We start from the raw sequence: 210,964 nt of genomic DNA, 5'->3' as shown, positions 1-210,964 counted from the left end.
ATGGAGTGCATGCCGTAGGTGTCGAGGTAGTAGGGGAACCTCGAGGAGCAGCCGATGCCGGAGATGAAGACGACGTTCTCGCGGCGGATGTTGAGTTCGGGGAGGAAGCCTTGGACGGCCTTGAGGACGGCGTAGTCGCCGCAGCCGGGGCACCAGCGGACTTCTTGGTCGCTGGTGAAGTCCTTGCCGGTGAGTTTCTCGCCCTCGGCCAGTGTGGGGACACCGTCGGTGCCCAGGGCGGGCAGGCCCAGATCGATGGTCGTCATCAGTTCGCCTCCTTGCCAGCGACGGACGGGGAAGTGGTCAGGTCCACGGTGATGCCCTCGGCCTGGGCGACGAGGTCGCCGATGGCGTCGGCGAGATCGGCGGCCTTCAGCGGCAGTCCGCGGACCTGGTTGTAGCCGACGACGTCGACGAGGTACTTCGCGCGCAGCAGCAGGGCGAGCTGGCCGAGGTTCATCTCGGGCACCAGCACCTTGTCGTAGCGCTTCAGGATCTCGCCGAGGTCGTTCGGGAACGGGTTGAGGTGGCGCAGGTGGGTCTGGGCGACGTTGAAGCCGGCCTTGCGCACCCGGCGTACCCCGGCTCCGATCGGACCGTACGTCGATCCCCACCCGAGCACGAGGACCTTCGCCTCGCCCGAGGGGTCGTCGACCTCCAGCGGGGGCAGTGACGTGGCGATCGCGTCGACCTTGGCCTGACGGGTGCGGACCATGAGGTCGTGGTTGGCCGGGTCGTAGGAGATGTTGCCGTGGCCGTCGCCCTTCTCCAGCCCGCCGATGCGGTGCTCGAGACCCGGCGTACCGGGAATCGCCCAGGGGCGGGCCAGCGTCTCGGGGGCGCGACTGTAGGGCTGGAACCCCTTGCCGTCCTCGCCGGCGTCGGCGGAGGTGGCGAAGTTCGGCTCGATGACGGGGAGGTCCTCGACGTCGGGGATCTGCCACGGCTCGGAGCCGTTGGCCAGGTAGCCGTCGCTGAGGAGGAAGACCGGGGTCCGGTAGGTGACCGCGATCCGGGCGGCCTCCACGGCTGCCGAGAAGCAGTCGCCCGGCGAGGACGGCGCCACGATCGGCACCGGCGCCTCACCGTTGCGGCCGAACATCGCCTGCAGCAGATCGGACTGCTCGGTCTTGGTCGGGAGGCCGGTGGAGGGACCGCCGCGCTGCACGTTGACGACCACCAGCGGGAGCTCGGTCATCACGGCCAGGCCGATCGCCTCGCCCTTCAGGGCGATGCCGGGACCGGAGGTGGTGGTGATACCGAGCTGGCCGGCGAAGGAGGCGCCGATCGCCGAACCGACGCCGGCGATCTCGTCCTCGGCCTGGAAGGTGGTGACACCGAACGCCTTGTGCTTGCTCAGCTCATGGAGGATGTCGGAGGCCGGAGTGATCGGGTAGGAGCCGAGGAACACCGGCAGGCCCGAGCGCACGCCGGCCGCGACCAGGCCGTAGGCCAGCGCCAGGTTGCCGGTGATGTTCCGGTAGGTGCCCGGTGCCATGGGCGCCGGCTTCACCTCGTACTGGACGATGAACGCCTCGGTGGTCTCGCCGAAGTTCCAGCCGGTCTTGAACGCCGTGATGTTGGCGTCGCGGATGTCGGGCACCTTGGCGAAGCGCTTGGAGAGGAAGTCGATGGTGGTCTCGGTCGGGCGCCCGTACATCCACGACAGCAGGCCGAGCGCGAACATGTTCTTGGCGCGGGCCGCGTCCTTGCGGGAGAGGCCGAACTCCTTGACCGACTCCACCGTCATGCCGGTCAGGTCGACCGGGTGCAGTTGGAACTCTGCGAGTGAGTCGTCCTCGAGGGGGTTGGCCTCGTAGCCGGCCTTGTCGAGGTTGCGCTTGGTGAAGTCGTGGGTGTCGACGATGATCGTGGCGCCCTTGGGCAGGTCGCCCAGGTTGGCCTTGAGGGCCGCCGGGTTCATCGCGACCAGCACGTTGGGCGCGTCGCCCGCGGTGAGGATGTCGTGGTCGGCGAAGTGCACCTGGAAGGACGAGACGCCGGGGATCGTGCCCTGAGGCGCCCGGATCTCCGCCGGGAAGTTGGGCAACGTGACCAGGTCGTTGCCGAAGGCGGCCGACTCCTGGGTGAAACGATCGCCGGTGAGCTGCATGCCGTCGCCGGAGTCGCCGGCGAAGCGAATGATCACGCGGTCGAGCTGACGGACCTCTTTGGCCACCGCCGCAACCTTCTTCCTGACTGAGATCTGTTGACGTACCGAGGGTATGGCAAAACTGGAACGTGTTCCAGATGTTGGGTGCACCAGCTTCCGGGCGCTGCCATCTCCCCTCCTTCCACTGTAGTGCCGCCGCTTCCACTACCGAGTCCGTCTCATTCCGCGTCGAGGAATCTCATCCAGTGGACGATGATCTGAAAATCAAGTTTTCGTCGTAAGTCATGTAATCTACTCAAGATTCCCGAGAACAAGCCCGACATGGGCTGGAAGTGAGTGGTCATGAAGACGAAGTTCAAGGCAGCTGTGCTGGCCACGGTCCTGGCTGCGACAGCGGGTCTGGCTGGCTGCAGCTCCTCGGCGAGTGATGCCGAGACGATCTCGATCGTCGGCTTCGCAGTGCCGGAGGCGGCCAACAAGGCGATCGCCGATCAGTTCAAGAAGACCGATGCGGGCAAGGACGTGCGGTTCAAGACGTCGTACGGCGCGTCCGGCGACCAGAGCCGCGCCGTCGAGGCCGGCCTGGATGCGGATTACGTGCACTTCTCGGTGGCCAGTGACGTGACCCGGCTTGTCGACGCCGGGCTGGTCGCGGACGACTGGGACCAGGGGGCCAACAAGGGGATCGTCTCCCGCTCCATCGTCGTCTTCGGCGTGCGGGAGGGCAACCCGAAGAACATCCGGTCGTGGGAGGACCTGACCAAGCCGGGCGTCGAGATCGTCACCCCCAACCCGGCCTCCTCCGGCGCCGCGCGCTGGAACGCGCTTGCTGCCTGGGGTCAGGTCGCCAGCAACGGGGGCAGCGAGAAGGAGGCGAGCGCCTACCTCGACAAGTTCTTCGCCAACGTGGTCGCCCTGCCCGGCAGCGGCCGCGACGCCACGACCGCCTTCCTCGGCGGCACCGGCGACGTCCTCATGGCCTACGAGAACGAGGCGATCCTCGCCGCGCAGAACGGTCAGGGCTTCGACTACGTCATCCCCGAGACCACGCTGTTGATCGAGAACCCGGGCGCTGTCCTGGAGGAGGCGCCCGAGGTGGCGACCGCGTGGCTCGACTTCGTGCTGAGCGACGAGGGGCAGAAGCAGTTCGCCCTCAAGGGGTTCCGTCCGATCCGCGACGATGTCGACTTCGGGGGCAGCGTCGAAGGCGCGACCGATCCGGACAACCCGTTCCCCCCGGTGTCGCACCTCCTCACGGTGGCTGACGACTTCGGCAGTTGGTCGGAGCTGAGCACGAAGTTCTTCGACGAGGAGTCGGGCATCGTCACGCAGGCCATCGCCAAGTCCGGCAAGGCCTCGTGAGCGCTCTTGCCCCCGAAGCGGACCGGCCGGCGACTCGGCGCCGGCCGGCCCGCTCGACCCTGACCCCGGCCTCGGGTCTGGGCTTGGGCATCGCCGTCCTCTGGTTCAGCCTGCTGGTGCTGATCCCCCTCTGCGCGGTGATCGTGACCGCCGTCGACGGAGGCTGGCAGATCTTCTGGGCCACGATCACCAACGAGCAGACCTTCGCGGCGATCCGCCTGACCGTGCTTGCCGCCGCCGCCGTGACCGTGGTCAACGCGGTCATGGGCACCGCCATCGCGTGGGTGCTGGTGCGGGACCGGTTCTGGGGTCGTGGCGTTCTGGAGGTGCTGATCGACATCCCCTTCGCGCTGCCGACGATCGTCGCCGGCCTGGTGCTGCTCTCGCTCTACGGCACCGACAGTCCGCTGGGCATCGATGTCGCGAACCAGCCCGCCTCGGTCTTCCTCGCCTACCTCTTCGTCACCCTCCCCTTCGTCGTGCGGATGGTGCAGCCGGTGCTCGAGGAGCTCGACACCGACGTGGAGGAGGCGGCCTCCTCACTCGGCGCCAGCCGGCTCACCACCTTCCGCCGTGTCATCCTGCCCAGCCTCACCCCGGCGATCGCCGCGGGCAGCGCCCTCTCCTTCGCGCGCGGCGTCAGTGAGTACGGCGCCCTGGTGCTGCTGTCGGGCAACCTCCCGTTCAAGACGGAGGTCACCTCGGTGCGGATCCTGGGCAGCGTCGAGAACAACAACCTGGCCGCCGCGGCCAGCGTCGCCACGCTGCTGCTGGTCATCTCCCTGTCCGTCATCGTCCTGTTGGACGTGCTTCAACGAAGGGTGTCCCGCCGTGGCTGAGACCCTCGTCGCCCCTCCCGAGACCCCAGCGCCACCCTCTCCGCCCCGTGCGCCCCGTCGCCGTCGGTCGCGGCCGCCGCGCCGCCGTACCGGCCCGTTCGGATGGCTCCTTCGGATCGTGGTGGTCGGCTACCTCTTCCTCCTGGTCGCCTGGCCGGTCTCCCTGGTCGTGACCAAGGCGTTCGCCGACGGCACCACCGGCATCCGAGCCATCCTCGAGGATCCTGACGTCGTGCACGCACTGCAGCTGACGGTGGTGGTCGCGCTCTGCGCCGTGGTGATCAACACCGTCTTCGGGGTGGGCATGTCGCTGCTTCTGGTCCGCCAGGAGTTCCCCGGCAAGCGCGCGCTCAGCGCGCTGGTCGACCTGCCGCTCTCGGTCTCCCCGATCGTGGTCGGTCTCGCCCTGGTGCTGGTCTACGGCGGTCGCAACGGATGGTTCGGCCCGACCCTGGAGGAGCACGGGCTGCGGGTCATCTTCGCCACTCCGGGCATGGTGCTGGCCACGGCCTTCGTCGCGCTTCCGCTGGTGATCCGCGAGGTCGTGCCGGTGCTGCACGAGATCGGGACCGACCAGGAGGTGGCCGCGCGCAGCCTCGGCGCCAACAGCTGGCAGATCTTCTGGCGGATCACCCTGCCCGCCATCAAGTGGGCCGTCGTGTACGGCGTGGTGCTGAGTTTGGCGCGCTCCCTCGGTGAGTTCGGCGCCGTGAAGGTGGTCTCCGGCAACGTGCTGGGCGAGACCCGCACGGCCACGCTCGTGGTCGAGGAGAAATACCTCAACTTCGACCAGCAGGGCGCCTACGCCACCGCCTTCCTCCTGGCCATGGTCTCGGTCGCCTGCATCGTCATCGTCTCGCTGGTCCGTCCTCGCGGACATCGTTGACCCTTGTGTAGAAGGAACTCAGATGAGCATTGAAGTGAAGAACGTATCGAAGAGCTTCGGCGACTTCGTCGCCCTGGAGGACGTCAACGTCTCCATCGGCTCCGGCCAGCTGACTGCCCTCCTGGGACCCAGCGGTGGTGGCAAGTCGACCCTCCTGCGGATCATCGCCGGCTTGGAGAGTGCCGACTCCGGATCGATCACCATCGAAGGACGCGAGGCGACCTCGTTACCGCCGCAGAAGCGGAACGTGGGCTTCGTCTTCCAGCACTACGCGGCGTTCAAGCACCTCTCGGTCGCCCGCAACGTCGCCTTCGGGCTCGAGATCAGGAAGCGGCCCAAGGCCGAGATCAAGGCCCGGGTCGAGGAACTGCTGGAGCTGGTGCACCTGTCTCAGTTCGGGCACCGCCTGCCGGCCCAGCTCTCAGGCGGCCAACGGCAGCGGATGGCGCTGGCCCGGGCGCTCGCCGTCGAGCCCAGCGTGCTGTTGCTCGACGAGCCTTTCGGTGCCCTCGACGCCAAGGTGCGCAAGGAGCTGCGGGACTGGCTGCGTCGGCTGCACGACGAGGTGCACGTGACGACGGTCTTCGTCACGCACGATCAGGAGGAGGCGCTCGAGGTCGCCGACCAGATCGTGGTGATCAACGAGGGTCGCGTCGAGCAGATCGGCACTCCGGACGAGCTCTACGACCACCCGGCCAACGAGTTCGTGATGTCGTTCCTCGGCGAGGTGACCACCCTCTCCGGGCGGCTCGTGCGCCCCCACGACGTGCAGATGCAGACGGCTCCCCAGGTGCCGGAGGCCCTGGAGGGCCAGGTGTCCCGGATGCTCCGGATCGGCTTCGAGGTGCGCGTCACGGTGCTGACCACCGACGGCCAGGAGATCGTCGCGACCATGACGAGGACTCAGGCCCGGTCGCTCGGACTCGCCGAAGGCGCACCCGTCTGGGTCAGCCACCTGCCGGGCGCGGAGGGGGTCGACGTACCGGCGCACGGGGTGCTGGCCGCCTCCTGAGGGCCCAGGAGCTCCTGAGAGGTTCCGTCAGCGGAACCTCTCAGGCAGCGGCCCTACACTCGGCCGGGTGAGCTCCCGGGTGCCCCAACCGAGCACGGTGCCGTCGGTCCCAAGGTCTGTACAGCTGCGCCGGGGGCTGGACGCCCTGGTGGCGGCGCTCGCCGCGGTGGTGCTGCTCCGGGCACTCCTGCAGCGTGAGCCCCATGTGGTTGCCATCGCCCTGCTCGTGGTCGTCTTCCTAGCCCTGCACCTGACGCGGACCGTCGCACGACGCGCGGCGGCGCGAGAGCTGCTGCTTCTGGGCATGGTGGGCGCCTGGGCGGCGCTCGCCTCGGTCGGCGCCGACGCGGCGTACGCGTCGGTGGGGCTGTTCCTGGTCTTCCTGACCGAGCTGGCACTGCCGCGGGCGCTCCTCGCGGTGGTGGCGGTGGCCGGTGCCGACGTCGTGATCGGCGTCGTTCGCGCAGGGTGGACCGCCGGTGACGTGGCGGCGCCGGTGCTGGGGGCCGGCCTGTCGACGCTGATCGGCCTCGGGTTCCGGATGCTCTTCGATGCCACGACCGCGCAACAGCGGCTCATCGAGGAACTGCAGCGCACACAGGCCGCGCTCGCGGAGCAGGAGCGTGCCGCGGGGCAGGAGGCGGAGCGTCAGCGTCTTGCTCGTGAGATCCACGACACCCTGGCCCAGGGCCTGAGCAGCATCCAGCTGCTGCTGCACGCCGCCGAGGTGGAGGGGCTGCCGGCCGCGGCATCGGAGAAGGTCACCCTCGCGCGCACGACCGCTGCCGCCGGGCTCGCTGAGGCCCGCCGTCTCGTCGCCGAGCTGGCTCCGGCGGACCTCGTCGGAGCGTCGGTCGACCAGGCGTTGCAGCGGGTGTGCGAGCGGGTGCCGGTGCCGGTGCGCTACCAGGTCGACGGGGAGCCGACTCCCTTGCCGATGCCGGTCGAGGCAGCGCTGGTGCGGATCGCCCAGGGCGCGCTGGCCAATGTCGAACGTCACGCAGGCCCGGCCGCGAGGGCAGTCGTGACTCTCGGCTACGGAGCCGGACGGGTGCGCATGGACGTCGTGGACGACGGGATCGGGTTCGACACGGCGGTCGTCTCGGAGCCTGGCCTGCCCGCCTTCGGTCTGCGGACGATCCGCGCCCGCGTGACGGAGCTGGGCGGTGCCTTCGACCTCGACTCGGAGCCCGGCCATACGGCTCTGACGGTCTCCTTCCCGTTGCCGGTCGCCGTGGAGGCGCCGTGATCCGACTGGTGGTGGCCGACGATCACGCGATCGTCCGCGCCGGGCTACGGGCGCTGCTGGACCAGCGTGGTGACCAGATGACAGTGGTAGGGGAGGCGGCCACGGTCGACGAGGCGGTCGAGCTGAGCAGAGCGTTGCGGCCCGACCTGGTGCTGATGGATCTGCGCTTCGCCGGTGACTCCCGCACCGGGGTGGACGCGACGCGCGCCGTCCGCACGCTCCCGGAGGCGCCGTACGTCCTCGTGGTCACGAACTACGACAGCGACAGCGGGATCCTGCACGCTGTCGAGGCGGGCGCCAGCGGGTACCTGCTCAAGGACACCCCTCCGGAGGATCTGTGGGCGGCGGTCCGGGCCGCGGCCCGGGGCGAGACCGTGCTGGCGCCGGCCCTGGCGACCAAGCTGATCACCCGGATCCGCCAGCCGGGACCGACGCTGACGCCCCGGGAGCTGGAAGTGCTCGCCGCCGTCGCCAGAGGGCTCTCCAACCGGGAGGTGGCCCGCGAGCTCTATCTGAGCGAGGCGACGGTCAAGTCCCACCTGGTGCAGGTCTTCAGCAAGCTGGAGGTGCGCTCCCGGACGGCGGCGGTCGTACGGGCGCGGGATTCGGGGTTGCTGCCCGAGGCATGAGCGGGTGCGTCTCCATCGAAAGTTGGAGACGCAGGTGAACCAACGTCGGATGTGCGCGTGTGGTCGCTCCGGCAGACTGGGGAGCATGACGCAACCCGTGCCTGGCCGCTTGACCCGTCGCGCCGCTTGGCTTGTGATTCTCTTCTGGGTGGTGGTGATCGGCGCGCTCACCTCGGCCGCTCCGGCCCTGGACGACGTGAAGTCCGGCGACAACGACAAGCCGCCGAGCGACTCGATGTCGATGCGCGCTGAGCAGGCGACGCGGCAGGAGCTCGGCGGCGACGGCGCACCGCCGGCCGTCTTCGTGGTGCGCTCGGAGAGGCCACAGACGACCCGCGCGCTGGCCGCCGACCTCGCGGCGGCAGTGGAGGCGGCACGGGTGCCGCACGTGACGGCGATCCGCGCGGCTGGAGACGGTCTGTCCGCTGCGGGCATGCGCAGTGACGACGAACGCGCCGAGATGGTGCTCGTCGAGATGAGCGGCAGCCCCAGCGACGACGGCTTCCGGGACGCCGTGGAGGAACTGCGCGAGATCGCGGCCGAGCAGGCCGCGACCGCGGGCGGGGGCGCGAAGATCGACCTCACCGGCCCGGCCGGGATCGTCGTCGACGCGGTCAAGGTCTTCAGCGGCAGCGACAAGGTGCTGCTCTTCGGGACGATCGGCCTGGTCGTCGTCCTGCTGGCCGCCATCTATCGCTCACCCGGCCTGGTCGCGGTCTCGCTGCTCGGCGTCGGCTTCGCGATGCGACTGGCCGAGGGAGTCGGGGCGCTGCTTGCCGACGCCGGATGGATCGAGGTCAGCGGCCAGACGGCGTCGATCATGACGGTGCTCCTCTTCGGAGTCGGCACCGACTATGCGCTGATCATCTTCGCTCGCTACCGCGAGGCGCTGGTCGACCACCCCGAGCCGACCGTGGCTATCGCCCACGCCATGCGGGGGGTGAGCGGTGCTCTGCTTGCCAGCGTCTCCACGATCGTCGCCGCTGTGCTGGCCCTGCTCGTCGCCGTCAGCCCCACGCTGCACGCCTTCGGCCCCTATCTGGCGGTCGGGGTGCTGTCGATGGCGGTCGTCGCGTTCACGCTCACGCCTGCGCTGCTCGTCGTGCTCGGGCGGTTCGCACTGTGGCCGCGCCGGGCGGTGCGACCGAAGGGGGACGGTGCCTGGTCCCGCGTCGCCGACACGGTGATCGCCCGCCCGCGTGCGGTCCTCGCCACCGGCCTGGCGGTGCTGGCGGTGATGGGCTTGGGCCTCATCGGCAGCCAGCAGTCCTTCGACCTGGTCAGCGGGTTCCGGATCGACACCGAATCGAAGGCCGGGCAGGACGCGCTCGCCGAGGCGTTCGGACCGGGGGCGATCGCGCCGACGCAGGTGCTGGTGCGGGGTGAGGAGAAGGTGACCCAGGAGCAGGCCGAGGCAGTGGCAGCGGCGCTGGAGGCGGCTCCGCACGTCGCCCGGGTGGAGGGTGCCCGCGTCTCCGACAGCGGACGGATCGCGGCGATCCAGGTCGTCCTCGACACGAACCCCTACGGTGCGACGGCCCTCGATGCGGTGCCGGGCATCGAACGAGCGGCGGAGTCCGCGGCCGACGAGGCCGGCCTGCGGGGCGACGTACTCGTGGGCGGAGAGACGTCGAAGGCCGCGGACACGCGGTCCGCACTGGACCGCGACATGGTGGTGGTCGGCCTGCTGATGCTGCTCGTGGTCGCCCTGATCCTCGGGGTGGTGCTGCGGTCTGTCCTCGCCCCGGTGTACCTGGTGGCCACGCTGTTGCTCTCCTACCTTGCCGCGATGGGCGCCACCGCGCTCCTCGCCATGGGGCTGGGAGACGACCTCGGGTTCGGCAACCGGGTGGCGATCTACGTGTTGATCTTCCTGGTGGCGCTCGGCGTCGACTACACGATCTTCATGATGACCAGGTTCCGGCAGGAGCTGGCCCGGGAGGGACGTACCGAGGCGCTGCGGGCGTCGATCGTGAGCACCGGCGGCGTGATCTCCTCAGCAGGAGTCATCCTGGCCGGCACCTTCGCGGTGCTCATGACGCAGCCGATCCGTGAGCTCTTCCAGTTCGGACTGGCGATGGCGATCGGCATCCTGCTCGACACCTTCGTGGTGCGTCCGCTGCTGGTGCCTGCGCTCATGCGGTTGTTGGGCGACCGGGCGCTCTGGCCCTCGCGGATCGGTTCGTCGGCGTGACCAGGGGTCGACCTCAGCGGGTGGGGTCGACCAGGATCTTCGCGTGCCGCTCGGGGTCGCCGAGCTCGTCGAACGCACCGGGAACGCCGTCCAGCCCGACGGTGCCCGTGATGAGTGGCCGCACGTCGACCTTGCCGGAGGCGATCCACTGCAGGGCCTGGTGGAACTCGCTCGGGTCGTAGCCGAGCACGAACCGCAGCTCGATCTCCTTGCTGATCGCCATCGCCGGACGAAGGGCGTCGGCACCCATGCAGACGCCGACCACGACGACCCGAGAGAGGAGCGGTGCGTTGGCGATGACGTGCTCGATCATCCCGGGGACGCCGACGCACTCGAAGACGACGGGCCCGCGCGGGCTGGCACCCGCCTTCACCGCGCCACGCATCAGCGTCGCCCACGGAAGCAGCGGTACGGCGCGCAGCTTGTCCATCGCGTCGACTCCGAAGCCGATCAGCTCCATGGAGTCGGTCAGGTAGCGCTTGGATTCGGCGAAGGAGGCCCAAGGCGACTCCTGTGCCGGGTCGACGACCACGTCGGCCCCCATCCGCTCCGCCAGCGCACGGCGTCCGGGGGAGAAGTCGCTGGCGATGACGTGCCGGACACCGGTGGCCTTGAGCATGGCGATGACGGCCAGACCGATGGGGCCGCAGCCGAGCACCACGGCGGTGTCCTTCGCGCCGACCTGGCCGCGGTGGACGGCATGCAGTGCCACCGACATCGGCTCGGTCAAGGCCGCGGCGTCGGCGTCCAGGCCGTCCGGCACCCGCATCGTCATCGAGGGCACCGCGAGCACCTGCTCGGCGTACCCGCCGGGGGCCAGTGCGCTCAGGCCGGTCAGGTGCATGGCTCCCGACGCGCGCAGCACCGGCAGGGAGACCACGCGGGTGCCGATCGGGAACAGCTTGCGGGTGCGGGGGCCGTAGTCGGTCACCGTGCCGACGAACTCGTGACCCATCACGACCCGGTCGGTCGAGCGCATCATGTGGTCGTAGCCAAGGGTGGCCGCGTCGGCGGCCGTCTCGTCACAGTGCAGACGGGCATGGAGGTCGGAGCCGCAGATCCCGCAGCGCTCTACGGTGATGAGGAGTTGGCCCTGCTCCGGTCTGGGGTCGGGGACCTCGTCGACGGTGAGCTCGGCCTGGTGGCAGACGACGGCGCGCATAGCCAGCATCATGCTGGTGGCGGCGCGGGTTGTCGACGGCTCGGCCGGGCACGATCGCGGCTCGATGGAGTGTGCGGGCTGGCGCACGCCGCATTCTCAGCCCGCACGCTCCATCGAAGGAGAGGTTCAGCGGTAGTTGGTGAACTGCACCGCGAAGTCGTAGTCCTGCTCCTTGACGAGCGCGATGACAGTCTGCAGGTCGTCGCGCTTCTTGGAGGAGACGCGGAGCTCGTCGCCCTGGATCTGGGCCTTCACACCCTTGGGGCCCTCGTCGCGGATCAGCTTGGAGATCTTCTTGGCGTCCTCGGAGCTGATGCCCTCCTTGAGGTTCACCGTGATCTTGGAGACCTGGCCCGACTGGCGGGGCTCGCTGGCGTCGACGATCTTGAGGCTCTGGTTGCGCTTGATCAGCTTGTCTTGGAAGACACTGAGTACGGCGCTGGCGCGGTCATCCGCGGACGCCTCGATCTCGATGATCTGCTCGCCGCTCCATTCGATCTTGGCCCCGGTGCCCTTGAAGTCGAACCGGGTGGCGACCTCACGGGCGGTCTGGCTGAGGGCGTTGTCGACCTCCTGACGGTCGATCTTGCTGACGATGTCGAACGACGAATCGGCCATGGGAGCTCCTCCGGTCCACGCGGCGGCTGCCGCGGATGCTGGATATGTGCGGGGTGCGGGCCGCGGCGGTTTTCGTCTGCCGGCCTGCCTGCGCTATTCTCTCTGCTTGCTACGTCCGGTCCAAGCCGGGGGTGGTGTGCGGCAGATTGCCCGAGCGGCCAATGGGAGCGGACTGTAAATCCGTCGCGAAAGCTTCGAAGGTTCGAATCCTTCATCTGCCACACGAAGAGATCGGCCCGCATTCGACGAGGATGCGGGCCGATCTGCTTCTGTCTCCGTGCAAGAGCCGTGCGAACGAGAGGGGTGCCCGATGAGGTTCGTGCTCAACGTGCTGTGGCTGGTGCTGAGCGGCTTCTGGATGTGCCTCGGCTATCTCCTTGCCGGTGCGCTGCTCTGCGTCACGATCATCGGCATCCCGTTCGGGCTGGCATCGTTCCGGATCGCCAACTACGCGCTGTGGCCCTTCGGCCGCGAGATCGTCCGCCGCCCGACCGCCGGAGTGATGAGCGGCGTCGGCAACGTCTTGTGGTTCGTCCTGGCCGGCCTCTGGTTGGCCATCGGTCACGCGATCAGCGGTGCGCTGCTCTGCATCACGGTCATCGGGATCCCGCTCGGTCTGGCCAACTTCAAGATGATCCCGGTCTCGCTCACTCCGCTCGGTCGCGAGATCGTCGACGGCCGCGCCCTGCGCGCCTCCTGGCAGCAGTAGCGGCACCGGTGGTCCGGGGGCTCACGGGGCGATGCCCGTGCGGACGCGCCAGGCGATGAGTGCCACCTCCAGGCCGCTGCGGTGGATCGGGTCGGAGAGGTCGGCCCCGAGAAGCGACTCCAGTCGCTCCAGTCGCGCGTAGAGCGTCTGCCGGCGCACGCCCAGCTCGGTGGCGGCGGTCTGCTTCGAACCGCCCGCGCGGAGCAGTGCGTCGAGTGTCCGCACCAGAGAGCCCGCGTGCTGACGGTCATGATCGACCAGCAAGCCGATCTGGTCGGCGACGAAGCGATCGAGCCGGCTGTCGGGAAGGCTCGACAGCAGCTGCTGGAGCGCGAGATCGCGCGGCCGGATGACCCGGGCCCGTTCGCCGTACTCCCGCGCGTCCTGCAGCAGCGTGCGGGTCTCCTGGAGCGCGTCGCCCAGGGCGCTTGCATCGCCGACGGGGGCGGTCACGGCCACCAGCGGCGTGCGTCCGAGACGGTCGCCGAGGCTCGCATGCCAGGCCTGTGCCGAGCGGCGTGACCGGGCGGGACCACCGGCGGCGCGCACGAGGAGCACTCCGTCGCCACCGATGCTGCCCACGAGCGCACCGCCGTACTGCTCGTGAGCGGCTGCGGCAAGGCCGGTGGTCTCCTCGTGGAGGGGAACGCGTGGATCCAGGTCGACGCAGAGCGGCAGGAGCGGGCGCTCGGCAGAGCAGGACCAGCCGATCTCGGCAAGACGTCGATCGACCTCGCCGCCCGAGCGGACCGCCCCGGTCAGGAGATCGGTGATCAGCGACCCGGCCGGATCGCGAACCGGCCCTGGGCCCCGGTGCCGGCCCAGCTCGAGGGCCACGGCGATGGCGGCGCGCTCGGCGATCGCCTGGATCCTCTTACCGCCCTTGGCGTGCAGGACGAGGAGGCCCAGAGGCGTCGTACCCGCCCGCACGGGGACGCTCGTGACCTGCTTGCCGGTGGAGCTGCGGGCCTGGCTCCGTTCGACCAGGTGGCCAGCGACATCATGGAGCTCGACGGGGCACCCAGCGGCCCGGGAGACGGCGTCGAGAAGCGCGCGCAGCCCCGCGCCGGCCAGCACCTCGGAGACGAACTCCTGCAGGACGGGCTCGCCCTGACGCGCTGCGCTCAGCTTGCGGTGCAGCAGCGCCTCGTGGAAGTCCTCACCGAACCGCTCGAAGGGCACGACCGCGGTCAGGGCCAGGAGGGCGAGGCCGCTACGACGTGCTTCCTCGAGCATCGGCTCCGGGACGCGGAAGAAGGAGCGACCGAGCTCGAGGGCGAGCGCCGCGCACCCGGCGTCGGCCAGGCGGCGTACGTAGGTCGCCAGCTCGTCCGAGGTGCGCCCGTGCAGCCCGAGGCCGGTGGTGAGCAGGAGCTCGCCGCCGGCCAGCAGGTAGCCCATCTCGTAGACCTCGCTCGAGTGGACCCAGCGAATAGAGATGTCGTCGGGGGTGCCGTTGAGTACCTCGACGCCGGCGGCGCGGAAGGACGGCAGGCGGAGGACTTCGTCCAACGGGATCAGCATGGGCCACCTCGCTTGACCAGATGTCTAGGAGTTGAGGGTCGAGACCGGACGTTCTGTCCCTTCTGGTGCGGCAGGTTATCTGGTGCAGTGGCCTGCATCACAGAGCTTTTCGAGGAGGAACGCATGGTGGACGACGCAGACCGCACCTTCTTGGCCCGCGCGGTCGAGCAGGCCCGCATCGGCTGGGACGAAGGTGGCGTGCCCATCGGGGCGGCCCTGGTGCACGACGGAGAGGTGCTTGCGGTCGGACGCAACCGGCGGATCCAGATGGGCAGCGCGATCCGGCACGGCGAGACCGACTGCATCGAGAACGCCGGCCGTCTCCCGGCTCGGGTCTATCGGGCGAGCGTGCTCTACACGACGCTGTCGCCGTGCTTCATGTGCGCGGGCACCGCCGTGCTCTACGACATCCCGCGGATCGTCGTCGGCGAGAACCGGACCTTCCAGGCCTCGGAGGAATGGCTGCGCTCTCGCGGGGTGCGGGTCGACGTCGTCGACGACGACGAGTGCCGCGCTCTGATGGAGCGGATGATCGCCGAGCGGCCCGCGCTCTGGGCCGAAGACATCGGAGAGGAGGAGTGAGCACGCAGCACGGTGCCGACGCCGAGGTCGTCGACCCGGATTACCCGGTCACGCCGGTGCCGCTGCACGCGCGCAAGTCGCTCTTCTCCATGGCGGTGGTGCTGCTGGGCTTCACCGTCTTCACCCCGACCATGCTCGCCGGTGCCTCGCTCGGCACGGCGTTCACCTTCGGTGACCTGCTCTGGGTGATCCTGGCCGGCTCGGCGATCCTCGGTGGGTACGTCGCCGTGCTTGGCTACATCGGCGCGCGCACCGGCCTCACCACCGTGGTGATGGCGCGCTACACGCTCGGCACGAAGGGGTCGAAGCTCGCTTCGGTGCTGCTGGGTGGCACCCAGATCGGCTGGTACGGCGTCATCATCGGCACCATCGGTGCGCTCACCGCGCAAGCGCTCGAGTGGGACTCGTGGGCGGCCGAGGCAGCGGTCATGATCGCGGCGAGCGCGCTGATGTGCCTCACCGCCTGCTACGGCTACCGCGGCATGTACTGGGTCTCGCTGGTGTCGACGCCGTTGATCCTGCTGCTGGCCGTCTGGGTCGTGCAGCGCTCCCTCGACGAGGTCGGCGGCTGGTCCGGACTGTTCGATGCGGAGCCGCAGGCTTCGATGTCGATCGCCGTCGCCATCACGACGGTGGTGGGCACCTTCGTGTCGGCAGGGACGCAGGCACCGAACTGGACCCGCTTCTCGCGCAGCGGCCGGGATGCCGTGATCGCGAGCGCCCTCGGCTTCCTCATCGGCAACGGCCTGATGATCCTCTTCGGTGCGGTCGGTGCGATCACCTTCGGCCAGGGGGACTTCGTGCTGGTCCTCTACGAGCTCGGGCTGGTCGGGTGGGGGCTCTTCCTGCTCTTCGGCAACCTCTGGAAGAGCAATGCCGACACGGCTTACGCCTTCGGGGTGGCGGGTGCTGAGCTCTTCCACCGGCCGAGCAAGATCCCGTTCGTCGTCGGCGGTTCGGTCATCGGCACGGTCCTCGCGCTCGCAGGCGTGCACGAGCACCTCGTCGACTATCTGGTGCTGCTGGGCATCTTCATCCCGCCGCTGGGCGGTGTGATCATCGGAGACTGGGTCGCCCGTTGGCGGGCCGGGATGCCGGAGGGCGCACCGCTGCCCGCGCTGCACCTGGGCAACCTGGGGGTCTACGCGGTTGCGAGCGTGCTGGCCTGGTCGTCGGACCACTTCGAGATCGGCATTCCCCCGGTGATCGGCATCGTCGCCGCGGTGCTGCTCGTGCTGGTGGTCGGGCGACGCACCAGCGACAGAGACTCGGTCACGGCTGGCTGAGAACGGTGGGCGCCGGCACGTCCCGGCGCCCACCGAGTGGCCGCCGCACCGACTGTGCGTCACCATGTCTTCCGTGGAACAAGTGCATGACATCGGACGCCGGCGAGCCTGGGTGATCTGGCTCGTCGCCATCTCGGTGTACGTGCTGGGTGTCTTCCACCGCAGCTCGCTCGGCGTCGCCGGCCTGATGGCGACCGAGCGGTTCGAGATCACCGCCTCGGAGCTGGCCACCTTCACGGTCGTGCAGCTGGTCGTGTACGCCGGCATGCAGGTGCCCAACGGGATCCTGTTGGACCGTTTCGGCCCGCGTGCGATGCTCATCACGGGCACGGTGCTGATGACCGCGGGCCAGTTCGCGTTCGCCTTCGCGGAGACCTACCCCGCTGCCCTCTGCGCCCGAGTGCTGCTGGGTGCCGGCGACGCCGTGGTGTTCACCAGCGTGCTGCGCCTCGTGGCCGCCTGGTTCCTGGTGCGCCAGGCGCCGTTCCTGGTGCAGCTGACCGGCCAGGTCGGGCAACTCGGCGCGGTCGCCGCCGCGGCACCGCTCACCTTGGCGCTGCAGCACTTCGGCTGGACCCGCACCTTCGCCGGGGCCTCGTCCATCGGTGTCTTCCTGCTGGTCGGTGTGCTGGTCTTCATCAAGAACTCGCCCTACCGCGACGAGTCCACGACCAAGGTGAAGATGGCCGTGCTGGTGCGGTCGGTCCGGGCGATCTGGGGCAACCCGGGGACGCGGCTGGGGATGTGGTCGCACTTCACCGCCCAGTTCTCTGCCAACACGTTCGTCATGCTGTGGGGATATCCGTTCCTCGTCTCGGGCCAGGGGCTCTCGCCCGCCGTGGCCAGCACCATCCTGATGGCGATGACCGGCTGGGTGATCGTCTCGGGGCTGGTGCTCGCACGGCTGGTGACGGTCTTCCCGTTCCACCGCTCCTGGCTGGTCGTCGCCGTGGTGATCGCGATCGCCAGCGTCTGGGCAGTGGTGCTGCTGTGGCCCGGGCGGGCGCCGCTCTGGCTCCTCGTCGCGGTCGCTTTGGTGAGTGCCACCGGAGGCCCGGCCTCGATGCTCGGCTTCGAGCTGGCCCGGACCTTCACTCCGCCCGCGGCGCTCGGACGCGCGAACGGCCTCGTCAACATCGGCGGCTTCATCGCCTCTCTGCTGGTGATGTGGGCGATCGGCTGGATCCTGGACCTGCGGACAGGTGCCTCGGCTTCCTACGACCTGGGGGACTTCAAGGTCGCGATGGCCTCCCAGTACCTTTTCTGGGCCTTCGGCATCTGGCAGATCCTGCGCTACCGCCACAAGGCCATCGACCACCTCCGCCGCTTGCACCCCGAGGGCTTGGCGAAGCTGCGTCGTGGCGAGCCGTTCGAGCACGCCGGCTTCCACGAGCGTGAAGGCGTCTAGTGTCGAGAGCTACCGCCAGTGCGCCCGTTTCGATGGTTGGGAGTGCGGGCCGCCTGGCGACACCTCGGGTCTAGCGTCGCCGACCATGACACAGGAGAGCCGCCGTCGCGCAGTGGTGACCGGAGCCAGTCGTGGGATCGGCCGGGCGACTGCGCTGACGCTTGCTGCCGCAGGATGGGACGTCGTCGTCACAGGACGTACCGTGCGTGAGGGCGAAGGCAGGGTGCCGCCCCGCACGCAGGCGGAGGGAGAGGTGCGGATCGCCGTACCGGGAAGCCTGGAGAGCACGGTGGCCGAGATCGAGGCGCGCGGCGCGCGGGGGTTCGCGGTGCCGATGGACCTGAGCGATCTGGCCGGGGTGCGTTCTGCGGCCGAGCAGATCCTCGACGTCTGGGGAGGCGTCGACCTGGTGGTCAACAACGCGGTCCACCACCTCGCCCACGCACGGCTGATGGAGACAGAGCCGGAGACGTTGATCGCGAGCCTGCTGGCCAACCACGTGCACCAGGTGGCCTTCGTGCAGGCGCTGCTGCCCTCGATGCTCGCCGCTGGTGGGGGCACCATCGTCAACCTCGTCTCCGGCTCCGCCGACCATGACCCGCCGGCGCCGCCCGGAGAGGGCGGCTGGGGGCTCGCCTACTCAAGCGCCAAGGCCGCCTTCGGCCGGCTCGCCGGCTCCATCAACGCGGAGTACGCCGGCGCGGGGGTCCGGGCGTTCAACGTCGACCCGGGGTTCGTGGTCACCGAGTCGGGCGCCGCCCGCGGTGGCACCGACAAGATCGAGGAGAAGGGGTTCGCCACCACGCCGCCGGACGCTGCGGGCGTGGTGATCCGCTGGCTGGCGGAGGACCCGGCGTCCTCGGCACTGCTCGGTCAGCCGGTCCGCGCGGCCGAGCTGCACCATCAGCTGCGCTGATCAGCGCGGGGTCTCGGTCTGGGCCAGCGGGGTGCCCAGCTTCAGATCCACGCTGCGGGCCGCTTCCCAGACCGTGACCGGGCGGGCTCCGATGGCGCCGTCTCGGGCCGAGACCGTGAGCACATAGCGCCCGTTGATGGGCCGGGCGATCAGGTAGCGCCCCTCGTGGTCGGTGCGGATCGATCGCACCACCTCACCGGTGGCCCGGGTCAGCACGACCAGCGCGTCGACGACCGGAGCGTCGTCGGCATCGGTGATCACCCCGGTCAGGGTGTAGCGCTCGCGCAGCACGATCGCGGGAAGGGGTGTGGCGTCGTCCAGATCCATCAGACGCGAGCGCGGCTGCCACCCGTCGGCCGCGGTGACCACGAGGTAGTCGCCCGGGTGCGGGATCGCGGCGTTGAAGCGCCCCTCGGAGTCGGCCTGGCCCCAGTCGACGGCCTCGCCGTCGGGCGTGAGCACGGTGACGACCGCGTTGCGGATCGGCTGCCCGGCCGAGGAGACCACCCGGCCCCGCACCACCCGCGGCTCCGCACCCGTGCGCTCGGTCCCGGAGCGGTCCCACTCCTCGGAGTAGGCGCGCATCCGCAGCGTCGGCACGCCGAGGACAGTGGCGCACAGCGATGCTCCGGCCGCCAGCCAGAGCGAGAGCATCAGCGCGTCCTCGGTCGGGGCGATCTGCTCGCCCACGGCGATCGCCGATGCGGTGGTGATGGCCGCTGCCGCGGCGCTCGCGGTGGAGGTGCCGACCGAGCGCAGCAACACGTTCAGGCCGTTGGCCGACGCGGTCTCGGTGACGGGCACCGCGCGCATCACCAGGGTCGGCAGCGCGCCGTACGCGATCGCCGTGCCGACGCCGACGAACACGGAGCCGAGGACGATCTGGGTGAGGTCGTCGCTGAGGAAGACCCGAGCGACATAGGCGACAGCCATCAGCCCGGTGCCGGTGATCATGGTGATCTGAGGACTGAAACGCCGCGTCATCCAGGCTGAGACCGGTGCCATCAGGCCGAAGGCGGCGGCGTTGGGCACCATCCACCAGCCGGTCTCCAAGACGCCCATCCCGAGGCCGTAGCCGGTGGCCTTCGGCATCTGCAGGAACTGGGTGGTCACCAGCATGTTGGTGAACATGGCGAAGCCGGCGAAGACCGAGACGGTGTTGACCAGCATCACCGGCGCCCGGCCGGCGACCCGGATATCGACCAGCGGGCTGGGAGTGCGCAGCTCGAGCGGCAGCCAGACCGCGAGCACCGCGAAGCCGCCCGCCGTGAGCCCGAGGGTGGTGGTCGAGGTCCATCCCCACTGGGCGCCCTTCGAGACCGCCAGCAGCAGCGCGGTCAGGGCGATCGAGAGCAGGATGGCGCCGCGGAAGTCGAACGTGCCCCGTGTCTTCACCGGCGACTCGGGCAGGGTGGTCATCGCGGCGACCAGCAGCACCGCGGCCACCACCGCGGTCAGCCAGAAGATGGCGTGCCAGTCGAGGTGATCGGAGATCAGGCCGGAGAGGGGCAGCCCGACACCGGCGCCGACGGCGAGCGTCGCACTCATGATGGCGACGCCCAGCGGCACCTTCTCGCGGGGGAGCTCGTCGCGCATGATGGCGATCGCGACCGGCACCAGGGCGAGCCCGACTCCCTGCAACGCCCGCGCGGCGATGAGCAGGGGGAGCAGCTCGCTGAAGGCCCCGAGGAGCGAGCCGAGCAGCGAGATCGCCAGTGACGTCACCATCATCCGACGCTTGCCGTACATGTCCGCCAAGCGCGAGACGGTCGGCGTGGCGACCGCGCCGGCGAGCAGCGTGGCGGTGACCAGCCACGAGGCGCTGTCGGCCGAGGTGTCGAGGAGATGGGGGAGCTCGGGGAGGAGGGGGAGCAGGAGAGTCTGCTGGAGGGAGACCACGATGCCGCAGAGCGACAGCATCACCATGAGCGTCGTGGGGCCGACCCGGGGCGCTTGCCCGCCGGCTCGGGTCGGCGACGTCGGGGCGGGCGCGGTCACTCGGGCATCACGCCTGGCATCCAATCAGTCCGGCGTCGCCCCGTCGAGTGGAGCCTGGCCGTTCGGTCTTCCGGGACCGCGCGGAGCCACCTGACGGGAGTGACCCTCCCGTGGGCGGCCCGCCCGTCGATGCTGGGCGCATGAGTGACGCCGTACCCCGCTCCTTCGTGGCCGTGGACGACCCCGCTCCGACGGTGCGCCGGGTGACCCTGGACCGGCCGGAGAAGCGGAACGCGATGCACGGTCCGCTCCGCCGTCAGCTGCTGAATGCGATCCGCGCGGCAGCCGCCGATCCGGCGGTCCGGGTAGTGATCGTGCGCGGAGCAGGCAAGGACTTCTGCGCCGGCTACGACCTCGCGCCCTCACCGGAGGAGAAGTACGCCGACCCGGGAGGCGGCCCGGGCCGCTTCCAGCGGGAGGTGGTCGACGGGTGGCTCTCGCTCTCCACCCTCGCGGTGCCGGTGATCGCCCAGGTGCACGGGAACTGCCTCGCGGGTGGCAGCGAGCTTGCCGCCTCGTGTGACCTGGTCTATGTCGCCGAGGACGCTCGGATCGGTTACCCGGCGGTGCGCTTCGGCGTCCCCGATCTGCAGTTCCACACCTGGCTGATGGGCGCCCGCCGGGCGATGGAGGCGGTCCTGACCGGCGATGCGATGAGCGGCCCCGAAGCGGTGGCTGCGGGCTACGCCAACCGCGCCTTCCCCGCTGCCGCGCTGGACGACGAGGTGCTGCGGGTCGCGTTGCGGATCGCCGACCTGCCGCCGGAGATCGTCGAGCTCAACAAGCGCACCGTGCACCGCGCGTTGGAGGCGATGGGCATGCATGCCGCCGTGCGTGCCGGCACCGAGACCAGCGCGCTGGCCGCCACGACCGGCGCCTTCACTGCCTTCATGGATGCTGCCGGGGAGAAGGTCACGGCGGCGCTGGATGCGCGGGACACCCGCTTCGGCGACGGTCGTACGGCGGCCGCCTCCCGAGCCTGAGACCGCCGGAGACTCCGTCGGGCCGTGCCCAGCCACCGTCGAGACGCCAGCTTCAGCACGTCGAAACGCCAACTTCAGCACGTCGAAACGCCAGCTTCAGCGTATTGCTGGTCGGATCGTGGCATCTCGACGTGCCAGAGCTGGCGTCTCGACCCGCTGGAGGCGGTTGCTCAGGAGGTCGTCGCCGGCTCCTCGACGGGTGGTGCCTTCTCGTCGCCGTGCCCGGGCCACCAGGCCGCGTGCCCGATCAGCGCGGTGAGGGCGGGCGTGAAGAACATCGCCATCACGAAGGCTGCGATGCCGATGCCGACCGAGAGCGCGAAGCCCATCGAGACCATCAGGGAGTTGCCGGCCAGCATGAGGGAGGCGAAGGTGCCGGCGAGGATGACTCCTGCTGCTGCGATCGTCGGACCGGCGTGCTTCACCGCCTCCGCTGCCGCGTCCCGCGGCTCGCGCCCCTCCCGCGCCTCCTCGCGTAGCCGGGCGATCATCAAGATGTTGTAGTCGGTGCCCAGCGCTGTCACGAACAGATAGATATAGATCGGCAGCATGAAGATCAGGCCGGCCTCACCCTGCACGTGCTGGAAGACGATGACCGTGGCGCCGAGCGTGGCGGCGAAGCCGAGGCCCACCGCGGCCATCAGGTACCACGGAGCGACCAGGCTGCGCAGCAGGGCCGCCAGGATCAGCAGGATGATCAGGCCGGCCGCCGGGAAGACGATCGAGTAGTCCCGGGCCAGCGCCTTCTGCATATCGGCGAAGACCGAGGCGGTGCCGCCGACCAGGGCGTCCGTGCCGTCGGGGGCGGCTGCGTGAGCGGCGCTGCGGATCGGCCCCTTGACGTCCTCGAGGGCGGCGTCCGACACGGGGTCGTGGTCGAGCACGACCATGAACTGTGCCGCCGCACCGTCCTCGGAGATCTGGCCGGGGTAGACCTGGCTGACGCCCTCTGCGGCTTCGAGCGCCTTCTGGAAGCCGGGGAACGCCTTCTCATCGAGCGGGCCGTCGTCGGAGACGAGCAGGACCGGGGTGGGCTCGGCAGCTCCCGCGGCGAAGTGGTCTTGGAACTTGTTCAGCGCCTTGGTCGACTCGACGTCCTTGGGCAGGCTCGAGTTGAAGTCGAAGGAGGGGTTGAAGCCGAGGGCGAAGATCGCCAGCACTGCCATCAGCAGGCCGGAGACCGCTGCGAAGACGCCAGGACGTCGTCCCAGGTTCCTGCCGACCTTGGCGAACCGCGCTGCCTCCGGCTCGCGGAGCCAGTTCTTCGACGGCCAGAAGAGCGCGCGGCCGAGCAAGGTGACCACGGCCGGCACCAAGGTGAGGACGGCGATCATGGTGACACCGACCGCGATCGCCAGTGCCGGACCGATCGCGCGGAAGATGCTCAGCGAGCTGAGCAGCATCGCCAAGAACGCCACGATGACGGCGCCGCCGGCGGAGGTGATCGCCTCGCCCGCACGCTCCAGCGCGTAGACGACGGCACGGCGACTGTCGGAGCCGTGGCGCATGCTCTCGCGATAGCGGAACAGGAAGAAGAGGATGTAGTCGGTGCCGATGCCATAGAGCACCACCACCAGGATCACCTGGATCGACGAGTCGGCCTTCAGGCCGAAGACCTCGTTGGCAAAGCCGATCAGGCCGGTGGCCACCGCGGAGACGATGCCGACCACCACGATCGGCATCAGGCAGATGATGACGCTGCGGAAGATGAGTGCGAGCAGCAGCACGATCAGCACGATCGTGGCGATGCCGACGATCGCCAGGGCCTGATCACCCGACTCCTGAGAGTCGAGGCCCTGCGGCACGTTGCCGGTGGTCTCGGCCCGCAGGTCGGTGCCGTCCACGAGGCCGGCCAGGTCCTTGCGCAGCTCCTTCGCGTCGTCGAACGCGGCCACGTCGTAGCCGGAGGCGCCGTCGGCCAGGCCCACGATGCCGAGCATCAGCGTGCCGTCTCGTGAGACGTTGGGATCACCCGTCGCGGAGACGGTGATCACCTGCTGCAGGAAGGTCCGCTGAGCGAGCCTCGGCCCGAGCTCCTCGCCGATGCGGGTCACCTCGGCCACATCGTCGTCGGTCAGCTTGCCGCCGTCCTCCCGGTCGAAGACGATGATCGCCGCCGGCGTCATCGCTTCGGGGAAGTGATCGGACTGCGCCTCCATCGCCTTGATCGACTCGTAGTGCGAAGGCAGGAACTCCGACTGGTCGGTCGTGGTCTTCAAACCGGGCGCAGTGAGGACGACGGCAGCAGCCACCACCACCCACGCGGCGATCACGAACCATGGACGACTGGACATGAGGCGGCCGAGTGCTTTGAACACTCCCCGCACGCTACCGGCCCATCTCCCGACGTACCAACGATTTTGTCTCTAGAACCGGCAGATCCCGGCCACGTCGGTCAGTACGTCGGGAGTTTGCGGGCTACCTGTTGGCCTTGCGGGCCCGGCTGGCGGTCTTGGCGCGCTCGCCGGCGTTCAGGACGACCTTGCGGATGCGGACGTGGTCGGGGGTGACCTCGACACACTCGTCGTCGCGGCAGAACTCCAGGCACTGCTCCAGCGACAGCTTGCGCGGCGGGATCAGCTTCTCGAAGTTGTCGGAGGTGGCGGACCGGATGTTGGTCTGCTGCTTCTCCTTGGTGATGTTGACGTCCATGTCGTCGGCACGCGAGTTCTCGCCGACGATCATGCCCTCGTAGACCTCGGTGGTCGGGTCCACGAACATCACACCGCGCTCCTGCAGCGACGTCATCGCGTACGCCGTCGCGGCACCCGCACGGTCGGCGACCAGGGAGCCGGAGGCTCGGGAGCGGATCTCGCCGGTCCACTGCTCGTAGCGCTCGAAGACGTGGGCCGCCATGCCGGTGCCCCGGGTCTCGGTGAGGAAGTCGGTACGGAAGCCGATCAGGCCACGCGCCGGCACGATGAACTCCATCCGCACCCAGCCGGTGCCGTGGTTGCTCATCGACTCCATCCGGCCCTTGCGGTTGGCGAGCAGCTCGGTGATCGAGCCGAGGTACTCCTCAGGGGCGTCGATCGTGAGCCGTTCCATCGGCTCGTGCAGCTTGCCGTCGATCTCCTTGGTGACCACCTGCGGCTTGCCGACCGTGAGCTCGTAGCCCTCGCGACGCATCTGCTCGACCAGGATGGCCAGCGCCAGCTCGCCGCGGCCCTGGACCTCCCAGGCGTCGGGTCGGTCGGTGGGCAGGATCCGCAGGCTCACGTTGCCGACGAGCTCGGAGTCGAGCCGGTCCTTCACCAGCCGGGCCGTGACCTTGGCACCCTTCACCCGGCCCACCAGGGGTGAGGTGTTGGTGCCGATGGTCATCGAGATCGCCGGCTCGTCGATCTGGATCAGCGGAAGCGCCACCGGGTTCTCCGGGTCGGCCAGGGTCTCGCCGATCATGATCTCCGGGATGCCGGCGATGGCGACGATGTCACCGGGGCCGGCCTTCTCGCCGGGCACCCGGTCGAGGCCCTCGGTGACCAGCAGCTCGGTGATCTTGACGTTCTTGATGGTGCCGTCGGCGCGCATCCAGGCGGCCTGCTGGCCCTTGCGCAGCTCGCCCTCGTAGACGCGGACCAGCGCGAGTCGGCCGAGGAAGGGGGAGGCGTCGAGGTTGGTGACGTGCGCCTGCAGCGGCGCACCCGGGGTGTACTGCGGAGCCGGGATGGTGTCGAGGATCGTCGCGAAGAGCGGCTCGAGGTTGTCGCCGTCGGGGAGCTGGCCGTTCTCCGGCTTCTCCAGCGACGCGATGCCGGCCTTGCCGGAGGCGTAGATGACCGGGAAGTCCAGCGCGTCGGCGTTGTGGGAGTCGTCGAGCAGGTCCATGAACAGCTCGTAGGTCTCGTCGACGACCTCGTCGATGCGCGCGTCGGAGCGGTCGACCTTGTTGACCACCAGCACCACCGGCTTGCCGGCGTTCAGCGCCTTCCGCAGCACGAAGCGGGTCTGCGGCAGCGGGCCCTCGGAGGCGTCGACGAGCAGCACGATGCCGTCCACCATCGACAGCCCGCGCTCGACCTCGCCACCGAAGTCGGCGTGGCCGGGGGTGTCGATGATGTTGATGGTCATGCCGCCCTCGGGGGCGTGCGCGCCGTTGTAGTGGATCGCGGTGTTCTTCGCGAGGATCGTGATGCCCTTCTCGCGCTCGAGGTCACCGGAGTCCATGACCCGCTCAGCCACACCCTCTGCCTGGTGTTCGGAGAAGGCACCGCCCTGGTGGAGCATGGCGTCGACCAGCGTGGTCTTGCCGTGGTCGACGTGCGCCACGATGGCGACGTTACGAAGGTCGGAGCGGGCGATGCGGTCAGTCACAGGCGTGCTTTCGATCGGGGACGGCCCGCGATCACGAGCCGAGGAATTCTACGCGCGCACCGGCCGCGGGTCCGAATCGAACCCTGGCAGGTACGTCGCCAACAGGCCTTGGAACGGCACCGTCGCCTCCAGCTGGCAGAGCACGCCGATGCCGCCGATCCAGACCCGGTGGATGAGCATGTAGTCGGGTGGCAGGTTGATCTTGAGAGCGGTGGTCACGTTGTCACTGGTCGGCGTCGCGACCCGCACCGCCTGTCCGCGCAGCCATGCCCGGTCGAAGGTGAACTCCTCCGCCCGGGCCGCGTCGAGGAACGGGCCGAGGTAGTCACGCATCGCCTCGGCGGAGAACTCGGTGCGCTGCAGCAGGAAGCCCTCCTCGCGCAAGCCCGTGACCACTGCGTCCCAGTCGTCGTCGACGGCACGGCGCAGCAGCTCGCCCATCGGGCGGGGCAGGCCGTCGGGCAGCCGCGCCACAGCGCCGTAGTCGACGACACCCAGGCGTCCGTCGGCGAGCACCCGGAAGTTGCCGGGGTGGGGGTCGGCGTGCAGGAGCCCGAGTCGTGCCGGCGCGGAGACCAGGAACTCGGCATAGAGGCGACCGAAGTGGTCACGCTGCTCGTGGCTGCCGTCGCGGATCACGGCGGCGAGCGACGACTCGCTCTCCATCCATTCGGTGACCAGCACCCGTTCGGTGTGATGCACCACGCGGGGGACGACGAACGCCGGGTCGCCGGCGTACTCCTCGGCGAACAGGGCCTGGGAGGCCGCCTCCAGTCGATAGTCGAGCTCCTCGACCGCTCGCTCCTCGATCTCGGCGAGCAGGGCCTTGAGGTCGAGTCCGGGGGCGATCACGGCGAACATCTTGGCCAGCCGGCCGAGCTGGCGGAGGTCGGAGCGCAGCGCCTCCGCGGCACCCGGGTACTGGACCTTGACCGCGACGTCACGCCCGTCGGACCACACCGCACGGTGCACCTGGCCGAGGGAGGCCGAGGCCACCGGCAGCTCGTCGAACGAGACGAAGCTGTCGCGCCAGTCGGGCCCGAGCTGCTCGGCGAGCATGCCGTGCAGCATCCGCTGGGTCATCGGGGGAGCGGCGTCCTGCAGCTTGACCAGGACGTCACGGTAGGGCCCGGCGATCTCCTCGGGCAGCGCCGACTCGAAGATGCTCATCGCCTGGCCGAGCTTCATCGCCCCGCCCTTGAGCTCGCCCAGCACCTTGAAGATCTGATCGGCGGTGCGGAGCTGCACCTCGGTCAGCACCGCTGCGGCCGGTCGGCCGACCAGGCGTTTGCCGACACCCATCGTGGTGCGCCCGGCGAAGCCCACGGGGATCGCCGCCAGCCGGGCGGTCCTCCCCAGCGCGCTGCGACGCAGCCCCTCCCGCTCAGCCATGGCCTTAGGGTAGCCGCGCCAGCCAGACCAGATCGGGGGAACGCCGTGGATGTCACCCAGAGCCCGGGAGCCCGGGTGGGCCGCGCACTGCGCCGCGCCGCCGTCGCTGCGCTCGTCGCGACGCTGCTGGCCGGTTGCTCCGGGGACGATGGCGACCCGGGCCACTCGGTCCCTGCTCCGGCGGCGACGGCACCTCTGGCGGGCACCTGCTTCGACGGGGCGACGCTCGACGACCAGGACGCACTCGCCCTCATCGGCGAGCTGGACACACTGGCGGTGACCGAGGTCCGGGCGCTGCCGACGTACGCCGACCCGGTCGCCTGCGACGAGCCGCATCGGCTCGAGGTCTACGCGGTGGTGGACGCGCCGAAGGGTGCGCGTGACTACGCAGCCGCGCTCGACCCCGACGCCGATCGGTACCAGGCCATCCGGTCCGCGGTGGCCGCGGCCTGCCGCGAGGAGGCCGACCCGGCGCTGAGCGCCGCGGCCGATGCGAGCCCGCTCGACGTGATTCCGCACCCCGCCTTCGTGGCCGACATCCGCACCACCTTCGTCCCCTTCCCGTACGCCGACTGGCAGGCCGGGGAGCGCCGGTTCGCCTGCGTCCTGCGCCAGGAGACGCCGCGGTCGGTGCGCTACGCGGACTTCCAGGCCCCGGCCCTGGACCCCACGCTGCGGGTCTGCCTCGACGCTGATCTGACCACGGTCGCCTGCGACACCTCGCACACCCGCGAGCAGCTGCTGGTGCTCACGGCCACGCCTGCGGTGGCGGCCGGTCAGCTCCCGGGGCGCAAGGCGATCAAGGAGGATGACGGAGGTCGCTACGTCGACCTGCGCCCGGAGGCGTTCCAGCTGCTCGATGACGAGTGCGCGGCCTACTTCGCCCTCCTCGCCAACGAGCCCGCCACCGGCCTGACCGCTGTCTCCGAGATCTACCCCGAGCTGTGGGGCGACGAGGCGGGGGAGTACTCGGCGGTCTGCACCGTCAGCTCTCCCCTCGACGTCGCCCGCGACCAGATGGTCGTCACCGACCGCTCCGTCGTCGACTAGGACCCCCTCTGCTGTAGCGAGGGGGTGTGGTCGCCAGGGCGGTAACGCGGGAGACGTCGGCAACGCCGCGTTACCGCACGGCGGGAGGGATCAGGCGAGAGCGCGGTCCAGGGCCGCCGCGACGTGGAGCGAGGTGCAGGGGAACAGCGGCACCTCGACGTCCGACTGCTTGACCAGCAACTCGAGCTCGGTGCACCCGAGGATGACGCCGTCGGGGCCCTGGTCCCACAGCTCCTCGATCAGCTTGGTGACCTTGCGGCGTGAGGCGTCGGTGACCTTCCCGTGCACCAGCTCGTCGTAGATGATCGTGTTGAGCTCGTCGTGGCGATCGGCGGCGGGCACGACCACCTCGAGGCCGTGACTGGCGATCCGGTCGGTGAAGAACGTGCGCGACATCGCGAACGTGGTGCCGATCAGGGCGACCGACTCGATCCGGTGCTCCTTGCAGGCCGCCGCGACGACGTCGGCCAGGTGCAGCAGCGGGATGTCGATCGCTGCCTCGACCTGCTCGGCGACCCGGTGGAAGGTGGTGGTGCAGAGCATCAGGAAGTCCGCGCCCGCGCGCTCGACCGAGCGGGCCGCCTCGGCCAGGATCTCCGCGACGGACTCCCAGTCCTCCTGCTCCTGCAGGGCGGTGACCTCGGCGAAGTCGACGGAACTCATCACGACCTTGGCGGAGGAGAGCCCGCCGAGTCGTTGCTCGACCCCCTGGTTGAGGTCCCGGTAGTAGACCGAGCTGGATTCCCAGCTCATGCCGCCGATCAGTCCGATTGTCTTCACGCGGGGCAGTCTGACATGGATCTGCGCGGTTGGGGCGGAGAGGTGCGCACTGCCGTGCCGTTGGCTGGAACGACGGGTCAGATCCGGTGCACCTTGTGCTGCGCGGCCTGGGCGCGCGGCTTGATCACGAGCTCGTCGATGTTGACGTGGGCCGGTCGGCTGGCCACCCAGGCGATCGCCTCGGCGACGTCCTCGGCAACCAGCGGATCGGGCACTCCGGCGTACACGGCGTCCGCACGCTCCTGGTCGCCGCCGAAGCGCACCGTGGAGAACTCCTCGGTGTGCACCATCCCGGGCGCGACGTCGGTGATCCGGATCGGCTCGCCGCAGAGCTCCAGGCGCAGAGTCTCCGAGACCATCCGCGCGCCGTGCTTCGCGGCCGTGTAGCCGGCACCGCCCTCGTAGGCGTTGCGCGCGGCGGTCGAGGTCACGGTGACCACGAGCCCGTCGCCGCTGGCGCGCAGTGCCGGGAGCAGCGCCTGGGTGACGTGCAGGACCCCGAGCACGTTGACGTCGTACATGCGGCGCCACAGTGCCGGGTCCGCGGATTCGATCGGCTCGAGCCCGAACGCGCCACCGGCGTTGTTGACCAGCACGGCCAGCTCCGGGCCGACCGCCTCGGCAAGCTCGGCCACCGAAGCGGGGTCGGTCACGTCGCAGGTGACCGCGACGCCGCCGATCTCGTCCGCGAGGGCGACGATCCGCTCCTCGCGCCGGGCCGCGCAGACAACCCGATACCCGTCGCGGGAGAGGGCGCGGGCGGTGGCGGCGCCGATCCCGCTGGAGGCTCCGGTGACGACGGCGACGGGTGCAGTGCTCATGACCGCCAGTGTGCCGTACGGGATCGCAGTGCCCTCAGCCGCGGACGCCTGGCCGGGCGACGACTGCCGGACACGGGGTGGCGACCCGGTGCAGACACGGGGCAGACTACGGGCGATTGCGAAAGGTGTGCAGATGCGAACGATCACCGTTCTCGGTGGAGTGATCGGAAGTGGGACTCTTCTCGCCGTGGGCCGCGGCGTGCTCCCGGACGCCGCGAGTTGGGCGGCGCTGGTCCTGTTGGCCGTGGTGGCGGGCCTGCTCGGACTGCGCGTGGTGCCGACCGCGCCCTGGTGGCTGCGGACGGTCGTGGGCCTGGGGGCTGCCCTGCTGGCGCTGGCGGTCTGGTTCGCCGGCGAGGCGGAGTTCGGTCAGGACCGGCTCGCCGTCGTGGTGGGTATCGCCGGTCTGGCCGGCTTCCTGCTTGCCGGTGTGGTCGCGCTCGTGCGCCGCGGTCCGGACCCGCGGGACCATGGAGTGCACGTGCCGTCGCCGCGTACGCCGCAGCCCACGCACCGCTCCCGCCGCAAGGGCGCCCACGCCCGCTGAGAGGGCGCGCGGAATACTCGGCAAGCGCGCCGGGTTGCCCCCGGTGGGCCAGTGGTTGGCAGAGTCGGCGGAGCGGCAGGAGGCGAGCGCGTGACGAAGCGGGTGGCGATGATCAGCCTGCACACCTCACCCCTCGACCAACCCGGCACGGGGGATGCGGGCGGCATGAACGTCTATGTCCTCGAGCTCTCCCGGCGGTTGGCTGGCCGCGGCATCGAGGTCGACATCTTCACCCGGGCCACCTCCTCCCGACTCGACCCGGTCGTCCGCGTCGACGACGGGATCCTGGTGCGCCATGTCGCCGCCGGCCCCTTCGAAGGACTCTCCAAGGCCGAGCTGCCCGGTCAGATGTGCGTCTTCGCCCGCGAGGTGCTGCGCACCGAGGCAGGGCTGCTGCCCGGCCACTACGACGCGGTGCACTCCCACTACTGGCTCTCCGGCCAGGTCGGCGCGTTGGCCCGTGACCGCTGGGGGGTGCCGCTCGTCCACTCGATGCACACCATGGCGAAGGTGAAGAACGAGGCGCTGGCCCACGGTGACACCCCCGAGCCCGCGGCCCGGGTGCTGGGCGAGGAGCAGGTGGTGGCTGCCGCCGACGCCCTCATCGCCAACACCGATCTCGAGGCGAAGCAGCTGATCAACCTCTACGACGCGGCTCCCGACCGGGTGGAGGTCGTGCACCCGGGTGTCGATCTCGCCCGGTTCTGTCCGCAGCCGCGTGCCGACGTACGCCGTGAGCTCGGCCTGCCCGACGACGCGCACGTGCTGCTCTTCGCCGGGCGCATCCAGCCGCTCAAGGCGCCCGACGTGCTGCTGCGCGCGGTCGCCGTGCTGCTGGCCGAGGAGCCGGCGCTGCGTTCCCGGGTCGTGGTGCCTGTCGTGGGCGGGCCCTCCGGATCGGGGCTGGAGCACCCGACAGCACTGGCCGATCTCGCGGTCGAGCTGGGCATCGACGACGTGGTTCGCTTCGTGCCCCCGGTCAGCCAGGACGAGCTGGCCCGGTGGTGTGCGGCTGCGACCCTGGTCGCCGTGCCCTCGCACAACGAGTCCTTCGGTCTGGTGGCCGTCGAGGCACAGGCGACCGGCACGCCGGTGATCGCGGCGGCGGTCGGCGGTCTTACGACGGTCGTGCGCGACGGGCGGTCCGGACTGCTGGTGGAGACCCACGAGCCCCGGGACTGGGCGGCAGCGATCCGCTCGCTGCTTGCCGACGACGAGCTGCGTCAGCGCCTGGCCGCCGGGGCTCTGGTGCAGGCTCGGGAGTTCTCCTGGGAGCGCACCGCCGAGGCGACCCTGGAGGTCTACGCGAAGGCGGCTCGACTGCTGCGAGAGGAGACTGCGGGTGTCTGAGACCGAGGCTGCACGGCAGGCGGTCCGGCAGTGGCTGGAAGCCAACGAGCTCGACCACGAGGAGACCGCGGAGGGGATGTTCTCCTTCTCGCTCCCGGGCGAGCGCAAGCTGCAGACGCCGGTCCGGCTCGACATCGGCCCGCATGCGCTGGGCGTTCACGCGTTCGTCTGCCGCAACCCCGACGAGAACCACCAGGGCGTCTACCGGTGGCTCTTGGAGAAGAACCTCCGCCTCTTCGGCGTCGCGTTCGCGGTCGACCACCACGGCGACATCTACCTGGACGGTCGGCTACCGCTGGCGTCGGCCGCTACCGACGATGCCCTCGACCGGATCCTGGGCACCGTGCTGGCCACGGCCGACGAGTCGTTCAACACCCTGCTCGAGCTGGGCTTCGCCACCTCGATCCGCAAGGAGTGGGAGTGGCGGATCGCGCGTGGTGAGTCGACGAAGAACCTCGAGGCGTTCCGGGGCTGGCTCGAGCAGTCCTGAGCTCTGCCCGAGCGGCGGTCAGCGGAATCTCTTGGGCAGCGGCAGGTCGGTCGGGTGCACCAGGTAGGCGATCCCGCCGGATCCACCCAGCCAGGCCCGCTCGAACTGGGCCCGGTCATAGGTACGACGCACCGCGGCGTTCGTCCTGCCTGCCGGGTCGTGCACCAGCACCTGCCCGGTCGCGGTGAATCCGCTGATCACCAACAGGTGGCCGTTGGTCGAGGAGATCGGCGCTCCGTCGAGCTCTCCGCGCCCGAACTTGATCGAGACCACGACCGGGATGCCCTTGCGCACGATCTTCTCGGCGTCGCGGAGATCGCGGAGCCGGGTGACGAAGGCGTCGAGGCCGTAGTTGCCGGCGTACGCCGTGGTGAAGGGCCAGTTGCCGGTGCCGCGGTAGCGATGGTCGTAGGTGTGCCGCGCGGCATGGTCGACCCGGGGATCCGTGCCCTTCTCCCAGGTGAGTGCCGACGCCTTGGGGCCCCGGCCGAAACCGGCCACGACCATCGCCATGGAGGTGGGTGAGCACCAGGCCTCACCGCCGCCGCCCCACTCCGGGTGATGCCCGGCGTGCACCATCTGCGAGTACGACGGCAGGTCGAGCTGCTCGTTCTTCTTCATCGTGGTGCGACTCACCGGCTTGCTCACGGTGGTCCGGTCGGCGGCCACCGCTCCCAGCGAGGCGATGCTGGGCGTGCGCTGGGTACCGGTCGGGCGCAGGAGGGTGACGCGCATCCGCCATCGGTCGAACGTGCGTCCGGAGTTGGCCAGCACGGTGTCGGTGGCCAGCCGGGCGAGGTCGTCGGGCTGGCTGGTGCCCGAGTGCGGGCGGACGCCGCTCGGGGTGAAGCCCCAGAGTGCGACCTCGTCCCACGAGCCCTTGCTGCTCCCGGAGGCGACCCGGATCTCCACCCGGATCAGGGTCTTCCCGCGGGCCTTGGCGTTCCAGCTCGGCACGAGGTTGGTCGCGGCGAAGCCGGTCTGCGCCCACGGGGAGACCCAACGGGCCCGGTCGTAGCTGCGAGCCGGGTGCTTGCCGAACGGGTCGGGGACCTTCTCGGTGCCGCTCGGCGTTGCGATCCGCAGCGTTCCCTTGCGCAGCTCGGTGCCCCGGTGCTTGCCGACGCTCAACTGGTCGCCTACCCAGCGTTGCTGATGCACCTGGGCGTCGCCGGCGTTCGCGGCAAGCGCCGGCGTACCGCCGACCGGAGCGAGGGGTGCCACGGTGAGGACACCGGCGAAGGCGAGGGCGGGAAGACGGGCACCTAGAGTCACACCCGTCACTCTAGGGAACCGCTGATCCGTCTCGCCTGCTGCGCGCCGCGATAGTGACCAGCACTTCCCGGGTCGCGGCGTGGATCAGAGGTCGAGCTTGTAGCCCAGGCCGCGCACGGTGACCAGGTAGGTCGGACTGGCCGGGTCGGGCTCCAGCTTCGCCCGCAGTCGCTTCACGTGCACGTCGAGGGTCTTGGTGTCCCCGACGTAGTCCGACCCCCAGACCCGGTCGATCAGCTGCCCGCGGGTGAGCACCCGACCGGGGTTGCGCAGGAACATCGCCAGGAGCTCGAACTCCTTGAGCGGCAGCTTCTGCTCGACGCCGTCGAGCGTGACGACGTGGCGTTCGACGTCCATGCGCACCGGCCCCGCCTCGAGTGCACCGTCGTCGACGCCGTCGTCCATCACGCCCCGCCGCAGGACGGCGCGGATCCGGGCGACGAGCTCCCGTGGCGAGTAGGGCTTGGTGACGTAGTCGTCGGCGCCCAGCTCGAGACCGACGACCTTGTCGACCTCGTCGTCCTTGGCGCTGACCATGATCACCGGCACGTTCGAGGTGGAGCGGATCTGTCGGCACACCTCGGTGCCGGGCAGGCCCGGCAGCATCAGGTCGAGCAGCACGATGTCAGCGCCCGACCGGTCGAACTCGGCCAGGGCCTCGGGCCCGGTGGCCGCCAGGGCCACCTCGAAGCCTTCCTTGCGGAGCAGGAACGACAGGGCGTCGCTGTAGCTCTCTTCGTCCTCGACCACCAGAACCCGTGTCACGGGCGTTCCTCCTTGTTGGGGCGCGGGTCGCTGTCGACCGCGCTCGGCTCGGCGCCGGACCGCGGCGCCACGGGAAGGGAGAGCGTGAAGGTCGAGCCCTGACCCTCGACCGACCAGACCCGGATCTCGCCGCCGTGCGTGGCGGCGACGTGCTTGACGATGGAGAGGCCGAGGCCGGTGCCGCCGGTGGACCGGTGGCGGGCGGGGTCGACCCGGTAAAAGCGCTCGAAGATCCGCTCCAGCTCGACCGGCGGGATGCCGATGCCCTGGTCGGTGACGGCGATCTCGACCATGTCGTCGACGACGCGGGTGTTGACGAGCACTGCCGTCCCGGTGCGCGAGTAGGTGACCGCGTTGGCGATCAGGTTGCCGATCGCCACCGTGACCTGCTCGCGTCCGCCCAGCACGCGCAGCCCGTGCTCACCGGAGGCGACGACGTTCATCTCGCGTGCGGCGGCGTCGATGGCCACCGTGTCGATGGCGGTGGTCACCACCTCGTCGAGGTCCAGCGGCTCCGACTCCTCCAGGGGGTCGTCGGACTGCAGCCGGGAGAGCTCGATGATCTGCTGCACCAGGCGGGCGAGTCGCTCGCTCTCCTTCACCATGCGCCCGGCGAAACGCTGCACGGCCTCGGGATCGTCGCTGGCGTCGTGGACCGCCTCGGCGAGCAGGCGGATCGCCCCGACCGGCGTCTTGAGCTCGTGGCTGACGTTGGCCACGAAGTCCCGCCGGACGGCCTCGACGCGACGCTCCTTGGTGCGATCCTCGAGGAGGGCGAGCACCTGACGCGCGCCCAGCGGCGCGATGCGGGCCTGCACGTGGCGGGGGATCTGCGAGGACGGTCGCTCCAGGGTCAGCTCGAGCTCACGGATCTGACCGTCCCGGCGGACCTGATGGATGACCGCGCGCAGCTCGTCGACGAGGATCTCGGTGCCCCGGACCAGCCCCAGTGCGTACGCCGGCGCGCTCGCCTTCAGCACCGTGTCGGTGTCGTCGACGATCACCGCGGAGGAGCGGAGCACCGAGAGGACCGCGGCCACCTGCTCGGGGACCGCCGCCTCCTCGACCTCCGGGATCTTGCGCTGCTGCCGCTCGCTCACCAGGAAGGCGCCGTAGACGCCGCCGACGAGCACCACCGACAGCAGTGCCACCAGCAGGGTCTCGGTCAGGGTCACGCCCTGATCGTACGCAGGGATTCACCTGCTGTTGGCCGTGCCTGAGTGTGACTACCGTCTGTTCACCGCCCGTTCACGCCACTGCACCTGTCGGCCATCTGTGCCGCCTACTGTCGCGACCATGCGTGAGGCTTACATGGACCAACTCGACTCCCTCTTCACCAGCCTGGGCTCCATGGCCCAGGAGGTCGAAGTCGCCGTCAGCCGTGCTACCCGGGCCCTGTTGACCGGTGACGGCGAGATCGCCGAGCAGGTCATCTCGGGCGATGCCTCGATCGACCGTCAGCGGGAGGCCGTCGAGGACGTCGCGTTCTCCCTCCTGTCGCTGCAGCAGCCGGTCGCCGGCGACCTGCGCACGATCGTGGCGGCGCTGCGCATGGTGGCCGAGATCGAGCGGATGGGCGACCTCTCCGTGCACATCGCGAAGGTGGCCCGGCTCCGGGTGCCGGGCCTCGCCGTACCGAACGACGTGGTGCCGACGATCACCCAGATGGCCGAGGTGGCCCAGGAGATGTGCCACAAGCTCTCCTCGGTGATCGCGGAGCGCGACGTCGAGGAGGCGCACGCGCTGGAGGCCGACGACGAGACGATGGACAAGCTCCGCCGGACCAACTTCCGTGAGCTCCTCAGTGCCGAGTGGCCGCACGGAGTCGAGCCCGCCGTCGATCTGGCCCTGCTCGGCCGCTACTACGAGCGGATCGCCGACCACGCGGTCTCGGTCGCTCGGCGGGTCATCTTCGTCGTCACCGGCGAGCTCGCGCCCACCCCCTGACGCCGGCCTCGGCGCTCCCCCCAACCGGATCGTCCCTAACAGATTCGTGGTCAAAAGGAGTTCTGACCACGAATCTGTTAGGGACGATCGGTGTTGGGGGCCTTGGGAAGTGGGTCAGCGGCCCTGGTTGGCGACCGCGGCCGCGGCTGCTGCTGCCGCCTCGGGGTCGAGGTACCGGCCACCGGGGACGGTGGGGCGCAGCTCGTCGTCGAGCTGGTAGACCAACGGCATCCCGGTGGGGATGTTGAGGCCGGCGATGTCGGCGTCGCTGATCTGGTCGAGGTGCTTGACCAGAGCGCGCAGGCTGTTGCCGTGGGCGGCGACCAGGACCGTCTTGCCGGCCTTCAGGTCGGGCACGATCTCGCCCTCCCAGTAGGGGAGGAAGCGCGCGATGACGTCCTTGAGGCACTCGGTGCGCGGCATCTCGTCGCCGAGGCCGGCGTACCGGGGGTCACCGACCTGGGACCACTCGGAGTCGTCGGCCAGGGGCGGCGGCGGGGTGTCGAAGGAGCGTCGCCAGGTCATGAACTGCTCCTCGCCGTACTCGGCGAGAGTCTGCTTCTTGTCCTTGCCCTGCAGCGCGCCGTAGTGGCGCTCGTTGAGACGCCAGGAGCGCTTCACCGGGATCCAGTGACGATCGGCGGCGTCGAGGGCCAGCGCGGTGGTGTTGATCGCGCGGCGCAGCAGCGAGGTGTGCACGATGTCGGGCAGCACGCCTGCCGTCTTCAGCTGCTCGCCGCCGCGGACCGCCTCGGCGCGTCCCTTCTCGGTGAGGGCCACGTCGACCCAGCCGGTGAACAGGTTCTTGGCGTTCCACTCGCTCTCGCCGTGGCGGAGCAGGACGAGCGTGTGCGCCATCAGTGCTCGCCCTCGGCGGCCTTCTCGTCGGTCGGCATCTGGCACTCGGGAGCCAGTTCGGTGCCGGCCTTCGGGTTGGTGTCCTGGCCGGCGAAGTGGTTGCCGTTGCAGACCACCGGTGCCTTGATGGTGACCTTGCCGGCGTTGGCGAAGGTCAGCGTCACCTCGACGAAGTCCCCGAGCCCGAAGGCGCCGTCGACCGGGATGCCCGCGACGTCGTTCTGGGCGCTGGAGAGCGTCGTACGACCGCCGGAGGGCACGGTGATGGCCTCGGTCGGCAGCGTGGCGGTGAAGTCACCGTCCAAGCCGGTCAGGGTGTCGGTGGCGTCCTTGAAGCCGTCGGCGAAGGTCGCGTCCTTGTTGTTCGAGAACGTGGCGATGAACGTGCCCTCGCCGTCCTTGTTGGAGACGATCACCGCGTTCAGGACGTCGACCTGGCCGTCGCGGTCGTTGGCGCCGGGCGCCGGGGTGTAGACCGCATCGGTCGCGAAGCTACAGCCAGCGAGAGAGGGGACGGCGAGCACGAGGGCGCCGGCGGCGATCCCGCGGGCGATCCGGTTGCGAAGCAGCATCGTTCAGCCTTCTTCATCGGCGGTGGACCGTCCTTGCTCCGGTCACCAAGTGCGGGCAACAGACTAGACGAGAGCCCGCGTCTCCACGCCGCAGGCCCAGAGTTCAGGCATTCACTGGCGCAGCCCCACACTCACCGCGACGGCGATGGTCGCGGCGCCGACGACAGTCAGGTAGACGACGGCGACGAGCAGAGTCTTGGCAGCCCCGATCTTGAGAGCGATCCGCAGCGGCAACGTCTTCCAGCCGGACCGGTTCTCGTCGACCAGGCCGGGCAGCGAGTGCACCACGTGTACGCCGGCACCCAGCAGCGCGGCGCAGGCCGTCAGGGCGATCGTGGGCGGGGTGTCGCTCCCGTCGCCGCGCCAGCCGCCGTAGGCGAGGAACGCGGTGAGCAGGCCGAAGCTGATCATCCAGGGCAGGAAGGAGAGGGCTCCCTTGCGCAGCAGGCCAGCGTTGCCCAGCATCGCGACCGCGAGGAAGCCCAGGTGGCTCAGTCCGGCGACCATCCCGGACTCGAGGGAGAGAGGGATGACCAGCAGGGCGCCGGCGGCGATGGCGAAGCCGGCCGTGCTCGGGTCGAGCCACCCTTCCGCCAACGGCTTGCCCAGGCGGTCGTTGTCGTGGTCACGCTGTCGATCGACCAGGTCGTTGTGCACACCGAGCACGAACTGGCCCACCAGGACCGTGGCCAGGACCAGTCCGACCTCGCGGGTGCTGCGGCCCGAGAGGGCAGCCGCCACGGTGACTCCGAGGGTCATCAGGATGCCGTGGCGTGCGTGCGAGGCGATCAGGAGCCCGATCGGCCAGGTGCGCTTCACCTCGAAGGCGGGGATCGGCATCCCGTGCGCGTCCACGCCGCGGATCCGTCGTGCTGGTTGGTATCTCTTGGGAGACATGGTGCGAAGTATTGACCAGAAAACCGGCGTGGTGGGGCTGGACCTGCGGGTTTCGGCCCGGCTGTCCTGGGTAGAAGCGGGACGACGCACTTCGCTCCTGCCTCGGGGCCGGATCACATGGGCGAGGGTCCTGTCAACCCCACATGTGCCGTCTGACCTGCGGAAACGATCTCGGAACTCGTTGCCGGACGTGTTAGACTGGTCACCTAGGAAGGGGTACTTGGCACATGACATTCACCGTCGGCGAAACGGTTGTTTACCCAAATCACGGAGCGGCAGTCATCGAGGACATCGAGACGCGCACCATCAAGGGCGAGGACCGGGAGTACCTGGTTCTTCGCATCGTCGCTCAGCAGGACCTGGTCGTCCGGGTCCCTGCGTGCAACCTCGACCTGGTCGGGGTTCGCGACGTTGTTGACAAGGAGGGACTGGACCGGGTCTTCGACGTCCTCCGTGCGGCACAGGTCGAGGAGCCGACCAACTGGTCCCGCCGCTACAAGGCAAATCTGGAGAAGCTCCACTCCGGTGACGTGATGAAGGTGGCCGAGGTCGTGCGCGACCTGTGGCGCCGCGAGCGGGACCGCGGCCTGTCGGCCGGTGAGAAGAGGATGCTGGCGAAGGCCCGGCAGATCCTGGTCTCCGAGCTGGCGCTGGCCGAGCACACCAACGAGGACAAGGCCGAGACCATCCTCGACGAGGTGCTCGCCTCCTGAGCGCGTCCGTCCACCAGTGAGTGAGAGGCCCCCGCGGTTGCGGGGGCCTCTCGCGTTCCCCGGCCGGTGCGGGCAGCTCGGTGGGGCAGCCCAGACGGGCTGCTCAGGCGGGCTGCTGCTGGCGCAGGTGTGAAGCGGTGCGAGCCCGGGTGACCAGCTCGACCAGGACTTCGGAGACGGTCGCGTCCCGTTCCAGCGGGAGCATGTGCCCTGCGCCTGGCAGGGTCACCAGCCGGGCGCCCTTGATGTGGGCGGCGATCTTGCGGGCGTGGGGCAGGGGTGTGAGCAGGTCGCGATCGCCCACCAGCACCACGGTGGGGATGTTGTCGTACGCCGCCAGGGCCAGGACCCGGTCGTGGTGGTCGACCATGTCGCGGAGGAAGCCCTCCATGGTCGCCGGCGGACAATTGATGATCTGGTCGATCACCAGTCCGGTGTCGCGCGGGCGCAGCGGCGTACCGAAGAGGAAGCGGCGTACGACGTGCCGCTCGATCACGGGCATCCGGCGGCGGGTGGCGCGGGAGTGGAGGCGTGCCCGCTGGGCGAGGATCCAGGGGATCTGGGCCTTGGCGACCTTGCCCATCTCGGGCATGCCGAGGTTGACGGTGTCGAGATCGGCCGCCGAGGTCGCGCAGAAGAGCGCCCCGTCGACCCGGCCGAGGATGTCGGGCCGCTGCTCGGCGAGCGCCATCATCGTCATGCCGCCGATCGAGTGGCCGGCGAGCACCAGTCGGCCGGTCGGCGCGTACCGGTCGATCACGTGGCCCATGTCGACGCCGAGGTTGTGCACCGTGCAGGCCGCCAGCGGGGCCGGCTCGGACTGCCCGTGGCCGCGGTGGTCCCACGTGACGATCTGGATCTGGTGGCCGAAGGCGGCCAGCAGGTCGCGCACCTGGTAGTGCCAGTCCTCGGTGTCGGCTGTCCAGCAATGGGCGAGCACGACGGAGAGCTCGGCGTCGGGATCGCCGTAGGTCCGGACGTTGAGCTCCAGTCCGTCGAAGGTCTTCATCGTCGCCTGCTCCTCGGTGGCGCCAGCGGGCAGCCGGCTCATGGTGGCCGGCGTCGCAACGCCGGTCTATGTGACATCTGCAATGTAACATTAAGCATGACATTATGGGTCGACGGCGGCAAGAGGAATCGGGTCGCCGCGATCGCACACCACGAGGGGACCGGCCATGGGCGCACGCGAGATGACCATCGACCAGCTGGCGTCGAAGGTCGGTATGACGGTGCGCAACGTTCGCGCCTACGCGACCCGGGGCCTGCTGCCCGCGCCGCGACTGGTCGGACGCAAGGGCTTCTACGGTCCCGAGCACGAGTCCCGACTCCGGCTCATCCGGGAGCTCATCGACCGCGGCTACACGCTCGGCGCGGTGGAGAAGGCCCTGGAGGAGAGCCCGGAGATCCCCGACTCCCATGCCCTGGACCTGCTGGGCCTGCTCGCCAACCCCATGGGCCAGCGCGCCGAGCCCGAGCTGATGAGCCGCGCCACGCTGGCCGTGCTGGCTGGGATCAGTGACGACGACGAGCTGCGAGACTGGCTTGTGCACCAGATGGTCGAGCGGGGCCTGGTCGAGGCGATCGACGACGCGCACCTCAAGGTCCTCGAGCCCACGATCGTGCGGTGTGGAGCGCAGGCGCTCGCCATCGGCCTCGGCCCGCAGACGGTGCTCCAGCTCTTCGATGCGATCCGGACCGACACGGGTGACCTGGCCGAGCGCTTCGTCAGTGCCGCCCGGCGCGAGGTCTGGCAGCCGTTCGCCGAGCGCGGGATGCCCGACGAGGAGTGGGAGCAGCTGGTTGCCAACTTCGAGGCGATCATCCCCGTCGCCGTGCAGGTCGTGCTCGCCGCCTTCCGCACCGCTCTGACCAGCAACATCGAGACCGCGATGGGCGAGGAGCTGAGCTCGATGAGCCCGGAGATGATCGAGCGCTTCCTGCCGCTCCCCGACGACGACTGAGTCCCCGCCCCGGGCCTTGGGAGTCGGGGCGTTCAGGGCCGAGAGGTCAGGCCAGCAGGAGCGCGGTCGCGATGGCGGCCACGCCCTCGCTGCGGCCGGTCAGGCCCAGGCCGTCGGTGGTTGTCGCGGAGACGGTGACTGGGGCCCCGACACACGTCGACAGCACCTGCTCCGCCTCCGCGCGCCGGGCGCCGAGTCGCGGACGGTTCCCGATCATCTGCACCGCGACATTGCCGACCTCGAAGCCGGCGGCGCGCACCCGGCGTACGGTCTCGGCGAGGAGGGCCAGACCGGAGGCTCCCGCCCACTCGGGGGCCGCCGTACCGAAGTTGCTGCCCAGGTCGCCGAGGCCGCTGGCGGAGAGCAGCGCATCGCAGGCCGCGTGAGCGACCACGTCGGCGTCCGAGTGTCCCTCCAGGCCCGCCGGCTCGTCGGGCCAGTGCAGACCGGCCAACCACATCGGTCGGCTCTCGGCGAAGCGATGGACGTCGGTGCCGATGCCGATGCGGGGTAGGGAGGTCACGGGCCGATCATGCCGGAGTCCGGCACTCTGACACGATGGGCGGGTGAGGATCGAGCGTGTCGCGTGGCCGGTAGCCGGTCTCGTCGCCGGGGTCGCGGGCATCGCGGTCAGCCATGCCCTCACGATGCGACTCACACTGCGACCCAACCCGATGGTCTCGGTCGGGGAGTTCGCCGCCGCCCACCTGCCTGGTTGGGTCCAGGACACCGTCGTCAAGCTGCTCGGCAACCGCGACACGGGCGTTGCGGAGGTCTCCGGGGCGGAGGTCCTCGAGCCGTGGTTGGCGCTGCTCGCCTTCCTCGCCTGCGCCGCCGCCAGCGCGGGCGCCGGCGCACTCGCTCGCCGTGGTTGGTGGCAGCCTGTAGCACTGCAGGTGCCCTTCGGCCTGCTGGGTGTGCTCGGCCTGATCGGCCGGTACGGCGTCTCGGTAGTCACGGTGGTGCCCGTCGTCGCCGGGGTGGCTACCTGGATCGTGGTGCTCTCGTTCGTCGTCGGCCCGCTGCAGCGACACCTCGCGGCGCGCTCACCGCGGAGCGAGGAGGAGCCGGAGCGAGTCGCGGCGCGGGCGCGGATGCGTCGTCGGGACTTCGTCGCGCGGACCGCAGTGCTGGGTCTCGGAGGGATCTGGCTGTGGCTGCAGGGTGGCCGCTTCGGTCGTCGGTTGCGGCACGTCGAGGAGACTCGGCGACTGCTGAACCTGCCGATCCGGGCCAAGGAACCGCGCCCCGAGTGGCGGGTCGGAGTGCAGGGCGTCGGACCCTGGCGCACGCCCAACGACGACTTCTTCGTCCAGCACACGGCCCTGGTGCCGCCCGCGGTCGAGCTCTCCGAGTGGCGGTTGCGGATCCACGGACTCGTCGACCGCGAGGTGGTGCTCACCTACCAGGAGCTCATCGAGCGCCGTCTGATCAGCGCCTGGGTGACGTTGCCCAGCGTCCTCAACCCGGTCGGAGGCCGCAGCATCGGCACCGCCTGGTGGAGCGGCGTACCGGTGGCCGACCTGCTGGCGGAGGCGGGGGTCCTTCCCGAGGCGGACGCGGTGCTGCAGACCGCCGTCGACGGCTGGACCTGCCTGACGCCGCTGGGTGCGCTGACCGACGGCCGCGAGTCGATGCTCGCGGTCGGCATGAACGGCGAACCACTGCCGATCGATCACGGCTTCCCGGTGCGCACGATCGTGCCGGGGCTCTACGGTCACGTCTCTGCCTGCAAGTGGGTGACCTCGCTGGAGGTGACCCGGTTCGACGACGCCGAGGGAGAGGCGACCAGGCGCGGCTTCAGCCCGCTCGGCCCCGCGAAGGTGGGCTCGCGGATCGAGGTCCCCGCTGCAGGCGACGACCTCCCGGACGGGCCGGTGCAGCTCGGCGGCTCTGCCTGGGCGCCCCGCCGTGGCATCGCCTCGGTGGAGGTGGCCGTCGATGGCGGGCCCTGGCTGACCGCCCGGCTCGCCGGCGCTCCCGGCCCGGACACCTGGGTCCAGTGGGCCCTGACGGTGGATCTAGCGTCGGGCACGCACACGGCGCGGGTCCGGGCCACCGCCCGTGACGGTGAGCAGCAGACGGGTGTGATCACCGACATCCGCCCCGACGGTGCCACCGGGTGGCACGAGGTCGAGTTCGACGTCTCCTGATCGGTCAGGATGACCGCATGGGAACCGACTTTCCGAGTACCGGCGCCGCGCTCGTCGTGGGCGCCAGCGGCGGGATCGGCGCAGACATCGCGCGCCTGCTGGCCGAACGCGGCAGCGCCGTGGCGCTGACCTGGCGCAGTGGGAGCGAGGCCGCGGCCGCGACGCTCGCCGACGTGACGGCGTACGCCGCGGGGAGCAGCCACCGGCTCGACGTCACCTCGGCCGACGAGGCGGCGCGGGTGGTGGCCGACGTCGTGGCCGCGCACGGCGGTCTGCACACGGTGGTGCACGCCGCGGGGCCGCACGTGCCGATGGTGCACCTGTCGCGTGTCGCGCCGGAACAGATGGCCCGACAACTGCAGCAGGACACCCTGGGCTTCTTCACCGTCGTCCATGCGGCACTTCCGGCGTTGCGGGAGTCCGGCGGTTCCATCGTGGCGGTCACCACCGCCGCGACCGCGCGCTTCCCGAAGCGGGACGGCCTCTCCTCCGGGCCGAAGGCGGCCGTCGAGGCGATGGTGCGCGGGCTGGCCGCCGAGGAGGGGCGGTTCGGCGTACGCGCCAACGCAGTCGGCCCGGGCATGCTCACCGACGGCATGGCCGAGCGGCTGATCGGCGGGGGTGACCTCTCCGAGGAGGCGTTGGAGATCACCCGCGGCAACATCCCGTTGGGGCGTTTCGGCAGGGCTCGCGACATCGCGGAGGCGGTCTGCTTCCTCGCGTCGACCCGCGCTGGCTTCATCAGCGGGCAGAAGCTCGATGTCGACGGCGGCTACGGGGTCTGATCCCTCGCCTCACCACGGGTTCGGGATCCGGGTCGCCGACCGCCTAGGATTGCCCGAGTGACGCTCCGCATCTATGACTCCGCCACCCGCACCGTGCGCGACTTCGCGCCCCTGCGCGAGGGCGAGGCCAGCATCTACCTGTGCGGGCTCACCGTGCAGTCGGAGCCGCACGTCGGGCACATCCGCTCCGGGGTCAACTTCGATGTGCTGCAGCGCTGGCTGCGCGAGCTCGGCTACCGGGTGACCTTCATCCGCAACACGACCGACATCGACGACAAGATTCTGGCCAAGGCGGCCGACCAGGGGCGCCCCTGGTACAACCTCGCCTACGACATGGCAGGCGAGCTCGCCCGCGCCTACGACCTGCTCAACGTCGCGCGGCCCACCTACGAGCCCAACGCCACCGGCCACATCCCGGAGATGGTCGAGCTGATCGAGCTGCTCATCGACCGTGGCCACGCCTACGCGGCCGCGGACGGCTCGGGCGACGTCTACTTCGACGTGCGGTCCTGGCCGGCGTACGGCGAGCTGTCGGGGCAGCGCATCGACGACATGGAGGCGGCCGCCGACGCCGATCCCCGTGGCAAGCGCGACCCGCGCGACTTCGCCCTCTGGAAGGGCTGGAAGGAAGCCACCGAGCCGCGCACTGCCTCCTGGCCGAGCCCGTGGGGCCGGGGTCGCCCCGGCTGGCACATCGAGTGCTCGGCGATGGCCGGCAAGTACCTCGGTGAGTCCTTCGACATCCACGGTGGCGGCCTCGACCTGCGCTTCCCGCACCACGAGAACGAGCAGGCGCAGTCGCGGGCGGCCGGTCACGGGTTCGCCACCTACTGGATGCACAACGCCTGGATCACCACGGCCGGGGAGAAGATGAGCAAGTCGCTCGGCAACTCGCTGCTGGTGCCGGAGGTGCTCAAGCGGGTGCGGGCGATCGAGCTGCGGTTCTACATGGTCTCCGCCCACTACCGCTCCCATGTCGAGTTCTCCTTCGAAGCGCTCGACGAGGCAGCGGCCGGCTTCCGGCGGATCGAGAACTTCCTGGAGCGGGCTGCGGAGGCACTGCCGGAGTCGTTCTCCGTGGGCACCAGCAGCGGCGACGGATTCCTGGCCGCCTTCAGCGCGGCGATGAACGACGACCTCTCCACCCCTGCGGCCGTGGCGGCGATCCACGACGCGGTGCGGGAGGGGAACAAGCAGCTCGCCGAGGGGCAGACCGAGGAACTCGCGGTCACCTATGCGGGCGTGCACGAGATGCTCCGGATCCTGGGTCTGAGCCCCGCCGACCCGGCGTTCGCCACGGGTGGCGCCGACCAGGCCCTGAGCGGCGCGGTCGACGCCCTGGTCGGCAGGCTGCTGGAGCAGCGTGCCCAGGCGCGTGCAGCGAAGGACTTCGCCGCCGCCGACGCCATCCGCGACCAGCTCAACGCGGCCGGCATCGCGATCGAGGACACCCCATCCGGGGCCAAATGGAGCATCGACGGAGGGGGTCGCTGATGGCCGGAAACTCACAGCGCAAGGGCGCGATCCGCAAGTCTGGCAAGGGTAATCCGACCGCCGGATCGGGCGGCCGGGTCCGCCGCGGTCTCGAAGGCAAGGGACCGACGCCGAAGGCCAAGGACCGCCCGTATCACAAGGCGCACAAGGCGGTGAAGCGCGCGGAGCGCGACGCCGCGAAGCGGCCGCACCGCACATCACGAGGTGGCGACGCCGAGTGGATCGCGGGCCGGAACTCGGTCGTCGAGGCGCTGCGCTCCCAGATGCCGCTGACCGCCCTCTACGTCGCCGAGGGCGCGGAGCGAGACGGTCGGCTCCGGGAGGCGTTCGAGCTGGCCGCTGCACAGGGCGTCACCCTGATGGAGGCGCCCCGGGCCGAGCTCGACCGGCTCACCGGCGGCGCTGTCCACCAGGGCCTGGCGGCGCGGATGCCCGCCTACGAGTACGCACACCCCGACGATCTGCTCGACATCGCCGCCGAGCGCGGGGAGCCGGCACTGATCGTGGCGCTCGACCAGGTCACCGACCCGCGGAACCTCGGTGCCGTGATCCGCTCCGCCGCCGGCTTCGGTGCCCACGGCGTCCTGGTGCCCGAACGTCGTGCGGCCGGGATGACGGCCTCGGCCTGGAAGACCTCGGCGGGCGCGGCTGCGCGCGTGCCGGTTGCGCAGGCGGTCAACCTGACCCGTCAGCTGAAGGCCTACCAGGAGGCGGGCTGCATGGTCGTCGGCTTGGCCGCCGACGGCGATGTCTCGCTGCCGGAGCTCGACCTCGCCACCGGTCCGCTCGTCGTGGTCGTCGGCTCCGAGGGCAAGGGCCTGGGGCGTCTGGTGGCCGAGACGTGCGACCAGCTCGTCTCGATCCCGATGGCCGCCGAGCTGGAGTCGCTCAACGCAGGCGTCGCCGCGTCGATCACCCTCTACGCGGTGGCACAAGCCAGGAGCTGACGCATGGCGTGGTGGCGTGATCCACGACTGCGGACGGGGGCGGGCTACTTCGTCGCCTGGCTGCTGGTGGCGATGCCGCTGTTCGTGGTGCTCTTCCTCAACTCCTCGACGGTCATCCCGGTCGCCTCGCACGACGCAACGGTCTCACCGACGATGGACCGCTGGGTGACGGTGCACACGGGGCCCTACCTGCCCGACATCCGCGTGCCGTCGGACTCCTTCATCGGGGTCGACCTCACCCTCGGCAAGACCGAGGCTGCGACGCCGGAGGCGATGGTCGAGCGCTACGCTTTCATCGCCAGCCAGCCCGATGCCCAGGTCGAGCACGTGCGGGAGGTGATCGGCGAGCTGGCTCTGGGGGCGGCCGGGCAGGCGGCCCTGCTCGCGGTGCTGCCCCTGGTGCTGTGGGCCCTGGTAGGTCGCCGCCGTCGCCACGAGCTGCTGGGGGCGACCTTCCTGCGTCGGGTGCTCACCGCCGGCTCCGCCGGTGTGGTCGCCCTCGGCCTGGTCGTCGTGATCGCGGTCCGGCCGTGGGCCGACGACACCGCGATCCAGAACCGGTCGGTGGACTGGCAGTCCCTGCCCGACTTCTTGCCAGAGCTCACGATCCCACCGGAGGCACGGAAGGTAGAGGTGGCTGTCAGCGCGACGACGAAGGGGAGCCGGCGGTTGCTGATGAGTGCGGTCGACACCTATGACCGCAGCAAGAACTTCTACGCCGACGCCCTCGAGGCGGCCGACGAGGTGGTGGTCCGGCAGCCCGAGGAGGGCGAGACCGTCGCGGTGATCGTCTCCGACCGCCACGACAACATCGGCATGGACCGGGTGATCCGCGCGGTCGCCGACAAGGGCGGAGCCACTGCCGTCCTCGATGCGGGTGACGACACCTCCACGGGCGAGGCATGGGAGGCGTTCTCCCTCGACTCGTTGAACCGCGAGTTCGCCGGCTACGACCGCTACGCGGTGCAGGGAAATCACGACCACGGCTCCTTCGTCGGCACCTACTTGGAGAACCGGGGGTGGCACACGGCGAAGCAGGACGCCTTCGAGGGGCCAGGCGGGATGCGGATGATGGCGCGCAACGATCCTCGCTCCAGCGGGCTCGGCACCTGGCGCGACGCGGTGGGCCAGACCATCGAGGAGGTCTCGACCGACATCGCCGACGTCGCCTGTGCGGAGGAGGAGCGGGTCAACCTGCTGCTGGTGCACGACTCCGACATGGGCACCGACGCGCTGGCGCGCGGCTGCGTCGATCTGGTGGTCAGTGGGCATGTGCACGTGCAGGTAGGCCCCGATCCGGTCACCGGAGCGAACAGCCGGGTGGGCTACACCTACACCAACGGCACCTCGGGCGGGGCGGCGTACGCGGTGGCGGTGGGGAGCAAGCTCCGCCGGCCAGCGCAGTTCACCCTGCTCACGATCTCGGGCGGCCGCCCGGTCGGGCTCCAGCCGATCACGCTGCAGACCAACGGAGTCTTCGTCGTCGACCCCTGGGTGCCGGTGACCCCGACGACGCGGGATCGCACCTGATCCCACCGGACGCCGGTGGTCGACTTTCGTCGGGACCGGGCGATCTCCTAGGCTGGGCGCATCGCCTCCGTGGCGATGCGCCGGTGTAGCTCAGTTGGTAGAGCGCCTCTCTTGTAAAGAGGATGTCGCGGGTTCAAATCCTGTCTCCGGCTCCGCTCTTTCGTCCCTTTCCTTCGGCTTCGCGGGTTTCTGTTCGTTTTGCTAGCGCAAGCGTCTCGGCATCCACTACGTTCCAGCGTGGGGAGGATCCGTTGCTTGGAAGGGATCTGCCCCGATGCGTCTGCTCCAACGCCTCCTCCTCCCGCTCGCCGTCGCGCTCGGACTGATCGTGCCGCTGGCCGCGACCTCGCTGCCGGCTGCCGCGACTGACCCGAGGCCGACCACCCTGAAGCTCTCCCTCTCGTACGGCGATCACGTAGGGGAGACGTTCTACGTGAACGTCGTCGTCCGCGGCCCCGACAACGAGCCCGTCACGGGTGACGTGGTCTTCACCGGGATCACCGACGGGACGCCGGTCGCACTCAGCCCGGCGGGCGTCATCAACCTCAACGGCGTGGCCTCCTCGAACGCCCCGGTCGCCGTCACCGCGACCTACCTGGGCAATGCCGAGTACGCCGGCTCCTCCGCATCGGGGGAGACGAAGCCACTCCGTACGCCGTACCTCACCGGTGAGCCCACCATCGCCAAGGTCGGGCCCATGCTCACGCTGACGTTGACGATGTCGGCGCACGCGAAGAACTTCGTCGGTGCGCCGCTGGCCGGCGTCCCGGTGGTCTTCACCCTCTTCGGTCCGGCCAACTCGGTGCCGCCGGGCCCGGCGCAGAAGGACCCGTCGATCGAGGTCTGCCGGGCCGTCACCGACGCCGAGGGCCTGGCCACCTGCAAGGGCAGCGGTCTGCTGGGGTCCCTGCTGTCGATCCTGACGGGCGGGTGGGCTGCCTGGGACGACGGCACCCTCCAGAGCATCGGGCACCACACGAAGCTCCCGGTCATCGGGCAGTGACGCCCGGCCACTGGCGCCATGCGTTCGGCGCGTTCTGGCTGGCTGAACGCATGGCCCGTGGCGTGGGCGGTCAGCGGACCTGGCGCACCTCGAACTGCAGCCGGGGGTGGGCGTAGGCCTCCTGTGACTCCACCAGCAACAGCTCGCGCGAACCGGCATCGAGGGTGTTCTGGAGCAGGTCGAAGACGCTGGAGACGGTGCGAGCCAGTGCGTCGGAGGCATCGCCGGTGGCGCGGTAGTGGGCGGTGAAGAGGGCCGCCGTCACGTCGCCGGAGCCGTTGGCCTTCATGGGCAGCAGCGGCGTCTGCACGATCCACGCGCCGTCGGGCGTGACGGCGAGCATCTCGATCGTCCCCTCCGCGCGGCCCTCCTGCTCGACGCTGGTGACGAGCACCGAGCTCGGCCCCATCGCCCGGGCGGCGTCGGCTGCCTCCAGGATCTCCTCCAGTGTTCGCGGCTCGCGGCCGACCAGGAAGCCGAGCTCGAACTGGTTGGGGGTGATCAGGTCGGCGGCCGGCACGACGCGCTCGCGCAGCAGGACAGGGATCGCCGGGTTGACGAAGCAGCCGCTCTTGGCGTTGCCCATGACCGGGTCGCACGCGTAGATCGCATCCGGGTTGGCGGCCTTGACCCGAGCGACGGCGTCGAGGATGACGTCGCCGATCTCCTCGCCGCCCTGATAGCCCGACAGCACCACGTCGACCTCGGCCAGAGCTCCGCGCTCCTCGATGCCGGTGATCACCTCGCGCACGTCCTCCGCGGCGAGCAGTGGACCGCGCCAGGCGCCGTACCCGGTGTGGTTGGAGAAGTGCACGGTGTAGACGGGCCAGACCTCGTGTCCCAGCCGTTGGAGAGGGAAGACGGCTGCCGAGTTGCCGACGTGGCCGTAGGCGACCGAGGACTGGATGGAGAGGATCTTCACCTGCCCAGTTTGGCGCATGTCCCGTCGTCGGTGCAGCGGGGTCGGCCGCCACGTCCGGCGCTTCACATACCGATGGTCGGTATGTCTTGTCACTGGAAAGTAGAACAAGTTACAGTTGGCGGCATTGGTGTGGGGTGTGCCACACCCGGGAGCTGGAGAGGTAGCAGCATGGCCAAGAAGCCCTACTCGAACGAGGCCGACTACGTCATCGTCGGTGCCGGGTCCGCCGGATGTGCCCTGGCCGGTCGCCTCGCCGAGGCTGGCAAGCAGGTGATCCTGATCGAGGCCGGTGGCCCCGACACCTCGATCATGTTCAAGCGGCCCGGGATGATCACGATGATCCACAGCGAGCCGAAGCTGAAGAAGAAGTTCGACTGGGGCTACTACCTCAGCCCGCAGGAGCACGTGAACAACCGCCGTCTCGTCGCCACGCGCGGCAAGGTGATGGGCGGCTCCGGCTCCGTCAACGGCATGATCTACGTGCGCGGCAACAAGGAGAACTTCGACTCCTGGGAGGCCGAGGGCAACAAGGGCTGGGGCTATGCCGACGTCCTCAAGTCCTACAAGCGCATGGAGGACTGGCAAGGGCCGGACAGCGAGCTGCGCGGCAAGGGCGGCCCGATCAAGGTTCTCGAGAACCCCGACATCTGCGACGCGGCCAAGACGTTCATCGAGGCCGGCGCCTCCGCGCTGGGCGTGCCGGTCAACCCCGACTACAACGGGGCCAGCCAGGACGGCATGCATGTCATCCAGGAGAACACCAGCAACGCGATCCGGTTCAGCTCCTCGCGCGGCTACCTGACCGAGCAGGAGCTGCCGACCCTCGAGGTGCAGCAGCGCGGCACGGTCTCCCGCGTCGTCATCGAGGGCAGCCGGGCGACAGGTGTCGAGGTCATCGAGGAGGGTGGCCAGCGCCGGATCGTGAAGGCGCGCACCGAGGTGATCCTCGCCGCCGGCGCCTTCGGCTCCCCGCAGATCCTGATGCTCTCCGGGATCGGGCCGGCCGAGCACCTGCGCGGGCACGGCATCGACGTCGTCGCGGACCTGCCGGTCGGCGACAACCTCCACGACCACCTGTTCATGCCGATGACTTTCGCCATGGACAACTCGCCGCACCACAGCAGTGCCTTCTACTTCGGCAAGGCGCTGCTCAAGGACCGGTTCAAGCCGGGCTCGAACTTCCTTGCGCACTCGGTCTTCGAGGCGGGCGCCTTCCTGCACACTTCCCTGTCGCAGTCGACTGCCCCCGATATGCAGCTGTTCGCCATCCCGTGGTCCTACCCGCCCTTCCAGGACGACCCGGTGCGGCTCAGCCCTGACAAGCGTCCCTCGCTGTCGGCCTTCTCCACGCTGATCCGGCCGAAGTCGCGCGGCACGGTGCGCCTGGCCAGCGCGGATCCGCTTGCTGCGCCGATCATCGATCCGAAGCTGCTCTCCGAGCCCGACGACCTGAAGGTGCTGCTCGAAGGCGTCGAGATGATCCGCGCGATCATGGCCGACTCCGCGATCGCCAAGCACGTCAAGGAGGAGTACGAGCCCGGACCCGGCTACACCGGCGACAAGCTGCGGGCCGAGGTCATCAAGCGGGTCAGCACCGTCTACCACCCGGTCGGCTCGGTGCGGATGGGCGTCGACGAGCGCGCCGTCGTCGACCCCGAGCTCAAGGTGCGTGGCATCGACGGGCTGCGGGTGGCCGACGCGTCGATCATGCCGACGATCATCGGTGGCAACACGAACGCTCCGTCGATGATGATCGGCGACATGGCCGGCGCCATCGTGCTCGGGACGGGGCTGTGATGGTTGCCGCGTCGTTGAAGCGTCCTGACTCGGTCACGCCAGCGTTCCTGGAGAAGCTGGTCGCCCGCGTTCCCGGGAGCACCGGCAACACCTGGAAGCTCACCGAGGTCTACACGGGCGACGTGCTCGTCGAGCTGCCGCAGTCCTCGCCCGAAGACATCGAGGCTGCCTTCGCTGCTGCGCGCCGCGCGCAGAAGGCATGGGCGGCCACGCCGCTGAAGCAGCGGCTCAAGGTCTTCAAGAAGTTCCACTCGCTGGTGCTGGAGCGCAACGAGACGATCGTCGACCTCATCCAGGTCGAGTCGGGCAAGGCCCGCCGGATGGCCTTCGAGGAGACCCTCGACGTGCCGATGGTCACCGGCTACTACCTCAAGCGTGCGGCGAAGGTGCTGGCCACCAGGAAGCACGCGGGGCCGGTGCCGGTCGTCTCCTCCTCGCAGGAGGTGCGGATCCCGAAGGGCGTCGTCGGCATCATCGCGCCGTGGAACTTCCCCTTCGCGACGGGAATCTCCGACGCCATCCCGGCGCTCATCGCCGGCAACGGCGTGGTGGTCAAGCCGGACAACAAGACGGCACTCTCGCCGCTGTTCGGTGTTCAGCTGCTGGAGGAGGCAGGGCTGCCCAAGGGGCTGTTCCAGGTCGTCTGCGGCGAGGGCCCGGACGTCGGCCCGACGTTGATCGACAACGCCAACTATGTGATGTTCACCGGCTCCACCAACACCGGTCGGGTGATCGGTGAACGCGCCGGACGCAACCTCATCGGCGCCTGCCTGGAGCTCGGTGGCAAGAACCCGATGATCGTGCTGCCGGACGCCAACCTCGACGACGTCGTCAAGGGCGCGCTCTTCGGCGCCTTCGGCAACACCGGGCAGATCTGCATGCACATCGAGCGCATGTATGTGCACGACTCGATCTACGACACCTTCAAGGCACGCTTCAAGGAGGCGACCGAGAAGCTGGTCGTCGGGGCGGCGTACGACTTCGGGCCCAACGTCGGCTCGCTGATCAGCGTCGAGCACAAGGACCGCGTCGCTTCGCATGTCGCGGATGCGCTGGAGAAGGGTGCGACCGTGGTGACCGGCGGCAAGGAGCGCCCGGACCTCGGGCCGGCGTTCTTCGAGCCGACGATCCTCGAGGGGGTCACCGAGGAGATGCTGGCCGGCGTCACCGAGACGTTCGGCCCGGTGGTCGCGCTGCACCGCTACCAGACCGAGGACGAGGCGATCTCGCTCGCCAACGCCACCGACTACGGCCTCAACGCCAGCGTCTGGGGCGGCGACCTCGACAACGCGATCCGGGTGGGGAAGCGGATCGAGTCGGGCAACGTCAACATCAACGACATCCTCGCGACCGCCTACGCCTCCAAGGGGACGCCGTCCGGCGGCGTCAAGCAGTCCGGAGTCGGCGCCCGGCACGGTGACCAGGGGCTGCTGAAGTACACCGACTGTCAGAACGTCGGCATCCTCAAGAAGCAGGTCATGACCGTCCCCGACGACAAGCCCTTCGAGAAGAACGTCGAGGAGCAGATCAAGGGCCTCGCGATCATGCGAAAGCTGGGTATCCGCTAGGCCCCTCCTGTCACGCGACCTGCAGGGAGCGCTTGGAGAGTCCCATCCAGAACCCGTCGACCACCTGGTCGGCGGGTTCGTCGCTGTTGGTCGCAGCGCCGAGGGTGAGGAAGAGCGGCGTGTAGTGCTCGACCGTCGGGTGCGCGAAGGGCATGCCGGGGGCGCGCTCCTGGAACCGGGCAAGCTCGTCGACGTCGCCGCGGGCGATCGCCTCGGCGGCCCAGGCGTCGAACTCGCTCGACCAGGTGGGTGCTGCGGCGTCGATGCTCCAGCTGGTGAGGAAGGGCAGCCCGTGGGTGAGGAAGCCCGAGCCGATCACCAGGATGCCCTCGTCGCGCAACTCGCGCAGGCGCATGCCGATACCCAGCAGGCGGTACGGGTCCTGGGTCGGCAGCGACATCTGCACCACCGGGATGTCGGCGGCCGGATACATGATCTTCAGGGGCACCCAGGCGCCGTGGTCGAGCCCTCGGCTCGTGTGCTGGTGGACGGGCTCGCTGGCCGGCATCAGCGCTGCCACGCGAGCCGCCAGGGCGGTGGAGTCCGGAGTCGCATAGGTCATCCGGTAGTACTTCTCGGCAAAGCCGCCGAAGTCGTAGACCAGCGGAGCGCGGGAGGCGGTGAGGCTGATCGGTGCGGCCTCCCAGTGGGCGCTGACGATGAGGATCCCGCTCGGTCGCGGCAGGCGCTTGGCCCAGGTCGCCAGCTCGCTCGACCAGATCGGGTCGTCGAGCAGGGGCGGTGCGCCGTGGCCGATGTAGAGGGCCGGCATGCGGGAGGTCGTCTCGATCATGAGTCCATCATCCGTCAAGTCAGTTGAAAGTTCAACTAAATGTGGCGCACTCTACGCTGACCTCATGAGCACCCTCGCCGATCTCGTCACCAAGGGCCTCGTCGCCGCGGACTGGGCGGAGGCGTTGGCGCCCGTCGAGGACCGCATTGCCGCGATGGGGCTGTTCCTCCGCGAGGAGATCGCGGCCGGCCGCGCCTATCTGCCGCGCGGCGAGCAGATCCTGAGGGCCTTCCAGCGGCCGTTGTCCGAGGTGAAGGTGCTGGTCGTCGGCCAGGACCCCTACCCGACCCCGGGGCATCCCATCGGGTTGAGCTTCGCGGTGGACGGCGACGTACGACCGCTGCCGCGGAGCCTGGTGAACATCTATCAGGAGCTGCGGACCGACGTGGGGATCGAGACGCCCGCGCACGGGGACCTCTCCGCTTGGGCCGATCAGGGTGTGATGCTGCTGAACCGCTCCCTGACGGTGCGTCCCGGTACGCCGGCGTCCCACCGCGGCAAGGGTTGGGAGGCCGTCACCGAGCAGGCGATCCAGGCGCTCGCCAAGCGGGGCGGACCGCTCGCGGCGATCCTGTGGGGCCGCGACGCGCAGTCGCTCAAGCCGATGCTCGGGCCGATCCCGTGGGTGGAGTCGGTGCACCCGTCGCCGTTGTCCGCCTCCCGTGGCTTCTTCGGCTCACGACCCTTCAGCCGGGTCAACCAGCTGCTCGAGCAGCAGGGCGGGGCACCGGTCGATTGGAGCATCCCCGAAGCCTTCTGAGTTGTTCGATGCGTGTTGGAGCTGGCGTCTCGACGTGTTGGAACTGGCGTTTCGACGTGTTGGAGCTGGCGCTTCGGCGGGTTAGCTCGGTCGGGTGGGCCGCTGGAGGCGGTCGAGGAAGGCGATGAGGAGGGCCTCGCGCATCGCCGGAGCGGCGACATCGAGGAGTGCGTTCACGTCGGCCATCCGGTCGGGGAGGGCTAGTCCTCCGTCGCCGTCGTCGCCGACCAGGCCGGAGGCGGCAAGAAGTCCGTCGAAGTCGGTGTCGGTGAGGGCGGCCGGGTCGAGCGCCTCGATGAAGGCGACCACGCCGGGGTCCACGGTGACGGGACCAGTGGCCTGTGCCTGGCGCACCGCTGCGCCGAGCGACGCCAGGAAGTCGTCGACTCCGGCGAGGGTGGCGGCGCTGACAGACAGGTGGATCGTCGCGGGATGACCGGCGAACGACATCTGGGGCTGCACGAACCAACCGGAGGAGGCCATCTCGTCACAGACCGTGAACGGGTCGCACGACCTGTCGCAGGCGAGCGCGATCAGGGTCGAGTCCGGTGCGGCGACCACGGACAACGCCGGAATCTCCGCGATGCCGGCGACGATCCGGTCGACGGCGGCGAGGACGTCGAGGGTCAGCCGTTCGTAGCCCTCGTGACCGAGCTGCTGAACCACCGCCCATGCGCCGGCGAGCGGACCGCCGGACTTGGTCGACTGCATCGTCGAGTTGAGCATCGTGTAGCCAGGCCACGCGGCACTCGCGAAGTACTGCGGCCGGCGCAGGTCGGGGCTTCGGTGCAGGAGCAACGAGGCGCCCTTGGGCGCGTAGCCGTATTTGTGCAGGTCGACCGAGATCGAGGTGACGCCCTCGACGGAGAACGTCCATGCCGGGACGTCGCGGCCGAGCCTGGCGGCGTACGGGAGCACCCAGCCGCCGATGCAGGCGTCCACGTGACAGCGCACGCCGCGCGCGGCGGCGGCCGCTGCGATCTCGGCGACCGGGTCCACCACCCCGTGGGCGTACGACGGAGCGCTGGCCACCACCAGCACGGTGCGGTCGTCGATGGCCGCAGCCATCGCCCCGGCGTCGGCCCGGAAGTCGGATCCGACCGGAACGATGACCGGCTCGACCCGGAAGTAGTGCGCTGCCTTGTGGAAGGCGGCATGCGCGGTCGCGGGCAGCACCATCCGGGGCCGCTCGACGTCGGGTCGGGCGTCTCGGGCCGTCTGCACGGCGAGCAGGACCGATTCGGTGCCCCCGGAGGTGACGGCGCCGGCCACGGTGTCGGGGGCATCGAGCAGACTGGCAGCGAAGCCGACCAGATCGTTCTCCATCGCCAGCAGGGAGGGGAACGCCGTGGGGTCCAGTCCGTTGGAGCCGGCGTAGGCCGCCACGGCGGCCCGCCCGATCTCGTCCACCTCCGCGAGGCCGGAGTCATAGACGTAGGCCAGCGTGCGGCCGCCGAGCACGGGCAGGTCCGCCTCCTGCAGCGCAGCCAGTCTGGAGAGGACGTCGGGGGTCATAGTGCCTCCTCGGTAGGGAGCTCGGGAGCGGACTCGTCGGGGTCGAGGTCGGGGAGTGCTGCGTGTTCGGGAACGTCGCGGTAGCGGGCGAGCCACCAGAGGGAGAGCACGACGAGCAGCGCTGGCAGGACCGACATGCCGAGGACGATCGCGGTCAGTGCCGAGTCGGGCTGATCGGCTCCGCCCGTGGTCGAGGAGCGGTAGTCGCCGATCGCCAGCAGGAGCGCGAAGACGCCGGGGCCGCTGGCCATGCCCAACGTCTCGCCTGCCGTCCAGATGCCGGTGAAGACGCCGATCCGGTTCTCCCCGGTCCGGCGCGCGTCGGCCGCGGCCACGTCGGGGAGCATTGCCATGGGGAAGACCTGGGCGCCCGTGTAGCCGACGCCGACCAGGCCGATGGCGACGAACACCACCCAGGTCGGCGCCCACAGCACCGTGAGCACACCTAGTGCGCCGGCAGCCAGGCAGAGGGACGCGGCGAGGTAGCCGCGCCGCTTGCCGAAGCGGGTGCCGAAGCGCACCCAGACCGGCGTGAGCACCAGCGCCGGGCCTACGAAGCAGACGAAGAGCACCGTCGCCGCGCCCGACTTCTCCAGTACGTCGCCGGCGAGGTAGTCGACGCCGGCCAGCATCGCGCCGACCGCGAGCGCCTGAAACACCCAGGTGAGGAGCAGGAGGCGGAAGTCGCGAGCCCGGGCGACCACACGGAGTTGCTCACGCAGGCTGCCCGACCCCGCCGACACTGCGGTGTACGCCGGTCCGCGGGTGCCGACGTACGCTCCGATCACGCCGACCAGGATGAGGCTCGCCATGAGCACGCCCATGAGGCGGTAGCCGTCCCTGCCACCGACGGCGTCGCGCACTGCTGGCGCGCTGGCACCCGCCAGGAGGATCGTGAAGGCGAGCACCGCCACCCGCGAGGACATCATCCGGGTGCGCTCGTCGTAGGAGGAGGTCAGCTCGGCGGGCATGGCGACGTAGGGCACTTGGAAGAACGCGTAGGCGGAGGCGCAGGCCAGGAACGCCAGCAGCACCCAGGCGGCGTCCGCTGCTGGTGAGCCGAGGGAGGGGCCCGCGAAGAGCACCGCGAACGCCACCGCGAGCGTGATGCCGCCGCGCAGCAGCCAGGGTCGGCGTGGCCCGCGAGCATCCACGGTGCGGTCGCTGATCCGGCCGGCGATCGGATTGAGAACGACGTCCCAGGCCTTCGGCAGGAAGACGATCACACCGGCCCAGATCGCTGCGACCCCCAGCTGATCGGTGAGGAAGGGAAGCAGCATCAGGCCGGGCACGGTGCCGAACGCCCCGGTGGCCACCGACCCGGTGGCGTACCCGAAGCGGGTGCCCCTGGTGAGGGTCGTGGGCGGCGCTCCGGTGGAGGTCATGGGCGCAGAATAGGAGGTTTTGTGCCGCGAGGTGGTGGGTACGCGAGTTTGTGAGTGTGCCCGTCTCGGAGGTGCGCCGTGCTTGTGAGGAGCCGCGATGTCGCAGCAGCCGTCGGAGAATTCCATCCCCGCGGAGTCCGATGCGCAGGGGTTCTCAGCGGGGGTGAGCAGGCACAGTCCCCAAGGCCGCCCCATGTGGGAGGTGCACCCGAGCCCGGTCGGCGGTGCCGATCGTCCCGAGGTGCAGGTGCCTGCTGAGCAGCTCGATGTGACGACCGCACACACGCAGGCCGTGCCGTCTCGCCAGGCGGAGGACACCACCCAGGTCCCGGTCGTCCCACAGGCGGGCGGGCAGTGGGACCCGTGGACGGGCCAGCCGTTGGCTGCGTCGCCGGAGCCTGCCCCGGCTGCCCCGGCCCCCCCGTACGTGCCCGAGGCGGCGCAGGCGCCGGTCCCGCCGCACGCTGTGGCCCCGCATCCGGTGGCCCCGCATCCGGCCGTGCCTGCGGCAGTGCCCGCACCCGTGCCCGAGGTGCTGCCGACGGCTCGCGACTTCCTGCAGGGACGCCATCAGAACCTGGAGATCGGTCCGGCCACCTGGGGCTGGCGAGGGTGGGTGCGGCGTCTGACCTTCGGCCTTGTCAAGCCGCGGATGGGGGCCAAGGAGCGCGCTCACCGTGAGGCGCGCGCCGCCGTCCAGCGCTCGTTCTCCGGGCCGCGGACGATCGTCTTCGCCAACCCCAAGGGCGGTGCGGCCAAGACCACGAGCGTGCTGGCGGCCGGCTACACCTTCGGCACGGTGCGGGGCGGCGGTGTGGTGGCCTGGGACAACAACGAGACCCGTGGCACCCTCGGGATCCGCGGGGAGCAGGCCAACCACCAGAACACCACGCGTGAGCTGCTCGACGACCTGGAGCGGTTCAGCGACGTCTACGAGTCTCGGATCGGCGACCTGGGCGCCTTCGTGCGGAGCCAGGGCGATGCGCACTTCGACGTGCTCGCCTCGGACGAGCGGGCTGACGTCACGGGCACGATCAAGGCTGACGACTTCCAGGCCGTGCACCGCCTGCTCGAGCGGTTCTACCACCTGATCCTGGTCGACACCGGCAACAACCTGCGCGCGGAGAACTGGCTCGCCGCCGCGGCGACCGCCGACCTGATCGTGGTCACCTGCACCGTCCGTGAAGACACCGGATACAGCGGCCTGTGGATGCTGGACGCGCTGGCCGACGCCGGTCACGCCGATCTCTTCAACCGCACCGTGACCGTGCTTGCCGATCCCTCGCCGTCCGTCGACAGTCAGTTGGCCGACGACCTGGTCGATGTCTATGGCAAGCGCACCCGCGCCGTCTTCCGGATTCCCTACGACCCTGCCCTCGTCGCCGGCTCGGTGCTGCGCTACGACCAGCTCTCCGAGGAGACCCGCTCCGCCTGGCTCCAGGCCTGCGCCGAGATGGCCCGCGCCCTCTGACGCGTCGGGCTGTTGCAGGCAAGCGGGTAGGGCCTCGCCTCCGTCGTGGGGTGAGGGCGACGGCATAGCGCCCGCAGCAGCCAGCTCGCTTCGGTGGACTGGCGAGTTGAAGCACCGCCCCTTACGCGTTTCGCAGTCTCGCGCGAATCCGATGCTTCCGACGCTGGGAAGCAAGACCTTTCCTCGGCGGCGAAAGCGCTTCAACTCGCCATGGGGCTTCTCAGGGGCAGCGAAAGCGCCGTCGAGCAAAGCCGCGGTCGATATCGTCCCGCGCTGAATGACCCGCTGCCTGCGCGGAATGGCTCGTCTCGGCTGACGTGGCTGCCTAGCGTCGCTCGGAGACGAGAGGAGCATCGTGAAAACGATTGATCAAGCAAGCATTGAGGACTCTGCGAACATCGCCGTCGACCTCATCATCATCGGAGCCGGTCCCGTAGGACTCTTCGGTGCCTACTACGCAGGCTGCCGCGGGCTCAGCATCGCCGTGATTGACGCACTCGACGAACTCGGCGGACAAGTCAATGCGATGTACCCGGAGAAGGAGATCTTCGACATCGCCGGATTCCCGGCGATTAGGGGTCGAGAGTTGATCTCGTCGTTGATCCAACAGGCGAATCAGTTCCAGCCCACCTACCTCTGCGGCGAGCGCGCAGAGAAGCTAGACGTCGACTCCTGCCCACCTGGGGCGGCGCCGTTCCGCATCTACTGCGAAAGCGGACGGCAGGTGACCGGTCGAGCCGTCATCATCACCGGCGGCATTGGGGCATTCACACCCCGCCAGCTCGGCGTCGGGGAGGAGTTCCACGGGCGGGGGTTGGCCTACTTCGTGCAAGACCCCGGCACCTGCGCAGGGCAGGACGTCGTGATCGTCGGTGGCGGCGACAGCGCGCTCGACTGGGCGCTGACCCTCGAACCCATCGCTCGCTCGGTGACGCTCGTCCACCGCCGAGACCGATTCCGCGCCCACGAATCGACTGTTGCCGCGGTCCGTGCTTCATCTGTGCGCGTAGTGACTGGAGCAGAGATCGTCGAAGTCGTAGGCGATGAGAAGGTCACCGGTGTCCGGATCAGTCGGCCCGACAGCGACGAGCACCTCGCCTGTGACCGACTGGTGGCGGCACTGGGGTTCGTCGCCAACCTCGGGCCGATCCGCGATTGGGGGATCGAGTTGGCAGGTCGTCGGCACATCATCGTCGACTCGGCAATGCGAACCTCTGTGCCCGGCATCTTCTCCGCAGGCGACATCACCGAATACGACGGCAAGGTTCGACTGATAGCGGTCGGGTTCGGCGAGGTGGCTACGGCGGTGAATAACGCTGCAGTCTTCATCAACCCCGAGGCCGGTCTCTTTCCCGGGCACTCCACGGACACCCCGCCTCGCTGAGGCTTAGTCGTCCTGGCAGGACGTGCTCGGGCCCGGATACGGGGCCTGGGCATGTCCGGTCAGGCGCTGCCTCGCAGCGTGACCGACGGCGACTCACCGAACTCCTTGCTGTGCGCTGCGGCGAACCTCCCTAGGTGCGTGAATCCCCAACGGTGGGCGATCGCTGCCACCGTGGTTCGTAGGGGGTCGCTGGTTCTCAGCTCATCGTGGGCTCGCTTGAGTCTGATCTCTCGCAGGTACTGGAGAGGTGGAGTACCGACATGGCGAGCGAAAGCTTCTTGGATCGTTCTGACGCTGAGGTGGCAGTGCGCTGCCAGGTCACTGATCGTGATGGGGTCCGCAGCACGCTCTTCGAGGAAATCGATGGCCACCCGGACAGCGCGTGCGGATGCGGTGGGTGCCGGCAACTCCAACTGCGGTCGGTGCCGATGCCCCGCAGAGGTGAGCAGTGCTCGCGCCAGGGCTTCTACCATCGGCGCTGCCACCATCGGCGACGCGACCGGTGAGCCGACCTGCCGGGCTTGGTCGTTCAAGAACATGGCGAACTCCACCCAACTGCGGCCAGGCCCGCTGCGCACATCGAGGATCGGGTCGAACTCAAGAACATCCTCGTGGTCACGCCCGCTCAAAGTCGCGAGTGTCTGCTCGACCACCGAGCGTTCCAGTTTCACGCACAGCTGGCGGCATCCTGCTTCCCATCGGGAGAGCACCGTCTCCCCTTGCGGACCGTAGACCGTTGCCGTTCCGGGAGCGGCGACCGATTCTCGTCCGTCATGCGTGGAGGTCAATACTCCGACCAGTGGCACGTTCACGTGGTAGCTGGTCTCCAGCTCGCCACAGTTGATGCGTACGTCTTGGTCGTAGGTGAGGTCAGCCAGAAACAGCTGCGGTAGCGAGGCGTACCTGAGGGACATTCCGAAGGTCCGGTCCGCACCGAGGACGTCCAACTGTTGCGGGTAGAAGTACCGGCTGCCCAAGCGCTGTGCATCGTCTGGGTCGTCAACGACCACCGAGACGGCGTCGACCACGACATCGGTTGAGATGGTCACCAACTCAGCCATCGTTGCTCCTTGCTTCGTACCCGAGATGGACGAGCCACGAGGAAGATGCGTGGCCTCCGTCACATGGGAACGGTTCACCATTTTGACCTCCTCCCCACCCCTGTCAAGTGGTACGTCGCTCCTTCGGCGCGGTTCTGCGTCCGGCGGACAGAAGTCCGCGCTGAGCGGATCGACCCGACTTGTTCGCGAACGCAGATGAACATCGCCGGCCATCTCTGCGTCACGTGGACATAGGCATGCGCTGAATGGATCGGCAGACCGACAACTCTGTTCCTAATGTCGTGATTCACGTCATAGGGCCTAGCAAGGAAGGGGATGCTGATGACCTTCGTCATTGGAGCGCCGTGCATCGACGTGATGGATCGCTCCTGCATCGAGGAATGTCCTGTCGATGCCATCTATGAAGGCACTCGCATGCTTTACATTCACCCTCTCGAATGCATCGACTGCGGCGCGTGCGATCCGGTTTGTCCAACCGAGGCAATTGTCCCCGACCGGCGGATGCCGGATGCCTTCATCCCGTTCCGTGACGCTGCACGCGATCTCTTCAAGGACGAGGAATATTCGGGCGGCGGCAGCACTATCGGCCCCGTCCTTGACCCACCACTGGTGGCGCAGCTCTAGCCGCAGAACCACCCGCCACGAATCACTTCGCCTTCTTCAAGGAGACACCATGACCACGCCCGTACCCGCTTCGCCCGACGCCTCCGCTTGTCCCTATTCGAAGGTGGCCGCTGAGTTCAACCCGTTCATCGACCCTTATCTGGGTCAGCCGTACGAGTTTCTCTCACGGGCTCGCGCCGAGGAGCCGGTCTTCTACAGCCCGGAGATCGACTACTACGTCGTGACCAAGTTCGACGACATTCGCAAGGTGTTCCGCAACACCCGCAGCTTCTCGGCTGAGATCGCTCTGGAACCGCTGATGCCCTTGTGGGAGTCCTCCATCCAGAAGGTGATCGAGGCTGGCTACATTCCTGGCCCGGTATTGGTGAACGAGGACGAGCCGATCCACATGCAGCGACGCAAGCGGATCGGAGGCAGGTTCGACGCGCACCGCATCGAGGAGCTGGAACCACGGATCCGGAAGATCGTCACGGACTACCTGGATCGTTTCGTCCGACGTGGGCATGCCGACCTGGTGGACGACTACGTATGGGAGATTCCCGCATTGGTGATCTTCATGTTCATGGGTGTTCCTGATGAGGAGGCGTCCCTGGTCAAGCAGTTCGCCGCGCGGCGCACGCTCTTCACGTGGGGCCGCCCCACCGAGTCAGAGCAGAACCAGCTCGTCGAGGAGGTAGGCACCTACTGGAAGTACTGCGTACAGCACGTCACCCGCCTCAAGCAGAACCCTGGCGATGACTTCATGAGCGACGTCATCCGGGCAGCGGAGGAGGATCCCGAACTGTTCGACGACGTCTACCTGTACAACACGATGCTCAATTTCTTGTTCGCCGGTCATGAGACGACGACCAACGCTTCCGGGAACGCGTTCCGCACGCTGCTGGAGAACAGAGAGGCATGGGACCAACTGTGCGCTGACCCGTCGTTGATCCCGAATGCAGTCGAGGAGATCCTCCGCTATCAATCGTCAGTGATCGCATGGCGTCGACGCGCTACAGAGGAGACGACGATCGGCGGCGTGACCGTTCCCGAAGGTGCGAACGTCCTTCTGGTGCTCGGCTCCGGCAACCACGACGAAGCGGTTTTCGAGAACGCCGACGCCTTCGACATCCACCGCGACGACGCCTATAAGCACCTGTCGTTCGGTTTCGGAACACACATGTGCATGGGTGCTTCGCTGGCGCGCCTCGAGATGCGTGTCATTCTCGAGGAGTTGACCCGCCGGCTGCCGCACGCGCGTCTCGTCCCGAACCAGAGGTTCGCCTATTCCCCCAACACCTCGTTCCGAGGTCCCGAACATGTTCTGATCGAGTGGGACCCCGCCGAGAACCCGATGCCGGAGGACCGGCCGTGAGCATCACCGCTCCCGCCGTCATCGACGGGCCTCAGACCGACTACGACGCGTACTCAGATGAAGCGCTGCTGGACCCGTGGCGCGGCTATCGGATGATGCGTGACGCCGGCCCCATCGTGTTCCTGAAGAAGTACAACATGTACGCCGCCACGCGGTACGCCACCGTCGCCCACATTCTGCGGACTCCTGAAGTGTTTCCCTCCGGCGAGGGCGTCATGATGAACGACCAGATGAACCAGGTCCTGCGCGGCAACACACTGTGCAGCGACGGTGCTGTGCACGATGCTTCGCGACGCATCATCGTGAAGCCACTAACTCCCAAGTCCCTCAAGCCCCTCCAGGACGAGATCCAGCGCGAAGCGACGAGCTTGGTGGAACGGCTGATTCGACGCGGTCGAATCGAGGCTGTCGGAGACCTTGCGTCGCATCTCCCGGTCACCATCGTGTCCGAGCTTGTCGGGCTTCCTGAGGAGGGCCGTGAGCAGATGCTCACCTGGGCCTCTGAGATGTTCAACTGCTTCGGCCCGTCCGGGCCCCGCACAGAGAAGTCGTTCCCTGTCCTCGCGGAGATGATGGCGTACGCCACCAACCAGGCTGTTCGCGGGAAGCTCCGGCCCGGCAGCTGGGCAGAGGCGATCCTCGATGCCGCTGACCGAGGAGAGGTCAAGCCGGACCAATGCCCCGTCATGATGATCGACTACATGGGGCCGAGCCTCGACACGACGATCTCTGCGATCGGTAGCGCCGTCTGGTTGTTCGCCGAACATCCCGAGCAATGGGATCTGGTGCGCGAGGACCCTGCCTTGATTCCATCAGCTGTCAACGAAGTCCTCCGCCTCGAGTCTCCGATTCAGGACTTCTCCCGGTCGGTAGCAGTCGATCACAACCTGGAGGGCATCGCGCTCCCCGCCGGATCCCGCGTCATCACCTACTACGGCGCGGCGAACCGCGACGAGCGGCAATATCCCGACCCGGACGTTTTCGACGTGCGTCGCAACCCGGTGGATCACCTCGGGTTCGGAGCCGGTCCGCACGCGTGCGCCGGCATGAACCTGGCCAAGTTGGAGATGCGGGCCGTCCTGACCGCACTCGCATCGAGCGTGCGGCGGTTCGAGCTTCACGATGCTCGCCGTCCTGTCCACAACATCCTGCGTGGGTTCACCAGTCTCGACGTGACCCTCCACACCTGAAACTCAGGAGCATCGAAATGTCCAAGGTCACGTATCTCACCGAGGTCGCTCACACCGTCATCGACATCGAGCCGGGCACCAGCCTGATGGCGGCCGCTGTCGCCAACGCCATCGACGGAATCTTCGGCGAATGCGGCGGCAACGCCATGTGCGCTACTTGCCATGTCTTCGTTGAGGAGGGCCCGTTCACCGCGTTGCCACCGATCTCCGACGCAGAGGAGGAGATGTTGGACTGCACGGCAGCGCCACGGCGCCCCAACAGCCGGCTTTCCTGCCAGATTCCAGCGACCTCGGAACTGGACGGGCTGGTTGTCCGCATTGCCGAGGAGCAGTTGTGACCGACCCTCGACTGGCTCCGACAGATCGAGTGGTGATCATCGGTGCCGGCCACGGGGGTGTGCAGATGGCGCACTCACTGCGGGAGAACGGGCTTCAGGGCCCGATAGTCCTCCTCGATCAGGAGGCAGGACTTCCTTACCATCGCCCCCCTCTGTCGAAGTCGGTGCTCGAAGCGTCGGTGGCACCGGAACCGCCGCTGCTGCGAGCAGAGGCCTTCTACTCTTCCCACGAGATCACTGTTCGTCGAGACACGCCGGCGGTGCGTCTGGACCGGCACCGCCGATTGGTTCACCTCGCGACGGGTGTGCCGGAACCTTACGACCACGTCGTGCTCGCAACCGGATCTCGTGCGCGCTCGCTACCGGTTCCGGGAATTCACCTGGGAGGGGTGGCCCAGGTACGTACCCTGTCCGACGCGGTAGCGCTTCGTGCCCTCCTGGTCCAACCCGGTCAACGGGTGGCGGTGGTGGGCGGGGGATACATCGGACTGGAGGTCGCCGCGGCTGCTTCCGGTCTCGGCCATCACGTCACTGTGATCGAGGGAGCCGGCCGACTGCTTGCCCGGTCCGTTTCCCCCGAGGTCTCCGACTGCGTCCTCCGGTTTCATGCGGACCGCGGCTGCCGGGTCGAGCTCAACAGCTCGGTAGTCGCCTTCACCGGGGACGCGGGGATAGTGCGGGCAGTCGAACTCGCTTCCGGTGAGTCCGTTCCTGCCGATCTTGTCGTCGTGGGCGTCGGAGGCATTGCGAACTCCGAACTAGCCGTGGAGGCAGGACTCCAGTGCTGTGAGGTCACCCATGGGATCGTCGTCGACGACTGGTTGCGCACCGGCGACACCAGTGTCAGCGCGATTGGTGACTGCGCTACCTTCCCGAGTCGGTTCGCGGACGGTCAGATTCGGCTGGAATCCGTCCAGAACGCGGTCGATCAGGCGCGCTATGCCGCAGCCCGGCTCATTCACGGTTCGCACGAGCCCTACAACAAGGTGCCGTGGTTCTGGACGGACCAGGCCGACCTGAAGGTGCAAAGCGTCGGCGTCGCACGCCGCGAGGAGTCGCGAGTCGTCCTCGGCTCCGCGACATCGACTGAGTTCTCCGTGCTGCGCTTCCACCACGACTTCCTCGTCGCTGTCGACTCGGTCAACAGGCCAGCCGACCACATGGCTGCCCGCCGAATTCTCAGCGGCGGTCGCCGACCTACCCCTGCGGTCGCACGGAGACCGGGATTCGAACTCAAGGCCTTCCTGCTCTCTGCATGACTACCACCCCCGCGATCAATCGCTCATAGGTCGCGGCATCGAGCCACTCCACGATCAGCACAAGAAGGGAGCAGACACTTGCTCACCACCACTCCCGCCGTTCAGGCCATCGCGGACTGGGCGCAGTACTCCGAGATCGAGGGCGCCTCGGCGGCGTTCGCGCATCACGGCCTGGCGGTCACCTCGGCCGACGAGGTTGTCGCCTTCCACGCGGGCCAGCTCGTCACCTTCTCCCCAACCGGCGCGCTCCAGCGAGCGAGCCGCCCCGGACTCACCGAAGGGCACGGCCTCACGGTCGTGCAGGAGGACGGAAAGGACATGCTGTGGGTCGCCGACCCTGGATTCGCGATCAACTGCGGCGCCGGCACCGGGGATGGAAAGCTGCCCCCGACCTTCGGTCGCGGGTTGGATCTGGACGTACGGCCGGGCCGCGTGGTCAAGCTGACCCTCGGCGGCGAGATCACTCAAGAGCTCACGGCACCGCCGTCGCCTGACGACTTCCCCGGACCCTTCGCCCCGTACGCGCCGACGAGTGTCGCCGTCGACGAGGTCCGGTTCGGCGGCACCGGCAACGTCTGGGTTGCAGACGGCTACGGAAGCAATGCGGTGCACTGCTTCGACGCGTCCGGTGAGCTCCTCCAGACTCTGACGGGTAGTGAAGGAGCTGGACGGTTCGACTGCCCGCACGCCGTGTTCATCCATCGCCGAGAGGGACGCGACCCAGAGTTGTACGTCGCCGACCGGGGTAACGCCCGCGTCGCGGTGTACGGGCTTGACGGCACCTTCCTTCGTTCGGTCGGCGCGGGACTCCTGACGTCGCCGAGCGGCTTCGTCCGATGGGGAGACCTGCTCGTCGTCGTCGAGCTGTTCGCTCGTCTGACATTGCTCGATGAACGCGACCGGCTCGTAGGGCACATCGGCGCGGACCAGACGGTCACCGAGAGAGAAGGCTGGCCGAACGCGCTCGACAACGCAGGCTCGGCCCAGGTCCCTGGCGGCTTGCAGCCGGGTCGCTTGAACTCCCCTCACGCAGCAGCTGTGAACTCACGCGGCGAACTGATCGTGGCCGAATGGGTGATCGGAGGCCGGTACACCAAGTTCGTTCGCTGTCCCGACTGATCCAGCTCGCCGCACCTACGCACACCGACCCTAGAACCGATGAGAGGCACGCCATGACCACCAACCGTGCAGTTTCCTACCAGTCGCCGGGGACCGTGAGGGTCATCGACGTCGACTACCCCACCTTCGAGTTGAAGGACGGCCCGGGCGTCAATCCGGCGAACGTGGGCCGCAAGGTTCCCCACGGCGTGATCTTGAAGACGCTCACCACCAACATCTGCGGCTCCGACCAGCACATGGTGCGCGGACGCACCACGGCGCCGCCCGGACTGGTGCTGGGCCACGAGATCACCGGCGAGGTGGTTGAGGTCGGCCCCGACGTCGAGTTCATCAAGACGGGCGACATCGTGTCGGTTCCGTTCAACATCGCTTGCGGTCGCTGTCGCAACTGCAAGACCGGCAGGACCGGCATCTGCTTGAACGTGAACCCCGATCGCCCGGGTAGTGCCTACGGCTATGTGGATATGGGCGGCTGGGTCGGGGGGCAGGCCGAGTACGTCCTGGTGCCCTACGCCGACTGGAACCTACTGGTCTTCCCGGATCCAGATCAGGCGTTGGCGAAGATCCTCGATCTGACGATGCTCTCGGACATCTTCCCGACAGGGTTCCACGGCGCGGTCACCGCTGGCGTCGGCGTCGGGTCCACTGTCTATGTGGCTGGCGCCGGACCGGTGGGCTTGGCAGCTGCCGCATCGGCGCAGTTGCTCGGTGCCGCTGTCGTGATCGTTGGGGACCTCAACCAGGATCGGCTCGCACAGGCACGGAGCTTCGGATGCGAGACGATCAATGTCGCTGATGGAACCGTGACGGAGCAACTGGAGCAACTTCTCGGAGTCCCTGAAGTCGACGCCGCCGTTGACGCGGTCGGGTTCGAGGCGCGAAGCGAAGGCCATGGCGCAACGGCGACCGAGGCGCCCGCTGCGGTCCTGAACTCACTGATGGCCGCTACGGCTGCTGGCGGCTCGATCGGGATCCCCGGGCTCTATGTGACCGGCGATCCCGGTGCGGTGGACGCCGCGGCCCGGGTCGGCACCCTGTCGTTGAGTCTTGGCACGGGATGGGCGAAGTCGCTCTCCTTCACGACCGGCCAGTGCCCGGTGATGTCCTACAACCGTCAGCTCATGATGGCGATCCTGCACGACAAGGTGCAGATCGCGGACGCGGTCAATGCCACCGTCATCGGTCTCGAAGACGCACCTGCCGGCTACGCCGACTTCGACGCTGGCGCCGCTACGAAGTACGTGATCGACCCGCACGGCTGCACGGGGAAGTGACCGGCCGAGTGCGGTAGCGACGTCCGCTAGCCCTGCGTAGGAAGGAGACATCTCGTGTTGATCCCTGAGCGACGCACCTTCACGACTGAGAGCCACGTTGATGCTGCACGACTCGTGAGGCGATGGGAGCAACACAATGCGGACTCCTTGATCGAGTTGGCCTGTGAGGTTCCTGGTGGTCTCCACTTCCGTGCCCGTGAGGTCAACGTGAACCTCGAGCAGGTGCGATTCGCCCTCGTGAGCGGTACAGCGCACTCGGTCGCACGTGACGAGGAGCTGATCGCCGCGCGGCCGGGTGAGGCAATCGCTGTCTACGCGGCGCTTCGCGGCGAGGCGCTCCTCGAGTGCGACGGACGACGTCAAGTCGTTCGCCCAGGGCAACTGCTGGTGTGTGATGTCGACCGCCCGTTCCTGCGAGGCTTCGGTCACGGGCTGATGGAGTTCGCGGTGAGGATTCCGCGCCGCACCTTCACCGACTACACCGGTCTTGAAGGCTTGGTCAGCCCGTTGGTCATCGACTCTGACGCGAATCAGTTCGCGCGGGCCCTGATGCGGCTGGTCGGCCGTGCCGTCAACGCCGCGGTACCGACACCAGTCGACGAACAAGCGGTACTTGAGTTGGTGTCGGTTCTGGCCACCCCAGGTGAAACTCCCGCAAGTGCGGCGCACCGAGCCGCGGCGCGCATCTATGTCGACGACCACCTCACCGACCCGGGCCTCTCGGCAGGCGACGTCGCCCACGGGACCGGCCTCTCCGAAAGACACCTGTCCCGGCTCTTCGCCCAAGCCGGTACCAGTGTGCCTCGGCACGTTCTGGCTCGACGCCTGGATCTTGCTTACGCCTTGCTCGCTCACGGCGACGCACAACGAACCTCGGATGCGGCGCAGCGTTGCGGGTTCACCTCGACCGCCTACTTCTCCCAGTCGTTCAAGCAACGTTTCGCCGTCACCGCTGGCGAAGTGCTGCGGCTTGGTCGTGGAGTTGAACGAGGTTCCCAATTCAGCCAAGAGACGCTTCCCGCCGCCTCTCGCGGTCGTCGTTGAGCCACACTCGAATCAAGACCAAGGAGGTCGACATGCAGTTCGTCCATGAGTCGCTGCCGCAGCGGGTGCTGTTCGAGTCGGGTGGGGCAGCGACAGGGGTCGCATCCGAGGTCGAACGGCTCGGCGCTCGCCGAGTGATGGTGCTCGCTGCCCCCGCGGAAGCGAGCATCGCCGATCAGGTCACCACCGGAATCCCGGTGGTCATGCGTCACGACGACGTTGTGATGCATGTACCTACGCACGTTGCCGAGAAGGCGCGAGAGGCGGCTCTCGCAGCCGAGGCGGACGCGCTCGTGTGCGTTGGTGGCGGGTCCACCACCGGGCTTGCGAAGGCGGTCGCGCTATCGACCCGCCTGCCGATAGTGGCGGTGCCGACGACGTACGCCGGCAGTGAAGCGACTGCGGTGTGGGGGCTGACCCAGGGTGCTGTGAAGAAGACCGGAACGGACGCGGTCGTGTTGCCCCGCGCTGTGGTGTACGACGCCACCCTCACGCTCAGCCTGTCGGTCGAGATGTCGATCGCCAGTGGGCTCAACGCGCTGGCGCATTGCATCGACTCGCTGTGGGCACCGAAGGCAGACCCGATCAACGCCGCGTTTGCTGCCGAGGGAGTTCGCGCCTTGAACACCGGGCTGCCTCAGGTCGCGGACGCTCCCACGGGGCTTGCTGGCCGCGAACAGACCCTGTACGGCGCCTACCTAGCTGCAGCGGCCTTCGCATCGGCTGGCTCCGGGCTCCATCACAAGATCTGCCATGTTCTCGGCGGCATGTACAACCTCCCCCATGCACAGACCCACGCTGTCGTCCTTCCCCAGGTCGTGGCGTTGAACGCCCCCGGTGACGACGATGCCGAGCGGCGCTTGGCAGCTTCCTTCGCATCCGAGTCCGCGCTGGCCGGACTCATGGCCCTCAGGAACCAGGTCAAGGCTCCCGGAGCGCTGCGCGACTTCGGCCTGAAAGCGAGTCAGATCGCGGACGCCGTCCAAGCGATCCTGCCGGTCGTGCCCACCACGAACCCCACTCCTGTCACCAGTGAGAATCTCACCGCCCTGCTGCGTGCGGCCTGGGAAGGAAGCGAACCGCAATGACCGAAACGAAGTCGATCCACGCCGTACAACAAGCTCGCGAAGCCGAACTGGCTCAACAGGTCATCGGCTCGTTCGACGGCTGCGCGAATCCCAGGCTCAAGCAGTTGATGGTCAACCTCGTCACTCATCTGCACGGGTTCATTCGCGACGTCAGGCTCACCGAGGAAGAGTGGGCCACCGGGATCCGGTTCCTCACTGAAGTCGGCCAGGCGACGGACGAGCGGCGTCAAGAGTTCATCCTGCTCTCCGATGTGCTGGGCGCATCCATGCAGACCATCGGCGTCAACAACGAAGCGGTGGGCGATGCGACGGAGGCGACCGTGTTCGGCCCCTTCTTCGTCGAGGGTTCACCGTTCGTGGGTCAGGGCGGAAACATCGGCTCAGGTGCAGCCGGCGAGCCTTGCTGGGTGGAAGGGGTGGTCACCGACACCGACGGAGTGCCGGTGCCGAACGCCCGGATCGAGGTGTGGGAAGCCGATGGTGACGGCCTCTACGACCTGCAGTACGACGACCAGCGGACCGCTGCTCGCGGTCACCTGTTCAGTGACGAGCACGGGCGGTACAGACTCTGGGCCATCACTCCGACGCCCTACCCGATCCCGTCCGACGGCCCTGTCGGACGGATGCTGCAGGCAACCGGCCGTTCTCCGATGCGCGCCGCGCACCTGCACTTCATGGTGACTGCGCAGGGCTGCCGAACCCTCGTCACACACATCTTCGTGCGCGGTGACGAGCTACTCGCCTCTGACACCGTGTTCGGGGTCAAGAGCTCCCTGGTCCGAGACTTCGAGCGACACCAGGCGGGAGCGGCGGCTCCCGACGGAACGGTCGTCGAGGGTTCCTGGTCGAAGGTTCGGTTCGACATCGTCCTCGGCCCGGCAGGAGTGTGATCCGTCATGTCACTGTTCACGTCCGTCGACGATGCCCGCACCCGGTTGGCAAGCACCGGCTACCTCGTCGATGACGAGTTGGCGACGGTGGTGTTCCTCGCCGACGCCATGGGCAAGCCGCTCCTGCTAGAAGGCTCGGCGGGGACGGGAAAGACCGAACTTGCCAAAGCGGTCGCGGCGAGCACCGGCGCGACGCTGGTCCGGCTTCAGTGCTACGAGGGTCTCGATGAGGCGCGGGCTCTCTACGAGTGGAACTATCGCAAGCAACTGCTACGCATCCAGGCCACCCAGGCGCGACCTGACCCAGGTCGACTGGACGAGACATGGGACGCAGTACACGAGGACATCTTCAGCGAGGAGTTCCTGCTGGAACGCCCCCTGCTTGCGGCGATACGGAGCCCGGATCCGGTGGTGCTGCTCATCGACGAGACCGACAAGGCCGACGTCGAGGTCGAGGGCTTGCTGTTGGAGTTGCTGAGCGACTTCCAGGTGACGATCCCCGAGCTCGGCACCATAAGGGCGACGAGGCGGCCTTTCGTCGTACTCACCTCGAACGCTACGCGCGAGTTGTCCGAAGCCTTGAAGCGCCGCTGCCTCCACTCGCAGGTTCACTACCCCAACGCCGCTCGAGAGCGAGCCATCGTGCGCAGCCGCGTTCCCGAGGCTTCGGAAGCGCTGACTGATCAGATCGTGAAGGCGGTGCGCGGGATGCGTGCGCTTGACCTGCGCAAGCCGCCTAGTGTCGCTGAGACGATCGACTGGGCTCGCGCTGTGGGGAAGCTCGGTGGCTCGGAGCTCGGCACGGTGGTTGCGAACCAGACCCTCGGCGTCGTGCTGAAGAACGACACCGACAAGGTCAAGGTTCGCGAGCAACTGCGTGGCGTTGCGCTGGCCCCTTCGGGGCCACGGTGACCCCTCCTGGCATCAGCGCAGACACAGACGTCGGGGTGCGCTTGGTCGTCGCCCTTGTCGTGCGCCTGCGGGCCGGTGGTGTTCCGGTCTCGACCAGCGAGGTGCTCGACGCCGTCAGCTCGCTTGTCCACATCGAACTTGCTTCGCGTCCTGCGGTACGGGCAGCCCTCCGGGCGAGCTTGGTCAAGGACTCTTCCCATGAAGTGCTGTTCCAACGTGCGTTCGAGGCGGTGTTCGTTCGAGCTCGCTCCGACGTGCCTTCGGATTCCGGCGGCAGGGGTATGGACCCCGCTCCAGAACCGGGTAGAGATGCACTGCTTGACTCGGTTGCGCACGCGTTGCGGGAGGGCGACGGAGCCGCTCTGGATGACGCCCTCGATGTCGTGATCCAGCGGTTCAGCGCCAACGGCGACGACGGACGTTCGGCCGGCCACCACACACAACGGGTGCTTCGCCGGATGAGCGTCCCTGACCTCTACCGCCGATATCTGGAGGCGGGGGAGGAGACCGACGGCACGACCGCCGCCGAAGCTCGAGTCGCCATGGAGCAGTTGAGCCGACGACTTACCGACCTGCTGTCCGGACGGTTGCGTGACGGCGAAGGTGTTCACGCTCAGCAGTGGGAGGACCCGGAGGACCGCGCGTTGCTTCGAGCTGGTGCCGACGAGCTTGCCGCCATGCGTGCGACGATCCGTCCCTTGGCGCGCCGTCTGGCGACCCGCCTGGGTGCGCAGCATCGGTCCGGTGGTTCGGGACTCGACATGCGCAAGACGATCCGTGCGTCGATGAGCACGGGCGGAGTCCCGGTCCGGCCGGCTCTTCACCAGCGGCGGCCGAGCAGACCCGACGTGCTCGTCCTGTGCGACGTCTCCGGTTCGACAGCCCAGTTTGCGCCCTTCACCCTGACTCTCCTGAACGCGTTCCAGGAGGAGTTCCGACACCTCCGTTCGTTCGCCTTCATCGACGGCATCGTCGAGATCACGGGGCTGCTCGCGGCCGGTCCGGGCGTGATCGACCCGCACCATCTCCTGACGCGACGAGGCCTGATCGCGCAGGACGGGCGCAGCGACTACGCGCGCGCGTTGACCACCTTCCTGAAGGATTGGGGCTCTGTCGTGTCTGCGCGGACGACCGTGATCATTGCCGGCGACGCTCGATCACACGAACATGCGCCAGCGACGGCGATGGTGGCGGAACTTCGATATCGAGCCCGGCGGCTCTACTGGCTCAACCCAGAGCCCCGAACGGAGTGGGACACCCTCGACTCTCGCGCGTCGGAGTACGCCGCGCAATGCACCGACGCGTTCGCGGTGGCCACCATTCGTCAGCTGGCGACCGCCGTCACCCAGATCTTCTGACCGGAGGGACCTGTGAAAGAGCAGTTGTTGACCCTGGCGATCACTCTGCCGCCAACGCTCGATGCCGATGCATCCACGGAGATCGCCAGAATGGCAGGTCGGCTTGGATTCACCGGCGTCCACCTGCCGGAGGGGGCCGCCGCGACACCCGCGGCGCGGCTGGCGGAGGCTGCTCGGCCGGCGCAGGTCCTCCCTCCGTTACCGGCCGGGGCCTGCGGTGTCGTGCGTGTCAACGACCCCACCCAGGTGGCGATAGTACGTCGCGCCTTGGACGGTTCCGCTCGTACGGGACCACTTCTGGTGGCGGTGCCGCTCTCTATCGGGCGCACCATGAGTGAAGCCGTCGCACGGGCGGAGCTCGAACCTCGTTTCGAGCTGCGCCATCCACGCGACGTAGGCATCTTCGGCACTTTCGAGCATGCCCAGGAGCAGGTGCTGGCCCTGGCCCGGGCCGGAGCGGAGGGATTGGTACTCGACCTGCCGCTCTCCCGGGACGTCGCCGATGTTCTCGCTCAGGTGAAGGCGTTGGTGGTCGGCGCCACGCCGCAACTCCTCACCCTTCCGCCTCAGGCCTCGGTCGCGCCGCCACGGACCGTCTTCTACGGCACGGACTTCTCAATTCCGCCATCAGGCGGCTGATTCATAGCGCCCGACTGCGCAGACCTCAACGATGAGTGCACAACAGCGCTGGGAACCAGCGCAGACGAGCGCATCAGCAACGAGGAGTGGACCGATGACAACGACGAGGAAAGCCCAGGGCGGGGCTGTGCAGCGTGCGAACTACACCACGGTTTTCGGTTCGCTGGCCGATCACCAGAAGGGCGGAGTCGAACTGATCGCCGATGACGCCCGCCACTACGCGTTCTCCAACATCTTCGACGTAGCGTCGAAGGCAATCGCGTGGGATCGGGTCGCGGTCGCCAAGAACTGGGAGTACGTCCTGGAGACCATCCGGGCAGAGGGCACCTCACCCTGGTATGCCGCGGCTCACGACGAGTTCGCCATCTGCATGGACGACGGCGACGCCGAGGTGCTGGTGGAGCTGGTGAAGCCTGACTCGCCCGTCGCTCCCGAGGGATCGGAGGGGGCCGTACTTCTCCACACGGAGCCTGTCGGGCGTCCGATGGGCCGCATTCACCTCAAGCGTGGTCACCAGGCGCTCCTCCCGAAGGGCGCTGCCTACCGGTTCGTCAAGCAAGGCGCCGCGGGAGTGCTGCTCATCCAGACCATCGGCGGCGCCCTCACGCAGTACCGCTGGGCTGACATCTGCCAGACCGTTTGACCCGCCGTCATAGAGAAAGGACCTTCGATGACCATTCAGATTGACAACGTTCACCAGTCCGAGGAAGCCAATGCCGACGGCTATCGCGAGTTCGCGCTCGGCGAGTTCACCTTCAAGCGGGACGAGTTCTTCGTCTACATCGGCTGGCCAACCGGCGAACACATGATGAGCGCGGACTCATTCCTGCGCGCACTCCAACGCGATGTCGCCTGGGACTTCTTCTACGGCATCGTCAACTTCGACGGTGTCTTCGGAACCTTGAACCACTACGGCACGGTCGACATCTTCGCCGGCCGTTTCAACGAGTCCTACCGCAAGGCCGAACTCGACTACAGCGAGAACATGGAGACCCCAAGGATCCGCGCGACGTTCGAAGCGATCTTGGACGACTGGACCAATGAGTCGTTCGATCCGTTTGCTTCGCCTCACGAGACCGGCTCCGCGTTCGGCCTGAAGAATGGGAGCAACACGGCCGCGGTGACGCGTCAGCGGGTCGCTGCGGACCGGATGGTCGGGGTTCCGGGCGATGAACAGGTTCGCAGTGACGACTCCGGCTATCCCGTGAACCGGATGTTCGCTGATGTCGACCAGAGCGAGCCGGTGATCGAAGTCGAGCCCGGTTTCGAGGACGAGGTGGCCGCGTTCAGCCTCTTCGCCTACCTGTCGCGGTCGAACGTCACCTGGAACCCGTCGGTTGTCAGCGTCTGCAAGGACTCGCTGGCGTGCCCGACCACGGAGGAGTACATTCTGCCGATCATCCATGGCAACGACCGCGTGGAGTGGTTCGTCCAACTCAGCGACCAGATCACCTGGGAGGTCGAAGACCGCGACACCGGTGCCGTTCGGGCCAGAGTGACGATGCGGGCCGGTGACGTCTCTGCGATGCCGGCCGACATCCGGCACCAGGGCTACTCCCCGAAGCGATCGATGCTGCTGGTTTGGGAGAACAACTCGGAAAAGATCCCGGAGGCGATCGCCTCCGGCAAGGCCCCGACCTATCCCATCGAGTTCTGAGATGCAGCAGAAGCTCTTCATCGGCGGCGAGTTTGTAGATGCTGCCGATGGCGGCACTTTCGAGACCATCGACCCGCACGACGGGACGGTGCTCGCCAACGTGGCCGAGGCCCGAGCAGCGGATGTCGACCGAGCGGTTGCGGCTGCTGCATCGGCGTTCCCGGCCTGGAGCAGGATGGCGGCAGCCGACCGGGGCAGGCTGCTGCTCCGGTTGGCGGACGCGATCGAGGACGACGTGGACGCTCTCGCGCTTCTGGAGACCCGAGACACCGGACATCCGGTGCGGGACACGCGCGGACTCGATGTGCCCCGGACAGCCGCGACGTTCCGGTACTTCGGCGGTATGGCCGACAAGTTCCAGGGCAGCGTCGTTCCGGTCGAGCAGGGCTTCCTCGACTATGTCGTGCCGGAACCGCTCGGTGTGGTGGGGCAGATCGTTCCATGGAACTTTCCGGTGATGTTCACCAGCTGGAAGATGGGGCCCGCGCTGGCTGCCGGGAATTGCGTGGTGATGAAGCCGTCCGAGATCAGCCCGCTCTCCGCCCTGCGAGTGGCTGAACTGGCCGCTGAGGTCGGCTTCCCTCCGGGCGTTATCAACATGGTGCCTGGCTTCGGAGCAACTGCCGGGGCACGGATCGTGGATCATCCAGCGATCGCCAAGATCTCGTTCACGGGCAGTACAGCCGTAGGTCAGAGCATCGCTCGGTCTGCAGCCGATTCCTTGAAGCAGGTCCACCTCGAGTTGGGTGGCAAGGGCGCGAACATCGTGTTCGATGACGCCGACATGGCCGCAGCCGTCAACGGCACCGCCTTCGGCATTTTTCACAATCAGGGCCAGGCCTGCATTGCGGCTAGTCGGCTGATCGTTCATGAAGCGGTCAAGGACGAGTTCCTGGAACGTCTCATCACACTCACCCGATCGATCCGGTTGGGTGACCCCAAGGATCCCGCCACGGAGATGGGGCCGCTCACCTCTTCTCAGCACCGAGACCGGGTGATGAGCCACCTAGCGTTGACGGAGGAGGAGGGTGGCACCGTCTTGACCGGCGGCCATGCCCCGCAGGACCGGGCGCTCGCCGACGGCTTCTATGTCGAACCGACGATCGTGGAAACGGTGCCGGACAGCCGGGCCGCCCAGGAAGAGGTGTTCGGCCCGTTCATGGTGGTGCACGCGTTCAAGACCGAGGATGAGGCACTCAGGATCGCGAACGATGTTGCCTACGGACTCGGTGGTGGCCTCTGGACCAGAGACCTGTCGCGAGCGCACAGGGTCGCTCGCGATCTGCGGGCCGGCATGGTGTGGGTGAACTCCTACAAGCGGGTCAACCCCGGCTCGCCGTTCGGAGGCGTGGGGGTATCGGGGTACGGCCGTGAGATGGGGTTCGAAGCGATGCGGGAGTACACCTCACCGAAGGCGACCTGGATCAACATCGACGCCCAACTTCCTGCCTATTACGACAGGAATCCTCCACGCGAGTAGCCTGATCTGGACTGGAAGCGCCTCGGGCACCCTGCGCCTCCCGACGCTCGCGACAGGGATCTTGGTCAGCAGGCCCCTGGGTACCTGTACTCAGGGCGTACGGCGCACAGCAGGACAGGATGGACGTATGCGACGAACCCTCCTTCCTGTCCTGCTCCTCTCCGCGCTCGCGATGACCGGATGTGGGAACGCGACGACGACAGAGGTGAGGGGTTCCGTAGGGGTCGGCGTGGATGCCGAGGGACGCGTGATCGCCGTCGTCGTGACCTGCGGTGCCGACCTCGACGAGGTGACCCTCTACGGCGGTCGCGAGGGTCTCGAAGGCGATGAGCCGAACCCGATCCTCGCCACGGGCACCGTGGATCCGACGGGTCAGCCGATCGTCACTGCGTTCCTGACGCCGACGTCGGGAGGCGGTCAGCTCCGGCTCGGCGACCTCGATCGCACCGGACTGCACATCCTCTCGGCCCAGGCGTCGGAGAGCGACACCGAGTCGGGTCAGGTGACCTTCCGCGCAGACGACCTCGACGCCCTGGAAGCGGACCAGGTCGTCACCGGCGACGGCACCACAAGCACGCCCCAGCAACTCCGTGCCGGCTGCGACTCCGATTGACCGACGGTGTGACCTCTCGTGCGGCGGCTCAGCGGCTCGCTACGTGTGGGGAAGACCGTGGCCTGCTGTGCGCCCCCGCACGTGCTCAGGGAGCGAGAGAGCGAGACGAGCCGGAGCCGTAGCGCCGCTGGGGGTTGGCGCCGATCGCCGGCGTGCCCTTCGGCTCTCCAGCGCCGGTGTCGGTACCAGGGAAGGTGTCGACACCGGTGTCGGGAGGGGCGGTGTGGGGGCCATCGGCCGCGGCGTCGGAGGACCACCTGTCGAGCCAGGCATCGAGGGTGGTCCACATCGTCGTGCGGGCGGCGCGGCCGGTGAGCATGCCGAGGTGGCCGCCAGGGACCACCTGGAAGTCGACCTCGGGTGAGCCGGTGAGGAGGGGCACGACTGCCCGGACACACTCGATGGGGGCGATGCCGTCACTGGAGCCGGCGAAGACCAGGACCGGCTTGTCGACAGCGCTGAGCTCGATCCGGCGGTCGCCCATCGTGAAGCTCCCCCGGGAGAGTTCGTTGTTCTTCACGAACCGGTGGTAGAGCTGCCCGAACGTCCGACCGGGGTAGGCGATCATCGCGGAGGTGAAGGCGTCGACGGCCTCGATCTGAGCCAGGAAGTCGGTGTCGTCGAGGTTCTGCAGCTTCACCAACGGCTTGGTGACCAGCTTCTGGGCGGCCGTCAGCTGGAACGCCCAGCGCACCACGGGCTTGGGCGCACCGCCGACGGCGCGGTAGAAGCGTGTCACCGGGCCCATGCCTTGCTTCACGCCCCACGGGCCGTCGGTGACCTTGAGCAGCGGCCGCAACGGCGCGATCATCGGCACCTTGGTGACGTCGAAGGGCGAGCCCACGATCGTGAGCGAGGCGATCGGCAGGTCGGCCTGGTCGGCGGCAGCAAGCGTCATGAAGATGCCGCCGAGTGACCAGCCGACGAGATGCACGGGACGCCCGCCGGCGTGTGCGGAGGTCGCGCGGATCGCCTCCGGCAGCACCTCCTCGATCCAGTGCTCCATGCCCAGGTTGCGATCGCGGAACGACACCTCGCCGTACTCGACGAGGTAGGTCCGGCGTCCCTCGTTCACCAGGTGCTCGACCAGCGAGCAGCCTCGGCGCAGGTCGAAGCAGCTCGCCGGAGCGGCGAGGGGAGTAACCAGGAGGACCGGGTCGCCCTGCTCGACCGCGGTGCCGGCCGGCCGGTAGTGGTAGAGCTGCCGCAGCAGACCCTCGTCGATGAGGGTGCGCGGGAGCTTGCGCAGGTCGGCCACTCCGCCGTACAGCACCTTGCTGGCGACGTTGCCGGCTGCAGCCACCACTTGGTCCGGCTTGGGGAGGAGGTCCATGAGCGAAAAGTACCCGACACCTGCTGCCCCCGTCCGGGACAACCACACCTCGGCCAGGCGGCTGTGAAAACCACGCGCGGCCGGGTAGGACTTGAGACGTGAAGTGGAAGACGCTCGCCTCCGCCGGCTTGGCCGGCCTGGGCTCCCTCGCTGCCTACGACGTGCTCCAGCGCCGCCATGCCATCCTGCGGAACTTCCCCGTGGTCGGGCATGCGCGCTACGCGATCGAACGACTGGGGCCGGAGCTGCGCCAGTACGTCGTCGCCTCCAACGACGAGGAGCGGCCGTTCAGTCGCGATCAGCGGAGCTGGGTCTACGCGAGCTCCAAGCTGGAGAACAGCTACGTCGGCTTCGGGACCGACAACGACGTCGAGAACCAGACCGGCTACGCGATCATCAAGCACCGCACCTTCGCCGAGGTCGGTGCCGACACGCGACCCCACGGTGACGAGGAGGGCGCGACGATCCCGAGCGCCAAGGTGCTCGGTGGGCGGCGCGGCCGGCGCCATGCCTTCCGGCCCGCGTCGGTGGTCAACATCTCGGGGATGAGCTTCGGTGCGCTCTCCGCTCGCGCGGTCACCGCGCTCAACCGCGGTGCGGCACAGGCCGGTTGCCTGCACAACACCGGTGAGGGCAGCATCTCGGCTGGTCATCGGCAGGGCGGTGACCTGATCTTCCAGATCGGCACCGCCTACTTCGGCTGCCGCGACGCCCAAGGCAGGTTCGACCTCGACCGGCTGGTCGACCTGGTCGCCTCCGCGCCGGTGCGAGCGCTGGAGATCAAGCTCTCCCAGGGAGCAAAACCGGGGCTGGGCGGCATGCTGCCCGCAGCCAAGGTGACGCCCGAGATCGCCGAGATCCGCGGGATCGAGCTCGGCAAGGACTGCGCCAGCCCGGCCCGCCATACCGCCTTCCACGACGTCGACTCGATGCTCGACTTCGTCGAGCTGGTGGCAGACGCGACAGGTCTGCCGGTGGGCATCAAATCGGCCGTCGGCGACCTCACCTTCTGGGACCACCTGGTGGAGCAGATGGCGCGCGGCGACCGCGGCGTCGACTTCGTCAACGTCGACGGAGGCGAGGGCGGCACGGGCGCCGCTCCGCTGGTCTTCACCGACCACGTGGCGCAGCCGTTCCGGCTTGGCTTCAGCCAGGTCTACAGTCGCTTCGCCCGAGCCGGACTCACCGACGACCTGACCTTCATCGGCGCCGGGAAGCTCGGCCTGCCCGACACCGCCCTGGTCGCCTTCGCCCTCGGCGCCGACATGGTGAACGTCGCTCGCGAGGCGATGCTCGCCGTCGGCTGCATCCAGGCGCAGAAGTGCCACACCGACCACTGCCCGACCGGAGTGGCCACCCAGAACCCCTGGCTGGCGCGAGGTCTCGATCCCACCTCGAAGGCCGAGCGGACGGCGAACTACATCGTGTCGTTGCGGCGTGACCTGCTCAAGCTCTCCCGTGCCGTCGGCGTCGCTCACCCCGGTCTGCTGACTCCGGACGACGTCGACCTGGTGACCGGCACTCGCCGCCGGGAGTCGCTGGCCGAGACCTACGGCTACGCGCCGGGGTGGGGCAGCCTGGGGCCGGAGCTCGCCGACGAGATCCGGCGGCTGATGGCTCCCCAGCGCCCGTCCCAGCCCGTGCCCTGACCGGGTGCCTGCATGACCCGCACGGGTCATGCAGGCACGACGATCGGTCGTCATCGGCATCAGGAGATGCGCCGGGGTGGTCGGAGACGGAAGACTGGTGTCGTGATCAGCACGACGAGCGCGCCGCCCCAGCCGCGCCGCCGTCGGCTGCCCCCGGGCGGGGCTGGGAGACCAGGTATCCAGGCGGACGCCGAGCCGGAGCCCGTGCACCCCGGCTTCGAGCCTGCGCAGTACGACGCCACGCCGCTCCCGTCGACGCTGGAGCGGCTGCTCGGCAATCGGTTCGGTCAGGGCTGGACGCCCGCTCTGGGCGCCGCGATGGCCAGTGCCGGCGGCGCGCGGACGTGGTTCGACACCCAGCTCGCATCCGGACCGGACCGGTTCTTCGAGACCTCCCGCGGCTGGTGGCCCTCTCTCACACTCTCCGCTGCCGAGATCTGGCGTCGCGACCGGGACGAGGTCCAGCCGTTCTGGGAGGCGGGCTTCGACCACCAGCGCTGGTGCCTCGCCCGCCGAATCCACTCGGAGCGGCCCCTGCTGGAGACCATGACCGACTTCTGGGAGAACCTGCTGCACGTGCCGGCAGCCGGCGAGGCGGAGGCGTTCTTCCGCGCCGCCTACGGCACCGGGATCCGCAAGCGCGCCCTCGGGAGCTTCGCCGAGCTGCTGAGGTTCAGCACCACCCATCCGGCAATGGGCTGCTACCTCAACCTGGCCACGTCGAGGAAGTCCGCGCCCAACGAGGATCTCGCCCGCGAGCTCCTCGAGGTGCACACCGTCGGCGCCGGGAACTTCACCGAGAAGGACGTCGTCGACAGCGCTCGGATCCTCACCGGCTACCGCGTGGACGTGTGGGGCACGTGGGCGGCGGCCTACGACCCGGGGTCGCACTGGACCGGTGCGGTCCAGGTGCTCGACTTCCGGCATGACAACCGCGCCGAGGACGGACGCTCAGTGGCGCGCGCCTACCTGGACCACCTGGCCCGGCACCCCCTGACCGCTGAGCGGATCGCTCGCCGCCTCGCCGTACGGTTCGTGGCGGACGATCCCTCCCCGGCACTCGTCGGCCTGCTGAGCCGCACCTATCGTGCGCACGACACCGCGATCGCCCCGGTGCTGCGCGCGCTCGTCGACTCCGCGGAGTTCCGGCGTGCCGCCGGACGCAAGGTGCGACTCCCCGAGGAGGATCTGGTCGCCACCTACCGGGTCCTCGGAGCGGGACTGCGCAAACCCGTCGACACCGACTCCGCTGCCCACGTCAGCATCTGGCAGTGCGAGGCGCTCGGCCTCGCGCCGTTCCGGTGGCCGCGTCCGGACGGTCGTCCCGACGCCGCCGCCTCCTGGACCTCCACCGCTCGCGTCCTGCAGGCCTTCCAGATGCACCTGACCATGGCAGGCGGCTGGTGGCCGACCAAGGAGATCGACCTCCGCCCGGCTGCCTCCTGGCTGCCGGAGCCGACCCTGCGCTTCGACCTGCTGGTCGACCACCTGGCCCGCAGCATCCTGGGCTCGGCGTCGACGTCCACGCTGCTGAAGTCCGCCTGCGAAGCCGTGCAGGTCGAGCCGGACACCACCATCACCTCGACGCACCGGGTCGTGCGTTGGGGGATGCCGACGCTGCTGAGCGTCTTCCTCGACCATCCGGCCCACCTGACGAGGTGATCCGGATGTCTTCCTGCGCCCCGGGCTGCCCGGAGTACGGTCGGGTCTCGCGCCGCGGCTTCCTCACCCTCGCCGCCGGCGCCCTGGCCGCGACCACCGTCTTCGGCGACACGGTGCTGCAGACCGCATGGTCTCGCGAGGGCGCAGCGCCGGCCGTGCTGGTCGTGCTCTCGTTGCGCGGTGCCGCCGACGGCCTGAACCTGGTCGTGCCACATGCCGACCCGGCGTACTGGACCGCTCGCCCGCGGATCGCGATCCCCAAGGACAGGTTGCTCGCAGCCGACGCGATGTTCGGGCTGCACCCGGCCCTGGCACCGCTCCTCCCGCTGTGGCGGGACGGACGGATGGCGGCGGTGCATGCGACCGGACTCCCGGCGCCCAACCGCTCCCACTTCTCGGCGATGGAGGAGATCGAGGACGCCGACCCTGGCTCGCCGGCCCGGGTCGGCTGGCTCAACCGCCTGGTCGGGCGCGACGGCGACACCGATCCGCTGCACGCCCTGCATCTCGGTGGCCCGGTGCCGCCGACCGCACTGCTCGGCCCGCATCCCGTCGGAGCGGCCCCGGCCGTCGACGACATCGTCCTGGCCGGCACCGACACGGGTGGCCCGGACGATCCACGGGTGCGCTCGCTGCACACCGTCTGGGACGGCGTACCCGGGCCGTTGGGCGAGGGCGTCCGTACGGCGATGCGGATGGTCGACGACTTCGGACCGGTGCGCGCCACGCCGGTGACGCCCGCCAACGGCGCCGCCTATCCCACCAGCGACCTGGGTCGGGCGCTGGCCGCGGCGGCCCGCACCATCCGCGGCGACGTGGGTGCCGAGGTCATCACCGTCGACCACGGATCGTGGGACATGCATGCCGATCTCGGTACGGTCGACCGCGGCGACCTGCGGAACATGACCGCCGATCTGGCCTCGTCCCTCGCCGCCTTCTTCAGCGATCTCGGCCCCGTTGCCGAGAAGGTCACCGTGGTGACGTTGAGCGAGTTCGGTCGGCGGGTCCGGGAGAACGCCTCGATGGGCCTGGACCACGGCCACGGCAATGTGATGTTCCTGCTCGGTGCGGGGGTGAAGGGCGGGCGCTACTACGGATCGTGGCCGGGCCTGACCGACACCGCTCAGGCGGACCTGCTGGTCACGCGGGACTACCGCAGCGTGTTGGCCGAGGTCGTCTCGTCGCGCTTCGACGCCTCGCCGGCGGCGGTCTTCCCCGGCGTCCGGCTGGAGACGATCGGGGCTATGGCGCCCCGGTAGTCGCGATGCCCGGATCGCCGGCCCGGCGACGACGCTTCCGGCGTCGCAGTCCGGCCTGGTGCAGTGCGGCCACCAGGTCGCGGGAGCGCACCGGGCGCGCGCCCGCAGCGACCACGGCGTCCCAGTGCTCGGCCGGTACGTCGTAGTGGTCGCCGTCGAAGCCGCGCTCGGGGATGCCGACGGCAGCGGCGAACGCGTGCAGCTCCTCGAAGGAGGTGTCCGAGGCCAGATGGGCCCAGAGGCGGTCCCGCCACGGGACGCTGGGCGGATCGATCAGCAGGGCCACGGCGTCGATCCTGTCATGACGACGCGGCACTCGGGTCCAGCGTGGCCAGCTCACGAGCGAGGTTGTCGCGGGCCAGCACCTCCCAGCGGGCGCGAGCCTCCGGCGTGTGGAAGAGCGTCGGCTTGGCGGCCAGGTCGCGCAGCACCGCCGCCCGGCCGCGTGCGAAGTCGGCGTCGGAGAGCGCGGCGTACTCGGAGCGGACCCCCGCCACGTACGCCGCGTAGCGGGCCGGGGGTGCGGCCAGCACTGCCAGGTCGGCGTCCACCAGGAGCAGGCCGCGCCGGTCGTCGGGGGCGGGCCGATGACGGGCGGTCAGCCTCACCAGGCGAGCGACCTCCGCGACGTCGACTCCGGTGTCCGCGAGAGTCTCCTCGGCCAGCTGTGCGGAGCGCTCCTCGGCGTCCGGGCCGCCGTCGTAGATCGCGTCATGGAACCAGGCGGCGAGCTGCAGCTCGACATCGTCTCCCGCGCCGAGCTCGGCGAGCCGTTCCAGCACCTCTGCGAGGTGGGAGAGGTCGTGGTAGCCCCGACCGGTCGACCAACGCGCCACGAGGTCGTCGCGCAGCCGGGTGTCGGGCAACGGCCACGGCAGTTGCGTGCTCATGGGCCCAGTCTGCCCCGCCCACGTACGCCGGCCATCTGGTCGGACGGCAGCGGGTCAGACAGAGCCGCTCAGGTCGGGCGGGGTCAACCAGTCGTCGGCCGGTCGAGACACGCCCGGGGTGAAGCGGAGCGGGAAGCGCACCGGCCCGGTGTTGCCGGAGACGGGCAGCCACTCGCCTGCTCCGTCGGGAGTCGCCTCCGGCATCCGGTGGGCGAGCAGCGGCAGCGCGACGGCCATGTCGGTGCGCGCGACGAAGTGCCCCAGGCAGTGGTGGACGCCGGCGCCGAACCCCAGATGCGGAGCGCGCAGGACGGTGATGTCGAACCCCGGCTCGGGCATCGCCCGCGGATCGGTGCCGGCGGCGTGCGAGAGCACCTGCACGATGCCGCCCTTCGGCACGTGCAGGCCGAAGATCTCCAGATCCTCCAGCGCCTCGCGGGTCACCCACGTCACGGTCGGGTTGACCCGCATGATCTCCTCGACCGCCTGGGCGCCGAGCTCGGGACGCTCACCGAGGAGTCGCCACTGGTCGGGGTGCGCCAGCAGGGTGCGCAGGGCGAGACCGAGCTGGTTGCGCGTGGTCTCCATCCCGGCGAAGGCGAGGAAGACCAGCGCCACGCCCAGCTCGTGCCGGGTCAGCTTCTGCTCGCCCTCGTGGGCCTGGACCAGAGTGGTGACGAGATCGTCGCGCGGACGGGCGATCCGGTCGTCGACGACCTCCTCGAGGTAGGCGTGCAGCCCGTTCAGCGCTGTCTCGATGCGGGGCACGTGGCTGGCGACGTCGACAGCGAAGCTGCGGCCCAGGTCGTCGGCCCAGTGCGCCACCTGCTGCCACTCCTCCTCGGGAAGGCCGAGCAGCACGCAGATGATCCGGGCGGCGTACGGCTCGGCGAACTCGGAGACGAACTCGACCTCGCCCCGGTCGGCGAAGCCGTCGATCAGCTCGTTGGCCAGGCTCTGGAACCGCGGCCGCATCGCCGCGATGGTGCGGCTGCGGAACGCGGGCGTCAGCAGTCGGCGGATGCGGGCATGATCCTCGCCCTCCAGGCTGAGCAGCGTCTCCTGCCACCAGTCGGAGAAGAGCCCCGAGTGGATGCCGTTCTGTGCCGGCCAGCGGGCGTTTCCCTGGCGGAAGCGACGGTCCTTGAGCACGGCCGAGGCCTCGGCATGACGTAGCACGGCCCAGCCGAGGTTGGTCTCGACGAACCATTGCTCCTCGCGCGCCTCGTGCACCTGCGGCGAGGTGGTGTCGAATGCCGGATCGCTCAGGTCGAAGGCCATGGCTCAGCGTACGAGATCGGGTGGCCCGCGCGTACCGCTTCGGGGAGGGAGTCGTGCTCGCTCTCACACCGTCGATCCCTCCGGTGACGACGGTTCGTCGGCCATACTCGGGGGATGCGTGAGCGTCGAGGGCCTTTCGGGCTGGACTGGGTGGCGGTGGTCGCCGCCGCCCTCGCCGCGGTCTCCTCGGCCGTCATCCTCTCCACGCTGGGGGCTGGCGGCACGCTGATCGGCGCCGCCGTCGGCAGTGTTGTGGCGACCACCTCGTCGGCGATGTTCGCGCGCGGCATCAACACCAGCCGCGAGAAGGTGCTCGTGGTCTTCCGCACCGGCGGGGTCCGTGAGGTCTCCGCCGACGAGGCGTCCCGGCTGGCGTCGGACGGCGAGTTGGCCGACCCCGACGTGGCCGACGCCGTGCTGGGCGCCGAAGGGGCGTCGTACGCCGAGGGTGCGAGGGCGCATCGGACGCTCAAGGGGCGCTGGGCCGCGGTGCCATGGCGGACCGTGCTGCCGTGGGCGCTGGGCACCTTCGTCGTGGTGATGGTGGCGATCACTGCCTTCGAGCTGATCGGTGGTCGTCCGGTCTCCTCGCTCACCGGCGGCAGCAACGGCAAGGGCACCTCGATCAGTCGCGTCGTCGACCGCGACACCGGCGGGGACCGGCATCGCGACCGCGACCCGGAGCCCAGCGGGGGCGTGACGCCGTCGGACCAGCCGAGCGACACCCCGACCGATCCGTCGACGACGCCTACCGGCGAGCCGACCGAGACGCCCAGCGTGCTGCCGACCGAGCCGACGACTCCGCCCAGCTCCACGGTCCCGGAGCCCACCGACACGGGCTCGCCGACTCCCAGCGGCCCGCCGGCCGGGAATGAGTCGCCGGCACCTGCCGAGTGAGGTCACCCACATCGCCGGCCCTCCCGGCCCTTCTGCGCGCGAGGAGGAGGATGATAGGGACATGAGCGAGACGAAGCGGCGCAAGCACCTCATCGACCTGTCGGCGCCGCCCTCCATGCCGAAGCGCGACGACTCGATGTCGCTCAGCCAGGTCCAGAAGTGGGTCATGTCCGTGTTGGCGGTCTCCACGATCCTGCACCTCTCCGGTGGACTCGTGCTCTTCGCCATCTCCATCGACGCGAGCCACCAGAGCTCGCGAATCGGCATGCTGGTGATCGCCGGCATCTTCGGGATCCTCGCCGTCATGGCAGGGCGGGTCATCCACCAGGCCTCGGTGCTCACGCCGTGGGTGCTGGCCGGACTGGTGCCGATGGCGGTCGGCTTCTGGTGGATCTGGGGTCGGTGACCCGCTTTCGGGTCTCCCGCTCCTGACGATCGACCGTTGTCCACAACCCTGCCGAGGGCCGGTTTGCCCTAGCCGCAGCCGGCGACGCTGAGCCCAGGAGGACCGTGAGGACCCGGCCGTACGCCGCCGGGGCGGTCCTCGTCAGGAGGCGTCAGCATGAGCGCAGGACGGGGCGTCGCCGCAGACCTGGCCGAGGTCGCGGCAGCGGGTCGGGCGATGGAGCAGGCCGCGGATCGTGTGGACCGGATCGACCTCGTGCCGGAGCTGCCCGCCGTGGCGGAGGCCCTCCCGGGCAGCAGGGCGGCGCAGGCCGTCGAGACGCTGCTCAGTGCCTGGACGTGTGGGTTCGACAGGTGGGCGCTGGCAGCCCGCCGGCACGCTCAGGCGCTCCAGACCGGGGCTGTCGACTATGCGGCTACCGAGGCTGAGGTACGCCGCGCCCTCGGCCCCCGAACGCCGCCACCGCCGACTCCCGGCTCTCCGGCGCGGCAGGGGCCGCGCTGATGGCGACCGTCTCCCAGGTGCTCGCGTGGCGACCGGCGCTGCTCGACGAGCTCGCCTGCGTGACCCTGCGGCACCGACGCTCCCTGGCCGACCTGGCCGACGAGCTCGTCGCGGCCCGACCGCCGGCGTCCTGGTGGGGTGACGACGCGACCGCCGCGGTCGGTGCCCACACGTTGCTCCGCGACCGACTCAACGACCTGGCAGCGGAACTCGCTGCGCTCACCCGTGGCCTCGTCCAGGCGGAGGCGGGCTCCCGGGCCGCTCGGCGGGTCGTCACCGAGGCGACGGTGGCAGCGGGTGGGCACGGCATGGTCGTGGACGATGTGACCGGTGAGGTCCGCGACCCGGCCCCGGTTCCCGCCGACCCGATCCTGGCAGCAGACCGAGCCCGGCTGCGTCTCGAGCTCACCGACCGGCTGGCCCAGGGGCTCCGTGCGGCGGAGCATACGGACGCGGCGCTTGCCGCTGTCCTCGACGCGGTGGTGTCGGGCGTGCTCGACGGCGGAACGGCGGGCCCGGTGGAGGCGATAGCCGCCGGCCGGCAGGCGGCCGAGCGTCCCCTCCTCCCGCTCCCGGTCGACGCGCGCGTGGCCGAGGCCTTCGGATGGTGGCGGTCGTTGTCGCCAGGGGAGCGGATCCGGCTGGTCGGCGAACGCTCGGAGCTCGTCGGCAACACCGAGGGCATCCCGCCCGCACCGCGTGACCGTGCCAACCGGCTACTCCTCACCGAGGCGCGTCGGGAGCTCACCACCCGGCTCCGGGAGCTGGAGGGCGCGTCCTGGCTGGACCGACTGCTCAGCGGGTCGTCGGAGTCGCCGGCGGTGCTCCACGCCAAGCTGGAGGACCTGAGCGCGATCAGTGCGCTGCTCACCGCGCGTCCCGGTGCACGACTGCTGTCGCTGGGGCTCGACGGCCGGGAGCGTGTCACCACCGACGTCGGCCTCGGCCGGGTGCGCACCGCCGAGAACGTCGTGGTGACCAGGTACGGGGTCGGCACCACGCCGGCGAGCGACCTCGCCCGCAAGACGGCGGAGGTCGAGGCGTTGTTGGCCAGGATGTCCCGTCTCTCCGACGAGGCAGGAGACGATGCCCGGCACGCCGCGATCGTCTCCTTGGGCTACGAGGCGCCGCCGTTGGCGATCCGCGATCTGCTCGACCCCGGCAGCGCCGGGGAGCGAGCCCGCGGACTCCTTCACGACGACATCGCGCGGGATGCGGCACCCCGCTTCGCGGATCAGCTCAACGCGGTGGACGTGGTCCGGCGCGACGACCCGCACCTGACCGTGGCGGCGCACTCCTACGCCGGCGTGGTCACCGGACACGCACTGCAGCAGGGCACCGGCGTCGACGACGTCGTCGCCCTCGGAGTGCCGGGCCTGGCGACCGACCGCCTCGCGGACCTGCACCTGGCGCCAGGGCACCTGCACAACCTGGAGGCGAAGCACGACCTGGTCGCCGACGCGGGTCGGTTCGGCCGCGATCTCACCTATCTCGATGGTGTGCGCGAGCTCGACACGGCTGCTCACGCCGATCGGGGGCTGGCAGAGGTGGTCGGGCACACGAGCTACTACACCGACGGCTCGACCAGTCAGCACAACCTCGCGGCGGTCGCGTCGGGGCATGCGGAGCTGGCGATCGACGACACCCGCGGACCTGACCTGACCGACGAACTGCGCGAGGCCGGCCACGACGGCAGGGAGCTGTTCGACCGCGGCGTACGGGCGACGAAGGGGTTCCTGGTCGATCGGGGTCAGGAGCTGGATCGGCTGCTCCGGCGTCTCGGCTGAGGGCCGCTCACCTGGATCCGTCCGCAGTAGGTGCGGCTGCTCCTCTACGCTGGCCCCGACCGAGGCAGAGGAGGAGTGACGATGGTGAAGTCGCCGCGAGCGCGCTTCCTCCTCGCCGCGACGCCCCTGTTGTTGGGGCTGTTGCTGGCCGGCTGCTCGGACGACGAGCCGACGGCGTCGCGCGCCGTACCCGACTCGTCGCACACGCCGACCGGCACGAGTTCCGTCACACCCGCAGGGGCGCTGCTGCCACCGATGCCAGAGACGGCCCGCGAGGCGACCCCGGCCGGCGCAGAGGCGTTCGTCGGGCACTGGGTCGACGTGCTCAATGCGTCGACCCGGCTGGGCGAGTCCGCGGAGCTGCGGCGGCTCGGCCCGGACTGTGTGGTGTGCGCGAAGCTGGCCGATGGCATCGAGGGGCTGGCCGCGGCGGGTGGACAGGTCACCGGTGAGGGCTGGCTGGTGCGCCGCACCGCTCTCCAGCCGAGACCCACCGCGCAGAGCACGGCGTTCGTCGTCACGGTGCTGCGGCGTCCGGAGGCGGTGGTGCCGTCGACCGGCGCCGAGCCGCAGTACTACGAGGGTGGCGACGAGCGCTACCTGATGCGGGTAGCCCGCAGCGGCGACGAGTGGCGGCTGGTAGAGCTCGCCCGGATGCCCGATGCCGCCTGACCACACCCTTCACGTCGGCGACAACCTCGACGTGCTGGCGACGCTGGCGACCGGATCGGTCGACGTCGTCTACACCGACCCGCCCTACAACACCGGCAACGACTTCGCCTACCGCGACCGGCACGGGGTCGGCAACGGGCGGCATGCTGCGTGGGTAGCCATGATGCGCCCCCGCCTCCACGAGGTACGCCGGGTGCTCGCCGACCATGGCGTGCTCTTCATCTCGATCGACGACAACGAGGTCGCTCACCTGCGCCTGCTCCTGGACGAGGTCTTCGGGGAGGAGCAGTTCATCGCCCAGGTGGTGGTCAACCTCAACCCGAAGGGACGACAGCTGGGACCGTGGTTCGCCACCTCCCACGAGTACCTGCTGGTCGTCGCTCGCGACATCGCCTCCTGCCGTCTGCAGGCGACCTCGGCGTCGTCGGTCCTGGAGAGCGACTTCCCCCTGGTGGCCGACGACGGCCGCCGCTATCGACGCCTGCCACTGCGCAACACCAACAAGAAGTTCAATCCCGCTACTGCGCCCACCCTGCACTACCCGCTCTGGGGCGACCCGGTGAGCGGCCGGGTCGCCACCGCTCCCTTCGACGGAGCCGAGGAGATCTGGCCCGTCTTCGGCGACGGGCGCCCGGCGGTCTGGCGGTGGTCGGCGCCGTTGGTCGACGCGCGTCCGGACGATCTGGTCTGTCGCTCGGTGCGCGGCAAGCTGGGCCTGCGCGTCGACATCGCGCAGCGCGACTGGCTGCATCCGGGGCGGCGCAAGAAGCTGCGCACCATCTGGCTGGCCGAGGAGATCGGCTCCACCGACACCGCCGTCGCCGAGCTCAAGGAGATCGTCGGGCACGTCTTCGAGAGCCCGAAGCCCACGGGGCTGGTGCGCCGGGTCCTCGAGTGCATGCCGGACGACGCCGTGGTGCTCGACGTCTTCGCCGGCAGCGGCACGACCGGGCACGCGGTGGCGCTGGCCAATGCGGCCGACGGCGGCACCCGGCGCTCGGTCTCGATCAACCTCCCCGAGCCGACTCGCCCCGGCAGCTTTGCCCGGGCCGCAGGGCTCCTGGCTGTCAGCGACATCACCGAGGCGCGGCTCCGCGCGGTCGCCGAGCGCTTCGGCGACTCGCTGGAGGTTGTGCGCCACTCGTGATGCGCGGCAGCGCGTTGACGGCAACGTCCTGCGTTGGGGTTGCTATGGCGACCGGGGCGCAGGACGTTGTGGGGGATGTCCTGCGTGTGGGCTGTCGGGGCAACCAGGTGGCAGGACGCTGCGCAGGTGAGGCCGGTGCGGTGCGTCCGGAGGCGTGGCCGTCAGTTGACTCCGGCGGCGAGCTCCAGCGCCGCGAGCTCGTCCTCCAGGTGGATGAGCAGACGCTGCAGGTGCGGCAGGGTGCGCCGACAGCCGGTGAGACCGAAGCCCATCATGCCGGCGTACGACGTGGTGGTGATGTTGAGCGCCATGCCGGGCATCGGGATCGAGAGGGGGTACATGCCTGCCAGCCGAGCGCCGTTGAAGTACTGCGGGACGCGGGGGCCTGGGACGTTCGAGATGATCACGTTGAACGGCGGCCGCACCATGCCCTGGAGCCGCAGCAGCGGGGTGAGCATCGCTGGCGCCATGCCGATCGCGGTCATCGCGAGGATCTGGTTCTGCGTCATCGTGCCGAGTGCGGCCTTGCCCTCCCGCATCGACGTGTGGATGGTGCGCAGCCGCGCTCCGGGGTCCGCCTCGTCGGTGCCGAGGCGCACCATCACCGAGCCGACGGCGTTGCCGCCGCTGGTGGAGGCCGACCCGGCCTGCTTGGCGTTGAGGCCCACCGGACACATCGCCACCAGGCTGGTGTCGGGGAGGGCGTCGAGCTCCAGCAGATAGCGCCGCAGCGCGCCGCCGCACATGGCCAGCAGTACGTCGTTGATGGTGGCGCCGGTGGCCTTGCCGACACCCCGGAGGCGCTCGGTCGGCCAGTCCTGGGCAGCGAAGCGACGTGAGGCGGTGATGTCCTGGTTGAGGATCGTCTTCGGGGCATAGAGGGCGAGAGTGGCGCTCTCGTTGCGGAGTCCGCGACTCAACGTGGTGACGAGTGCCTTGGGCATGCCGGCCGCATCGGCGCTGAGCCCGAGCGCGGTACGCAGCGCCTTGATCGGAACCTCGGCGAGGTTGGCGGACTCGACGGCCTTGCTCCGCCGCTTGCGCAGTGCCCACGGCGCCAGCATGTCCCGCTCGTCGGGGTCGCTGCTGAGCACGCTCTGCAGCAGTCGCATCGCGGAGACGCCGTCGGTCAGAGCGTGGTGGAGCTTCGTGTAGAGGGCGGCGCGGCCGTCCGCCAGGCCCTCGATCACGTGCGCCTCCCAGAGGGGGCGCTCAACGGCGAGACGGGTGCCGTGCAGGCGCGAGCACAGGTCGAGCAGCTCCCGGATCCGGCCCGGCTGGGGAAGCGCGCTGTGCCGGAGATGGTGGTCGAGGTCGAACTGCTCGTCCTCCACCCAGACGTACTGGCCGGCCGTGCCCACCGAGCGGTGCGGGTGCTTGAGGAAGATCGGCTCGAACTCCTCGACGGTGTGCATCTGCCGGTAGAGCTCGCCCACGTAGTCGGGACCGGCGCCCTCCGGCGGCTCGAAGAGCTGCAGGCCGCCGACATGCATCGGAGCCTTGCGGCTCTCTGCCATCAGGAAAGCGGTGGAGCTGGGATCGATCGGTGTGGCCACGCTTCCCCCTCGAAGACGTCGGTGGCGGCATCTTCCTCGCCCGGCGGGCCGTTGTCGAGGATGTGACACCTGAGCGCCGATGCGTGTTGGGGATTCCGGACGCCGTCGGCTCGGGAAGGATGGTCGGCATGCAGCAACCGCTGGACCGGATGTGGACGAAGGGCCGCTCCTCGCTGAGTTCGCGCCTGGCGCGGGTGCGCACCAAGGGCTGGCAGATCGGCCAGTGCGCGATCGCTGCCGGGGTGGCGTGGCTGCTGGCCGCTGATGTCTTCGGTCACCCGACGCCGTTCTTCGCTCCGATCGCCGCGGTCGTCTGCCTCGGCACCTCCTACGGGCAGCGCCTTCGTCGGGTGATCGAGGTGACGGTCGGGGTCGCCGTCGGCGTGCTGGTCGCAGACCTGCTGGTGATCGGCCTGGGCAGTGGCTGGTGGCAGCTCACGGTGATCGTCGCGCTGGCCATGATCGCCGCGCTGCTTCTCGATGCGGGACCGCTCTTCGTCACCCAGGCGGCGGTGCAGTCGATCGTCATCGCCACGCTGGTGCCCGCCTCCGGGGCCGCCTTCACGCGATGGACCGATGCGCTGATCGGCGGTGCTGTCGCCCTCGTGGCAGCGACCCTCGTGCCTGCCGCGCCGCTGCGCCGTCCACGGGAGCAGGCCGCTCAGGTGGTCCGTAGGATCGCCGGCCTGCTCCGTGCGGCAGCCGATGTGATGGTGGATGGCGAGCTGGAGCCGGCGCTCGAGGTGCTGGCCGACGCACGCAGCACCGATCATCTGATCCGCGAGCTGCGAGATGCTGCCGACGAGGGTCTCTCCGTCGTCGCCAGCTCGCCGTTCCGGACCCGGCACCGCGACGACCTGCGCAAGATGACACAGCTGGTGAGCCCGCTCGACAAGGCGCTGCGGAGCACCCGGGTGCTCACCCGGCGTACCGCGGTCGCCGCACATCGGCGCCGCGCCGTGCCCGCGTCGTACGCGGTGCTCGCGCGGGACCTGGCGGCAGCGTGCGACCAGGTTGCCGACGAGCTCGCGGCCAATCGGCTGCCCATCGCGGCGCGACCGGCCCTGCACGCGATCGCGGAGGGCACCGCCCAGGTGGAGCGCACCACCGAGCTCTCGGTCGACGTGATCCTCGCCCAGCTCCGGTCGCTGACCGCCGACCTCTTCGAGATCAGTGGCTTCGACCCGCTGGAGGCGAGTGATCAGCTGCCGCCGGTGCGCTGACCCCGCTGGGGGCACGGGCAGCACGAGCCCCAGTGCGTTCGTTCAGAGGCCGGTGCGCAGCTCGCGGACGACGGAGTCGACCACCGCGACCAGGTCGCCCTCGTGTGCGGCGGCGACCGCACGTTGCCGCTGGTACGACGCCCCGCGGCGGGGGATGTCGGCGACCGCGCGCAGCTCGTCCTCGCAGCCGAGGCTGCGCGCGACCGGGGTGAGTCGTTCCAGGAGGTCGTGGAGGTCGTCGGTCATCAGGCGCTCGCGATTGTCGGCGTCGAGGATGATGATCGCGTCGAGGCCGTAGCGGGCGGCCCGCCACTTGTTCTCCTGCACGTGCCAGGGCGGCAGCACCGACAGCCGCTCGCCTTGGGCCAGCCGGGTGTCGAGGTCGACGACCAGACAGTGCATGAGGGCGACGAGGGCGCTCAGCTCGGCGATCGTGGAGACGCCGTCGCAGACACGGTTCTCCAGCGTGCCGTGCCGCGGCGCCGGCCGGATGTCCCAGCGGATCTCGGTGAGCTCCTCGATCACGCCGGTGACCAGCTGGTCCTCGGCGAACGCCTCGAACTCGGCCCAGGTCTGGAACTGGAAAGGCAGCCCCGCGGTGGGCAGCTGCTGGAACATCAGCGCCCGGTTGGACGCATAGCCGGTGTCGGTGCCGGCCCAGACGGGGGAGGAGGCCGATAGCGCCTGGAGGTGCGGGTACTGGTTGAGCAACGCTGACATCACGGGCAGCACCCGCTGCTTCTCCGGGAGGCCGACGTGCACGTGGACACCCCAGATCAACATCTGCCGACCCCACCACTGGGTCCGGTTGATCAGCTCCTCGTAGCGGTGTCCGGCGGTGAGCTGCTGCGCCGACCACCGCGCGAACGGGTGGGTGCCCGCCCCGAACAGGTCCATCCCGAGCTCGTCCGCCGCGGGTACGACGGCACTCAGGCTCGTGCGGAGGTCGTCGATCGCCTCGCCCACCGTGTCGCACACCCCGGTGACGAGCTCGATGGTGTTGCGCAGCAGCTCGCGGTGCAGTCGCTCGGGGTGGGGGAGCCGCGGCAGCGCCCGCTCGATCAGCGCGTCGGCTCCGTTCACCAGGTCTCTGCTGGTCCGGTCGACCAGGGCGAACTCCCACTCGACGCCGAGCGTCGGGCGTGGGGAGCCGCGGAACTCGATCTGCACGCGCCCAGCGTGGCACATGCCCCGGCATCTGGCTGTGTCGCGCTCGCCTGCCGTGGAACGATATGCGCATGACGGAACAGGAACGGTCGATTCCCGCCGTCATGGACCTGAGCCTGCGTATCGGGGAGTTGCTGCTCGACAACGGCGCCGGTGCCGCCGACGTGACCGCGACGATGCAGGCGGTCGCCTATCACCACGGGCTGCGGACGGCGATCGTCGACGTCACCTTCACCACGTTGTCGATCAGCTACCAGGCCACCCAGGACGACGCGCCGATGACGCAGATCCGCACGGTCAAGCAGCGGGAGATCGACTACGAGGACCTCACCCGGATCGACCATCTGGTGCGGGACATCCTTGCGGACCGGGTCGACGTCGCCGAAGCGCGCGCGGAGGTCGCTCGCCTCACCTCGTCGGGTCACCACCGCCACCGTGCGGCGATCACTCTCGGGTGGGGAGTGATGTGTGCGGGGGTCGCCTTCATGCTCGGCGGCGAGTGGATCGTCTGCGCCCTCGCCTTCGTCTCGGCGATGCTGATCGATCGGACCCAGCACGCGATGGCCCGACGCCGCCTGCCCACGTTCTATCTCCAGGTGGTCGGCGGCGCGATCGCCACCCTGCTGGCGGTCGGCGCCGCGGCTGCGGAGTGGGAGGTCGATCCCTCCCTGGTGGTGACCGCCAACATCATCATGCTGCTCTCCGGCATCGGCTTCATGGGAGGCCTGCAGGACGCGCTCACCGGCTTCTACATCACCGCCGGTGCCCGGATGACCGAGGCGCTGCTCTCCACCGCCGGCATCATCGCGGGCGTGACCGGCGGGCTCTCGGTAGGCACGGTGCTCGGCGTGGAGGTCGGCCGGCTCAACCCGGGCGCCTTCGGGTTGGAGTCGTGGCCGGTGCTCGCCCTCGGTGGTGCGATCTCCGCGGCCGCCTTCGCCTATGCCTCCTACTCGCCGAAGCGGGTGCTGGTGCCGATCGCGGTGATCGCGGCGATCGGCATCCTCATCACCAACTACGTCGAGCTTGCCGGGTTCGGGCGGCCCTGGGCAGTCGCCACGGCGTCGTTCTTCGTGGGTCTGGTCGCCTTCTCGGCGGCCGGAGCGGTGCGGGTGCCGCCGCTGGTGGTTGTCGTCTCGGCTGTCGTGCCGATGCTTCCGGGCCTCTCGATCTATCGCGGGCTCTCGCTGCTGGCCGAGGGTGACGGCCACACCTCGCGGGGTCTGCTGGCCGTCATCACCGCAGCTTCGGTCGCCCTCGCCATCGCGGCCGGCGTGATCCTGGGCGAGTACATCGCACAGCCGCTGAAGCGGGAGGCGCGCAAGATCGAGACCCGACTCTCCGGCCCGCGCCTGGTCGGCCCGCTGCGACTGCGTTCGGGACGAGCCTCGCGCCGGCGTACCGCCGAGGAGTAGGACGACCCCGTGGGGATCTCGACAAGCTCGATCACCGGGTCAGGTGAGCTGCTCGATCACCGGGTCAGGTGAGCTGGTCGAGCCAGGGCAGGTGGGCGCGGCCGTCGAAGGGAGCCCGCCGTTCGCTGACCAGGCGGTGCACCAGGTCGCAGTTGATGCCGGCATGGGCGACGACGACGTCGGGGTAGCCCAAGGTCACCCGATGCTCGGCGAACTCGTCCTCGTCGTCGATCCAGACCCGCCCCGAGGTGCCGCGCACCACGTCGAGATCGAGGTCGACGGCGGTGAGCTCGACACCGTGCCACCGGGGCGGGGTGGCGATGTCGACGTACACCTCGACGGGGCTGTTGAACCCGGGGATCCGGTGCTCGGAGGCATGGAACGCCGCCAGCCACCCGCGCTCGTCGGCGTCGGCGGCCGGCACCAGCGTCACCGACGGGGAGGGGGAGTCGTACGCCGCCCCCGGGCGCTCGTAGTGGGTGCCGGTGGGCAGGCCGATCCACTCCCCATGGCGGTCGCTGCCGAGATAGGTGCCGGAGAACTCCCAGTGCGGCAGGTCCCGCCACTTGGTCATCCGGACCCGGACCGGGTCACCAGTGCGCACGCCGACTGACGATACGCGCTACCGGGTGCTGGAAACGCAGCGAACCGCGGGGCTTGGACGGAGACAGGCCGGTTGGTGGCTGAGAGGATGCAGGTGCGCGGGGCGTGCGGTCGGTCCCTGAAGCCGTGCAGGTGCACGACTTCAGGGACGTCGGCTCAGGAGCGCACGGACGCCTTCTTGGCCGGCACGATCCGGCGCGATCCCCAGGCGACCATGTCCTGGTAGAAGGAGCCGGAGAGCTTGGCCCAGTGGTGGACCAGGTGCGCGTCGATGCCGACCAGTTGACGCGCCTTGCCGGACTGAGCGGCGTCGAGGATGATCCGTGCCGCCTTGGCCGGCTCCATCCGGGCCAGCTTCTCGTCGAAGAGCCGGTCGATGGAGGAGGCGTCCTGACCCTCGGTCTTGCGGCCGTTGCGGGCGATGCCGGTCTTGATGCCGCCGGGGTGCACACAGGTGACGCTCACCGGGTGCCGGTTGACCAGCATCTCCTCGCGGATCGCCTCGGTGAAGCCGCGTACCGCGTACTTGGTGGCGTTGTAGGCCGACTGACCGGGCATCGAGACCAGGCCGAAGAGGCTGGAGAGGTTGACCAGGGCGCCGTCGCCGGAGGCGATCAGGTGCGGCAGGAACTCCTTGGTGCCGTTGACGACGCCGTTGAAGTTGACGCCGACGATCCAGTCGAACTCCTCGTAGGTCATGTCCTCGAAGTCGCCGGTCATGGTGACGCCGGCGTTGTTGACCATCACGTTGACGGTGCCGAACTGGTCGACGATCGCTTGTGCCCAGGTGCCCATGGCGTCGCGGTCCGAGACGTCGATGACGTCGGAGCGGACCTCGCCCGCGCCCGCGGCCTTGAGCAGCGAGACGGTCCCTGCAAGACCCTCGGGGTTCCAGTCGGAGAGGGCCAGCCGGGCGCCGCGGGAGGCGGCGAGCAGAGCCATCTCGCGGCCCATGCCGCCGCCGGCGCCGGTGATCACGACGACCTTGTTCTGCAGGGACTTCATGCGGAGACCTTCTTTCGGTCATCGGCGCCGTCGGCCGATGGGCTGGAGGGAGTGACGTCGTACGCCGCCACGTCGAAGCGGGAGAGGAGCTGACGGAAGACGAAGGTGCTGCGCGGCCAGAGCGTGGTGTTGCGGCCCTGGTCGTCGAGGTACCAGCTGGCACAGCCGCCGGTGTTCCAGACGGTGCGCTGCATGCGGCGCTGCAGGTCCGCGTTCCAGGCGGCTTGGACGTCGGCCCGGGGCTCGACCGTGGCATGCCCGTGGCTGCGCATGGTGCGCAGCGCGTCGGTGATGTAGGCGAGCTGGGACTCGATGATGAAGACCATGCTGGAGTGCCCGAGCCCGGTGTTGGGTCCGACCACCTGGAAGAAGTTCGGGAAACCGTGGACGGTGGTGCCCTTGTAGGCGACCTGCCCCTGCTCGGCCCAGGCCTTGGCCAGCGTCTGGCCGCCCTTGCCGCGCACGTGCTCGGCGATCGGCTGCTCGGTGGTGTGGAAGCCGGTGGCCACGATCAGGACGTCGATCGGGCGCTCGGTGCCGTCGGCCGTGACGATCGAGTTCTCGGTGACGCGTGCGATCCGCTCGGTGACGACGTCGACGTTGTCGGAGGCCAGCGCCGGGTAGTAGGTGTTGGAGATCAGGATGCGCTTGCAGCCGATCTCGTAGTCCGGGGTCACCTTCGCCCGCAGCTCAGGGTCGGCGATGCCGCGGCGGATGTTGAGCAGGGCCAGCTGCTTGGCCGGGAAGGCGAGCTTCGGCATCCGGGTGAACGCCGGCACGTAGGTCTCGCGGCCCCAGTAGATCGCGGTGCGGGAGAGCTTCTGCACCAACGGCACGTGGCGGAAGGCGAACTTCTCCACGCCGGTGTACTTGTGCTCGTTGCGGGGGATCACCCACGGCGCGGTGCGCTGGTAGACGTCGAGGTGAGCGGCGAGCTTCTGCACCTGGGGCACGATCTGGATGGCCGAGGCGCCGGTGCCGATCACGGCGATCCGCTTGCCGGTGAGGTCGACGTCGTGGTTCCAGCGCGCGGAGTGGAAGATCTCGCCGGCGAAGGTGTCGATGCCCTCGATCTCGGGAAGCCGCGGCTCGGAGAGGCCGCCGGCGGCGCCGATCACGGTCTTCGCGACGACGGTGCTCCCGTCGGAGAGCGAGACCCGCCAACGCTGCTGGTCCTCCTCCCAGGCGGCGTCGACGACAGCGGTGCCGAAGCGGAACCGGTCGAGGGTGCCGGACTCCTCCGCGACGCGGTTGAGGTAGGCCTCGATCTCGGGCTGGGGGGAGAAGGAGGCCGACCAGTCCGGGTTGGGGGCAAAGGAGAAGGAGTAGAGCTGGCTGGGAACGTCGCAGGCGGCCCCGGGGTAGCTGTTGGCGCGCCAGGTGCCGCCGATGCCGCCGTCCTTCTCGATCACGAGGAAGTCGCGCTCGCCCATCTCGTCGAGCTTGATGGCAGCGCCGAGGCCGCCGAAGCCGGCGCCGATGACGAGGTGGTCAACGTGGACGTCTGAGGTCATGACTCCACGGTAGGCGGCGTATTGAACGACCGTCAATAGCCTGGGCGGGACTAATTGACGCGCGTTCAGTAAGGTGGGCCACATGGCCTCGTCCCCTCGTGTCCGGCTCGACCCGGCGGCTCGCCGCGAGCAGCTGCTCAGCCTGGGTGTGCGCCTGCTCGCCACCCGCTCGCTGGACCAGCTCTCGATCGAGACGCTTGCCGAGAAGGCCGGCATCTCCCGGGGCCTGCTCTACCACTACTTCGGCAACAAGAAGCTCTTCCACGAAGCGGTCGTACGCCGCGCCGCCGACGAGCTGATCGAGGCGACGGCCCCACCGGCGGACGGCGACCACCTCACCCGACTCGCGCACTCCATGGCCGCCTACCTCGACTACGTGGTGGAGAACCACGAGGGCTACCTCTCCCTGGTCAAGGGAGCGGCCAGCGGAGACGAGTCCTTGCGGGAGATCTACCAGGAGTCGCGCAGTGCGCTCACCGACCGGCTCTTCGCCGAGGACCCGCAGGGCCTGATGCTGCCGGACACCCCGTCGACGCGCCTCGTGGTGCACGCCTGGGCGGCCATGGTCGAGGGTCTGGTGCTGCAGTGGGCCGAGCAGCCCGACGGGGTGTCGCGCGACGAGGTGCTGGCGATCCTCAACGGCTCGCTCCCGGCCTTGGTCGCCCTGGTGGTCTGAGCACCTGCCCGGTGTCTGCCGCCGGCCGGCTACCGGGTCGGCAGGGTGAGCGTGAACCGGGTCTCGCCCGGCCGTGAGGTCAGGGCCACCGCGCCGCCCTGCGCGGCGAGGATCGCCTGGACGAGGGAGAGACCCAGCCCCGAGCCGCCGCCCCGGTTGCGCGACGGGTCGCCCCGGGTGAAGCGGTCGAAGGCGACCGGGAGCAGCGCCGGGTCGAAGCCGGGGCCATCGTCGGTGATGGTCACCGTGACCGCCGCACCGGGCTGCGGAGCAGAGCGCGCGTCGACCACGACCGTGGTGCCCGGTGGGGTGTGCCTGCGGGCGTTCTCCAACAGGTTGCGCACCACCTGGCGCAGTCGCTCCTCGTCGCCGACCGCCTCGAGTGCGGTCTCGGGCAGCGCCAGGCGCCAGTGGTGGTCGGGGCCCAGCACGCGTGCATCGGAGACGGACTCCAGCAGCAGCCGGGTCACGTCGACCGGCCCGTGCTGCAGCGGGCGCCCGGCATCCAGGCGGGCCAGGAGCAGGAGGTCCTCCACCAGGGCCGACATCCGCATCGCCTCCGCCTCGACCTTGGCCAACGCGGTGAGCTGCATGGCCCGGTCGTCGGGAGCGCGACGGGAGAGCTCGGCGTACCCCTGGATGGTCGCGAGCGGGGTGCGCAGCTCGTGGGAGGCGTCGGCGACGAACTGCCGCACCTGCTGCTCGCTGCGGTGCCGGGCGGCCAGGGAGCTCTCCACATGGCGGAGCAGGTTGTTGAGGGCTGCGCCGACCTGTCCCACCTCGGTCGACTCGTCGGTCAGGTGGTCGGGTACCCGCTCAGGGATCTCGATCGCACCGGAGGCGAGGGGCAGCTCGGCCACGGTGTGGGCGGTAGCGGCGACCTCGCGCAGCGGCCGCAACTGGCGGCGTACGACGAGGGTGGCGACGGTCCCGGCCCCGGCGATCGCCAGCAGGGAGAGCAGGAGCTCCCACTGCACGAGGTTGGTGACCGCCTCGTCGACGTTGCTGGTGGCGATGCCGACCGCAACGACCGCCTCGCCACCTCGGGTCCGCTCCACCGCGACCCGGAAGGTGCCCGCCGAGCCGAGGTCGACGGTGCGCAGCCGCCCGTCGGTCGGCAGCTCGATCAGGGCGGCGAGATCGTCCTGCGAGAGCTCCTCGTAGTCGGGGCGACCGGTCGCCCGCTGCGTGGTGAGCCAACCTGCAGCGCCGCTGCCGTTGCCCGTCCAACGCGCCGTCATGCTCGCGACATCCCGCCCGGGGCCGCCGACCGGGCCGGGGCGAGGCGGTCCGCCGTCGGTGTCGACGCCGAAGATGCGCGCGCCCTGCAGGCTGGCGTGCACGTTGTCGTCGAGCTGGTCGGTGAGGTAGGCGCGCACCGCGAGGGTGGTCACCACGCCGATCAGCACCGAGACCAGTGCCGCCACGGTGATGGTGGTCAGCACCAGCCTCGACGTCAGCGAGGCGGACCTGGTCATCGCGCCGGCTTCAGCACGTATCCGGCGCCACGCATCGTGTGGATCATCGGTGCTCGCCCGGCATCGATCTTCTTGCGCAGATAGGAGATGTAGAGCTCGACGACGTTGGCCTGGCCGCCGAAGTCGTAGTCCCAGACCCGGTCGAGGATCTGCGCCTTGGAGAGCACCCGGCGCGGGTTGCGCATCAGGTAGCGGAGCAGCTCGAACTCGGTCGCCGTCAGCGAGATCTCCTCCTCGCCGCGGCGTACCTCCCGGCTCTCCTCGTCGAGAGTGAGGTCGCCGACGACCAGGAGTGAGCTGCTGCGTGAGGTGCCGACCCCGGCCCGCCGCATCAGGCCGCGGAGCCGGGCTACCAACTCCTCCAGGCTGAAGGGCTTCGTCACGTAGTCGTCCCCGCCGGCGGTCAGGCCGGCGATCCGGTCCTCGACGGCATCCTTCGCAGTCAGGAAGACCACGGGCACGTCGTCCCGTTCCGCGCGGAGGCGGCGCAACACCTCCAGGCCGTCGAAGTCGGGCAGCATGATGTCGAGCGCGACCGCATCGGGCCGGAACTCCTTGGCCGTCGCCACGGCCTCCGTGCCGGTGTGGGCCATCCGGACCTCCCAGCCCTCGAGCCGCAGGGCCATCGCGACGAGCTCGGCGATGTTGATCTCGTCGTCGACGACCAGCACCCGCACCGGGCTGCCGTCGGGGCGGGTCAGGGTCGGCTCGGTCATGTCGTCCATTGTGGGCACGGTGGGTGGATGCTGCCTGTGCGGATGCTGTGAGTTCCCTAGGAGTTCGTGGTTCCCGAGCCGTCCTGCTCCTCGGTGCTCGGCGGCGTCGTGGGGTCGACCCGGCCATCGTCGGGCGGCGTGCCCTGGTCGCCGCGTCCGGGGAAGCCGGGACGGTCGCCCGATCGGTCGCCAGGGGGCGCGAAACGGCCCATCTGCGGACGCCCGTGATCGTCGTCGCCCGCAAGCTTCGTGATCGTGGCGCCACCGGCTCCGCCGACCAGGAGGGCGACCAGGGCGGTGGCGGCGACGGTGCGCCAGCCCCACGCCCGGTCCCGGAGCCGTGGCCGGAGCCGGTTGCCGGCCTCGTCGCCGGTCTGGGCGGTGGTCTCGGCGGTGGGCGGCTCGCCGGGCTCGGTGCCTCCGGGCGGCTGGGTGTCGGGTCGATTGCTCTCGTTGTCCATGGCACGAGCGTGCTGTCGCTCCCTGTGGCTCGGCTGTGTGCTCGCCCCCGGCTCCCTGTGAGTGCGGGACAATGACGTCCTTGTCCGTCCGAGGAGGTCCTGTGCAGCCGTTCCTGGTCACTGTCGACGTGGTTGCGTTCGCCCCCGGCGGGCAGGTGCTGTTGGTACGTCGCGGTCGCCCGCCGTATGCCGGCAGCTGGGCGCTGCCCGGTGGCTTCGTCGAGACCGACGAGGATCTGCCGGACGCCGCCGTCCGCGAGCTCGCCGAGGAGACCGGCCTGGAGCTCGCGGTCGCCGACGTCACCCAGCTCGGGGCGTACGGCGCTCCCGGGCGTGATCCGCGCCGCGGCAGGGTGGTGACGATCGCGTTCACCACCCGGCTGGCGATCCTTCCGGACGTGTTCGGTGCCGACGACGCCGCCGAGGCGCGCTGGATGCCGGTCGAGCAGGCACTTGCCGAGGGACTCGCCTTCGATCACGCGCGGATCCTCGCTGATGCGCTCGCCGCTCCCGCGTCGGGCGCCGCGCGCTCGACGCGGGAAAGCTAGCGCGACGGATGACTCCCGGGCGGGGAAGTCGGGGTGATGGGGAAGAATCGAGCCCATCGTGCAGATCACCTTCCCGCCCCAGCTCCCTGTCAGTGCCCGCCGTGACGACATCGCGGCGGCGATCCGTGACCACCAGGTCGTGATCGTGGCCGGTGAGACCGGCTCCGGCAAGACCACCCAGCTGCCGAAGATCTGCCTCGCGCTCGGCCGCGGCCACGACGGCCTCGTCGGTCACACGCAGCCGCGGCGGATCGCTGCTCGCTCTGTGGCGGAGCGGATCGCCGAGGAGCTCCAGGGCGACGGCCTCGGCGAGGGCCTGGGCGACCTCGTCGGCTACCAGGTGCGCTTCACCGACAAGACCTCGAAGCAGTCGCGGATCAAGGTCATGACCGACGGTATCCTGCTGGCCGAACTGCAACGTGACCGTGAGCTCAAGCGCTACGACACCCTCATCATCGACGAGGCACACGAGCGCAGTCTCAACATCGACTTCATCCTCGGATACCTCAAGCGGCTGCTGCCGCGGCGGCCCGATCTCAAGGTCATCATCACCTCCGCCACCATCGACCCCGAGCGCTTCGCCGCCCACTTCGCCGACCGCTCGGGCAGGCCGGCGCCGATCATCGAGGTCTCCGGGCGCACGTACCCGGTCGAGATCCGGTACCGGCCTCTGGTCTCGACAGGCTCGACCTCCGGGGGCTCGACAGGCTCGACCACCGGAGTCTCGACAGGCTCGACCTCCGGGGGCTCGACAGGCTCGACCACCGGGGGCTCGACAGGCTCGACCACCGGGGAGGTCGACGAGGAGGGCGAGGTCGTCGTACGCGACCAGACCGAGGCGATCGTCGAGGCCGTCCGCGAGCTCAGCGCCGAGGGGCCCGGCGACATCCTCGTCTTCCTGCCCGGCGAGCGGGAGATCCGCGACACGGCCGACGCCTTGGCGCCGCTGGACCGGAGCGGGCAGGGTCTGCTGGAGGTCGTGCCGCTGTACTCCCGGCTCTCAGCCGCCGAGCAGCACCGGGTCTTCGAGCGGCCCACCTCCTCCCGGGTACGCCGCGTGGTGCTGGCCACCAACGTCGCCGAGACCTCCTTGACGGTGCCGGGCATCCGCTACGTGATCGACTCCGGGGTCGCCCGGATCAGCCGCTACTCGCTGCGCACCAAGGTGCAGCGCCTCCCGGTCGAGCCGATCAGCCAGGCCTCGGCCAACCAGCGCTCGGGCCGATGCGGTCGCGTCGAGGCCGGTATCGCGATCCGGCTCTACTCCGAGGAGGACTTCGCGTCACGACCGGAGTTCACCGATCCCGAGATCCTGCGCACCAACCTGGCCTCGGTCATCCTCCAGATGACCTCGCTCGGGCTCGGCGACCTCGGTCGCTTCCCGTTCGTCGAGCCGCCTGACAAGCGCAACGTCGCCGCCGGCACCCAGCTGTTGGAGGAACTGGGTGCGATCCAGACCGTCAGCGAGAGCCCGCGTGGCCAGACCCCGCGGTCGGAGGGCCGCCGGGGCCGTCGTACGCCGGGGCCACGGCTGACCGGGCTCGGCCGTCGGCTGGTGCGGCTCCCCATCGATCCCCGGCTGGGGCGGATGATCCTCGAGGCGGAGCGACTCGGCTGCGTCCGCGAGGTGCTGGTGATCGCCGCAGCGCTGTCGCTGCAGGATCCGCGTGAGCGGCCCGAGGAGCAGCGCGCGCAGGCCGACCAGCTGCATGCCCGCTTCACCGATCCGACCTCGGACTTCCTCACCTGGCTCAACCTGTGGCGACACCTGAAGCAGCAGCAGCGTGAGCTCTCCTCCTCGGCGTTCCGGCGCATGTGCAAGCGCGAGCACCTCAACTACCTGCGGGTGCGGGAGTGGCAGGACTTCGAGTCGCAGCTGCGCCAGGTCTGCAAGGAGATGAAGGTCAACATCGGTGCGGCCGCCAGCGGTGACAGCGAGGTGGACGCCGATGGCATCCACCAGGCGTTGCTCTCCGGGCTGCTCTCCCACATCGGCCTGCTCGAGGAGCGGGACAAGCCCCAGCCCGGTCAGCGGCCGGAGAGACGGCGCGGTCCGCGGGAGTACCTCGGCGCTCGGGGGGCTCGGTTCGCGATCTTCCCGGGATCGGGGCTGAAGGGGAAGAACCCGCAGTTCCTGATGGCCGGGGAGCTCGTCGAGACCTCGCGACTCTGGGCGCGGCAGAACGCCGCGATCAAGCCGGAGTGGGCAGAGCGGCTCGGTGTCCACCTGATCAAGCGCAGCTTCTCGGAGCCGCACTGGTCGCGCAAGCAGGCGGCCGTCCTCGCGCACGAGAAGGTGACGCTCTACGGCGTACCGCTGGTCGCCGATCGCCTGGTCAACTACGGCCGCATCGACGCCGAGCTCAGCCGGGAGCTCTTCATCCGGCACGCCCTCATGTACGGCGACTGGCCGGCCCTGGAGTCCGGTCGTCACAGGTTCTATGTCGAGAACCAACGGCTCCTGGACGAGGCCGAGGAGCTCGAGCACCGGGCCAGACGCCGCGACATCGTCGTCGACGAGCACACGCTCTTCGACTTCTACGATGCCCGGATCGGGGCCGACGTGGTCAGCGGTGCTCACTTCGAGCAGTGGTGGAAGCGAGAGCGGCAGAAGCGTCCCGACCTGCTCACCTTCGACCCTGAGATGCTCACCCACGGCACTGCCGACGAGGTCCGGGCCACCGACTACCCGACGGCGTGGCAGTCGGCCAGTGCCGGTGCTGCTGGTGCTGCCGACGCCGGTCTGACGTTCGCGTTGAGCTATCACTTCGAGCCCGGTGCCGACGACGACGGCGTGACCGTCGAGGTGCCTGTCGCCACGCTCAACCAGGTCGAGGCCGACCAGTTCAGCTGGAACGTTCCAGGTCTGCGCGAGGAGCTGGTGACGGCCCTGATCCGGAGCCTGCCCAAGCAGCTGCGGGTCAACTTCGTTCCCGCGCCCAACAAGGCCCGCGAGTTCCTGGCAGCAGTGCCGCCGGGGGAGGAGCCGCTACTGGTGGCCCTGACGCGTTGGCTGCGCAGCACCACAGGTGTCGCGGTGCCCGAGGACGCCTGGGACTGGAGCAAGGTGCCCGATCACCTCCGGCCCACCTTCAAGGTGGTGGACGAGAAGGGTGCGGTGCGCGCCCGGGGCAAGGACCTGGAGGCGCTCAAGGAGCCGCTGCGGCCGACCTTCGCCAAGGCCATGGCCCAAGCCGCCGCCGACTCCGGGATCACCGTCACCGGGCAGACGGCCTGGACCTTCGGCAGCATCGAGAGCTCCTTCACCACGGTGCGCGCGGGTCATGAGGTACGCGGCTATCCGACCCTGGTCGACGAAGGCAGTGCGGTCGGGCTCCAGGTGGTGGGCTCCGCCGACGAGCAGGAGGCGCGGCACCGCCTCGGGGTGCTCCGGCTGCTGCTCCTCAACACGCCCTCGCCGGTCAAGGCGATCACCGGCTCGCTCGGCAACGCCGAGAAGCTGCAGCTGGCCGGCTCGCCCTACCCGTCGGTGGCCGAGCTGCTGGAGGACTGTCGGGGCGCCGTACTCCTGCAGGCGGTGGATGCGCGACCGCCGGTGCGCTCCGACGCGGAGTGGGAGGCGCTGGTGGCGGAGGTCCTCAGGCCGGGGGAGGTGGAGGCGCGCACCCGTGCTGTGCTGCACGACGTCTTCGCCGTGCTTGAGCTGTGGCGCACTGCCGACCGCGAGCTCTCCGGCCGCGCCGACCTGCAGGTGCTGCCTGCCCTGACCGACATGCGCGGGCAGCTGGCCCGCCTGGTGCACCGCGGCTTCGTCGCCGAGGCAGGGGTACCGCGGCTTCGCGAGCTGCCGCGCTACCTGAGAGCGGTGCTCCTGCGCCGGGAGAAGCTGGAGTCGCAGCTGGCGAAGGACCGACAGCTGATGGATCAGATCGGTGAGCTGCAGGTGGCCTGGGAGCACCGGATCTCCGCGCTGCCGCAGGGGCGACCGCCCGGTGTCGAGCTGCGCCGGGCACGGTGGCTGCTCGAGGAGTACCGCGTCTCGCTCTGGGCCCAGCAGCTCGGCACGAAGGAGCCGGTCTCCGACGCCCGGATCCGCAAGGCTCTCGGCTGACGTAGGGGGACGTAGTGTGGCGGGGTGACTCGACCCCACCACCGCCCGACGACGCCTGGCGAGGCCTTCTTCGACGCCATCGAGGGCGCTGCCGACCCAGCAGTCGTCGCCGAGCTGGCCGAGCGTACGGCGGAGCTGCTGGTGCGTGGTGCGCGTGGGTCGGACGACGCCGAGCTCGTCGAGCGCTTGGTGCACCTGGCTGAGGACGAGGGACTCGAGGCATTGGCCGAGCTGTGGGCCGCGGCACCGCCGACCACCTCTGCCGGCTCGCTGTGGCGGCTCTATCTGTTGCGCGAGTGGGTGCATGCTCAGCCGCTCGAGGCCGCGCGTCAGTTCGACGCCGGCCGGCACATAGCGCAGGCCGACCACGTGGTCGCGGGGGTCGCCGAGCCGCCCGGTCCCGAGGAGCTGCGGGCGATGGTCGACCAGGTGCTGCGCGGGATCGCGCACTCGGAGTTCGGCGACGTACTGCTGAGGGCAGCGGCCTTCGCCCGTGTCGTGGCTGCCGGCCGCGGAACGGAGCCGGTGGGTGGCGGCGTACCCGCGCGCCGGGGACCGGCGGCTCTGATGGCCGAGATGGCCGATCAGCTGGAGCAGGCTGCCCGCCTGGAGTTGGCCGGCTGAGCCGCGGGCTCGTCTTTTCGAGCGCGTCTGGCGGGCTTGGAGCACGTCGGACCGGGAGCGCCTCACGGCGCGTGGCCGCTCGTAGCGGCTTATTTTGGGACCCGGGGCTGCCGCGGCCCGACGTGCGGTTCCAGGGTAACGCCGTGACCAACCCGGATGTGCATCCTTGCCGCGATTGGTCCGGCCGCCGCCAGCAGCACCGCACACGTGAGTCGGGCCGCCTGCGCCGTAGCATGCGGGTCATGACCGACCAGGGACCGCGAGCGACCTATGCGCCGGAGGCCGACGGAGAGCCCGACCCCGGTGAGGTCGTCTGGGCTTGGGTGCCCTACGAGGACGACCCACGGCAGGGGAAGGACCGTCCCGTGCTCGTGCTCGCCCAGGACGGCGACCACTGGCTCGCACTGCAGTTGACCTCGCAAGACCACGATCGCGATGCGGAGCAGGAGGCGCTCGCCGGCCGGCTGTGGATGGATGTCGGTGTCGGAGCGTGGGACCGAGAGGGGCGGCCGAGCGAGGTGCGGCTCAACCGGCTGCTGCGGATCCCCCGTGCCGGCGTACGGCGTGAAGGCGCCGCGCTCGCACCTGAGATCTTCGCCTCAGTGGTCGCCGCGGCCCGCCTGCATCTGCCGATCTGAGTCGTTTTCCTACGCCGGTGGAGGGTAGGCCGGTGACGGGCCCGATATCGTGTGGGCTCGGCAAGTAGGTGAAGCGAGAGGCGTGCAGGCGTGAGGCGACGATTGTCGATGGCAGCGGGGCTGCTGCTGCTCGGGACGCTGGTGGTCGGTTGCCAGAGCGATGGCGGCCCTCCGGTCCACGATCCGGTCGGGACGACGAAGAAGCCGGTGAAGCTGACCTTCATGGCCTACGGCCCGCAGGAGGAGGTCGAGGCGATGCAGGAGACGGTGGACCGCTTCAACGCCTCCACTGAGACCGTCAAGGTCACCCTCGACGCGGTGAAGAACGAAGAGGAGGCCATCGACCGGGTCACTGGCGAGAACCCGCCCGACATCTACCTGCTCTCGCGCCGCGACCTCGGCACCGTGATGGACGGTGGCTTCAACCAGCCCATCGAGGAACTGTTGGACGCTCGCGGCATCTCCTTCGGCGACGACTACAAGCGCGACGCGATCGCGGCGTTCTCCGGCAACTCACAGCTGCAGTGCATGCCGTACGGCGTCTCCCCGATGGTCATCTACTTCAACACCAACCTGATCGACTGGCAGGCGATGCGTGCCGAGGACCTTCCGGCGCCGCGCTCCTACAACTTCTGGACCTTCGAGCAGTTCACCGCGGCAGCCCAGTTCGCGGCGAGCCGACCGGGAGCCAAGGGCGTCCACATCGAGCCGACGCTCGAGGGGATCGCCCCGTTCATCTACTCCGGAGGCGGCGAGCTCTTCGACGACAACGCCGCCCCCACCTCCCTGGCGCTGGCGCAGGAGGACACGCTCAAGACCCTCGGCACGGTGCTCGACGTGTTGCGCGACAACCAGATCACGCCCACGCCCAAGCAGCTGCGCAAGGAGTCGGCCCTCGACCGGTTCACGACCGGCAAGCTCGGCATGATCGCCGGCTACCGCAACCTGGTGCCGCTGCTGCGCAGCACGCCGAGCCTCAACTTCGACGTGATGCCGATGCCGGCCCTCGACAACGAGCACACCATCGGCGACGTCAGCGGTCTCTGCATGTCGGCGAACCCGACGAGTGTCTCTGCTGCGGCCGACTTCATCGTGCACGCGATCTCACCCGAGTCGGTCGCCGAGGTTGCTGCTGCCGGCTATCTCGTGCCCGCCAACAACGAGGTCGCCGAGTCCGACTCGTTCTTGCAGCGCGACCAGTTCCCGGCACATGCCGAAGTCTTCAACCGCAGCATCCGCGACATCGTCACACCGCCCGCGCTGGAGTCGTGGGCCGCGCTCGACGATGCCCTGCACCGGCAGTTGCACGCCCTCTTCTACGCCCGCGTGCTGGAGGACCTGAAGACCGCAGCGGAGGAGTTGGACGAGACCTCCAAGGGGATCCTGTCGCCCCCGGAGGAGGAGTCGCCCAGCGATGCTCCGGGCGACGGGGAGAGCCCGAGCGGCTCGTCGCCGGCGGAGACCCCGTCGAGCACGCCCACCTCGGCCAGTCCCAGCGCCGACTGACGCGTGTCGCCGTCCCCCCTTTGCGGGGTGCCTGCCGCCCGACTGTGTGACGAAAACTGTTGCTTGGTGTGCGTAGCTACGGCCTACAAGAGACAAGTTCCCCGCCCGGGCGGGGAATCCACACGCGCCGGGCGTCAGGTGTCGGCGCCGAGCACGGCGGCGACGAGGAGCGGGGCGGTGAGGTCGATCTGCCACGCGCGGGCGCCGAGGTGACGTAGGGCGGTGCGGATCTCGATGCTGAGCTCGGCCTCGTCGCGGGTGGCGGGAGGGGTCCAGAGGACGCGTCGCATCGTGTCGGGCGTGAGCAGGTTCTCGGCCGGGGTGTTCCACTCCTCGGAGAGGGCGGCGAAAGACTCCTTGGCCAAGGTCAGGCGCTGACTGGCGACGGGGTCCTTGTCGGCCCACGCGCGGGCAACGGGCGGGCCGTCGCTGCGGGGGTTCCGATGAGGGAGCTCCGATTCGGGCAGGGCAGCTGCCTCCTGGAGCGCGGTCATCCATCGGTTGGCGTAACGCTCGGCACCGCGCCCCTTGAAGCCGGGCAGCGACAGCAGCGCACCGCGCGATCCGGGCATCCCGAGAGCAGCCTCGATGATCGCGGAGTCGGGAATGATCCGCCCCGGCGTCACGTCGCGGTCGCGCGCGATGGTGTCGCGGGTCGTCCACAGCGCGCGCACGGCGGCGAGGGCTCTCCGGCCGCGCACCCGGTGGAGTTGCGAGGTCCGCCGCCAGGGCTCGGCGCGCACCGTCGGCTGGAATCCGAGCAGATGCGCGAACTCCTGGCGGGCCCACTCGTCCTTCCCGCTGGACTCGAGCTCCTCGGTGAGCAGCGCGCGCAGCTCGACGAGCGGCTCGACGTCGAGGGCGGCGTACTCCAGCCAGGGCTCGGGGAGGGGGCGCTTGGACCAGTCGGCAGCCGAGTGCTCCTTGCGCATCCGCAGCCCGAGCAGGGACTCGACGAGCGTCGCCAGGCCCACCCGCGGATAGCCCAGGAGCCGACCTGCCAGCTCGGTGTCGAAGAGGCTGCTGGGGTCGAGGCCGACCTCGCGCAGACAGGGGAGGTCCTGCGTTGCAGCGTGCAGGATCCACTGCTCGCCGGCCGTGGCCGCCTGGAGGTCGGTGAGGTCGGCGAAGGCGGTCGGGTCGACCAGCGCGGTGCCGGACCCCTCGCGACGCAGTTGGATCAGATACGCGCGGGCGGAGTAGCGGTAGCCCGACGCCCGTTCGGCGTCGATCGCCACCGGGCCGGTGCCGGCGGCGAACCGTGCACACACCTCGGCGAGCTCGGTGTCGGTGTTGACGACAGGCTGCGGCCCGTCCGTCAGAGTCAGCAGGGGAGCCGGCGGCTGGTCGTCGACGTCAGGAGCGGTCACGAGCCGCGCTGCCCGCGCCGCGGCGCCATCATGGTGACCCCCTCCGGGAGCGGCTCCAGCCCGACGGCGGTGCACAGCAGCTCCCCCCAAGCCTCGACATGATGGCGCAGATCGGCCGTCGTGGCCCGCTCGTCGACGTCCGGCGTCCAGGACGCACGGATCTCCACCTGAGCGGTCGTCTCCTCCTCGGCCATCGTGCCGAAGTTCTCGACCGAGACCCGGGTGACGGTGCCTGAGAGCGCGCTGTGGTCGGCGCCGTGGGCGGTGAGTGCGTCGGTCAGCCAGGACCACCCGACGGCGCCGAGCATCGGGTCGGTGGCCAGCACCGGGTCGACCTCGGCCCGGACGTAGCTGACGAAGCGGAAGGTCCCGCCCCAGGCGTCGTTGCCGTGGGGGTCGTGCAGCAGGATGATCCGCCCGGTTGCGAGCTCCTCGTCGTCGACCTCCACGTCGGCGGAGAGCGCGGTCGCCCAGGGGGCGATCCGCTGCGGCGCCGGCATCGGCTCCACCGACACCTCGGGCCGGAGCCGGGCGGAGAGGAGGGAGGATGCGGCCGTGCGGAACACCTCGGGTTGGGGTGACGCCTCCCGTTCCGGGCGCGTCTCCTGACGGACGACCATGCCGTCAGGGTATGCCGCAGCCCCGGCGTCGAGGAGGTGCCACGCCGTCAGAGAGGTGGACAGACCGGACAGAGCCGACGGCGCGGGAGTCCTTCGGCACGACCTGCAAGGATGGTCGGGTGACCGCGACCGTTGATCCTCGACTGGCCGACTCTGCTTTCCTGCGCGCCGCCCGCGGCGAGCAGCCGAGCCACACCCCGGTGTGGTTCATGAGGCAGGCGGGACGTTCCCTGCCGGAGTACCTCCGGGTGCGCGAGGGGATCGGGATGCTCGACTCCTGCATGGACGCCGACCTGGTCACCGAGATCACGCTGCAGCCGGTGCGCCGGTACGGCGTCGACGCGGCGATCTTCTTCTCCGACATCGTGCTGCCACTCAAGGCGGTCGGTGTCGATCTCGACATCGTGGCCGGCGTCGGTCCGGTGGTGGCCTCGCCGGTGCGCACGCTCGATGACGTCGCGGCGATCCCCGACCTCACCCCCGAACACGTCCCGTTCATCACCCAGGCGGTGCGCCAGCTGGTCGCCGAGCTCGGCGGTACGCCGCTGATCGGCTTCGCCGGCGCCCCCTTCACCGTGGCCTCCTACCTGGTCGAGGGCGGCCCTTCCAAGGACCACGCCCGCACCAAGGCGATGATGTTCGGCGCACCCGAGGTCTGGGCGGCGCTGATGGAGAAGATCGCCGGGATCGCGAGCGCCTATCTCGCGGTGCAGGTGGCCGCCGGTGCGAGTGCAGTCCAGCTCTTCGACTCCTGGGCCGGAGCCCTCACGCCCGACGACTATCGCGCCTCGGTGATGCCGTACTCCGCCCGGGTCCTCGGCGAGGCCGGGGCGCTCGGCGTACCCCGGATCCACTTCGGTGTCGGCACCAGCAACCTGCTGGGAGCGATGGGGGAGGCCGGGGCCGACGTCGTCGGAGTCGACTGGCGTACGCCGCTCGATCAGGCGATCGGCCAGGTCGGCGACCGCGCAGTGCAGGGCAACCTCGACCCGACCCTGGTCTTCGCCCCTACCGAGGTGATGCTGGAGCGTGCGGCTGCGGTGATCCGCTCCGGCCGGGCGGCGAAGGGACACATCTTCAACCTCGGTCACGGTGTCATCCCCTCGACCGACCCCGACCAGCTCGCCCGGCTCACTGAGTTCGTGCAGGGCTACGAGCCCGGCCTCAGCTGGACGTGAGGGTGGGGGTGCCGGCGACGACACCCACCGAGCGGACGCCGGCGGTGGTGGAGAGCTCGTTGTAGGCGAGCACCGGGAGCCGGTCGAGGGTGCCGGCGAGCATCCGCCGCACGCCGGTGCGGATCTGCGGCGAGCAGACCAGCACCGGGCGGATGCCCTGGTTCTCCACCTCCATGGCGAGCCGCGCGACATCGCTGAGCACGTGCTGCCCCAGTGCCGGGTCGAGGGCGATGACGGCGCCCTGATCGGTGATCCGGAGCGCCTCCAGCATCCGTTGCTCGAGGAGCGGGTCGATGCTGATCACGTGCACCGCGCCGTCGTGCACGTACGGCGCCACCAGAGCCGGACCCAAGGTGGCCCGGGCCGCATCGACGAGGGCGTCGGGGTCCTTGCTCGTCTGGGCCCGCAGCGAGATCGCCTCGAAGATCCGCACCAGGTCGCGCACCGGCACCGACTCGTCGAGCAGCGCCTGGAGCACCCGCTGCACCTCGCCCAGGGTCAGCTGGGCGGGGGTGAGCTCCTCGATCACGATCGGGTGGGTCCGCTTCACGACGTCGGTGAGCAGCCGCACGTCCTCGCGGCCCAACAGCCGGCCGGCGTGCGTGGTGACCACCTCGGCCAGGTGGGTGGTGATGACCGAGGCGCGGTCGACCACGGTGGCCCCACTGATCTCGGCCTGATGACGCAGGTTCGCCGGGATCCACTTGGCGTCGAGCCCGAAGACCGGCTCGCGGGTCGGCTGCCCGGGAAGCGAGCCGAGCATCTCTCCGATCGCCAGCACGGTGCCGGGCGGGGCCTCGCCGCGGGCGACCTCCACGCCGAAGAGCGAGATCGCATAGGTGGAGGGCGGCAGCTCGAGGTTGTCGCGGGTGCGCACCGGAGGAACCACGATGCCGATGTCGCCGGCGACCTTGCGGCGCAGTGCCTTCACGCGGTCGAGCAGATCGCCGCCCGAGGCGGTGTCGACGAGGTCGATCAGGTCGGCGGAGAGCTCGAGGCCGAGCGGATCCACCTGGATCTCTGCGGCAATGAGCTCGGGAGCGTCGGGGTTCGCCGCCGCCTCGACGGCGAGCGGGCCGGCCTCGGTCTCCGGGTCGGGGTCGACCACCCGTGAGGAGGCGAGCAGCATCGCCCCGCCCGCCAGGAGGAACGGGATCTTGGGCAGGCCCGGGATCAGACAGAGCCCGAACGCCGCGAAGCCGGCGATGCGCAGCGGCATCCGGTTGGCGCCGATCTGCTTCATGATGTCGGAGCCCATGTCCTCGTCGCCCGTGTTGCGGGTGACGATGAGACCGGTCGCGACCGAGAGCAGCAGCGCGGGGATCTGCGAGACCAGGCCGTCGCCGACCGACAGCAGGCTGTAGGTCTGCACCGCCTCGTCCATCGGCATGCCGAGCTGGGCGACACCGACACCGAAGCCGCCGAGCAGGTTGATCAGGGTGATCACGATCGCCGCGATGGCGTCGCCCTTCACGAACTTCGAGGCGCCGTCCATCGCGCCGTAGAAGTCGGCCTCAGCATGCACCTCGGCCCGACGCCGCCGAGCCTCCTCCTCGTCGATGAGACCGGAGTTGAGGTCGGCGTCGATGGCCATCTGCTTGCCGGGCATGGCATCGAGGGTGAAACGGGCACCGACCTCGGCGACGCGCCCGGCGCCGTTGGTGATCACCACGAACTGGATCACCAGCAGGATCACGAAGATGATCAGGCCCACGATGAGGGAGCCGCCGACCACGAAGTGCCCGAAGGTGTCGATCACCTTGCCGGCATAGCCGTCCAACAGGACCAGCCGGGTCGCGCTCACGTTGAGCGCCAGCCGGAAGAGCGTCATCACCAGGATCACGGCAGGGAACGCGGCGAAATCCAGCGGGCGGCGTACGAACATCGCGGTCAGCAGCACCAGCAGCGCGATGGTGATGTTGAGGGCGATCAGCAGGTCCAGCACGACCGGCGGCAGCGGGACGACCAGCATCACCACGATGAAGACGATGCCGATCGGCACCGCGAGCTGGTTGAGCTGCTTCACGGGCATTCCGCGTCGCCTTCCTGGAGCGTCGGGTCGCAATTGGCCGTCCGTGGCCGATCCCGACGCCCTCCTGGCGTCGGGATCCTCATCGGCCGGCCGCCACCGGAGTTGAGGGTTTCCTTCGCCGGCCGATCGCCGGCACGGCGGGCAGCTCCGCCTCGCGCCGCGGGCTGCGGTGGGTGCCGCCCTTGAAGCCGCGCGTACGCCGGCTGATCACGAACGCCAGCACGTGGGCGACGGCGGCGAAGAGCTCCGCAGGGATCTCCTGGCCGACCTCCGTCGAGGAGTGGATGGCCCGGGCGAGCGGGACGTCGCGGACCAGGGGCACGTCGTGCTCGGCGGCGCGCTCGCGGATCTTCGCCGCGATCGCTCCGGCCCCCCGGGCCACCACCCGCGGGGCGCCGCGCTCCGGCTCGTAGCGCAGGGCGACCGCGACATGGGTGGGGTTGACGAGGACGACATCGGCGGTCGAGACGTCGGCCAGCATCCGGTTGCGGGAGATCGCCAGCGCCCGCGAGCGACGCGCACTCTTGAGCATCGGGTCGCCCTCGCTCTGCTTGTGCTCCCGGCGCACCTCGTCCTTGGTCATCCGGGTCTGCTTGCCGATCCGGCGGCGGGTCATCAGGTAGTCCGCGCCCGCCATCACCAGACCGGCGAGCGCGATGTTGCGGATCAGCGCCTGGGCGTGGTCGCCGACCATCTCCAGCACCAGGGAGATGGGGACGAGGCCGCCGAGCAACGGCAGCATCGAGCGCACCGCGGCGTACACGAGGATGCCGACGAGGCTGCTCTTGATGAGCATCTTCGCGCCCTCCCAGAGCGCCTGGCCGCCGAAGATCCGCTTCATGCCCTGGATGGGGTTGAGCTTGGACCACTTGGGCTTGACGGCCTTGGTGGCGAGGAAGAAGCCGCCTTGGGCGACCGCGCCGGCGACACCGAGCACCATGATCCCGGCGCCCAGCACCACCAGGGCGATCAGGCAGTGCAGCAGCCCGTCGCGGAGCAACTGCATCGCGACCGCGATCGACGGCTGCTCCGCGGTACGCAAGGCCCGGCCGAGCAGGTCGCGGAGCGCACCGATCTCCCGGCCCATCAGCGAGGGCATCACCAGTGCGAGCAGGAGCACCGTGGCCCAGGCGCCGAGCTCCTGGGTACGGGGGACCTGGCCCTCCTTGCGCGACTCCTTGCGCTTCCTCTCGGTGGGCTTCTCGGTCTTCTCGCCGCTACTGCCGCTCATGACTCACCCCCGTCCCGCCAGGGTCGCCATCGCCTCGTTGGCAAGCTCGACCAGTCGCTCCATCGCGGTGGGCAGCGCCGGCAGGCTGAGCCCGAGCAGCAGCAGCGTGAGCCCGATCTTGACCGGGAACATCACGTTGATCGCATTGAGCTGCGGCGCCACCTTGGTCAGAAGAGCCAAGCCCAGATCGGTGATGAAGAGCACCGCGATCAGCGGCAGCGCGATCTGCACGGCGACGGTGAAGAACATCCCGAAGGCGGTGATGAGCACATCCGGGGCCCCGGAGATGTCCGGGCTCTGCCCGATCGGGAGGAAGTGGAAGGTGCGCAGCAGCCCGCCGATGACCAGCAGGTGGCCTCCGGTGGCGAAGAGCAGCATCGTGGCGATCATCTGGTGGAACTTGCCGAAGACGGTGTTCATGTTCATCGCCAAGGGGTCGAACCCCTGCGCCAGCGCGAAGCCGCCGAAGAGGTCGACGAGGCTGCCGGCGGTAGCGATCGCCTGGAAGAGCAGGTAGGTCACGAAGCCCATGCCCAGCCCGATCAGCACCTGGGTGAGGGTGGTCAGGATCAGTGCCGGGGCGCCCGTCGCGATCTCGCCGCCCGGCGCCGACGGCGCGATGGCGAAGGCGAGGCCGAGCGCGAGCAGCACTTTGGCCGCAGCCGGTACCGCCCGGCCGGAGAACGGCGGCACGATCGCGAGCCAGGCCACGATGCGGACCGAGGCCATCAGGTAGCCGACGAGGGCGTCTCCGGCGAGGGTGATGGTCATGGGCTCAGGCCAGCAAGGTGGGCAGCTTCTCGAAGAGCTGCTGGGTGAAGTTGACGAGGGTGTGCAGCATCCAGTTGCCACAGAAGAGCAGGGCGACCCCGACGCCGATCAGCTTCGGCACGAACGCCAGCGTGAACTCCTGGATCTGCGTCATCGACTGGAAGAGCGAGATGACGAAGCCGATCACGAGTGACGTGGCGAGGATCGGGGCGGAGAGCTTCAACGCCACCAGCATCGTCTGGAGCGCGATCTCGATGACCTGGGTATCGGTCATGGCCGGCTATCCGTAGCTCGCTACCAGGGACTTGATGATCAGCCCCCAGCCGTCGACCAGCACGAAGAGGAGCAGCTTGAAGGGCAGCGACACCATCACCGGCGGCATCATCATCATGCCCAGCGCCATCAGCGCTCCGGAGACGACGATGTCGATCACCAGGAACGGGATGAAGATGACGAAGCCGATGATGAACGCTTGCTTGAGCTCGCTCAGCACGAACGCCGGAACCAAGGTCGTCATGCCGATGTCGGCCCGGCTCTGCGGCTGCTCCCGGTCCGAGACGGTGACCAACAGCTGGATCTCGGAGTCGCCGGTGTGGTCGAGCATGAAGTCGCGCAGCGGCTCGACCCCGTCGTGCCACGCCTCGGCGCTGGTCTTGGTCCCCTCCAGGTAGGGCTGGACTCCCTGGTCGTTCATCGACGACAGCACCGGGCTCATGATGAAGAGGCTGAGGAAGAGTGCCAGGCCGGTCAGCACCTGGTTGGGCGGCGTCTGCTGCAACCCGAGGGCGTTCCTGGTCAGGCTGAGCACCACGAGGATCTTGGTGAAGCTGGTGCAGGTGAGCAGGATCGCCGGCAGCAGCGACAGCAGCGTGATCGTGAGGATCAGCGTGACCGAGGTGGTCGGCTTGTCGGTGAGTCCGTCGAGGTCGATGGTCACCGAGGTGTCGTTGCCCGGACCGTCGGGGCCTGCCGGGCCGTCCGGGCCGTCGGGAGGAAAGGCGGGGAGGGTCGCGGCCACCGGGGTCGCGGCGTACGTCGGGGCGGCGTACGAGGGGGCCGAGGAGGCGGGGCTCGCCCCCAGGAGGACAGTCAGGCCGACGATCAATCCTGCCGCCACGAGGAGCAGACGGCGGGTCATGAGGCCCGCCGGCCGACGGCGGCGAGCGCCTGCCGCCAGGTCTGCGGCGAGAGGATCGAGCCCTGGAGGGTGCCTGCGGCCGTCGACCGTGCGACAGCCCGGTGTGCTCCCGCGGTACGTCGCGGCTCGGCCGCCTGCGCCGGTGCGGTGACCTGCGCGAGAGTGGTCGCGAAGTCCTCCTGCGACGCGACTGCGTCCACCGCGTCCGGCGACGCCGCCAGCCCGGGAAGGAGGGTGAGCTCGGCGCCGCCGACCTGGTCGGGGTCGAGCTCGGTGAGCACGTTGACCTGCTGCTCGGTGCACCCCAGCACCAGGACCCGGTCGCCCACTGCGACCACGGAGATCGAGGAGGTCCGAGTCAGGGGCTGTCGGTGCAGCACCTGGACCGGTGCCCCCGGGCCGCCACGGAACCGCTTCCCGCCGAAGCGGGCCAGCAGCACCAGGAGTCCGACCACGACCGCCAGCGAGGCGATCAGGCGGAGGGTGAGTTCGAGCATGGCCGGTACTGCCTCAACCGGCCTGGGAGTCGTCGAGCACCTCGGTGATGCGCAGGCCGAAGTCCTCGTCGATGACGACGACCTCGCCGCGAGCGATGAGCCGCCCGTTCACCAGCAGATCGGCGGGGCTGCCCGCAGCGCGGTCCAGCTCAAGCACGGCACCGGGGCTGAGCGCCAGCAGGTCGCGCACCGTCATCCGGGTGCGCCCGAGCTCGACGGTGACCTCCATGTCGACCCCGTGCAGCATCTCGATCCCGCGCACCGGTGCAGACAGCGTCGCCGCCGGGGCGGTGGCTGCGCCGAACGTAGGCAGCGGCGCGGCCGGCGTCGCCGTCGCAGGCACCTCTGCGGCTACTGGCGCGAAGGTCGGCGTGGGCGCCGGCCTGGGCGCGAGCAGGGCGTCGGGCACGAGCACGGCGGCGTCGATGCCGGCGCCGACCAGCGGCACCGTCGTGAACGCACCACCCAGGTCGCCCACGACCAGTGCGGTCTCCACCTGGCGCGCAGCGTCCGCAGTCAGGCCGAGCACGTGGGCGACGGCGTCCACCGCGGGCTGGGTGGCGGCGGCGAGGTCGAGTCCGCCGAGTGGGCTGGAGGCGAGGGCGGCGACCAGGTCCTCGCCGACCAGGAGGGCGATCCGGCCCGCCCCCGGCAGGTCGGCGACCACGGCGCCGGCGAAGAGCGAGGCGACCTCGGAGGTTCCCGGCTGGGCGCCCGCAGCGGTCAGCGGCATCGCTGCCGGGAGCACCACGGCGGCTGCCTCGGCGGCCGCCTGGGCCAGGTCGGTTCCGGTCAGCTCGGTCATGATTCCTCCTGGGGGGTGCCCACGATGAGGGCGGCCATGCGGGGGCCGCGCGCGCCGGGGGTGGCGTGCGCGAAGACGGTGTCGTCGACGCACACGTCCAGCGGTGCGGCGGCGGGGTGGGAGAGTCGGAGCACGTCGCCCGGTGCGAGCCCGGAGAGCACCTCGGGGGTGACGCGGGTAGGGCGGAGGCGGACCTGGATGTCGACCGGGACCTTGTCGAACTGCGTGCGCAGCAGGGCTGCGGAGCGGTCCCGCTTGGCGCGCTCCCGCTCCGACACCGGGGCGGGGGCGGCCGCCGAGGTGAGGTGGGGGAGCAGGCCGGCGAAGGGGAGGCAGACGGTGAGTCGGTGCGAGCGCTCGCCGATCGCCAGGGTGAACGTCGCCACGACCATGACGTCGGAGCCGGCGGCGATCTGGGCGAACTGAGGGCTGTACTCGTGGCCGACGACGACCGGCTCGAGCGGCAGGATCCCGGCCAGCGCGTAGCGCATCTCACCGAGCAGGCGCTCGACGAGTCCGTTGATGACGCCCGTCTCGATGTCGGTCAGGGGACGATCCGGCTGGTCGACGGCGCCGAATCCGCCCAGCATGTGATCGATGCACGACATCGTCGCGACCAGGGGGAACTCGATCACGCCGACGCCGGGCATGGGCTCGACGGTGAACTTCGTCATGTAGGTCATCGCGCCGAGCGACTCGATGTACTCGGCGTACGACTGTTGCTCGACACCAACCAGCGTCACCTCGCAGACGGTGCGCAGCGAGGAGGTGAAGAGCGTGGTGGTCTGCCGGGCGAGGCTGTCGAACCCCATCTGCAGGATCCGCGCGTGCTCGCGCGAGAGCTGGATCGGCCGTCGGAAGTCGTACGGCGTGGGCTGCGTCCTCGCGGCGCGCCGTCGTGCGCGACCACCGCCCGAGGTCGCGGACGCTGTCAGGGTCCGGTTCACGGGCCCCCGATCGGCGTACGCCGAGGGCACCTGAGCAGAAGGGAGGTGGGTTCGTCCGGTCAGGGGACCAAGGGTCCCGGGGCCTATGGCCCACCTGGGTCATCTTGTCGGCGTGGTCATGCTCCTACTGGGTGACGAAGTCGGTGAAGTACACCTCCAGGACCTCGTCGTCGTACAGCTCCCGGACCTGGTGGGAGAGTTCCTCCTTCAGGGCGCCGCGCTGCTTCGGGTCGGAGACCTCCGCGACCTTCCGGCCGGAGAAGAGCTCGATCGCGGCGTCGAGCGCCTTGCTTCCTTCGACCTCCTCGGCGCCCTCGGCGGCCTGGAGGGCGAGGCCGAGGCGGAGGTAGTGGCCGCCGGCGAGATTGATCTGGACCGCCTCGAGGGGCACGACCAGCCCCGGCTTCGGCTCCTGGTCGCCGCTGGGGCGGAGCAGGAACTGGTAAGCCCCGCCGAGGCCGGCGAGCAGCACGACCACCAGGACGATGATCAGGGTGCGCTTGGACTTCTTCGGCTCCGTCTCGGCCGTCTCGGCGTCCTGGCCGGGCCGGACTGCTGTCATGGTCATGAGGTCTCTCCTCGCACTGTGCCGTCGCGGTCGAATCCGTATTCGCTCAACAGCTCCCGCGACTCCGGGGGCAGGCTGGTGAGCACGACGATGTCGACCCGCTTGTTGATGCGTTGGGACCCCGGTTCGGTGGGATCCACCAGGGGGCGCTCCATCCCGTAGGCGGTGGCGGAGAGCCGGTCGGCCGGAATCCGCCCGACCTCGTTGAGGTGCCGCAGCACGGTGATGGCACGGGCCGCCGAGAGGTCCCAGTCGGATGCGAAGAACTTCGGCTTCACCTTGACCTGGTTGGTGTGGCCGTCGATCTGCAGGGCGTCGGGGAGGTCGCGGAGCACCGGTGCCAGGGTGTCGATGACTGCCCGGCCACGCTCGGTGAGGGAGGCGAGGTTGGCGTCGAAGACGACGTGTCGCGAGACCAGGCTGACCACCAGGCCGCGGTCGTCGATGCTGGCCCGCACGTCGTCCTGCAGTCCGCGCTTCTCCAACGCCTTCTTGAGGCGGGAGAGGACCTCCTGGAGGCGGCTCACCTCACGGTCGACCTCGGCGGCCCGCTGCTCCTGCGCGAGCTGCTCCTTGCGGGTGATGGCCCGGTCGACGATGCGGACCTGCTCGGGAGTGAGCGACGACATCTCGGCCTCGGGACGCATCGCCGACATGGCGGTCTGCCCCTGGCCGTCGAGCACGCTCCGCTGCTCGTGCATCATCGCGCCGCTCTGACCGAAGCCCGCGCGCAGGCTCTGCTTGAGCTCCTCGTACTTGGTCTCGTCGACCTGGCTCATCGCGTAGAGGACGATGAAGAGGGCCATGAGGACCGTGATCATGTCGGCGTAGGAGACCAGCCAGCGCTCGTGGTTCTCGTGTTCCTCCTCGACCTGCCGCCGCGCCATCTCAAGCCGCCTCGGCGTCGGGCTGGTCGGGGAGCAGGGAGCGGAGCTTCTGGGCGACGACGCGCGGGTTGGAACCTGCCTGGATCGCGGCGATGCCCTCGATGATCACCTCCATGCGGGAGGCCTCCAGCTCGCTGAGGCGCTTCAGCTTGGCGGCGATCGGCAGCCAGATCGCGTTCGCCGAGAGCACGCCCCACAGCGTCGCGAGGAAGGCAGCGGCGATCATGTGGCCGAGCTCGTCGGGCTTGGAGAGGTTGCCGAGCACGTGCACCAGGCTCATCACGGTGCCGACGATGCCGATCGTCGGCGCGTAGCCGCCTGCATCGGTGAAGAACTTCGCACTCTGCTTGTCCTGCAGTCGCTTGGCGTGCACCTCGCCCTCGAGGATGTCGCGCAGCTCCTGGGGGTCGGTCCCGTCGACGGCCAGGGTCACTCCCTTGACCAGGAACGGGTCGTCGATCGTGCGCAGCTTGTCTTCGAGGGCGAGCAGTCCCTCCTTGCGCGCGGTGTCCGCGAGGCCGACGATCGTGGGGATCATGTCGGTGCCGGAGTCGACCTTCGCGGTGAACGCACGCTTGATGGACCTCACCGCGTTCTTCGCGTCCGCGAGGGTTCCGCCCGCGACGGTGGCGCCCAGGGTGCCGCCGAAGACCAGCAGCATCGGCGGCAGCATGAGCAGATGCGCCGGGTTCCCGCCCTCGATGACGTTCGCGACCAGGATGATGACGAAGGCGAAGCCCAGCCCTACCAGGGTTGCCGGATCCATCACACCTCCCGATGCTGGTCGAAGCGTTGGCCATCGAAGCGCAGGGCAGAGACCGGAGCGAGATGGGTCGGCTCCGGCTCGACATCAGGACTGGGCAGCCCGGTGCTCAAGGCGATGATCCAGCCGCGGTGCTCGCGCACGGCCCGCACGATCTCGGCGGGCGTCTCCGCGACGACGTACTTCTTGCCGTCGACGAGGGTGACCACCGTGTCCGGGGTCTCCTCGACCCGCTCGATGAGGTCCGAGTTCAAGACGAACTCCGAGCCGGAGAGTCGAGTCAGCGTGATCATCGCGCACCGTCCTTGTGCTGGCTGCCGGCCGTCCCTGGCCGACGCCCCTACCTTCGGCAGCCGCCCCGGTGACCTGAGGGGAAGGCGCCACCCTTGCCTGTCGAGACGCCAGCTTCAGCACGTTGAGACGCCAGCTTCAGCACGCTGAAGCTGGCGTCTCAACGTGTCGAAGCTGGCGCTTCGACGGATCAGCGCTTGATGTTGACGAGCTCTTCGAGCACCTGGTCGGAGGTGGTGATCACGCGCGAGCTTGCCTGGAAGCCGCGCTGGGCGAGGATCAGATTGGTGAACTCGGCAGCCAGGTCGACGTTCGACATCTCCAGGGAGCCGGCGACGATGCCGCCGCGGGTGCCCTCACGGGCGACGCCGAACTCGGGCGTCCCCGAGTTGGCCGAGGCACGGAACGACGTCTCGCCGACCTTCTCCAGGCCGAGCGGGTTGTTGAAGTCCGCGATGGCGACCTGCGCGATGTTGCGCTGTACGCCGTCGGAGAAGACGCCACGCAGGATGCCGTCGGAGCCGATCGAGTACGACGTCAGCTCGACCCCCGGGGCGACCGGCGGAAGCAGGGTGCTGGTGTCCATGGTGATGTCGATGAGACCACCGGTGTGGTTGCCCGCGGCGTCGACCGCATAGCCCTGGACGCGCTTGCCGGTCGGGTTCACCAGCGTGCCGGTCTCGTCGAAGTTGAAGGCGCCGGCGCGGGTGAAGAGCTGCTCGTTGCCGTCGCGCACCACGAAGAAGCCGTCACCCTGGATCATCAGGTCCGTCGGCCCGCCCGTGGTCTGGTTGGAGCCCTGCAGGAAGTTGGTGCGGGTCGCCGCCAGCTGCACGCCCAGGCCGACCTGGATCGGGTTGGTGCCACCGGCGTTGGTGCCGGCCGCGGAGGCGCCGGTCAGCATCTGGCTGAGGGTGTCGGAGAAGACCACGCCGCTCGACTTGAAGCCGATGGTGTTGGCGTTGGCGATGTTGTTGCCGGTGACGTCGAGCATGGTCTGGTTGACGCGCAGGCCGCTGATGCCGGCGAAGAGTGAGCGAAGCATGGTGTTACCTCTCGATGGACCGGCGCTCAGGCCGGGGTGGTGGTGTCGGTGGACGGGGCGGCGGGAGCAGCCGGAGTGGCGCCGGAGCCGCTGAGCGACTGCACGAGGGCGAGCGGCACCTGGCCGCCGCCGACCTGGAGCATCGGACCCTCGGAGGTGAAGGTGACGCCGTCGACGCGGCCCGAGGACGTGCTGCCGTCCTCCGCTGCCCAGGTGACGTCGCGGCCGATCATCCCGGTGGCCCCGAAGGCCAGCTGGGTGGCGACCAGGGTGGCGGTCTGCTCTGCCACCTTCGTCATCTGCTCGAGCGCGTTGAACTGCGCCGTCTGGGAGAGGAACTCCCCGGAGTCCGCCGGATTGAGCGGATCCTGGTAGCGCAGCTGCGCGACCATCAGCTCGAGGAACATCTGCTTGTCCTCGCTGGTCGCGGTGGAGACCGGGAGCGGGGACAGCATGCCGCTGGTGACCGCCTCGGTTGCGGGGATGGACACGGTTCCCTCCTCAGATGGTCAGATCCAGCCCCGCGGCGCGGGGAGGGTCTGCCTGGACGGGGTCGGGCGTGGTGGCGCTCGACCGGATGGTGCCCTCCGTGGCCTGATGACTGCCCGGCGTCCGTGCCGGGAGCTGATCGTGGCGCCCCGCCGGGGAGCCGTCGTGCCGGTCGGCAGTGCCGCCGTACGTCGTGTCGGCGAGGAAGGAGCCGCCGGACTCGCGCACCGCGATCCGCGCCTCGCCCATGCCGGCCTGCTCCAGCAGTCGGCGCAGCTCCGGGCTGTCCTGCCCCAGCGCCTGCGCGGCCGCCTCGCCTGCGGTGATCCGCACCTGCACCTCGCCGTGCCGGAGCGACAGCACCACACGCACCTCGCCCAGCGCCTCCGGCTGGAGCTTGATGGTGAGTCGATGGGTGCCGTCCTGCTGGGGCAGGTGGCTGATCCTCTCCAGCACCTGCTGGCTCGCCGGATGCAACGCCGTCGCCGGTACGCCGCCACTCGCCGCGGGGGGCGCCGGGACCGGGGGCGGCACGGCTGCGGTCGTCGCTGCGGTCGTCGCGCTGGTCGCCGCCGGAGCTGTCGCCGGGTCCGAGGCAGCGCCTGCCGTGCCTGTCATGGCCAGGAGCAGCGGCTCCCGCTCGGCGCGCGGCGCGGCTGTGGTTGTCGAGCGGGACGGCTCCGGCCCTGCCCCCAGGAGCGGCGGTCGCACGGAGTCGATCGCGTCCGCCTCGGTTCCGGTGCCGCCGCTGTCGGTGGGGACGGTCTCCGGCGCCTGCATACCAGGCTCGGTGGGAGTCCCGGCCAGGTCTCTGGGCACCGATGCCACGAGGCCGGAGGTCGCCGCGCCCGGCGCGGCTGGCCCGGCTGGTCCGGCTGTCGACCCTGCACCGAGCAGCCCGGCGAGCAGCGGGCTCGCTCCGGTTGCCTCCGCCGCACCGGCGTCGGCGGCAGGCACGGTCGCGTCCGGAACCGTCCCTCCGCCGGGCACGGGCGCGACCGTCTGCAGGCCGAGGAGAGCGAACAGGGCCGTGGTCGACGTTGAGCCCGCACCTGTGGCGTCGGTGTCCGGTGCCTCGGTTCCGGGCTCCACCGGCTCCGAACCGGCGCCGTCGCCGGGCAGGGAAGCCCCGCCCAGCAGCGCGATCAGGGCAGACGCGCTTCCCGCCCCCGCCTCGGCATGCTGCGCCTGGGGAGCGACCGCTGGCGGGGTGACCATGGTGCCGAGCAGGGCGGTGAGGAGGTCGGGGAAATCGGCACCGTCGCCGGATCCGGCAGTCGCCGCGGAGCCGCCGGCGCCTGCGGGCGCAGGAGCCGGTGTCAGCGGTTGGATCGTCATGAGCGTCCTCCCCACAGCGCCATCACGGACGCCACGTAGTTCTGGGTCTCCCGGTAGGGCGGGATGCCGTCGTAGCGGATGACCGCGCCGGGACCGGCGTTGTAGGCCGCCAACGCGAGCTTGGTCGAGTCGAAGCGCTCCAGCAGCTGGGAGAGCAGCTTCGCGGCGCCGTCCACGGCCTGGGTCGGGTTGAACGAGTCGCGGACACCGAGCCCGGCAGCGGTCGACGGCATGAGCTGCATCAGTCCCTGCGCGCCTGCGCTGCTGACGGCGCTCGGGTTGTAGCCGGACTCCTGCTTGGCGACCGCGGCCAACAGGCCCGGATCGACGCCGTACTTGGCTCCGGCGGCGTTGAACAGGTCGGCGAAGGGAACGTCGGCGGCGACGCGTCCGCGGCTGGCCGAGACCGGTGCGGCCGAGCCCTCCGGAAGGATCCGGCGGATCATGTCCGGAGTGGAGGGCACGTCGACGATGCGCACGTTGAGACCGGTCCGGGGTGCCTCGATCATCTTGCCGCCGCCGATGTAGATGGCGATGTGGTCAGCGCCGTTGTTGCGCGACGAGTTGTCCCAAGCGAGCAGGTCGCCCGGCTGAGCCTCGGCCATGCTGGCCACGGGGCGTCCCGCCCGGGCCTGGTCCGCGGAGACCCGGGGGAGGTCGTAGCCCAGGCTCTTGTAGACCAGTTGAACCAGCCCGGAGCAGTCGAGCCCCTTGGCGGGGTCGGTCCCACCCCAGACATAGGGGAGCCCCAGGTACTTGCGCGCCTCGGCGACGACCTGGTCGCCCGTCGCCACCCCCTCGTCGGTCGCCGAGACGTCGGCCAGGGTGTCGGCGAAGGTGGTCGCCGTGGTGGCACCGGTGCTGCGGAACTGGGCCTCCAACGACCGCAGCTGGAGGAACTGGGCCTGGATCTGCTGGATCCGGCTGGTCACGTCGGCGACGCTCATGGCCTGCCTCCGCTCGCCATGGCGCCAGTACGCCGCGACCACCGTTGGGTGGCGAGGTCGTCCAGCTGCGCGGCCTGCTTGCGGGCCACCTCGAGGCGGCGCGACTCGGCTCGTCGCTCACGCAGCATCTCCACGGCACGGAGCCGGGAGCGGTCTCCCTGCCAGTGGATGCGTGCCGCGTCCGCGATGCCGCGGGCCAGCAGCACGTCGCGGTCGGCCTGGGCGATCGCGTGGCCGAGTGCATCGAGGTGAGTGGTGTGGGCGAGGAACTCGCGGATGCTTCCGGAGCCGAAGGCGGGCGTGTCGCGAAGCGTGTCGCGGAGGCCGGCCGCAGCCTGCTCGGCCGCGCGCTGCTCGCGCAGCGCCTGGGCCAGGCCGAGGCGGCTGTCGCGCTCACGCACGGAGCGGACCCGCACCACTCCGGCCAGGTCACCGCGGGTCATCGGTGCCCCTCCTTCTCTTCGCGCCGCGGCGCCTCAACCGATGGTCGAGCCGGCCGAGGCCGGGAGCGCGTGGCACTCATCGGGCACCCACCAGGTCGGTCAGCCGCTGCCAGGCGTCGGCGAGCGGCGTGGCGTCGTCCATCTCCTGGCGGAGGAAGCCGTCGATCTGCGGCAGCAGGGCCAGCGCCGCGTCGGCGTCGGGATCGGCTCCGGAGACGTAGGCGCCGATCTCGACCAGCTCGCGCACGTCGCGGTGCGCCGCGAGCATCCGGCGCAGCCGGGTGGCGACCGCCCGCTGCTCAGGCGAGGTCACTGCGCCGGTGACCCGGGAGATGGACTCCAGGACATCGATGCTCGGGAAGTGCCCGGCCGTCGCCAGCCGGCGGGTGAGCACGACATGGCCATCGAGGATGGAGCGGGCGGTGTCGCCGATCGGGTCCTGCAGGTCGTCACCCTCGACCAGCACGGTGTAGAGCCCGGTGATCGAGCCGCGGTCGTTGGTGCCGGCACGCTCGAGCAGCTGGGGGAGCAGCGTGAACACGCTCGGCGGGTAGCCGCGGGTCGCGGGCGGCTCACCGGCAGAGAGCCCGATCTCGCGCTGGGCCATGGCGACCCGGGTCAGCGAGTCCATCATCAGCACGACCTCGCGGCCCTCGTCACGGAACCACTCCGCGATACGGGTCGCCACGAATGCCGCCCGCAGTCGGCTGACCGGCGGTGCGTCGGAGGTCGCCACGACGACCACCGAGCGGGCCAACCCCTCGGGGCCGAGGTCGTTCTCAAGGAACTCGCGGACCTCGCGACCGCGTTCCCCGACGAGCGCGATCACCGACACCTGGGCGTCGGTGCCGCGGGCGATCATGGAGAGCAGGCTCGACTTGCCGACGCCCGAGCCGGCCATGATGCCGAGCCGCTGCCCTCGACCGACCGGCACGAGGGTGTCGAGCGCCCGGACGCCGAGGCCCAGCTGGGTGTCGATGCGCGGCCGCGCCAGGGCGTCGGGTGCCGGATGATCGACCACGACCTGGGGGAGCGCGGTCAACGCCGGCCCTCCGTCGATCGGAGTGCCCAGGCCGTCGAGGACCCGGCCGAGCAGAGCCTCGCCGACAGGCACCCGCAGCGGGCCGCCGGTGTCGCGGACGGTGGCTCCCGGGGCCAGGCCCGTCGTCTCGCCGAGCGGCAGGCAGATCAGGCCGGTGGGACCGCCCGCCGCGACCTCGGCCAGCACCGGCTCGGGGCCGTCGATCTCCACGAGGTCGCCGATCGCCGCGCTCAGCCCGGTGACCAGCAGCCGCAGGCCGAGCACCTCGGCGACCCGGCCCAGGTGCAGCGGGCGTACGGCGGTCAGCGCCTCCTCGCGGATCGGTGCGGTCAACGCGCTCATCGGGATGCTCGCTCACGCAGGCTCGCACGGGCGTCGCCAGGAGTCTGGAGGACAGAGGCGACTCGCGCCATCGCCTCGTCCAGGCGGAGGTCGACGACGTGCCGGTCGGTCTCCACGAGGGCGTCCTCAGCGGAGAGCGACGGGTCGGCCACGACGGTGACGCCCCGCTCGGCGAGGTCGCGCACCACCACGTCCTCGACGATGCCGGGCGAGAGCCGCACCACGACGGTGGGGTCGTCGGGCAACACCCGCAGGACGCGGCGTACGACGTCGGCACTGGTGGCGACCCGCAGCTCGTGGCCCAGCAACTCCCGAACCAGGGTGAGGGCGAGGTCGGTCCCCTGCGTCTCGACCATCGTGGCGACCTCGGCGATGCGGTCCTGCAGTCGGTCGGCCGCGGCTCGGAGCGCCGCCACCGCGGTCGCATGCTCCGCAGCCCGGTGGGTCTCGGCCGCCTCGGCCCGGGCCGCGCGGTCGGCGGCCTCGGCCTCGGCCTCGGCCGCGGCGAGCTGCCTGCCCTCCGCCCAACCGACGGCGTACCCCTGGGCGGTCGCCGCGGCACGGGTCTGGGTGGCCAGGGCGTCGAGGGTGTGCTCGGTGACCGGGTCGCCGACCGCGTCGGCGTCGCCGAATCGAGTCCAGGCTCCGGAGCGGAGATCGCGGGTGTGCAAGGGGACGACGGCACCGGCCGCCGCGCCGCGCAGCACCCTCGCCTCACTCGATGAACTCATCGTCGTTCCCTCGTCTCACCAGGATCTGGCCCTGCTCCTCGAGCTGCCGGATGGTGCGGATGATCGACTGCTGTGCCTCCTCCACCTGGGCCAGACGCACGGCGCCGAGCAGGCCGACCTCCTCCAGCAGGTTCTCGGCTGCGCGCTCGGAGAGGTTCGCGGTGATCTTGGCGCGCACGATGTCGCTGACACCCTTGAGGGCCAGCGCGAGCTCGGCGTTGTCGACCTGGCGCAGCACCTGCTGCACCGAGCGATCGTCGAGGTTCACGATGTCCTCGAACATGAACATCCGGCTCTTGACCTCGTCGGCCAGCGCGGGGTCGAACGCCTCGAGGCCGGCCACGATCTGGCGCTCGGTGGAGCGGTCCGAGCGGTTGATGATGTTGACCAGGGGGTCCACGCCCCCGACGCGCGACATCTCGGTGGGCTGCAGCATCGAGGAGAACTTGCGCTCCAGGCTCTGCTCGACCATCCGCACGATCTCCGGCGAGGTGCGGTCCATGACCGCGATCCGGTGCGCGACGCGGGCCTGTAGCTCGGAGGGAAGCCCGGAGAGCAGCAGCGACGCCTTGTCGGGCGTCATATGTGCCAGCACCAGCGCGATCACCTGCGGGTGCTCGTTGACGATGAACGACCGCAGCTGGGCGGGGTCGGCACGGTGCAGGAACTGGAAGGGCATCTGGATCGCGGCTGCGTTGAGCCGCTCCATGATCTCTGCTGCCCGCTCCGGACCGAGCGACTGCTCCAGCAGCTGCTGGGCGAAGCTCAGCCCGCCCTGGGTGATGTGGGCGCGCGCCTGCATCATCGTGTGGAACTCGGCCAGCACGGCGTCGGTCTCGGCGCCGCTGATCGACTCGAGGCGTGCCACCTCGGCGGAGATCCGCTCCACCTCGGCCTCCCCGAGGTGGCCGAGCACCTCGGCAGCACGCTCCTTGCCGAGCTGGATGATGAGGATCGCGGCCTTGCGGATACCCAGCGTGCTTCCGGTCATCGTGCTCATGAGGGGTCCACCAGCCAGCCACGGAGCAGGGCGGCGACCTCTTCGGGCTGTCGTTCGACGAGATCGACCAGCTCGTCCTGGATGCGCTGCTGCTCGGAGCGCTCCTGGGCCTCGGTGCCCTCCAGCGCCAGCATCGCCGGGTTGGTCTCGATCGGCTGGGCCGCGCGGGCTGCGGCCTCCTCGCGCAGCTGCTCCACGACGTACGACGTAGCCTCGGCACGAGCCTTGGCCTTGCGGCGCTGCTGCCAGAAGGCGATCGCCACCAGGAGCGCGACGCCCAGGCCGATCGCGACGTTCTTGTAGAGCGCCATGCGCTTGGCCTCAGCCTCGGCCTTGTCTGCCGCGGCGAGCTCGGCGTTCATCGCCTCCTCGGCGGAGCGGTCGAACGGCATCGTGGAGACGCGCAGGCTGTCGCCGCGGGTGCGTGAGATGCCGGTCGCAGCGGCGATGCTCTTGCGGACCTCCGCCAGGTCGAGGGTGCCGGCGACGCGGGAGTCGATGATGGCGGCGATGCTGAGCGACTTCACCCCACCCGGGGCGGTCTCGCGTGTCTCGACGGTCGAGTTGACGGCGTTGTCGCGGGTCACCGACTCCTTCTCGTAGGCGGAGTCGGCACCGTCGGTGGTGGTGCTGCCGTCCATCTGGCCGTCCGGGCCGACCACGCCGCTGGTGCCTCCCGGACCGTTCGGCCCGGAGTACTTCTCGGTGTCGCGGCGCTCGGTCAACGGCACCTGCTCGGGGTCGGACTCGAAGGTCCGGCGCTCGGTGTGGGCCTTGTCGAAGTCGAGGTCGGCGGTCACCTGCACCGTCGAGTTGCCGGGGCCGACGACGCGGTCGAGGGTCGCCTGCACCTGGGCGCGCATCCGGTGGGAGAAGTCGTCCACCTGCTGGCTCCGGGTGCCTGCGGCCCCGGCTGCGCTGTCGTCGGTGGTCAGCACCTTGCCGGTGGCGTCGGCGACCGTCACGTTCGCCGGGTCCAGGCCGTCGATGCTGGAGGCGACGAGGTGGACCACGGCCTGGACCTGCTCGGGGCCGAGGGCCCGACCGAGCTCGGTACGCACGAGCACCGAGGCGGTCGCCGGGTCCTGCTCGTCGGCGAAGACCTGCTTGGCGGGCAGCGCCAGATGCACCACGGCCGACTGCACCGGGTCCATCGCCGCGATGGTCTTGCTGAGCTCGCCCTCCATGGCCCGCTTGAACGCGGTCTGCTCCCCGAACTGCGAGGTGGTCAGGTCCTGCTTGTCGAGCAGGCTGTAGCCGCCCCCGTCGCTGTTGGTCGGCAGGCCCTTGCCGCTGAGCGCGATCCGCGTGGCGTAGACGTCGTCCTTGGGCACCATGATGGTGGCGCCGTTGTTGGCCAGCTCGTAGGAGATCCCGCGGGAGTCCAACTCGTCGACCACCGCGGATGCGTCCTGCGAGGAGAGGTTGCCGTAGAGCGGCGCCATGTCCGGCGTGGTGACCCAGCGGAACAGCAGGAACCCGGCCAGGACGAGTGCCGCCGTACCGACGAGCACCGCCATCTTCTGGCCGACGCTGAAGCCGAGGAAGGCGTCGCGCCACCTGGTCAGCGAGGAGGTCATCGCGTTCCGCATCAGATCGGCATCCTCATGATCTCGGTGAACGCCTCCACAGCCTTGTTGCGCACGGCGACCGTGAGCTGGGTGGTGACCGCGGCCTCAGTGGCGGCGATCGTGTAGTCGTGGATGGCGCCGAGGTCACCGGTCGCGGCCTGGACGGCCAGGCCGTCGGCTCGGTTCTGGACCGACTCGAGCCGGTCGATGCCGTCGAGGACGAGGTCCGCGAAGCCGCTGGAGCCGGTGACCTGGTTGCCCTGGGTGGGCGCGACGACCGGCGGCGTCATGGGGCTGAAGCCGACCGCCTCGATCCCGGAGACACTCATCAGGCACGACCGATCTGCAGGGCGGCGGTGTAGCCCTCCTGCGCATGCTTGGTGACCTGGACCGATGCCTGGTAGCCGCGCTGGGCCATGATCAGCTGGCTCATCTGGCTGGACATGTCGAGCTCGGGCAGCCGCACGTAGCCGGCGTCGTCGGCGAGTGGGTGGTTCGGGTCGTGCACCATCCGGCCCTCCGGGTCGGAGACGGCGATGCCCCCTACGCGGACCCCGCCCTCGGGGTCGGAGGCGGCGATGACCATCTGCCCCTGGAAGGCCGCCTGGTCGGTCGAGCGGACGGTGTTGACGTTGGCGATGTTGTTGGCCAGCGCGTCGAGCCACACCTGGTGCATGCCCAGGCCGGACCCGGCGATACGCAGCGCGTCGAAGGCACCCATCACATGCCCCCTGCCGCGATCTTGGTCAGGTTGTAGTGGTCGGTGACCGCGCGGGTGAGCACCTGGTACTGGAACTGGGTCTGCACGGCGGCCATCACCTCCTTGCGGAGGTCGACGTTGTTGCCGTTCGCTCCTACGGGGGTGTCCGTCGCCTGGCGCTGGATCTCCACACCGGTGAGCTCGCCGTCGGCGATGGCGCCACGCAGCGAGCTCTCGAAGTCGATGCTCGTCGCGCGGTAGCCGGGGGTGTCGACGTTGGCGATGTTGTCGGCGATCACGTTCTGCCGTACGGAGACGCCGTTGACGGCCGCATGCAGGACGGCGCTCACGCCGTCGGAGACGGACAAGGACATGGCCTCGACCTTTCGGGTCCGGAAACCGGTGTGCCAATCCGTCGGCGATGTCGAGCCATCCCTTGCTCGATGCTCACTTCGGCGCTGGGCGGCGCCAGTTGAGGGAGAACGTCCGCGCGTCGCCGAGAGTGACCGTTCGGTCAGCCTCGAGTCGGGACGGTCCCGGGTCTGCCCCCTCCGTCGGAGCTAGCTCCATGCGTGGGAACGGCCTGCTGCGCGCCGCCCCAGCACGCACCCGCTGCGCCGCTCGCGACGGCCGAACCTTCTGCAAGACGCGCTCAGAGCATGACGATGCTGAGCCGGCCGGTGCCGTAGCCGGCGACGTCGAGCACCGTGTCCTCGCGGCGACCGAGCGTCAGCGCGCGCGCGAGGATCTGCGGGTCGACCGGCCCGCCTGCGGCGGAGACCGAGTAGAGCCGGAGGTGGGTGGCGCCAGGTGCGTTGAAGAGGGACGCGGCGATGTTGAGCACCTCGTACAGGTTCTCTGCCAGCGTCTCGTCGATCGCGCCTTCCTCGATCGCTGACCCCGCGCGTCCGGGTGGCAGCAGCCCGATGGCAGCGCCGGCGTACGCCGAGAAGGGAAGGTCGGCGACGACGAGCGCGGAGATCTGCAGCGAGTCGTCGACGTAGACGCCGATGGAGGCGGGCGTACGGGCACCGGGGGCGAGCGGCGCCCCGGTGCTCAGGGTGACGTCGCGACCGAGCAGGTCGGCGAAGAGGTCCCGGACCTCCTTGAGGGCCGGGAGGTGGGTCATGGTGGTGGTCATGGCGTGATCCCGGCAAGGCCGAGCGCGTCGCCGAACGCCTCCGGTGTGAAGGGCTTGGCGATGAGGAAGAGGGCTCCGGCGGCCTCCGCGCGTTCACGCATCTCCGGCGAGCCCTCGGAGGTCACGAAGCCGAAGGGGATCGCGCTGCCGCTGCCGCGCAGCTGGTCGAGGGCGTCGATCCCGTTCATCTCGGGCATGTTCCAGTCCGACAGGATCAGGTCGGGGCGCTCGGCGAGCGCCATCTCGCAGAGCTGTCTGCCGTTCTCGGCCTCCACGATCTCGTGGCTGCCGTGCCCGGCCTGGCGCAGCGTGCGCACCACGATCTGGCGCATCACCCGGCTGTCGTCGGCGATCAGGATCTTCATCAGGCGGCTCCCTCCGCGTCGTTCTCCAACAGGTGCACCCGCACCGTGATCGGCATGCCTTGCCAGGCGAGGTCGGCGCGACAAGCCTCCTGCGCGCCGCTCGGCAGCGTGATCGAGCCGCTGGCCACCATCGGGAGGGACAGTTGGCTCGGCTCGGGCATCAGGCTCTTCACGTTGCCGCCGACCATGTTGACCAGCTCGCCGACCGCGTCCGCCATCTCCTCGCGCGAGGCCTCGGCGACCTCCAGCATCCGGGTCGCGACCGCGTGCGCAGCCCGCTCGGGGAGCTCTACGGTGACCATGCCGCGCCAGGCGCCGGTGACTGTGGTGACCGCAGACCAGCACCCTGGGTCGGCCAGGGGAGCGGCCGGGAGCAGCGGCTCCGGGTCGACGTACGACGTCCAGACCTGCTCGACCAGCGCCTGCAGGTCCTCGGCGGTGGGGGTGACGAGCTCGCTCATGCCGCTGCCCCGTCCTTGACCAACCCGAGCAGCTCGAGCTTCTCCTGGATCGCGTCGGGGGTGAACGGCTTGATCACGTACTCGTGAGCGCCGGCGGCGAGGGCGCGCACGATGTTGCCGTGCGAGCTCTCCGTGGTGACCATCATCAGCGTCACATCGCGCCACTCCGGCACGTCGCGGACGCGGGTGACGAAGGTGTAGCCGTCCATCACCGGCATGTTCCAGTCGATCAGGCACAGCTCGGGCAGGGGTCCGGTCTCCATCACCGTGAGCGCCTGCTGGCCGTCACCGGCCTCGGCCACCTCGAAGCCGAGGTCGGTGAGGATGCGGCGCAGGATCACCCGCATCGTCTTGGAGTCGTCGATGATCAGGGCACGCATGGTCATGCTCCTCGGAGGGTCGTCAGGGCGTTGACAGGCCGGTGGAGCTGAGCGCGACCGGCGGGCTCGCGGCTCCAGTGCTCGTCCAGGTCGAGGCTGGTCTCGGTGGCACCGAGCAGCAGGTAGCCGTCGGGGGCGACGACATCGCGCATCCGGCGGAGAATGTCGCGTTTCGTCTCCATCTCGAAGTAGATGAGCACGTTACGGAGGAAGACGATGTCGAAGGTGGGCATCGGACCGAACGGCCCCGCGAGGTTGAGGGTCCGAGCCTCGACCATCGCGCGGAGCCCGTCGGAGACCTGCCACTCGGTGCCGACCCGGGTGAAGTGCTGGACCAGCATGCTTGCCGGCAGGCCCCGGTTCATCTCGACCTGGGTGTAGCGACCCGCGCGTACCCGCTCGACCATCGTCGGCGAGATGTCGGTGGCGAGGATGTGGGCGGACCAACCGGGCGGCAGGTGCTGGTCGAGCAGCATGGCGAGGCTGAAGGCCTCCTGGCCGCTGGAGCAGGCCGCGGACCAGATCCGGATGGTGCGGGTCAGCGCCCTGCGCTGCAGGAGCTCGGGGAGCATCACGTCGGTGAAGGCCTGGTAGGGCGTGTTGTCACGGAACCAGGAGGTCTCGTTGATGGTGAGCGCATCCAGGGCACGCGCCTGCTCGCGAGGATCGCGTCGCATCAAGGCGACGTAGGCGTCGACGTCGGCGCAACCGGCCTCGCGGGCCAGCGGCAGCAGTCGCGCCTCGACCAGGTATTCCTTGCCGGGGTCATAGACCATCGCCGACTCGCGCTTGGCGAGGTCGGCGACGACCGTGAAACTGGCTTCGGAGATGCTCACGTCGCCACCATCGGGCCGTGCGCCCCGATCCTGAGGAGGAACGGGGAGGAGCTGCGTCACCCCGTCGCTCGGGCGAGGGACGCCGTGATCACACTCAGCCGGGGATGGTTGCTGCCGATGGTGCCCTCGTGATCAAGGTGCTTGTGGTGGACGACTCCGCCATCGTCCGGCGGCTGGTGACCACCGCTCTCAGCGGGGACCCGGGGCTGGAGGTCGTCGGCGTCGCCGTCAACGGGCGCCAGGCCGTCGATCTCGTGGCCGAGCTGCAGCCTGACGTGGTCACCCTCGACATCGAGATGCCGGAGATGGACGGCCTGACTGCGTTGCCGCTGATCCGCGCGATCGCGCCGCGGCTCCCCGTCATCATGTTCAGCACGCTCACCGAGCGTGGCGCACGGCAGACGCTGGACGCCCTCTCCCGGGGCGCCTCCGACTACGTCACCAAGCCCTCGGGCACCGGCGGACTGGCCGCATCGGTGACCGCGGTCCGTCTCGAGCTGGTGCCGAAGATCAAGGCGCTTGCCGGCGTACGGCAGACGGTGCCGAGTGTCGCGGTGCCGCAGCGGCGAGCCGCGGTCGCGCGACCGCAGGTCACGCGGGCGGTCGATGCGATCGTGATCGGCTGCTCGACCGGCGGGCCCGATGCGCTCGCGCGACTCTTCGCCGAGCTGCCGGCGGACCTGCCGGTGCCGGTGGCGGTCGTGCAGCACATGCCACCCGTCTTCACGACCATGCTCGCGGCGCGCCTGGATGCGAACTCGCGCCTCGACGTACGGGAGGCCGCCGACGGCGACGTGCTGCGTCCGGGAGCGGCGCTGCTCGCCCCCGGCGACCATCACCTGACGATCCGCCGCGAGGGCGACCGGGTGGTGGCTCGACTAACGCAGGACCCGCCCGAGAACTTCTGCCGCCCCGCGGTCGACGTGCTCTTCCGCTCTGCGGTCGAGGCGTACGGCGGCAACGTGCTCGCCGTCGTCCTCACCGGCATGGGGCAAGACGGCCTCGTCGGCACCGAGCAGCTCGTGCAGCGCGGCGCCGGCGTGATCGCCCAGGACGAGGCGACGTCCGTCGTCTGGGGGATGCCGGGCGCCGTCACCGAGGCCGGTCTGGCCACCGAGGTACTGCCCCTGGACCGGATCGCCGGCCGCCTCTCCCTGCTCTCCCGGGTCTGATCCGCGGCGCCGAGTGCGCGCAAGTGAAGCTTTGAGTGCGCGCAAGTCACGCATTGAGTGCGCGCAAGTGAAGCGCCGAGTGCGCGCAAATCATGCATTGAGTGCGCGAACTCGCGCAGTCATACGCGCGCACTCAACGCGCGATTTGAGCGCACTCAACATGTGATTTGCGCGCACTCGACGGGGAGGTCAGGCGCGGGTGTCGAGGTAGACGGAGCGGGTGGCGCGGCGCGTGCCGGGATCCAGGCGCCGTACGACGTCACGCTGCTCGCGGGCGCTGCGCATGCGGGCGACCAGCGCCTCCTGGGCGTCGACCTGACGGTCGGCGATCCGGCGGGCGCGGGGGACGAGGACGTCCGGGATGGGGCCGGAGGTGGTCGGCACCTGCCAGGGGCCGATGTCACCGCGTGCCACGGCCTGGTCGTCGCCGGCCAGCACGTCCTCGATCGCCTTCACGTCGCGCTCGAGCTGGTCGAGCACGATCGTCCACTCCTCGACGAGGTCGTGGAGCGGGAGCCGTTCGGCGCTCAACTCGCCACCGCCGCTGCGGCTGCCGCGGCCTCGCGCCAGGTGTCGGCGATGTCGGTGGCGAGGGCCAGGCAGTGCCGGGTGGCGTCGAGGTCGCGACGCACGTTGCTCAACACCAGCTGACCGTGCAGGTGCGTGTAGAGGGCGCGCAGCTGGGTGGCGCCCTCCCAGAGGTCGACTCGCAGGCTGGAGCTGAGCTCGCTCACGATGTCCTGGGCGTGCACGAGGGGAGCGTGGGCGTCGGTGAACCGTCCCTCCTCCTGAGCGAGGAGCGCTCGCTCGACGTCCAGCACCAGTCGGTCACAGAGCATGACCAGCAAGGTGGCGGGGCCGGCGGTGCTGACGGAGGAGGTCAGATAGGCCTTGCGCGGGTCCTGATACATGGTGCTGCTCCTTCACTCAGCCGTTGTTGGCCTGTAGTGAGCTGATCTGGCTGCTGAGCCAGCTCGACTGGCTCTGCATCTTCGAGAGCGCCGTCTCCAGCGCGGTGAACTGGCGTTCCAGGGCGGTACGCCGCAACTCGAGTCGGCGGTCCCAGTCCTCGATGCCGCTCTTGAGGCGGTCGACCGAGCTGTTGCGCCCCTGGAGGGCGCTGGTGAGGGTGCCGTTGACCGAGTCGCTGGCACCGGTGGCGACCTTTTCGACGCGTGCGGCGAAGCCTTGCGGGCCGGTGATCGCGGCAGCCAGCGCCGCCGGGTCGTCGGCGAGCGCCTGCGCGAACGTCGTCTCGTCGAAGGTGAACTTGCCGTAGCGATCGATCTGGATGCCGAACGGGGCCATCGACTGGTTGCCGCCGGGGTAGAGGCTCTGCTGGAGCGCGGCACCGGCGGCTCGGACGGCTGTGTCGCCAGCCAGGAGGCCACTGGCCTTGGTGGTCGCGTTGTAGCCGGTGAGCGAGGTGACCTGGTCGAGCATCGTGTTGACCTGGTCGATCAGTGCCTTGACTGCTGCCCCCGGCGCGGCGGCGTCCCGGGCGACGGTCAGGTCCGCCGTCTTGCCGACCGCGTCGTTCGAGACGGTGAAGGTCAGCCCGGGGACGACGTCCTTGAAGGTGTTGCTGGCCGAGGTGACCGCGATGCCGTCGATCGTGACCTGGGCATCCTGGGCCTGCGTGACGACCGCTCCGCCGAGAAGCGCGCCGCCGACGGAGTCGGTGAGAGTGAACTGCTGGGCGGCGCCGACGCCGGTCGACTGCACGACCAGGCGGTGGCTGCCGTCGTCCTGGCGGACCGTGGTCGCCTGCACGCCGGTGCCCGATGCGTTGAGAGCGGCGACGAGGCCCTGGAGGGTGCCGTCGCCGGTGTCGAGGGTGGTGGTCGTTCCGTCGAGGGTCAGCTGCACCGTCGTGCCGTTGCCGACCACCACGTCGCCCAGTGCTGCGGCGTCGTCGAATCGCAGCTTGTGCTGCGTTGCGAGGCGGTCGACCTGCACGGAGAAGGTGCCTACGGGGGCGGCGTTGCCGGCAGTGACGGAGACGCCCGCCTGGCTGCTGGTGGCCTTCAGCGGGGACCAGGTTGCCGGGTCAGCCAGCTCCTTCGCCTTGGTGGCGAGGCCTGCCATCTGACTGTTGAAGGTCTGCAGGCTGTTGACCGCCAGCTGCTGCTTGGAGAGCTGGCTCTTGAGCTTGGTCTGTGGTGCGGCCTCCAGCTGCATGAGCTGGTTGATGATCGTGGCGGTCTCAAGGCCGCTGACGAGGCCACCGATGCTCGAGGTCGGCATGTCCCCTCCGGTTCGACGTGTGCGTGGTGGGTGTTCCACGGGGCCGCCCGGTCATGGGGATGTGCCCGACCGGCCCCGTGGAACGGTGCCGGGTGCGGCTGATCCGCACCCGGCACACGAATCAGCCGCGGAGCAGCTGCAGCACGCCCTGCGGAGCCTGGTTGGCCTGGGCGAGCATCGCCGTACCGGCCTGGGACAGGATCTGCGCCCGGGTCATGTTCATCATCTCCGAAGCCATGTCGGTGTCACGGATCCGGCTCTCGGAGGCCGACAGGTTCTCGACGGCCACGTTGAGGTTGTTGATGGTGTGCTCGAACCGGTTCTGCAGCGCACCGAGGTTGGCGCGGGCGGTGGAGATGTAGCCGATCTGCGAGTCGATGACGCCGATCGCGGCCTGCGCGGAGGTGTGGCTGGCGAAGCTGATGCCACCCGCCACAGCGGCACCGGCAGCGGCACCGGTGCCCGGAGCCGTCGCGGCCAGGGTGCCACCGTTGGTGGCGTTGACGACCAGCTCGTTGTTCTGGTTGACCGTCGCCCGGAAGTTCGCCGAGAAGCCGGCGTCCGAGTTGAGCTTGTCGGCCGCACCCTGGACGGTGGTGATGCTGCCCGCCGCGCCCATGGCGACCGTCGAGGTCGCTACGGTGCCGGTGGTGCTGAAGGTCCAGTTGCCGGTGATCAGGGTCGGCGTGACCACGGCGTAGGAGTTGCCACCGCCGGTGCTCAGCGCGGTCGACACCGAGCTGACGTTCGCGGAGGTCAGGTTGACCTGGATCGAGCTGTTGGCGTTGCCGTCGGCGCCGACCTGGAAGTTGAGCGTGCCGGCGGTGCCGTCGAGCAGCTTGGTGCCGTTGAAGTTCGTCGAGGAGGCGATCCGCGACAGCTCCTGCTGCAGCTGGTTGGCCTCGGTGGTGATGTTGGCCCGAGCCGCGCCGTTGTTGGAGTCGTTGGAACCCTGGACGGCCAGGTCGCGCAGCCGCTGCAGGATCGCGTGGGTCTCGGTCAGCGCACCCTCAGCGGTCTGGACGACGGAGATGCCGTCCTGGGCGTTGCGCACCGCGACCTTGAGGCCACCGACCTGCGAGCGCAGGCCCTCGGAGATGGCCAGGCCGGCGGCGTCGTCGGCGGCCCGGTTGATCCGGAAGCCGGACGACAGCTTCTCGAGCGACTTCGACATCTGGCCCTGCGTGACCGACAGGTTGCGGTAGCTGTTGAAGGCGTCGATGTTCTGGTTGATGCGAAGACTCATGATGTTTCCCTCCTGGAAGTGAGTCGAACTGTGGGAACCCGTCCCTGGGTTCCGTGGTTGTCCTTTCGGCGGCGCCGGAGCGGACCTGAGGAATCAGCTCTGGCAATTTCCCGCTCCGACGGCTGGGTCAGGCCGAGACGTTGATCCCGCGCTGCTCCGCCGCCGGCCGCGTAGCCGGTACGACGCCCCGCAGGTTCGCCGCATGCCGCTCTCCGACCGCCGCGAAGTAGGCCTCCCGGCGTCGGGCCGCACAGCCTCCCGGCCGTCGTGCCGCCGGCACCAGGTCGGGGTCGAGGTGTGTGTTCAGCGCGTCGCGCAGCAGCACCAGGGCCTCCGCCCGGAGCTGCGAGATCCGGGATTCGGAGACGTCCAGCCGCGTCGCGATCTCAGCCATCGGCCGTTCGGCCAGGAAGTAGCCCTCGACGACGATCCGCAGCCGCTCCGGCAGCTCGGCGATCGACTCACGCAGGTAGGCGAGCTGCTCCTCGTGCTCGAGTGCCGCCTCGGGCCCGGGCTCCGAACTGACCAGCGTGTCGCCGAGGGTGCCGCTCTCGCCGGCGTCGAGGGCCAGTACCTGGGCGCGAGCCAGGTCGTCGTCGTTGCCGGCCACCTCCTCGACCGTCATCCCGGCGGCGGAGGCGACCTCCTCGATCGTGGCGGGACGACCGAAAGTGGTGGCGAGCTGGGCACGGGTGGCCTCGAGCTCGCGGGCCCGGCGGCGTACCGAACGGGTGGCCCAGTCGACCGAGCGAAGCTCGTCCAGCAGGGCTCCGCGGATCCGGGTGGCGGCGTACCGGCCGAAGGGCACGCCACGCAGTTCCTCGAAGGCGTGGGCAGCCTGCACGAGGGCGATCAGTCCGGCCGAGGTGAGGTCGTCGCGGTCGACGTGCGAGGGCACCCGCCCCATGGTCTCCCGGACGATGTGTCCGACGAGGGGGATGTTGGCTGTGATGAGGTCGTCCGCCGAGACCGGAGCCGGTGCGAGCTGCTGCATGGACAGAACTTTCGACCGAGGGCGGCCAAAAAGCACCGGGAACGCTCTTCATATGAACGCTCGTCGATCCGGCCGGGACCTTCGTCCCGATCCGGTCATCCCACAACGGGGCCACTCCCGGACGCCGAGTTTCCCTCAGGAGCCTCGGCGGGGCGCCGATGGACCTGGTCAGACAGCTAGCGAAGGGACCTGGACGATGGAGAAGCTCTCGCTGATCCTGTGGCGCGAGAGGGAGCTGCTGGAGAGCCTGCTCTTCAAGCTCGAGAGCGAGCAGCTCATCCTCGCCTCGGGAAACACGCGCTGGCTGGGCCGGGCCGCTGAAGAGGTGGAGGCGCTCGTCGAGCAGATCCGTGAGACCGAGGTGCTCCGCGCCATCGCCGCCGATGCTGCCGCCGAGCAGGCCGGTCTCGCCGCACACAGCAGTCTTCGCTCGCTCGCCGAGGCGTGCGACGACCCCTGGCGCACCGTCTTCACCGACCACTACAAGGCGTTCCAGGTGCTGACCCACGAGGTGGCGGGCCTGGCGGAGCGCAACCGCAACCTCATCACCGCCGGCTATCGGTCCGCCCGTGAGGCGATGCTGGCGTTGGAGAGCGACGGCATCGACGGCTATCGGCAGGACGGCCAGGCGGTCACTGCCGGACCGCGCTCCAGCCTCGTGGACAGGAGCCTCTGATGGCGGGCACCTTCGGCTCCTTCGGCGTCGCGCTGAGCGGAATGCGCTACAGCCAGGTCGCCATGGACATCGCCAACAACAACCTGGCCAACGTCGGAGTCGACGGATACGTACGCCGACGGGCGGTCGGCGAGACCGTCGCCACCGACTCGATGCCGGCCCTCTGGTCGCGAGGCCAGGGGGTGGGGGACGGCGTGCGCGTCGCCAACATCCAGCGGATGTCGGACTACTTCCTCGACGTGCGTGCGCGGGGCGAGCACGGCCGTCAGGCCTACCTCGACACCCTCGGCTCGGTGATGGACCGGATGGAGAGCGGCATCGGAGAGCCGGGCAAGTACGGCGTCTCAGCGGCGCTGGCGGACTTCCGTGCGAGCTGGCAGAACCTCTCCAACAACCCCGGCAGCTCGGCCGCTCGCAGCCAAGTCCTCGCCAGTGGCCGCGGACTGGCCGACAGCCTGCGGCTGCAGGCCCGCAACCTGGACAACGAGCAGGCCGAGGCCCAGCAGCGCCTCGCGGTCGACCTGCGCGAGGTGAACACCCTCGCTGCCGACCTGGCCGACACCAACCGCAACATCGCCGACGCGCAGCTCAACGGCATCGACCCGGGTGCGCTGCTCGACCAGCGCGACCGCCTGGCGATGTCGCTGAGCGAGCTGACCGGCGGCGTGGCCACCCAACGCCCCGACGGGGGCTTCGACTTCTCGGTGGGCGGCATCACGCTGGTCTCGGGTCGTGACGCCGGCACCCTTGCCGCCGTCACCGGACTCAACCCCGACGGCACCGGTGACGGTTCGCCGCTGACGTGGAGCGTCACCCTCGGTGCGACCACGACCTCGGTGGCACCGGCTGGTCGCATCGGCGCGTTGGCCGAGGCCATCGACAACGTGATCCCGACCTATCGCGCCGGCCTCAACGCCGTGGCTCAGCAGGTCGCGGACGACATGAACGCCGGTCACCAGGCGGGCTTCGACCAGTCCGGGACAGCGGGCGGCCCCCTCTTCGCCTACGACCCGACGAACCCGGCCGGGAGCCTCTCGGTGCTCATCACCGACCCGGCGCTGGTGGCTGCCTCCGGCGTACCAGGAGGTGGCCTGGACGGGAGCAACGCGAGCGTGCTCGCCACCGCGTCCCAGGTCGAGTCGGCGTACCAGCGCCTGGTCTCCGTCTTCGGCACGGAGGTGGCTTCCGTCCACCGTCTGGCCGCCAACCAGTCCGTGTTGACCGAGCAGGTCGACCGCACCCGGGAGTCGATGGCCGGTGTCAGTATCGACGAGGAGATGGTGAGCCTGATGGCCGCGCAGCGACAGTTCGAGGCCGCATCGCGGGTGATGACCACCCTCGACTCGGTGCTCGACACCCTGATCAACCGGACCGGGCTGGTGCGCTGACATGGCGATCGGACGCGTCACCCAGAACATGATGGTGCGCCAGTCGCTGACCTCCATCGAGACCAACGCCAGTCGTCTGGCGGCCAGCCAGGAGCAGCTGAGCACCGGACGCCGGCTCAACCGGCCCTCCGACTCGCCCGCCGACGCGGCAGCCGCGATGCGCACCCGGGCCGAGCTGGCTGCCCAGCAGCAGCACGCCCGCAACGCGGAGGACGGCATGGGCTGGCTCAACCAGATCGACGGCGCGCTGAGCGGCATGATCGTCCAGGTGCGGCGGGCCCGGGACCTCGGGCTGCAGGGCGCTAACGACGGTGCGATGGGCCAGCAGGCGCGGGAGGCACTGGCCACCGAGGTCGAGCAGGTACGCGCGGCGCTGCTGGCGAGTGCCAACACGCAGTACATCGGCCGCCCGGTCTTCGGCGGCATCACCGCCGGCCCGTCCGCCTACGACAGCTCGGGCGCGTGGGTCGGTACGGCGCACCCGGTCAACCGGACGATCGGTCCCGGCGTGGAGATCCAGGTCAACGTGAACGGCCCCGACGTCTTCGGGCCGGCCGGTGGCTCGCTCTTCGATGACCTGGATGCCCTCGCCGCGGACCTGCGAGCCGGCGACACGACCGCGGTCCGGGCGGGGATCGACGCCCTGGCGGGGCGCCTCGACACGCTGACCACCACCCAGGCTGACATCGGTGTGCGCGCGCGCCGCGTGGAGCAGTCGCTGGTCGACGCGGGGGACAACGAGTTGACCTTGACCTCCCGGCTCTCGGACCTCGAGGACGCCGACCTCATGCGTGCGGCGATCGACGTCAAGATGGGTGAGCTCGCCTACCAGTCCGCCCTCGCCACCAGTGCTCGTGTGCTGTCCACCTCGCTGTTGGACTATCTGCGATGATCGCGACCGTGCAGACCGACTCCTCCGAGGTGACGATGAGCGACGTCCCCGAGATCCCGGTGATCGAGATGGTCCGGCCGATGCCGGGCTTCTCCGATGACCAGCAGTTCGCCCTGGTGCGGCTCGACGAGGACGGCACGCTGTGCGAGTTCCGTTCGATCACCCACGACGACCTGCGCTTCCTCGTGGTCACTCCGGGAGTCTTCTTCGCCGGCTACGCCCCGGAGATCACCGACGAGGATGTCGCGGCGCTGGAGTTGGCCGGGCCGGAGGAGGCGCTGGTGCTGGTGGTCCTCAATGCGGGGATGAGCCTGGAGCAGACCACCGGCAACCTGGTGGCACCGATCATCGTCAACACCGTCAACCGACGAGCGCTCCAGGTGGTGCTGGATGATCGCCGGCACCCGATCGCGGCTCCCCTCCTGGGATGAGTGCTCGCGATCTCGCCTCCGCGTCGTGTGTCGCGCCGTGCCCCGGACCCGATAGCGTGGGCCCATGCTGGTGTTGAGTCGCAAGGCCGGGGAGAGTGTGCTCGTCGGGGACGACGTGACCATCACCGTGCTTGAGGTCCGTGGTGACGTGATCCGTATCGGGATCGATGCCCCGCGTTCCGTCAGCGTCCAGCGTGCCGAGCTGATCGAGCAGCTCAGCTCGAGCAACCGCGACGCCGCTTCCCCGAGCGACACCACCGTCGCCTCGCTCGCCGAACAGCTCCGCAAGCGCTCGTAGGGGCGGCGCCCAGCCGACAGTCGCCCTGCAGGCGGCTGCTCTGCGGCCCGACTCCGGTCCGACTTCTCAACTCTCCCTGACGGTGGCCGATGGTCTCCCTGATGGAGGGAGGCGGGGGCGTGGACGACGACGCAGAGATCATCGCGGAGTTCCTCGTGGAGAGTCACGAGAATCTCGACCAGCTCGACAGGGATCTGGTCGCGCTGGAGCAGGACCCGGGATCCCGGGAGAAGCTGGCCAGCATCTTCCGCACGATCCACACGATCAAGGGCACCAGCGGGTTCCTCGGCTTCGGCCACCTCGAGTCGTTGACGCACGTGGGTGAGAACCTGCTCTCCCGCCTGCGGGACGGCGAGATGCTGCTCGACGCGGAGCTCACCGGCACGCTGCTCCGGATGGTCGACACCGTTCGCGACCTGCTCGCTGTCATCGAGCGCACAGGTGCCGACGAGACCGCCGACGCCGTCGTGGTGGCCGAGGTGGTCGCGGCGCTCAAGGCGGCGCTGGAACCCGCTACCGCGCCCTCGGCGACGCAGCCTCCCGCGACGCAGCCTCCCGCGCCGGAGCCGGTCTCTGCGCCGGAACCGACCGTCACGCCCGACCAGCCGAGCGTCGTACCTCTCGCTGCTGCGCCGACTCCGGTCGCGCCGCAGCCGGTTCCGGAGCCGACGCCGGTGGCCGTCCCGACGGATGCCGCGGCGGACCCGGGCGACGACGAGCCGGGCACCCGCAGCGTTGTGGACTCCTCGGTCCGGGTGGACGTCAATCTGCTCGACAACCTGGTGCAGCTGGTCGGTGAGCTGGTGCTCACCCGCAACCAGATCCTGCAGCGCACCGACGGCCTCGGCGACGCCGAGCTCGTGCGCGCGGCACAGCGGCTCGACCTGGTCGCCAGCGAGCTCCAGGAGGGCGTCATGCAGACGCGTATGCAGCCGATCGGGCAGGTGTGGGCGAAGATGCCCAGGATCGTGCGCGACCTCGCCGCACAGCTGGGCCGCGAGGTGCACCTGGAGATGGAGGGGCACGACACCGAGCTGGACCGCTCGCTGCTCGAAGCGCTCAAGGGCCCGCTGACCCATCTCGTCCGCAACTCCCTCGACCACGGCATCGAGCCCCCGGAGCGCCGGATCGCCGCAGGCAAGGCCGCAGCCGGACGACTCTCGCTCCGCGCTCGTCACGAGAGCGGCCAGGTGGTCGTCGAGATCACCGACGACGGCGCCGGCATCGATCCGGTCCGGGTGGCCGAGACCGCGATCGCACGCGGAGTGATCACCGCCGATCAGGCCGCCCGAATGGAGCCGAAGGAGCTGGTGCAGCTGGTCTTCCGCCCGGGCTTCTCCACCGCGGCCACGGTCACGAACGTCTCCGGCCGCGGCGTGGGCATGGACGTCGTACGCACCAACATCGAACGGATCGGCGGCAGCGTCGACCTCAGTAGCCAGGTCGGGCTCGGCACCACCTGTCGCGTGCGGATCCCGCTCACCCTGGCGATCATCCCCGCGCTGGTCGTGGGCGAGGGCGGCGAGCGTTACGCGATTCCCCAAGCCAACCTCGTCGAGTTGGTGCGCCTCGAGGGTGAGGACCTCCGCAACGGCGTGGAGATGCTGGCCGGGTCGCCGGTGCTCCGGTTGCGTGGCCACCTCCTGCCTCTGGTGGCGCTGACCACGGCGCTCGGTGGCCCTTCGTCGGCTACCGACGGCCCGCTCACCGTCGTGGTGGTTCAGGCGGACGGCTCCCGCTTCGGGCTCTGCATCGAGGAGGTCTACGACACGCAGGAGATCGTGGTGAAGCCGATCGGGCGCCAGCTCAAGGGGCTGGCGACGTACGCCGGCGCCACGATCATGGGGGACGGCCGGGTCGCGCTGATCCTCGACGTCCCGGGGATCGCGGCGACCGCGGGCATCGACCACGTGGTCGCCGACGAACCGGAGCCCAAGCCCGTCGACGACGACGCGGAGGCGCTGTTGGTGCTGGAGGTCGCCGCCGGACGCCGGGCAGCCCTCCCGCTGCGTGCGATCAGCCGCTTGGAGGAGTTCGATCCGGCGCGGGTCGAGCGCTCCGGCAACGAGGAGGTCGTGCAGTACCGCGACGGCATCCTGCCCCTGGTGCGGTTGGCTCCGGCGATCGGCCTGCGCGAGTCCGAGCTGACAGGCGACCAGCTGTCGGTCGTGGTCCACGAGGCGGACGGCCGCCGGGTCGGGATCATCATCGATCGGGTGCTGGACGTCGTCGAGACGGCCGTGGTGCGCAGTGAGGTGGGACGCCGTACCGGTGTCCTCGGCTCGGCGATCGTGCAGGACAGGGTCACCGACCTCGTCGACCTGGAGGCGGTGGTCGGACGATGAGCACGACAGTGGCGACCCACCAGTACTGCACCTTCTGGGTGGCCGGTCTCCACTTCGGCGTGGCGGTCGACAGCGTCCAGGAGGTGCTGCGGAGTCAGACGATGACGCCGGTGCCGCGTGCGCCCGAGGCGGTGCGTGGGCTGATCAACCTGCGTGGCCAGATCGTGACCGCGCTCGACCTGCGGCGGCGCCTCGACCTGCACACCGATGCAGACGAGAGCCCGGAGATGAACGTGATCGTCCGCAGCCGCGGCGAGGTGGTGAGCCTCCTCGTCGACCGGATCGGTGACGTGATCGACACCAGCGGGCTGGAGCTCCAGCCCGTCCCCAGCAACCTGCCGGTGATGGTGCGGGAGGTGGTCCACGGGGTGCTCACCCTGCCGGACGCGATCCTGCTCGTCGTCGACCCTGACCGCGCGGTCGACGTGTCTGCCGCCGGAGAGCCCAACAACGGAGGAACGTCATGACCGACCTGGAGATCGCTCCGGAGAACACGCACCGCCCGTCGCCGAGCCACGTCGCTCCCGAGCCGGTCGATCTCTCCCGGCTGCCCGCCGTCCTCGATCAGCTGCCCACTCGGGTGATGCTCGCCGACCGTGACCTGGTGATCACCTACGCGAACCCGGCCACGGTCGAGGGACTGCGCCGGCTCGCCGACTGGATCCCGGTCGCTCCGGAGGAGGTCGTCGGCTCCAGCCTCGACATCTTCCACAAGGACCCGTCCTACCAACGGCGGCTGCTCGCCGACCCCGGGCTGCTGCCGCGTCGGGCACTGATCAGGGTGGGACCTGAGACGCTGGATCTCAACGTCGTCGCTCTCCACGACGAGAGCGGTGCGTACGTCGGCGCGATGGCCACCTGGGACAACGTCACCGACAAGCTCGACAGCGAGAGGCGGGCTGCCGAGGCCACGGCCGACGCCGCCGCCGTCAACAAGGTGCTCACCGGGCTGGCGGCCGCCGACTCCGAGGACGCCGCGGTGCGCGTCGCGCTCGACACGGTGCGTGCCGAGTTCGGCTGGGCCTACGGATCGTTCTGGCGGGTGGACCCTGCTGACCACCTGCTGAAGTTCGTCGTGGAGTCGGGAGATGCCGGGCCGGAGTTCCGCAAGGTCACCCTGGAGGCGTCGTTCGCCGAGGGGGTCGGCCTGTCCGGCCGGACCTGGGCCCAGCGAGACCTCTACTTCACCCAGGACATCGGGGAGATGACCGACTGCTCCCGCGCTCCCGTCGCACAGGCGGTGGGCGTGAAGTCGGGGATCTGCTTCCCGCTCGTGGTCGAGGGCCAGGTGGTGGGCACCATGGACTTCTTCGCCACCGAGACCCTGTATCCCAGCGCCGAGCGCCTGGACGCGCTGCGCAATGTGGGTCGGTTGGTCTCCTCCGCCCTCGAGCGGGTGGCCCGCGCCGATGCCGACCGCGAGGCGGCGGCCGACCTGGCCCGCAAGGTCGAGATGGTCCTCGACGTCGTGAAGGCGGCCGCCGAGGGCGACTTCACGCGCGAGCTCCTCGTCTCCGGCTCCGATGCGATCGGCCAGCTGGCCGGCGGGCTCTCCGAGCTCCTGGCGACCCTGCGCGGCAGCATGGGGGAGATCGGCCACACGGCCGACTCGCTCGCGGTCGCCGCCGAGCAGCTGACGATCCTCTCCCAGGGCATGGGCGAGGGTGCGACGCAGACCTCGGATCGTGCGGCGAGCGCCTCCAGCGCCTCCGTCGAGGTCTCCGCCAGCATTCAGACCGTCGCCACGGCAGCCGAGGAGATGACCGCGAGCATCCGTGAGATCGCCAAGAACGCCACGGAGGCGGCGACCGTCGCCACCAGCGCCGTCACGGTCGCCGGTGCGGCTCAGGAGACGGTCGCCAGCCTCGGCGAGTCGTCGGCCGAGATCGGCCAGGTCATCAAGGTGATCACCTCCATCGCCCAGCAGACCAACCTGCTGGCCCTCAACGCCACCATCGAGGCCGCTCGTGCCGGTGACGCCGGCAAGGGCTTCGCCGTGGTGGCCAACGAGGTCAAGGAGTTGGCGAAGGAGACTGCCAAGGCCACCGACGACATCGGCCAGAAGATCGAGGCGATCCAGACCGACACCCAGGGCGCCGTCTCCGCGATCAGCGAGATCGCCGACGTGATCGGCAGGATCAACGACATCCAGACCTCGATCGCCTCAGCGGTCGAGGAGCAGACCGCCACCACCAACGAGATCGCTCGCAGCGTGACCGAGGCCGCCACCGGCGCCAACGGCATCGCCTCCGACGTCACCCAGGTGGCCGGCGCCGCCGACGACACCCGTCAAGGAGCCCAGAACACCCTCCAGTCCGCCACTGACCTCGCCGCCATGGCCGCCGAGCTCAAAGCCCTCGTCGCCCGCTTCCGCCTCTGACCTGCCGCCTCGAGATTCCCCGCCCGGGCGGGGAACTTGTCGCCTGGTGTGCGTAGCTACGGCCTACAAGTGAGTAATTCCCCGCTCGGGCGGGGAATTACCAAGAATGGAGTGGATCAGGAAAGGTCGGTAGGGGAGGTGCTCAGCTTGCTGGCGAGGAGGGCGGCTTGGGTACGGCGCTCCACGCCGAGCTTGCTGAGGATGTTGGTGACGTGGTTCTTCACGGTCTTCTCGGCCAGGTGGAGGCGCTCGCCGATCTGGCGGTTGGTGAGACCGTCGGCGATCGCGGTGAGGACGCGGTGCTCCTGCCGGGTGAGGCTGGGAAAGCCGGCCTGACTGTCGGGCTCGGTGGACCGCTGCACCAGCCGCAGGGCCGCGCCGGGGTCGATGAGGGAGTGGCCGCTGGAGACCAGTCGGATGCCGCTCAGCAGCGAGGAGCCCTCGATCTGCTTCAACACGTAGCCGGAGGCGCCGGCCAGGATGGCGGCGTACATCGCCTCGTCATCGTCGTAGCTGGTGAGGATGAGCGCGTGCACGTCGGGGTTCTCCGCACGGACCTGTCGGCAGACTTCGATGCCGGTGCCGTCGGGCAGCCGAGCGTCGAGGACCGCGACATCGGGGGCGAGGGCGATGATCGCCTCGGCGGCGCCGGTGGCGAGGCCCGCCTCGCCAACCACCGTGATGTCGCCCTCCGACTCGAGCAGCGCGCGCAGGCCACGCCGGACGATCTCGTGGTCGTCGAGGAGGAAGACGCGGATCTGCTCGGTCATGGGGCGAGTCTTTCACCCCGGGACCCCTCTGTGCGTACGAATGCCGGCGGTGGTCATCTGCATGTGCGGTGGGTGTGTCCGGAAATGGGAGCGACCCGCGGGCGTGCCCGGTGGTTTCCGTCGGCCAGGGGGCCGGGGCGGACCTTCCGAGCCTCTCCGGTGGACTGATGTCCGGAGCGCCCGCGGGTCGGGTGACTGCCGTGGATTACGCCGACTGCTCGACGCTGTGGCGTCTCCGCTCGGCAGCGGAGCTGTCAGCCGACAGCCACCTCACGAGTCCCTACGTCAATCATTGATCGGACCACCTCCTTTCCCGTGTGCCTCAACGGTACGACCGCTCCCAGGCGGCCACAAGGGGTTTTCGGCGGTCCGGGTCCCGGGGGCTCAGCCGTTGAACGCCGACGGATCGATCTCGATCCAGGTGTGCCGGGCCCGAGCGACCACGCGCCCGTCGAGGTCGTGCACGCTGCTGGCGGTGAACCACTTGCGCCCCTCGTTGCCGAGCAGCCCGCCGATGACCACGTGCTCCTCGCCGATTGCCGGGAGCGCGTCGACCGCGGCGGTCATCCGGCCCAGCACGATCGCCCGTCCGGTCAGGTCGACGGTCCACGCGCCGGGGCAGTCGAGTGCGGCCCAGGCGACGGGGAGGCTCACCCGTGTCGGGTCCCTCTCGTCGGCCAGGCTTGCGTGTGGCGTCCACGTCGTCGCCACCCGTTCGACGCCGTCGACCGGCGGCACCGCGCCTGGGAAGAGCCGCAGCCCGTCACCCTCCTCGCGGGCGGTGCCGCAGACGAAGCAGTGCGGGAACGGGTGCTCGGCATGGCCGGCGTACTTCTCGGCGGCCAGCCGCGCCTCCGCCAGCGGTACGCCGGCCACGGGCGCGGGTGCCTGCTCCTGCGGAACCAGCCGCGCGGTGGCGACGACGGTCTCGCCGTCGGCGAGCGTGGCGTGGTCGCCCTCGACGCGCACGTCCAGCGACCGGTCCAGAGGCGGCGGCGTACGCAGGGTGACCTCGACCGGCGGCTGGGGTGTGGGGACGCGACCACCGAGGGCGGAGGCGAGGGCACCGGCGGTCCAACCGCCGTTGCCGGAGCGGTCGGGTCCGCGGAAACGGGACGGGATCAGCAGGGTCTCCATCCCCTCATCCTGCCGAGTAGGCCCGATGGGCCACAATGGAGGGGTGAGCGACCTGATCGACACCACCGAGATGTACCTGCGCACGATCTTCGAGCTCGTGGAGGAGGGGATCGTGCCTCTGCGGGCCCGGATTGCCGAGCGCCTGCACCAGAGCGGACCGACCGTGTCGCAGACGGTGGCCAGGATGGAGCGAGATGGCTTGCTCACGGTCGAGGGCGACCGCCATCTCGAGCTCACCCCGGAGGGCCAACGCCTCGCTACCCGAGTGATGCGCAAGCACCGTCTGGCCGAGCGGCTGCTCACCGACGTCATCGGGCTCGACTGGGAGCTCGTGCACGCCGAGGCCTGTCGCTGGGAGCACGTGATCTCCGAGAACGTGGAGCGGCGGCTCATCGAGCTCCTGGGGCAGCCCACCGAGTCGCCGTACGGCAACCCGATTCCCGGCCTCGACGAGCTGGGCCAGACCCCGGCCGCGGAGGACTTCCGGGAGGGCGTGATCGCCCTCTCCGAGATCGCCGGCCGTGAGGAGCAGCGCGTGCTGGTGCGCCGTATCTCCGAGGAGATGCAGAAGGACGAGCACCTGATGAGTGCGCTGCGCCGTGTCGGCGCGATGCCCGACCAGACCGTCGTGGTGGTCGCGACCGCCGACGGCGTGCTGCTGGGCTCCGGTGGCGAGACCGCCGAGATCGTGCCGGAGGCGGCCGATCACATCTTCGTCCGCGGCTGAGGGCGTACCGAGGGCGACGTACCGTGGGAGCATGTGCCGCAACATCCGCCCGCTGAACAACTTCGAGCCGCCGGCGACCCGTGACGAGGTGACCGCCGCCGCGCTGCAGTACGTGCGCAAGGTGAGTGGGACGACCCGGCCATCGGCAGCCAATCAGGCCGCCTTCGACCGTGCGGTCGCCGAGATCGCCCACGTGACCCAGCACCTCTTGGAGGAGCTGGTTACACAGGCGCCGCCCAAGGACCGTGAGGTCGAGGCAGCCAAGGCCAGGGCCCGGGCCGCCAAGCGCTACGCGTCCTGACGGCCCCCGCGGACCCTCCCCGCGCCTACCTCTCGGTGGCCAGCGCGGTCACCAGGAGAGGAAGCGGTTCTCCTTGGCGCTGCTCAACACCACCCGGCCGTCGGGCAGCGGCACGGTCCGCAGGTTGTTGTAGGTGCGCCAACCTCCGGCCAGAGTCACCCGCTCCTCGGTGAGCTTGCCGTCCGCGCCGACCTGCAGCACCGAGAGGGCGAACCGGTCCCGGCCGCCGTAGCGCATCACCGGCGTCAGCGCGACGTTCGCGTCGGGCAGCCAGGTGAACTGGCGCGGCTCCCAGGCCGCGGGGAGCTCGGCGTTGCGACCGTAGGTGACTTTGCTGAGCTGGGCCAGGGCGGCGGGATCGGAGATGTCGAAGGTGCTGGCTTGCGGGCCGAGGCTGCGGCCGCGCTGGTCGGCGTCCGTGCCGATTCCCAGCAACCGGTCGTCCCCGATCGGGTGCAGGTAGGAGGAGAAGCCCGGGATCTTCAGCTCGCCCAGGAGCCGCGGCCGGTCGGTGGAGAGGTCGATGGCGTAGAGTGGATCGATCTGGCGGAAGGTCACCACCACGGCGAAGTCGTCGAACCAGCGCACCGACTGGATCTCCTCGTTCACGCCCAGGCCGTCGACCCGCCCGGTCTCCTCGAGGCGACCGTCGCGCTCAGCCATCGTGACGACGGCATTCTGGGCCATGGCGGTCGGCTTGCCCTTCTGCCGCTTCTCGGGGATCGCCAGCGCGACGCGCAGTACGCCGTCCGCCGAGTCGAGCGCCCAGCGGTCCCGCACCGTGCCCTTCAGCTGCCCGGAGCCCTGGTAGGTCGCCTGGGTGCCGGAGAGCGCGAAGGCGTGCAGGTCGGTGGTGTCGCCGGTGCCGCCGCCTAGCCGCGCTGCCGTGTCGAACAGGATGCAGCAGCGGCCCCAGGACATGCCCGTGGCGAGGTAGAGCCGGTCGGTGGAGCTGTAGACGATCCGCGAGTCGGTGAGCACCGCGGTCGCGTCGCGGTCGGCAGGGTCGCCGATCGGGAAGCCGATGATGCTGAGCGTGCCGAGTCCGCCGTCTTCGGGAAGCTCGACCGCCGCGCAGTCGAGGAGTGGTGAGGTGGTGCCGTCGTCGCGCACCTGCGGCAGCCAGTCCTCGATCGTCGACTCCCGGACGATCTCCCGGTTCGCCCGCCGCGCCTCCTTGCGGCTGCGGCTGCGGGTCGGGTGCACGAACGGCAGGTCCGGAAGGGCCGTGGACGTGACCAGCCGGACATCGTCGCCGGTGAGCCGGGCGGAGAGCAGCTCACCGTCGAACTCGTGGACGTCGGCCACCTCAGGCGCACGAGGATCAGCCAGGTCGATGCCGGTCACCCGGGAGGTTGCGCCACCGCGCCACCAGTTGTGGTCGACGACCAGTGCACGCTCGCCGCGCAGCAGCAGCTCGGGCTCTGAGGTGCGCGCGGGGAGCTTCAGGGTGCCGAGCCTGCGGACCCGGTCGCCGGTGACGTCGTACGTCGTCAAACGGTGCCGGTCGACGCGCACCAGGATCGTGCCGTTGGTCTTCGCCACGTCGGGCTCGTCGACGCCGGCCTCCTGCACGTTGGTGCCGGTCTCGCTGTTGCTCTGCTCGGTCAGACGGCTTGCTGTGTCGAGGTCCCTGGGGGTCGCAGCCGCGAGGGCGCCGCGGAGCAGCTGCACGCCGTCGTACGCGTAGACAGGTCCGTAGCCCCAACCCCACGGGCCCACCAGCTCGGAGCCGGCCGCGTGCAGTCGGGCCAGCAGGTCCTCGCACGAGGCTGCGGAAGTCAACCTGCCCGGGACGGCGGCGACCGACAGCGCCGGCGCGCCGGCGGGACCGCTTGAGGAGGCGGCCGTACCGCCGGTGGGTGCGGGCTCGTGCAGTGCAACGGCGGCGGTGAGGCCGCCGACGAGGGCGAGGACGGAGAGAGCAGCCGCCGCGAACGGGGCCTGGCTGGAACGACTCATGGCGGTGGGACGAGCCAGGGGCTGTGGCGGTTCCCGCCTGCCGAGCATCCTTGGGCCGATGACCACGGGTACGGCAGCATGGGCCCATGGCGGAACGCGACCTCGACCGTGACCTCGACATCGTCCTCTTCGGCGCTACCGGATTCACGGGTGGCCTGACTGCGGAGTACCTGGCGCGGCACGCGCCGGCCCGGCTGCGTTGGGCGATCGCCGGCCGCAGCCAGGCCAAGCTGGAGCAGGTGCGCTCCACGCTCGCCGCGATCGACCCGCGCTTGGAGGCGATGGAGCTGCTGGTCGCCGACGCGGCCGACCAGGCGACTCTGGAGCAGGTCGTGGCCCGTGCCAAGGTCGTCATCACGACCGTCGGTCCCTACCTGCAGCACGGGGAACCACTCGTGGCGGCCTGTGCTGCGCAGGGCACCGACTATGTCGACCTGACCGGTGAGCCGGAGTTCGTGGACCGGATGTGGCTCAAGCACCACGCCACGGCCGCGGCGAACGGCGCCCGGATCGTGCACGCCTGCGGGTTCGACTCGGTGCCGCACGACATCGGCGTCTTCCATGCCCTGCAGCAGGTGGACACCTCCGGACCGGTGCGCGTACGTGGCGTCGTGCGCAGCAACGCCACCTTCTCCGGCGGCACCTTCCACTCCGCCATGGGCGCCTTCTCGCGGGCTCGGGAGATGAAGGCTGCGTTCGCCGAGCGGCGGAAGAAGGAGGCGCGCCCGGTCGGCCGGAGCAGCCGGGCCGTGGCCGGAAAGCCGCATCGTGACTCCCTGCTGGGCTACTACCTGCTGCCGCTGCCCACCATCGATCCCCAGGTCGTCGTGCGCAGTGGTGCCGCGCTGGCCTCCTACGGGCCGGAGTTCCGGTATTCGCACTACGCCGGTACCAAGACGCTGCACTACGCGCTCGGCGGCTCGGTCGGCGTCGTCGCGCTGGCGCTGGCAGCGCAGATCCGCCCGGTGCGCAACCTGCTGAAGAGCAAGGTGCCGCAGGGCGAAGGGCCCTCGCCGGAGCGTCGCCGGCGCTCGTGGTTCACCGTCGACTTCGTCGTCGAGGCGGAGGGGCGCACCGTGCACACCCGGGTGAGCGGCGGCGATCCCGGCTATACCGAGACCGCGAAGATGCTCGCCGAGTCGGCGCTCTGCCTGGCGTTCGACCAGAACCCGGTGACCAGCGGCCAGGTCACCACGGCCACCGCGATGGGCCAGAACCTGCTCACCCGGCTGGAGGCAGCCGGGATGAGCTTCGAGGTGGTCTCCCGCTAGCCGCCGAGTTCGCGCAAATGGCCCATCGAGTTCGCGCAAAAGTCAGCTCTCGCGCCATTCGCGCTAACTCAAGGCGCCATTTGCGCTAACTCAACGGGCTTGGTTGGCGGCGTCGAGGAGGGCCTGGATATCGGCGGTGCTGACCGCGCCGCCAGCCATGGTGAGCACGCGTCCGATCGGGAAGCTCATCAGCATCTGCCCCATGCCCTCGACGTCGTCCGCCTCGTCGGGCGCCATCTCGGCCAGACCGGCCGCCACCAAGGGGCCGGCGACCGGGTCCTCCAGCACCTCGCCGAGGGTCGACTCCAGGTGCAGGAGCGGGCGCAGGTCGGGGCCGTCCAGGGAGACGTGGGTACGCGCCCGGAGGTCCCGGCTGGATGCGCCGACCTCGATCGTGTACTCACCGGCCTCCACGGCCCAGCCGTACCCGGTGAACCACGACTCCAACGCGTGCAACGGTACGTCGACACGCACGACCCGGCTCTCCCCGGCGGCCAGCTCGACGACGGCGGTGCCCACCAGGGCGCGGGGCGGGCGAGTCAGCTGCGAAGCAGGCTTGCCGGCGTACACCTGCACGACCTCGCGACCGGTGACCGCGCCGGTGTTGGTGATCGTGACCTGCACGTCGAGGCCGTCGGGCCGACCGTGCACGCCCAGGTCGGTGTGCTCGAAGGTCGTGTAGGAGAGGCCGTGCCCGAACGGGAAGGTGACCGGCAGAGCGCGGGCGTCGTACCAGCGGTAGCCGACGAAGACCCCCTCGCCGTAGCGCACGTGGCCCCGCTCGCCGGGGAAGTCGAGGAAGGCGGGGGAGTCGGCCAGCCGCAACGGGACGGTCTCGGCGAGGCGGGCCGACGGATTGACCCGACCGGTGAGCACGTCTGCCACCGCGCCGCCGCCGGCCTGGCCGAGCAGCGACGCCTGCACCAGCGCAGGCACCTGCTCGGGGTGCGGCACGGAGACGACGCCGCCGGCCGACAGCACCACCACGGTGCGCGGCTGCGCGGCGAGTACGGCGGCGAGAAGGTCGAGCTGCTCGACCGGAAGGTCGAGGTGGGCACGGTCGAAGCCCTCGGACTCCTCCTCGGCGGGCAGTCCGAGGAACAGCACCGCCACCTCGGCCGCGGTCGCGGCAGCAGAGGCCTCCGCCGGATCGTCGCCGGTGAAGGTGAGGTCGGGATGGAGGCGGCGCAGCTCCTCCAGCGCGGAGTCGAGGCGGGTCGGGTTGATCCGGGAGCTGCCGGCGCCCTGATAGCGCGGAGTGCGGGCGAACTCGCCGATCACTGCGATCCGGCTCCCCGGGGTCAACGGCAGCAGCGGGGCATCCCCGACGGGCTCGTTGCGCAGCAGCACGATGCAGTGTCCGGCGATCCGGCGGGCCGCGTCATGGTGCTCGGCATGCAAGGCAGCCAGCGGGCGGGCAGGCCGCTCGGCGGCGGCAGCCTGCGCGCGGGCGGCCAGCGCGGCGACGCGTCCGGCAGAGCGATCCACGACGGACTCGTCGAGCTCACCGGCCTCGACCGCGGCGACCACCTCGGCGTCGCTCGCGCCGCCGACGCCGGGCATCTGCAGGTCCAGTCCCGCAGCCAGGGAGGTGACCCGGTCGCGTACCGCACCCCAGTCGGAGACGACCAGGCCGGCGTACCCCCATTCCTCGCGGAGGACGGTGGTGAGCAGCCACGGGTTCTCGGAGGCGAGGACGCCGTTGATCGCGTTGTAGGAGCACATCACGGTCCACGGGTCGGCATCGCGGACCACGCGCTCGAAGGCGCGGAGGTAGAGCTCGCGCAAGGGCCGCTCGTCGATGTCGGCGCTCACGCGGAGCCGGTCGTGCTCCTGGTTGTTGGCCGCGAAGTGCTTGAGAGAGGCGCCGACGCCGCCCGACTGCAGGCCGCGGACCCAGGCGCTGCCGAGCAGTCCGGAGAGGTGAGGATCCTCGGAGAAGTACTCGAAGTTGCGTCCGCACAGCGGAGAACGCTTGAGGTTGATACCGGGGCCGAGCACCACGGCCACGTCCTCGGCCCGCGCCTCGGCGGCGATCATCGTCCCCACCTCCGCGACGAGGTCCGGGTCGAAGGAGGCGCCGAGTGCGACCGCGGGAGGGAAGCAGGTGGCGGGGTTGCTGTCGCCCAACCCCAGGTGGTCGCCCTCGCCGGCCTGCTTGCGCAGTCCGTGCGGGCCATCGGTCAGCATCACGGAAGGCGCGCCGTCGGCGGCCTCGGTGTGCCAGAAGTCCTTGCCGGAGAGCAGGGCGGCCTTCTCGGTGAGGTTCATGCTGAGATCGTAGGCAGGAACCTCAGCAGGAGTGGGGAAATGTGAACCGGTGGCCGAGCCGGTCGCGACCGCGTTCGGTGACGGGTCTCGACAAGCTCGACCACCGGTGACGAGGCGGCTTCGCTCAGGCCTCGATGGCCTCGGGCTCCTCCGCCATGGGGACGCCGGCGATCTGGATCTTGCGCGGCTTCGCCTTCTCGGCCACCGGGACGACCAGACGCAGGACGCCCTGGTCGTAGCCTGCCTCGATCTTGTCGAGATCGAGGTTGTCCCCGAGGACGAGCTGCCGGCTGAACTGACCGTGCACGCGCTCGGCGGAGAGCCGCTGCCAGTCGCCGTTGTGGGCGACCCGCTCGGCCTTGACGGTGAGCACGTTGCGCTCGACGTCGATGTCGATGCTCTCCGGCGTGACGCCGGGCAGATCGAACTCGAGCACGAACCGGTCACCTTCACGCCAGGCATCCATCGGCATCACGGCAGGGCGGTTCGTCGTGCCACCCAGGAGCTGGTGGGTGAGGCGGTCGAAGTCACGGAACGGATCGGTGGTGCGCAGCAACATGGGTTCCTCCTCTGGAGTGTCGATCGGACATGATCTGTAACAACAGATATAGATCATCTGTTCCCAAGATTTCAAGTACCCTGGATGCAGGAGGTGCACGAAGGTGCCTGAACGCGGTGTGTACGCGATCTCGGTCGCGGCCGAGATGGTGTCGATGGAGATCCAGAACCTGCGTGTGTACGAGCGCCGGGGTCTCGTCGCGCCAGCCCGTACGGCGGGAGGCACGCGCCGCTACAGTGCGGCAGACATCGTCCGGCTCCATCGGATCCGCGACCTGCTCGCCGAGGGCCTCAACCTGGCCGGGGTCGCGCGGGTCCTGGAGTTGGAGCACGAGGTTGCCCGACTGCGTGCCGACAACCAGCGTCTCCGCCGGGCCAAACGGGGCTGACCGAGCCGGTGATCGAGCCTGTCGAGATCGTTCGGTGACGGGTCTCGACGGGCTCGACCTCCGGGGAGGTCCTTCCCTGCTCAGCGGAAGTCGCGGGAGCGGTGCCGGGAGGTGAGGGCGCGATCGGCGGCGGGATCGACCGCGGAGAGCGGGAGCAACTGATCGGCGACCAGGTTGATCACGCCGTCCTGCTGCTCGAGGATCCCTCGGATCACCATGCTGGCAGCGCTCCGGGCGACCTGGCGGTAGCGCCGCCAGACCCCGGGGCTGCACACCACGTTGAGCATGCCGGTCTCGTCCTCCAGATTCAGGAAGGTGACCCCCTCCGCGGTGCTGGGGCGCTGTCGGTGGGTGACCAGTCCGGCGACCCGGATCCGGCGGCCGGACTCGAGGTGGGGCAGGTCGGCGACCGCCTGGATGTGGTGAGCCTTCAACTGCGTACGCAGGTGCCCGAAGGGATGGGTCTCCGGGGTGATGGTGGTCGCCCACAGGTCGGCCAGGGTCTCCTCCATCGGCGTCATCTCCGGGAGTGCGGGCACCGAGAGGCGCGGACCGCTACCCAGGAGCTGCCCCTCATGCTCGACGTACCCGGCTCGCCACATCGCTTCGCGCCGACTGAGGTCGAAGCTGCCGAGAGCGCCGGAGGTGGCCAGCGCCTCAAGCTGCCGGGTCTCCAGTCCGGCCCTGCGAGCCAGGTCGACCATGTCGACGAACGGTCGCTCCGCTCGTGCCGCCACGATGCGCCGGGCGACCTCGGTGCCGATGCCCCGCACCGAGTCCAGTCCCAGCCGGACCGCGTACGACGTGTCGCGGCGATGCTCGGGCGTGGGGTCACCGGTGCCCTCGACGAACGCGGTGCGTTCCTTGTGGTCGGTCAGGCACGCATCGAGCCCGGTGACTCCTGGCGGACCGATCTGTTCGAGATCCGCCGTCGCCGCCGAACGGACGATGTCGGGGCCGAGCACCTCCACCCCGTGCCGTCGCGCGTCGTGCACCAGTGACTGCGCCGAGTAGAACCCCATCGGCTGGGCGCGGAGCAGCGCGGCCAGGAATGCGGCCGGATAGTGGAGCCGGCACCACGAGCTCGCATAGACCAGCTTGGCGAAGGAGAGCGCGTGGCTCTCGGCGAAGCCGAAGTTGGCGAAGGAGAGGATCTTCGCGTAGATCGCATCGGCCTTCTCGCCCACCAGCCCGCGCTCCGCCATGCCGGCGTACAGCTTGGTCTTGATGCTCTCGATCCGTTCGACCCCGCGCTTGGAGCCCATCGCCCGCCGCAGCAGGTCGGCCTCGTCCTCGGTGCAGTCGCCGAGCACCCGGGCCATGTCCATCAGCTGCTCCTGGAAGAGCGGGACTCCCTTGGTGCGCTCCAGCACCGGTTTCAGATCGTCGTGGTCGTACTCGACCTCCTCCCGGCCCGTCGCCCGCCGGATATACGGATGTACGGCGCCCCCTTGGATCGGCCCCGGACGGATCAGGGCGATCTCGATCGCCAGGTCGTAGAACTCGCGCGGACGCAGCCGCGGCAGGGTGCCGATCTGGGCGCGGCTCTCCACCTGGAAGACGCCGACCGAGTCGCCGCGGCAGAGCATGTCGTAGACCGCCGGCTCCTCCTTCGGCAGGGTCGACAGCGTCCACCTCTCCCCGAGGTGGGTGGCCACGATGGTCATCATGTGATCGAGCGCGGAGAGCATGCCCAGTCCGAGCAGATCGAACTTCACCAGCCCCATCCACTCGCACGAGTCCTTGTCCCACTGGAGCACGGTGCGGTCCTCCATCCGCGCCCGCTCGATCGGGCAGACCTCGCCGATCGGCTGCTCGGTGAGGATCATCCCGCCGGAGTGGATGCCGAGGTGGCGCGGCGAGCCCAGCATCGACTCGGCCAGCTCGACGACCGGAAGGGGGATGTCGTGCTCACTGCCCTCCTCGTCGGGGCGGGGCACCCGGCTCCAGCTGGAGATCTGCTTCGACCAGGCGTCCTGCTGGCCCGGCGAGTAGCCCAGTGCCTTGGCGGCGTCACGCACCGCCATCTTGGGTCGATAGGTGATCACGTTGGCGACCTGGGCGGCGTTGCGGCGGCCGTAGGTCCGGTAGACCCACTGGATCACCTCCTCGCGCCGGTCGGAGTCGAAGTCGACGTCGATGTCGGGCTCCTCGTCGCGGTGCTCGGAGATGAACCGGGCGAAGGGCAGATCGTAGAAGACCGGGTCGATGGAGGTGATGCCGAGTGCGTAGCAGACCGCCGAGCTGGCTGCCGACCCCCGGCCCTGGCAGAGGATCCCTTGGGAGCGGGCGAAGGCGACGATGTCGTGCATGATCACGAAGTAGCCGGAGAAGTCCTTGCGCTCGATGGTCGCCATCTCCTTGGCGATCCGCACGCGCGCCTCCTCCGCTTGGGGGGCGTCGGGCGGGTAGTGCGTCGCGGTGCCACGAGCGACGAGCTCGCGCAGCCAGGTCGTCGCGGTGTGGCCCTCGGGGATGTTGCGCTTGGGCAGGTCGGGCTTGGCGCGACGCAGGTCGAAGGCGATCTCGTCGGCGATGCTCACGCTCTGGGCGACCACGCCGGGGTAGCGGGCGAAGCGGGTCGCCATCTCCGCTCCCGAGCGCAGGCAGGCCCCGCCCCAGGCCGGCAGCCAACCGTCCATCTCGGCCACGCTGCGCCGGGCACGTAGTGCCGCCATGGCGGTGGCCAGCCGATGCTCCTCGGGCCGGGCGTGATGCACGTTGCCGGTGGCCACCGCCGGCAGCCCCAGCTCGCGGGCCAGGCCGAAGAGCACGTCGTTGTGGCTGCTGTCCTCGGGCAGCCCGCGGTCGATCAGCTCCACCACCACGCTGTCGCGGCCGAACCTCTCCGCCAGCTCCCGCAACGCGGCGGCTGCCGCGGCCGGACCGCCGGAGGCGAGGGCCCGCCGTACGGCGCCCTTGCGGCAGCCGGTCAGCACCAGCCAGTGCTCACGCCCGATCTCGGCCAACTCCTCGAGGTCGTGCACGGGACGGCCCTTCTCGTCGCCGCGCAGGTTCGCCTCGGTGATGGTGCCGGCCAACCGGTGGTAGCCGGCGACGTCGCGGGCCAGCACCAGCAGGTGGTCTCCCTCGGGGTCGGCGATGCCGTTCTGCGGCCTGGTCAGGCCCAGGGAGAGCTCGGTGCCGTGCACGGTGGGCATCTGGTGCTCCGCGGCGATCTCGGCGAAGAGCGGGGTGCCGGCGAAGCCGTCATGGTCGGTCAGCGCGATCGCGTGCAGGCCGAGCCGCACCGCCTCCTCGACGAGCTCGCGTGGACCACTGGCCCCGTCGAGGAAGGAGAAGCTGCTGTGCACGTGAAGCTCGGCGTACGGCGTCACCTCGCCCGTGGGTCGCACCGCGTCGGGCGGCGGGACGTAGCCGGTCCGCTTGCGGGAGCCGGGTCCGTCGTCGGGTCGGGTCGGTGGTCGCCCGGAGAGCTTGCGCTCCAGGTCGCGCCAGGGGACCGGCGGGTTGCTCCAGCCCATCAGCTGCTCCCCGGTGGTCGGGAGTTCTCCGGTGGCTGGGGGTTCCCCGGTGGTCGAGCTTGCGCCGTCCTGAGCCTGTCGAAGGACCCCTCAGTCATAGCTGGCCTCGGTCCACCAGCGGTCGTCGCTGCAGGCCAACAGCCAGGCCCGTCCGTCGACGCCGACCATCTGGAAGCGGCTGATCTTCCGTGCATCCGGCTCCCACCAGGTCTCCTCGACCGGCCAAGGTCCGGCCCAGGCGGAGACCTCCAACCAGCCTTGTTGCTGATGAGGCCGGAAGCGGGCGGGCGAGCCGGTGAGGAGGCCGCGTGGGGTGACCGCGACGGGGCGGTGCCCCGCGTCGAGCACCGTCGCCGGCCACGGCTCGGGCAGCACCCGAGCCGGGGCGGGCGGTGGGATGCTGCCCGGCCAGGGGAGGTCGCGGGGACGCAGCCCGAGCGGACGCTCTCCCCAGGGCACATGGACCTGTCGGGCCTGCGGAGAGCGCCCGCCCTGGAGGAGCGGCTGCACCACTGACTCGAAGCCGAGCAGCGCCTGCACGCGGGCCACACCTCGCTCGACCTGTGAGGCGTCGGCGTTGCCCCAGAGCCCGTCGGCATGCACGACGTCGGCCTCCACCGTCTCCGGGGTGAACCGCACGCAGGTGACCGGCCCCACGGATGCCGACCTGCTGCGCTGGTCTCCCTGCGAGCTGAGCTGCCAGTGCACCCGGTCGATCAGGTCGCCGGCACGGAACCACTGGGCGTGGGCCCACGACCGTGACGAGGTGATCCGGCCTTCGCTCTCGGCTTCGACGAGCACCCGGGTGCAGACGAGGTGGCGAGCACCGATCTGGTGCACGAACCGCTCCGCGGTGCGCCGGACGCTGAAGGTGACCGACTCGACCGAGGTGAGGGCGGGTTCGAAGGTCACCTCGCAGACCAGTTCGGGGGGAGGCTGGCGGGTCGGGAGCCGGTCGGTGTCGCCGCCTCGGGCCAGCTGATGGAGCCGGGCGCCGTCGGCACCGAAGCGGCCGAGCACGTCGGTAGCAGGCAGCCCGGCGAGGTCACCGAGGGTCCGGATGCCCAGCCTGCGCAGCAGGTCGGTGGTCTCAGGCTCGTCGAGCACACGGATGTCGAGAGGAGCCAGGTACGCCGCGGAGCCGCCGGCCGGCACCACGGTGCTGTCCTGCTGGTCGGCGGCCCGGGCGGCCTGCTCGGCGGTGAAGAGGTCGTCGGCGATGCCGAAGCGACAGTCCCAGATGCCGAGGGCGACCAGCTGCTCCGCGAGCACCGCAGCAGCCTCCCGCTCCCCGCCGTAGTAGCGGGCGGGGGAGTGCAGTGCGGCCAGGCCGGGGCGGAGCGCCGCGATGCCGGGGGAGAGCTCCTCGAGGCGGGCCAGCACCGGCTCGAAGTCGCGGGCCTCCCTCTCGGGGTTGGCTGGGAGCAGGACGAGCTCGGGGCACCGGGACTGAGCATCCCGACGGCGCATGCCGCGTCGTACGCCGTCGCCGCGAGCCGTGTCGTTGCAGGCATGCACCTGATGCGCGTCGAGGACAGCGGCAGGACGGTGCGGCGGAACCTGTGCCTCGGCCATCGCCGAGAGCACGGGCCAGTCCGGGCACCAGACAGCCAGCACGCGGCGCATCAGCCGACCTCGCGCAGGAGCCGGATCTGCCGGGCGCCGAGGATGCGAGGTGGCTCGGTGCCGGGCAGGGTGACGGTGCCGTGGACAGGCGGGCCACTGCCGTGCCGGACGGCGATCTCGACCTGCCGGGCACGCAGGTGGCCGTGACCCTGGCCGAGGCCCTGCCACTGCTGGCGGACCAGACCGACCTGGGCCTCGCACTGTGGCCAGTCGCCCTGCACGACCAGTGCCGCAGACCTTTTGCGGAGCCGTGCTGCGATCCGGCTGGCGGTGTGGGCATCGACCCGGGCCGGCGGGCGGAGCAGTAGCACTCCGGTGACGTCGAGCAGAGCCGCGGTGACCTCTGCCCAGTGGCTGCCCGGGTCGGGCACCAACAGGGTTCGGCTCAGGTCGAGGCCGAGCTCGGCGGCCGCTTCCAGTCCGAGGTCGTCGACGCCGACCACCGCCGTCCACGTGCCCTGCGCCGACGGGCCGGCCAGCAGGGCCACCGCGAGGCTGGTGGAGTCGGTGCGATAGCTGCTCCCCGGGTGCATCCGCACCAGGCCGCGCAGTGCCGGGTGCATCGGCATCGGCTCCCGCAGCCCCCCGCTCTCCATCTGCCGCACCCGCGCGCGCAGCTGCTGGACCAGGTCGAGGTCCGGGCCGGGGCGGAGGGTGGAGGACACCCCTCCATGATCGAACACATGTTCGAACAGGTCAATCTGATCGAAGCCGGAAACTGGCCCGTTCGGGTAGGCGACACAGGGGCCTGCCCTGTGTCACCCTTCTTCGCGGGGAGGGCCGACTCCGCAGGAGGTTCCGGCCGTGATGAACAAGCGAACCTGGGTTACCCGCGTCGCCGTCGTCAGTCTGACTGCCACCGCCCTCAGTGGCGTGGGGGCTGGCGTCGCCGTGGCTGACGGATGCTCGCCAAGTGGGCCATCGCGGCCAGATGGCACGATCACCGTGCTGCTCAAGCCGCTGATCGGGTCACCCTACGACTTTCCCGGCACCCAGCCGTTGGGAATGGCGCCGTTCGTGGTCACCGGCCTGCTGGATGCGGTCATCGACCCGGTGCTGTGCACCCTCGGCAACCGAGGGTGAGCACCGGCGCCCCCCGTTCGATGGAGTGTGCGGGCTGCTGAAGACCCGAAAGCCAGCCCTCTCGCTCCATGGAAGCCGAGGTGATTGCTGGTGCCCCGGGCGAGAGTCGAACTCGCGACCTTTCGCTTAGGAGGCGGCTGCTCTATCCACTGAGCTACCGGGGCTGGGCCGTGCAACACGGTGGACACATCTTTGCAGGTGACTTGGCGTGTGTCCCAGCATGGGGGCATGGGGACGACGCTGCGTGGGCTCTCAGGGTGGGCGCGGTTGGGGATCTATGCGGCCGCGCTGCTCGTCGGCGTACTCGTCACCTTCTATGTCGGCATGGAGCGGGAGGGCGCGGTCTGTGATCGCCCCGACTTCGATGGGGAGTGCGACGTTGCCGGCCTCGTCGGGTTGGTCTGGGGTGGGGCGGCCTTCCTGGTGCTGGTCACGACGTTCGTTGCCATCGAGGTGGTGCGCGACCTGAGGAAGCGTGCGCGCAACGGGGAAGGGCGCTGATCGGCCCTCCGTGAGCGCTCGGCAAGGGTCACCGTTTTGGCGGATTGAGAGAGCGCAGCCCACCATTTGGGGTGGTGCCGTAGATTCACGGCGCGAGTTGTCCCTGCTAATCGATACGAGATCCGCGTGAGTGATGTGACCACCGGCCGCCATCGCGGCGATGCCCGGCGTCGACACCACGTCGCCCGCTACTTCGGGTACTTCGTGCTCACGATGACGATCGCGATCGGTCTCTTCGGTGCCTACACGTTCCGTCATCTCAACGAGAACCTGCACACCGAGAACATCGAGGCTCAGCTGGGCACGGATCGGCCCGAAGACGTCGAAGTGGAAGGGCCCAAGGAGCCGCTCAACATCTTGGTGATGGGCTCCGACACGCGTGAGGGCGCCAACAACATCGATGGCCTGACCGGCGGCGGCGAGCGCTCCGACACCACGCTGCTGTTGCACCTCAGCGCCGACCGCAAGTTCGCCTACGGCGTCAGCCTGCCGCGCGACGCGATGGTCGAGCGCCCCACCTGCTACCGCAAGGACGGCAGCGAGATCCCCGGCGGCTTCGACATGTGGAACGCTGCCTTCGCGTACGGCGGCCCGGCATGCACGATCCGCCAGTTCGAGCAGCTGAGCGGGATCCGGGTCGACCATTGGGTCAAGGTCGACTTCAACGGCTTCAAGGGCATGGTCGACGCCGTCGGCGGTGTCGAGATCTGCGTGCCTGAGGACGTGGACGACTACGTCGGCAACATCCACCTCAAGGCCGGCACCCGGATGGTCAAGGGCCAGGAGGCGCTCGACTACGTGCGGGTGCGGCACGGGATCTCGGCCAACGGCGACATCGGCCGGATGAAGCGGCAGCAGGTCTTCATCGCAGCCATGGTCGACCGGGTGATGTCGAAGGGCGTCATGGCGCGACCGGACCGGTTGCTCAAGTTCCTCGACGCGGCCACCAAGTCGCTCACCCTCGACCACCGTCTCGGCTCGGTCACCAAGATCGCCAGCCTGGCCGGCGAGCTCCAGGACATCGGTCTCGACAACATCAAGTTCATCACCGTGCCGTGGGACTTCTACCAGCCGGACCCCAACCGCCTCGTGTGGGCGGAGGATGCCAACCTGCTGTGGAAGAAGGTCAAGTTCGACGAGCCGCTGACCCGTCGCCTCAGCACCGAGGTGGTCGACGCGGCTCGCCGTCCCGGCTCCACTGCCACCCCGGACCCCGACGCGGGCAGCACCGAGAGCCCCTCGGGGGGGCCGACCGAGTCGGAGTCCGCGACGCCGGACCTCAGCAACGACGCTGACCGCGCCGCCACCGCGGCCGCCAACGGCCTCTGCGCCTGATCCTCCCCGAGCCGGGCGGAGCCCGGCTGAGTGGATGCGACAGCCCGCCGTACGATCGAGGTATGGCGGAGCGCACCGAGGAGCAGGAGTGGCAGCGTCGTCGCCGCCTGGCTCGGATCTTCGGCGACGTGCTGCCGGACTCCACCTCCGACGACCGCGATCCGGAGGATCCTCGCTCGAGTCGCGACAGCGAGGAGTGGCTCAAGCGTCAGGTGCCTCCGCACCATGGGGGGAACTGAGCGCGACGTCACCGCTCGACCGCCGGGGTCTCGACAGGCTCGACCGCCGGGCTGCGTTGTCTCGACCTACGACAAGGAGAACGCCCCGGACCGGGTGGTCCGGGGCGCCCGTGAAGCAGGTGACGTGCGTCAGGCCTGGCCGCCGCGCTGGGCGAGCAGGTTGCGGATCTCCTCCAGCAGCACGACCTCGTCGGGCTTGGCCTCCGCCGGGTCCTCGGCCATGAACTTGGCCTTGGCCATGTTGTAGGGCGTCACCACGAAGTAGTAGACGACCGCAGCGAGAATCAGGAACGACACCAGGGCGGTCAGGAACGGTCCCACGTAGACGTCAGCCAACTGGACGCCGTCGAAGTTCGGCTCGTCGAAGACCTTGCCGATGAAGCCCATCAGCACGTCGGTGAAGGTCGAGACCACGGTGCCGAAGGCGGTGGCCATGATGAAGGCGACGGCGAGTTCGACCAGGTTGCCCTTGAGGACGAACTCCTTGAAGCCCTTCAGATCCATACTTTTCTCCTAGTTGTCAGCGGGTCCCGAGTGCCCGTGTGCAGGGGGGTTGGACCGTTTTCAGCGCCTTACGCTAACCCGAGATGGTGACCGCCAACCATCGTGTCGCGGCTGCGCCGGCGATATTTCGTGCCGATGCGGGGCTCACGGCGAGCACCACGAGGCGCCCGGCGAGGCCCGGGCCGGTGGCCTGAGGCTCCCGCTCGGGCTGCGGCACGGTGATCACTCGGACCCCCGTTGCGACCTGCTCGGTGAGGCCGCTCTGCGGATCGGTGGCTGCCAGGTCGATCCGGTCGCCCGGGCGGAGCATCGCCACTACGCCCGGGTCGGGGATGCGCACCGGCAACGCCACCATGCCAGGGGCGTCGGTCAGCATTCCGGGTGCGACCAGGCCGGCGTCGGTGAGCGGCTCGCCACGGCGCAACGGCCCGGCGAGCGTGCGCCCGAGCGCCTCGCGTCGTCCCTGCGCTCCCTCCGGTACGGCGTCGGGCGGCACCCGCACCACGGTCAGGTCGGAGGCGCTCACCGGAGTGCCTGCGGGCAGGTCGGCGGCCGCGACCACGAGGTCGACGTACGCGGGTGGTGCAGGGGCGAGGGTGCGCAGCGTGCCGACGGCGGCCACCCCGAGTAGCACGGCGGCGAGCCCGCGCCGGTGCCGGAGCAGCCGTCGCCGGAGCCGGTGTCGGGTCCGCCGGAGACGTTCGCTGAGGTCGTGGGTCGCCATGGCCGGGAGGCTAGGTCGTTCCGGGAGGGTGCGCAGAGGTTCTCCACAGGGAGGGTAGAGTTGGCAGTCGGCCCCCGCGAGTGCCAGTGCGGAGGGGTCAGCGATGAGTCTCAGGAGGTCCACCCGATGCCCACCTACCAGTACGCCTGCACCGAGTGTGGTCACGCGTTCGAGCAGGTGCAGAGCTTCAGCGACGACGCGCTGACGGTGTGCCCGGAGTGCCAGGGGCGACTGCGCAAGGTGTTCAACGCCGTGGGTGTGGTCTTCAAGGGCTCCGGCTTCTACCGCACCGACTCCCGGTCCGGCTCCTCCTCGTCGGTCCCGGCGGCGAGCTCGTCAGCCGACTCCTCCTCGTCGAACTCGAACGCGTCGAGCTCCTCGAGTTCGTCCACGACCTCGAGCAACGCCTCCTCCAGCACGTCGTCCAGCTCCTCCTCCGCCAGCGCCTCCTGATCGCTGGAGGAGATCGGCGTGGCAGTCGCTGACGCCTGGCGGGCCTTCAACCGGTGGCCGCGTGCCGTGCGGTGGTCGGCCCACCTCGCGGTGTTGCTGGTGATCGTGCTCGTCGCGAGCCTGATCAGCGGCGTACTGCTGGTCCGGCGGCCGTTCCCGCAGACCGAGGGCACCGTCGCGATCCCCGGGCTGAGCGGCGAGGTCGAGGTGATCCGCGACGAGCAGGGCATCCCGCAGATCTACGCCGACACGCTGCCCGACCTGATGATGGCTCAGGGCTACGTGCATGCCCAGGACCGCTTCTACGAGATGGACGTGCGTCGGCACATCACCGCCGGGCGGCTCTCCGAGCTTTTCGGTGAGTCCGGTCTGGAGACCGACAAGGCGATCCGCACCATGGGCTGGCGCAGGGTGGCGGCAAGCGAGTGGGCGCTGCTCGAGCCGGCGACCCGGGCTGCGCTCGAGGCCTACAGCGCCGGCGTGAACGCCTGGCTGGACGACCGCTCTCCCTCGGAGATGTCCCTGGAATACACGCTGTTGCGCTTCGACGGGCTCGACTACCGCCCCGAGGAGTGGACGCCGATCGACTCGCTCGCCTGGCTGAAGGCGATGGCCTGGGACCTGCGCGGCAACATGGAGGACGAGGTCGGTCGAGCGTTGGTCGACGTCGACCACACCGAGGAGCAGGTCAACCAGATCTATCCCGACTACCCCTACGAGCAGCACCGTCCGATCGTCACCGAGGGCGCGCTGGTCGACGGTCGCTACGAGCCCCGAGCGACCGGTCCCGGTACGCGCGACCCGGCCCGCCCGCCGTACGACGCCGACCAGGCGGCTGCGCTGGAGCGGGTGCTCGAGCCCATCCGCGCCGTACCCGAGCTGCTCGGGCAAGGGGACGGGATCGGCAGCAACTCCTGGGTCGTCTCGGGTGAGCTGACTGAGTCGGGCAAGCCGCTGCTCGCCAACGATCCGCACCTCGGCACCAGCCTGCCCGGTATCTGGTACCAGGTCGGCCTGCACTGCCGCGAGCTCTCCCAGGCCTGCCCGCTCGATGTCTCCGGCTTCAGCTTCTCCGGACTCCCCGGCGTGGTCATCGGCCACAACCGCGACATTGCCTGGGGCTTCACCAACCTCGGCCCCGACGTGACCGACCTCTTCCTCGAGCGTCTCGACGGCGACACCTGGGAGTACGACGGCAAGCAACTCCCGCTGCGCACCCGGGTCGAGACGATCAAGGTGCGTGACGGCGAGGACTTCCGGCTGGTGGTGCGCGAGACCGACCACGGACCGCTGCTCTCCGATGTCTCGAAGGAGCTCAGCACGGTCGGCGCAAACGCGGGCGCCGGCTACGCGGTGGCCCTGAAGTGGACGGCGCTGGAGCCGAGCAACACCGCCGATGCGCTGCTGGCGCTCAACACCGCGTCGAACTGGCAGGAGTTCCGCGCCGCGGCCGCCGACTTCGCCGTGCCGGCCCAGAACCTCGTCTACGCCGACACGGAGGGCCACATCGGCTATCAGGCCCCTGGGCGCATCCCGATCCGGCGCTCCGGCAACGACGGCCGGACCCCGACCGAGGGATGGCTGAAGCAGAACGACTGGACCGGCAGCTACCTGCCCTTCGACTCGTTGCCCAACCTCTACGACCCCGAGGAGGGGTTCGTGGTCACCGCCAATCAGGCGGTGATCGGCCCTGACTACCCTGCGCACCTCACCGACGACTGGGACGCCGGGTACCGGTCCCAGCGGATCCGCGACGTCCTGTCGGAGCGTGAGGGCAAGCTGGGCCTCGACGACATGACGGCGCTCCAGCTCGATGACCGGTCCGCGCTGGCCGACGTCCTGGTGCCGTTCCTGCTGCAGGTCGATCTGCCGCCGGGCTACCGGCAGGACGGCCAGAAGGTGCTGCGCACCTGGGACCGGCGCTCGCAGGCGGACTCGGCAGGTGCGGCGTACTTCAACGTGGTGTGGCGCAACCTGCTGGAGCTGACCTTCCAGGACGAGCTGCGCGAGTCACTGTGGCCCACCGGCAACGCACGCTGGTGGCTGGCGGTGACCGGGCTGCTGCAGCGGCGTGACGACCCGTGGTGGGACGACCGGTCGACGGCCGAGATCGAGAACCGTGACGACATCCTGCGTGCCGCGATGCTGGCGGCCAGCGACGAGATCATCGTGCGGCTGGCCCGCGATCCGTCGAAGTGGGAGTGGGGCCGGTTGCACACGCTGGACCTGCGCAACCAGACCCTCGGCAGCTCCGGGAACGGTCTGATCGAGCGGCTCTTCAACCGGAGCTGGCGGATCGGCGGCGGCTCCTCGCACGTCAACGCCACCAACTGGGACGCCGCCGACGGCTATGCGGTGACCTCGGCGCCCTCGATGCGGATGGTGGTCGACCTGGCCGACCTCGATCGCTCCCGCTGGATCAACCTGACCGGCGCCTCCGGCCATGTCTTCCACGCCAACTACACGGACCAGACCGACCTCTTCGTCGCTGGTCGTACCCTGCCCTGGCGCTTCAGCCGCGACGCGGTGACCGGCTCCGGCGAGCACACGCTCGTGCTCAAGCCCGAAGGCTGAACCGCAAGACCCGCGCCGGTGTGACCGCCAGCGAGACCGGGTGGTCATGAGGCTCGGCGGGTACGGCGTCGAGCAGCTCGTCGTCGTACAGGAGGACGGCGACCGGGGTGTCGGGAGCGACCCGGGCGAGGGCGCGGTCGTAGCTGCCGCCGCCCCGGCCCAGTCGCAGGCCGTCGGCGCCGACCGCCAGCCCAGGCACCAGCACGAGATCGGCATCGCCGACAGCGTCGACGCCCAGCCGCTGGCCGACCGGCTCCAGGAGGCCGCGTTCCGCGGGTGTCCGCTCACCGGTGTCCTCGGCCCAGCTCAGGTCGTCGTCGGGGAGCAGCACCGGCAGCAGCACGCGTATGCCGCGCTCGCGCAGGGCATCGAGCAGGGGCCCGGTGCCCGGCTCCCCGCCCACCGAGACGTACGCCGCCACGCAGCCCGCGCTCGGCAGCTCCGGCAGCGCGAGCACCTGGGCGCACAGCGCGTCCGCTGCCGTGGCAACGCCATCCGGCCTGCGGGCGCGGCGGGCAGTGAGCAGGCGACTCCGGAGCTCGCGCTTCATTTCCACGGCGCCAGTCTCACCCACTTACCCCCATTGCGCCGGTCCGGCCTACCATCGGGCCTCATGGGCAGTGAAGCACTGAACCGTGCACTGGAGAAGATGGCCGACGCCGGGGTCGGGCCGATCCCGCGGGAGGTCTTCGCGCACTACTTCCGGCTGTTGGAGGCCGGTGAGACGGGGATGATCCCGGAGGCCAGCATCGAGCCGATCGACATGGAGTCGTTGGCCGACGTGGAGGTCGACGACGACGTCGCGCGGGAGGCGATCCGGCACACCGCGGTGATCAAGCTCAACGGGGGCCTGGGGACGTCGATGGGCATGGACCGCGCCAAGTCGCTGCTGTGCGTGCGTCGTGGACTCTCGTTCCTCGACATCATCGCCAGGCAGGTGCTGGAGCTGCGCAAGCAGCATGACGCGCCGCTGCCGTTGATCCTCATGAACAGCTTCCGCACCAGCGAGGACACTCTCGCCGCGCTGGCCCGCTACGAGGAGCTACCCGTCGCCGGGCTGCCGCTGGAGTTCCTGCAGAACAAGGAGCCGAAGCTGCTCGCCAGCGACCTGTCCCCGGTCGCCTGGCCGGTCGACCCCGACCTGGAGTGGTGTCCGCCCGGGCACGGTGACATCTACACCGCGCTGCTCGACACCGGGCTGCTCGACCAGTTGGCGGAGGCCGGCTTCCGGCACGTCTTCGTCTCCAACTCCGACAACCTCGGGGCCGTGCCCGACCCGACCCTCGCGGGCTGGTTCGCCGCCTCGGGGGCCCCGTTCGCCATCGAGGCGGTGCGGCGTACAGCCTCGGACCGCAAGGGGGGGCACTTCGCGACCCGGGTCAGCGACGGCCGGATCGTGCTGCGCGAGACAGCTCAGACCCTGCCGGAGGACAAGGAGGCGTTGGCCGACCTGAACCGGCACCGGTTCACCAGCACCAACAGCCTCTGGTTCGACGTCGAGGCGATGCGCCGGACCTTGGTCTCCCGGCAGGGCGTGCTCGGACTACCGCTGATCCGCAACCGCAAGACCGTCGACCCGAGCGACGCGCGCAGTCCGGAGGTGATCCAGATCGAGACCGCGATGGGTGCGGCGATCGAGGTCTTCGACGGTGCTCGCACCATCGAGGTCGGTCGTGACCGGTTCGTGCCGGTCAAGACCACCGACGACCTGCTGGTGCTGCGCTCCGACGTCTATGACCTGCGGCCTGACTTCGTGCTCGACCAGGTGGCCGAGACCGTGCCGTTCGTGTCGCTCGACCCGGAGGTCTACAAGCTGGTCGGTGAGTTCGACAAGCGTTTCCCGGAGGGAGCCCCCTCGCTGAGGAGGGCCTCGTCCCTGCAGGTCGAGGGTGACTGGACCTTCGAGCCGGGGGTCGCCGTACATGGGGACGTGGCGCTGGAGGACGAGGACGGTCCCCAGCGGGTCACGCGCGACACCGTTCTGGGGGAGTGACATGAGCGCCCAGCCGATCCCCGTCGCCGACCATCTGGCCAGGATCCTGGAGGCCGTCGAACCGCTGCCGGTGCGCGACATCGGGTTGATGGATGCGCTGGGCATGCCGATCGCCGAGGACGTCTCGGCGGCTGTGGCGTTGCCTGGCTTCGACAACTCCGCGATGGATGGCTACGCGGTCACCTTCAACGACGTCGCCGACGCCCGGCCCGACCGCCCGATCCACCTGCCGGTGGTCGGTGAGATCGCCGCCGGACAGCCGGGGCTGATGGCGATCGCGCCCGGCACAGCGGCCAAGATCATGACCGGGGCGCCGATCCCGGCCGGCTGCGACGCCGTGGTGCCCTACGAGTGGACCGACCGTGGGGTCGGCCAGGTGCGCATCGAACAAGCACCCACGCAGGGGCAGCACATCCGGCACGCCGGTGAGGACGTGGAGGAGGGCGAGGTCGTCGTCTCGGCGGGCACCGTGCTCGGCGAACGGCACCTGGGCCTGCTGGCGGCTGTCGGCCGCGCCGAGGTGCGCTCCCGGCCCCGACCTCGGGTCGTGGTGATGTCGACCGGCTCCGAGCTGCGCCCGCCGGGCGCCCGGCTGGAGCCCGGCACCATCCACGACGCCAACTCCTACCTGCTGGCAGCGGCGGTACGGGCTGCCGGCGGGATCGCCTATCGGGCCGCGCCGGTCGATGACGACCCCGCGACGTTCGCCGAGGCACTCAGCGACCAGCTCGTGCGCGCGGATCTCGTGGTCACCAGCGGTGGCGTGAGCGCGGGCGACTACGACGTGGTCAAGGAGGCGCTCTCCGCAGATCTCTGGTTCGGCGGAGTCGCCATGCAGCCGGGGAAGCCGCAGGGGTTCGGCCTGCTCGGCGAGGACAGGGTGCCGGTCTTCACCCTGCCCGGCAACTCCGTGTCGGCGTACGTCTCGTTCCAGGTCTTCGTGCTCCCGGCGCTCCGCAAGCTGCAGGGACGCACCCCTCACGAGCCGCCGTTGCGTACGGCGAAGCTCACCCACGGGGTCTCCTCGCCCGAGGGGCGCCAGCAGTACCTGCGGGCGACCTACGAGGCCTCGACGGTCAGCCCCGTGGGCGGCCACGGCTCCCACCTGATCGGCGACCTGGCGGCCTCCAACGCGTTGGTCGTGGTGCCTCCGGAGGTGACCCGGCTGGCTCCGGGCGACACCGTGCAGGTGATGCTGCTCGACCGCGGTGGGCTTCCCGGCGGGGGTGCCTGATGGCGGACCGCTTGACCCATGTCGACGAGTCCGGGGCTGCGCGGATGGTCGACGTCTCCGAGAAGGCGGTGACCTCGCGCAGCGCCACCGCGTCGGGCCGGGTGCTGGTCAGCGCCGCGGTGGTCGCCCTGCTCCGCGGCGAGGGCGTGCCGAAAGGTGACGCGCTCGGGGTGGCCCGGGTCGCCGGGATCATGGCCGCCAAGCAGACTCCGGCACTGATCCCGCTCTGTCATCCGCTGGCGATCTCCGGCGTCACCGTCGACCTTGTGGTCGCCGACGACGCCGTCGAGATCGAGGCGACCGTGCGCACCACCGACCGCACCGGGGTGGAGATGGAGGCCCTGACCGCGGTCTCGGTCGCGGCGCTGACGGTGATCGACATGGTCAAGGCCGTCGACAAGGGTGCGGTGATCACCGACGTACGCGTCGAGGTGAAGTCGGGCGGCAAGTCCGGGGAATGGCGGCGATGAACCATCCCGTGACTCAGCAGCGACGCGCCGCGGTGGTGGTCGCCTCCAATCGCGCCGCCGCGGGGGTGTACGCCGACACCACCGGGCCGCTCATCGTCGAGGCCCTTCGCAGGTGGGGCTACGCCGTGGAGGAGCCGCAGGTGTGCCCTGACGGCGAGCCGGTCGGTGAGGCGATCGTGGCGGCCGTGCGTGACGGCGTACGTCTGGTGCTGACCACGGGCGGCACCGGCTTGACCCCGACCGACCGGACCCCGGAGGTCACCCGTCCGCTGCTGGACCGGGAGGTGCCGGGCATCGCGGAGGCGATCCGGGCGTACGGCGCAGGCAAGGGAGTGCCGACGGCCGCCCTCTCCCGCGGCCTGGCCGGTGTGTCCGGCGACTGCCTGGTCGTCAATCTGCCCGGTTCGCGTGGTGGGGTGAAGGACGGGTTGGCTGTGCTCGAGCCGCTGGTCGGTCATGCGCTCGATCAGATCCTGGGAAGTGACCATTGACCGGATGGCCGGTTCGGCTCACCGAGGGCGCGGTCACGCTGCGTCCGCTGGAGACGTCTGACGCCAAGGCGTGGCGAGACGCTCGGGTGCGCAACGCGGCCTGGCTGAAGCCGTGGGAGGCGACAGTGCCGCCGGAGTCGCCGGGACGGCCGCCGACCTTCCGTGGCATGGTTCGGCGACTCACCCGGATGGCGCGGGAGGGGCAGGCGATGCCGTTCGCGATCACCGTCGGCGGAGTCTTCGCCGGGCAGTTGACCGTGAGCAACATCGTCCGCGGCTCGGCGCAGTTCGCCTCGATCGGCTACTGGATCGATGAGCGGTACGCCGGACGGGGAGTGGTGCCGGTGAGTGTGGCGATGGCGATCGATCACTGCTTCTTCACCGCGGGCCTGCATCGCATCGAGATCTCCATCCGGCCGGAGAACACCAACTCGCTGCGTGTGGTGGAGAAGCTGGGACTCAAGGAGTTCGGCTACGCCGAGCGCTACCTGCACATCGACGGCGAATGGCGCGATCATCGGCAGTTCGCGGTGACGGTGGAGGAGTGCCCCCGGGGGATGATGTCGCGGTTGCGGCACTGAGTCACACCAGTCACACGAGTGATTCTGCGACACACCTGTGGACATCCGCACCATCCTCGGCTACGACTCCTAACCTCTGATGCGTGGACCTGTCCGGAATGATCTTCCTCGCCGTCGCCGTGGCGTGGGCCGTCTATCTGATCCCCAAGGCGATGCGGCACCACGACGACGTCGCGGGTGCCCGGTCTGTCGACAAGTTCTCCGACACCATGCGTGTCCTGGCGCGTCGTGAGCCGGTCAGCAACCGCGACGCACAGCTGGTGGTGCCCGGCGCGCCCCCCGCGGCTCCGCCGACGAAGGCACAGCTGCGTGCTCGCCGCGAGGCGACCCGCCGAGCGACCCAGCGTCGCCGACGTGTGCTGCTGGTGCTGCTGGGCGGCAACGTGCTCGTCGCCGCGCTGGCGATCGCCGGCGTCGTCGGTTGGCGCTGGCAGGCGCTCCCGGCCGGTCTCGTCGTGGCCTGGCTGGTGCTGTGCCGGGTGATGGTGAAGTCCGAGCGCGCCATCACGCGGGATCTCGTGCAACCGACCGTCGCCGAGGAGTTGGACGAAGAGGTGCCGGAGTCCTACGAGGTGGCTCGCAACGAGCAGGGCTTCGACGAGGTCGCGCCCGAGGCGGAGACCTCCACGATCCCGGCCGTCACCGAGGAGCTCTGGGACCCAGTGCCGGTCACGCTGCCGACCTATGTGGGCAAGGACAAGGCCGTACGCCGCACCGTCCGCACCATCGATCTGGGCGCTGCCGACGCATGGACGTCGGGCCGCACCGAGGAGTCCGCAGCCCTGGCCCGCGAGGCCGATGCTGCTGCCGCCACTGAGCGTGAGGCCGAGCGGGCCGCGGAGGAGAACCCGCAGCGTGCGGTCGGCTCCTGAACGGCTGTCGTGCTGAGTCGGTGAGCGCATGGTCGCGCTGATCGTCGCCTGCGAGATCGGCTTCTGGGTCTTCGTCGTCGCCGGTCTGGTGGCCCGCTATCCGCTGCGCCGCCCTCGCGCCGGCCTGGTGCTGTTGGCGATGACGCCGCTGGTCGACGTGGTGCTGTTGGTGGCGACCGCCATCGACCTGCGTGGTGGTGCGGACGCGACGGGTGCGCACTCCCTGGCCGCCCTCTATCTGGGCTTCTCGATCGGCTACGGCCACCGGATGATCACGTGGGCGGACACGCGATTCGCGCATCGCTTCGCAGGTGGTCCCGCGCCGGTGCGCCTGGATGGTGCTGCCTACGCGCGCAAGTGCTGGCGCGATGTCGGTCTCACCGGACTCTCGGTCGCGATCGCCGCTGCCGTGCTCTGGGGTCTCCGGGCCATCGCGTCCTCGGGCGCCGACACCTCGGTCTTCTCCGGCACCTACGGCCTGCTGGGCCTGATCCTCGGCATCGAAGTCGTCTCGGCAGTGAGCTACACGCTCTGGCCGCGCAAGCCTCGGGGTTGACCCCGCTGGCCGCGGCCCCCGGCCACCTGCGTTCGATGGAGTACGCGGGCTGCTGATCCTCCAGAAGGCGACCCTCTCGCTCCATCGAAGCCGAGGCGACTATGCCTTGCGCGCCACCGCCCCAGGTTTTCGCGCGGGAGGCGGGTGACCGGCGCTCGGAGCTTCGTGACTATCGGTCGAGGACCACCGAGATCTCGCAGAGTCGTGCGAGGTCGCTCTTGAGAGAGGTGGAGAGCGTGGGCACGTGCAGGTCGAGGAAGAGGCGTACGGCGCTGCGGGCGGCCCGGCCGCGATGGCGGACATCAAGCTCGGGCAGTGTGGCCACGACCCAGTGACACACCTCGGTGGCAAGCGCGTGCTGGCCGGGAGTGACGTCCGCGGCGTCCAGCGTTGCGGAGATGCGGTGCTCAAGAGGGAGGTCGCCGTCCATGTGGAGTCAACGACGCGGGTGGCCCGGATGTTACTGGTCAGAAGCTCATGCATCTGTTTCCCTCGGCGGCGCGAAGGGCGTGCCCGATTCGGGCAACCGGCGCCGAGGATGCTATGTTTTCCGACGCATCGGATGATGCATGGGGCTGTGGCGCAGTTGGTAGCGCGTCTCGTTCGCAATGAGAAGGTCAGGGGTTCGAATCCCCTCAGCTCCACCATGTGATGAGTCGAGATATAGGTGAACACCCGAGTCGCGACATGTCTGACAGTCAGAGAGTCCCTGCCCATCGGCCAGGGGCTCTTTGCGTGTTGTGCGCTCTATGCTTACTAAGGGTTACCTAATCTAGAGGTTCATGCGCCCGCGAGTAGGCGCGACCTTGGTGACTGCTGGAGGAGTGTCCGTGCACAACGACGAGATCAGGGCAGACTGGGCGGACAAGGCGCCCTCGTGGGTGCTGCATGAGCGGATCTACGACGCGGCCTTCGCTCCGTTCACGCGCTCGGTCCTCGACGCTGCTGGCCTTGGGCGGGGTCTGCGAGTGCTGGACGTCGGCTGTGGAGCCGGCACCCTGCTTGAGGCATCGGTAGCTGCTGGAGCCGAGACTGTGGGAGTCGACATCTCGCCCGAGATGACCGACGCGGCCCGTCGTCGCGTGCCTACGGCGAAGGTGGTGACCGACGACGCTCAGACTGGTGATCTGCTGGCCGGGGCGCCTGGCGCACCGTTCGACCGGGTGATCTCGCGGTTCGGAGTGATGTTCTTCGCCGACCCCGTCGCTGCGTTCGCCAATCTGCGATCCATCACTGCCGACGAAGGCCGTCTGGTGTTCGTGTGCTGGCGGGCCGGCGAAAGCGATATGTTCTGGCACGGCCTGAGGTCATTGGCGGCCCGGCTGGATGCTCCGCCCGCTCCGCCAGGGGATGGCCAGCCCGGTCCGATGGGGTTGGCAGACGGTAGCCGGATTCGTCAGGTGTTGACCGACGCCGGATGGGGAGACGTCGTGATCGCACCGTTGGAGGAGGATGCTGACTTCTCCGTTGATGGCAGTGACGGCGTCGAGGAGCGACTGGCTGTGGCGTTGGCAGGTCGCGTCGGCCAAGCCGTATGTCGTGAGCTCCGACCGCGCCTGGGTGAGGACGGCTGGGCCGACGCCCTCGACGAGGCCCGCGCGGAGCTTCGCGACCGTCTGGTCAACGGCACCGTTGCGTTCCCCGCACGTGCCTGGCTCGCCACCGCCGCCAAGATCCCAGCTTGATGCCTGGGAGGGGCTCGAGGTCAGTGCCGGAGTCGGCGATGCGACCGGAGCTGAACGAGCAGGCTCAGCGCGCAGTCCGCTCCGGCCTTCTTGCCTTCTGGGGCGTTCGCACGGGAGGTCGACGAGGTGTGCAGCGGCACGTGCGCGGTCACCGGTGCGTGTGAGACGAGGGCGCTTTCTCGATCGCGCGATACCGCCCCGTGCCTCTCGGGCGCACCGTGGCCTCGACGTCGTAAGCGCCGTCGAGCCGATGGTCGTCGTCGCAGACGAGTGCCAGGCGAACCGGCGCGCCGCAGTCGCGATGCTGTAGTGCGATGGGTCCTCCCTGCCCGTCGCCGAGGTAGCGGTCTCCCCACTCCATGAGGGCGACGACGGTCGGGTACAGGTCGAGGCCCTTTGTCGTCAATCGGTACTCGTGGCGCTCCCGCTGGCCGTCGGCGTGGTAGGGCACGCGCGTCAGGACGCCTTGCTCCACGAAGGTCGCGAGACGGTCGGTCAGCACCGCTCGCGACACCTCGAGGTTGCGTTGGAAGTCTGCGAAGCGGCGTACGCCGAGGAAGGCCTCGCGCAAGACGAGCAGGCTCCACTTCTCGCCGACCACCGCCAAGGTGCCGGCGACCGAGCATCGCGACCTGTCCATCTCGTTCGTGATCACGGCCACAGGATAACGCTCTGAGTTCACTTGACGAACTCAGAGCCGTCCGGCAGGGTTCACAATATGAACTCAGATCGGATCCCTGAGGCGTCGCTCGGCGCCGCTAGTCGGTTCGTCGCCGCCTCTGGCCTGGTGGTCGACGAGGTCACCGCGACCAGCCTGCGTGGGCATGCGGAACTCGGCGCCGACCATCACACCCCGTGGGGTGTCATCCATGGAGGCGTCTACGCCACCATCGTGGAGAGCGCGGGGAGCATCGGCGCCAGCTATGCGGTCGCCGAACGCCGCCAGTTCTCCGTCGGCGTCCACAACGCCACCGACTTCCTGCGCTCCAGTTCCGGGGCGACCGTCCAGGTGGAGGCGGCGGCCCTGCATCAGGGGCGCACCCAGCAGCTGTGGGAGGTCGTCGTCAGCGACGAGGCCACCGGCAAGGTGTTGGCGCGTGGCCAACTCCGTCTTCAGAACGTCCCGCTGCCCGACAGCGGGCCCGACCACGACTCGAACGAGAAGAAGGTGTCGCTGCGATGACTGAACGCGAGGCCACGATCACGTGGGACGATCCCGCGCAGGGGCTTGCGCATCTGCCGGGGCTCGATGGCATCGACTATCTCAAGAAGATGATGGTGGGGGACCTGCCGGGGGCGCCGATCGCCAGCCACTTCGGCATGGAGTTGATCGACGTCGCGCATGGAAGCGTCACGTTCCGTGCGCACCCCGATGAGTCGCACTACAACCCCATCGGCGCGGTCCACGGCGGACTGGTGTGCACCCTGCTCGACTCGGCACTCGGCTGTGCGGCGCACACCACCCTGCCGGCTGGCACCGGCTACACCTCGATCGAGGTCAAGATCAACTACCTGCGCCCCGTCACGAAGGAGAGCGGGCCGCTGACCTGCACCGGCACGGTGACCAAGGAAGGGCGGCGGGTCGTCTTCGCAGAGGGGGAGGTCGCCGACGCTGCGGGTCGCATCGTGGCGACGGCCTCCGGGTCGCTCTTGGTGTTCTCGATCGCGCCGTGAGGTGCTCGGGTCGGCCGGGCAGCATCGCCGGCGGTTTGGTGCGGTGGTGTGGCCGGTCTTCGTCGTCGCAGTCCTTCTGAAGGCGACCACAGTCCCGCCTTGCGGCGGGGAAGGGGAGTTCAGCGGGCCACCAGGTCGGCGAGGGTGAGGGTGAACCGGCCGCGGTCGACGCCGACCGGACTGCGGAAGAACTGCTCGGCCAGGTGGTAGCCGACCAGGGCGTGCAGCACTACCGAGGCCACCGCCTCGGGGTCGCGTGCGGGGATGCTGCCCGCCTCCATGAGCGACCGCAGGTGGGCGGCGTCGACGGCGATGCCCGTCTCGGCCAGTGCCGCACGTACGCGGTCGATCGGCAGTCGGTCGCCGTCGCGCACGAGCATCGCCATCAAGTAGCGCAGGTCGTCGAGGGCGGCAAGGAGGTCCGCGTAGGTCGTGGCGAGACTTCCTTCGGCCCGGCGTTCGCGTGCCGCGTTCCGTTCGGCGGTGCGTGCAAGCTCCCGGTCCACCACGGCGGCGAGCACATCCTCCTTGGAGCGGAAGTGGCGGTAGAAGCTGCCGCTGCCGGGGGAGAGGCCGACCGCCTCCTCGAGCTCGATGACCGTCACCGCGTCGTAGCCGCGAGTGGCGAACGCCTTGCGCGCGGCGTCGAGAAGGCGCGTCCGGGTGGGGGTCCTGGTCATGGATGCAAGATACCTCTTGCGTGATGTAAGAGAGTTCTTGCATCATGGCGGCATGACCGACACCTGTACGCCCTCGACGGGGCCCTTCGCGGACGACCTCCTCGACTCTCTCCCGGCCGACCAAGTGGCCGCGGCTGCCCGACTGGTCGTAGACGCCGGATCCCTTGCCTTCCGCATCGCGGAGGGCGGTCACGTGGTGGGCTATCGGGTGGGCTCCGGCGAGCTGCTCGGCCTCGAGCGCCACGACGGTCTCGCCGCCGACACTGTGGTGGCCCTGAGTGCAGCGGCCTGGGCTGATCTTGTCGACCAACGGCGTACGGTCATCAACCTCGTCGTCTCGGGCCAGCTCGTCTTCGAGAAGGGTGGCTTCGATGCCCTCGCGCAATGGGACCCTGTCCTGAAGCTGGTGCATGCGGGCATCCCGGTCTTCGAGCCGGGGAGGGCCGATCTCTCCGGCTTCGACCCGGCGGCCTCGTGTTCGCTCGATGACGACGACGCCGATCTCCGAGCTCGGCTGAGCGCTGTTGGCTACCTCCACGTCAGGGGCGTCTTCTCGGTCGAGGAGATGGCGCAGGTCAATGCTGAGATTGATCGGCTGGCCGCGCTGGCGCAGCCCGGCGACGGTCGGTCCTGGTGGGTGACGGGCGAGGCGGACGAGGAGGTGCTCTGTCGACTGGTCTACGCCTCGCAGCGCAGCGAGCTGCTGGCCGGGCTCGACAACGACCCCCGCGTGCAGCGGCTCGGGCGCCTGCTCGACCCGGCGCTGCGCTCCGCGCCGGACCGTCTTGAGGGGATGGCAGTGCTCCTGAAGGCCCCGGGCAAGACCCAGGGTCTCTCGAACATCCCCTGGCATCAGGACTGCGGCATGGGCGGCCACCGCATCCTGTGCCCGGGGGTCAGCATCGGCATCCAGGTCACCGGGTCGTCCGCAGCCACGGGGAACCTGCTGATGGTTCCTGGCAGCCACGGCCAGACCTTGCCGTGGCAGTGGGAGCGTCAGCTGACCGGAGTTCCCGTCGTGGCCATCGACACCGAACCGGGCGACGTCACGGTGCATATCCAAGACGTCATGCACGCCTCCCCGCAGCCCACCGGAGAAGGCGGGCGGCGTACGGCGTACGTGTCGTTCTACCCCGAGCGCATGTGGGAGCACGTGGGCCCGGGGGAGGCGTTCAACGACCTCGTCCGTGACCGAAACCAGGAGGTCGCTGCGCTCCAGTAGCCGGCGACCTCCTCAGTCGGTCGTGGAGCGTGGCTTGGCTCCGTACTGCAGATCGGCGTACTCGCGGTGCAGGCTGATCCAGCTGGTGATGAACGGGCAGACGACCAGCGCCTGGGAGCCGCGCGCCCGCGTGCTGTCGAGCGACGCACGGGCCAGCGCGCTGCCGACGCCGTGCCCCTCGAAGGCGGGATCCACCTCGGTATGGGTCAGGACGACGAGCTCGTCGGTGAGCTGGTAGTCGACCCAGCCGGCCAGCTCGCCGTCGAGGACTGCTTCGAAGCGCAGCTTGTCCGGGTGATCGGTGATCTGGATGTCGGCCATCGGAGGAGCCTCCCTGGGGTCGGGCAAGACGACTGCCCACCCTGGCGCGCCGCGCCGCGGTGGTCAAGCGGCCGACCGCCCCGGGGGCGGCCGACCGGTGGCCGATGCTCAGGCCGTGCGCATCGCGGGACCCCGGCCGTTGCTTCGCGAGGCCTCCGGGGTCGCGCCGTGGAGGTAGCGCTCCAGGCTGTCGTCGAGCTCCTCCAGCCAGGGCGTGTGGTGGACCGCCGAGAGCGTCCCGGTCATCACCGACCGGTAGACGCGGTCGCGATAGCCCATGATGTCGCGCTTCTTGTCGGCCTTCCAGGCCAGGAAGATCTCCACGACCCGGTCGATGTCGAACTCGGGATAGTCGGTCAGGTCGAGCAGGTCGCGCACGTAGTCGGCCTGGAAGCGGATCTCGTCGGACGCCGTCTCCAGCGCTGCGAAGCGCTCGCGCCACGAGGCGATGGAGACACCGCGCTCCTCGACGCCAGGCACGTCGATACGGCCGAGGATGACGTCCCGCACGTACCAGGCCTGTACGTCGAACATGTTGAAGGTGAACCACTGGTCCTGGGCGCCCAGATAGCTCAACCGGGGGTTCTGGTCCCAGAGGACACCGCGGTAGAGGCCGTCCGGGTAGACGTTGTTGGGGGAGGAGAGGCCGAGCTCCTCCGGCAGGAACGGGTACTTGTGCAGGTAGCCGGTGCAGAAGATGACCGCGTCGAACTCCTTGGACGTGCCGTCGCTGAAGTGCGCGGTGCTGCCGTCGAAGCGCGAGACGAGAGGACGCTCCTCGAAGCCCTCGGGCCAGTCGTAGCCCATCGGGTTCGTGCGGTAGCTGGCCGTCACCGAGCGGGCACCCATCTTGTAAGCCTGGCTGCCGATGTCTTCGGCGGAGTAGCTGGAGCCGATGATCAGGACGTCGCGATCGCGCAGTGCCTCTGCGCCACGGAAGTCGTGGGCGTGGCAGATCGATCCGGGGAAGGTCTCCGCTCCCTTCACGTAGGGCAGCTGGGGGTAGGAGAAGTGACCGCTGGCGACGACGACGTGATCGAACCACTCGGTTGTGGTGCGGCCGGTGCGGAGGTCCTCGGCGGTGAGCTCGAACTGCTGTCGCTCCTCGTCGAACCGGGCCCACCGGACGACGGTCTCGAAACGGATGTGACGTCGTACGTCGGTCTGCTTCAAGCGTCCGGTGATGTAGTCCCAGAGCACTGGACGCGGGGGGTAGGACGAGATCGGCTTGCCGAAGTGCTCGTCGAAGGAGTAGTCGGCGAACTCCAGGGCCTCTTTGGGACCGTTCGACCAGAGGTTGCGGTACATGCTGGAGTGGACGGGCTCGCCCCGGGCGTCGAGGCCGGTGCGCCAGCTGTAGTTCCACTGCCCGCCCCAGTCGGCCTGCTTCTCGAAGCAGACCAGCTCGGGAACCTCCGCCCCCGCTCGCTCAGCCGCTTCGAACGCTCGCAGCTGGGCCATCCCGCTCGGGCCCGCACCGATGATCGCCACACGCAGATCAGCCTGCACGCACTTCTCCTTCGCTTTTCCATTTTCATGGCGCGCGATGACGAGCGGTCCCCTGACTTTCAGGGTCGTCGCGGCTCGACACCAGCAGCGCCTCCGACCCGCACGCCAGGAGCCCTGGAGGCTCAACTGGTGCGGTCTACAACTGCTTTGCGACCGTAGCAGATCCTGCGGAAAGACGCTCGTCGGAGACGGGCGAGGGCGGTGGGACGACAGTCGTCCCACCGCCCTCGTCTGCGTCCTCAGCGGGGCGCGAGAAGGAGCTTCCCCGTGACGTCGCGCGTCTCCAGCCGTCGGAATGCGGCTGCGCCCTCGGTGAGCGGCATGACCTCGTGGGCAACGCGCACCTCGCCAGAGAGCACCGCCCCCAATGCGCCGGAGAGGGCGGCCTCGGCCTCTTTCAGGGGCGTGGTGCCACCAGAGGTGCCGATGATCCTGATGCCCTTGCCATAGAGCGCCGCGAGGTCGATCGTCGCCGCGCGTCCTGCGAGTACGCCGTAGGTCACCACGCGGGCGCTGGGGGAGAGGACCGGCAGCAACTGCGCCACATAGTCGCCGCCCAACGGATCGAGCACCACGGAGACGTCCCGGCCCCGGGCCGCCTCCGCCACGGAGCCGGCTCCGTCGGCGACCAGGGTCTCCAGCCCCAGGGCAGCCAGCATCTCCGCCTTCTCCTGACTTCCCGTATGCGCCAGCACGGTCGCTCCGGTACGGCGAGCCAACTGTGCCGCGAACGTGCCGACGCCGCCGGTGGCGCCGAGTACCAGTACCCGGTCGTCGGGGGTCACCTGCGCGAGCTGGTGGATCGCGCGCCACGCGGTCTTGCCCGCCACGCCGACGGTTGCTGCCAGTCGGAGGTCGGCGCCGCCTGGCAGTGGCCGCACCGCGGTCCGGGGGGCTCGGACCCAGGGAGCGAACGTTCCGTCGCGTGCCACGCCGAGGCCCGCGCCGGAGATCTGCACGGGCTGCCCGTCCAGAAGTCCGGCACCCTCGGCGCCGAGCGTCAGCACGGTTGTCGGGTCGCCGATCTCCCCACGCAGGACCTGCGCGTCGAAGGGGTTCACGGCTGCGTAGGTCACCTCGACGAGGACGTCGTCCTCCGCGATCGGACGAGGGACCGACAGGGCCTCCAGGCTGCCTGGTGCGGTACGCCGCAGCGCCGTCATCGTCATGCCGGGCTCCTCTCGGCAGGCCAGGTCACCGGCTCCGGCGCATCGACGGCGAAGACCTCCATCAGCTGTGCCAACGTGCGGTAGTAGCCGACGAGCGTGGTCACCTCGATCAGCTGCGTCTCGCCCAGTGCGGCGACGGCCGTGGCGTACGCCGCCTCGTCCAACCCCGTCGTCCCCAGCAGCGCGTCGCAGACGAGAGCGATCGCTTCCTCCTGCGCGTCGGTGGAGGTGAAGCGCCCGGCCATCAGGGCAGCCAGCTCTGCCTCGCTCAGGCCCACGGCGAGGCCGACCCGTTCATGGGCGTACCACTCGAAGTCGCTGGCGGTCGCGACGGCGACCATCAGGATCGCGATCTCGCGGCCCCGGTCCGTCATCGAGGTCCGGTAGCGGATCGCCGCACCGAGATCCTGGAGCGCCAACCCGACGCTGGGCGCATGCAGCATCACCCCGAACGGTCCGTTGAGGGAGCCGTCGGGAGCCTTGAGCTCGAAGAGCTGGCGCCCTTGAGCACGCCGACCGCCGGCGATGGCGTCGTACACCTCCTGTTGCTCGGGAGCCAGCCCGCCTGGCACGAGCGCGGCCAGGCGGCTCATCGCAGTCCCCGGCCGGCGAGGCGGGCATCGAGCCACGCGTTCAGTCGCGGGTCGGCCCACGGGTCGCCGCCGGAGCCCGAAGCCCGGCCGCGACGGCCCAGGAGACGGCCGAGAAGCAGCCCGACGAGCAGCCCGACGAGTGGCGGGCCGGCCTGCCGGAGCACGGTGGGCCCGAGCACTGCCAGCATGTTGAGGTCGTCCGCCGGTGCTGCGGCGACGCTGCCGCTGGGGGCGGCGGTGGGCGCCGCGCTACCCGCGCCGGGCGGTGCGGGCGCCGCGGTGCTGCCGTCTCCCGCGATCAGGGCACCGAGGTTGTCGGTGAACTGCCCGATCAGCCGGTTGCTGACATCCGCGATCGCGCCGCGGCCGAACTGCGCCATCCGGCCGCTGATCTCCAGGTCGGTGTCGAGCAGTACCCGGGTACGGTCGGCGCCGGCGTCCTCCAGCTGCACGTGCATCGTGGCGTCGGTCGAGGTGCTGCCCTTGGTGTCCTTGCCCGCCATCGAGATCACCGCAGTGTGCGCGTCGGCATCGGTCTCGACGAACTTCGCGACCCCCTGGAGGTTGGCACCGATCGGTCCGACCTTGACCTTCACCGTGCCCAGGAAGGCTTCGCCGTCGCGTCCGGTGATCGAGGCCCCCGGCAGACAGGGGGCGACCCGCTCCAGGTCGTTGAGCAGCTCCCAGGTGCGCGCGATGCCGGCCTCGACGACGAACTCGTTGCTCAGCTTCATCGCCATGTCTCAGGCTCCTCGTCCGGCCAGGCCCTCGATGACCTCGTCCTCGCCACAGTCGAAGAACGCCATGATGCGGCACGGGCACGCCTCGCCGCCCTGGATCTTCCACGGGAAGGCGCCGATGATCGCGCGCTGGTTGAGCACGGTCTTGAGGTCGCCGCCCACGTTCTCGGCGTGGATGCAGCCGTCCTGGAAGGCCAGGTGGTGCATGGGGAAGATGTCGGAGGTGATCTCGCGGCCCGACATGTGGTGGGTGTAGGTGTATTCGCCGAGGAACTCCTTGTAGCTCATCCCGACGTGCTTCTCGAACTGCGCGAGCAGGTCGGGCCGCATGTTGCGGATGGTGGTGTTCATCGGGTGGTCGCCGGAGCCGGCGTCGATGCCCCACCAGCGGATCTCCATGTCGGCCATCCACTCGGCCAGGCGAACGCTGCCGCCCGGGTGCATGGTGAAGTAGCGGACCAGGTCCTGCTTCGGCATGCCCTGGTAGTAGTCGATGAAGCCGGTGTGGATGATGAGGATGTCGCCCTTCTTCACCTCCACCTTCGAAGTGATGTGCTCGGGCTCGATCAAGCCCCAGTCCGGCACCTCGTCGGAGACGTCGACGATCACGCCGGGGTGGATCAGCTTGTCCAGCGGCAGCGAGGCCATGTCGAGCCCGCCGTCGGTGCCGTGCATCGGGCCGTCCAGGTGGGTGCCGCTGTGCAGCGACGTCTCGATCTTCTGCGAGACGATCTGGTTGGTCTGCAGGTTCTGCGTGTAGTAGAGCTTGCCGCCGGGGTAGCCGACCCAGCCCGGAGTGTGGATGCCCCAGGGGTGGGTGAGGTCGACGATGCGCATGGTCTCAGTGCTCCTTCTGGTTGGGTGACTGCTCATGGCCCGGTTCGCTGATCAGCTGACGGATCAGGTCTGGGCGGATGGGGGTCTGGGTGACGCTGCCCGGTCGGGAGAGGGCGTCGTCGACGGCGGAGGCGATCGCTGCTGCCGTCGCCGTGGTGCCGCCTTCGCCGGCGCCCTTGACGCCGAGCGGATTGAGCGGGCTCGGGGCGTCCTCGGTGACCAGCACGCCGAACTCCGGCATCTCGGCCATCGTCGGCATCAGGTAGTCCATGAAGGTGGTCGCCTGCGGCTGGCCGTCCTCGGCGTAGCGGAACTCCTCGTAGAGCGCTCCGCCGATGCCCTGAGCCGCGCCACCGGTGATCTGCCCCTCGACCAACAGGTGGTTGAGTGCCTTCCCGACGTCGTACCCGACCAGGAAGCGCTCGAGCGTGGGCTTGCCGGTGCCTCGGTCGATCTGCACCACGGCGACGTGTACGCCGTAGGGATAGGTCATGTGATCGCTGTGGAACCAGCCATCGCAGGTCAAGCCCGGTTCTTCGCCGATGGCCTTCGCGCGATGCGGCTCGAGCAGGGCCGCGATCTCGCCGAGGCCCAGGCCCGTGCCGGGGGTGCCGACCACCTGCACGCGGCCGCGGACGAGCTCCAGGTCGGCCTCGTCGATCTCGAGGTGGTGGGCCGCGACCCGCAGCGCCTTCGCCCGCACCGCGAGGGCGGACTCCAGGACGGCGTTGCCCACCATCACCGACTGCCGGGTGGCGAAGGCGCCCCGGCCGTAGTTGAAGTGCTCGGTCTGGCCGCGCACGGTCCGGATCCGGTCCAGGTCGAGGTCGAGCACCTCGCCGACGACCTGGGACAGCACGGTGTCCACACCCTGACCGACCGAGGAGGCTCCGGTCGTGACGAGCGCGGAGCCGCCGGTGTCGACCATGACCCGGGCGCCTTCGGACGGTCCGAGGCCGCTCTTCTCGACGAACCAGCCATAGCCGATGCCGACCAGCTCCCCGGCCTCGCGCCGGGCGGCCACCTCCTCGCGCAGGGTGGGCAGGTCGAAGGTCTCCTCCATCCTGTCCATCAGGAGTGCGTAGTCGCCGGAGTCGTAGACCAACTCGGTGCCCATCGCCAGGATCGGCCGCCGGTAGGGCATGGCGTCGGCGGGGATGAAGTTGCGCCGACGCAGCTCGATCCGGTCGAGGCCGAGGCCGTTGGCGATCGCGTCGATCAGGCGCTCCCGGGCGAAGGTGCCCTCGTAGCGGCCCGGAGAGCGGTAGGTGCCGGCGGGCGTCTTGTTGCTCATCCGCACGTGGCCGGTGATCCGGTAGCTGGGCAGCAGATAGGGTCCGGGCAGCATCGATGCGGTGAGTCCGGCCACGGTGGCGCCGTGGGTGCGCACGTAGGCGCCCTGGTCGGCCCAGAACTCACCGTCCAGCGCCGTGATCAGGCCGGTCTCGTCCACCGCCGCGCGCAGCCGATGACGCTGGTCACGGGAGTGGTTGCACGTGGTCAGGTGCTCCTGCCGGTCCTCGACCCAGCGCACCGGTCGGCCCAACCGGATCGTGGCGAGGGGGACCAGCACGTCCTCGGGATAGAGCTCGCCGCGCGGCCCGAAGCCGCCGCCGACATGTCCTTCGATCAGCTGGACCTCGTGCGGCGAACGGCCGACCATCTGGGCGATCGCGTCACGGTTCCAGAAGGGGACCTTGGCTGCGCCGTTGACCATGAGCACGCCGGTGGCCGCGTCCACATGCGCGGAGCCTCCCCGGCACTCCATGGGCACGCCCGAGTGGCGGCCCACCCGCACGTCCACATCGAAGACGTGCGCTGCCGCGGCGAATGCGGCGTCCGGGTCGCCGTACTCGAGGTGGATCGTCGCGGACTCGTTGTCGCGGCCGGCGCCGTCGGCCGCCTCGACAGCCGTCCACGCGACCTCCTCGGCATCGAGCCACGGCGTCGGTTCGCCGGTGGGATCGACGGTCGCAGGCAGCGCCTCGACCTCCACGTCGACGAGTTCGGCGGCATCCTCGGCGAGGTACTCCGACTCGGCGAAGACGACCGCCACCGGCTCGCCGACGTAGCGCACCCGTCCGCGGGCCAGGACCGGCTGTCGGTAGGGAAGCATCGACTCGATCGGCGTCAACCGGAAGGCGATCGGCGGCAGGTCGGCGATGTCGTCATGGGTCCAGACGGCGGCCACGCCGGGGAGCGCACGAGCCGCAGAGGTGTCGATCGACCTGATCCTGCCGTGGGCCACAGGCGAGCGCACGACACGCATGTGGAGCTGCCCCGGCAGGGTCACGTCCGCAGCGAACCGGCCCTGGCCACGGAGCAGGACCGGGTCCTCGACCCGCTGGAGGGATTCGCCGATCATTCGCGCATCTCCGCCGCCGCCGCCTTCGTGGCGGTGAGGATGTTCTGGTAGCCGGTGCAGCGACAGAGGTTGGAGGAGAGGATGTCGACGAGCTCCTCGTCGCTGCGGTCCGGGTCCTCCTCCAGGGTGCCCGCCGCCAACATCAGGAAGCCCGGGGTGCAGAAGCCGCATTGGAGGCCGTGGTGCTTCCAGAACGCCCGCTGCACCGGATGCAGCTCCTCATCGTCGGGGGCCAGGCCCTCGACGGTGCGCAGCGACATGCCCTCGGCCTGGACCGCGAACATCAGGCAGGCCCGGATCGGCTGCCCGTCGGCGAGGATCGTGCAGGCGCCGCAGACACCGTGCTCGCAGCCCAGGTGGGTGCCGGTCAGGCCGCAGTCCTCGCGGAGCACGTCGGCCAGTGTCTTGCGGGGCTCGACGGTGACGTCATGACGCTCGCCGTTGACGTAGAGCCGCAGCGGGACCTGGTTCATCGGGTGCCTCCTGAGGTGGTGCTGGAATGGGTCGTCTCGGTCGCCGACCGGATAGCGGTGCGGACCATGGCAGGGGTCACCGGCATGTGGGTGAATCCCACGCCGAGCGGGGAGAGGGCGTCGCTGACCGCGTTCAGCACAGCGCCGGGGGCGCCGATCGTGCCGCCCTCGCCCACACCCTTCGCACCGGTGATCGTCTGGTCGGAGTGGGAGTGGAGGTGGTGGATCTCGATCTGGGGAACCTCCTGCATGGTTGGCGGCAGGAAGTCCATCAGCGAGGTGGTCACCAGGTTGCCGGCGTCGTCGTAGATCAGCTCCTCATAGAGGGCGTTGGCGATCCCCTGCGCGATACCGCCGCGGACCTGTCCCTCCACGATCTGGGGATTGACCAGGACTCCGGCGTCCTCGACGACCAGGAAGCGGGTGATGCGTACGTGGCCGCTGGACGCCTCGACCTCCACCTCGGCGGCGTGCACCGCGTTGGAGAAGGTGCCGCCGGGGTTGTAGAAGGCGGTGGTGTCCAGGCCCGGCACGTCGTCCTCCGCCAGGAGATGCGAGCTGTGGAAGGCACGCCGGGTGATGTCGGGGATCGAGACCGAGCGATCGGTGCCGCGCACCGTCGCCCGCCCCTCAGCGAGCTCGACGTCGGCCGGGTCGCACTCCATCATGTCGGCGGCGATCCTGGTGACCTTGTCACGCAGGTCGGCCCCAGCACGTCGTGTCGCACCGCCCGCGATCACCATCGCGCGGCTGCCGAAGCTGCCCCAGCCGTACGGCGTCTGGTCGGTGTCGGAGTGCACCACGCGGACCACGCCGGGGTCGACGCCGAGCTCGTCGGCAACCACTTGGGCGAGGCTCGTCCGTAGGCCCTGGCCATGCGGGGACGCGCCGATGCGCAGCACCAGGCCGCCGGAGGGATCGAAGGCCAGCTGGACCTGTTCGTAGCCGGGGGTGATGACCATGGACCGGGCGGCGAACGCGGGGGTGCCGTAGCCGGTGCGCTCGGCGAAGCAGGAGAATCCCTGCCCGAGGTAGCGTCCCTGGGCCAGGGCCGCCCGCTGTCGCTCGCGGAACTCCTCGACGTCCATCAGCTCGGCCGCCCGGGCCAAGGCCTCCAGGTGACTGGACTCGTCGATGATCAGCCCGCTGGGGCCCCGGTGCGGGTAGTCGCGCACGAGGTTGAGCTCCCGCAGCTCCAGCCGATCGATGCCGAGCTGGAGGGCGGCGACGTCCATCAGTCGCTCCATCGCCAGGGTCTGCACGGGTCGCGAGACGCCGCGGTAGGGCGCGATCGGGCACTTGTTGCTCAACACCGCGCGTGCTCGCACGGCGTACTCGGCCACCCGGTAGGGCCCCGGCAGCTCGGCCATCGCCATCAGCGGCTCGACGCCGTAGGTCACCGGATAGCAGGAGTAGGCGCCCACGTCCGCTACGATGTCGGCGCCGAGGGCGACGAGCTCCCCGGCCTCGGTGAAGCTCCCGGTCACCCGGTAGCGCTGCTCGCGACTGTGCCACGAGGCCAGGAAGTTCTCCTCGCGAGTCTCGACCCAGGCGAGGTTGCGCCGGAGCCGGCGGGCCGTGTGGACCAGGGCGACGTCTTCGCGTGCGAGTGCCATCTTGGCTCCGAAGCCGCCTCCCACGTCGGGGGCGATGACGCGCAGGTCGTCTTCGGGGATGCCCAGGCAGTCGGCGATGCCGGTGCGCACGACGTGCGGCATCTGGGTGGTGGTGCTCAAGGTGACCCGCCCGCTGCCGCGGTCGTAGGCGGCATGCGAGGCGCGGGCCTCCATCGGCATCGCGCTCTGTCTGGAGCAGGACACCTCGATCTCGACCGTGTGGGCGGCCCCGCGGGACACCTCGTCGTAGCCGCCGGTGGTGATCCGACCGTCGACGACGGTGTTGGGGTCGCCGGGGAAGTCGGCCGGATGCACCAGGGGAGAGTCCGGGAGTACGGCGGCGCTCGCGTCCAGCACCGGAGGCAGCGGGTCGATCTCCACGCTCACCAGCTCGGCGGCGTCCTCAGCCTCCGCCGGAGTGTCGCCCAGCACCAGTGCGACGGGCTCGCCGACGAAGCGGACGACGTCGTGGGCCAGGATCGGTGTCTCGACGGTGACGTAGTCGGGGCGGGTCAGCGCCGGAGCGATGGGGTGCACCTCGGCGAGGTCGGCCGCGGTGATCATCCGCACGTGGGCGGGTGCGGAGACCTCACGAAGAACGCCGGAGGCGAGTGGGCTGCGGACGAAGACCGCATAGAGACAGCCGTGATCGTGCGCGGCGATGTCGGCGACGTAGGTGCCCCAGCCGCGCAGGATCGCCGGATCCTCGAAGCGGGGCAGGGAGCGCCCCACCCACGTGGTCGGCTCGGCCTGGTCGGTCATCGGGCGACCCCTTGGGCCAGCGAGGAGGTGAGCATGGCGCGCACCAGGTCGCGGCGGTACGGGGCATCGCCGTGTGCATCGCTCGGCGGGTCGACCTCGCTGGCCGCGGCCTCGGCCGCCGCGCGGGCGAGGGGCGAGGTTGCGATGTCGTCGTCGAGGCGCTGCCCGACGAGGGTGGCCTCGGCCGCGCCGCTGCGGAACGGGGTGTCCGCGACGCCGCCGATGCACACCCGCGCGTGCGTGACCACGCCCTTCTCCACGGCGAGGTCGGTGGTGACCGCGACGATGGCGAAGTCGCCGGCGCGGCGAGCGAACTCCGCGAAGCCGGTCCGGTGCTCGTCTCCGAGCCTGGGCAGGGAGACCTCGACGAGGAGCTCGTCGGGTTCCATGGCGGTCGTGAAGATGGAGAGGAAGAAGTCGGCAGCCGGGATCTCCCGACGCCCGCGGGCGCGGCTCTCGACGACCATCGTCGCGTCCAGGAGCCGGGCGATCAGGCACCACTCGGAGGCTGCGTCGCTGTGCGCCAGGCTCCCGCCGAAGGTGCCCCGGGTCCGGATCGGCAGGTGGCCGACGTGGGCGGCGGCGCTGCGCAGCAGCCGGGCGAGGGGATCGGCGCCGGACATGTTCTGCACCGCGAGGTGGCGCGTGCGAGTACCGATCACCAGCCGGTCTCCCTCGACACGCGTGCCAGCCAGGCCGGGGACACGATTGATGTCGATGAGCCGCGATGGCCGGGCCAGCCGGAAGTTCATCATCGGCACCAGGCTCTGGCCGCCGGCCAGCACCTTGGACTCCTCAGGATCTTGGTGGAGGAGATCGAGTGTCTCGGCAAGCGACTCGGGCCGAACGTATTCGAAACTACTGGGCTTCATAGGAGCTCCTCGAGGTACTGCACGCGATAGAGGTCGGTACGCCGATCCTCCCGGGGGTTGATCCGCGGCCCGCGTCGCCGAGCCGCGCGCACCTCGACCGGGTCGATGGTCGCGACCGCGGAGTCGGGCCCGCGCCGGGAGAGCGGGCCGGCGACGAGCTGGCCCCGCGCGTCGACCGCGAGGGATCCGCCGAGTGGCACCACGCCGTCCTGGCCGGGGCCGGGCGCCTGCGAGACGCCGACGACGGCCACCTGGTCGAGGTTCGCCTGGACGACGACGGCCTGCGCCTGCTGCACCAGGCCGTTCTCCGGCACGCGGTTGTCGAAACCGCCGACCCACGCTGCTGGCGCCAGGACGATCTCGGCGCCGCGGAGGCTGAGGCTGCGGAGCACCTCCACGAAGCGGAGGTCGTAGCAGACGCAGACACCCAGCTTGCCGTAGTCGGTCGCGACCACCGGCAGGTCGTCACCGGGCGTGTAGGCCAACTGCTCGGCGTCGAAGAGGTGCAGCTTGCGGTAGCGCAGCACCGGCCCGTCCGGGCCGACGACGGCGACGGTGTTGAAGATCTCGACGCCGTCGCGCTCGGGAAAGCCGACAGTGATCAGACCACCCAGCCTCCGGGTGATCCCCGTCAGCGTCGCCACCAGGGGGCCGTCGAGTGGTTGGGCGCAGCGGTCGACGGTGGCCGGATCGACGACGTAGCCGGAGGAGGCGAGCTCGGGGAGGACGACGATGTCGGCACCGTCTTGGAGCGCTCGAGTCGCGCGGGCGGCGATCTCGGCGGTGTTCTCCTCGACCTCCCCGATCTGCGGTGCGGTCTGCTCGAGCGCGATCACGGTCATGCCCGGGTCGGCTCCGCGGCGAGGGCCTCGACATCGACGCCGACGGCACGCAGCATGTCCAGGTCAGCTGGGCAGGGACCGCCGACCGAGATCACCTGCTCGCCCAGGTCCGCCGCCACAGCGTGGACGACCCCCGGAGGGATGGTGACCACGTCACCGGGGCCGAAAGGTACGCGCGTGCCGTGCGTGTGGTCCTCCGCGGTGCCGTGCCCGGCCAGGATGAAGATGGTGTCCTCCGAGTAGGCGTGCAGATGCTCCTTGTTGCGCTCGCCGGGCTCCAGGACGACGTAGTTCATGTTCGCGCTGACCGCTCCGGCGCCGTACCAGACCACGAGCCGGGCGTCTGCGGAGATGAACGGCACCATCAGGCCGGGCACATCGCGGTGGTAGTAGGAGATCCCGCCCTGGGGGTCCTCCTGGCCGTTCTTGGTGCCGAAGGACGCATCGACCGGCGCCGGCCCGCCCAGCACGGTCGCACCGGCGACGGTGGCGAACGAGTACGTCGTGCGCGGACGCACGTGGAACATTCCGCCTTCGACCACAGTGGTGGCCGGGCCGTCACCGGAGAGCACCTCCACGGTGCCGTCGATCACGTAGTAGACGGCCTCGTCGAGGTGCCGGAACGGGTTGGTGCGGCTCATCTGACCGAGCGTGAAGTGGTAGAGGCTGCGGAGCGCGCAACCGAGCTGTGGGCCCACCACCTCGCGGCAGCTTCCGGTGCCGGAGATGACGGGGAGCTCCGGGCCCCAGTCGGCTTCGGTGACGACGCGCAGGCCGTCGGGGTGTCCGTTGACCATCAGTTCTCCATTCCGTGCACAACACTTGAAGTAGATTCAGCCTAGTTGAAACTCTAGGGCAATGGGAAGGGTTCATCTGCCCGAAAAGGGCGCAAAAGTTCAGTTCAAATGAAAAGTAGGCGTTGAGGGGCGCGTGAGGCGCGGCCGGATCAGCAGATTCACCACGACGTGGAGGAGCAAGAGGAGGACCACTCCGACCATCATCGGATTGGTGAGCATGCTCGCTGCCGACGCGGGTAGGGCCGCGGTGACCTCGACCGGCAGGAAGAGCGTCCCGAGCGCGATGATGAAGGACGGCGCGGCCACCATCATGTTGAGCTCGTCCCACTCGACCTCGCCGAGGAGCTGGATGCCCGAGACCGCGATGATGCCGAAGAGCACCGTCGATGCCCCGGCGAGGACGGCGCCCGGCAGGCTCGCGACGAAGAGCCCGACCGCCGGCACGAAGGCGAGGACGAGGGAGAGCACGCCGGCGGTCAGGGTGACGAAGCGACTGCCGACCCCGGTCACGCGCACGATGCCCGCGTTCTCCGGGTAGGACGTGGTGCCGATGCCCCCGAACGCCGCCCCGAGGACGGATCCGAGGAATTCGGTGAACAGCCCGCGGTTCGTGCGGGCCACGTCGGGCCGCTGACCGCCCCAGCCGCCGACCATCTGGTACATCCCTGCGGACTCGGTGCCGGCCTGGAGAAAGGCCAGCATCATCAGCAGCACGACTCCGCCGTCGACGCCGAAGCCGAAGGGCAGCCAGGTCGGCAGCGCGACGATCGCGACGTCGCCGACCGATGGCCCATCCCACAGGCCCGTGCTCGCCGCTACCACGGTGCCGGCGAGGATCCCCCAGAAGACCGCTGCCCTGCGGATCACCGAAGTGCCGCCGAAGAGGGTGCAGGCGATCACGGCGACGACGGTGAAGGCGGCTACCAGGAAGAGCGGCAGGCCGAAGCCGTGTTGGTCGGGCTGTCCGAACCAGCCACTCAGCCCGACCGTCGCCAGTTGGGCGCCGATGATGACGAACAGCGTGCCGAAGACGATCGGATGCGAGGCGACCCGGGCGACGTGCCCGAAGAGGCCCCAATGCTTCAAGGGAAGACTGAGGGCCGCGAAGACCGCACCTGCGACCATCAACGAGCCGAAGGCTGTGCCGAGTCCGTGGGTCGCGCCGGAGGCGATCAGGGCCACCATGAACGCGGCTGTCGGTCCTTGCACGATCGGCAGCCGCAGCAGACGACTGGACTGGAGGATCGTCACGACGCCCGTCATCAGGAAGCAGCCCTGCGTGATCAGGCCGACCTCTGCGTGGCTGAGGCCGAGAGCGGTACCGATGATGCCGGGGAAGAGCCAGATCCCGGTCAAGGCGAGGAGGTGCTGGCCGCCGAAGAGCAGGGTGCGTGGCGCCGGCAGCGTGTCGTCGAATCCGATGGTGAGCACGGGTGTGGCGGCTGCCTGGCTCTCGCGCCGTCCCTCGGCCAGGTGCTTCATCAGAGCACCACGACCGAGCGGAGGACGTCGCCGTGGTGCATCTTCTCGAACGCGGCCTCGACGTCGCCGATGCCGATCTCCTCGGAGACGAAGGCGTCCAGGTCGAGTCGGCCCTGCTGATAGAGGTCCACCAACATCGGGAAGTCCCGCGACGGCAGGCAGTCGCCGTACCAGCTCGACTTCAACGCACCACCGCGACCAAAGACGTCAATCAGCGGCAGGTCCGGCACCTTCATCTCCGGAGTCGGGACGCCGACCAGCACCACGGTGCCGGCCAGATCACGCGCGTAGAAAGCCTGCTTCCAGGTCTCGGGCCGGCCGACCGCCTCGTCAGGGCAGCCAGCTCTGCCTCGCTCAGGCCCACGGCGAGGCCGACCCGTTCATGGGCGTACCACTCGAAGTCGCTGGCGGTCGCGACGGCGACCATCAGGATCGCGATCTCGCGGCCCCGGTCCGTCATCGAGGTCCGGTAGCGGATCGCCGCACCGAGATCCTGGAGCGCCAACCCGACGCTGGGCGCATGCAGCATCACCCCGAACGGTCCGTTGAGGGAGCCGTCGGGAGCCTTGAGCTCGAAGAGCTGGCGCCCTTGAGCACGCCGACCGCCGGCGATGGCGTCGTACACCTCCTGTTGCTCGGGAGCCAGCCCGCCTGGCACGAGCGCGGCCAGGCGGCTCATCGCAGTCCCCGGCCGGCGAGGCGGGCATCGAGCCACGCGTTCAGTCGCGGGTCGGCCCACGGGTCGCCGCCGGAGCCCGAAGCCCGGCCGCGACGGCCCAGGAGACGGCCGAGAAGCAGCCCGACGAGCAGCCCGACGAGTGGCGGGCCGGCCTGCCGGAGCACGGTGGGCCCGAGCACTGCCAGCATGTTGAGGTCGTCCGCCGGTGCTGCGGCGACGCTGCCGCTGGGGGCGGCGGTGGGCGCCGCGCTACCCGCGCCGGGCGGTGCGGGCGCCGCGGTGCTGCCGTCTCCCGCGATCAGGGCACCGAGGTTGTCGGTGAACTGCCCGATCAGCCGGTTGCTGACATCCGCGATCGCGCCGCGGCCGAACTGCGCCATCCGGCCGCTGATCTCCAGGTCGGTGTCGAGCAGTACCCGGGTACGGTCGGCGCCGGCGTCCTCCAGCTGCACGTGCATCGTGGCGTCGGTCGAGGTGCTGCCCTTGGTGTCCTTGCCCGCCATCGAGATCACCGCAGTGTGCGCGTCGGCATCGGTCTCGACGAACTTCGCGACCCCCTGGAGGTTGGCACCGATCGGTCCGACCTTGACCTTCACCGTGCCCAGGAAGGCTTCGCCGTCGCGTCCGGTGATCGAGGCCCCCGGCAGACAGGGGGCGACCCGCTCCAGGTCGTTGAGCAGCTCCCAGGTGCGCGCGATGCCGGCCTCGACGACGAACTCGTTGCTCAGCTTCATCGCCATGTCTCAGGCTCCTCGTCCGGCCAGGCCCTCGATGACCTCGTCCTCGCCACAGTCGAAGAACGCCATGATGCGGCACGGGCACGCCTCGCCGCCCTGGATCTTCCACGGGAAGGCGCCGATGATCGCGCGCTGGTTGAGCACGGTCTTGAGGTCGCCGCCCACGTTCTCGGCGTGGATGCAGCCGTCCTGGAAGGCCAGGTGGTGCATGGGGAAGATGTCGGAGGTGATCTCGCGGCCCGACATGTGGTGGGTGTAGGTGTATTCGCCGAGGAACTCCTTGTAGCTCATCCCGACGTGCTTCTCGAACTGCGCGAGCAGGTCGGGCCGCATGTTGCGGATGGTGGTGTTCATCGGGTGGTCGCCGGAGCCGGCGTCGATGCCCCACCAGCGGATCTCCATGTCGGCCATCCACTCGGCCAGGCGAACGCTGCCGCCCGGGTGCATGGTGAAGTAGCGGACCAGGTCCTGCTTCGGCATGCCCTGGTAGTAGTCGATGAAGCCGGTGTGGATGATGAGGATGTCGCCCTTCTTCACCTCCACCTTCGAAGTGATGTGCTCGGGCTCGATCAAGCCCCAGTCCGGCACCTCGTCGGAGACGTCGACGATCACGCCGGGGTGGATCAGCTTGTCCAGCGGCAGCGAGGCCATGTCGAGCCCGCCGTCGGTGCCGTGCATCGGGCCGTCCAGGTGGGTGCCGCTGTGCAGCGACGTCTCGATCTTCTGCGAGACGATCTGGTTGGTCTGCAGGTTCTGCGTGTAGTAGAGCTTGCCGCCGGGGTAGCCGACCCAGCCCGGAGTGTGGATGCCCCAGGGGTGGGTGAGGTCGACGATGCGCATGGTCTCAGTGCTCCTTCTGGTTGGGTGACTGCTCATGGCCCGGTTCGCTGATCAGCTGACGGATCAGGTCTGGGCGGATGGGGGTCTGGGTGACGCTGCCCGGTCGGGAGAGGGCGTCGTCGACGGCGGAGGCGATCGCTGCTGCCGTCGCCGTGGTGCCGCCTTCGCCGGCGCCCTTGACGCCGAGCGGATTGAGCGGGCTCGGGGCGTCCTCGGTGACCAGCACGCCGAACTCCGGCATCTCGGCCATCGTCGGCATCAGGTAGTCCATGAAGGTGGTCGCCTGCGGCTGGCCGTCCTCGGCGTAGCGGAACTCCTCGTAGAGCGCTCCGCCGATGCCCTGAGCCGCGCCACCGGTGATCTGCCCCTCGACCAACAGGTGGTTGAGTGCCTTCCCGACGTCGTACCCGACCAGGAAGCGCTCGAGCGTGGGCTTGCCGGTGCCTCGGTCGATCTGCACCACGGCGACGTGTACGCCGTAGGGATAGGTCATGTGATCGCTGTGGAACCAGCCATCGCAGGTCAAGCCCGGTTCTTCGCCGATGGCCTTCGCGCGATGCGGCTCGAGCAGGGCCGCGATCTCGCCGAGGCCCAGGCCCGTGCCGGGGGTGCCGACCACCTGCACGCGGCCGCGGACGAGCTCCAGGTCGGCCTCGTCGATCTCGAGGTGGTGGGCCGCGACCCGCAGCGCCTTCGCCCGCACCGCGAGGGCGGACTCCAGGACGGCGTTGCCCACCATCACCGACTGCCGGGTGGCGAAGGCGCCCCGGCCGTAGTTGAAGTGCTCGGTCTGGCCGCGCACGGTCCGGATCCGGTCCAGGTCGAGGTCGAGCACCTCGCCGACGACCTGGGACAGCACGGTGTCCACACCCTGACCGACCGAGGAGGCTCCGGTCGTGACGAGCGCGGAGCCGCCGGTGTCGACCATGACCCGGGCGCCTTCGGACGGTCCGAGGCCGCTCTTCTCGACGAACCAGCCATAGCCGATGCCGACCAGCTCCCCGGCCTCGCGCCGGGCGGCCACCTCCTCGCGCAGGGTGGGCAGGTCGAAGGTCTCCTCCATCCTGTCCATCAGGAGTGCGTAGTCGCCGGAGTCGTAGACCAACTCGGTGCCCATCGCCAGGATCGGCCGCCGGTAGGGCATGGCGTCGGCGGGGATGAAGTTGCGCCGACGCAGCTCGATCCGGTCGAGGCCGAGGCCGTTGGCGATCGCGTCGATCAGGCGCTCCCGGGCGAAGGTGCCCTCGTAGCGGCCCGGAGAGCGGTAGGTGCCGGCGGGCGTCTTGTTGCTCATCCGCACGTGGCCGGTGATCCGGTAGCTGGGCAGCAGATAGGGTCCGGGCAGCATCGATGCGGTGAGTCCGGCCACGGTGGCGCCGTGGGTGCGCACGTAGGCGCCCTGGTCGGCCCAGAACTCACCGTCCAGCGCCGTGATCAGGCCGGTCTCGTCCACCGCCGCGCGCAGCCGATGACGCTGGTCACGGGAGTGGTTGCACGTGGTCAGGTGCTCCTGCCGGTCCTCGACCCAGCGCACCGGTCGGCCCAACCGGATCGTGGCGAGGGGGACCAGCACGTCCTCGGGATAGAGCTCGCCGCGCGGCCCGAAGCCGCCGCCGACATGTCCTTCGATCAGCTGGACCTCGTGCGGCGAACGGCCGACCATCTGGGCGATCGCGTCACGGTTCCAGAAGGGGACCTTGGCTGCGCCGTTGACCATGAGCACGCCGGTGGCCGCGTCCACATGCGCGGAGCCTCCCCGGCACTCCATGGGCACGCCCGAGTGGCGGCCCACCCGCACGTCCACATCGAAGACGTGCGCTGCCGCGGCGAATGCGGCGTCCGGGTCGCCGTACTCGAGGTGGATCGTCGCGGACTCGTTGTCGCGGCCGGCGCCGTCGGCCGCCTCGACAGCCGTCCACGCGACCTCCTCGGCATCGAGCCACGGCGTCGGTTCGCCGGTGGGATCGACGGTCGCAGGCAGCGCCTCGACCTCCACGTCGACGAGTTCGGCGGCATCCTCGGCGAGGTACTCCGACTCGGCGAAGACGACCGCCACCGGCTCGCCGACGTAGCGCACCCGTCCGCGGGCCAGGACCGGCTGTCGGTAGGGAAGCATCGACTCGATCGGCGTCAACCGGAAGGCGATCGGCGGCAGGTCGGCGATGTCGTCATGGGTCCAGACGGCGGCCACGCCGGGGAGCGCACGAGCCGCAGAGGTGTCGATCGACCTGATCCTGCCGTGGGCCACAGGCGAGCGCACGACACGCATGTGGAGCTGCCCCGGCAGGGTCACGTCCGCAGCGAACCGGCCCTGGCCACGGAGCAGGACCGGGTCCTCGACCCGCTGGAGGGATTCGCCGATCATTCGCGCATCTCCGCCGCCGCCGCCTTCGTGGCGGTGAGGATGTTCTGGTAGCCGGTGCAGCGACAGAGGTTGGAGGAGAGGATGTCGACGAGCTCCTCGTCGCTGCGGTCCGGGTCCTCCTCCAGGGTGCCCGCCGCCAACATCAGGAAGCCCGGGGTGCAGAAGCCGCATTGGAGGCCGTGGTGCTTCCAGAACGCCCGCTGCACCGGATGCAGCTCCTCATCGTCGGGGGCCAGGCCCTCGACGGTGCGCAGCGACATGCCCTCGGCCTGGACCGCGAACATCAGGCAGGCCCGGATCGGCTGCCCGTCGGCGAGGATCGTGCAGGCGCCGCAGACACCGTGCTCGCAGCCCAGGTGGGTGCCGGTCAGGCCGCAGTCCTCGCGGAGCACGTCGGCCAGTGTCTTGCGGGGCTCGACGGTGACGTCATGACGCTCGCCGTTGACGTAGAGCCGCAGCGGGACCTGGTTCATCGGGTGCCTCCTGAGGTGGTGCTGGAATGGGTCGTCTCGGTCGCCGACCGGATAGCGGTGCGGACCATGGCAGGGGTCACCGGCATGTGGGTGAATCCCACGCCGAGCGGGGAGAGGGCGTCGCTGACCGCGTTCAGCACAGCGCCGGGGGCGCCGATCGTGCCGCCCTCGCCCACACCCTTCGCACCGGTGATCGTCTGGTCGGAGTGGGAGTGGAGGTGGTGGATCTCGATCTGGGGAACCTCCTGCATGGTTGGCGGCAGGAAGTCCATCAGCGAGGTGGTCACCAGGTTGCCGGCGTCGTCGTAGATCAGCTCCTCATAGAGGGCGTTGGCGATCCCCTGCGCGATACCGCCGCGGACCTGTCCCTCCACGATCTGGGGATTGACCAGGACTCCGGCGTCCTCGACGACCAGGAAGCGGGTGATGCGTACGTGGCCGCTGGACGCCTCGACCTCCACCTCGGCGGCGTGCACCGCGTTGGAGAAGGTGCCGCCGGGGTTGTAGAAGGCGGTGGTGTCCAGGCCCGGCACGTCGTCCTCCGCCAGGAGATGCGAGCTGTGGAAGGCACGCCGGGTGATGTCGGGGATCGAGACCGAGCGATCGGTGCCGCGCACCGTCGCCCGCCCCTCAGCGAGCTCGACGTCGGCCGGGTCGCACTCCATCATGTCGGCGGCGATCCTGGTGACCTTGTCACGCAGGTCGGCCCCAGCACGTCGTGTCGCACCGCCCGCGATCACCATCGCGCGGCTGCCGAAGCTGCCCCAGCCGTACGGCGTCTGGTCGGTGTCGGAGTGCACCACGCGGACCACGCCGGGGTCGACGCCGAGCTCGTCGGCAACCACTTGGGCGAGGCTCGTCCGTAGGCCCTGGCCATGCGGGGACGCGCCGATGCGCAGCACCAGGCCGCCGGAGGGATCGAAGGCCAGCTGGACCTGTTCGTAGCCGGGGGTGATGACCATGGACCGGGCGGCGAACGCGGGGGTGCCGTAGCCGGTGCGCTCGGCGAAGCAGGAGAATCCCTGCCCGAGGTAGCGTCCCTGGGCCAGGGCCGCCCGCTGTCGCTCGCGGAACTCCTCGACGTCCATCAGCTCGGCCGCCCGGGCCAAGGCCTCCAGGTGACTGGACTCGTCGATGATCAGCCCGCTGGGGCCCCGGTGCGGGTAGTCGCGCACGAGGTTGAGCTCCCGCAGCTCCAGCCGATCGATGCCGAGCTGGAGGGCGGCGACGTCCATCAGTCGCTCCATCGCCAGGGTCTGCACGGGTCGCGAGACGCCGCGGTAGGGCGCGATCGGGCACTTGTTGCTCAACACCGCGCGTGCTCGCACGGCGTACTCGGCCACCCGGTAGGGCCCCGGCAGCTCGGCCATCGCCATCAGCGGCTCGACGCCGTAGGTCACCGGATAGCAGGAGTAGGCGCCCACGTCCGCTACGATGTCGGCGCCGAGGGCGACGAGCTCCCCGGCCTCGGTGAAGCTCCCGGTCACCCGGTAGCGCTGCTCGCGACTGTGCCACGAGGCCAGGAAGTTCTCCTCGCGAGTCTCGACCCAGGCGAGGTTGCGCCGGAGCCGGCGGGCCGTGTGGACCAGGGCGACGTCTTCGCGTGCGAGTGCCATCTTGGCTCCGAAGCCGCCTCCCACGTCGGGGGCGATGACGCGCAGGTCGTCTTCGGGGATGCCCAGGCAGTCGGCGATGCCGGTGCGCACGACGTGCGGCATCTGGGTGGTGGTGCTCAAGGTGACCCGCCCGCTGCCGCGGTCGTAGGCGGCATGCGAGGCGCGGGCCTCCATCGGCATCGCGCTCTGTCTGGAGCAGGACACCTCGATCTCGACCGTGTGGGCGGCCCCGCGGGACACCTCGTCGTAGCCGCCGGTGGTGATCCGACCGTCGACGACGGTGTTGGGGTCGCCGGGGAAGTCGGCCGGATGCACCAGGGGAGAGTCCGGGAGTACGGCGGCGCTCGCGTCCAGCACCGGAGGCAGCGGGTCGATCTCCACGCTCACCAGCTCGGCGGCGTCCTCAGCCTCCGCCGGAGTGTCGCCCAGCACCAGTGCGACGGGCTCGCCGACGAAGCGGACGACGTCGTGGGCCAGGATCGGTGTCTCGACGGTGACGTAGTCGGGGCGGGTCAGCGCCGGAGCGATGGGGTGCACCTCGGCGAGGTCGGCCGCGGTGATCATCCGCACGTGGGCGGGTGCGGAGACCTCACGAAGAACGCCGGAGGCGAGTGGGCTGCGGACGAAGACCGCATAGAGACAGCCGTGATCGTGCGCGGCGATGTCGGCGACGTAGGTGCCCCAGCCGCGCAGGATCGCCGGATCCTCGAAGCGGGGCAGGGAGCGCCCCACCCACGTGGTCGGCTCGGCCTGGTCGGTCATCGGGCGACCCCTTGGGCCAGCGAGGAGGTGAGCATGGCGCGCACCAGGTCGCGGCGGTACGGGGCATCGCCGTGTGCATCGCTCGGCGGGTCGACCTCGCTGGCCGCGGCCTCGGCCGCCGCGCGGGCGAGGGGCGAGGTTGCGATGTCGTCGTCGAGGCGCTGCCCGACGAGGGTGGCCTCGGCCGCGCCGCTGCGGAACGGGGTGTCCGCGACGCCGCCGATGCACACCCGCGCGTGCGTGACCACGCCCTTCTCCACGGCGAGGTCGGTGGTGACCGCGACGATGGCGAAGTCGCCGGCGCGGCGAGCGAACTCCGCGAAGCCGGTCCGGTGCTCGTCTCCGAGCCTGGGCAGGGAGACCTCGACGAGGAGCTCGTCGGGTTCCATGGCGGTCGTGAAGATGGAGAGGAAGAAGTCGGCAGCCGGGATCTCCCGACGCCCGCGGGCGCGGCTCTCGACGACCATCGTCGCGTCCAGGAGCCGGGCGATCAGGCACCACTCGGAGGCTGCGTCGCTGTGCGCCAGGCTCCCGCCGAAGGTGCCCCGGGTCCGGATCGGCAGGTGGCCGACGTGGGCGGCGGCGCTGCGCAGCAGCCGGGCGAGGGGATCGGCGCCGGACATGTTCTGCACCGCGAGGTGGCGCGTGCGAGTACCGATCACCAGCCGGTCTCCCTCGACACGCGTGCCAGCCAGGCCGGGGACACGATTGATGTCGATGAGCCGCGATGGCCGGGCCAGCCGGAAGTTCATCATCGGCACCAGGCTCTGGCCGCCGGCCAGCACCTTGGACTCCTCAGGATCTTGGTGGAGGAGATCGAGTGTCTCGGCAAGCGACTCGGGCCGAACGTATTCGAAACTACTGGGCTTCATAGGAGCTCCTCGAGGTACTGCACGCGATAGAGGTCGGTACGCCGATCCTCCCGGGGGTTGATCCGCGGCCCGCGTCGCCGAGCCGCGCGCACCTCGACCGGGTCGATGGTCGCGACCGCGGAGTCGGGCCCGCGCCGGGAGAGCGGGCCGGCGACGAGCTGGCCCCGCGCGTCGACCGCGAGGGATCCGCCGAGTGGCACCACGCCGTCCTGGCCGGGGCCGGGCGCCTGCGAGACGCCGACGACGGCCACCTGGTCGAGGTTCGCCTGGACGACGACGGCCTGCGCCTGCTGCACCAGGCCGTTCTCCGGCACGCGGTTGTCGAAACCGCCGACCCACGCTGCTGGCGCCAGGACGATCTCGGCGCCGCGGAGGCTGAGGCTGCGGAGCACCTCCACGAAGCGGAGGTCGTAGCAGACGCAGACACCCAGCTTGCCGTAGTCGGTCGCGACCACCGGCAGGTCGTCACCGGGCGTGTAGGCCAACTGCTCGGCGTCGAAGAGGTGCAGCTTGCGGTAGCGCAGCACCGGCCCGTCCGGGCCGACGACGGCGACGGTGTTGAAGATCTCGACGCCGTCGCGCTCGGGAAAGCCGACAGTGATCAGACCACCCAGCCTCCGGGTGATCCCCGTCAGCGTCGCCACCAGGGGGCCGTCGAGTGGTTGGGCGCAGCGGTCGACGGTGGCCGGATCGACGACGTAGCCGGAGGAGGCGAGCTCGGGGAGGACGACGATGTCGGCACCGTCTTGGAGCGCTCGAGTCGCGCGGGCGGCGATCTCGGCGGTGTTCTCCTCGACCTCCCCGATCTGCGGTGCGGTCTGCTCGAGCGCGATCACGGTCATGCCCGGGTCGGCTCCGCGGCGAGGGCCTCGACATCGACGCCGACGGCACGCAGCATGTCCAGGTCAGCTGGGCAGGGACCGCCGACCGAGATCACCTGCTCGCCCAGGTCCGCCGCCACAGCGTGGACGACCCCCGGAGGGATGGTGACCACGTCACCGGGGCCGAAAGGTACGCGCGTGCCGTGCGTGTGGTCCTCCGCGGTGCCGTGCCCGGCCAGGATGAAGATGGTGTCCTCCGAGTAGGCGTGCAGATGCTCCTTGTTGCGCTCGCCGGGCTCCAGGACGACGTAGTTCATGTTCGCGCTGACCGCTCCGGCGCCGTACCAGACCACGAGCCGGGCGTCTGCGGAGATGAACGGCACCATCAGGCCGGGCACATCGCGGTGGTAGTAGGAGATCCCGCCCTGGGGGTCCTCCTGGCCGTTCTTGGTGCCGAAGGACGCATCGACCGGCGCCGGCCCGCCCAGCACGGTCGCACCGGCGACGGTGGCGAACGAGTACGTCGTGCGCGGACGCACGTGGAACATTCCGCCTTCGACCACAGTGGTGGCCGGGCCGTCACCGGAGAGCACCTCCACGGTGCCGTCGATCACGTAGTAGACGGCCTCGTCGAGGTGCCGGAACGGGTTGGTGCGGCTCATCTGACCGAGCGTGAAGTGGTAGAGGCTGCGGAGCGCGCAACCGAGCTGTGGGCCCACCACCTCGCGGCAGCTTCCGGTGCCGGAGATGACGGGGAGCTCCGGGCCCCAGTCGGCTTCGGTGACGACGCGCAGGCCGTCGGGGTGTCCGTTGACCATCAGTTCTCCATTCCGTGCACAACACTTGAAGTAGATTCAGCCTAGTTGAAACTCTAGGGCAATGGGAAGGGTTCATCTGCCCGAAAAGGGCGCAAAAGTTCAGTTCAAATGAAAAGTAGGCGTTGAGGGGCGCGTGAGGCGCGGCCGGATCAGCAGATTCACCACGACGTGGAGGAGCAAGAGGAGGACCACTCCGACCATCATCGGATTGGTGAGCATGCTCGCTGCCGACGCGGGTAGGGCCGCGGTGACCTCGACCGGCAGGAAGAGCGTCCCGAGCGCGATGATGAAGGACGGCGCGGCCACCATCATGTTGAGCTCGTCCCACTCGACCTCGCCGAGGAGCTGGATGCCCGAGACCGCGATGATGCCGAAGAGCACCGTCGATGCCCCGGCGAGGACGGCGCCCGGCAGGCTCGCGACGAAGAGCCCGACCGCCGGCACGAAGGCGAGGACGAGGGAGAGCACGCCGGCGGTCAGGGTGACGAAGCGACTGCCGACCCCGGTCACGCGCACGATGCCCGCGTTCTCCGGGTAGGACGTGGTGCCGATGCCCCCGAACGCCGCCCCGAGGACGGATCCGAGGAATTCGGTGAACAGCCCGCGGTTCGTGCGGGCCACGTCGGGCCGCTGACCGCCCCAGCCGCCGACCATCTGGTACATCCCTGCGGACTCGGTGCCGGCCTGGAGAAAGGCCAGCATCATCAGCAGCACGACTCCGCCGTCGACGCCGAAGCCGAAGGGCAGCCAGGTCGGCAGCGCGACGATCGCGACGTCGCCGACCGATGGCCCATCCCACAGGCCCGTGCTCGCCGCTACCACGGTGCCGGCGAGGATCCCCCAGAAGACCGCTGCCCTGCGGATCACCGAAGTGCCGCCGAAGAGGGTGCAGGCGATCACGGCGACGACGGTGAAGGCGGCTACCAGGAAGAGCGGCAGGCCGAAGCCGTGTTGGTCGGGCTGTCCGAACCAGCCACTCAGCCCGACCGTCGCCAGTTGGGCGCCGATGATGACGAACAGCGTGCCGAAGACGATCGGATGCGAGGCGACCCGGGCGACGTGCCCGAAGAGGCCCCAATGCTTCAAGGGAAGACTGAGGGCCGCGAAGACCGCACCTGCGACCATCAACGAGCCGAAGGCTGTGCCGAGTCCGTGGGTCGCGCCGGAGGCGATCAGGGCCACCATGAACGCGGCTGTCGGTCCTTGCACGATCGGCAGCCGCAGCAGACGACTGGACTGGAGGATCGTCACGACGCCCGTCATCAGGAAGCAGCCCTGCGTGATCAGGCCGACCTCTGCGTGGCTGAGGCCGAGAGCGGTACCGATGATGCCGGGGAAGAGCCAGATCCCGGTCAAGGCGAGGAGGTGCTGGCCGCCGAAGAGCAGGGTGCGTGGCGCCGGCAGCGTGTCGTCGAATCCGATGGTGAGCACGGGTGTGGCGGCTGCCTGGCTCTCGCGCCGTCCCTCGGCCAGGTGCTTCATCAGAGCACCACGACCGAGCGGAGGACGTCGCCGTGGTGCATCTTCTCGAACGCGGCCTCGACGTCGCCGATGCCGATCTCCTCGGAGACGAAGGCGTCCAGGTCGAGTCGGCCCTGCTGATAGAGGTCCACCAACATCGGGAAGTCCCGCGACGGCAGGCAGTCGCCGTACCAGCTCGACTTCAACGCACCACCGCGACCAAAGACGTCAATCAGCGGCAGGTCCGGCACCTTCATCTCCGGAGTCGGGACGCCGACCAGCACCACGGTGCCGGCCAGATCACGCGCGTAGAAAGCCTGCTTCCAGGTCTCGGGCCGGCCGACCGCCTCGACCACTACATCGGCACCCTCGGCACCCTTGTAGGTCTCCGCACAGATCCGCTTGATCTCCTCGACCGGGTCGACCTGCGAGGAGTCCACCGTGTGCGTCGCACCCATCTCCTTGGCCTTCGCCAGCT

Annotated in this window: 205 protein-coding genes, 4 tRNA genes and 3 pseudogenes; 99 read left to right on the top strand and 113 right to left on the bottom strand. The window is 69.8% G+C overall.

Annotation, left to right across the window (positions count from 1 at the left end; translation table 11 throughout):
• Positions 1-266, bottom strand: a pseudogene (locus DNK54_RS17955) (2-oxoacid:ferredoxin oxidoreductase subunit beta); the annotation flags it as partial.
• Complete coding sequence (locus tag DNK54_RS17950; RefSeq protein WP_110208363.1) at positions 266-2,179, bottom strand: 2-oxoacid:acceptor oxidoreductase subunit alpha; 1,914 nt, start codon at positions 2,177-2,179, stop codon at positions 266-268. The pseudogene DNK54_RS17955 and the gene DNK54_RS17950, both read right to left, overlap by 1 nt.
• A 276-nt stretch (positions 2,180-2,455) precedes the next feature.
• Between DNK54_RS17950 and DNK54_RS17945 the strand changes: the two genes are divergently transcribed.
• The 7 genes from DNK54_RS17945 (at position 2,456) to DNK54_RS17915 (ending at position 10,284) form a co-directional block, all read left to right on the top strand.
• On the top strand, positions 2,456-3,475 hold the full coding sequence (locus DNK54_RS17945) for a sulfate ABC transporter substrate-binding protein (RefSeq protein WP_110208362.1): 1,020 nt from the start codon (positions 2,456-2,458) through the stop codon (positions 3,473-3,475).
• Positions 3,472-4,314 (top strand): sulfate ABC transporter permease subunit CysT, encoded by an 843-nt coding sequence (gene cysT, locus DNK54_RS17940; RefSeq protein WP_110208361.1) that lies wholly within the window; start codon positions 3,472-3,474, stop codon positions 4,312-4,314. The genes DNK54_RS17945 and cysT overlap by 4 nt, the downstream gene beginning before the upstream one ends.
• The gene (locus DNK54_RS17935; RefSeq protein ID WP_110208360.1) at positions 4,307-5,200 is read left to right on the top strand and encodes a sulfate ABC transporter permease subunit; all 894 of its coding nucleotides are present in this window, start codon (positions 4,307-4,309) and stop codon (positions 5,198-5,200) included. The genes cysT and DNK54_RS17935 overlap by 8 nt, the downstream gene beginning before the upstream one ends.
• A 22-nt stretch (positions 5,201-5,222) precedes the next feature.
• On the top strand, positions 5,223-6,212 hold the full coding sequence (locus DNK54_RS17930) for a sulfate/molybdate ABC transporter ATP-binding protein (RefSeq protein ID WP_110208359.1): 990 nt from the start codon (positions 5,223-5,225) through the stop codon (positions 6,210-6,212).
• A 67-nt stretch (positions 6,213-6,279) separates the two neighbouring features.
• Positions 6,280-7,461 (top strand): sensor histidine kinase, encoded by a 1,182-nt coding sequence (locus DNK54_RS17925; protein ID WP_204164675.1) that lies wholly within the window; start codon positions 6,280-6,282, stop codon positions 7,459-7,461.
• Entirely contained in the window at positions 7,458-8,090 is a 633-nt protein-coding gene (locus DNK54_RS17920) for a response regulator (protein ID WP_110208357.1), read from the top strand. Before DNK54_RS17925 ends, DNK54_RS17920 begins: the two co-directional genes overlap by 4 nt.
• Before the next feature lie 85 nt (positions 8,091-8,175).
• Positions 8,176-10,284 (top strand): MMPL family transporter, encoded by a 2,109-nt coding sequence (locus DNK54_RS17915; protein ID WP_110208356.1) that lies wholly within the window; start codon positions 8,176-8,178, stop codon positions 10,282-10,284.
• Between the two features lie 13 nt (positions 10,285-10,297).
• Here DNK54_RS17915 and DNK54_RS17910 read toward each other — a convergent pair whose 3' ends face one another.
• Both DNK54_RS17910 and DNK54_RS17905 read right to left on the bottom strand, forming a co-directional pair.
• The gene (locus DNK54_RS17910; protein ID WP_239460168.1) at positions 10,298-11,533 is read right to left on the bottom strand and encodes a zinc-binding dehydrogenase; all 1,236 of its coding nucleotides are present in this window, start codon (positions 11,531-11,533) and stop codon (positions 10,298-10,300) included.
• Between the two features lie 39 nt (positions 11,534-11,572).
• Entirely contained in the window at positions 11,573-12,064 is a 492-nt protein-coding gene (locus DNK54_RS17905) for a YajQ family cyclic di-GMP-binding protein (RefSeq protein WP_110208354.1), read from the bottom strand.
• A 140-nt stretch (positions 12,065-12,204) separates the two neighbouring features.
• Between DNK54_RS17905 and DNK54_RS17900 the strand changes: the two genes are divergently transcribed.
• Both DNK54_RS17900 and DNK54_RS17895 read left to right on the top strand, forming a co-directional pair.
• Positions 12,205-12,285, top strand: a tRNA-Tyr gene (locus tag DNK54_RS17900).
• An 89-nt stretch (positions 12,286-12,374) separates the two neighbouring features.
• A complete protein-coding gene (locus DNK54_RS17895) occupies positions 12,375-12,773 on the top strand; it encodes a YccF domain-containing protein (RefSeq protein WP_110208353.1) in 399 nt (132 codons plus the stop codon).
• Between the two features lie 21 nt (positions 12,774-12,794).
• On the opposite strand, the gene DNK54_RS17890 is transcribed toward DNK54_RS17895, so the two are convergent.
• On the bottom strand, positions 12,795-14,297 hold the full coding sequence (locus tag DNK54_RS17890) for a helix-turn-helix domain-containing protein (RefSeq protein WP_110208352.1): 1,503 nt from the start codon (positions 14,295-14,297) through the stop codon (positions 12,795-12,797).
• A 123-nt stretch (positions 14,298-14,420) separates the two neighbouring features.
• Between DNK54_RS17890 and DNK54_RS17885 the strand changes: the two genes are divergently transcribed.
• The 4 genes from DNK54_RS17885 (at position 14,421) to DNK54_RS17870 (ending at position 18,489) form a co-directional block, all read left to right on the top strand.
• A complete protein-coding gene (locus DNK54_RS17885; RefSeq protein ID WP_110208351.1) occupies positions 14,421-14,879 on the top strand; it encodes a nucleoside deaminase in 459 nt (152 codons plus the stop codon).
• Positions 14,876-16,165, top strand: coding sequence for a cytosine permease (gene codB, locus DNK54_RS17880; protein ID WP_204164674.1), 1,290 nt, complete (start codon positions 14,876-14,878; stop codon positions 16,163-16,165). Before DNK54_RS17885 ends, codB begins: the two co-directional genes overlap by 4 nt.
• A 73-nt stretch (positions 16,166-16,238) precedes the next feature.
• A complete protein-coding gene (locus tag DNK54_RS17875) occupies positions 16,239-17,573 on the top strand; it encodes an MFS transporter (RefSeq protein ID WP_239460167.1) in 1,335 nt (444 codons plus the stop codon).
• A gap of 85 nt (positions 17,574-17,658) precedes the next feature.
• Complete coding sequence (locus DNK54_RS17870) at positions 17,659-18,489, top strand: SDR family NAD(P)-dependent oxidoreductase (RefSeq protein ID WP_110208349.1); 831 nt, start codon at positions 17,659-17,661, stop codon at positions 18,487-18,489.
• Here DNK54_RS17870 and DNK54_RS17865 read toward each other — a convergent pair whose 3' ends face one another.
• The gene (locus DNK54_RS17865; protein WP_162602534.1) at positions 18,490-20,487 is read right to left on the bottom strand and encodes an MFS transporter; all 1,998 of its coding nucleotides are present in this window, start codon (positions 20,485-20,487) and stop codon (positions 18,490-18,492) included.
• Positions 20,488-20,627: 140 nt separating this feature from the next.
• Between DNK54_RS17865 and DNK54_RS17860 the strand changes: the two genes are divergently transcribed.
• Positions 20,628-21,470 (top strand): enoyl-CoA hydratase-related protein, encoded by an 843-nt coding sequence (locus DNK54_RS17860; protein WP_110208347.1) that lies wholly within the window; start codon positions 20,628-20,630, stop codon positions 21,468-21,470.
• 170 nt (positions 21,471-21,640) lie between these two features.
• Here the strand turns inward: DNK54_RS17860 and DNK54_RS17855 are convergent, their stop codons facing one another.
• The 3 genes from DNK54_RS17855 to DNK54_RS17845 form a co-directional block, all read right to left on the bottom strand.
• Positions 21,641-23,788, bottom strand: a complete 2,148-nt coding sequence (locus DNK54_RS17855; protein ID WP_110208346.1) for an MMPL family transporter — start codon at positions 23,786-23,788, stop codon at positions 21,641-21,643.
• Positions 23,789-23,888: 100 nt separating this feature from the next.
• Positions 23,889-25,784: a translational GTPase TypA gene (gene typA, locus DNK54_RS17850; RefSeq protein WP_204164673.1), complete on the bottom strand. Its 1,896-nt coding sequence runs from the start codon at positions 25,782-25,784 to the stop codon at positions 23,889-23,891.
• Between the two features lie 48 nt (positions 25,785-25,832).
• Positions 25,833-27,176, bottom strand: coding sequence for an ABC1 kinase family protein (locus DNK54_RS17845; RefSeq protein WP_110208344.1), 1,344 nt, complete (start codon positions 27,174-27,176; stop codon positions 25,833-25,835).
• Positions 27,177-27,221: 45 nt separating this feature from the next.
• On the opposite strand from DNK54_RS17845, the gene DNK54_RS17840 reads away from it, so the two are divergent.
• Positions 27,222-28,226, top strand: coding sequence for a hypothetical protein (locus DNK54_RS17840; RefSeq protein ID WP_162602533.1), 1,005 nt, complete (start codon positions 27,222-27,224; stop codon positions 28,224-28,226).
• A gap of 90 nt (positions 28,227-28,316) precedes the next feature.
• On the opposite strand, the gene DNK54_RS17835 is transcribed toward DNK54_RS17840, so the two are convergent.
• A complete protein-coding gene (locus tag DNK54_RS17835) occupies positions 28,317-29,006 on the bottom strand; it encodes an aspartate/glutamate racemase family protein (RefSeq protein WP_110208342.1) in 690 nt (229 codons plus the stop codon).
• A 77-nt stretch (positions 29,007-29,083) separates the two neighbouring features.
• Entirely contained in the window at positions 29,084-29,827 is a 744-nt protein-coding gene (locus DNK54_RS17830; protein ID WP_110208341.1) for an SDR family NAD(P)-dependent oxidoreductase, read from the bottom strand.
• A 133-nt stretch (positions 29,828-29,960) separates the two neighbouring features.
• Here DNK54_RS17830 and DNK54_RS17825 point away from each other — a divergent pair, with 133 nt between their 5' ends.
• The 3 genes from DNK54_RS17825 (at position 29,961) to DNK54_RS17815 (ending at position 32,214) form a co-directional block, all read left to right on the top strand.
• Positions 29,961-30,374, top strand: a complete 414-nt coding sequence (locus tag DNK54_RS17825) for a hypothetical protein (protein WP_204164672.1) — start codon at positions 29,961-29,963, stop codon at positions 30,372-30,374.
• Positions 30,375-30,464: 90 nt separating this feature from the next.
• A complete protein-coding gene (gene mshA, locus DNK54_RS17820) occupies positions 30,465-31,724 on the top strand; it encodes a D-inositol-3-phosphate glycosyltransferase (protein WP_239460166.1) in 1,260 nt (419 codons plus the stop codon).
• Entirely contained in the window at positions 31,717-32,214 is a 498-nt protein-coding gene (locus DNK54_RS17815; protein ID WP_204164671.1) for a type III secretion system chaperone family protein, read from the top strand. The genes mshA and DNK54_RS17815 overlap by 8 nt, the downstream gene beginning before the upstream one ends.
• Before the next feature lie 18 nt (positions 32,215-32,232).
• On the opposite strand, the gene DNK54_RS17810 is transcribed toward DNK54_RS17815, so the two are convergent.
• The 3 genes from DNK54_RS17810 to DNK54_RS17800 all read right to left on the bottom strand — a co-directional run bounded on the left by DNK54_RS17810 (position 32,233) and on the right by DNK54_RS17800 (position 35,429).
• Positions 32,233-33,489, bottom strand: a complete 1,257-nt coding sequence (locus DNK54_RS17810) for a C39 family peptidase (RefSeq protein ID WP_110208340.1) — start codon at positions 33,487-33,489, stop codon at positions 32,233-32,235.
• Between the two features lie 84 nt (positions 33,490-33,573).
• Positions 33,574-34,254, bottom strand: a complete 681-nt coding sequence (locus tag DNK54_RS17805) for a response regulator transcription factor (protein WP_110208339.1) — start codon at positions 34,252-34,254, stop codon at positions 33,574-33,576.
• The gene (locus DNK54_RS17800; protein WP_110208338.1) at positions 34,251-35,429 is read right to left on the bottom strand and encodes a sensor histidine kinase; all 1,179 of its coding nucleotides are present in this window, start codon (positions 35,427-35,429) and stop codon (positions 34,251-34,253) included. The genes DNK54_RS17805 and DNK54_RS17800 overlap by 4 nt, the downstream gene beginning before the upstream one ends.
• Positions 35,430-35,550: 121 nt before the next feature.
• Here DNK54_RS17800 and phoU point away from each other — a divergent pair, with 121 nt between their 5' ends.
• Entirely contained in the window at positions 35,551-36,201 is a 651-nt protein-coding gene (gene phoU, locus DNK54_RS17795; protein WP_110208337.1) for a phosphate signaling complex protein PhoU, read from the top strand.
• A 114-nt stretch (positions 36,202-36,315) separates the two neighbouring features.
• Here the strand turns inward: phoU and DNK54_RS17790 are convergent, their stop codons facing one another.
• The 3 genes from DNK54_RS17790 to DNK54_RS17780 form a co-directional block, all read right to left on the bottom strand.
• Positions 36,316-37,059, bottom strand: a complete 744-nt coding sequence (locus DNK54_RS17790) for a phosphoglyceromutase (RefSeq protein WP_110208336.1) — start codon at positions 37,057-37,059, stop codon at positions 36,316-36,318.
• Positions 37,059-37,631 carry a copper chaperone PCu(A)C gene (locus DNK54_RS17785; RefSeq protein ID WP_110208335.1) on the bottom strand — a complete coding sequence of 191 codons (573 nt, stop codon included), beginning with the start codon at positions 37,629-37,631 and terminating at the stop codon, positions 37,059-37,061. The genes DNK54_RS17790 and DNK54_RS17785 overlap by 1 nt, the downstream gene beginning before the upstream one ends.
• 111 nt (positions 37,632-37,742) lie before the next feature.
• The gene (locus tag DNK54_RS17780) at positions 37,743-38,528 is read right to left on the bottom strand and encodes a UbiA family prenyltransferase (protein WP_162602532.1); all 786 of its coding nucleotides are present in this window, start codon (positions 38,526-38,528) and stop codon (positions 37,743-37,745) included.
• Between the two features lie 227 nt (positions 38,529-38,755).
• On the opposite strand from DNK54_RS17780, the gene DNK54_RS17775 reads away from it, so the two are divergent.
• Positions 38,756-39,241 (top strand): CarD family transcriptional regulator, encoded by a 486-nt coding sequence (locus DNK54_RS17775; protein WP_110208382.1) that lies wholly within the window; start codon positions 38,756-38,758, stop codon positions 39,239-39,241.
• 103 nt (positions 39,242-39,344) lie between these two features.
• On the opposite strand, the gene DNK54_RS17770 is transcribed toward DNK54_RS17775, so the two are convergent.
• On the bottom strand, positions 39,345-40,292 hold the full coding sequence (locus DNK54_RS17770) for an alpha/beta fold hydrolase (RefSeq protein WP_110208333.1): 948 nt from the start codon (positions 40,290-40,292) through the stop codon (positions 39,345-39,347).
• Between the two features lie 124 nt (positions 40,293-40,416).
• Between DNK54_RS17770 and DNK54_RS17765 the strand changes: the two genes are divergently transcribed.
• Entirely contained in the window at positions 40,417-41,202 is a 786-nt protein-coding gene (locus DNK54_RS17765) for a MerR family transcriptional regulator (protein ID WP_110208332.1), read from the top strand.
• Between the two features lie 46 nt (positions 41,203-41,248).
• Here the strand turns inward: DNK54_RS17765 and ispF are convergent, their stop codons facing one another.
• The gene (gene ispF / locus DNK54_RS17760) at positions 41,249-41,725 is read right to left on the bottom strand and encodes a 2-C-methyl-D-erythritol 2,4-cyclodiphosphate synthase (RefSeq protein WP_239460165.1); all 477 of its coding nucleotides are present in this window, start codon (positions 41,723-41,725) and stop codon (positions 41,249-41,251) included.
• A gap of 43 nt (positions 41,726-41,768) precedes the next feature.
• On the opposite strand from ispF, the gene DNK54_RS17755 reads away from it, so the two are divergent.
• From DNK54_RS17755 to DNK54_RS17725, 7 genes are all read left to right on the top strand, one after another.
• Positions 41,769-43,355, top strand: a complete 1,587-nt coding sequence (locus DNK54_RS17755) for a molybdopterin-dependent oxidoreductase (RefSeq protein WP_110208331.1) — start codon at positions 41,769-41,771, stop codon at positions 43,353-43,355.
• 17 nt (positions 43,356-43,372) lie between these two features.
• A complete protein-coding gene (locus DNK54_RS17750) occupies positions 43,373-44,140 on the top strand; it encodes an SDR family NAD(P)-dependent oxidoreductase (RefSeq protein WP_110208330.1) in 768 nt (255 codons plus the stop codon).
• A gap of 57 nt (positions 44,141-44,197) precedes the next feature.
• Positions 44,198-45,634 (top strand): cysteine--tRNA ligase, encoded by a 1,437-nt coding sequence (gene cysS / locus DNK54_RS17745; RefSeq protein ID WP_110208329.1) that lies wholly within the window; start codon positions 44,198-44,200, stop codon positions 45,632-45,634.
• On the top strand, positions 45,634-46,581 hold the full coding sequence (gene rlmB, locus DNK54_RS17740) for a 23S rRNA (guanosine(2251)-2'-O)-methyltransferase RlmB (protein ID WP_110208328.1): 948 nt from the start codon (positions 45,634-45,636) through the stop codon (positions 46,579-46,581). Before cysS ends, rlmB begins: the two co-directional genes overlap by 1 nt.
• 3 nt (positions 46,582-46,584) lie before the next feature.
• Positions 46,585-48,111, top strand: coding sequence for a metallophosphoesterase family protein (locus tag DNK54_RS17735; RefSeq protein ID WP_110208327.1), 1,527 nt, complete (start codon positions 46,585-46,587; stop codon positions 48,109-48,111).
• A 79-nt stretch (positions 48,112-48,190) separates the two neighbouring features.
• Positions 48,191-48,263 (top strand) — tRNA-Thr (locus tag DNK54_RS17730).
• Between the two features lie 122 nt (positions 48,264-48,385).
• Complete coding sequence (locus tag DNK54_RS17725; RefSeq protein WP_110208326.1) at positions 48,386-49,114, top strand: Ig-like domain-containing protein; 729 nt, start codon at positions 48,386-48,388, stop codon at positions 49,112-49,114.
• A 70-nt stretch (positions 49,115-49,184) separates the two neighbouring features.
• Here DNK54_RS17725 and pdxY read toward each other — a convergent pair whose 3' ends face one another.
• Positions 49,185-50,036 carry a pyridoxal kinase PdxY gene (pdxY, locus tag DNK54_RS17720; protein ID WP_110208325.1) on the bottom strand — a complete coding sequence of 284 codons (852 nt, stop codon included), beginning with the start codon at positions 50,034-50,036 and terminating at the stop codon, positions 49,185-49,187.
• Between the two features lie 168 nt (positions 50,037-50,204).
• On the opposite strand from pdxY, the gene DNK54_RS17715 reads away from it, so the two are divergent.
• Complete coding sequence (locus DNK54_RS17715) at positions 50,205-51,833, top strand: GMC family oxidoreductase (protein ID WP_110208324.1); 1,629 nt, start codon at positions 50,205-50,207, stop codon at positions 51,831-51,833.
• Positions 51,834-51,847: 14 nt separating this feature from the next.
• Complete coding sequence (locus tag DNK54_RS17710) at positions 51,848-53,401, top strand: succinic semialdehyde dehydrogenase (protein WP_239460164.1); 1,554 nt, start codon at positions 51,848-51,850, stop codon at positions 53,399-53,401.
• 10 nt (positions 53,402-53,411) lie between these two features.
• On the opposite strand, the gene DNK54_RS17705 is transcribed toward DNK54_RS17710, so the two are convergent.
• Positions 53,412-54,194 carry a dioxygenase family protein gene (locus DNK54_RS17705; RefSeq protein ID WP_239460163.1) on the bottom strand — a complete coding sequence of 261 codons (783 nt, stop codon included), beginning with the start codon at positions 54,192-54,194 and terminating at the stop codon, positions 53,412-53,414.
• A 64-nt stretch (positions 54,195-54,258) separates the two neighbouring features.
• Here DNK54_RS17705 and DNK54_RS17700 point away from each other — a divergent pair, with 64 nt between their 5' ends.
• Positions 54,259-54,954 carry a uracil-DNA glycosylase gene (locus tag DNK54_RS17700; RefSeq protein WP_110208323.1) on the top strand — a complete coding sequence of 232 codons (696 nt, stop codon included), beginning with the start codon at positions 54,259-54,261 and terminating at the stop codon, positions 54,952-54,954.
• 81 nt (positions 54,955-55,035) lie between these two features.
• Here the strand turns inward: DNK54_RS17700 and DNK54_RS17695 are convergent, their stop codons facing one another.
• Together DNK54_RS17695 and DNK54_RS17690 are read right to left on the bottom strand one after the other, a co-directional pair.
• On the bottom strand, positions 55,036-56,469 hold the full coding sequence (locus tag DNK54_RS17695) for a pyridoxal phosphate-dependent decarboxylase family protein (RefSeq protein WP_110208322.1): 1,434 nt from the start codon (positions 56,467-56,469) through the stop codon (positions 55,036-55,038).
• Complete coding sequence (locus DNK54_RS17690) at positions 56,466-57,854, bottom strand: MFS transporter (RefSeq protein WP_110208321.1); 1,389 nt, start codon at positions 57,852-57,854, stop codon at positions 56,466-56,468. Before DNK54_RS17690 ends, DNK54_RS17695 begins: the two co-directional genes overlap by 4 nt.
• A 193-nt stretch (positions 57,855-58,047) precedes the next feature.
• Between DNK54_RS17690 and DNK54_RS17685 the strand changes: the two genes are divergently transcribed.
• Positions 58,048-59,325, top strand: a complete 1,278-nt coding sequence (locus tag DNK54_RS17685) for a MinD/ParA family ATP-binding protein (protein ID WP_239460162.1) — start codon at positions 58,048-58,050, stop codon at positions 59,323-59,325.
• 355 nt (positions 59,326-59,680) lie between these two features.
• Complete coding sequence (locus DNK54_RS17680) at positions 59,681-60,709, top strand: NAD(P)/FAD-dependent oxidoreductase (RefSeq protein ID WP_239460161.1); 1,029 nt, start codon at positions 59,681-59,683, stop codon at positions 60,707-60,709.
• 59 nt (positions 60,710-60,768) lie between these two features.
• On the opposite strand, the gene DNK54_RS17675 is transcribed toward DNK54_RS17680, so the two are convergent.
• Complete coding sequence (locus DNK54_RS17675) at positions 60,769-61,851, bottom strand: AraC family transcriptional regulator (RefSeq protein ID WP_162602531.1); 1,083 nt, start codon at positions 61,849-61,851, stop codon at positions 60,769-60,771.
• 240 nt (positions 61,852-62,091) lie between these two features.
• Here DNK54_RS17675 and fdxA point away from each other — a divergent pair, with 240 nt between their 5' ends.
• The 17 genes from fdxA (at position 62,092) to DNK54_RS17590 (ending at position 78,609) form a co-directional block, all read left to right on the top strand.
• Positions 62,092-62,394 (top strand): ferredoxin, encoded by a 303-nt coding sequence (gene fdxA / locus DNK54_RS17670; protein ID WP_110208377.1) that lies wholly within the window; start codon positions 62,092-62,094, stop codon positions 62,392-62,394.
• Between the two features lie 49 nt (positions 62,395-62,443).
• Complete coding sequence (locus DNK54_RS17665; protein ID WP_110208319.1) at positions 62,444-63,748, top strand: cytochrome P450; 1,305 nt, start codon at positions 62,444-62,446, stop codon at positions 63,746-63,748.
• The gene (locus DNK54_RS17660; RefSeq protein WP_110208318.1) at positions 63,745-64,938 is read left to right on the top strand and encodes a cytochrome P450; all 1,194 of its coding nucleotides are present in this window, start codon (positions 63,745-63,747) and stop codon (positions 64,936-64,938) included. Before DNK54_RS17665 ends, DNK54_RS17660 begins: the two co-directional genes overlap by 4 nt.
• 17 nt (positions 64,939-64,955) lie before the next feature.
• Positions 64,956-65,276: a 2Fe-2S iron-sulfur cluster-binding protein gene (locus tag DNK54_RS17655; RefSeq protein WP_110208317.1), complete on the top strand. Its 321-nt coding sequence runs from the start codon at positions 64,956-64,958 to the stop codon at positions 65,274-65,276.
• Positions 65,273-66,535, top strand: a complete 1,263-nt coding sequence (locus tag DNK54_RS17650; RefSeq protein ID WP_204164670.1) for an NAD(P)/FAD-dependent oxidoreductase — start codon at positions 65,273-65,275, stop codon at positions 66,533-66,535. The genes DNK54_RS17655 and DNK54_RS17650 overlap by 4 nt, the downstream gene beginning before the upstream one ends.
• Before the next feature lie 78 nt (positions 66,536-66,613).
• Positions 66,614-67,654 (top strand): NHL repeat-containing protein, encoded by a 1,041-nt coding sequence (locus DNK54_RS17645; RefSeq protein ID WP_204164669.1) that lies wholly within the window; start codon positions 66,614-66,616, stop codon positions 67,652-67,654.
• Positions 67,655-67,707: 53 nt separating this feature from the next.
• Positions 67,708-68,928 carry a formaldehyde dehydrogenase, glutathione-independent gene (gene fdhA / locus DNK54_RS17640; RefSeq protein WP_110208316.1) on the top strand — a complete coding sequence of 407 codons (1,221 nt, stop codon included), beginning with the start codon at positions 67,708-67,710 and terminating at the stop codon, positions 68,926-68,928.
• Between the two features lie 54 nt (positions 68,929-68,982).
• Positions 68,983-69,972: a helix-turn-helix domain-containing protein gene (locus DNK54_RS17635; RefSeq protein WP_110208315.1), complete on the top strand. Its 990-nt coding sequence runs from the start codon at positions 68,983-68,985 to the stop codon at positions 69,970-69,972.
• Between the two features lie 32 nt (positions 69,973-70,004).
• Positions 70,005-71,060: a maleylacetate reductase gene (locus DNK54_RS17630; RefSeq protein WP_110208314.1), complete on the top strand. Its 1,056-nt coding sequence runs from the start codon at positions 70,005-70,007 to the stop codon at positions 71,058-71,060.
• Positions 71,057-71,950, top strand: coding sequence for an intradiol ring-cleavage dioxygenase (locus DNK54_RS17625; RefSeq protein ID WP_110208313.1), 894 nt, complete (start codon positions 71,057-71,059; stop codon positions 71,948-71,950). The genes DNK54_RS17630 and DNK54_RS17625 overlap by 4 nt, the downstream gene beginning before the upstream one ends.
• Positions 71,951-71,956: 6 nt before the next feature.
• Positions 71,957-72,862 (top strand): AAA family ATPase, encoded by a 906-nt coding sequence (locus DNK54_RS17620; protein ID WP_110208312.1) that lies wholly within the window; start codon positions 71,957-71,959, stop codon positions 72,860-72,862.
• A gap of 101 nt (positions 72,863-72,963) precedes the next feature.
• Positions 72,964-74,220 (top strand): VWA domain-containing protein, encoded by a 1,257-nt coding sequence (locus DNK54_RS17615; RefSeq protein ID WP_162602530.1) that lies wholly within the window; start codon positions 72,964-72,966, stop codon positions 74,218-74,220.
• A 330-nt stretch (positions 74,221-74,550) separates the two neighbouring features.
• Positions 74,551-74,859, top strand: coding sequence for a hypothetical protein (locus tag DNK54_RS17610; RefSeq protein WP_110208310.1), 309 nt, complete (start codon positions 74,551-74,553; stop codon positions 74,857-74,859).
• Positions 74,860-74,953: 94 nt separating this feature from the next.
• Positions 74,954-75,502: a cupin domain-containing protein gene (locus DNK54_RS17605; protein WP_110208309.1), complete on the top strand. Its 549-nt coding sequence runs from the start codon at positions 74,954-74,956 to the stop codon at positions 75,500-75,502.
• Positions 75,503-75,529: 27 nt separating this feature from the next.
• On the top strand, positions 75,530-76,516 hold the full coding sequence (locus DNK54_RS17600) for a hydroxyquinol 1,2-dioxygenase (protein ID WP_110208308.1): 987 nt from the start codon (positions 75,530-75,532) through the stop codon (positions 76,514-76,516).
• A gap of 1 nt (position 76,517) precedes the next feature.
• Entirely contained in the window at positions 76,518-77,996 is a 1,479-nt protein-coding gene (locus tag DNK54_RS17595; protein ID WP_110208307.1) for an aldehyde dehydrogenase family protein, read from the top strand.
• Between the two features lie 127 nt (positions 77,997-78,123).
• Positions 78,124-78,609, top strand: a complete 486-nt coding sequence (locus DNK54_RS17590; protein WP_110208306.1) for a hypothetical protein — start codon at positions 78,124-78,126, stop codon at positions 78,607-78,609.
• 85 nt (positions 78,610-78,694) lie between these two features.
• Here the strand turns inward: DNK54_RS17590 and DNK54_RS17585 are convergent, their stop codons facing one another.
• Positions 78,695-79,942: an alpha/beta fold hydrolase gene (locus tag DNK54_RS17585; protein ID WP_162602529.1), complete on the bottom strand. Its 1,248-nt coding sequence runs from the start codon at positions 79,940-79,942 to the stop codon at positions 78,695-78,697.
• Between the two features lie 98 nt (positions 79,943-80,040).
• Between DNK54_RS17585 and DNK54_RS17580 the strand changes: the two genes are divergently transcribed.
• From DNK54_RS17580 to DNK54_RS17570, 3 genes are all read left to right on the top strand, one after another.
• Positions 80,041-81,591 carry an FMN-binding glutamate synthase family protein gene (locus DNK54_RS17580; protein WP_110208305.1) on the top strand — a complete coding sequence of 517 codons (1,551 nt, stop codon included), beginning with the start codon at positions 80,041-80,043 and terminating at the stop codon, positions 81,589-81,591.
• A 102-nt stretch (positions 81,592-81,693) separates the two neighbouring features.
• Positions 81,694-83,253 carry a DUF1800 domain-containing protein gene (locus DNK54_RS17575; RefSeq protein ID WP_162602528.1) on the top strand — a complete coding sequence of 520 codons (1,560 nt, stop codon included), beginning with the start codon at positions 81,694-81,696 and terminating at the stop codon, positions 83,251-83,253.
• A gap of 5 nt (positions 83,254-83,258) precedes the next feature.
• A complete protein-coding gene (locus DNK54_RS17570) occupies positions 83,259-84,512 on the top strand; it encodes a DUF1501 domain-containing protein (protein ID WP_110208303.1) in 1,254 nt (417 codons plus the stop codon).
• Here DNK54_RS17570 and DNK54_RS17565 read toward each other — a convergent pair.
• The 3 genes from DNK54_RS17565 to DNK54_RS17555 are packed head-to-tail and all read right to left on the bottom strand — an operon-like array spanning position 84,496 to position 86,683.
• Complete coding sequence (locus DNK54_RS17565; RefSeq protein ID WP_110208302.1) at positions 84,496-84,798, bottom strand: DUF4031 domain-containing protein; 303 nt, start codon at positions 84,796-84,798, stop codon at positions 84,496-84,498. The genes DNK54_RS17570 and DNK54_RS17565 overlap by 17 nt on opposite strands.
• 13 nt (positions 84,799-84,811) lie before the next feature.
• Positions 84,812-85,402, bottom strand: a complete 591-nt coding sequence (locus tag DNK54_RS17560; protein WP_110208301.1) for an HD domain-containing protein — start codon at positions 85,400-85,402, stop codon at positions 84,812-84,814.
• Positions 85,403-85,456: 54 nt separating this feature from the next.
• Entirely contained in the window at positions 85,457-86,683 is a 1,227-nt protein-coding gene (locus DNK54_RS17555) for a cytochrome P450 (RefSeq protein WP_110208300.1), read from the bottom strand.
• A gap of 114 nt (positions 86,684-86,797) precedes the next feature.
• Here DNK54_RS17555 and DNK54_RS17550 point away from each other — a divergent pair, with 114 nt between their 5' ends.
• The 6 genes from DNK54_RS17550 (at position 86,798) to DNK54_RS17525 (ending at position 92,096) form a co-directional block, all read left to right on the top strand.
• A complete protein-coding gene (locus DNK54_RS17550) occupies positions 86,798-87,580 on the top strand; it encodes a hypothetical protein (RefSeq protein WP_162602527.1) in 783 nt (260 codons plus the stop codon).
• 61 nt (positions 87,581-87,641) lie between these two features.
• Positions 87,642-87,986, top strand: coding sequence for a hypothetical protein (locus DNK54_RS17545; protein WP_110208298.1), 345 nt, complete (start codon positions 87,642-87,644; stop codon positions 87,984-87,986).
• A gap of 156 nt (positions 87,987-88,142) precedes the next feature.
• Positions 88,143-88,490, top strand: coding sequence for a hypothetical protein (locus tag DNK54_RS17540; protein WP_110208297.1), 348 nt, complete (start codon positions 88,143-88,145; stop codon positions 88,488-88,490).
• On the top strand, positions 88,490-90,277 hold the full coding sequence (locus DNK54_RS17535) for an alpha/beta hydrolase (protein WP_110208296.1): 1,788 nt from the start codon (positions 88,490-88,492) through the stop codon (positions 90,275-90,277). Before DNK54_RS17540 ends, DNK54_RS17535 begins: the two co-directional genes overlap by 1 nt.
• An 81-nt stretch (positions 90,278-90,358) precedes the next feature.
• Entirely contained in the window at positions 90,359-90,949 is a 591-nt protein-coding gene (locus DNK54_RS17530) for a DUF6318 family protein (protein WP_110208295.1), read from the top strand.
• The gene (locus tag DNK54_RS17525; protein WP_110208294.1) at positions 90,939-92,096 is read left to right on the top strand and encodes a site-specific DNA-methyltransferase; all 1,158 of its coding nucleotides are present in this window, start codon (positions 90,939-90,941) and stop codon (positions 92,094-92,096) included. Before DNK54_RS17530 ends, DNK54_RS17525 begins: the two co-directional genes overlap by 11 nt.
• A gap of 161 nt (positions 92,097-92,257) precedes the next feature.
• On the opposite strand, the gene DNK54_RS17520 is transcribed toward DNK54_RS17525, so the two are convergent.
• A complete protein-coding gene (locus DNK54_RS17520; RefSeq protein ID WP_110208293.1) occupies positions 92,258-93,652 on the bottom strand; it encodes a WS/DGAT/MGAT family O-acyltransferase in 1,395 nt (464 codons plus the stop codon).
• Positions 93,653-93,780: 128 nt separating this feature from the next.
• Here DNK54_RS17520 and DNK54_RS17515 point away from each other — a divergent pair, with 128 nt between their 5' ends.
• Positions 93,781-94,875 carry an FUSC family protein gene (locus tag DNK54_RS17515; RefSeq protein WP_110208292.1) on the top strand — a complete coding sequence of 365 codons (1,095 nt, stop codon included), beginning with the start codon at positions 93,781-93,783 and terminating at the stop codon, positions 94,873-94,875.
• Positions 94,876-94,917: 42 nt separating this feature from the next.
• Here the strand turns inward: DNK54_RS17515 and DNK54_RS17510 are convergent, their stop codons facing one another.
• Complete coding sequence (locus DNK54_RS17510; RefSeq protein ID WP_204164667.1) at positions 94,918-96,045, bottom strand: glutamate--cysteine ligase; 1,128 nt, start codon at positions 96,043-96,045, stop codon at positions 94,918-94,920.
• A 68-nt stretch (positions 96,046-96,113) separates the two neighbouring features.
• Here DNK54_RS17510 and DNK54_RS17505 point away from each other — a divergent pair, with 68 nt between their 5' ends.
• On the top strand, positions 96,114-97,457 hold the full coding sequence (locus tag DNK54_RS17505; protein WP_239460160.1) for a threonine/serine exporter family protein: 1,344 nt from the start codon (positions 96,114-96,116) through the stop codon (positions 97,455-97,457).
• Between the two features lie 64 nt (positions 97,458-97,521).
• On the opposite strand, the gene DNK54_RS17500 is transcribed toward DNK54_RS17505, so the two are convergent.
• The 3 genes from DNK54_RS17500 to DNK54_RS17490 all read right to left on the bottom strand — a co-directional run bounded on the left by DNK54_RS17500 (position 97,522) and on the right by DNK54_RS17490 (position 100,579).
• A complete protein-coding gene (locus DNK54_RS17500; protein WP_162602526.1) occupies positions 97,522-98,061 on the bottom strand; it encodes a DUF402 domain-containing protein in 540 nt (179 codons plus the stop codon).
• Between the two features lie 155 nt (positions 98,062-98,216).
• On the bottom strand, positions 98,217-99,065 hold the full coding sequence (locus DNK54_RS17495) for an SDR family NAD(P)-dependent oxidoreductase (RefSeq protein ID WP_110208288.1): 849 nt from the start codon (positions 99,063-99,065) through the stop codon (positions 98,217-98,219).
• Positions 99,062-100,579 (bottom strand): flavin-containing monooxygenase, encoded by a 1,518-nt coding sequence (locus DNK54_RS17490; RefSeq protein WP_110208287.1) that lies wholly within the window; start codon positions 100,577-100,579, stop codon positions 99,062-99,064. Before DNK54_RS17490 ends, DNK54_RS17495 begins: the two co-directional genes overlap by 4 nt.
• An 82-nt stretch (positions 100,580-100,661) precedes the next feature.
• On the opposite strand from DNK54_RS17490, the gene DNK54_RS17485 reads away from it, so the two are divergent.
• Positions 100,662-101,255: a TetR/AcrR family transcriptional regulator gene (locus DNK54_RS17485; protein WP_110208286.1), complete on the top strand. Its 594-nt coding sequence runs from the start codon at positions 100,662-100,664 to the stop codon at positions 101,253-101,255.
• 29 nt (positions 101,256-101,284) lie between these two features.
• On the opposite strand, the gene DNK54_RS17480 is transcribed toward DNK54_RS17485, so the two are convergent.
• From DNK54_RS17480 to DNK54_RS17470, 3 genes are read right to left on the bottom strand one after another with little or no spacing between them, the layout of a single operon-like run.
• A complete protein-coding gene (locus tag DNK54_RS17480) occupies positions 101,285-102,733 on the bottom strand; it encodes a sensor histidine kinase (RefSeq protein ID WP_110208285.1) in 1,449 nt (482 codons plus the stop codon).
• Entirely contained in the window at positions 102,730-103,458 is a 729-nt protein-coding gene (locus DNK54_RS17475) for a response regulator transcription factor (RefSeq protein WP_420846386.1), read from the bottom strand. The genes DNK54_RS17480 and DNK54_RS17475 overlap by 4 nt, the downstream gene beginning before the upstream one ends.
• A 47-nt stretch (positions 103,459-103,505) precedes the next feature.
• Positions 103,506-103,910, bottom strand: coding sequence for a hypothetical protein (locus tag DNK54_RS17470; RefSeq protein WP_110208284.1), 405 nt, complete (start codon positions 103,908-103,910; stop codon positions 103,506-103,508).
• Between the two features lie 101 nt (positions 103,911-104,011).
• Between DNK54_RS17470 and DNK54_RS17465 the strand changes: the two genes are divergently transcribed.
• The 5 genes from DNK54_RS17465 (at position 104,012) to DNK54_RS17445 (ending at position 111,298) form a co-directional block, all read left to right on the top strand.
• Positions 104,012-104,458 carry an NUDIX domain-containing protein gene (locus DNK54_RS17465; protein ID WP_239460159.1) on the top strand — a complete coding sequence of 149 codons (447 nt, stop codon included), beginning with the start codon at positions 104,012-104,014 and terminating at the stop codon, positions 104,456-104,458.
• 58 nt (positions 104,459-104,516) lie between these two features.
• On the top strand, positions 104,517-108,530 hold the full coding sequence (gene hrpA, locus DNK54_RS17460; protein ID WP_110208282.1) for an ATP-dependent RNA helicase HrpA: 4,014 nt from the start codon (positions 104,517-104,519) through the stop codon (positions 108,528-108,530).
• Between the two features lie 24 nt (positions 108,531-108,554).
• Complete coding sequence (locus DNK54_RS17455; protein WP_110208281.1) at positions 108,555-109,154, top strand: hypothetical protein; 600 nt, start codon at positions 108,555-108,557, stop codon at positions 109,152-109,154.
• 242 nt (positions 109,155-109,396) lie between these two features.
• A complete protein-coding gene (locus tag DNK54_RS17450) occupies positions 109,397-109,792 on the top strand; it encodes a type II toxin-antitoxin system PemK/MazF family toxin (RefSeq protein WP_110208373.1) in 396 nt (131 codons plus the stop codon).
• A gap of 90 nt (positions 109,793-109,882) precedes the next feature.
• Positions 109,883-111,298, top strand: a complete 1,416-nt coding sequence (locus DNK54_RS17445) for an extracellular solute-binding protein (protein ID WP_162602525.1) — start codon at positions 109,883-109,885, stop codon at positions 111,296-111,298.
• Positions 111,299-111,432: 134 nt separating this feature from the next.
• Here the strand turns inward: DNK54_RS17445 and DNK54_RS17440 are convergent, their stop codons facing one another.
• Both DNK54_RS17440 and DNK54_RS17435 read right to left on the bottom strand, forming a co-directional pair.
• Positions 111,433-112,668, bottom strand: coding sequence for a ribonuclease D (locus DNK54_RS17440; RefSeq protein ID WP_110208279.1), 1,236 nt, complete (start codon positions 112,666-112,668; stop codon positions 111,433-111,435).
• Complete coding sequence (locus DNK54_RS17435; protein ID WP_110208278.1) at positions 112,665-113,288, bottom strand: DUF3000 domain-containing protein; 624 nt, start codon at positions 113,286-113,288, stop codon at positions 112,665-112,667. The genes DNK54_RS17440 and DNK54_RS17435 overlap by 4 nt, the downstream gene beginning before the upstream one ends.
• Before the next feature lie 119 nt (positions 113,289-113,407).
• On the opposite strand from DNK54_RS17435, the gene hemE reads away from it, so the two are divergent.
• Complete coding sequence (gene hemE / locus DNK54_RS17430) at positions 113,408-114,466, top strand: uroporphyrinogen decarboxylase (protein WP_239460158.1); 1,059 nt, start codon at positions 113,408-113,410, stop codon at positions 114,464-114,466.
• On the opposite strand, the gene flhA is transcribed toward hemE, so the two are convergent.
• The 29 genes from flhA to DNK54_RS17285 form a co-directional block, all read right to left on the bottom strand.
• Entirely contained in the window at positions 114,453-116,498 is a 2,046-nt protein-coding gene (gene flhA / locus DNK54_RS17425; protein WP_110208276.1) for a flagellar biosynthesis protein FlhA, read from the bottom strand. The two genes, hemE and flhA, sit on opposite strands and share 14 nt — an antisense overlap.
• Positions 116,499-116,577: 79 nt before the next feature.
• Positions 116,578-117,729 carry an EscU/YscU/HrcU family type III secretion system export apparatus switch protein gene (locus DNK54_RS17420; RefSeq protein ID WP_110208275.1) on the bottom strand — a complete coding sequence of 384 codons (1,152 nt, stop codon included), beginning with the start codon at positions 117,727-117,729 and terminating at the stop codon, positions 116,578-116,580.
• 3 nt (positions 117,730-117,732) lie between these two features.
• Complete coding sequence (locus tag DNK54_RS17415) at positions 117,733-118,500, bottom strand: flagellar biosynthetic protein FliR (protein ID WP_110208274.1); 768 nt, start codon at positions 118,498-118,500, stop codon at positions 117,733-117,735.
• Positions 118,501-118,504: 4 nt separating this feature from the next.
• On the bottom strand, positions 118,505-118,774 hold the full coding sequence (fliQ, locus tag DNK54_RS17410) for a flagellar biosynthesis protein FliQ (protein WP_110208273.1): 270 nt from the start codon (positions 118,772-118,774) through the stop codon (positions 118,505-118,507).
• 6 nt (positions 118,775-118,780) lie between these two features.
• On the bottom strand, positions 118,781-119,638 hold the full coding sequence (fliP, locus tag DNK54_RS17405) for a flagellar type III secretion system pore protein FliP (protein WP_110208272.1): 858 nt from the start codon (positions 119,636-119,638) through the stop codon (positions 118,781-118,783).
• On the bottom strand, positions 119,635-120,135 hold the full coding sequence (locus tag DNK54_RS17400; protein WP_110208271.1) for a flagellar biosynthetic protein FliO: 501 nt from the start codon (positions 120,133-120,135) through the stop codon (positions 119,635-119,637). Before DNK54_RS17400 ends, fliP begins: the two co-directional genes overlap by 4 nt.
• A 13-nt stretch (positions 120,136-120,148) precedes the next feature.
• A complete protein-coding gene (fliN, locus tag DNK54_RS17395; protein WP_110208270.1) occupies positions 120,149-120,940 on the bottom strand; it encodes a flagellar motor switch protein FliN in 792 nt (263 codons plus the stop codon).
• A complete protein-coding gene (locus DNK54_RS17390; protein WP_239460157.1) occupies positions 120,937-121,887 on the bottom strand; it encodes a flagellar motor switch protein FliM in 951 nt (316 codons plus the stop codon). The genes fliN and DNK54_RS17390 overlap by 4 nt, the downstream gene beginning before the upstream one ends.
• A gap of 124 nt (positions 121,888-122,011) precedes the next feature.
• Entirely contained in the window at positions 122,012-122,455 is a 444-nt protein-coding gene (locus DNK54_RS17385) for a flagellar basal body-associated FliL family protein (protein ID WP_110208268.1), read from the bottom strand.
• Positions 122,452-123,342 (bottom strand): flagellar motor protein MotB, encoded by an 891-nt coding sequence (locus DNK54_RS17380; RefSeq protein ID WP_110208267.1) that lies wholly within the window; start codon positions 123,340-123,342, stop codon positions 122,452-122,454. Before DNK54_RS17380 ends, DNK54_RS17385 begins: the two co-directional genes overlap by 4 nt.
• A 1-nt stretch (position 123,343) precedes the next feature.
• Positions 123,344-124,108 (bottom strand): flagellar motor protein, encoded by a 765-nt coding sequence (locus DNK54_RS17375; protein ID WP_110208266.1) that lies wholly within the window; start codon positions 124,106-124,108, stop codon positions 123,344-123,346.
• A complete protein-coding gene (locus DNK54_RS17370; RefSeq protein WP_110208265.1) occupies positions 124,108-124,398 on the bottom strand; it encodes a flagellar FlbD family protein in 291 nt (96 codons plus the stop codon). The genes DNK54_RS17375 and DNK54_RS17370 overlap by 1 nt, the downstream gene beginning before the upstream one ends.
• A 188-nt stretch (positions 124,399-124,586) precedes the next feature.
• Positions 124,587-125,441, bottom strand: a complete 855-nt coding sequence (locus DNK54_RS17365; protein ID WP_110208264.1) for a flagellar hook-basal body complex protein — start codon at positions 125,439-125,441, stop codon at positions 124,587-124,589.
• A 26-nt stretch (positions 125,442-125,467) separates the two neighbouring features.
• Positions 125,468-125,932, bottom strand: coding sequence for a flagellar hook capping FlgD N-terminal domain-containing protein (locus tag DNK54_RS17360; RefSeq protein ID WP_110208263.1), 465 nt, complete (start codon positions 125,930-125,932; stop codon positions 125,468-125,470).
• A 10-nt stretch (positions 125,933-125,942) separates the two neighbouring features.
• Positions 125,943-127,268, bottom strand: coding sequence for a flagellar hook-length control protein FliK (locus DNK54_RS17355; RefSeq protein WP_110208262.1), 1,326 nt, complete (start codon positions 127,266-127,268; stop codon positions 125,943-125,945).
• Complete coding sequence (locus DNK54_RS17350; RefSeq protein ID WP_110208261.1) at positions 127,265-128,215, bottom strand: transglycosylase SLT domain-containing protein; 951 nt, start codon at positions 128,213-128,215, stop codon at positions 127,265-127,267. The genes DNK54_RS17355 and DNK54_RS17350 overlap by 4 nt, the downstream gene beginning before the upstream one ends.
• Positions 128,212-128,658, bottom strand: coding sequence for a flagellar export protein FliJ (gene fliJ / locus DNK54_RS17345; RefSeq protein ID WP_110208260.1), 447 nt, complete (start codon positions 128,656-128,658; stop codon positions 128,212-128,214). Before fliJ ends, DNK54_RS17350 begins: the two co-directional genes overlap by 4 nt.
• A 76-nt stretch (positions 128,659-128,734) precedes the next feature.
• Positions 128,735-130,042 carry a FliI/YscN family ATPase gene (locus DNK54_RS17340; RefSeq protein ID WP_110208259.1) on the bottom strand — a complete coding sequence of 436 codons (1,308 nt, stop codon included), beginning with the start codon at positions 130,040-130,042 and terminating at the stop codon, positions 128,735-128,737.
• Entirely contained in the window at positions 130,039-130,773 is a 735-nt protein-coding gene (locus DNK54_RS17335) for a FliH/SctL family protein (protein ID WP_110208258.1), read from the bottom strand. Before DNK54_RS17335 ends, DNK54_RS17340 begins: the two co-directional genes overlap by 4 nt.
• Entirely contained in the window at positions 130,757-131,773 is a 1,017-nt protein-coding gene (gene fliG / locus DNK54_RS17330) for a flagellar motor switch protein FliG (RefSeq protein WP_110208257.1), read from the bottom strand. The genes DNK54_RS17335 and fliG overlap by 17 nt, the downstream gene beginning before the upstream one ends.
• Positions 131,770-133,365, bottom strand: a complete 1,596-nt coding sequence (fliF, locus tag DNK54_RS17325; RefSeq protein WP_110208256.1) for a flagellar basal-body MS-ring/collar protein FliF — start codon at positions 133,363-133,365, stop codon at positions 131,770-131,772. The genes fliG and fliF overlap by 4 nt, the downstream gene beginning before the upstream one ends.
• Entirely contained in the window at positions 133,365-133,673 is a 309-nt protein-coding gene (gene fliE / locus DNK54_RS17320) for a flagellar hook-basal body complex protein FliE (RefSeq protein WP_110208255.1), read from the bottom strand. Before fliE ends, fliF begins: the two co-directional genes overlap by 1 nt.
• Positions 133,673-134,065 (bottom strand): flagellar basal body rod protein FlgC, encoded by a 393-nt coding sequence (locus DNK54_RS17315; protein WP_110208254.1) that lies wholly within the window; start codon positions 134,063-134,065, stop codon positions 133,673-133,675. Before DNK54_RS17315 ends, fliE begins: the two co-directional genes overlap by 1 nt.
• The gene (locus tag DNK54_RS17310; RefSeq protein WP_110208253.1) at positions 134,065-134,418 is read right to left on the bottom strand and encodes a flagellar basal body rod protein FlgB; all 354 of its coding nucleotides are present in this window, start codon (positions 134,416-134,418) and stop codon (positions 134,065-134,067) included. The genes DNK54_RS17315 and DNK54_RS17310 overlap by 1 nt, the downstream gene beginning before the upstream one ends.
• A gap of 278 nt (positions 134,419-134,696) precedes the next feature.
• Positions 134,697-135,185, bottom strand: coding sequence for a hypothetical protein (locus tag DNK54_RS17305; RefSeq protein WP_110208252.1), 489 nt, complete (start codon positions 135,183-135,185; stop codon positions 134,697-134,699).
• On the bottom strand, positions 135,182-135,550 hold the full coding sequence (locus DNK54_RS17300) for a response regulator (protein WP_110208251.1): 369 nt from the start codon (positions 135,548-135,550) through the stop codon (positions 135,182-135,184). Before DNK54_RS17300 ends, DNK54_RS17305 begins: the two co-directional genes overlap by 4 nt.
• Positions 135,550-136,011 carry a chemotaxis protein CheX gene (locus tag DNK54_RS17295; RefSeq protein WP_110208250.1) on the bottom strand — a complete coding sequence of 154 codons (462 nt, stop codon included), beginning with the start codon at positions 136,009-136,011 and terminating at the stop codon, positions 135,550-135,552. Before DNK54_RS17295 ends, DNK54_RS17300 begins: the two co-directional genes overlap by 1 nt.
• Positions 136,008-136,391, bottom strand: a complete 384-nt coding sequence (locus DNK54_RS17290; protein WP_110208249.1) for a response regulator — start codon at positions 136,389-136,391, stop codon at positions 136,008-136,010. Before DNK54_RS17290 ends, DNK54_RS17295 begins: the two co-directional genes overlap by 4 nt.
• Before the next feature lie 2 nt (positions 136,392-136,393).
• Complete coding sequence (locus DNK54_RS17285; protein ID WP_110208248.1) at positions 136,394-137,227, bottom strand: CheR family methyltransferase; 834 nt, start codon at positions 137,225-137,227, stop codon at positions 136,394-136,396.
• 104 nt (positions 137,228-137,331) lie between these two features.
• On the opposite strand from DNK54_RS17285, the gene DNK54_RS17280 reads away from it, so the two are divergent.
• A complete protein-coding gene (locus DNK54_RS17280) occupies positions 137,332-138,399 on the top strand; it encodes a protein-glutamate methylesterase/protein-glutamine glutaminase (RefSeq protein WP_110208247.1) in 1,068 nt (355 codons plus the stop codon).
• Positions 138,400-138,588: 189 nt separating this feature from the next.
• Here DNK54_RS17280 and DNK54_RS17275 read toward each other — a convergent pair whose 3' ends face one another.
• The 5 genes from DNK54_RS17275 to DNK54_RS17255 form a co-directional block, all read right to left on the bottom strand.
• On the bottom strand, positions 138,589-138,930 hold the full coding sequence (locus DNK54_RS17275) for a hypothetical protein (RefSeq protein ID WP_110208246.1): 342 nt from the start codon (positions 138,928-138,930) through the stop codon (positions 138,589-138,591).
• Positions 138,927-139,310: a flagellar export chaperone FliS gene (gene fliS, locus DNK54_RS17270; protein WP_110208245.1), complete on the bottom strand. Its 384-nt coding sequence runs from the start codon at positions 139,308-139,310 to the stop codon at positions 138,927-138,929. Before fliS ends, DNK54_RS17275 begins: the two co-directional genes overlap by 4 nt.
• 16 nt (positions 139,311-139,326) lie before the next feature.
• Positions 139,327-140,646: a flagellar filament capping protein FliD gene (gene fliD, locus DNK54_RS17265; RefSeq protein WP_110208244.1), complete on the bottom strand. Its 1,320-nt coding sequence runs from the start codon at positions 140,644-140,646 to the stop codon at positions 139,327-139,329.
• 121 nt (positions 140,647-140,767) lie between these two features.
• Positions 140,768-141,892: a flagellin N-terminal helical domain-containing protein gene (locus DNK54_RS21745; RefSeq protein ID WP_110208243.1), complete on the bottom strand. Its 1,125-nt coding sequence runs from the start codon at positions 141,890-141,892 to the stop codon at positions 140,768-140,770.
• A 127-nt stretch (positions 141,893-142,019) separates the two neighbouring features.
• Complete coding sequence (locus DNK54_RS17255; protein WP_110208242.1) at positions 142,020-142,886, bottom strand: sigma-70 family RNA polymerase sigma factor; 867 nt, start codon at positions 142,884-142,886, stop codon at positions 142,020-142,022.
• A 196-nt stretch (positions 142,887-143,082) separates the two neighbouring features.
• On the opposite strand from DNK54_RS17255, the gene DNK54_RS17250 reads away from it, so the two are divergent.
• The 8 genes from DNK54_RS17250 (at position 143,083) to DNK54_RS17215 (ending at position 151,296) form a co-directional block, all read left to right on the top strand.
• Positions 143,083-143,562, top strand: a complete 480-nt coding sequence (locus tag DNK54_RS17250) for a flagellar protein FlgN (protein ID WP_110208241.1) — start codon at positions 143,083-143,085, stop codon at positions 143,560-143,562.
• Positions 143,562-144,950, top strand: coding sequence for a flagellar hook-associated protein FlgK (gene flgK, locus DNK54_RS17245; protein WP_110208240.1), 1,389 nt, complete (start codon positions 143,562-143,564; stop codon positions 144,948-144,950). Before DNK54_RS17250 ends, flgK begins: the two co-directional genes overlap by 1 nt.
• Position 144,951: 1 nt before the next feature.
• On the top strand, positions 144,952-145,842 hold the full coding sequence (locus DNK54_RS17240) for a flagellin N-terminal helical domain-containing protein (protein ID WP_110208239.1): 891 nt from the start codon (positions 144,952-144,954) through the stop codon (positions 145,840-145,842).
• Positions 145,839-146,273, top strand: a complete 435-nt coding sequence (fliW, locus tag DNK54_RS17235; RefSeq protein WP_239460156.1) for a flagellar assembly protein FliW — start codon at positions 145,839-145,841, stop codon at positions 146,271-146,273. Before DNK54_RS17240 ends, fliW begins: the two co-directional genes overlap by 4 nt.
• 64 nt (positions 146,274-146,337) lie before the next feature.
• Entirely contained in the window at positions 146,338-146,571 is a 234-nt protein-coding gene (gene csrA / locus DNK54_RS17230; protein WP_110208238.1) for a carbon storage regulator CsrA, read from the top strand.
• A gap of 119 nt (positions 146,572-146,690) precedes the next feature.
• A complete protein-coding gene (locus DNK54_RS17225) occupies positions 146,691-148,916 on the top strand; it encodes a chemotaxis protein CheA (RefSeq protein WP_110208371.1) in 2,226 nt (741 codons plus the stop codon).
• A complete protein-coding gene (locus DNK54_RS17220; RefSeq protein WP_110208237.1) occupies positions 148,913-149,383 on the top strand; it encodes a chemotaxis protein CheW in 471 nt (156 codons plus the stop codon). Before DNK54_RS17225 ends, DNK54_RS17220 begins: the two co-directional genes overlap by 4 nt.
• Positions 149,380-151,296: a methyl-accepting chemotaxis protein gene (locus DNK54_RS17215; RefSeq protein WP_110208236.1), complete on the top strand. Its 1,917-nt coding sequence runs from the start codon at positions 149,380-149,382 to the stop codon at positions 151,294-151,296. Before DNK54_RS17220 ends, DNK54_RS17215 begins: the two co-directional genes overlap by 4 nt.
• 116 nt (positions 151,297-151,412) lie before the next feature.
• Here DNK54_RS17215 and DNK54_RS17210 read toward each other — a convergent pair whose 3' ends face one another.
• Both DNK54_RS17210 and DNK54_RS17205 read right to left on the bottom strand, forming a co-directional pair.
• Positions 151,413-152,066 (bottom strand): response regulator, encoded by a 654-nt coding sequence (locus tag DNK54_RS17210; protein WP_110208235.1) that lies wholly within the window; start codon positions 152,064-152,066, stop codon positions 151,413-151,415.
• A gap of 384 nt (positions 152,067-152,450) precedes the next feature.
• Entirely contained in the window at positions 152,451-153,203 is a 753-nt protein-coding gene (locus DNK54_RS17205; protein ID WP_110208234.1) for a hypothetical protein, read from the bottom strand.
• A gap of 43 nt (positions 153,204-153,246) precedes the next feature.
• On the opposite strand from DNK54_RS17205, the gene DNK54_RS17200 reads away from it, so the two are divergent.
• Together DNK54_RS17200 and DNK54_RS17195 are read left to right on the top strand one after the other, a co-directional pair.
• Positions 153,247-153,930: an iron-dependent transcriptional repressor DtxR gene (locus DNK54_RS17200; RefSeq protein WP_110208233.1), complete on the top strand. Its 684-nt coding sequence runs from the start codon at positions 153,247-153,249 to the stop codon at positions 153,928-153,930.
• A gap of 31 nt (positions 153,931-153,961) precedes the next feature.
• A complete protein-coding gene (locus tag DNK54_RS17195; protein ID WP_110208232.1) occupies positions 153,962-154,231 on the top strand; it encodes a DUF2277 domain-containing protein in 270 nt (89 codons plus the stop codon).
• A gap of 48 nt (positions 154,232-154,279) precedes the next feature.
• Here DNK54_RS17195 and DNK54_RS17190 read toward each other — a convergent pair whose 3' ends face one another.
• Positions 154,280-156,193, bottom strand: a complete 1,914-nt coding sequence (locus DNK54_RS17190) for a beta-propeller domain-containing protein (protein WP_162602524.1) — start codon at positions 156,191-156,193, stop codon at positions 154,280-154,282.
• Positions 156,194-156,279: 86 nt separating this feature from the next.
• Here DNK54_RS17190 and DNK54_RS17185 point away from each other — a divergent pair, with 86 nt between their 5' ends.
• On the top strand, positions 156,280-157,464 hold the full coding sequence (locus tag DNK54_RS17185; protein ID WP_110208230.1) for a saccharopine dehydrogenase family protein: 1,185 nt from the start codon (positions 156,280-156,282) through the stop codon (positions 157,462-157,464).
• Between the two features lie 90 nt (positions 157,465-157,554).
• On the opposite strand, the gene DNK54_RS17180 is transcribed toward DNK54_RS17185, so the two are convergent.
• Positions 157,555-159,735: a glycoside hydrolase family 3 C-terminal domain-containing protein gene (locus tag DNK54_RS17180; RefSeq protein WP_110208229.1), complete on the bottom strand. Its 2,181-nt coding sequence runs from the start codon at positions 159,733-159,735 to the stop codon at positions 157,555-157,557.
• A gap of 124 nt (positions 159,736-159,859) precedes the next feature.
• Complete coding sequence (locus tag DNK54_RS17175; RefSeq protein WP_110208228.1) at positions 159,860-160,294, bottom strand: Hsp20/alpha crystallin family protein; 435 nt, start codon at positions 160,292-160,294, stop codon at positions 159,860-159,862.
• Between the two features lie 103 nt (positions 160,295-160,397).
• On the opposite strand from DNK54_RS17175, the gene DNK54_RS17170 reads away from it, so the two are divergent.
• Positions 160,398-160,682 (top strand): MerR family transcriptional regulator, encoded by a 285-nt coding sequence (locus tag DNK54_RS17170; RefSeq protein WP_239460155.1) that lies wholly within the window; start codon positions 160,398-160,400, stop codon positions 160,680-160,682.
• Between the two features lie 80 nt (positions 160,683-160,762).
• Here the strand turns inward: DNK54_RS17170 and DNK54_RS17165 are convergent, their stop codons facing one another.
• The 3 genes from DNK54_RS17165 to DNK54_RS17155 all read right to left on the bottom strand — a co-directional run bounded on the left by DNK54_RS17165 (position 160,763) and on the right by DNK54_RS17155 (position 166,458).
• The gene (locus DNK54_RS17165) at positions 160,763-164,167 is read right to left on the bottom strand and encodes an error-prone DNA polymerase (protein ID WP_110208227.1); all 3,405 of its coding nucleotides are present in this window, start codon (positions 164,165-164,167) and stop codon (positions 160,763-160,765) included.
• A 90-nt stretch (positions 164,168-164,257) separates the two neighbouring features.
• Positions 164,258-165,793: a DNA polymerase Y family protein gene (locus DNK54_RS17160; RefSeq protein WP_110208226.1), complete on the bottom strand. Its 1,536-nt coding sequence runs from the start codon at positions 165,791-165,793 to the stop codon at positions 164,258-164,260.
• Positions 165,793-166,458: a hypothetical protein gene (locus DNK54_RS17155; RefSeq protein ID WP_110208225.1), complete on the bottom strand. Its 666-nt coding sequence runs from the start codon at positions 166,456-166,458 to the stop codon at positions 165,793-165,795. The genes DNK54_RS17160 and DNK54_RS17155 overlap by 1 nt, the downstream gene beginning before the upstream one ends.
• A 142-nt stretch (positions 166,459-166,600) precedes the next feature.
• Between DNK54_RS17155 and DNK54_RS21170 the strand changes: the two genes are divergently transcribed.
• Positions 166,601-166,876 carry a hypothetical protein gene (locus DNK54_RS21170; protein WP_162602523.1) on the top strand — a complete coding sequence of 92 codons (276 nt, stop codon included), beginning with the start codon at positions 166,601-166,603 and terminating at the stop codon, positions 166,874-166,876.
• Between the two features lie 88 nt (positions 166,877-166,964).
• On the opposite strand, the gene DNK54_RS17150 is transcribed toward DNK54_RS21170, so the two are convergent.
• Positions 166,965-167,040, bottom strand: a tRNA-Arg gene (locus tag DNK54_RS17150).
• A 64-nt stretch (positions 167,041-167,104) separates the two neighbouring features.
• Here DNK54_RS17150 and DNK54_RS17145 point away from each other — a divergent pair.
• From DNK54_RS17145 to DNK54_RS21335, 3 genes are all read left to right on the top strand, one after another.
• A complete protein-coding gene (locus DNK54_RS17145; RefSeq protein ID WP_162602522.1) occupies positions 167,105-167,377 on the top strand; it encodes a hypothetical protein in 273 nt (90 codons plus the stop codon).
• A gap of 126 nt (positions 167,378-167,503) precedes the next feature.
• Positions 167,504-168,712 carry an LCP family protein gene (locus DNK54_RS17140; RefSeq protein ID WP_110208223.1) on the top strand — a complete coding sequence of 403 codons (1,209 nt, stop codon included), beginning with the start codon at positions 167,504-167,506 and terminating at the stop codon, positions 168,710-168,712.
• A 62-nt stretch (positions 168,713-168,774) separates the two neighbouring features.
• Positions 168,775-168,951 (top strand): hypothetical protein, encoded by a 177-nt coding sequence (locus DNK54_RS21335; RefSeq protein WP_204164666.1) that lies wholly within the window; start codon positions 168,775-168,777, stop codon positions 168,949-168,951.
• A 129-nt stretch (positions 168,952-169,080) separates the two neighbouring features.
• Here the strand turns inward: DNK54_RS21335 and DNK54_RS17135 are convergent, their stop codons facing one another.
• Positions 169,081-169,455, bottom strand: coding sequence for an MscL family protein (locus DNK54_RS17135; RefSeq protein WP_239460154.1), 375 nt, complete (start codon positions 169,453-169,455; stop codon positions 169,081-169,083).
• Positions 169,456-169,528: 73 nt separating this feature from the next.
• The gene (gene cpaB, locus DNK54_RS17130; RefSeq protein WP_110208222.1) at positions 169,529-170,179 is read right to left on the bottom strand and encodes a Flp pilus assembly protein CpaB; all 651 of its coding nucleotides are present in this window, start codon (positions 170,177-170,179) and stop codon (positions 169,529-169,531) included.
• A gap of 126 nt (positions 170,180-170,305) precedes the next feature.
• On the opposite strand from cpaB, the pseudogene DNK54_RS21575 reads away from it, so the two are divergent.
• Positions 170,306-170,398, top strand: a pseudogene (locus tag DNK54_RS21575) (FmdB family zinc ribbon protein); the annotation flags it as partial.
• A gap of 62 nt (positions 170,399-170,460) precedes the next feature.
• Here DNK54_RS21575 and DNK54_RS21570 read toward each other — a convergent pair.
• Positions 170,461-170,682: a hypothetical protein gene (locus DNK54_RS21570; protein ID WP_239460174.1), complete on the bottom strand. Its 222-nt coding sequence runs from the start codon at positions 170,680-170,682 to the stop codon at positions 170,461-170,463.
• Between DNK54_RS21570 and DNK54_RS17120 the strand changes: the two genes are divergently transcribed.
• Positions 170,651-173,206: a penicillin acylase family protein gene (locus tag DNK54_RS17120; RefSeq protein ID WP_239460153.1), complete on the top strand. Its 2,556-nt coding sequence runs from the start codon at positions 170,651-170,653 to the stop codon at positions 173,204-173,206. The genes DNK54_RS21570 and DNK54_RS17120 overlap by 32 nt on opposite strands.
• Here the strand turns inward: DNK54_RS17120 and DNK54_RS17115 are convergent.
• Positions 173,190-173,756, bottom strand: a complete 567-nt coding sequence (locus tag DNK54_RS17115; RefSeq protein ID WP_110208220.1) for a 5-formyltetrahydrofolate cyclo-ligase — start codon at positions 173,754-173,756, stop codon at positions 173,190-173,192. The genes DNK54_RS17120 and DNK54_RS17115 overlap by 17 nt on opposite strands.
• A 63-nt stretch (positions 173,757-173,819) precedes the next feature.
• Here DNK54_RS17115 and DNK54_RS17110 point away from each other — a divergent pair, with 63 nt between their 5' ends.
• The 7 genes from DNK54_RS17110 (at position 173,820) to DNK54_RS17080 (ending at position 179,403) form a co-directional block, all read left to right on the top strand.
• On the top strand, positions 173,820-175,199 hold the full coding sequence (locus DNK54_RS17110; RefSeq protein ID WP_110208219.1) for a UTP--glucose-1-phosphate uridylyltransferase: 1,380 nt from the start codon (positions 173,820-173,822) through the stop codon (positions 175,197-175,199).
• A 1-nt stretch (position 175,200) separates the two neighbouring features.
• A complete protein-coding gene (gene glp / locus DNK54_RS17105; protein WP_110208218.1) occupies positions 175,201-176,433 on the top strand; it encodes a molybdotransferase-like divisome protein Glp in 1,233 nt (410 codons plus the stop codon).
• A complete protein-coding gene (gene moaC, locus DNK54_RS17100) occupies positions 176,433-176,903 on the top strand; it encodes a cyclic pyranopterin monophosphate synthase MoaC (protein ID WP_110208217.1) in 471 nt (156 codons plus the stop codon). The genes glp and moaC overlap by 1 nt, the downstream gene beginning before the upstream one ends.
• An 8-nt stretch (positions 176,904-176,911) precedes the next feature.
• Positions 176,912-177,394 carry a MogA/MoaB family molybdenum cofactor biosynthesis protein gene (locus DNK54_RS17095; RefSeq protein ID WP_338036281.1) on the top strand — a complete coding sequence of 161 codons (483 nt, stop codon included), beginning with the start codon at positions 176,912-176,914 and terminating at the stop codon, positions 177,392-177,394.
• On the top strand, positions 177,391-177,975 hold the full coding sequence (locus DNK54_RS17090) for a GNAT family N-acetyltransferase (RefSeq protein WP_110208216.1): 585 nt from the start codon (positions 177,391-177,393) through the stop codon (positions 177,973-177,975). Before DNK54_RS17095 ends, DNK54_RS17090 begins: the two co-directional genes overlap by 4 nt.
• 83 nt (positions 177,976-178,058) lie before the next feature.
• Complete coding sequence (sepX, locus tag DNK54_RS17085; protein WP_162602521.1) at positions 178,059-178,847, top strand: divisome protein SepX/GlpR; 789 nt, start codon at positions 178,059-178,061, stop codon at positions 178,845-178,847.
• Between the two features lie 28 nt (positions 178,848-178,875).
• Positions 178,876-179,403, top strand: a complete 528-nt coding sequence (locus DNK54_RS17080) for a hypothetical protein (RefSeq protein ID WP_110208214.1) — start codon at positions 178,876-178,878, stop codon at positions 179,401-179,403.
• A gap of 169 nt (positions 179,404-179,572) precedes the next feature.
• Here the strand turns inward: DNK54_RS17080 and DNK54_RS17075 are convergent, their stop codons facing one another.
• Entirely contained in the window at positions 179,573-179,833 is a 261-nt protein-coding gene (locus tag DNK54_RS17075; RefSeq protein WP_110208213.1) for a hypothetical protein, read from the bottom strand.
• A gap of 141 nt (positions 179,834-179,974) precedes the next feature.
• Here DNK54_RS17075 and DNK54_RS17070 point away from each other — a divergent pair.
• Both DNK54_RS17070 and DNK54_RS17065 read left to right on the top strand, forming a co-directional pair.
• Positions 179,975-180,050, top strand: a tRNA-Ala gene (locus DNK54_RS17070).
• Between the two features lie 183 nt (positions 180,051-180,233).
• Positions 180,234-181,088 (top strand): class I SAM-dependent methyltransferase, encoded by an 855-nt coding sequence (locus tag DNK54_RS17065; RefSeq protein WP_204164665.1) that lies wholly within the window; start codon positions 180,234-180,236, stop codon positions 181,086-181,088.
• A 148-nt stretch (positions 181,089-181,236) separates the two neighbouring features.
• On the opposite strand, the gene DNK54_RS17060 is transcribed toward DNK54_RS17065, so the two are convergent.
• Positions 181,237-181,743: a winged helix-turn-helix transcriptional regulator gene (locus DNK54_RS17060; RefSeq protein ID WP_204164664.1), complete on the bottom strand. Its 507-nt coding sequence runs from the start codon at positions 181,741-181,743 to the stop codon at positions 181,237-181,239.
• A 63-nt stretch (positions 181,744-181,806) separates the two neighbouring features.
• Between DNK54_RS17060 and DNK54_RS17055 the strand changes: the two genes are divergently transcribed.
• Together DNK54_RS17055 and DNK54_RS17050 are read left to right on the top strand one after the other, a co-directional pair.
• Positions 181,807-182,271, top strand: a complete 465-nt coding sequence (locus DNK54_RS17055) for a PaaI family thioesterase (protein ID WP_110208212.1) — start codon at positions 181,807-181,809, stop codon at positions 182,269-182,271.
• Positions 182,268-182,762: a PaaI family thioesterase gene (locus DNK54_RS17050; protein WP_110208211.1), complete on the top strand. Its 495-nt coding sequence runs from the start codon at positions 182,268-182,270 to the stop codon at positions 182,760-182,762. Before DNK54_RS17055 ends, DNK54_RS17050 begins: the two co-directional genes overlap by 4 nt.
• Before the next feature lie 119 nt (positions 182,763-182,881).
• On the opposite strand, the gene DNK54_RS17045 is transcribed toward DNK54_RS17050, so the two are convergent.
• A complete protein-coding gene (locus tag DNK54_RS17045; protein WP_110208210.1) occupies positions 182,882-183,442 on the bottom strand; it encodes a TetR/AcrR family transcriptional regulator in 561 nt (186 codons plus the stop codon).
• A 52-nt stretch (positions 183,443-183,494) separates the two neighbouring features.
• On the opposite strand from DNK54_RS17045, the gene DNK54_RS17040 reads away from it, so the two are divergent.
• Positions 183,495-184,664 carry a phytanoyl-CoA dioxygenase family protein gene (locus DNK54_RS17040; RefSeq protein WP_162602520.1) on the top strand — a complete coding sequence of 390 codons (1,170 nt, stop codon included), beginning with the start codon at positions 183,495-183,497 and terminating at the stop codon, positions 184,662-184,664.
• Between the two features lie 12 nt (positions 184,665-184,676).
• Here DNK54_RS17040 and DNK54_RS17035 read toward each other — a convergent pair whose 3' ends face one another.
• The 25 genes and pseudogenes from DNK54_RS17035 to DNK54_RS16915 all read right to left on the bottom strand — a co-directional run.
• A complete protein-coding gene (locus DNK54_RS17035) occupies positions 184,677-184,985 on the bottom strand; it encodes a GNAT family N-acetyltransferase (protein WP_110208208.1) in 309 nt (102 codons plus the stop codon).
• Between the two features lie 108 nt (positions 184,986-185,093).
• Positions 185,094-186,494 (bottom strand): NAD(P)-binding domain-containing protein, encoded by a 1,401-nt coding sequence (locus DNK54_RS17030; protein ID WP_204164663.1) that lies wholly within the window; start codon positions 186,492-186,494, stop codon positions 185,094-185,096.
• 239 nt (positions 186,495-186,733) lie between these two features.
• A complete protein-coding gene (locus DNK54_RS17025) occupies positions 186,734-187,663 on the bottom strand; it encodes a quinone oxidoreductase family protein (RefSeq protein WP_110208207.1) in 930 nt (309 codons plus the stop codon).
• Complete coding sequence (locus tag DNK54_RS17020) at positions 187,660-188,256, bottom strand: carboxymuconolactone decarboxylase family protein (protein ID WP_110208206.1); 597 nt, start codon at positions 188,254-188,256, stop codon at positions 187,660-187,662. Before DNK54_RS17020 ends, DNK54_RS17025 begins: the two co-directional genes overlap by 4 nt.
• The gene (locus tag DNK54_RS17015) at positions 188,253-188,996 is read right to left on the bottom strand and encodes an SRPBCC family protein (protein ID WP_110208204.1); all 744 of its coding nucleotides are present in this window, start codon (positions 188,994-188,996) and stop codon (positions 188,253-188,255) included. The genes DNK54_RS17020 and DNK54_RS17015 overlap by 4 nt, the downstream gene beginning before the upstream one ends.
• A 3-nt stretch (positions 188,997-188,999) precedes the next feature.
• Entirely contained in the window at positions 189,000-189,833 is an 834-nt protein-coding gene (locus tag DNK54_RS17010; protein WP_204164662.1) for a cyclase family protein, read from the bottom strand.
• A 4-nt stretch (positions 189,834-189,837) separates the two neighbouring features.
• On the bottom strand, positions 189,838-192,198 hold the full coding sequence (locus DNK54_RS17005; RefSeq protein WP_110208202.1) for a xanthine dehydrogenase family protein molybdopterin-binding subunit: 2,361 nt from the start codon (positions 192,196-192,198) through the stop codon (positions 189,838-189,840).
• The gene (locus DNK54_RS17000; protein WP_110208201.1) at positions 192,195-192,671 is read right to left on the bottom strand and encodes a (2Fe-2S)-binding protein; all 477 of its coding nucleotides are present in this window, start codon (positions 192,669-192,671) and stop codon (positions 192,195-192,197) included. Before DNK54_RS17000 ends, DNK54_RS17005 begins: the two co-directional genes overlap by 4 nt.
• A complete protein-coding gene (locus DNK54_RS16995) occupies positions 192,668-195,049 on the bottom strand; it encodes a xanthine dehydrogenase family protein molybdopterin-binding subunit (RefSeq protein ID WP_110208200.1) in 2,382 nt (793 codons plus the stop codon). The genes DNK54_RS17000 and DNK54_RS16995 overlap by 4 nt, the downstream gene beginning before the upstream one ends.
• Positions 195,046-195,921 (bottom strand): FAD binding domain-containing protein, encoded by an 876-nt coding sequence (locus tag DNK54_RS16990; protein ID WP_110208199.1) that lies wholly within the window; start codon positions 195,919-195,921, stop codon positions 195,046-195,048. Before DNK54_RS16990 ends, DNK54_RS16995 begins: the two co-directional genes overlap by 4 nt.
• Entirely contained in the window at positions 195,918-196,763 is an 846-nt protein-coding gene (locus DNK54_RS16985) for a carbon-nitrogen hydrolase family protein (protein ID WP_110208198.1), read from the bottom strand. The genes DNK54_RS16990 and DNK54_RS16985 overlap by 4 nt, the downstream gene beginning before the upstream one ends.
• Entirely contained in the window at positions 196,760-197,560 is an 801-nt protein-coding gene (locus DNK54_RS16980; protein ID WP_110208197.1) for a cupin domain-containing protein, read from the bottom strand. The genes DNK54_RS16985 and DNK54_RS16980 overlap by 4 nt, the downstream gene beginning before the upstream one ends.
• A gap of 99 nt (positions 197,561-197,659) precedes the next feature.
• Positions 197,660-199,042 (bottom strand): uracil-xanthine permease family protein, encoded by a 1,383-nt coding sequence (locus tag DNK54_RS16975; protein ID WP_110208196.1) that lies wholly within the window; start codon positions 199,040-199,042, stop codon positions 197,660-197,662.
• Positions 199,042-199,371, bottom strand: a pseudogene (locus DNK54_RS16970) (S-(hydroxymethyl)mycothiol dehydrogenase); the annotation flags it as partial. The pseudogene DNK54_RS16970 and the gene DNK54_RS16975, both read right to left, overlap by 1 nt.
• Positions 199,275-199,502 (bottom strand): carboxymuconolactone decarboxylase family protein, encoded by a 228-nt coding sequence (locus tag DNK54_RS21565; RefSeq protein WP_239460169.1) that lies wholly within the window; start codon positions 199,500-199,502, stop codon positions 199,275-199,277. The pseudogene DNK54_RS16970 and the gene DNK54_RS21565, both read right to left, overlap by 97 nt.
• A gap of 215 nt (positions 199,503-199,717) precedes the next feature.
• Complete coding sequence (locus DNK54_RS16960; RefSeq protein WP_110208204.1) at positions 199,718-200,461, bottom strand: SRPBCC family protein; 744 nt, start codon at positions 200,459-200,461, stop codon at positions 199,718-199,720.
• Positions 200,462-200,464: 3 nt separating this feature from the next.
• Positions 200,465-201,298 carry a cyclase family protein gene (locus DNK54_RS16955; protein WP_204164662.1) on the bottom strand — a complete coding sequence of 278 codons (834 nt, stop codon included), beginning with the start codon at positions 201,296-201,298 and terminating at the stop codon, positions 200,465-200,467.
• Between the two features lie 4 nt (positions 201,299-201,302).
• Complete coding sequence (locus DNK54_RS16950) at positions 201,303-203,663, bottom strand: xanthine dehydrogenase family protein molybdopterin-binding subunit (RefSeq protein WP_110208202.1); 2,361 nt, start codon at positions 203,661-203,663, stop codon at positions 201,303-201,305.
• Positions 203,660-204,136: a (2Fe-2S)-binding protein gene (locus DNK54_RS16945; protein ID WP_110208201.1), complete on the bottom strand. Its 477-nt coding sequence runs from the start codon at positions 204,134-204,136 to the stop codon at positions 203,660-203,662. The genes DNK54_RS16950 and DNK54_RS16945 overlap by 4 nt, the downstream gene beginning before the upstream one ends.
• Positions 204,133-206,514, bottom strand: coding sequence for a xanthine dehydrogenase family protein molybdopterin-binding subunit (locus tag DNK54_RS16940; protein WP_110208200.1), 2,382 nt, complete (start codon positions 206,512-206,514; stop codon positions 204,133-204,135). The genes DNK54_RS16945 and DNK54_RS16940 overlap by 4 nt, the downstream gene beginning before the upstream one ends.
• Positions 206,511-207,386: an FAD binding domain-containing protein gene (locus DNK54_RS16935; protein ID WP_110208199.1), complete on the bottom strand. Its 876-nt coding sequence runs from the start codon at positions 207,384-207,386 to the stop codon at positions 206,511-206,513. The genes DNK54_RS16940 and DNK54_RS16935 overlap by 4 nt, the downstream gene beginning before the upstream one ends.
• Complete coding sequence (locus tag DNK54_RS16930; protein ID WP_110208198.1) at positions 207,383-208,228, bottom strand: carbon-nitrogen hydrolase family protein; 846 nt, start codon at positions 208,226-208,228, stop codon at positions 207,383-207,385. Before DNK54_RS16930 ends, DNK54_RS16935 begins: the two co-directional genes overlap by 4 nt.
• Positions 208,225-209,025, bottom strand: a complete 801-nt coding sequence (locus DNK54_RS16925) for a cupin domain-containing protein (protein ID WP_110208197.1) — start codon at positions 209,023-209,025, stop codon at positions 208,225-208,227. The genes DNK54_RS16930 and DNK54_RS16925 overlap by 4 nt, the downstream gene beginning before the upstream one ends.
• A 99-nt stretch (positions 209,026-209,124) precedes the next feature.
• Positions 209,125-210,507, bottom strand: coding sequence for a uracil-xanthine permease family protein (locus DNK54_RS16920; RefSeq protein WP_110208196.1), 1,383 nt, complete (start codon positions 210,505-210,507; stop codon positions 209,125-209,127).
• The coding region (locus tag DNK54_RS16915; protein ID WP_162602519.1) for a zinc-binding dehydrogenase at positions 210,507-210,964 on the bottom strand (458 nt) is incomplete at its 5' end. The genes DNK54_RS16915 and DNK54_RS16920, both read right to left, overlap by 1 nt.

Source organism: Nocardioides daejeonensis (genome assembly GCF_003194585.1).
In the GTDB taxonomy this organism is placed as follows: domain Bacteria; phylum Actinomycetota; class Actinomycetes; order Propionibacteriales; family Nocardioidaceae; genus Nocardioides; species Nocardioides daejeonensis.
The sequence above is the reverse complement of the archived record's forward strand: the minus strand, read 5'-3'. Positions and strand labels throughout refer to the sequence as shown.

Excerpts from the sequence above, each read along its gene's own strand:
- DNK54_RS17945 (WP_110208362.1), top strand. The coding sequence starts at position 2,456 with ATGAAGACGAAGTTCAAGGCAGCTGTGCTGGCCACGGTCCTGGCTGCG.
- DNK54_RS17930 (WP_110208359.1), top strand. The coding sequence starts at position 5,223 with ATGAGCATTGAAGTGAAGAACGTATCGAAGAGCTTCGGCGACTTCGTC.
- DNK54_RS17915 (WP_110208356.1), top strand. The coding sequence starts at position 8,176 with ATGACGCAACCCGTGCCTGGCCGCTTGACCCGTCGCGCCGCTTGGCTT.
- DNK54_RS17905 (WP_110208354.1), bottom strand. The coding sequence starts at position 12,064 with ATGGCCGATTCGTCGTTCGACATCGTCAGCAAGATCGACCGTCAGGAG.
- DNK54_RS17895 (WP_110208353.1), top strand. The coding sequence starts at position 12,375 with ATGAGGTTCGTGCTCAACGTGCTGTGGCTGGTGCTGAGCGGCTTCTGG.
- DNK54_RS17890 (WP_110208352.1), bottom strand. The coding sequence starts at position 14,297 with ATGCTGATCCCGTTGGACGAAGTCCTCCGCCTGCCGTCCTTCCGCGCC.
- DNK54_RS17885 (WP_110208351.1), top strand. The coding sequence starts at position 14,421 with ATGGTGGACGACGCAGACCGCACCTTCTTGGCCCGCGCGGTCGAGCAG.
- DNK54_RS17870 (WP_110208349.1), top strand. The coding sequence starts at position 17,659 with ATGACACAGGAGAGCCGCCGTCGCGCAGTGGTGACCGGAGCCAGTCGT.
- DNK54_RS17860 (WP_110208347.1), top strand. The coding sequence starts at position 20,628 with ATGAGTGACGCCGTACCCCGCTCCTTCGTGGCCGTGGACGACCCCGCT.
- DNK54_RS17845 (WP_110208344.1), bottom strand. The coding sequence starts at position 27,176 with ATGGCTGAGCGGGAGGGGCTGCGTCGCAGCGCGCTGGGGAGGACCGCC.
- DNK54_RS17830 (WP_110208341.1), bottom strand. The coding sequence starts at position 29,827 with ATGAGCACTGCACCCGTCGCCGTCGTCACCGGAGCCTCCAGCGGGATC.
- DNK54_RS17825 (WP_204164672.1), top strand. The coding sequence starts at position 29,961 with ATGCGAACGATCACCGTTCTCGGTGGAGTGATCGGAAGTGGGACTCTT.
- phoU (WP_110208337.1), top strand. The coding sequence starts at position 35,551 with ATGCGTGAGGCTTACATGGACCAACTCGACTCCCTCTTCACCAGCCTG.
- DNK54_RS17790 (WP_110208336.1), bottom strand. The coding sequence starts at position 37,059 with ATGGCGCACACGCTCGTCCTGCTCCGCCACGGCGAGAGCGAGTGGAAC.
- DNK54_RS17785 (WP_110208335.1), bottom strand. The coding sequence starts at position 37,631 with ATGCTGCTTCGCAACCGGATCGCCCGCGGGATCGCCGCCGGCGCCCTC.
- DNK54_RS17780 (WP_162602532.1), bottom strand. The coding sequence starts at position 38,528 with ATGTCTCCCAAGAGATACCAACCAGCACGACGGATCCGCGGCGTGGAC.
- DNK54_RS17775 (WP_110208382.1), top strand. The coding sequence starts at position 38,756 with ATGACATTCACCGTCGGCGAAACGGTTGTTTACCCAAATCACGGAGCG.
- DNK54_RS17770 (WP_110208333.1), bottom strand. The coding sequence starts at position 40,292 with ATGAGCCGGCTGCCCGCTGGCGCCACCGAGGAGCAGGCGACGATGAAG.
- DNK54_RS17765 (WP_110208332.1), top strand. The coding sequence starts at position 40,417 with ATGGGCGCACGCGAGATGACCATCGACCAGCTGGCGTCGAAGGTCGGT.
- DNK54_RS17750 (WP_110208330.1), top strand. The coding sequence starts at position 43,373 with ATGGGAACCGACTTTCCGAGTACCGGCGCCGCGCTCGTCGTGGGCGCC.
- rlmB (WP_110208328.1), top strand. The coding sequence starts at position 45,634 with ATGGCCGGAAACTCACAGCGCAAGGGCGCGATCCGCAAGTCTGGCAAG.
- DNK54_RS17735 (WP_110208327.1), top strand. The coding sequence starts at position 46,585 with ATGGCGTGGTGGCGTGATCCACGACTGCGGACGGGGGCGGGCTACTTC.
- DNK54_RS17725 (WP_110208326.1), top strand. The coding sequence starts at position 48,386 with ATGCGTCTGCTCCAACGCCTCCTCCTCCCGCTCGCCGTCGCGCTCGGA.
- DNK54_RS17715 (WP_110208324.1), top strand. The coding sequence starts at position 50,205 with ATGGCCAAGAAGCCCTACTCGAACGAGGCCGACTACGTCATCGTCGGT.
- DNK54_RS17705 (WP_239460163.1), bottom strand. The coding sequence starts at position 54,194 with ATGATCGAGACGACCTCCCGCATGCCGGCCCTCTACATCGGCCACGGC.
- DNK54_RS17700 (WP_110208323.1), top strand. The coding sequence starts at position 54,259 with ATGAGCACCCTCGCCGATCTCGTCACCAAGGGCCTCGTCGCCGCGGAC.
- DNK54_RS17695 (WP_110208322.1), bottom strand. The coding sequence starts at position 56,469 with ATGACCCCCGACGTCCTCTCCAGACTGGCTGCGCTGCAGGAGGCGGAC.
- DNK54_RS17690 (WP_110208321.1), bottom strand. The coding sequence starts at position 57,854 with ATGACCTCCACCGGAGCGCCGCCCACGACCCTCACCAGGGGCACCCGC.
- DNK54_RS17685 (WP_239460162.1), top strand. The coding sequence starts at position 58,048 with ATGTGGGAGGTGCACCCGAGCCCGGTCGGCGGTGCCGATCGTCCCGAG.
- DNK54_RS17675 (WP_162602531.1), bottom strand. The coding sequence starts at position 61,851 with ATGGTGAACCGTTCCCATGTGACGGAGGCCACGCATCTTCCTCGTGGC.
- fdxA (WP_110208377.1), top strand. The coding sequence starts at position 62,092 with ATGACCTTCGTCATTGGAGCGCCGTGCATCGACGTGATGGATCGCTCC.
- DNK54_RS17665 (WP_110208319.1), top strand. The coding sequence starts at position 62,444 with ATGACCACGCCCGTACCCGCTTCGCCCGACGCCTCCGCTTGTCCCTAT.
- DNK54_RS17655 (WP_110208317.1), top strand. The coding sequence starts at position 64,956 with ATGTCCAAGGTCACGTATCTCACCGAGGTCGCTCACACCGTCATCGAC.
- fdhA (WP_110208316.1), top strand. The coding sequence starts at position 67,708 with ATGACCACCAACCGTGCAGTTTCCTACCAGTCGCCGGGGACCGTGAGG.
- DNK54_RS17630 (WP_110208314.1), top strand. The coding sequence starts at position 70,005 with ATGCAGTTCGTCCATGAGTCGCTGCCGCAGCGGGTGCTGTTCGAGTCG.
- DNK54_RS17625 (WP_110208313.1), top strand. The coding sequence starts at position 71,057 with ATGACCGAAACGAAGTCGATCCACGCCGTACAACAAGCTCGCGAAGCC.
- DNK54_RS17620 (WP_110208312.1), top strand. The coding sequence starts at position 71,957 with ATGTCACTGTTCACGTCCGTCGACGATGCCCGCACCCGGTTGGCAAGC.
- DNK54_RS17610 (WP_110208310.1), top strand. The coding sequence starts at position 74,551 with ATGAGTGAAGCCGTCGCACGGGCGGAGCTCGAACCTCGTTTCGAGCTG.
- DNK54_RS17605 (WP_110208309.1), top strand. The coding sequence starts at position 74,954 with ATGACAACGACGAGGAAAGCCCAGGGCGGGGCTGTGCAGCGTGCGAAC.
- DNK54_RS17600 (WP_110208308.1), top strand. The coding sequence starts at position 75,530 with ATGACCATTCAGATTGACAACGTTCACCAGTCCGAGGAAGCCAATGCC.
- DNK54_RS17595 (WP_110208307.1), top strand. The coding sequence starts at position 76,518 with ATGCAGCAGAAGCTCTTCATCGGCGGCGAGTTTGTAGATGCTGCCGAT.
- DNK54_RS17590 (WP_110208306.1), top strand. The coding sequence starts at position 78,124 with ATGCGACGAACCCTCCTTCCTGTCCTGCTCCTCTCCGCGCTCGCGATG.
- DNK54_RS17585 (WP_162602529.1), bottom strand. The coding sequence starts at position 79,942 with ATGGACCTCCTCCCCAAGCCGGACCAAGTGGTGGCTGCAGCCGGCAAC.
- DNK54_RS17570 (WP_110208303.1), top strand. The coding sequence starts at position 83,259 with ATGTCTTCCTGCGCCCCGGGCTGCCCGGAGTACGGTCGGGTCTCGCGC.
- DNK54_RS17560 (WP_110208301.1), bottom strand. The coding sequence starts at position 85,402 with ATGAGCACGCAACTGCCGTGGCCGTTGCCCGACACCCGGCTGCGCGAC.
- DNK54_RS17555 (WP_110208300.1), bottom strand. The coding sequence starts at position 86,683 with ATGGCCTTCGACCTGAGCGATCCGGCATTCGACACCACCTCGCCGCAG.
- DNK54_RS17550 (WP_162602527.1), top strand. The coding sequence starts at position 86,798 with ATGCGTGAGCGTCGAGGGCCTTTCGGGCTGGACTGGGTGGCGGTGGTC.
- DNK54_RS17545 (WP_110208298.1), top strand. The coding sequence starts at position 87,642 with ATGAGCGAGACGAAGCGGCGCAAGCACCTCATCGACCTGTCGGCGCCG.
- DNK54_RS17540 (WP_110208297.1), top strand. The coding sequence starts at position 88,143 with ATGAGCGCAGGACGGGGCGTCGCCGCAGACCTGGCCGAGGTCGCGGCA.
- DNK54_RS17535 (WP_110208296.1), top strand. The coding sequence starts at position 88,490 with ATGGCGACCGTCTCCCAGGTGCTCGCGTGGCGACCGGCGCTGCTCGAC.
- DNK54_RS17530 (WP_110208295.1), top strand. The coding sequence starts at position 90,359 with ATGGTGAAGTCGCCGCGAGCGCGCTTCCTCCTCGCCGCGACGCCCCTG.
- DNK54_RS17525 (WP_110208294.1), top strand. The coding sequence starts at position 90,939 with ATGCCGCCTGACCACACCCTTCACGTCGGCGACAACCTCGACGTGCTG.
- DNK54_RS17515 (WP_110208292.1), top strand. The coding sequence starts at position 93,781 with ATGCAGCAACCGCTGGACCGGATGTGGACGAAGGGCCGCTCCTCGCTG.
- DNK54_RS17505 (WP_239460160.1), top strand. The coding sequence starts at position 96,114 with ATGACGGAACAGGAACGGTCGATTCCCGCCGTCATGGACCTGAGCCTG.
- DNK54_RS17495 (WP_110208288.1), bottom strand. The coding sequence starts at position 99,065 with ATGAAGTCCCTGCAGAACAAGGTCGTCGTGATCACCGGCGCCGGCGGC.
- DNK54_RS17490 (WP_110208287.1), bottom strand. The coding sequence starts at position 100,579 with ATGACCTCAGACGTCCACGTTGACCACCTCGTCATCGGCGCCGGCTTC.
- DNK54_RS17485 (WP_110208286.1), top strand. The coding sequence starts at position 100,662 with ATGGCCTCGTCCCCTCGTGTCCGGCTCGACCCGGCGGCTCGCCGCGAG.
- DNK54_RS17480 (WP_110208285.1), bottom strand. The coding sequence starts at position 102,733 with ATGACCAGGTCCGCCTCGCTGACGTCGAGGCTGGTGCTGACCACCATC.
- DNK54_RS17475 (WP_420846386.1), bottom strand. The coding sequence starts at position 103,458 with ATGGACGACATGACCGAGCCGACCCTGACCCGCCCCGACGGCAGCCCG.
- DNK54_RS17470 (WP_110208284.1), bottom strand. The coding sequence starts at position 103,910 with ATGGACAACGAGAGCAATCGACCCGACACCCAGCCGCCCGGAGGCACC.
- DNK54_RS17450 (WP_110208373.1), top strand. The coding sequence starts at position 109,397 with ATGACCGACCAGGGACCGCGAGCGACCTATGCGCCGGAGGCCGACGGA.
- DNK54_RS17435 (WP_110208278.1), bottom strand. The coding sequence starts at position 113,288 with ATGGTCGTCCGTCAGGAGACGCGCCCGGAACGGGAGGCGTCACCCCAA.
- flhA (WP_110208276.1), bottom strand. The coding sequence starts at position 116,498 with ATGCCCGTGAAGCAGCTCAACCAGCTCGCGGTGCCGATCGGCATCGTC.
- DNK54_RS17420 (WP_110208275.1), bottom strand. The coding sequence starts at position 117,729 with ATGAGCGGCAGTAGCGGCGAGAAGACCGAGAAGCCCACCGAGAGGAAG.
- DNK54_RS17415 (WP_110208274.1), bottom strand. The coding sequence starts at position 118,500 with ATGACCATCACCCTCGCCGGAGACGCCCTCGTCGGCTACCTGATGGCC.
- fliQ (WP_110208273.1), bottom strand. The coding sequence starts at position 118,774 with ATGACCGATACCCAGGTCATCGAGATCGCGCTCCAGACGATGCTGGTG.
- fliP (WP_110208272.1), bottom strand. The coding sequence starts at position 119,638 with ATGACCCGCCGTCTGCTCCTCGTGGCGGCAGGATTGATCGTCGGCCTG.
- DNK54_RS17400 (WP_110208271.1), bottom strand. The coding sequence starts at position 120,135 with ATGCTCGAACTCACCCTCCGCCTGATCGCCTCGCTGGCGGTCGTGGTC.
- fliN (WP_110208270.1), bottom strand. The coding sequence starts at position 120,940 with ATGACCGAGCTGACCGGAACCGACCTGGCCCAGGCGGCCGCCGAGGCA.
- DNK54_RS17385 (WP_110208268.1), bottom strand. The coding sequence starts at position 122,455 with ATGACCATGACAGCAGTCCGGCCCGGCCAGGACGCCGAGACGGCCGAG.
- DNK54_RS17380 (WP_110208267.1), bottom strand. The coding sequence starts at position 123,342 with ATGGCGCGGCGGCAGGTCGAGGAGGAACACGAGAACCACGAGCGCTGG.
- DNK54_RS17375 (WP_110208266.1), bottom strand. The coding sequence starts at position 124,108 with ATGGATCCGGCAACCCTGGTAGGGCTGGGCTTCGCCTTCGTCATCATC.
- DNK54_RS17370 (WP_110208265.1), bottom strand. The coding sequence starts at position 124,398 with ATGATCACGCTGACTCGACTCTCCGGCTCGGAGTTCGTCTTGAACTCG.
- DNK54_RS17365 (WP_110208264.1), bottom strand. The coding sequence starts at position 125,441 with ATGCTTCGCTCACTCTTCGCCGGCATCAGCGGCCTGCGCGTCAACCAG.
- DNK54_RS17355 (WP_110208262.1), bottom strand. The coding sequence starts at position 127,268 with ATGACGATCCAACCGCTGACACCGGCTCCTGCGCCCGCAGGCGCCGGC.
- DNK54_RS17350 (WP_110208261.1), bottom strand. The coding sequence starts at position 128,215 with ATGAGCGTCGCCGACGTGACCAGCCGGATCCAGCAGATCCAGGCCCAG.
- fliJ (WP_110208260.1), bottom strand. The coding sequence starts at position 128,658 with ATGACCCGCGGTGACCTGGCCGGAGTGGTGCGGGTCCGCTCCGTGCGT.
- DNK54_RS17340 (WP_110208259.1), bottom strand. The coding sequence starts at position 130,042 with ATGAGCGCGTTGACCGCACCGATCCGCGAGGAGGCGCTGACCGCCGTA.
- DNK54_RS17335 (WP_110208258.1), bottom strand. The coding sequence starts at position 130,773 with ATGAGTTCATCGAGTGAGGCGAGGGTGCTGCGCGGCGCGGCGGCCGGT.
- fliG (WP_110208257.1), bottom strand. The coding sequence starts at position 131,773 with ATGAGCACGATGACCGGAAGCACGCTGGGTATCCGCAAGGCCGCGATC.
- fliF (WP_110208256.1), bottom strand. The coding sequence starts at position 133,365 with ATGCGGAACGCGATGACCTCCTCGCTGACCAGGTGGCGCGACGCCTTC.
- fliE (WP_110208255.1), bottom strand. The coding sequence starts at position 133,673 with ATGAGTGTCTCCGGGATCGAGGCGGTCGGCTTCAGCCCCATGACGCCG.
- DNK54_RS17315 (WP_110208254.1), bottom strand. The coding sequence starts at position 134,065 with ATGGGTGCCTTCGACGCGCTGCGTATCGCCGGGTCCGGCCTGGGCATG.
- DNK54_RS17310 (WP_110208253.1), bottom strand. The coding sequence starts at position 134,418 with ATGTCCTTGTCCGTCTCCGACGGCGTGAGCGCCGTCCTGCATGCGGCC.
- DNK54_RS17305 (WP_110208252.1), bottom strand. The coding sequence starts at position 135,185 with ATGACCACCACCATGACCCACCTCCCGGCCCTCAAGGAGGTCCGGGAC.
- DNK54_RS17300 (WP_110208251.1), bottom strand. The coding sequence starts at position 135,550 with ATGAAGATCCTGATCGCCGACGACAGCCGGGTGATGCGCCAGATCGTG.
- DNK54_RS17295 (WP_110208250.1), bottom strand. The coding sequence starts at position 136,011 with ATGAGCGAGCTCGTCACCCCCACCGCCGAGGACCTGCAGGCGCTGGTC.
- DNK54_RS17290 (WP_110208249.1), bottom strand. The coding sequence starts at position 136,391 with ATGCGTGCCCTGATCATCGACGACTCCAAGACGATGCGGGTGATCCTG.
- DNK54_RS17280 (WP_110208247.1), top strand. The coding sequence starts at position 137,332 with ATGGTTGCTGCCGATGGTGCCCTCGTGATCAAGGTGCTTGTGGTGGAC.
- fliS (WP_110208245.1), bottom strand. The coding sequence starts at position 139,310 with ATGTATCAGGACCCGCGCAAGGCCTATCTGACCTCCTCCGTCAGCACC.
- fliD (WP_110208244.1), bottom strand. The coding sequence starts at position 140,646 with ATGCCGACCTCGAGCATCGGTGGCCTCGTCAGCGGCCTTGAGACCGCC.
- DNK54_RS21745 (WP_110208243.1), bottom strand. The coding sequence starts at position 141,892 with ATGAGTCTTCGCATCAACCAGAACATCGACGCCTTCAACAGCTACCGC.
- DNK54_RS17255 (WP_110208242.1), bottom strand. The coding sequence starts at position 142,886 with ATGCAGCAGCTCGCACCGGCTCCGGTCTCGGCGGACGACCTCATCACA.
- DNK54_RS17250 (WP_110208241.1), top strand. The coding sequence starts at position 143,083 with ATGGAGAAGCTCTCGCTGATCCTGTGGCGCGAGAGGGAGCTGCTGGAG.
- flgK (WP_110208240.1), top strand. The coding sequence starts at position 143,562 with ATGGCGGGCACCTTCGGCTCCTTCGGCGTCGCGCTGAGCGGAATGCGC.
- DNK54_RS17240 (WP_110208239.1), top strand. The coding sequence starts at position 144,952 with ATGGCGATCGGACGCGTCACCCAGAACATGATGGTGCGCCAGTCGCTG.
- fliW (WP_239460156.1), top strand. The coding sequence starts at position 145,839 with ATGATCGCGACCGTGCAGACCGACTCCTCCGAGGTGACGATGAGCGAC.
- csrA (WP_110208238.1), top strand. The coding sequence starts at position 146,338 with ATGCTGGTGTTGAGTCGCAAGGCCGGGGAGAGTGTGCTCGTCGGGGAC.
- DNK54_RS17220 (WP_110208237.1), top strand. The coding sequence starts at position 148,913 with ATGAGCACGACAGTGGCGACCCACCAGTACTGCACCTTCTGGGTGGCC.
- DNK54_RS17215 (WP_110208236.1), top strand. The coding sequence starts at position 149,380 with ATGACCGACCTGGAGATCGCTCCGGAGAACACGCACCGCCCGTCGCCG.
- DNK54_RS17210 (WP_110208235.1), bottom strand. The coding sequence starts at position 152,066 with ATGACCGAGCAGATCCGCGTCTTCCTCCTCGACGACCACGAGATCGTC.
- DNK54_RS17205 (WP_110208234.1), bottom strand. The coding sequence starts at position 153,203 with ATGGAGACCCTGCTGATCCCGTCCCGTTTCCGCGGACCCGACCGCTCC.
- DNK54_RS17195 (WP_110208232.1), top strand. The coding sequence starts at position 153,962 with ATGTGCCGCAACATCCGCCCGCTGAACAACTTCGAGCCGCCGGCGACC.
- DNK54_RS17190 (WP_162602524.1), bottom strand. The coding sequence starts at position 156,193 with ATGAGTCGTTCCAGCCAGGCCCCGTTCGCGGCGGCTGCTCTCTCCGTC.
- DNK54_RS17185 (WP_110208230.1), top strand. The coding sequence starts at position 156,280 with ATGGCGGAACGCGACCTCGACCGTGACCTCGACATCGTCCTCTTCGGC.
- DNK54_RS17180 (WP_110208229.1), bottom strand. The coding sequence starts at position 159,735 with ATGAACCTCACCGAGAAGGCCGCCCTGCTCTCCGGCAAGGACTTCTGG.
- DNK54_RS17175 (WP_110208228.1), bottom strand. The coding sequence starts at position 160,294 with ATGTTGCTGCGCACCACCGATCCGTTCCGTGACTTCGACCGCCTCACC.
- DNK54_RS17165 (WP_110208227.1), bottom strand. The coding sequence starts at position 164,167 with ATGGGCTGGAGCAACCCGCCGGTCCCCTGGCGCGACCTGGAGCGCAAG.
- DNK54_RS17160 (WP_110208226.1), bottom strand. The coding sequence starts at position 165,793 with ATGCGCCGCGTGCTGGCTGTCTGGTGCCCGGACTGGCCCGTGCTCTCG.
- DNK54_RS21170 (WP_162602523.1), top strand. The coding sequence starts at position 166,601 with ATGAACAAGCGAACCTGGGTTACCCGCGTCGCCGTCGTCAGTCTGACT.
- DNK54_RS17145 (WP_162602522.1), top strand. The coding sequence starts at position 167,105 with ATGGGGACGACGCTGCGTGGGCTCTCAGGGTGGGCGCGGTTGGGGATC.
- DNK54_RS21335 (WP_204164666.1), top strand. The coding sequence starts at position 168,775 with ATGGCGGAGCGCACCGAGGAGCAGGAGTGGCAGCGTCGTCGCCGCCTG.
- DNK54_RS17135 (WP_239460154.1), bottom strand. The coding sequence starts at position 169,455 with ATGGATCTGAAGGGCTTCAAGGAGTTCGTCCTCAAGGGCAACCTGGTC.
- cpaB (WP_110208222.1), bottom strand. The coding sequence starts at position 170,179 with ATGGCGACCCACGACCTCAGCGAACGTCTCCGGCGGACCCGACACCGG.
- DNK54_RS17115 (WP_110208220.1), bottom strand. The coding sequence starts at position 173,756 with ATGAAGCGCGAGCTCCGGAGTCGCCTGCTCACTGCCCGCCGCGCCCGC.
- DNK54_RS17110 (WP_110208219.1), top strand. The coding sequence starts at position 173,820 with ATGGGCAGTGAAGCACTGAACCGTGCACTGGAGAAGATGGCCGACGCC.
- glp (WP_110208218.1), top strand. The coding sequence starts at position 175,201 with ATGAGCGCCCAGCCGATCCCCGTCGCCGACCATCTGGCCAGGATCCTG.
- moaC (WP_110208217.1), top strand. The coding sequence starts at position 176,433 with ATGGCGGACCGCTTGACCCATGTCGACGAGTCCGGGGCTGCGCGGATG.
- DNK54_RS17080 (WP_110208214.1), top strand. The coding sequence starts at position 178,876 with ATGGTCGCGCTGATCGTCGCCTGCGAGATCGGCTTCTGGGTCTTCGTC.
- DNK54_RS17075 (WP_110208213.1), bottom strand. The coding sequence starts at position 179,833 with ATGGACGGCGACCTCCCTCTTGAGCACCGCATCTCCGCAACGCTGGAC.
- DNK54_RS17055 (WP_110208212.1), top strand. The coding sequence starts at position 181,807 with ATGAACTCAGATCGGATCCCTGAGGCGTCGCTCGGCGCCGCTAGTCGG.
- DNK54_RS17050 (WP_110208211.1), top strand. The coding sequence starts at position 182,268 with ATGACTGAACGCGAGGCCACGATCACGTGGGACGATCCCGCGCAGGGG.
- DNK54_RS17045 (WP_110208210.1), bottom strand. The coding sequence starts at position 183,442 with ATGACCAGGACCCCCACCCGGACGCGCCTTCTCGACGCCGCGCGCAAG.
- DNK54_RS17040 (WP_162602520.1), top strand. The coding sequence starts at position 183,495 with ATGACCGACACCTGTACGCCCTCGACGGGGCCCTTCGCGGACGACCTC.
- DNK54_RS17035 (WP_110208208.1), bottom strand. The coding sequence starts at position 184,985 with ATGGCCGACATCCAGATCACCGATCACCCGGACAAGCTGCGCTTCGAA.
- DNK54_RS17025 (WP_110208207.1), bottom strand. The coding sequence starts at position 187,663 with ATGACGATGACGGCGCTGCGGCGTACCGCACCAGGCAGCCTGGAGGCC.
- DNK54_RS17020 (WP_110208206.1), bottom strand. The coding sequence starts at position 188,256 with ATGAGCCGCCTGGCCGCGCTCGTGCCAGGCGGGCTGGCTCCCGAGCAA.
- DNK54_RS17015 (WP_110208204.1), bottom strand. The coding sequence starts at position 188,996 with ATGGCGATGAAGCTGAGCAACGAGTTCGTCGTCGAGGCCGGCATCGCG.
- DNK54_RS17010 (WP_204164662.1), bottom strand. The coding sequence starts at position 189,833 with ATGCGCATCGTCGACCTCACCCACCCCTGGGGCATCCACACTCCGGGC.
- DNK54_RS17005 (WP_110208202.1), bottom strand. The coding sequence starts at position 192,198 with ATGATCGGCGAATCCCTCCAGCGGGTCGAGGACCCGGTCCTGCTCCGT.
- DNK54_RS17000 (WP_110208201.1), bottom strand. The coding sequence starts at position 192,671 with ATGAACCAGGTCCCGCTGCGGCTCTACGTCAACGGCGAGCGTCATGAC.
- DNK54_RS16995 (WP_110208200.1), bottom strand. The coding sequence starts at position 195,049 with ATGACCGACCAGGCCGAGCCGACCACGTGGGTGGGGCGCTCCCTGCCC.
- DNK54_RS16990 (WP_110208199.1), bottom strand. The coding sequence starts at position 195,921 with ATGAAGCCCAGTAGTTTCGAATACGTTCGGCCCGAGTCGCTTGCCGAG.
- DNK54_RS16985 (WP_110208198.1), bottom strand. The coding sequence starts at position 196,763 with ATGACCGTGATCGCGCTCGAGCAGACCGCACCGCAGATCGGGGAGGTC.
- DNK54_RS16980 (WP_110208197.1), bottom strand. The coding sequence starts at position 197,560 with ATGGTCAACGGACACCCCGACGGCCTGCGCGTCGTCACCGAAGCCGAC.
- DNK54_RS16975 (WP_110208196.1), bottom strand. The coding sequence starts at position 199,042 with ATGAAGCACCTGGCCGAGGGACGGCGCGAGAGCCAGGCAGCCGCCACA.
- DNK54_RS21565 (WP_239460169.1), bottom strand. The coding sequence starts at position 199,502 with ATGACGGACCGGGGCCGCGAGATCGCGATCCTGATGGTCGCCGTCGCG.
- DNK54_RS16960 (WP_110208204.1), bottom strand. The coding sequence starts at position 200,461 with ATGGCGATGAAGCTGAGCAACGAGTTCGTCGTCGAGGCCGGCATCGCG.
- DNK54_RS16955 (WP_204164662.1), bottom strand. The coding sequence starts at position 201,298 with ATGCGCATCGTCGACCTCACCCACCCCTGGGGCATCCACACTCCGGGC.
- DNK54_RS16950 (WP_110208202.1), bottom strand. The coding sequence starts at position 203,663 with ATGATCGGCGAATCCCTCCAGCGGGTCGAGGACCCGGTCCTGCTCCGT.
- DNK54_RS16945 (WP_110208201.1), bottom strand. The coding sequence starts at position 204,136 with ATGAACCAGGTCCCGCTGCGGCTCTACGTCAACGGCGAGCGTCATGAC.
- DNK54_RS16940 (WP_110208200.1), bottom strand. The coding sequence starts at position 206,514 with ATGACCGACCAGGCCGAGCCGACCACGTGGGTGGGGCGCTCCCTGCCC.
- DNK54_RS16935 (WP_110208199.1), bottom strand. The coding sequence starts at position 207,386 with ATGAAGCCCAGTAGTTTCGAATACGTTCGGCCCGAGTCGCTTGCCGAG.
- DNK54_RS16930 (WP_110208198.1), bottom strand. The coding sequence starts at position 208,228 with ATGACCGTGATCGCGCTCGAGCAGACCGCACCGCAGATCGGGGAGGTC.
- DNK54_RS16925 (WP_110208197.1), bottom strand. The coding sequence starts at position 209,025 with ATGGTCAACGGACACCCCGACGGCCTGCGCGTCGTCACCGAAGCCGAC.
- DNK54_RS16920 (WP_110208196.1), bottom strand. The coding sequence starts at position 210,507 with ATGAAGCACCTGGCCGAGGGACGGCGCGAGAGCCAGGCAGCCGCCACA.